This is a genomic window from Janibacter cremeus, from assembly GCF_013409205.1.
GTDB lineage: Bacteria > Actinomycetota > Actinomycetes > Actinomycetales > Dermatophilaceae > Janibacter > Janibacter cremeus.
Genome location: NZ_JACCAE010000001.1, coordinates 513719 through 742016, shown reverse-complemented (window position 1 = coordinate 742016; position 228298 = coordinate 513719). Strand labels below are relative to the sequence as shown.

214 protein-coding genes, 3 tRNA genes and 2 riboswitches (2 of these 219 cut by a window edge) are annotated in these 228298 nt (G+C 71.1%); of the genes, 152 read left to right on the top strand and 65 right to left on the bottom strand.

What is annotated here, in order from left to right; genetic code table 11:
* Positions 1-697 carry the 3' end of an alkyl/aryl-sulfatase gene (locus BJY20_RS03375; RefSeq protein WP_185990238.1) on the top strand. The gene continues 1196 nt to the left of window position 1, outside the view, so 697 of the gene's 1893 nt are visible here — the last part of the coding sequence; its start codon lies off the left edge, out of view; its stop codon occupies positions 695-697.
* A gap of 17 nt (positions 698-714) precedes the next feature.
* Here the strand turns inward: BJY20_RS03375 and BJY20_RS03370 are convergent, their stop codons facing one another.
* Genes BJY20_RS03370 through BJY20_RS15860 form a run of 3 tightly spaced genes read right to left on the bottom strand, consistent with a single transcriptional unit; the run spans position 715 to position 3046 of the window.
* A complete protein-coding gene (locus BJY20_RS03370) occupies positions 715-1536 on the bottom strand; it encodes an ABC transporter permease (RefSeq protein WP_221935229.1) in 822 nt (273 codons plus the stop codon).
* Positions 1533-2519 (bottom strand): ABC transporter ATP-binding protein, encoded by a 987-nt coding sequence (locus tag BJY20_RS03365; RefSeq protein WP_185990237.1) that lies wholly within the window; start codon positions 2517-2519, stop codon positions 1533-1535. The genes BJY20_RS03370 and BJY20_RS03365 overlap by 4 nt, the downstream gene beginning before the upstream one ends.
* A gap of 5 nt (positions 2520-2524) precedes the next feature.
* On the bottom strand, positions 2525-3046 hold the full coding sequence (locus BJY20_RS15860; protein WP_185990236.1) for a MarR family transcriptional regulator: 522 nt from the start codon (positions 3044-3046) through the stop codon (positions 2525-2527).
* Positions 3047-3091: 45 nt separating this feature from the next.
* Between BJY20_RS15860 and BJY20_RS03355 the strand changes: the two genes are divergently transcribed.
* Positions 3092-5167: an MMPL family transporter gene (locus BJY20_RS03355; protein WP_221935228.1), complete on the top strand. Its 2076-nt coding sequence runs from the start codon at positions 3092-3094 to the stop codon at positions 5165-5167.
* A gap of 15 nt (positions 5168-5182) precedes the next feature.
* Here the strand turns inward: BJY20_RS03355 and BJY20_RS03350 are convergent, their stop codons facing one another.
* Positions 5183-6694 (bottom strand): MFS transporter, encoded by a 1512-nt coding sequence (locus BJY20_RS03350; RefSeq protein WP_343062758.1) that lies wholly within the window; start codon positions 6692-6694, stop codon positions 5183-5185.
* Between the two features lie 154 nt (positions 6695-6848).
* Positions 6849-7775 carry an SDR family oxidoreductase gene (locus tag BJY20_RS03345; protein WP_185990235.1) on the bottom strand — a complete coding sequence of 309 codons (927 nt, stop codon included), beginning with the start codon at positions 7773-7775 and terminating at the stop codon, positions 6849-6851.
* Between the two features lie 73 nt (positions 7776-7848).
* Here BJY20_RS03345 and BJY20_RS03340 point away from each other — a divergent pair, with 73 nt between their 5' ends.
* From BJY20_RS03340 to BJY20_RS03290, 11 genes are all read left to right on the top strand, one after another.
* Positions 7849-9033, top strand: a complete 1185-nt coding sequence (locus BJY20_RS03340; protein ID WP_185990234.1) for a cysteine desulfurase family protein — start codon at positions 7849-7851, stop codon at positions 9031-9033.
* Positions 9033-10247: a tRNA 2-thiouridine(34) synthase MnmA gene (mnmA, locus tag BJY20_RS03335; protein ID WP_246297090.1), complete on the top strand. Its 1215-nt coding sequence runs from the start codon at positions 9033-9035 to the stop codon at positions 10245-10247. The genes BJY20_RS03340 and mnmA overlap by 1 nt, the downstream gene beginning before the upstream one ends.
* On the top strand, positions 10244-11224 hold the full coding sequence (locus BJY20_RS03330) for a uroporphyrinogen decarboxylase/cobalamine-independent methonine synthase family protein (protein ID WP_185990233.1): 981 nt from the start codon (positions 10244-10246) through the stop codon (positions 11222-11224). The genes mnmA and BJY20_RS03330 overlap by 4 nt, the downstream gene beginning before the upstream one ends.
* A gap of 93 nt (positions 11225-11317) precedes the next feature.
* Complete coding sequence (locus tag BJY20_RS03325; protein WP_185990232.1) at positions 11318-11803, top strand: (2Fe-2S)-binding protein; 486 nt, start codon at positions 11318-11320, stop codon at positions 11801-11803.
* The gene (locus BJY20_RS03320; RefSeq protein ID WP_185990231.1) at positions 11800-14232 is read left to right on the top strand and encodes a xanthine dehydrogenase family protein molybdopterin-binding subunit; all 2433 of its coding nucleotides are present in this window, start codon (positions 11800-11802) and stop codon (positions 14230-14232) included. Before BJY20_RS03325 ends, BJY20_RS03320 begins: the two co-directional genes overlap by 4 nt.
* Positions 14229-15089: an FAD binding domain-containing protein gene (locus BJY20_RS03315; protein WP_185990230.1), complete on the top strand. Its 861-nt coding sequence runs from the start codon at positions 14229-14231 to the stop codon at positions 15087-15089. Before BJY20_RS03320 ends, BJY20_RS03315 begins: the two co-directional genes overlap by 4 nt.
* 43 nt (positions 15090-15132) lie before the next feature.
* A complete protein-coding gene (locus BJY20_RS03310) occupies positions 15133-15912 on the top strand; it encodes a LamB/YcsF family protein (protein ID WP_185990229.1) in 780 nt (259 codons plus the stop codon).
* Positions 15909-16808: a 5-oxoprolinase subunit B family protein gene (locus BJY20_RS03305; protein WP_185990228.1), complete on the top strand. Its 900-nt coding sequence runs from the start codon at positions 15909-15911 to the stop codon at positions 16806-16808. Before BJY20_RS03310 ends, BJY20_RS03305 begins: the two co-directional genes overlap by 4 nt.
* Positions 16805-17779: a 5-oxoprolinase subunit C family protein gene (locus BJY20_RS03300; RefSeq protein WP_185990227.1), complete on the top strand. Its 975-nt coding sequence runs from the start codon at positions 16805-16807 to the stop codon at positions 17777-17779. The genes BJY20_RS03305 and BJY20_RS03300 overlap by 4 nt, the downstream gene beginning before the upstream one ends.
* A gap of 46 nt (positions 17780-17825) precedes the next feature.
* Positions 17826-18059 carry an acetyl-CoA carboxylase gene (locus BJY20_RS03295; RefSeq protein ID WP_185990226.1) on the top strand — a complete coding sequence of 78 codons (234 nt, stop codon included), beginning with the start codon at positions 17826-17828 and terminating at the stop codon, positions 18057-18059.
* Positions 18056-19411: an acetyl-CoA carboxylase biotin carboxylase subunit gene (locus BJY20_RS03290; RefSeq protein ID WP_185990225.1), complete on the top strand. Its 1356-nt coding sequence runs from the start codon at positions 18056-18058 to the stop codon at positions 19409-19411. Before BJY20_RS03295 ends, BJY20_RS03290 begins: the two co-directional genes overlap by 4 nt.
* 107 nt (positions 19412-19518) lie before the next feature.
* On the opposite strand, the gene BJY20_RS03285 is transcribed toward BJY20_RS03290, so the two are convergent.
* Positions 19519-21018, bottom strand: coding sequence for a long-chain-fatty-acid--CoA ligase (locus BJY20_RS03285; protein ID WP_185990224.1), 1500 nt, complete (start codon positions 21016-21018; stop codon positions 19519-19521).
* A 104-nt stretch (positions 21019-21122) separates the two neighbouring features.
* Between BJY20_RS03285 and ligA the strand changes: the two genes are divergently transcribed.
* The gene (ligA, locus tag BJY20_RS03280) at positions 21123-23345 is read left to right on the top strand and encodes an NAD-dependent DNA ligase LigA (protein ID WP_185990223.1); all 2223 of its coding nucleotides are present in this window, start codon (positions 21123-21125) and stop codon (positions 23343-23345) included.
* 152 nt (positions 23346-23497) lie between these two features.
* On the opposite strand, the gene BJY20_RS03275 is transcribed toward ligA, so the two are convergent.
* Complete coding sequence (locus tag BJY20_RS03275; RefSeq protein ID WP_185990222.1) at positions 23498-23692, bottom strand: hypothetical protein; 195 nt, start codon at positions 23690-23692, stop codon at positions 23498-23500.
* Positions 23693-23730: 38 nt separating this feature from the next.
* Here BJY20_RS03275 and BJY20_RS03270 point away from each other — a divergent pair, with 38 nt between their 5' ends.
* Complete coding sequence (locus BJY20_RS03270; protein ID WP_185990221.1) at positions 23731-25452, top strand: DEAD/DEAH box helicase; 1722 nt, start codon at positions 23731-23733, stop codon at positions 25450-25452.
* A 119-nt stretch (positions 25453-25571) separates the two neighbouring features.
* Here the strand turns inward: BJY20_RS03270 and tpx are convergent, their stop codons facing one another.
* Both tpx and BJY20_RS03260 read right to left on the bottom strand, forming a co-directional pair.
* Complete coding sequence (gene tpx, locus BJY20_RS03265; RefSeq protein WP_185990220.1) at positions 25572-26066, bottom strand: thiol peroxidase; 495 nt, start codon at positions 26064-26066, stop codon at positions 25572-25574.
* 84 nt (positions 26067-26150) lie between these two features.
* Positions 26151-26594: an HIT family protein gene (locus BJY20_RS03260; RefSeq protein ID WP_185990219.1), complete on the bottom strand. Its 444-nt coding sequence runs from the start codon at positions 26592-26594 to the stop codon at positions 26151-26153.
* A gap of 24 nt (positions 26595-26618) precedes the next feature.
* On the opposite strand from BJY20_RS03260, the gene BJY20_RS03255 reads away from it, so the two are divergent.
* Positions 26619-27497, top strand: a complete 879-nt coding sequence (locus BJY20_RS03255; RefSeq protein ID WP_185990218.1) for a carbon-nitrogen hydrolase family protein — start codon at positions 26619-26621, stop codon at positions 27495-27497.
* 89 nt (positions 27498-27586) lie between these two features.
* Here BJY20_RS03255 and BJY20_RS03250 read toward each other — a convergent pair whose 3' ends face one another.
* Positions 27587-28522 carry a DUF559 domain-containing protein gene (locus BJY20_RS03250; RefSeq protein ID WP_185990217.1) on the bottom strand — a complete coding sequence of 312 codons (936 nt, stop codon included), beginning with the start codon at positions 28520-28522 and terminating at the stop codon, positions 27587-27589.
* Between the two features lie 240 nt (positions 28523-28762).
* On the opposite strand from BJY20_RS03250, the gene gatC reads away from it, so the two are divergent.
* The 5 genes from gatC to BJY20_RS03225 all read left to right on the top strand — a co-directional run bounded on the left by gatC (position 28763) and on the right by BJY20_RS03225 (position 33760).
* Positions 28763-29059: an Asp-tRNA(Asn)/Glu-tRNA(Gln) amidotransferase subunit GatC gene (gene gatC / locus BJY20_RS03245; protein WP_185990216.1), complete on the top strand. Its 297-nt coding sequence runs from the start codon at positions 28763-28765 to the stop codon at positions 29057-29059.
* A 31-nt stretch (positions 29060-29090) separates the two neighbouring features.
* The gene (gene gatA, locus BJY20_RS03240; protein ID WP_185990215.1) at positions 29091-30605 is read left to right on the top strand and encodes an Asp-tRNA(Asn)/Glu-tRNA(Gln) amidotransferase subunit GatA; all 1515 of its coding nucleotides are present in this window, start codon (positions 29091-29093) and stop codon (positions 30603-30605) included.
* A gap of 3 nt (positions 30606-30608) precedes the next feature.
* On the top strand, positions 30609-32183 hold the full coding sequence (gatB, locus tag BJY20_RS03235; protein ID WP_185990214.1) for an Asp-tRNA(Asn)/Glu-tRNA(Gln) amidotransferase subunit GatB: 1575 nt from the start codon (positions 30609-30611) through the stop codon (positions 32181-32183).
* A 36-nt stretch (positions 32184-32219) separates the two neighbouring features.
* A complete protein-coding gene (locus BJY20_RS03230) occupies positions 32220-33137 on the top strand; it encodes a 2-hydroxyacid dehydrogenase (RefSeq protein ID WP_246297089.1) in 918 nt (305 codons plus the stop codon).
* An 89-nt stretch (positions 33138-33226) separates the two neighbouring features.
* Entirely contained in the window at positions 33227-33760 is a 534-nt protein-coding gene (locus tag BJY20_RS03225; RefSeq protein ID WP_185990212.1) for a SixA phosphatase family protein, read from the top strand.
* Positions 33761-33778: 18 nt separating this feature from the next.
* Here BJY20_RS03225 and BJY20_RS16370 read toward each other — a convergent pair whose 3' ends face one another.
* On the bottom strand, positions 33779-34756 hold the full coding sequence (locus BJY20_RS16370) for a GNAT family N-acetyltransferase (protein ID WP_185990211.1): 978 nt from the start codon (positions 34754-34756) through the stop codon (positions 33779-33781).
* A gap of 289 nt (positions 34757-35045) precedes the next feature.
* On the opposite strand from BJY20_RS16370, the gene BJY20_RS03215 reads away from it, so the two are divergent.
* The 3 genes from BJY20_RS03215 (at position 35046) to ilvC (ending at position 38573) form a co-directional block, all read left to right on the top strand.
* Positions 35046-36947: an acetolactate synthase large subunit gene (locus BJY20_RS03215; protein WP_185990210.1), complete on the top strand. Its 1902-nt coding sequence runs from the start codon at positions 35046-35048 to the stop codon at positions 36945-36947.
* Positions 36948-36954: 7 nt separating this feature from the next.
* A complete protein-coding gene (ilvN, locus tag BJY20_RS03210) occupies positions 36955-37467 on the top strand; it encodes an acetolactate synthase small subunit (RefSeq protein ID WP_185990209.1) in 513 nt (170 codons plus the stop codon).
* 80 nt (positions 37468-37547) lie between these two features.
* Positions 37548-38573 carry a ketol-acid reductoisomerase gene (gene ilvC, locus BJY20_RS03205; protein WP_185990208.1) on the top strand — a complete coding sequence of 342 codons (1026 nt, stop codon included), beginning with the start codon at positions 37548-37550 and terminating at the stop codon, positions 38571-38573.
* 166 nt (positions 38574-38739) lie between these two features.
* On the opposite strand, the gene BJY20_RS03200 is transcribed toward ilvC, so the two are convergent.
* Positions 38740-42288: an ATP-binding cassette domain-containing protein gene (locus BJY20_RS03200; RefSeq protein WP_185990207.1), complete on the bottom strand. Its 3549-nt coding sequence runs from the start codon at positions 42286-42288 to the stop codon at positions 38740-38742.
* A gap of 430 nt (positions 42289-42718) precedes the next feature.
* Here BJY20_RS03200 and ilvD point away from each other — a divergent pair, with 430 nt between their 5' ends.
* From ilvD to cimA, 5 genes are all read left to right on the top strand, one after another.
* A complete protein-coding gene (ilvD, locus tag BJY20_RS03195; RefSeq protein ID WP_185990206.1) occupies positions 42719-44560 on the top strand; it encodes a dihydroxy-acid dehydratase in 1842 nt (613 codons plus the stop codon).
* A gap of 148 nt (positions 44561-44708) precedes the next feature.
* Complete coding sequence (locus BJY20_RS03190; protein ID WP_185990205.1) at positions 44709-45794, top strand: 3-isopropylmalate dehydrogenase; 1086 nt, start codon at positions 44709-44711, stop codon at positions 45792-45794.
* A 60-nt stretch (positions 45795-45854) separates the two neighbouring features.
* Entirely contained in the window at positions 45855-46955 is a 1101-nt protein-coding gene (locus BJY20_RS03185) for a branched-chain amino acid aminotransferase (protein ID WP_185990204.1), read from the top strand.
* Between the two features lie 32 nt (positions 46956-46987).
* The gene (locus tag BJY20_RS03180) at positions 46988-47791 is read left to right on the top strand and encodes an HAD-IIB family hydrolase (protein ID WP_185990203.1); all 804 of its coding nucleotides are present in this window, start codon (positions 46988-46990) and stop codon (positions 47789-47791) included.
* A gap of 287 nt (positions 47792-48078) precedes the next feature.
* Positions 48079-49659, top strand: a complete 1581-nt coding sequence (cimA, locus tag BJY20_RS03175; RefSeq protein WP_185990202.1) for a citramalate synthase — start codon at positions 48079-48081, stop codon at positions 49657-49659.
* Between the two features lie 6 nt (positions 49660-49665).
* Here the strand turns inward: cimA and BJY20_RS03170 are convergent, their stop codons facing one another.
* Positions 49666-53109 carry a proline dehydrogenase family protein gene (locus BJY20_RS03170; RefSeq protein WP_185990201.1) on the bottom strand — a complete coding sequence of 1148 codons (3444 nt, stop codon included), beginning with the start codon at positions 53107-53109 and terminating at the stop codon, positions 49666-49668.
* An 81-nt stretch (positions 53110-53190) separates the two neighbouring features.
* On the opposite strand from BJY20_RS03170, the gene BJY20_RS03165 reads away from it, so the two are divergent.
* Positions 53191-54342: a PucR family transcriptional regulator gene (locus tag BJY20_RS03165; protein ID WP_185990200.1), complete on the top strand. Its 1152-nt coding sequence runs from the start codon at positions 53191-53193 to the stop codon at positions 54340-54342.
* A gap of 100 nt (positions 54343-54442) precedes the next feature.
* Complete coding sequence (locus BJY20_RS03160; protein ID WP_185990199.1) at positions 54443-55159, top strand: TetR/AcrR family transcriptional regulator; 717 nt, start codon at positions 54443-54445, stop codon at positions 55157-55159.
* An 18-nt stretch (positions 55160-55177) separates the two neighbouring features.
* Here the strand turns inward: BJY20_RS03160 and BJY20_RS03155 are convergent, their stop codons facing one another.
* A complete protein-coding gene (locus tag BJY20_RS03155; RefSeq protein ID WP_185990198.1) occupies positions 55178-56053 on the bottom strand; it encodes a DUF1353 domain-containing protein in 876 nt (291 codons plus the stop codon).
* On the bottom strand, positions 56038-56973 hold the full coding sequence (locus BJY20_RS03150; RefSeq protein WP_343062756.1) for a 3-methyladenine DNA glycosylase: 936 nt from the start codon (positions 56971-56973) through the stop codon (positions 56038-56040). The genes BJY20_RS03155 and BJY20_RS03150 overlap by 16 nt, the downstream gene beginning before the upstream one ends.
* Before the next feature lie 67 nt (positions 56974-57040).
* On the opposite strand from BJY20_RS03150, the gene BJY20_RS03145 reads away from it, so the two are divergent.
* Positions 57041-57814, top strand: a complete 774-nt coding sequence (locus tag BJY20_RS03145) for a fumarylacetoacetate hydrolase family protein (RefSeq protein ID WP_185990197.1) — start codon at positions 57041-57043, stop codon at positions 57812-57814.
* Positions 57815-57823: 9 nt separating this feature from the next.
* Positions 57824-58159, top strand: coding sequence for a YnfA family protein (locus tag BJY20_RS03140; RefSeq protein WP_185990196.1), 336 nt, complete (start codon positions 57824-57826; stop codon positions 58157-58159).
* Positions 58160-58233: 74 nt separating this feature from the next.
* Here BJY20_RS03140 and BJY20_RS03135 read toward each other — a convergent pair whose 3' ends face one another.
* Positions 58234-59016, bottom strand: a complete 783-nt coding sequence (locus tag BJY20_RS03135; RefSeq protein ID WP_185990195.1) for an enoyl-CoA hydratase — start codon at positions 59014-59016, stop codon at positions 58234-58236.
* A gap of 60 nt (positions 59017-59076) precedes the next feature.
* On the opposite strand from BJY20_RS03135, the gene gltX reads away from it, so the two are divergent.
* From gltX to BJY20_RS03120, 3 genes are all read left to right on the top strand, one after another.
* Positions 59077-60579 (top strand): glutamate--tRNA ligase, encoded by a 1503-nt coding sequence (gltX, locus tag BJY20_RS03130; protein WP_185990194.1) that lies wholly within the window; start codon positions 59077-59079, stop codon positions 60577-60579.
* Positions 60580-60675: 96 nt separating this feature from the next.
* Positions 60676-60747: transfer RNA gene (locus BJY20_RS03125), tRNA-Gln, on the top strand.
* A 99-nt stretch (positions 60748-60846) separates the two neighbouring features.
* Positions 60847-60919 (top strand) — tRNA-Glu (locus BJY20_RS03120).
* Positions 60920-61090: 171 nt separating this feature from the next.
* Here BJY20_RS03120 and BJY20_RS03115 read toward each other — a convergent pair.
* Positions 61091-61840 (bottom strand): IclR family transcriptional regulator, encoded by a 750-nt coding sequence (locus tag BJY20_RS03115; protein WP_185990193.1) that lies wholly within the window; start codon positions 61838-61840, stop codon positions 61091-61093.
* A 120-nt stretch (positions 61841-61960) separates the two neighbouring features.
* On the opposite strand from BJY20_RS03115, the gene leuC reads away from it, so the two are divergent.
* The 3 genes from leuC (at position 61961) to BJY20_RS03100 (ending at position 65054) form a co-directional block, all read left to right on the top strand.
* A complete protein-coding gene (gene leuC / locus BJY20_RS03110; RefSeq protein ID WP_185990192.1) occupies positions 61961-63370 on the top strand; it encodes a 3-isopropylmalate dehydratase large subunit in 1410 nt (469 codons plus the stop codon).
* A gap of 6 nt (positions 63371-63376) precedes the next feature.
* A complete protein-coding gene (gene leuD / locus BJY20_RS03105) occupies positions 63377-63970 on the top strand; it encodes a 3-isopropylmalate dehydratase small subunit (protein WP_185990191.1) in 594 nt (197 codons plus the stop codon).
* Between the two features lie 259 nt (positions 63971-64229).
* Positions 64230-65054 (top strand): HU family DNA-binding protein, encoded by an 825-nt coding sequence (locus BJY20_RS03100; RefSeq protein ID WP_185990190.1) that lies wholly within the window; start codon positions 64230-64232, stop codon positions 65052-65054.
* 109 nt (positions 65055-65163) lie between these two features.
* On the opposite strand, the gene BJY20_RS03095 is transcribed toward BJY20_RS03100, so the two are convergent.
* The gene (locus BJY20_RS03095; protein WP_185990189.1) at positions 65164-65373 is read right to left on the bottom strand and encodes a hypothetical protein; all 210 of its coding nucleotides are present in this window, start codon (positions 65371-65373) and stop codon (positions 65164-65166) included.
* Between the two features lie 80 nt (positions 65374-65453).
* Here BJY20_RS03095 and BJY20_RS03090 point away from each other — a divergent pair, with 80 nt between their 5' ends.
* The gene (locus BJY20_RS03090) at positions 65454-66209 is read left to right on the top strand and encodes a lysophospholipid acyltransferase family protein (protein ID WP_185990188.1); all 756 of its coding nucleotides are present in this window, start codon (positions 65454-65456) and stop codon (positions 66207-66209) included.
* On the top strand, positions 66206-67204 hold the full coding sequence (locus tag BJY20_RS03085; RefSeq protein ID WP_185990187.1) for an NAD(P)H-dependent glycerol-3-phosphate dehydrogenase: 999 nt from the start codon (positions 66206-66208) through the stop codon (positions 67202-67204). Before BJY20_RS03090 ends, BJY20_RS03085 begins: the two co-directional genes overlap by 4 nt.
* A 295-nt stretch (positions 67205-67499) precedes the next feature.
* Here the strand turns inward: BJY20_RS03085 and BJY20_RS03080 are convergent, their stop codons facing one another.
* A complete protein-coding gene (locus tag BJY20_RS03080; protein ID WP_185990186.1) occupies positions 67500-68624 on the bottom strand; it encodes a trans-sulfuration enzyme family protein in 1125 nt (374 codons plus the stop codon).
* 30 nt (positions 68625-68654) lie between these two features.
* Between BJY20_RS03080 and BJY20_RS03075 the strand changes: the two genes are divergently transcribed.
* Complete coding sequence (locus tag BJY20_RS03075; protein WP_185990185.1) at positions 68655-69782, top strand: D-alanine--D-alanine ligase family protein; 1128 nt, start codon at positions 68655-68657, stop codon at positions 69780-69782.
* A gap of 52 nt (positions 69783-69834) precedes the next feature.
* Here the strand turns inward: BJY20_RS03075 and BJY20_RS03070 are convergent, their stop codons facing one another.
* A complete protein-coding gene (locus BJY20_RS03070) occupies positions 69835-70302 on the bottom strand; it encodes a DUF3515 family protein (protein WP_185990184.1) in 468 nt (155 codons plus the stop codon).
* A 55-nt stretch (positions 70303-70357) separates the two neighbouring features.
* Between BJY20_RS03070 and thiL the strand changes: the two genes are divergently transcribed.
* Positions 70358-71374 carry a thiamine-phosphate kinase gene (thiL, locus tag BJY20_RS03065; RefSeq protein WP_185990183.1) on the top strand — a complete coding sequence of 339 codons (1017 nt, stop codon included), beginning with the start codon at positions 70358-70360 and terminating at the stop codon, positions 71372-71374.
* 59 nt (positions 71375-71433) lie between these two features.
* Here thiL and rpmB read toward each other — a convergent pair whose 3' ends face one another.
* Positions 71434-71628 carry a 50S ribosomal protein L28 gene (gene rpmB, locus BJY20_RS03060; protein WP_185990182.1) on the bottom strand — a complete coding sequence of 65 codons (195 nt, stop codon included), beginning with the start codon at positions 71626-71628 and terminating at the stop codon, positions 71434-71436.
* A gap of 211 nt (positions 71629-71839) precedes the next feature.
* On the opposite strand from rpmB, the gene BJY20_RS03055 reads away from it, so the two are divergent.
* From BJY20_RS03055 to mutM, 9 genes are all read left to right on the top strand, one after another.
* Entirely contained in the window at positions 71840-73498 is a 1659-nt protein-coding gene (locus BJY20_RS03055; RefSeq protein WP_185990181.1) for a DAK2 domain-containing protein, read from the top strand.
* Entirely contained in the window at positions 73498-75729 is a 2232-nt protein-coding gene (locus BJY20_RS03050) for a helicase-related protein (protein ID WP_185990180.1), read from the top strand. Before BJY20_RS03055 ends, BJY20_RS03050 begins: the two co-directional genes overlap by 1 nt.
* A 55-nt stretch (positions 75730-75784) precedes the next feature.
* Positions 75785-76360 carry a 16S rRNA (guanine(966)-N(2))-methyltransferase RsmD gene (gene rsmD / locus BJY20_RS03045; protein WP_185990179.1) on the top strand — a complete coding sequence of 192 codons (576 nt, stop codon included), beginning with the start codon at positions 75785-75787 and terminating at the stop codon, positions 76358-76360.
* A 27-nt stretch (positions 76361-76387) separates the two neighbouring features.
* The gene (locus BJY20_RS03040; protein WP_185990178.1) at positions 76388-76945 is read left to right on the top strand and encodes a hemerythrin domain-containing protein; all 558 of its coding nucleotides are present in this window, start codon (positions 76388-76390) and stop codon (positions 76943-76945) included.
* A gap of 20 nt (positions 76946-76965) precedes the next feature.
* A complete protein-coding gene (coaD, locus tag BJY20_RS03035; RefSeq protein ID WP_425484114.1) occupies positions 76966-77460 on the top strand; it encodes a pantetheine-phosphate adenylyltransferase in 495 nt (164 codons plus the stop codon).
* Between the two features lie 104 nt (positions 77461-77564).
* A complete protein-coding gene (locus BJY20_RS03030; protein ID WP_185990176.1) occupies positions 77565-78161 on the top strand; it encodes a YceD family protein in 597 nt (198 codons plus the stop codon).
* 1 nt (position 78162) lies between these two features.
* Complete coding sequence (gene rpmF / locus BJY20_RS03025; protein WP_185990175.1) at positions 78163-78357, top strand: 50S ribosomal protein L32; 195 nt, start codon at positions 78163-78165, stop codon at positions 78355-78357.
* A 13-nt stretch (positions 78358-78370) separates the two neighbouring features.
* Positions 78371-79144, top strand: coding sequence for a ribonuclease III (rnc, locus tag BJY20_RS03020; RefSeq protein WP_185990174.1), 774 nt, complete (start codon positions 78371-78373; stop codon positions 79142-79144).
* A 1-nt stretch (position 79145) separates the two neighbouring features.
* On the top strand, positions 79146-80015 hold the full coding sequence (gene mutM, locus BJY20_RS03015) for a bifunctional DNA-formamidopyrimidine glycosylase/DNA-(apurinic or apyrimidinic site) lyase (protein WP_185990173.1): 870 nt from the start codon (positions 79146-79148) through the stop codon (positions 80013-80015).
* A 24-nt stretch (positions 80016-80039) separates the two neighbouring features.
* Here mutM and BJY20_RS03010 read toward each other — a convergent pair whose 3' ends face one another.
* Positions 80040-82028, bottom strand: a complete 1989-nt coding sequence (locus BJY20_RS03010; RefSeq protein WP_185990172.1) for an acyltransferase family protein — start codon at positions 82026-82028, stop codon at positions 80040-80042.
* A gap of 71 nt (positions 82029-82099) precedes the next feature.
* Between BJY20_RS03010 and BJY20_RS03005 the strand changes: the two genes are divergently transcribed.
* The 11 genes from BJY20_RS03005 to BJY20_RS02955 all read left to right on the top strand — a co-directional run bounded on the left by BJY20_RS03005 (position 82100) and on the right by BJY20_RS02955 (position 94399).
* The gene (locus tag BJY20_RS03005) at positions 82100-82402 is read left to right on the top strand and encodes an acylphosphatase (RefSeq protein ID WP_185990171.1); all 303 of its coding nucleotides are present in this window, start codon (positions 82100-82102) and stop codon (positions 82400-82402) included.
* 32 nt (positions 82403-82434) lie between these two features.
* On the top strand, positions 82435-82740 hold the full coding sequence (locus BJY20_RS03000) for a chorismate mutase (RefSeq protein ID WP_185990170.1): 306 nt from the start codon (positions 82435-82437) through the stop codon (positions 82738-82740).
* Positions 82737-83501, top strand: coding sequence for a type I methionyl aminopeptidase (gene map / locus BJY20_RS02995; RefSeq protein WP_185990169.1), 765 nt, complete (start codon positions 82737-82739; stop codon positions 83499-83501). Before BJY20_RS03000 ends, map begins: the two co-directional genes overlap by 4 nt.
* A 232-nt stretch (positions 83502-83733) precedes the next feature.
* Positions 83734-87327, top strand: a complete 3594-nt coding sequence (gene smc, locus BJY20_RS02990; protein WP_185990168.1) for a chromosome segregation protein SMC — start codon at positions 83734-83736, stop codon at positions 87325-87327.
* A gap of 67 nt (positions 87328-87394) precedes the next feature.
* The gene (locus tag BJY20_RS02985) at positions 87395-87631 is read left to right on the top strand and encodes a hypothetical protein (RefSeq protein ID WP_185990167.1); all 237 of its coding nucleotides are present in this window, start codon (positions 87395-87397) and stop codon (positions 87629-87631) included.
* Complete coding sequence (locus tag BJY20_RS02980; protein ID WP_185990166.1) at positions 87628-89616, top strand: M13 family metallopeptidase; 1989 nt, start codon at positions 87628-87630, stop codon at positions 89614-89616. Before BJY20_RS02985 ends, BJY20_RS02980 begins: the two co-directional genes overlap by 4 nt.
* Before the next feature lie 28 nt (positions 89617-89644).
* Entirely contained in the window at positions 89645-90100 is a 456-nt protein-coding gene (locus BJY20_RS02975; RefSeq protein WP_185990165.1) for a DUF309 domain-containing protein, read from the top strand.
* A 37-nt stretch (positions 90101-90137) separates the two neighbouring features.
* Positions 90138-91628, top strand: a complete 1491-nt coding sequence (ftsY, locus tag BJY20_RS02970) for a signal recognition particle-docking protein FtsY (RefSeq protein ID WP_185990164.1) — start codon at positions 90138-90140, stop codon at positions 91626-91628.
* 110 nt (positions 91629-91738) lie between these two features.
* A complete protein-coding gene (locus BJY20_RS02965) occupies positions 91739-93082 on the top strand; it encodes an ammonium transporter (protein ID WP_185990163.1) in 1344 nt (447 codons plus the stop codon).
* Positions 93079-93417 carry a P-II family nitrogen regulator gene (locus tag BJY20_RS02960; RefSeq protein ID WP_185990162.1) on the top strand — a complete coding sequence of 113 codons (339 nt, stop codon included), beginning with the start codon at positions 93079-93081 and terminating at the stop codon, positions 93415-93417. Before BJY20_RS02965 ends, BJY20_RS02960 begins: the two co-directional genes overlap by 4 nt.
* A gap of 13 nt (positions 93418-93430) precedes the next feature.
* On the top strand, positions 93431-94399 hold the full coding sequence (locus BJY20_RS02955) for a [protein-PII] uridylyltransferase family protein (RefSeq protein WP_185990161.1): 969 nt from the start codon (positions 93431-93433) through the stop codon (positions 94397-94399).
* Here BJY20_RS02955 and BJY20_RS02950 read toward each other — a convergent pair.
* Positions 94341-94865 carry a DUF4333 domain-containing protein gene (locus tag BJY20_RS02950; protein ID WP_185990160.1) on the bottom strand — a complete coding sequence of 175 codons (525 nt, stop codon included), beginning with the start codon at positions 94863-94865 and terminating at the stop codon, positions 94341-94343. The two genes, BJY20_RS02955 and BJY20_RS02950, sit on opposite strands and share 59 nt — an antisense overlap.
* A 454-nt stretch (positions 94866-95319) precedes the next feature.
* Between BJY20_RS02950 and ffh the strand changes: the two genes are divergently transcribed.
* From ffh to trmD, 8 genes are all read left to right on the top strand, one after another.
* Entirely contained in the window at positions 95320-96936 is a 1617-nt protein-coding gene (gene ffh, locus BJY20_RS02945; RefSeq protein ID WP_185990159.1) for a signal recognition particle protein, read from the top strand.
* Between the two features lie 27 nt (positions 96937-96963).
* Positions 96964-97767, top strand: coding sequence for an alpha/beta fold hydrolase (locus BJY20_RS02940; protein ID WP_185990158.1), 804 nt, complete (start codon positions 96964-96966; stop codon positions 97765-97767).
* 60 nt (positions 97768-97827) lie between these two features.
* Positions 97828-98469, top strand: a complete 642-nt coding sequence (locus BJY20_RS02935; protein WP_185990157.1) for an SDR family oxidoreductase — start codon at positions 97828-97830, stop codon at positions 98467-98469.
* Between the two features lie 30 nt (positions 98470-98499).
* Positions 98500-99588, top strand: a complete 1089-nt coding sequence (locus BJY20_RS02930; protein ID WP_185990156.1) for an amidohydrolase family protein — start codon at positions 98500-98502, stop codon at positions 99586-99588.
* 187 nt (positions 99589-99775) lie between these two features.
* Positions 99776-100264 (top strand): 30S ribosomal protein S16, encoded by a 489-nt coding sequence (gene rpsP, locus BJY20_RS02925; protein WP_185990155.1) that lies wholly within the window; start codon positions 99776-99778, stop codon positions 100262-100264.
* Between the two features lies 1 nt (position 100265).
* Positions 100266-100508, top strand: coding sequence for an RNA-binding protein (locus BJY20_RS02920; RefSeq protein WP_185990154.1), 243 nt, complete (start codon positions 100266-100268; stop codon positions 100506-100508).
* A gap of 108 nt (positions 100509-100616) precedes the next feature.
* The gene (gene rimM, locus BJY20_RS02915; RefSeq protein ID WP_185990153.1) at positions 100617-101156 is read left to right on the top strand and encodes a ribosome maturation factor RimM; all 540 of its coding nucleotides are present in this window, start codon (positions 100617-100619) and stop codon (positions 101154-101156) included.
* A gap of 2 nt (positions 101157-101158) precedes the next feature.
* A complete protein-coding gene (gene trmD / locus BJY20_RS02910; protein WP_185990152.1) occupies positions 101159-102358 on the top strand; it encodes a tRNA (guanosine(37)-N1)-methyltransferase TrmD in 1200 nt (399 codons plus the stop codon).
* 1 nt (position 102359) lies between these two features.
* Here trmD and BJY20_RS02905 read toward each other — a convergent pair whose 3' ends face one another.
* Positions 102360-102716 (bottom strand): hypothetical protein, encoded by a 357-nt coding sequence (locus tag BJY20_RS02905; protein WP_185990151.1) that lies wholly within the window; start codon positions 102714-102716, stop codon positions 102360-102362.
* A 174-nt stretch (positions 102717-102890) separates the two neighbouring features.
* Between BJY20_RS02905 and rplS the strand changes: the two genes are divergently transcribed.
* The 12 genes from rplS (at position 102891) to BJY20_RS02845 (ending at position 112206) form a co-directional block, all read left to right on the top strand.
* On the top strand, positions 102891-103247 hold the full coding sequence (gene rplS / locus BJY20_RS02900) for a 50S ribosomal protein L19 (RefSeq protein ID WP_185990150.1): 357 nt from the start codon (positions 102891-102893) through the stop codon (positions 103245-103247).
* A gap of 37 nt (positions 103248-103284) precedes the next feature.
* A complete protein-coding gene (gene lepB, locus BJY20_RS02895) occupies positions 103285-103968 on the top strand; it encodes a signal peptidase I (RefSeq protein WP_185990149.1) in 684 nt (227 codons plus the stop codon).
* A gap of 110 nt (positions 103969-104078) precedes the next feature.
* Positions 104079-104900, top strand: coding sequence for a signal peptidase I (gene lepB, locus BJY20_RS02890; RefSeq protein ID WP_185990148.1), 822 nt, complete (start codon positions 104079-104081; stop codon positions 104898-104900).
* Entirely contained in the window at positions 104897-105664 is a 768-nt protein-coding gene (locus BJY20_RS02885; protein WP_185990147.1) for a ribonuclease HII, read from the top strand. Before lepB (BJY20_RS02890) ends, BJY20_RS02885 begins: the two co-directional genes overlap by 4 nt.
* Positions 105661-105975 carry a DUF2469 family protein gene (locus BJY20_RS02880; protein ID WP_185990146.1) on the top strand — a complete coding sequence of 105 codons (315 nt, stop codon included), beginning with the start codon at positions 105661-105663 and terminating at the stop codon, positions 105973-105975. Before BJY20_RS02885 ends, BJY20_RS02880 begins: the two co-directional genes overlap by 4 nt.
* A gap of 120 nt (positions 105976-106095) precedes the next feature.
* Positions 106096-106719 carry a biotin transporter BioY gene (locus BJY20_RS02875; RefSeq protein ID WP_185990145.1) on the top strand — a complete coding sequence of 208 codons (624 nt, stop codon included), beginning with the start codon at positions 106096-106098 and terminating at the stop codon, positions 106717-106719.
* Positions 106716-107408: an energy-coupling factor ABC transporter ATP-binding protein gene (locus tag BJY20_RS02870; RefSeq protein WP_425484113.1), complete on the top strand. Its 693-nt coding sequence runs from the start codon at positions 106716-106718 to the stop codon at positions 107406-107408. The genes BJY20_RS02875 and BJY20_RS02870 overlap by 4 nt, the downstream gene beginning before the upstream one ends.
* Entirely contained in the window at positions 107405-108016 is a 612-nt protein-coding gene (locus BJY20_RS02865; RefSeq protein WP_185990144.1) for an energy-coupling factor transporter transmembrane component T family protein, read from the top strand. The genes BJY20_RS02870 and BJY20_RS02865 overlap by 4 nt, the downstream gene beginning before the upstream one ends.
* 113 nt (positions 108017-108129) lie before the next feature.
* Positions 108130-108501, top strand: coding sequence for a YraN family protein (locus tag BJY20_RS02860; protein WP_185990143.1), 372 nt, complete (start codon positions 108130-108132; stop codon positions 108499-108501).
* Positions 108498-110033: a YifB family Mg chelatase-like AAA ATPase gene (locus BJY20_RS02855; protein ID WP_185990142.1), complete on the top strand. Its 1536-nt coding sequence runs from the start codon at positions 108498-108500 to the stop codon at positions 110031-110033. Before BJY20_RS02860 ends, BJY20_RS02855 begins: the two co-directional genes overlap by 4 nt.
* Positions 110030-111220 carry a DNA-processing protein DprA gene (dprA, locus tag BJY20_RS02850; RefSeq protein WP_185990141.1) on the top strand — a complete coding sequence of 397 codons (1191 nt, stop codon included), beginning with the start codon at positions 110030-110032 and terminating at the stop codon, positions 111218-111220. The genes BJY20_RS02855 and dprA overlap by 4 nt, the downstream gene beginning before the upstream one ends.
* 41 nt (positions 111221-111261) lie before the next feature.
* The gene (locus BJY20_RS02845; RefSeq protein ID WP_185990140.1) at positions 111262-112206 is read left to right on the top strand and encodes a tyrosine recombinase; all 945 of its coding nucleotides are present in this window, start codon (positions 111262-111264) and stop codon (positions 112204-112206) included.
* A gap of 9 nt (positions 112207-112215) precedes the next feature.
* Here the strand turns inward: BJY20_RS02845 and BJY20_RS02840 are convergent, their stop codons facing one another.
* Positions 112216-112707: a murein hydrolase activator EnvC family protein gene (locus tag BJY20_RS02840; RefSeq protein ID WP_185990139.1), complete on the bottom strand. Its 492-nt coding sequence runs from the start codon at positions 112705-112707 to the stop codon at positions 112216-112218.
* 103 nt (positions 112708-112810) lie between these two features.
* The gene (locus tag BJY20_RS02835; protein WP_185990138.1) at positions 112811-113968 is read right to left on the bottom strand and encodes a pyridoxal phosphate-dependent aminotransferase; all 1158 of its coding nucleotides are present in this window, start codon (positions 113966-113968) and stop codon (positions 112811-112813) included.
* A 272-nt stretch (positions 113969-114240) separates the two neighbouring features.
* Between BJY20_RS02835 and rpsB the strand changes: the two genes are divergently transcribed.
* Positions 114241-115218: a 30S ribosomal protein S2 gene (rpsB, locus tag BJY20_RS02830; protein ID WP_185990137.1), complete on the top strand. Its 978-nt coding sequence runs from the start codon at positions 114241-114243 to the stop codon at positions 115216-115218.
* A 46-nt stretch (positions 115219-115264) separates the two neighbouring features.
* On the top strand, positions 115265-116092 hold the full coding sequence (gene tsf, locus BJY20_RS02825; protein ID WP_185990136.1) for a translation elongation factor Ts: 828 nt from the start codon (positions 115265-115267) through the stop codon (positions 116090-116092).
* 57 nt (positions 116093-116149) lie between these two features.
* Here the strand turns inward: tsf and BJY20_RS02820 are convergent, their stop codons facing one another.
* Entirely contained in the window at positions 116150-116884 is a 735-nt protein-coding gene (locus BJY20_RS02820; protein WP_185990135.1) for a hypothetical protein, read from the bottom strand.
* A gap of 146 nt (positions 116885-117030) precedes the next feature.
* Between BJY20_RS02820 and pyrH the strand changes: the two genes are divergently transcribed.
* From pyrH to purU, 5 genes are all read left to right on the top strand, one after another.
* Complete coding sequence (gene pyrH, locus BJY20_RS02815) at positions 117031-117759, top strand: UMP kinase (protein WP_185990134.1); 729 nt, start codon at positions 117031-117033, stop codon at positions 117757-117759.
* Positions 117760-117828: 69 nt separating this feature from the next.
* Entirely contained in the window at positions 117829-118386 is a 558-nt protein-coding gene (frr, locus tag BJY20_RS02810) for a ribosome recycling factor (RefSeq protein WP_185990133.1), read from the top strand.
* Position 118387: 1 nt separating this feature from the next.
* The gene (locus BJY20_RS02805; protein ID WP_185990132.1) at positions 118388-119266 is read left to right on the top strand and encodes a phosphatidate cytidylyltransferase; all 879 of its coding nucleotides are present in this window, start codon (positions 118388-118390) and stop codon (positions 119264-119266) included.
* 31 nt (positions 119267-119297) lie between these two features.
* Positions 119298-120518, top strand: a complete 1221-nt coding sequence (gene rlmN, locus BJY20_RS02800; RefSeq protein WP_185990131.1) for a 23S rRNA (adenine(2503)-C(2))-methyltransferase RlmN — start codon at positions 119298-119300, stop codon at positions 120516-120518.
* Positions 120515-121390 carry a formyltetrahydrofolate deformylase gene (gene purU / locus BJY20_RS02795; protein ID WP_185990130.1) on the top strand — a complete coding sequence of 292 codons (876 nt, stop codon included), beginning with the start codon at positions 120515-120517 and terminating at the stop codon, positions 121388-121390. Before rlmN ends, purU begins: the two co-directional genes overlap by 4 nt.
* Before the next feature lie 71 nt (positions 121391-121461).
* On the opposite strand, the gene BJY20_RS02790 is transcribed toward purU, so the two are convergent.
* From BJY20_RS02790 to BJY20_RS02780, 3 genes are all read right to left on the bottom strand, one after another.
* The gene (locus BJY20_RS02790; protein WP_185990129.1) at positions 121462-122631 is read right to left on the bottom strand and encodes an LOG family protein; all 1170 of its coding nucleotides are present in this window, start codon (positions 122629-122631) and stop codon (positions 121462-121464) included.
* A gap of 124 nt (positions 122632-122755) precedes the next feature.
* Entirely contained in the window at positions 122756-124147 is a 1392-nt protein-coding gene (locus BJY20_RS02785) for an aspartate aminotransferase family protein (protein WP_185990128.1), read from the bottom strand.
* A complete protein-coding gene (locus BJY20_RS02780; protein ID WP_185990127.1) occupies positions 124144-124602 on the bottom strand; it encodes an Lrp/AsnC family transcriptional regulator in 459 nt (152 codons plus the stop codon). The genes BJY20_RS02785 and BJY20_RS02780 overlap by 4 nt, the downstream gene beginning before the upstream one ends.
* A 197-nt stretch (positions 124603-124799) precedes the next feature.
* Between BJY20_RS02780 and BJY20_RS02775 the strand changes: the two genes are divergently transcribed.
* Positions 124800-126257, top strand: a complete 1458-nt coding sequence (locus BJY20_RS02775) for an aminobutyraldehyde dehydrogenase (protein ID WP_185990126.1) — start codon at positions 124800-124802, stop codon at positions 126255-126257.
* A gap of 55 nt (positions 126258-126312) precedes the next feature.
* On the opposite strand, the gene BJY20_RS02770 is transcribed toward BJY20_RS02775, so the two are convergent.
* The 3 genes from BJY20_RS02770 to BJY20_RS16365 form a co-directional block, all read right to left on the bottom strand.
* Positions 126313-127308, bottom strand: a complete 996-nt coding sequence (locus tag BJY20_RS02770; RefSeq protein WP_185990125.1) for a phosphatase PAP2 family protein — start codon at positions 127306-127308, stop codon at positions 126313-126315.
* Between the two features lie 81 nt (positions 127309-127389).
* Positions 127390-128490 carry a beta-eliminating lyase-related protein gene (locus BJY20_RS02765; protein WP_185990124.1) on the bottom strand — a complete coding sequence of 367 codons (1101 nt, stop codon included), beginning with the start codon at positions 128488-128490 and terminating at the stop codon, positions 127390-127392.
* On the bottom strand, positions 128487-130640 hold the full coding sequence (locus BJY20_RS16365) for a DUF6421 family protein (protein WP_185990123.1): 2154 nt from the start codon (positions 130638-130640) through the stop codon (positions 128487-128489). Before BJY20_RS16365 ends, BJY20_RS02765 begins: the two co-directional genes overlap by 4 nt.
* A 150-nt stretch (positions 130641-130790) precedes the next feature.
* Between BJY20_RS16365 and BJY20_RS02755 the strand changes: the two genes are divergently transcribed.
* The 3 genes from BJY20_RS02755 to BJY20_RS02745 are packed head-to-tail and all read left to right on the top strand — an operon-like array spanning position 130791 to position 133050.
* The gene (locus BJY20_RS02755) at positions 130791-132254 is read left to right on the top strand and encodes an NAD-dependent succinate-semialdehyde dehydrogenase (protein ID WP_185990122.1); all 1464 of its coding nucleotides are present in this window, start codon (positions 130791-130793) and stop codon (positions 132252-132254) included.
* Positions 132254-132709 (top strand): guanyl-specific ribonuclease, encoded by a 456-nt coding sequence (locus BJY20_RS02750; RefSeq protein WP_185990121.1) that lies wholly within the window; start codon positions 132254-132256, stop codon positions 132707-132709. Before BJY20_RS02755 ends, BJY20_RS02750 begins: the two co-directional genes overlap by 1 nt.
* Positions 132706-133050 carry a barstar family protein gene (locus BJY20_RS02745; protein WP_185990120.1) on the top strand — a complete coding sequence of 115 codons (345 nt, stop codon included), beginning with the start codon at positions 132706-132708 and terminating at the stop codon, positions 133048-133050. The genes BJY20_RS02750 and BJY20_RS02745 overlap by 4 nt, the downstream gene beginning before the upstream one ends.
* A gap of 112 nt (positions 133051-133162) precedes the next feature.
* Here the strand turns inward: BJY20_RS02745 and BJY20_RS02740 are convergent, their stop codons facing one another.
* A complete protein-coding gene (locus tag BJY20_RS02740) occupies positions 133163-133363 on the bottom strand; it encodes a hypothetical protein (RefSeq protein WP_185992660.1) in 201 nt (66 codons plus the stop codon).
* Between the two features lie 9 nt (positions 133364-133372).
* Here BJY20_RS02740 and BJY20_RS02735 point away from each other — a divergent pair, with 9 nt between their 5' ends.
* The 5 genes from BJY20_RS02735 (at position 133373) to BJY20_RS02715 (ending at position 138611) form a co-directional block, all read left to right on the top strand.
* Positions 133373-133867: an acyl-CoA thioesterase gene (locus BJY20_RS02735; protein WP_343062755.1), complete on the top strand. Its 495-nt coding sequence runs from the start codon at positions 133373-133375 to the stop codon at positions 133865-133867.
* A complete protein-coding gene (dxr, locus tag BJY20_RS02730; RefSeq protein WP_185990119.1) occupies positions 133864-135054 on the top strand; it encodes a 1-deoxy-D-xylulose-5-phosphate reductoisomerase in 1191 nt (396 codons plus the stop codon). Before BJY20_RS02735 ends, dxr begins: the two co-directional genes overlap by 4 nt.
* A 77-nt stretch (positions 135055-135131) precedes the next feature.
* Entirely contained in the window at positions 135132-136466 is a 1335-nt protein-coding gene (locus BJY20_RS02725; RefSeq protein WP_185990118.1) for a M50 family metallopeptidase, read from the top strand.
* Positions 136467-136509: 43 nt separating this feature from the next.
* A complete protein-coding gene (gene ispG / locus BJY20_RS02720; protein ID WP_185990117.1) occupies positions 136510-137667 on the top strand; it encodes a flavodoxin-dependent (E)-4-hydroxy-3-methylbut-2-enyl-diphosphate synthase in 1158 nt (385 codons plus the stop codon).
* A gap of 98 nt (positions 137668-137765) precedes the next feature.
* Positions 137766-138611, top strand: coding sequence for a GNAT family N-acetyltransferase (locus tag BJY20_RS02715; RefSeq protein ID WP_185990116.1), 846 nt, complete (start codon positions 137766-137768; stop codon positions 138609-138611).
* On the opposite strand, the gene BJY20_RS02710 is transcribed toward BJY20_RS02715, so the two are convergent.
* On the bottom strand, positions 138612-139580 hold the full coding sequence (locus BJY20_RS02710) for a zinc-binding dehydrogenase (protein WP_185990115.1): 969 nt from the start codon (positions 139578-139580) through the stop codon (positions 138612-138614).
* Positions 139581-139723: 143 nt separating this feature from the next.
* Between BJY20_RS02710 and poxB the strand changes: the two genes are divergently transcribed.
* Genes poxB through BJY20_RS02695 form a run of 3 tightly spaced genes read left to right on the top strand, consistent with a single transcriptional unit; the run spans position 139724 to position 142637 of the window.
* The gene (gene poxB, locus BJY20_RS02705) at positions 139724-141448 is read left to right on the top strand and encodes a ubiquinone-dependent pyruvate dehydrogenase (RefSeq protein WP_185990114.1); all 1725 of its coding nucleotides are present in this window, start codon (positions 139724-139726) and stop codon (positions 141446-141448) included.
* Positions 141449-141460: 12 nt separating this feature from the next.
* Entirely contained in the window at positions 141461-141853 is a 393-nt protein-coding gene (locus tag BJY20_RS02700; protein WP_185990113.1) for a DoxX family protein, read from the top strand.
* A 4-nt stretch (positions 141854-141857) separates the two neighbouring features.
* Positions 141858-142637, top strand: a complete 780-nt coding sequence (locus BJY20_RS02695; RefSeq protein ID WP_185990112.1) for an SIR2 family NAD-dependent protein deacylase — start codon at positions 141858-141860, stop codon at positions 142635-142637.
* A 9-nt stretch (positions 142638-142646) separates the two neighbouring features.
* Here the strand turns inward: BJY20_RS02695 and BJY20_RS16360 are convergent, their stop codons facing one another.
* Positions 142647-143069 (bottom strand): EamA family transporter, encoded by a 423-nt coding sequence (locus tag BJY20_RS16360; protein WP_343062754.1) that lies wholly within the window; start codon positions 143067-143069, stop codon positions 142647-142649.
* Positions 143070-143594 carry an EamA family transporter gene (locus BJY20_RS16355; RefSeq protein ID WP_343062753.1) on the bottom strand — a complete coding sequence of 175 codons (525 nt, stop codon included), beginning with the start codon at positions 143592-143594 and terminating at the stop codon, positions 143070-143072. It abuts the gene before it with no gap.
* Between the two features lie 72 nt (positions 143595-143666).
* Here BJY20_RS16355 and BJY20_RS02685 point away from each other — a divergent pair, with 72 nt between their 5' ends.
* The 3 genes from BJY20_RS02685 to BJY20_RS02675 are packed head-to-tail and all read left to right on the top strand — an operon-like array spanning position 143667 to position 147274.
* Positions 143667-144563, top strand: a complete 897-nt coding sequence (locus BJY20_RS02685; RefSeq protein ID WP_185990111.1) for a LysR substrate-binding domain-containing protein — start codon at positions 143667-143669, stop codon at positions 144561-144563.
* A 54-nt stretch (positions 144564-144617) separates the two neighbouring features.
* Positions 144618-146468 carry a proline--tRNA ligase gene (locus BJY20_RS02680; RefSeq protein ID WP_343062752.1) on the top strand — a complete coding sequence of 617 codons (1851 nt, stop codon included), beginning with the start codon at positions 144618-144620 and terminating at the stop codon, positions 146466-146468.
* Positions 146465-147274: an HAD family hydrolase gene (locus BJY20_RS02675; RefSeq protein WP_185990110.1), complete on the top strand. Its 810-nt coding sequence runs from the start codon at positions 146465-146467 to the stop codon at positions 147272-147274. The genes BJY20_RS02680 and BJY20_RS02675 overlap by 4 nt, the downstream gene beginning before the upstream one ends.
* Before the next feature lie 29 nt (positions 147275-147303).
* Here BJY20_RS02675 and BJY20_RS02670 read toward each other — a convergent pair whose 3' ends face one another.
* On the bottom strand, positions 147304-148014 hold the full coding sequence (locus BJY20_RS02670) for a M50 family metallopeptidase (protein ID WP_185990109.1): 711 nt from the start codon (positions 148012-148014) through the stop codon (positions 147304-147306).
* A 58-nt stretch (positions 148015-148072) separates the two neighbouring features.
* Between BJY20_RS02670 and BJY20_RS02665 the strand changes: the two genes are divergently transcribed.
* Positions 148073-148861, top strand: coding sequence for a cobalt-precorrin-6A reductase (locus BJY20_RS02665; protein ID WP_185990108.1), 789 nt, complete (start codon positions 148073-148075; stop codon positions 148859-148861).
* Here the strand turns inward: BJY20_RS02665 and BJY20_RS02660 are convergent.
* From BJY20_RS02660 to BJY20_RS02630, 7 genes are read right to left on the bottom strand one after another with little or no spacing between them, the layout of a single operon-like run.
* Entirely contained in the window at positions 148812-149744 is a 933-nt protein-coding gene (locus BJY20_RS02660) for a CobD/CbiB family cobalamin biosynthesis protein (RefSeq protein ID WP_343062751.1), read from the bottom strand. The two genes, BJY20_RS02665 and BJY20_RS02660, sit on opposite strands and share 50 nt — an antisense overlap.
* Positions 149741-150316 carry a bifunctional adenosylcobinamide kinase/adenosylcobinamide-phosphate guanylyltransferase gene (locus BJY20_RS02655; RefSeq protein ID WP_185992426.1) on the bottom strand — a complete coding sequence of 192 codons (576 nt, stop codon included), beginning with the start codon at positions 150314-150316 and terminating at the stop codon, positions 149741-149743. The genes BJY20_RS02660 and BJY20_RS02655 overlap by 4 nt, the downstream gene beginning before the upstream one ends.
* A 2-nt stretch (positions 150317-150318) precedes the next feature.
* On the bottom strand, positions 150319-151116 hold the full coding sequence (locus BJY20_RS02650; protein ID WP_185990107.1) for an adenosylcobinamide-GDP ribazoletransferase: 798 nt from the start codon (positions 151114-151116) through the stop codon (positions 150319-150321).
* Positions 151113-151895 (bottom strand): uroporphyrinogen-III C-methyltransferase, encoded by a 783-nt coding sequence (cobA, locus tag BJY20_RS02645; RefSeq protein ID WP_185990106.1) that lies wholly within the window; start codon positions 151893-151895, stop codon positions 151113-151115. Before cobA ends, BJY20_RS02650 begins: the two co-directional genes overlap by 4 nt.
* Complete coding sequence (gene cobBC / locus BJY20_RS16350; protein ID WP_343062750.1) at positions 151892-154510, bottom strand: bifunctional hydrogenobyrinic acid a,c-diamide synthase/histidinol phosphate aminotransferase CobBC; 2619 nt, start codon at positions 154508-154510, stop codon at positions 151892-151894. Before cobBC ends, cobA begins: the two co-directional genes overlap by 4 nt.
* The gene (gene cobO / locus BJY20_RS02635; protein WP_185990105.1) at positions 154507-155121 is read right to left on the bottom strand and encodes a cob(I)yrinic acid a,c-diamide adenosyltransferase; all 615 of its coding nucleotides are present in this window, start codon (positions 155119-155121) and stop codon (positions 154507-154509) included. Before cobO ends, cobBC begins: the two co-directional genes overlap by 4 nt.
* Positions 155121-157247 carry a VWA domain-containing protein gene (locus tag BJY20_RS02630; RefSeq protein ID WP_185990104.1) on the bottom strand — a complete coding sequence of 709 codons (2127 nt, stop codon included), beginning with the start codon at positions 157245-157247 and terminating at the stop codon, positions 155121-155123. The genes cobO and BJY20_RS02630 overlap by 1 nt, the downstream gene beginning before the upstream one ends.
* A gap of 52 nt (positions 157248-157299) precedes the next feature.
* Positions 157300-157441, bottom strand: a riboswitch (cobalamin riboswitch).
* 6 nt (positions 157442-157447) lie between these two features.
* Between BJY20_RS02630 and cbiE the strand changes: the two genes are divergently transcribed.
* The 3 genes from cbiE (at position 157448) to BJY20_RS02615 (ending at position 160285) form a co-directional block, all read left to right on the top strand.
* Complete coding sequence (gene cbiE / locus BJY20_RS02625; RefSeq protein ID WP_221935224.1) at positions 157448-158671, top strand: precorrin-6y C5,15-methyltransferase (decarboxylating) subunit CbiE; 1224 nt, start codon at positions 157448-157450, stop codon at positions 158669-158671.
* On the top strand, positions 158668-159453 hold the full coding sequence (gene cobM / locus BJY20_RS02620) for a precorrin-4 C(11)-methyltransferase (protein ID WP_185990103.1): 786 nt from the start codon (positions 158668-158670) through the stop codon (positions 159451-159453). Before cbiE ends, cobM begins: the two co-directional genes overlap by 4 nt.
* Before the next feature lie 274 nt (positions 159454-159727).
* The gene (locus tag BJY20_RS02615) at positions 159728-160285 is read left to right on the top strand and encodes an acyl-CoA thioesterase (protein ID WP_185990102.1); all 558 of its coding nucleotides are present in this window, start codon (positions 159728-159730) and stop codon (positions 160283-160285) included.
* A gap of 61 nt (positions 160286-160346) precedes the next feature.
* On the opposite strand, the gene BJY20_RS02610 is transcribed toward BJY20_RS02615, so the two are convergent.
* From BJY20_RS02610 to BJY20_RS02600, 3 genes are read right to left on the bottom strand one after another with little or no spacing between them, the layout of a single operon-like run.
* A complete protein-coding gene (locus BJY20_RS02610; RefSeq protein ID WP_185990101.1) occupies positions 160347-161966 on the bottom strand; it encodes a precorrin-2 C(20)-methyltransferase in 1620 nt (539 codons plus the stop codon).
* Positions 161963-162631 (bottom strand): precorrin-8X methylmutase, encoded by a 669-nt coding sequence (locus BJY20_RS02605; protein ID WP_185990100.1) that lies wholly within the window; start codon positions 162629-162631, stop codon positions 161963-161965. Before BJY20_RS02605 ends, BJY20_RS02610 begins: the two co-directional genes overlap by 4 nt.
* Positions 162632-162648: 17 nt before the next feature.
* On the bottom strand, positions 162649-163902 hold the full coding sequence (locus tag BJY20_RS02600) for a cobalamin biosynthesis protein CobG (protein WP_185990099.1): 1254 nt from the start codon (positions 163900-163902) through the stop codon (positions 162649-162651).
* 191 nt (positions 163903-164093) lie between these two features.
* Between BJY20_RS02600 and BJY20_RS02595 the strand changes: the two genes are divergently transcribed.
* From BJY20_RS02595 to bluB, 3 genes are all read left to right on the top strand, one after another.
* Entirely contained in the window at positions 164094-164309 is a 216-nt protein-coding gene (locus tag BJY20_RS02595; RefSeq protein ID WP_185990098.1) for a hypothetical protein, read from the top strand.
* 22 nt (positions 164310-164331) lie between these two features.
* A riboswitch (cobalamin riboswitch) is annotated at positions 164332-164393 on the top strand.
* An 80-nt stretch (positions 164394-164473) separates the two neighbouring features.
* A complete protein-coding gene (gene cobN, locus BJY20_RS02590) occupies positions 164474-168142 on the top strand; it encodes a cobaltochelatase subunit CobN (RefSeq protein ID WP_185990097.1) in 3669 nt (1222 codons plus the stop codon).
* Positions 168142-169899 (top strand): 5,6-dimethylbenzimidazole synthase, encoded by a 1758-nt coding sequence (bluB, locus tag BJY20_RS02585; RefSeq protein WP_185990096.1) that lies wholly within the window; start codon positions 168142-168144, stop codon positions 169897-169899. Before cobN ends, bluB begins: the two co-directional genes overlap by 1 nt.
* A 5-nt stretch (positions 169900-169904) precedes the next feature.
* On the opposite strand, the gene BJY20_RS02580 is transcribed toward bluB, so the two are convergent.
* Genes BJY20_RS02580 through BJY20_RS02565 form a run of 4 tightly spaced genes read right to left on the bottom strand, consistent with a single transcriptional unit; the run spans position 169905 to position 173445 of the window.
* Positions 169905-170396 (bottom strand): SRPBCC family protein, encoded by a 492-nt coding sequence (locus BJY20_RS02580; RefSeq protein ID WP_185990095.1) that lies wholly within the window; start codon positions 170394-170396, stop codon positions 169905-169907.
* A 20-nt stretch (positions 170397-170416) separates the two neighbouring features.
* Positions 170417-171154: a mycothiol-dependent nitroreductase Rv2466c family protein gene (locus BJY20_RS02575; RefSeq protein ID WP_185990094.1), complete on the bottom strand. Its 738-nt coding sequence runs from the start codon at positions 171152-171154 to the stop codon at positions 170417-170419.
* Positions 171155-171163: 9 nt separating this feature from the next.
* Positions 171164-171979, bottom strand: coding sequence for a precorrin-6A synthase (deacetylating) (gene cobF, locus BJY20_RS02570; RefSeq protein ID WP_185990093.1), 816 nt, complete (start codon positions 171977-171979; stop codon positions 171164-171166).
* Complete coding sequence (locus tag BJY20_RS02565; protein WP_185990092.1) at positions 171976-173445, bottom strand: cobyric acid synthase; 1470 nt, start codon at positions 173443-173445, stop codon at positions 171976-171978. Before BJY20_RS02565 ends, cobF begins: the two co-directional genes overlap by 4 nt.
* Positions 173446-173483: 38 nt before the next feature.
* Between BJY20_RS02565 and BJY20_RS02560 the strand changes: the two genes are divergently transcribed.
* Positions 173484-174086, top strand: a complete 603-nt coding sequence (locus BJY20_RS02560) for a histidine phosphatase family protein (RefSeq protein ID WP_185990091.1) — start codon at positions 173484-173486, stop codon at positions 174084-174086.
* Positions 174087-174089: 3 nt separating this feature from the next.
* Here the strand turns inward: BJY20_RS02560 and BJY20_RS02555 are convergent, their stop codons facing one another.
* The 4 genes from BJY20_RS02555 to BJY20_RS02540 form a co-directional block, all read right to left on the bottom strand.
* Entirely contained in the window at positions 174090-176084 is a 1995-nt protein-coding gene (locus BJY20_RS02555; protein ID WP_185990090.1) for a thioredoxin domain-containing protein, read from the bottom strand.
* A 76-nt stretch (positions 176085-176160) separates the two neighbouring features.
* Positions 176161-176421 carry a GlsB/YeaQ/YmgE family stress response membrane protein gene (locus BJY20_RS02550; protein ID WP_185990089.1) on the bottom strand — a complete coding sequence of 87 codons (261 nt, stop codon included), beginning with the start codon at positions 176419-176421 and terminating at the stop codon, positions 176161-176163.
* Positions 176422-176475: 54 nt separating this feature from the next.
* Positions 176476-177372, bottom strand: a complete 897-nt coding sequence (locus BJY20_RS02545) for an aminoglycoside phosphotransferase family protein (protein ID WP_185990088.1) — start codon at positions 177370-177372, stop codon at positions 176476-176478.
* Positions 177369-178217: a hypothetical protein gene (locus tag BJY20_RS02540; RefSeq protein WP_185990087.1), complete on the bottom strand. Its 849-nt coding sequence runs from the start codon at positions 178215-178217 to the stop codon at positions 177369-177371. Before BJY20_RS02540 ends, BJY20_RS02545 begins: the two co-directional genes overlap by 4 nt.
* Positions 178218-178302: 85 nt before the next feature.
* Between BJY20_RS02540 and BJY20_RS02535 the strand changes: the two genes are divergently transcribed.
* The 20 genes from BJY20_RS02535 to proB all read left to right on the top strand — a co-directional run bounded on the left by BJY20_RS02535 (position 178303) and on the right by proB (position 203492).
* Positions 178303-178836, top strand: a complete 534-nt coding sequence (locus BJY20_RS02535) for a ribosome maturation factor RimP (RefSeq protein WP_185990086.1) — start codon at positions 178303-178305, stop codon at positions 178834-178836.
* A gap of 3 nt (positions 178837-178839) precedes the next feature.
* Positions 178840-179937, top strand: a complete 1098-nt coding sequence (gene nusA / locus BJY20_RS02530) for a transcription termination factor NusA (RefSeq protein WP_185990085.1) — start codon at positions 178840-178842, stop codon at positions 179935-179937.
* On the top strand, positions 179934-180326 hold the full coding sequence (locus BJY20_RS15830) for a YlxR family protein (RefSeq protein WP_343062749.1): 393 nt from the start codon (positions 179934-179936) through the stop codon (positions 180324-180326). Before nusA ends, BJY20_RS15830 begins: the two co-directional genes overlap by 4 nt.
* A 96-nt stretch (positions 180327-180422) precedes the next feature.
* Complete coding sequence (gene infB, locus BJY20_RS02520; protein WP_185990084.1) at positions 180423-183272, top strand: translation initiation factor IF-2; 2850 nt, start codon at positions 180423-180425, stop codon at positions 183270-183272.
* 371 nt (positions 183273-183643) lie between these two features.
* A complete protein-coding gene (locus tag BJY20_RS02515) occupies positions 183644-184801 on the top strand; it encodes an IS30 family transposase (RefSeq protein WP_185992422.1) in 1158 nt (385 codons plus the stop codon).
* A 426-nt stretch (positions 184802-185227) separates the two neighbouring features.
* Positions 185228-185521 carry a DUF4190 domain-containing protein gene (locus BJY20_RS02510; RefSeq protein ID WP_185990083.1) on the top strand — a complete coding sequence of 98 codons (294 nt, stop codon included), beginning with the start codon at positions 185228-185230 and terminating at the stop codon, positions 185519-185521.
* Positions 185522-185596: 75 nt separating this feature from the next.
* The gene (rbfA, locus tag BJY20_RS02505) at positions 185597-186046 is read left to right on the top strand and encodes a 30S ribosome-binding factor RbfA (protein ID WP_185990082.1); all 450 of its coding nucleotides are present in this window, start codon (positions 185597-185599) and stop codon (positions 186044-186046) included.
* A complete protein-coding gene (gene truB / locus BJY20_RS02500; protein WP_185990081.1) occupies positions 186043-186975 on the top strand; it encodes a tRNA pseudouridine(55) synthase TruB in 933 nt (310 codons plus the stop codon). The genes rbfA and truB overlap by 4 nt, the downstream gene beginning before the upstream one ends.
* Positions 186976-186986: 11 nt before the next feature.
* Positions 186987-187937, top strand: a complete 951-nt coding sequence (locus BJY20_RS02495; protein WP_185990080.1) for a bifunctional riboflavin kinase/FAD synthetase — start codon at positions 186987-186989, stop codon at positions 187935-187937.
* Complete coding sequence (locus tag BJY20_RS02490; RefSeq protein WP_185990079.1) at positions 187934-189130, top strand: FtsW/RodA/SpoVE family cell cycle protein; 1197 nt, start codon at positions 187934-187936, stop codon at positions 189128-189130. The genes BJY20_RS02495 and BJY20_RS02490 overlap by 4 nt, the downstream gene beginning before the upstream one ends.
* A gap of 80 nt (positions 189131-189210) precedes the next feature.
* Positions 189211-191067 (top strand): AMP-dependent synthetase/ligase, encoded by a 1857-nt coding sequence (locus BJY20_RS02485; protein ID WP_343062747.1) that lies wholly within the window; start codon positions 189211-189213, stop codon positions 191065-191067.
* A 17-nt stretch (positions 191068-191084) separates the two neighbouring features.
* Positions 191085-193064 (top strand): TIGR03960 family B12-binding radical SAM protein, encoded by a 1980-nt coding sequence (locus BJY20_RS02480; RefSeq protein WP_185990077.1) that lies wholly within the window; start codon positions 191085-191087, stop codon positions 193062-193064.
* Positions 193065-193171: 107 nt separating this feature from the next.
* A complete protein-coding gene (locus BJY20_RS02475; protein WP_185990076.1) occupies positions 193172-193339 on the top strand; it encodes a hypothetical protein in 168 nt (55 codons plus the stop codon).
* A 31-nt stretch (positions 193340-193370) separates the two neighbouring features.
* Complete coding sequence (locus tag BJY20_RS02470) at positions 193371-196238, top strand: FAD-binding and (Fe-S)-binding domain-containing protein (RefSeq protein WP_221935223.1); 2868 nt, start codon at positions 193371-193373, stop codon at positions 196236-196238.
* Positions 196239-196249: 11 nt separating this feature from the next.
* A complete protein-coding gene (locus BJY20_RS02465) occupies positions 196250-196981 on the top strand; it encodes a TIGR03936 family radical SAM-associated protein (protein WP_185990075.1) in 732 nt (243 codons plus the stop codon).
* 164 nt (positions 196982-197145) lie between these two features.
* Positions 197146-199893 carry an Rne/Rng family ribonuclease gene (locus BJY20_RS02460; protein WP_185990074.1) on the top strand — a complete coding sequence of 916 codons (2748 nt, stop codon included), beginning with the start codon at positions 197146-197148 and terminating at the stop codon, positions 199891-199893.
* 277 nt (positions 199894-200170) lie between these two features.
* Complete coding sequence (rplU, locus tag BJY20_RS02455; protein WP_185990073.1) at positions 200171-200479, top strand: 50S ribosomal protein L21; 309 nt, start codon at positions 200171-200173, stop codon at positions 200477-200479.
* A gap of 28 nt (positions 200480-200507) precedes the next feature.
* The gene (gene rpmA / locus BJY20_RS02450) at positions 200508-200771 is read left to right on the top strand and encodes a 50S ribosomal protein L27 (RefSeq protein WP_185990072.1); all 264 of its coding nucleotides are present in this window, start codon (positions 200508-200510) and stop codon (positions 200769-200771) included.
* A gap of 94 nt (positions 200772-200865) precedes the next feature.
* On the top strand, positions 200866-202371 hold the full coding sequence (gene obgE / locus BJY20_RS02445) for a GTPase ObgE (RefSeq protein WP_185990071.1): 1506 nt from the start codon (positions 200866-200868) through the stop codon (positions 202369-202371).
* The gene (proB, locus tag BJY20_RS02440) at positions 202368-203492 is read left to right on the top strand and encodes a glutamate 5-kinase (protein ID WP_343062745.1); all 1125 of its coding nucleotides are present in this window, start codon (positions 202368-202370) and stop codon (positions 203490-203492) included. Before obgE ends, proB begins: the two co-directional genes overlap by 4 nt.
* A 7-nt stretch (positions 203493-203499) precedes the next feature.
* On the opposite strand, the gene pdxY is transcribed toward proB, so the two are convergent.
* Positions 203500-204357: a pyridoxal kinase PdxY gene (pdxY, locus tag BJY20_RS02435; RefSeq protein ID WP_185990070.1), complete on the bottom strand. Its 858-nt coding sequence runs from the start codon at positions 204355-204357 to the stop codon at positions 203500-203502.
* A 72-nt stretch (positions 204358-204429) separates the two neighbouring features.
* Between pdxY and BJY20_RS02430 the strand changes: the two genes are divergently transcribed.
* From BJY20_RS02430 to BJY20_RS02395, 8 genes are all read left to right on the top strand, one after another.
* On the top strand, positions 204430-205695 hold the full coding sequence (locus BJY20_RS02430) for a glutamate-5-semialdehyde dehydrogenase (protein WP_185990069.1): 1266 nt from the start codon (positions 204430-204432) through the stop codon (positions 205693-205695).
* Positions 205696-206151: 456 nt separating this feature from the next.
* Complete coding sequence (locus tag BJY20_RS02425; protein WP_185990068.1) at positions 206152-206394, top strand: hypothetical protein; 243 nt, start codon at positions 206152-206154, stop codon at positions 206392-206394.
* Positions 206391-206993, top strand: coding sequence for a nicotinate-nucleotide adenylyltransferase (nadD, locus tag BJY20_RS02420; protein ID WP_185992419.1), 603 nt, complete (start codon positions 206391-206393; stop codon positions 206991-206993). Before BJY20_RS02425 ends, nadD begins: the two co-directional genes overlap by 4 nt.
* A 10-nt stretch (positions 206994-207003) precedes the next feature.
* Positions 207004-207393, top strand: coding sequence for a ribosome silencing factor (gene rsfS / locus BJY20_RS02415; RefSeq protein WP_185990067.1), 390 nt, complete (start codon positions 207004-207006; stop codon positions 207391-207393).
* Positions 207390-208037 carry a histidine phosphatase family protein gene (locus BJY20_RS02410; RefSeq protein ID WP_185990066.1) on the top strand — a complete coding sequence of 216 codons (648 nt, stop codon included), beginning with the start codon at positions 207390-207392 and terminating at the stop codon, positions 208035-208037. Before rsfS ends, BJY20_RS02410 begins: the two co-directional genes overlap by 4 nt.
* A gap of 68 nt (positions 208038-208105) precedes the next feature.
* A tRNA-Ala gene (locus tag BJY20_RS02405) sits at positions 208106-208178 on the top strand.
* Between the two features lie 72 nt (positions 208179-208250).
* Complete coding sequence (locus BJY20_RS02400; RefSeq protein WP_185990065.1) at positions 208251-209414, top strand: benzoate/H(+) symporter BenE family transporter; 1164 nt, start codon at positions 208251-208253, stop codon at positions 209412-209414.
* A complete protein-coding gene (locus BJY20_RS02395) occupies positions 209411-209950 on the top strand; it encodes a DUF488 domain-containing protein (protein WP_185990064.1) in 540 nt (179 codons plus the stop codon). Before BJY20_RS02400 ends, BJY20_RS02395 begins: the two co-directional genes overlap by 4 nt.
* A 3-nt stretch (positions 209951-209953) precedes the next feature.
* On the opposite strand, the gene BJY20_RS02390 is transcribed toward BJY20_RS02395, so the two are convergent.
* Both BJY20_RS02390 and BJY20_RS02385 read right to left on the bottom strand, forming a co-directional pair.
* Complete coding sequence (locus tag BJY20_RS02390) at positions 209954-210529, bottom strand: peroxidase-related enzyme (protein WP_185990063.1); 576 nt, start codon at positions 210527-210529, stop codon at positions 209954-209956.
* Between the two features lie 9 nt (positions 210530-210538).
* On the bottom strand, positions 210539-211333 hold the full coding sequence (locus BJY20_RS02385; protein WP_185990062.1) for a class I SAM-dependent methyltransferase: 795 nt from the start codon (positions 211331-211333) through the stop codon (positions 210539-210541).
* 108 nt (positions 211334-211441) lie between these two features.
* Here BJY20_RS02385 and BJY20_RS02380 point away from each other — a divergent pair, with 108 nt between their 5' ends.
* Positions 211442-211780, top strand: a complete 339-nt coding sequence (locus BJY20_RS02380; protein WP_185990061.1) for a cupin domain-containing protein — start codon at positions 211442-211444, stop codon at positions 211778-211780.
* A 2-nt stretch (positions 211781-211782) separates the two neighbouring features.
* Positions 211783-212238 carry a hypothetical protein gene (locus BJY20_RS02375; protein WP_185990060.1) on the top strand — a complete coding sequence of 152 codons (456 nt, stop codon included), beginning with the start codon at positions 211783-211785 and terminating at the stop codon, positions 212236-212238.
* A 4-nt stretch (positions 212239-212242) separates the two neighbouring features.
* Here BJY20_RS02375 and BJY20_RS02370 read toward each other — a convergent pair whose 3' ends face one another.
* Positions 212243-213145, bottom strand: a complete 903-nt coding sequence (locus tag BJY20_RS02370) for an amidohydrolase family protein (RefSeq protein WP_185990059.1) — start codon at positions 213143-213145, stop codon at positions 212243-212245.
* Positions 213146-213193: 48 nt separating this feature from the next.
* Here BJY20_RS02370 and BJY20_RS02365 point away from each other — a divergent pair, with 48 nt between their 5' ends.
* A complete protein-coding gene (locus BJY20_RS02365) occupies positions 213194-214189 on the top strand; it encodes a DUF2804 domain-containing protein (protein ID WP_185990058.1) in 996 nt (331 codons plus the stop codon).
* A 92-nt stretch (positions 214190-214281) separates the two neighbouring features.
* The gene (gene leuS, locus BJY20_RS02360; RefSeq protein WP_185990057.1) at positions 214282-217182 is read left to right on the top strand and encodes a leucine--tRNA ligase; all 2901 of its coding nucleotides are present in this window, start codon (positions 214282-214284) and stop codon (positions 217180-217182) included.
* A gap of 30 nt (positions 217183-217212) precedes the next feature.
* On the opposite strand, the gene BJY20_RS02355 is transcribed toward leuS, so the two are convergent.
* Positions 217213-217683 (bottom strand): carboxymuconolactone decarboxylase family protein, encoded by a 471-nt coding sequence (locus tag BJY20_RS02355; RefSeq protein WP_185990056.1) that lies wholly within the window; start codon positions 217681-217683, stop codon positions 217213-217215.
* 55 nt (positions 217684-217738) lie between these two features.
* Between BJY20_RS02355 and BJY20_RS02350 the strand changes: the two genes are divergently transcribed.
* From BJY20_RS02350 to BJY20_RS02340, 3 genes are all read left to right on the top strand, one after another.
* Positions 217739-218596, top strand: a complete 858-nt coding sequence (locus tag BJY20_RS02350; protein WP_185990055.1) for a DegV family protein — start codon at positions 217739-217741, stop codon at positions 218594-218596.
* Between the two features lie 195 nt (positions 218597-218791).
* Positions 218792-219580, top strand: coding sequence for a helix-hairpin-helix domain-containing protein (locus tag BJY20_RS02345; RefSeq protein ID WP_246297087.1), 789 nt, complete (start codon positions 218792-218794; stop codon positions 219578-219580).
* Positions 219577-221964, top strand: coding sequence for a ComEC/Rec2 family competence protein (locus BJY20_RS02340; RefSeq protein WP_185990054.1), 2388 nt, complete (start codon positions 219577-219579; stop codon positions 221962-221964). Before BJY20_RS02345 ends, BJY20_RS02340 begins: the two co-directional genes overlap by 4 nt.
* Before the next feature lie 90 nt (positions 221965-222054).
* Here BJY20_RS02340 and BJY20_RS02335 read toward each other — a convergent pair whose 3' ends face one another.
* Together BJY20_RS02335 and BJY20_RS02330 are read right to left on the bottom strand one after the other, a co-directional pair.
* Complete coding sequence (locus tag BJY20_RS02335) at positions 222055-223431, bottom strand: hypothetical protein (RefSeq protein ID WP_185990053.1); 1377 nt, start codon at positions 223429-223431, stop codon at positions 222055-222057.
* A gap of 181 nt (positions 223432-223612) precedes the next feature.
* Positions 223613-224524, bottom strand: coding sequence for a LysR family transcriptional regulator (locus BJY20_RS02330; protein ID WP_185990052.1), 912 nt, complete (start codon positions 224522-224524; stop codon positions 223613-223615).
* 60 nt (positions 224525-224584) lie between these two features.
* Here BJY20_RS02330 and BJY20_RS02325 point away from each other — a divergent pair, with 60 nt between their 5' ends.
* Positions 224585-225415, top strand: coding sequence for a Sir2 family NAD-dependent protein deacetylase (locus BJY20_RS02325; RefSeq protein ID WP_343062744.1), 831 nt, complete (start codon positions 224585-224587; stop codon positions 225413-225415).
* 8 nt (positions 225416-225423) lie between these two features.
* On the opposite strand, the gene BJY20_RS02320 is transcribed toward BJY20_RS02325, so the two are convergent.
* Positions 225424-225843, bottom strand: coding sequence for a glutaredoxin domain-containing protein (locus tag BJY20_RS02320; RefSeq protein WP_185990051.1), 420 nt, complete (start codon positions 225841-225843; stop codon positions 225424-225426).
* A gap of 15 nt (positions 225844-225858) precedes the next feature.
* Entirely contained in the window at positions 225859-226632 is a 774-nt protein-coding gene (gene lexA, locus BJY20_RS02315) for a transcriptional repressor LexA (RefSeq protein WP_185990050.1), read from the bottom strand.
* Positions 226633-226833: 201 nt separating this feature from the next.
* Here lexA and BJY20_RS02310 point away from each other — a divergent pair, with 201 nt between their 5' ends.
* The 3 genes from BJY20_RS02310 to BJY20_RS02300 all read left to right on the top strand — a co-directional run.
* Positions 226834-227223: a LysM peptidoglycan-binding domain-containing protein gene (locus BJY20_RS02310; protein ID WP_185990049.1), complete on the top strand. Its 390-nt coding sequence runs from the start codon at positions 226834-226836 to the stop codon at positions 227221-227223.
* 332 nt (positions 227224-227555) lie between these two features.
* Positions 227556-228029: a transcriptional regulator NrdR gene (gene nrdR, locus BJY20_RS02305; RefSeq protein ID WP_185990048.1), complete on the top strand. Its 474-nt coding sequence runs from the start codon at positions 227556-227558 to the stop codon at positions 228027-228029.
* A 128-nt stretch (positions 228030-228157) separates the two neighbouring features.
* On the top strand, positions 228158-228298 hold the start of the coding sequence (locus BJY20_RS02300; protein WP_185990047.1) for a vitamin B12-dependent ribonucleotide reductase. The gene runs 2754 nt beyond the window's last position; the window shows 141 of its 2895 coding nt (coding positions 1-141); it begins with the start codon at positions 228158-228160; its stop codon lies off the right edge, out of view.

The window sequence follows — 228298 nt, the reverse complement described above, 5'->3', positions numbered from 1 at the left end:
CTACCTCGGCTGGTTCGACGGCAACCCGGCCCATCTGTGGGAACACCCACCGGTCGAGAAGGCCAAGCGCTACGTCGACCTCGGCGGCGGCCCCGACGCCGTGCTCGCCAACGGACAGGCCGCGTTCGACTCCGGTGACTTCCGTTGGGCAGCCGAGGTGACCAGCCACGTCGTCTTCGCCCAGCCCGACCACGACGGCGCACGCGAGCTGCTCGCCGACACGCTCGAGCAGCTCGGGTACGGGTCGGAGAACGGCACCTGGCGCAACTTCTTCCTCTCCGGGGCCTTCGAGCTCCGAGAGGGCCAGTTCGGTACCCCCACGGTGACCGCATCGCCTGACATGGTCGCCCAGCTGAGCCCGGCGATGCTCTTCGATGCGATCGCGGTCCAGATCAACGGTCCGGCGGCATGGGATGAGAGCCTCTCGATCGACGTCGTCCTGTCCGACGCGAGCGAGCGCTACCGGCTCAGACTCTCGAACGGAGCACTCACCTACAGCTCCCAGCCGCAGCACGGCGATCCGGACGCCACCCTGACCACAACACGTCGCGCCCTTCCGGCCCTGGCGCTCGGCGGTCTCACGGCAGACGGTCTCGCCGACGCGGGCATCGAGCTCACCGGCGATCCGTCGACGATCGATCGACTGTCCGCGGTGCTGGACCCCGGCGACCCCGACTTCGCCATCGTCACCCCGTAGAGCCTCCGATGCGACAGTCAGTCGACGGCGCGTCGCAGGAAGCCACGCACCCCGACCAGCAGGAAGCCCGCGGTGGCGACGGTGACTCCGACCACGATCCATCCTGCTGGCAGGTGCGGTGCGGCGGTCAGCGTGCCGCGCATCCCCTCGGAGACGTAGGTCAGCGGGTTGAACAGCGTCACGACCTGGAACCAGCGCAGGCTGTCCAACGCCTGCCAAGGGTAGAAGGTGGCGCCGGTGAAGATCAGCGGCGTCAGTGCGACCGCGAAGATGACGTTGATCTGGTTGGGCGGGACCACCGTGCCCAGGACCAGACCGATGGCGCTCCCGGCGAAGCCGCCGACGACGAGCAGCACGACGAAGAGGGGCCAGTGTGCTCCCTGCACCTGGAGCCCGCCGGGCAGGATGAGGGCACCGAGCGGGAGGATCAGGGCTGCCGCGACGATCGCCCGGAGGGTCGCGAAGACCAGCTTCTCCAGCGCGACCGCCCACGGGGCCAGAGGCGCGAGCAGTCGGTCCTCGATCTCCTTGGTGAAGGAGAACTCGATGACCAGGGGCAGCGCGACGTTCTGCAGGGCGGTGAGCACGAGGGTCAGCGCGATGATGCCCGGCAGCAGCTGGGCACCGTAGTCGGGTCCGGCCGCGCCGATCTCGGGCAGGACCCTGCCGAAGACGAACAGGAAGGCCAGTGGCTGGAGCAGGGCCTGGGCCAGGAATCCGGGCAGGTCGTGACGCACGGTGTTCCACGTGTCCCGCTGCAAGAGGCCGACGAAGGCCCTGGTGGCCGTGGAGTTGGCGGTCATGCTGCTGCGGGCCATCGTGCTGCTGGTGGTGCTCATCGCAGGTCCCGTCCGGTCAGGTGCACGAAGACGTCCTCGAGGCTGCCCTCGAGACGGTGCACGTCGAGTACTTCACAGTTGTTGCTCTCTGCCACCGCGATCGCCTCGGCGAGGTTGGGCTCACCGAAGCACCGCACCCGCCAGCGGTCGTCGTCGAGCTCGACGGTCTCGACGACACCCATGGGTTCGAAGGCTGCGGCCGGGTCGACGCGGCCGCGCACGACCAGGTCGAGTCCCCGCCCCTCGGGCAGCAACCCGCGCAGACCGCTCGGGGTGTCGAGCGCGATGAGCTCGCCGTGGTCGACGATCGCGATCCGGTCGCACAGCCGGTCCGCCTCGGCCATGTCGTGAGTGGTCAGCAGGATCGTGGTTCCCGACGCCCGCAGCTCGGCGACCCGATCCCACAGGAACAGGCGCGACTGCGGATCCAGACCCGTGGTCGGCTCATCGAGGAAGAGCACCACCGGTTGGTGCATCAGGGCACGGGCGATCATCAACCGCTGCGCCATCCCACCGGAGTAGTTGTCCACCCGCTCGGTGGCGCGGTCGGCGAGGCCGAACTCCTCGAGCAGCTCGTCCGCTCGCCGTCGGCGCGCAGCGAGGCCGACCCCGAAGTAGGCACCGTGGAAGGTGAGATTCTCCCGCGCGGTCAGCGCTCGGTCGAGGTTCGCGCGCTGCGGCATCACGGCGATCCGACGCTTGACCTGCTGCGGCTGGGCAGCGACATCGATGCCGTCGATCGAGGCCGAGCCGCTCGAGGGACGCACGCGGGTGGTCAGCACCCCGATGGTCGTGGTCTTGCCCGCCCCGTTGGGACCGAGCAGACCGAAGATCTCACCCGGGGCGACGGTGAAGCTCACGCCCTTGAGCGCCTCCGGGCCGCGGGCGCCGTACTGCTTGCGCAGGTCCGACACCTCGATGACCGCATCCGCATCCGTCGCGGCCGTATCGGTGGTCGTCCCGGTGTCGGTGGTGGTTGTCATGTGATTCACTCCTGTTCCTCGGCGACGGTCATGGCCTGGGTGGCGCGGTCGAGGAACCGGGTGACGATCTCGACCTCGGAGTCGTCCAGTTGCTCCACGACGCCGCCCAGGCGTGCCGCCAGTGGGCCGAAGATCCGGCCGCCGGTCTCGTGCGCGCTGGTGGTGCTGGTCAGCACGGTGCGGCGACGATCCCGGGGGTGAGGGTGTCGCTCGGCATGGCCGGCTTCAACGAGCCGGTCGACGAGGGCGGTCGTGGCCGATGCGCTCAGGGGAAGGGCGTCGGCGAGCTCCCCGGGCGAGATCAGTGCGCCGGCGTCCTCCGCGCCCATCACGTGCGCAAGAGCGTTGAGGTGGGTGCGATGCACGCCCTGACGCTCAGCGCGCACATCGATCCAGTGGTTCAGCGCGGTCGTCAGTGCGCGCAGCGATCTCAGGAGCTCAGCGCGTGGTCCCGCCCCGTCCGGGAGCGCAGCGTGGGGGGCCGCCGGCTCAGGGGGTGGGCTCGAAGGCGGGTGGTACACAGTCACGGAAAGTATCGTACTCTTTCGGCAATGGAAAAGTTCGACACTCGAATGAGTTATCCGATCCTGATGCGCCCCATGGTCTCGCTCGTCGGCCCGCGTCGCTCCTGGCTGGTCGTGCTGCTGGGACTCGTCCTGGCGGGGCTGGCCCTGACGCTGGCTCCCGCACCGACGACCTCGGAGGACACTGCCTCGAACCTGCCGGCGGACTCGGAGTCGGCGCGGGCCGCGGACCGCCTCGCCGAGCTGCCGTCGTCGGACGAGGCGCCGGCCATCGTCGTCATCTCCCGTCCCGACGGCGACCTCACCGGAGAGGACCTCGGGTCGCTGCAGGGCCTGACACGTGCGCTCGCCGACTCGGCCGAGGGTGAGGTCTCCGGACCCGTTCCGGCCGAGGACCGCTCGGCCGCGCTGATCACCGTGCCACTGCCCGGTGACCTCACCGACCAGCAGAACGGTGCCGTCGTGGAGGACCTGCGGGCCACGCTCGCGCAGGCCCTGCCCGACGGCCTGCGTGGCGAGGTGACCGGGGGCCCGGCATTCCAGGCCGACCTCGGGAAGGTCTTCGAGGGGGCGGACGTCCGGCTCCTGGCGGTCACGGCCTCGGTCGTCGCCCTGCTCCTGCTGATCACCTACCGCAGCCCGTGGCTCTGGCTCGTCCCCCTGGCCGTGGTCGGGCTCGCCGACCGGACGGCACTGGCGGCGGCGGAGACCTTCTCAGCCCTCTCGGGGGTCGGCGTCGACGGGGCGATCACCGGCATTACCTCGGTGCTCGTCTTCGGCGCCGGGACCAACTATGCGCTCTTGCTCATCGCCCGTTACCGCGAGGAGCTGCGGCGACACGAGAGTCGCCACGAGGCGATGCGCCGCGCCGTCGGGCAGGCCGGACCGGCCATCCTGGCCAGTTCCGGGACCGTCATCCTGGCGCTGGCATCCCTCGGCCTGGCCGACGCGGCCTTCCTGCGTGGAATCGGTTTCGTCGGAGCGCTCGGTCTCGCCGTGGCAGTGGCATTCGCCCTGCTCCTCCTCCCCTCGGCGATGGTGCTCCCCGGCCGCTGGCTGTTCTGGCCATTCGTCCCCCGCAAGGGTCAGCACGACCCCACCAGGGATGGTGTCTGGGCGCGGCTGGGCCGGTCGGTGGGGCGTCGACCCGTCGCGGTGGCCGTGGTGAGTGTGCTGGGACTTCTCGCGCTCGCCTCGGCTGCTCTCGGAGTACGTGCGGGCCTGTCGCAGACCGAGCAGTTCCGTGACCCCCCGGAATCGGTTGTCGCGCAGGAGCGTCTCGCCGAGGCATTTCCGGCCGGGTTCTCCTCGCCGCTGCGCGTGGCTACCCACCCCGATGATGTCGAGACGGTGACGGCCGCCGCGAAGAGGGTGGGTGCCGTCGACGTGAGGACGGCCGGGACGCAGGACGACCTCGCCGAGGTTGACGTGGTGCTGGCCGACGCGGCCGGGACCAGTGGCAGTCTGGCGACCACCCGCGACCTTCGGGTCGAGCTCGCCGAGGTGGCACCAGATGCACTCGTGGGCGGGGAGGTGGCCGAGGACGTCGACTCCCGTGATGCCGCCACCCGTGACCGTGCGGTCCTCGTGCCCGTGGTGCTGGGCATCGTGCTGGTGGTGCTGCTGGTGCTGCTGCGCTCGGTCGTCGCAGCACTGGTGCTGACCACCACGACGGTCCTGTCCTACCTGTCGGCCCTGGGCATCGGGTGGTTCGTCTTCGAGCACTGGCTCGGGTTCTCGGCCATCGACCTCAGCGTGCCCCTGCTGGCCTTCATCTTCCTCGTGGCGCTCGGCGTGGACTACAACATCTTCCTGACCACTCGTGCCCGCGAGGAGGTGTTGGAGACCGCAGACACCCGCGGGAGCATCGTCACTGCCCTGGCGGTGACCGGAGGTGTCATCACGAGCGCAGGCGTGCTGCTTGCCTCCGTCTTCGCGGTGCTGGGGGTGCTACCGCTGCTGGTGCTGACCCAGGTGGGCATCATCGTCGGCGTCGGCGTCCTCCTCGACACGCTGCTCGTGCGCAGCGTGCTCGTGCCCGCGCTCATCACGATCCTGGGGGACCGCTTCTGGTGGCCCTCGAAGCCCCAGGCAGTGCACCACGCCCGACACGTCAGCGGGTGAGCGGTCGCGCAGAAGTCAGCGGGTGAGCGGTCGCGCAGAAGGTGGCGGGGAGCTGCCGTGGAAGGTCGCTGCGGTGTCCCGCATCCGGTCGTGCTGGTCCTTGAACGCGAAGGCCAGGGCCATGAGCACGACCAGGCCGATGAGGCCGAACCCGACCGCGATCGCGACCGACCAGCTGCCGCTGACGCCGAGCGTGGCGAAGGCGGCGGAGGTGATGACGGCGATGCCGATCGAGGTGCCGATGCGCTGTCCGGTCTGCATCACCGCTCCGGAGCTGCCGGCGTAGTCGAGCGGGATGTCGGCCAGGGTCAGGGTCTGGTTGGGGCTGATGACGGCTCCCTGTCCGACGCCGATGAAGGCCAGACTCGCAAGCAGCCACCATTCGCTCACCAGGCCCTGTGCCTGCAGCACGACGACCACGATGCTCAGCGCCAGTCCGACCAGCGCGAAGACCAGGCCACCGATGACGACCTTGCGTCCGTAGCGGTTGACACGTCTGCCGGCCCAGCTCGCGGCGTAGGCGGAGATCAGTGCGGAGGGGACACCGATGAAGCCGGCCTGGAGGGCGCTCTTGCCGGTGCCCTCCTGCAGGTACAGCGCCACGAGCACCCAGATGCTCGTCATGCCCAGGAAGTAGAGCATGACGATGACGCTGCCGTTGGTGAAGCTGCGGATGGAGAAGATGTCGAGGTCGACCATCGGGGCCCGGCCCGTGGCGCGGTAGTGCTGCTCCCACTTCACCCAGGCCCACCCGAGGAGGATGCCGACGGGCAACAGCAGCCAGAGCCACGCCGACGAGCGACCCTCGACGAAGGGGAACATCGTCGCCAGCACGGCCAGTCCGAGGAGGATCGAGCCGACCGGATCGAAGGACCGGGAGGCCTTGGGCGCCCCCGCCGCGGTGCGGCGCAGGAGCGGACGCGGGAACCAGCGCAGCGCGAGCGCGAGACAGAGCAGGCCCACGGGGACGTTGACGAGGAAGGTCAGGCGCCACCCCAGCTCGGGTCCACCGAGCTCGATGAGCAGGCCACCGAGCACCGGACCGATGCCGACCGCGACGCCGACGACGCTGCCGAAGTAGCCGAAGGCCTTCCCCCGCTCGGAGCCACGGAAGTACTGCTGGATCATCCCCACGCCCTGCGGGTTGAGCAGACCCGAACCGACGCCCTGAATGAAACGGGCGGCGTTGAGCGCGTCGGCATTGGGTGCCAGACCGGCGGTGATCGAGGCGAGGGTGAAGACGATGACGCCGAGGACGAAGATGCCCCCGCGCCCCATGAGGTCGCCCGCGCGTCCGGCAGCGACGAGGACGACGCCGAAGGTCAGGGCGTATCCGGCGAGCACCCACTGGGCGTCCGAGTCACTGGCGTCGAGGCCGTCCTGGATGGAGGGGAGAGCGACGTTGACGATGCTCACGCTGATCAGGGACATGAAGATCGCGACGAGCAGCACCCACAGCACACGCCAGCGGTGCGCGTCCGAGATCACGTCATGGGGATCTGAGACCGCGTCGGCCTGACCCGCCACCCGTGTCCTCCTCCGATCGATGTGTGCACCGTGCAGTCAAACGTTCGGACGTCGCCGCCCATTCCCCCAACCATCGCACCCGAGGGCCCCGGGCGCACCGGGCTCGCGCTGTCTCGCAACGCGCACGCCTCGGGCGCTCTGTGGCGACGGGGGCTCACCGGTAGTCGGGCAGCATCCCCGTCGGTTGGTCCTCCCATCCGAGGTCGCGGATCAGCCCCCAGCAGTCCGGCCTCGAGCCGTCGACGTCGGTCACTTCGTACGTGTCGGACAGCTGCCGCGCCGTGAACAGGGCGCCGTGGTGGCGGGCCACGCCGGCATCCGCCGCGAGGGCGGCCACGCCCCGCGCGACGTACGTCGGCGTCTCCGAGGCGCCGAAACCGGGCACCCGCTCGGCCGCTTCCTGCCAGGTCTCCTCGGTCACCTCGAAGTTCTCGAGCATCGCCTCCGAGCGCAGCCACCCCGGCGTCACGCCGACGACGGTCACCGGGAGCCCGGCCAGCTCGGCGGTCAGGCTCGTGATGAGACGGTCGATGCTGCCCTTGACGTAGTCGTAGAAGAAGCCGACGCCGTCGCGGTAGTCACGGTTGACCTCCCGCGGGCCGTCGGTCATCTCCACCAGGAGCCCGCCACCGGACCCGAGCATCAGCGGCAGGGCGAGGGCGCTGGTGATGACGTGCGTGTCGATGCCCATGCGCAGCATCCGCAGGCCACCGGCCAGGTCGTGCTCCCACAGCGGGGTGCCGAACTGCGCATACCGGTCCCCGCCGAAGATGTCGTTGACGAGGACGTCCAGCCGCCCGTGGCGCTCACGGATCCGCTCGACGAGGGCCCTCACCTCGTCCGGGTCGGTGTGGTCGACCACCTCGGCGACGCCCGCGCCGCCGGCCGCCTCGACGAGGTCGAGCGTGTCCTCGATCGTCTCCGGGCGCTCGATCTCGGACGCGCCGGATGTGCGGCTGCTGCGCCCGCTCGCGTGGACGAAGGCCCCCGCCCGGCCGAGCTCGACGGCCAGGGCTCGCCCGGCACCCCGGGTGGCGCCGGCGACGAGGGCAACGGTTCCGGACAGCGGCAGCTCGACCATGTCCCCAGCATGGCAGGGGCACCGATGGCGAACGCGGGAATAACCCCCTTCGTCCATCCGTAGACTCTGGGTGATGACCACGTACCTCGACCACGCGGCGACCACGCCCATGCTCCCGGCTGCCCGGGAGGCGATGGTCGAGCAACTGGCGATCGCCGGCAACGCCTCGAGCCTGCACGGCCCCGGCCGCGACGCGCGGCGCACGGTCGAGGAGTCCCGTGAGCAGATCGCCTCGGCGCTGGGCGCCCGGCCGAGCGAGATCGTCTTCACCTCCGGCGGGACCGAGGCGGACAACCTCGCGATCACCGGTAGCTTCCGCTCCGCCCGCGCGGCCGATGCACGCCGCACCCGCATCGTCGCCAGCGCCGTGGAGCACCACGCCGTCCTCGACCCCGTCGACCACGCCGTCGAGCACGAGGGCGCGCAGGCGACCTTCGTCGAGCCGGGGGAGTGCGGCACCGTCCAGCCGAGCGCCGTGCGCGCGGCGATCGAGACCGACCCCACCGACGTCGCCGCCGTGTCGGTGATGTGGGCGAACAACGAGGTCGGCACCGTCCAGGACGTCGCCGCCATGGCCGGGATCGCCCACGAGTACGGGCTGGCCTTCCACACCGACGCGGTGCAGGCGGTGGGGCACCTGCCCGTGGACTTCGCCGACAGCGGCGTGGACCTGATGAGTGTCAGCGCGCACAAGCTCGGCGGACCGATCGGCATCGGCGCCCTCGTGGCCCGGCGCGACGCCCGCCTGATCGCCCTCAGCCACGGTGGTGGGCAGGAGCGCGGCATCCGCTCGGGCACCCTGGACGTCGCCTCGATCCGAGCCTTCGCGGTCGCCCTGACCGAGTCCGTGGAGCGAAGGGAGGCGGAGGCCGCGCGCATCGGTGCCCTCCGCGACCGCTTCCTCACCGGGACGCAGCAGCTCGACCTCGACATCCGCATCACCGGCTGCTGGGAGGCCGGCGACGTCACCACGCGCCTGCCGGGCAACGCCCACATCACCATCCCCGGGTGCGAGGGCGACTCGATGCTCTACCTCCTCGACGCCGCCGGCGTCGCGGTCTCGACGGGATCGGCCTGCCAGGCCGGCATCCCGCAGCCCTCCCACGTCGTCCTGGCGATGGGACGCTCCGAGGAGGAGGCACGCGGCTCCCTTCGCGTCTCCTTCGGCGCGTCCTCCACCGAGGCCGATGTCGAGACGATCCTCGCCGCCCTGCCCGACGCCGTCGGACGGGCCCGTCGCGCGAGCGGAGCGGCCTGATGCGCGTCGTCGCCGCAATGAGTGGCGGGGTCGACTCCGCCGTCGCCGCCTCCCGGATGATCGACGCCGGTCACGACGTCGTCGGAGTGCACCTCGCCCTGGCCAAGGACGCCAAGACCCTGCGCGAGGGCGCCCGCGGGTGCTGCACCATCGAGGACGCCGGCGACGCCCGTCGGGTCGCCGACCGGCTGGGCATCCCGTTCTACGTGTGGGACATGGCCACCCCCTTCGAGCGGGACGTCGTCGAGGACTTCGTCGCCGAGTACGAGGCCGGCCGCACCCCCAACCCGTGCCTGCGCTGCAACGAGAAGATCAAGTTCGCCGCCCTGCTCGACAAGGCACTCGCGCTGGGCTTCGATGCCGTCGCGACCGGGCACTACGCCCAGATCGTCGACGGGCCCCACGGCCGCGAGCTGCACCGCGCCGTCGACGACGCCAAGGACCAGTCCTACGTGCTCGGCGTGCTCGACGAGGAGCAGCTGGCCCGCGCGTTCTTCCCGCTCGGGGACACGACCAAGCCGGACATCCGCGCCGAGGCCGCGCAGCGCGGCTTCGCCGTGGCCAAGAAGCCCGACAGCCACGACATCTGCTTCATCTCCGACGGCGACACCCGCGGCTGGTTGACGCAGCGTCTGGGCGAGCGCGAGGGCGAGATCGTCGACGAGGGTTCCGGCGAGGTCGTCGGCGAGCACCGCGGCTCCTACGGGTTCACCATCGGGCAGCGCCGCGGGCTCGGGCTCGACCGCTCCGGCCTGGACGGGCAGCCGCGCTACGTCACCCGGGTCGAGGCGGAGTCCAACCGGGTCTTCATCGGCACGGCCGACCTGCTCGGCGCCGACGAGATCGAGGCCGACCACGTGCGCTGGTGCGGTCCGGCCGCGTCCGGCAGCCACCGCCTCGGTGCCCAGATCCGCGCCCACGGCGAGGAGATCCCCGCGCTCGCCGAGGTCATCCAGGACAGCGCGGGCGAAGGGGGTGGGGCCCGGCTGCGGGTCCGCCTCGACACCGCGGTCCGCGGCGCGGCTCCGGGCCAGTCGATCGTGCTCTACGACGGGACGCGCGTCGTCGGGTCCGGGACGATCAGTCGAGCGGGTCGGGCTGCCCGCGCGGGTAGCGATGCGGCACGAGGCGGCGAAGCGGCCGGGGTGGGTCGAGGTAATCCCGCGACGGATGTCCCACCGGAAGTACCTCGAACCAATGGGGGCGCGGCGTGACCCTCGCCTCGGGCATCGGCTCCTGGCCGGGGGAGCGCCCGCGCGAGGCCGTCGTCACCGTCCGCGACCTGCTCGGTGACGGCATTCCCCACCTGCCCGAGCTGCCCGCCCGCGGCCCCGGCGCCGACATCATCGGCCGTGGTGCCGCGATGCTCGCCGACCTGCACGTGGAGACCCAGCCCTACGGATGGCGCTTCACCGATCGGCCGAGCCGGGAGGAAGGCAGGGCCCGTGGCTTCCTGCGCGAGGACCTCGACGAGCTCGCCGAGGCCTACGACGGGTGGACCGGCTCGCTGAAGCTCCAGGTCGCCGGCCCGTGGACCCTCGGTGCGAGCATCGAGCTGCCTCGGGGGGAACGTGCCGTCTCCGACCGGGGGGCGCGTCGTGACATCGCCGGGGCGCTCGCCGAGGGAGTGCGCCGGCACGTTGCTGATGTCGAGCGACTCGTGCCCGCAGCCTCGGTGGTCGTGCAGATCGACGAGCCCGGCCTGCCCGCTGTGCTCGAGGGGCGCCTGCCGACCCAGTCCGGCTACGGACGCCTGCGCGCCGTCGGCCGCGGCGAGGTGCGCGACGGGCTGCGGACGATCATCGATGCGCTCCGGGGGCACACCAGCGTCCTGCACTGCTGCAGCGGAGAGGTCCCGGTGACGCTGCTGCGGGAGAGCGGCGCCGACGGGATCTCCCTGGACACCTCGCGCGTCGACGGCCCCCGCTGGGAGCAGTTGGCAGAGGCCGTCGAGGCCGGCACCACCCTCTGGGCGGGAGCCGTCCCGACCTCGGGCGAGAGTGACTGGCGTGCTGCCCGCGACCGGCTCGTCGGCGACTGGCACCGCATCGGTCTGCCCGATGCCGCGCTGGGTGACCTCGTGATCACGCCCGCGTGCGGACTGGCCGGGGCACCCCCTTCGTCGGCGGTCTCGGTCCTGCGCACCACCGGCGATCTGGCCACCGCCCTGACGGACCTCGCCGCCGGCTGATCTCTCGTCGCCGCAGAGTGGCCCTTGTCACTTCCGATGACTTGGGACAGTCTTGGCCGGACAGTGGCAGTCCGGACCAACGAAGGAAGCGCGATGGCCCGCATCACCGTCAATGTCGATGGCATGAACTTCACCCACGAGGTGGAACCCCGAACCCTGTTGGTGCACCATCTGCGCGAGACGCTGGGCAAGACCGGCACCGTCGTCGGGTGCGACACCAGCAACTGCGGGGCCTGCACCGTGCTCGTCGACGGGGAGAGCATCAAGTCCTGCTCCGTCCTCGCCGTGCAGGCCGACGGCGCCGAGATCGAGACCGTCGAGGGGCTGGCCGCTGCCGACGGCACCCTGCACCCGGTCCAGCAGGCCTTCCACGAGCACCACGGTCTGCAGTGCGGTTACTGCACCCCCGGGATGCTCATGCGCAGTGTGTGCTTCGTACGGGAGAACCCCGAGCCGACCGAGGACGAGGTCCGTGAGGGGCTCAAGGGCAACATGTGCCGCTGCACCGGCTACCAGGGGATCGTCTCGGCGGTCATGGCCTACTCGCAGACCGCGGGCGAGCAGGAGGCAGGACGATGACCACGACATCCGATCCGACCGTGGCCGAGGACGAGCAGCGACCCGAGATCGGCCGCGCGCGACTGCGCCGCGAGGACGAGCGGGCCCTGACCGGTCGGACCCGCTGGACCGATGACATGACCCTGCCGGGGATGGTGCACCTGTCGGTGCTCCGTTCTCCGGTGGCGCATGCGACGATCACGAGCCTGGACACCGCGGAGGCAGCTCGGGCCCACGGTGTCGTCGGGGTCTGGACCGGCGAGGACCTGCCGGAGCAGGGCGCGATGCCGACGGCGTGGACGGTCAGCGACGACATGAAGACGCCGCCGTACTTCCCGCTGAGCGTCGGCGCGGTCAAGCACGTCGGCGACATCGTGGCGGTCGTGGCGGCGACGTCCAAGGAGGCTGCCGAGGACGCCCTCGAGCTGATCGACGTCGACTACGACGAGCTGCCCGTGGTCGTCGATCCACTGGCGGCGAAGCAGGAGGGAAGTCCGCTCGTCCACCCCGACCTGGGCACGAACGTGTGCGCCACCTGGGGGCTGGACTCGGTCACGCTCGGTACCGGGGGCGACGCGGCTGCGGTGATCCGAGAGGCGGAGTCCGACCCGGACCAGGTCGTCGTGCGACGCACCCTCCGGCAGAACCGCATCACGCCCGCATACATCGAACCCCGCTCGATCGTGGTCGATCCGAACGCCGAGCAGGTGACGATGTGGTCGGCGACCCAGGTCCCGCACATCGTGCGCATCCTCATGTCGATGACCCAGCCCATCGCGGAGCACGAGCTGCGTGTCGTGGCCCCGGACGTCGGTGGGGGCTTCGGCGGCAAGTTGCAGTTCACCCGTGAGGAGGCGCTCGTGCTCCTCGTTGCCCGGCGTCTGCGGTTGCCGTGCAAGTACACCGAGACCCGCAGCGAGTCCATGCAGTCCTCGCACCACGCCCGGGACCAGGTGCAGGAGCTGACTCTGGCCGCGAAGCGCGACGGGACGATCACGGCTCTGGACGTGGATCTCACCGCCGACATGGGTGCCTACCTGGGGATCCTCACCGCAGGTATCCCGCTGCTGGGCGGGTTCATGTTCAACGGCATCTACCGGGTCCCCGCCTACAGCTTCCACTGCACGGACGTCTTCACCAACAAGACGATGACCGATGCCTACCGCGGTGCGGGGAAGCCGGAGGCGACCTTCGGCATCGAGCGGATGATGGATGAGCTGGCCGTCGAGCTGGACCTCGACCCGATCGAGGTGCGACGACGCAACTGGATCAGGGCCGAGGAGTTCCCGTACGCCACCGCCGCCGGTCTGACCTACGACTCGGGCAACTACGACCAGGCCACCGACAAGGCACTGGCGATGTTCCGGTACGACGAGCTCCGGGCGGAGCAGCAGCGGCGCCGTGAGGCGAAGGATCCGGTCCAGCTCGGCATCGGGGTGTGCACCTTCGTCGAGTTGTCCGGCCTCGCGCCCAGCCGCGTGCTCGGCGGGCTGAACTACGGGTCCGGCGGGTGGGAGCACTCCACGGTCCGGATGCTGCCGACGGGCAAGGTCGAGGTCGTGGTGGGCACCACCTCGCACGGGCAGGGCCACGCGACTGCCTTCTCCCAGATCGTCGCTGACGAGCTGGGCATCCCCTTCGACGACATCATCCTGATCAGCGGCGACACCGCGTCCTCGCACAAGGGCATGGACACCTACGGGTCCCGCTCGCTGGTCGTCGGTGGGATGGCCATCGTCGGGGCGGCCCGCAAGGTCGTGGAAAAGGCGAGGCCGATCGCCGCCCACCTGCTCGAGGCCAGCGCCGACGACCTCGAGTTCGTCGGGGGGAAGTTCTCGGTCAAGGGCACGACCAGCGGGGTGACGATCCAGGAGATCATGCTCAGCACGTGGCTCGCGCACGACCTCCCGGACGGGCTGGAGCCGAACCTCGATGCGGACTTCACTTTCGACCCGGAGAACTTCTCCTACCCGACGGGGACCCACCTGGCGGCCGTCGAGGTCGACACGCAGACCGGCCGGGTGAGGGTCCGCGACTACGTCTGCGTCCAGGACGTGGGCGTCATCGTCAACCCGATGATCGTCGACGGTCAGGTGCACGGCGGACTGACGCAGGGCATCGCGCAGGCGCTGTACGAGGAGATCCAGTACTCGGACGAGGGGCAGCTGACCAGCGGCACCCTGGCCGACTATCTCGTCCCCGCCGCTCCCGACGTCCTGCGTTATCGCACGGACACCACGGTGACCGAGGCGACCACCAACACGCTGGGCGTCAAGGCGGTCGGCGAGACAGGAACCACGGCGGCACCCCCGGCCATCGTCAACGGTGTCCTGGACGCGCTGCGACCGCTCGGAGTCACCGACATCACGATGCCGTGCACACCACTGAAGGTGTGGACCGCGATCCACGAGGCATCCGCACGCGCGACCGAGGGACAGGTGACGGCATGAGGCCCGTGGACTTCGAGTACACCTCACCCACCAGCATCGAGGAGGTGGTGCGCAGCCTCGCCGACGGCGGGGGCGAGGCCACCATCATGGGTGGTGGGCAGTCGCTGATGCCGGTGCTGCGGATGCGGATGGCCGACCCGGACCTGCTCGTCGACCTGCGTCGGGTCCCCGAGCTGAAGCAGGTGCGCGAGGAGGGCGATCACCTCGTCATCGGTGCCATGACCACCCACCACACCGTGGCCCACGACCCGCTCGTCGCCGCGCACGCCGGGGTCCTGGGACAGGCAGCTGCCTCGGTGGGGGATCCGCAGATCAGGTACCGGGGGACCATCGGCGGCTCCCTGGCCCACGCCGACCCGGCCGGTGACATCGCACCCGCCGTGCTCGCCCTCGACGGGGCGATCGAGATCAGCGGGCCCGCCGGTGCGCGGACCGTGCCTGCGGCCGAGTTCTTCCACGGCCCCTTCACCACTGCGTTGGACGAAGGGGAGGTGGTGACCGCGGTCCGGGTGCCCAAGCACACCGGGTGGGGGATGCACTACGAGAAGTTTGCGCAGGTGGCCCAGTCCTGGTGCATCGTCGCCGTGGCGGCGGCGGTGCAGGTCGAGGACGGTGCCGTCGCCCGGGCGCGTCTCGGGATGGCCAACATGGGGCAGACCCCGCTGCGGGCCGAGGCGGCCGAAGCAGCCCTGAGGGGAGCGCCGCTCCAACAAGGCGCACTGCACGATGCGGCAGCGCGTGCTGGTGAGGGGACCTCCCCGGCAGTCGACGCCGCGGGCACGGCCGAGTACCGCCGCCACCTCGCGGGAGTCCTCGCAGGCAGAGCGGTCACCGCAGCCGCAGGAGTGGGTGGATGAGGAGAAGCGACCGTCCCGGAATCGTCACGACAGGAGCGTGTGCATGAGTGCCAGTACGAAACTCATCGATCTCAATGCGGATGGTGGTGAGAGCTTCGGTCGGTGGACCCTGGGCGCCGATGAGTCGCTGGCCCCGTTGATCTCCTCGATCAACGTCGCCTGCGGGTGGCACGCCGGCGACCCGGCGACGATGTCCACCTCGGTCACGCTCGCCAAGGAGCACGAGATCGGGCTGGGCGCGCACCCGGGATTCCCCGACCTCACCGGCTTCGGGCGCCGGGCGATGGCCTTCTCCCCGGCAGAGGCAGCGCAGGCGGTGCTGTACCAGACGGGTGCCTTGCGCGCCTTCGCCGACCAGCTGGGGGTCCCCCTTCGCCACGTCAAACCCCACGGCAGCCTCTATGGGCTGCTGATGAAGGACGACGACGCGGCGGACGCCGTGGCCGATGCCGTCGCCCAGATGGACGCGTCGCTCCTGATGGTGCTCGAGGCCGGGCACTGTGCCGAGCGCCAGCGCGAGCGTGGCCACAAGGTGGCAGCCGAGGCCTTTGCCGACCTGGAGTACACCGATGACGGCCACATCATCATCGACCCGAAGAACCAGCGTCGTGACCCACAGTGGTGTGCCGACCAGGTCGCCGACATCCTCGACGGCCGAATCCGTTCGGTCAACGGTGTCGAGTCCTCGATCCGGGCGGACACGATCTGCCTGCACTCGGACCGTCCCGGGGCCGTCGACAACGCCCACGCGGTCGTCGATCGCATCACGAGCAAGGGGTGGACGATCCGGTCCCTCCACCACATCGACCAGGAGGGTTCATGAGCCAACCGGTGCAGCTGCCCCCCGCGCGCTACGAGCACGGGGGAGACGAGTTCATCTTCGTCGAGATCGCCGAGGAGATGAGCATGGAGGCCAACATCAAGGCCACACTCATCACCCAGGAGCTGGAGAACAGGCAGATGTCGGGCCTGGTCGACATCTGTCCCTCCAATGCGTCCTACCTCGTGCGGTTCGACCCCGACGTCGTGCCCCCGGCGGAACTCATGGGGCTGCTGAAGGATCTCGAAGGGCGCTTCCAGGAGGTGCCCGAGGGCTTCACGCTGCAGACCCGCGTGGTGGACGTGCCGGTGCTCTACAACGATCCCTGGACGCACGAGGCGATGATGCGCTTCCGCGACCGGCACCAGGACCCGGAGTCGACCGACCTGGAGTACGGCGCCCGCACCAACGGCTTCGACAGCGTCGAGGCCTTCATCGAGCACCTGGCCGGGAACCCGTGGATCGTGACGATGCTCGGCTTCGTCCCGGGTCTGCCGTTCTGCTACCAGCTCGAGCCGAGGGAACGGCAGGTGCAGGTCCCCAAGTACGTGCGTCCCCGGACCTTCACCCCGGAACGGGCCTTCGGGATCGGTGGTGCCTTCTCGGTGGTCTACCCGGTCCAGGGCGCCGGCGGATACCAGCTGTACGGGATGTCTGCCACGCCGGTGCTCAACGTGCGCCAGGACCACCCGGACTTCGACCACTCCATCGTCTTCCCGAGGGCGGGCGACATCCTGAGGTACCGATCCGTGGACCGCGCGGAGTTCGACGACACCCGCAGGGAGGTGGAGGCAGGGACGTTCCGGTATCGCCAGCACGACGTCGAGTTCTCGCCCGCAGCCTTCCTCGACGACCCACAAGGAGTCAACGACCGTCTGCTGGAGGTGCTGTACCGATGAGTGCACAGGTGAGAGTCGTCTCGGGTGGACTGTCGACGACCGTCCAGGACCTCGGCCGCACGGGCCGGTATGCCATCGGCATGCCGCCCTCCGGTGCGATGGACCAGTTCTCCTTCCGGGTCGCCAACCTCCTCGTGGGCAACCCCGAGGGCGCCGCCGCCCTGGAGGCCACGTACATCGGACCGACGCTGGAGTTCACCGACGAGCGGATCGTCGCGGTGACCGGTGGGGACGCCGCCGTCACGCTCAACGGCGAACCGGTTCCGATGTGGGCGAGCACCAGGGTCACCAGTGGCGACGTACTGGCATTCGGGATGATCACCACGGGTGCCCGCCCGTACATCGCGGTCTCCGGCGGCGTCGCCGTACCGGAGTACCTGGGATCGCGCTCGACCTACACCCTGATCGGGCTCGGTGGCCACGAGGGTCGCACCCTGACCGATGGTGACGTCCTCCCGCTGGGTGATGCTTCGGGAGGGACGCAAGGCGCTGTCGTCCCCGACGACCTGGTGCCGCAGTTCCCCTCCGACGTCGAGGTCAGGGCCGTCGTCGGGTTGTGCTCCTACCGGCTCACGGAGAACGCACTCGAGTCCTTCTTGGGCACCCCGTGGCGGATCACCAAGGACGCGGACAGGGTCGGGTACCGGCTGCGCGGCGGCACGCTCGACTTCGTCGAGCGCGAGCAACCCTTCGGGGCGGGCAGCGATCCGGCGAACGTGGTCGACCTCGGCTACCCGCTGGGCTCGATCCAGGTACCGGGTGGGGACGAGCCGATCGTCCTCCTCGGCGACGCGGTCACCGGTGGTGGTTACGTCACGATCGCCACGGTCATCTCTGTCGACCGGGACCTGTTCGGACAGGCCAAGACGGGCGACACGATCCGGTTCCGGGACGTCGGCATCGACGAGGCCCTGGCCGCGCGCGCCGACCGCACCCGTTGGTTGGACCGGATTCGTTCGGCACTGGCCTGAGCCCGACCACACGCACAGCTACGCAAACTCGTCGAAAGGAAGCACGATGCCCACGATCTCCTCTCCGCTCCCCGGAGTGTTCTACCGTCGCCCCTCCCCGGACCAGGAGGTGTACGTCAACGACGGCGACCAGGTCACCGAGGGCCAGACGATCGGCCTGATCGAGGTGATGAAGAACTTCACCGAGCTGAAGGCAACGGCAGGCGGAACCATCAAGGAGTTCCTGGTAGACGACGAGTCCGAGCTGTCCGTCGGGCAGGACGTGGCGGTCCTGGAGTGAGCGCCGCACCCACCCGACGGGTCCTCGTCGCCAACCGCGGCGAGATCGCGGTCCGTGTCATCAGGGCAGCGCACACCTGTGGTTGGGAGGCGGTCGCGGTGCATTCCGACGCCGATGCCGACTCGCGCTGGGTGGTACTCGCCGACGATGCCCGCCGCATCGGCCCCTCACCAGCTCGTCGCTCCTACCTGGACATCGACGCGGTCCTGGAGGCAGCACGCGACTCCGGGTGCACCCACGTGCACCCGGGATACGGATTCCTGGCCGAGCGCCCGGAGTTCGCCCGGCGTGTGACCGAGGCGGGACTGACCTACGTGGGTCCCTCGGCCGAGGTGATCGAGTCGATGGGTGACAAGGCCGCTGCACGCCGGACCGCCGAGCAGGCCGGTGTCCCCGTCGTCCCCGGCTCGGGGGTCGTCGCCGACGCGGCGGCCGCGCGTGCCGCAGCCGCCGACGTCGGCTTCCCCCTGCTGATCAAGGCGGCTGCCGGAGGTGGCGGCCGAGGCATCCGCGTGGTGCGGACCGACGACGAGCTCGATGACGCGGTTGCGACCGCGCAGGCCGAGGCCAGCGCCTCCTTCGGCGACGGCTCGCTCTACCTCGAGCGGTGCATCGAGAACGCCAGGCACATCGAGGTCCAGGTCGTGGGTGACACGCACGGCAACGTCGTCCACTTCTTCGAGCGGGACTGCTCGGTCCAGCGGCGCCGGCAGAAGCTGCTCGAGGAGGCACCAGCTCCGGGGCTGGCCGCGACGTTGCGGGACGAGATCACGAGCGCGGCGGTCCGCCTGGCCGCCGAGGTCGGGTACCAGGGCGCGGGCACCGTGGAGTTCCTCGTCGAGGGGCAGGCGTTCTACTTCATCGAGATGAACACCCGCATCCAGGTGGAGCACCCGATCACCGAGATGGTGACGAATACGGACCTGGTCGCCGAGCAGCTGAGGGTCGCCGCAGGGGAGCCGTTGTCGGTGACCCAGGACGACATCACGCTCTCCGGCGCTGCCGTGGAGTTCCGGATCAACGCCGAGGACCCGGAGCAGGACTTCTTCCCCTCGCCGGGGGAGCTCGTCCGATTCGACTCACCGAATGGTCCCGGGGTGAGGGTGGATTCCGGATTCGTGGCAGGTGGGCAGATCGTGCCGTACTACGACTCCTTGGTGGCCAAGGTGGTCGTCCACGGTCGGGACCGTGACGAAGCACTGGCCCGTGCCGAGCAGGCCCTCACCGAGTTCACCGTCGAGGGCGTGGTGACCACACGTGACCTGCACCTGTCGCTGATCGCGGACGAGGCCTTCCGCGCGGGCGGCGTCACGACCACGTGGTTCGAGGAGCGCTCGACCGGCCCGCGCTGAGTCGATCGCGCGTCGGGGATCGTGCACGAAGGGGCCTCCCGGCGTCATCACCGGCGGTATCCGCCACGAGATGCACCAGGAGGCCCCTTCGGGCACGGCCTCGCGGTTCAGGCGCTCGGGGCCTGGACCTCGCGCTTGAGGATCTTGCCCGTCGGGCCCTTGGGGATCTCGTCCAGCACCCACACCAGGCGGGGGTACTTGTAGGCCGCGATCCGGTCCTTGACGTAGGCCCGGATCTCGTCGACGTCACCCGAGGCGCCCTCGCGCAGGGACACCGCTGCCCCGACGTCCTCGCCGAGCTCCGGGTGCGGCACTCCGACCACAGCGCACTCGAGCACGTCCGGGTGCGTGTACAGCACCTCCTCGACCTCGCGGGGGTAGATGTTCATCCCGCCGCGGATGATCATGTCCTTCTTGCGGTCGACGATGGTGTAGTACCCCTCATCGTCGACGCTCGCGATGTCACCGCTGTAGAACCAGCCGTCGCGGATGGCCGCGGCGGTCTCCTCGGGCTTGTTCCAGTAGCCCTTCATGATGTTGTCGCCGCGGATGGCGATCTCACCGACGCCCTCGCCGGGGCCGACCTCGTCGCCGTTGTCATCGACGAGCTTCATCTCGCAGCCGGGGATGGCCCGCCCGATCGTCCCGGGCTTGCTCGGCTTGTCGAGCATGTTGAAGGAGGCCACGGGGGAGGTCTCCGACAGGCCGTAGCCCTCGAGCAGCCGCACCTTGAACTTCGCCTCGAACTCGGTGAGGGTCTGCTCCGGCAGCGACGAGCCGCCGCTGACACAGGTGCGCAGGCTCGAGATGTCGGTGGCGTCCACGGCAGGGTGGTGCAGCATCGCGCCGTACATCGTCGGCACGCCCTCGAAGATCGTCACCTGGTCGCGCTCGATGACCTCCAGCGCCTTTCCGGGCTCGAAGCGGGGCACGAGGGTGAGGGTCGCGCCGGTGAGAGTCGCGGCGTTGAGGCCGCAGGTCAGACCGAAGACATGGAAGAGCGGCAGACAGCCCATGACGACGTCGTCGGAGGTGATGCCGATGATGTCGTGCGCGGAGCGCTGCGCATTCAGGTGGAGGTTCCGGTGCGTCAGCTCCGCGCCCTTGGGCCGGCCGGTCGTGCCCGAGGTGTAGAGGATGACCGCGGTGTCCTCGTCGTCGCGCTCGACCGGCGCGGCGAGTGGCTCACCCGCGGGCAGGTCCTCCTCGCTCGGGCCGACGGGGCCGGAGGCGATCACCTTCGTCGAGGTCCCCTCCGCGCCGCCCTGCGCCTCGCCGAGGAAGTCGCCCCACGCGAAGGCGAACTTCGCACCGGAGTCGGTGAAGAAGTACTCGATCTCCTGGGCCTTCAGCAGCGGGTTCATCGGCACGACGGTGCCGCCGGCCAGCAGGGCGCCGTAGAAGAGCACCGGGAAGGCGGGGATGTTCGGCAGGATCAGCGCGACACGGTCGCCCGGCTCCAGACCGGCGGCGCGCATGGCGCCGGCGGCCCTGGCGGCCATGCCGTGCAGCTGCTGCCAGGTCAGTTCCGCGTCGTCGAGCTTGATGGCCACCTGGTCGGGGTGTGCCTGGGCGGTCGCAACGAGGTTGCTGGCCAAGTTGGTCATGGAGAACTCCTGGGTAGCCGATGGGGTGGTGCCATCCAACACTGTGACCCCGGCCGGACGGAAGGGGGCCCGGTGGCGTTGCCGGGTCGGTGGCCTGCGGCAGGATGGAGACCGTGAGCGAGATCCCCGAGAGAGACGAGTCCGCAGCCCGGGCGAAGCCGGAGACCCCGGCCGACGTGCCCGAGCAGGTCCGGGACGAGTGGGCCGAGCTGGCCGAGCAGGCCACGGCCGCGCAGTTCGCCTACCACGTCAAGGACGCGCCGACGATCAGCGACGGCGCCTACGACGGGCTCATCCGAGCGCTGGACGACCTCGAGGAGGCATACCCCTCCCTTCGCACCACGCAGTCGCCGACGCAGAACGTCGGAGGCGCGATCTTCTCGACCGACTTCACGGCCGTGGACCACCTGGACCGGATGCTGTCGCTGGACAACGCTTTCGACACCGACGAGCTCGTCGACTGGGCCGGGCGCGTGGAGCAGGAGGTCTCCGGCTTCCACTACCTGTGCGAGCTGAAGATCGACGGTCTGGCCGTCAACCTCCTCTACGAAGGGGGGAAGCTCACCCGCGCACTGACGCGCGGCGACGGGCGCACCGGCGAGGACATCACGATGAACGTGCGCACCGTCGAGGGCATCCCCACCCGGCTCGACGCCGGCGAGCACCCGGTCCCGGACCTCGTCGAGGTCCGCGGGGAGGTCTTCTTCCGCCTCGAGGACTTCGCCGAGCTCAATGCCGGTCTCGTCGAGTCGGGCCGGGCCCCCTTCGCCAACCCGCGCAACTCCGCCGCGGGATCGTTGCGGCAGAAGGACCCTCGCGTCACCGCCCGTCGGCCGTTGCGCATGCTCGTGCACGGGATGGGGCGGCGCGAGGGCTTCGACATAGACAGCCAGAGCCACGCCTACGAGCTGATGGCCTCGTGGGGGTTGCCGACGTCCCCGCACTACCGGGTCTTCGACTCGATGACCGAGGTGCGCCGCTTCATCACGCAGGTGGAGGAGCAGCGCCACGACTACGACCACGAGATCGACGGTGTCGTCGTCAAGGTCGACGAGATCGCGGTGCAGCGCCGCCTGGGCACCACCTCGCGGGCCCCTCGCTGGGCCATCGCGTGGAAGTACCCGCCCGAGGAGGTCAACACCAAGCTGCTCGACATCCAGGTCAACGTCGGACGCACCGGGCGGGTGACCCCCTTCGGTGTGATGGAGCCGGTGACGGTCGCCGGGTCCACGGTCTCGATGGCGACGTTGCACAACGGCCACGAGGTGACGCGCAAGGGCGTGCTCATCGGTGACACGGTCGTGCTGCGCAAGGCCGGCGACGTGATCCCGGAGATCCTCGGTCCGGTGGTCGACCTGCGTGACGGCAGCGAGCGGAAGTTCGTCATGCCGACGCACTGCCCCTCCTGCGGCACGAAGCTCGGCCAGCAGAAGGAGGGCGACAAGGACATCCGCTGCCCCAACTCGCGCACCTGCCCGAGCCAGCTGCGCGAGCGGCTCTCCTCCCTCGCCGGACGCGGGGCATTCGACATCGAGGTGCTCGGCTGGGAGGGCGTCGTCGGGCTGCTCGACGCCGGCGTGCTCACCGACGAGTCGACCCTGTTCTCCCTCACGGCGGACGACATCTTCCGCGTGCCGCTATACCGCCGCAAGGCCAAGAAGGGGGACCCCCCGGAGTCGGTGCACGAGGGGCAGGTGCTCTCCGAGAACGGCCGCAAGCTCATCGAGCACTTGCAGGCGGCCAAGGAGCAGCCCCTGTGGCGGGTGCTCGTCGCGCTGTCGATCCGGCACGTCGGGCCGACCGCGGCCCGGGCGCTGGCGCAGCACTTCGGGTCGATCGCGGCGATACGCGAGGCGGACGAGGAGCAGCTCGCCGACGTCGAAGGAGTCGGCCCGACGATCGCGACCGCGGTGCGCGAGTGGTTCGACGGCGAGGACAACGAGTGGCACCGCCAGATCATCGAGCGGTGGGCCGCCGACGGAGTGCGCATGGAGGACGAGCGCGACGAGTCGATCGCACAGACGCTGCAGGGCGTCACCGTCGTCGTCACCGGCTCGCTGGTCGAGTTCAGCCGCGACTCCGCCAAGGAGGCCATCCTCGAGCGCGGCGGCAAGGCGTCCGGGTCGGTGAGCAAGAAGACCGACTGGGTGGTCGTCGGGGACAACGCCGGCACGAAGGAGGCCAGGGCCCGCGATCTCGGCCGGCCGATCCTCACCGAGGCGCAGTTCGTCGAGCTGCTCGAGACGGGGAGCGTGGTCGACTTCGAGCAGGACGAAGGCGGTGTCCTCAGGCGCGAGGAAGGAGCCTCGAAGGGGAGCGGGTCGTGAGCGAGGGCATCGATCGGGCCACGGCCCAGTGGTACGTCGAGACCGCGTTGGTCCGACTGCTCACGAAGGCGGACGAGCTCGTGAGGTCGGCGGTGATGAGCTGCTGTCCTGACCGCCCGACCTCGAGGGCGCCAACAGCGTCTTCGCGCTCATCACGCACTGCTGCGGGGTGATGGAGCACTGGGGAGCCAGAGGTCATCACCCAGGGCTTCGTCGTGCTGCACGTCGTCGAGGAGCTCTTCCAGCACCTCGGGCACGTCGATCTCACCGTCGACCTGCTCACGGGTCGCTGAGGGCCGGGGGCCACCCCCTTCGCGCCCTGCCGTGACGTATCCGTCAGGGGCCAAACGTGTCCCGACGGGCCGGGCACGACTACGGTCGGGTTGTGAGTGACGACAGCGTGACCAGCCCGGAGCCCGACCAGCAGTCCTTCGCCGACCTCGGTCTCGACGACCGGGTCGTGCGCGCCCTGAAGGACATCGGCTACGAGACGCCGTCCCCGATCCAGGCGGCGACGATCCCGGCACTGCTGGAGGGGCGTCACGTCGTCGGGCTGGCGCAGACGGGCACGGGCAAGACCGCGGCCTTCGCGCTGCCGATCCTCAGCCGGCTCGACCCCAAGCAGAAGTCGCCCCAGGCGCTCGTCCTGGCCCCGACCCGTGAGCTCGCGCTCCAGGTGTGCGAGGCGTTCGAGAAGTACGCCTCACGGATGCCGGGCGTGAAGGTGCTTCCGGTGTACGGCGGTCAGGGCTACGGCGTGCAGCTGAGCGCCCTGCGTCGTGGCGTGCACGTCGTCGTCGGCACCCCCGGCCGGATCATGGACCACCTCGAGAAGGGCACGCTCGACCTGTCGGAGCTGCGCTTCCTGGTGCTGGACGAGGCCGACGAGATGCTCAAGATGGGATTCGCCGACGACGTCGAGACGATCCTCGCCGAGACCCCTGCGGAGAAGCACGTCGCCCTCTTCTCCGCGACGATGCCCTCGCAGATCCGGCGCATCTCCAAGAAGTACCTGACCGATGCGCTCGAGATCACCGTCGAACGCACCACGGCCACGGCACCCAACATCACCCAGCGCTACCTCATCGTCTCCTACCCGCAGAAGGTCGACGCCCTCACGCGGATCCTCGAGGTCGAGAACTTCGAGGGGATGATCGTCTTCGTCCGGACCAAGAACGAGACCGAGACGCTCGCCGAGAAGTTGCGCGCCCGCGGGTTCTCCGCCACGGCCATCAACGGCGACGTCGCCCAGGCGCAGCGCGAGCGCACCGTCGCCCAGCTGAAGTCGGGCAAGCTCGACATCCTCGTCGCGACCGACGTGGCCGCACGCGGGCTCGACGTCGAACGGATCAGCCACGTCGTCAACTACGACATCCCGACCGACACGGAGTCCTATGTGCACCGCATCGGGCGCACGGGGCGGGCAGGGCGCTCGGGCGATGCGATCTCCTTCGTGACACCGCGCGAGCGTCACCTGCTCAAGGCGATAGAGAAGGCCACCCGCACACGGCTGACCGAGATGCCGCTGCCCAGCGTGGAGGACATCAACGCCAACCGGCTGAGCCGACTCGACGACCGGATCACGGCCGCGCTGGCCACCGACGAGCTCGCCTCCTTCCGCGACGTCGTCGCCCACTACGTGCGCGAGTACGACGTACCGGAGCTGGACGTCGCCGCCGCCCTGGCGATCGTCCTGCAGGGCGATGAGCCGATGCTGATGGATCCGGAGCCCGTGCGCCCGCCCAGGCGCGAGCGGGACGAGCGCAAGGACCGCGGCAAGGGGGGCAAGCGGAGTGAGCGCGGGCCGCGTGGTGCGTCGGGCCCGATGGCCACCTACCGGATCGCCGTCGGACGACGACAGAAAGTCGAACCGCGCCAGATCGTCGGTGCCATCGCCAACGAGGGCGGTCTGGGCCGTGCGGACTTCGGGAACATCGACATCCGTGCCGACCACTCGCTCGTGGAACTGCCCGCGAAACTGCCGGCGGGGACAGCCGACCGACTGCGCGGGACCCGGATATCCGGTCAGCTCATCGAGCTGCGGGAGGACCAGGGGCGTGGCGGGCGGTCCGACAAGAAGCCCCACCGCAAGGGTCGGCGTCCCTGATCGGGCCGGGAGCCCCTGGCGATGAGGGCCCCGCTCCCGATCGGTCCCCCGGCGTGACACCCCTCGGCCCGGTGACCGCGAGGTCACCGGGCCGAGGACGAGCGAAGGTCGTCAGTGGCTCAGCCGAGCGCCTTGACGGCGGCGTCGTAGTCCGGCTCCTGGGTGATCTCGGGGACGAGCTCGGTGTGGATGACCGCGCCGTCGGCGTCGAGCACGACGACCGAGCGCGCGAGCAGGCCCGCCATCGGCCCGTCGTCCATGGTCACGCCGTAGTCCTCACCGAAGGAGGAGCGGAAGGCCGAACCGACCTTGACATCCTCGATGCCCTCGGCGCCGCAGAACCGGGCCTGTGCGAAGGGGAGGTCCTTCGAGACGTTGACGACGGTCGTGTTGTCGATGGACGCGGCGAGCTCGTTGAACTTGCGCACGCTCGCAGCGCAGACGCCGGTGTCGATGCTCGGGAAGATGTTGAGGACGACGCGGCCGGACACGTCGGCGCTCGTCAGCGCGGACAGGCCCTCGCCGACGAGGTCGAAGGCCGGAGCGTTGGCGCCGGCGGCCGGCAGCTCGCCGACGGTGTTGACGGGGTTGCCCTTGAATGCAGTGGTAGCCATACCCCCATGCCTACACGTTCTGCGCTCCACTGTCTGCCCCGGCCCGTCATCCGACCCCACGTCTGACCGGTACGGCCGGACGAATCAGCCCGGCAGCGGCCCCGGCCCGGGAACGTTCGCCGCGTGGCCGTCGGTGCGCAAGCGAGTGCGCAACCGCTCCGCGGCCTCCTCGAATCGCTCGTCGGGCACGTCGCGCATCACGGCGTGCGGGTCGAAGTCCGCGCCGGAGTAGGCCGGCCAGGTGTGTACGTGCAGGTGGGGCACCTCGAATCCCTCGAGGAGCATTCCCACGCGCGGTGCCTCCCACTCGGCCTGCTGGGCCCGACCGATGATGTGTGCGATGCGCTGCAGGTGCGACCACGTTGCAGGATCCGCGTCGGTCCACTGCTCGATCTCCTCGCGGGAGACGACCATGGTGTGTCCGTCGGTCAGGGGGTCGATGGTCAGGAAGGCCACGCACGTCTCGTCCGACCAGACGAAGCGGCCGGGGATCTTGCCGGTGATGATCTTGGTGAAGAGAGTCGCCATACCGCCCAGCCTAGGGTGGACGGTATGGCACCCGACTCCCCTTCGAGGCTCCTTCGTCACACCTCAGGACAGCGCCTTCGCCTGGCCGGAGCGCAGTTCACCGCCACCGGTGACCCGAGCGAGAACCTGCGCACCATCGCGGACCTGACCGCCCGCGCCGCCGAGCGTGGCGCACGCCTCGTCGTGCATCCCGAGGCGGCGATGGCCTCCTTCGCCGGGCGGCTCGACACTGTCGCCGAGCCCCTGGACGGACGCTTCGCCGACGGCGTCCGTGCGCTCGCGCACGAGCACGGTGTGACCGTGGTCGTCGGGATGTTCACCCCGGCGGACGCGATCACGACGGACGAAGGCGGTGTCCTGAGGTGTGACGGAGGAGCCTCGAAGGGGAGGGACCGCACCCGGGTGCACAACACCCTCCTCGTCACCGGTCCCGGGACGAGTGAGACGACCTACCGCAAGGTCCATCTCTACGACGCCTTCGGGTCCAAGGAGTCCGACACCGTCGCACCCGGCGACGAGCTCGTCACCGTCGACGTCGAGGGATGGACCGTCGGCCTGGCGACCTGCTACGACGTGCGTTTCGGCGAGCAGTTCACCCAGCTGGGGCGTCGCGGCGCCGAGCTCGTCGTGCTGCCCGCCTCGTGGGGCGACGGCCCCGGCAAGGCGTCGCAGTGGGATCTGCTCACAAGAGCCCGCGCCCACGATGCCCAGGCCTGGCTGCTCGCCGTCGGGCAGGCGTGGACGAAGGACGCGATCAACGGGCCCTTCGGCATCGGCCGCTCCGCCCTGGCCGACCCGACCGGTGAGGTGCGCGCCCGTCTGGGCGGGGGAGAGGACGTGCTCGTCGCCGACATCGATCGCGGCAGCGTCGAGCGCACCCGCGCAACGGTGCCGTTGCTCTGACCGTCTTTGCTGCTGTCTCCGAGTGTTACTTGCGGGTACGACGTGCACCTGTGTCGCTGGGCTGTGCTGCTTGCCCCGTATCCCCGCCTTCAGGGTGCCAGCCCAGAGGGAGGTGCACGTCGTACCCGCAGGTAGCTCTGGACGACGGTGCGACGGACCAGCTCACGGACCCGCTCCGGGTGGTGCATGACCTGATCCCAGCTGAAGCGCAGCACCAGCCACCCCTGCGCGATCAGGCGGTTGTAGCGGATGCAGTCCCGCTCGAGGGCCTCGCGCTGGCCGTGCCACTCGAAGGAATCCGCTTCGATGACGATCCGCAGCTGCTCATCGGCGAGGTCGACGATGCCGATCAGGCCGTCGTCGTCGGTGACGCGCACCTGGGGTTGCACGCCCAACCCGGGGATGTCGGAGACGATCCAGCGCAGCACCGACTCGAAGGGGTTGGCAGCCAGCGGATCGGCGAACCGGACCAGCTCATCGACCTTCCGGCGGTACAACGGGGCCAAGCCCGCCGCCGCGAGGAGCAACTCGTCCCTGTCGACCGTACCTTCGCGCAGCGCGGAGTCCAGGACCGCGACCGCCTCGTCCGGCTCAAGGAGACTGGCGCAGTCGAGCGCGGTGCGCACCCGAGAGGTCACCCAGCCGTCCTCGCGGTCACTCGAGGGCACGTCGCGGAAGCGCACATCGAAGGCTCGGCGCACGCGCGGGGTGACCCTGCGGTTGCGAGGGAGTGCGACCTGAGGCTTGGTGGGTACCCACTTGGTCGGCCACCCCCACCGCGCGGTCGCGCTCAGCAGGATCGCAGTGCCGGAGACCGCGTGGGCCGCGCGCCGTCCGGCCTCCGCCAGTTCCGTGAGCTCGGCGCGCTCACCGATCCTCGGGGTGGTGGGCAGGGCATAGCGGCCTCGCGACTGGCGCATGACGGCGCCGGAGGCCACGGCTCGACGCAACGCCCCCTCGGTGACCTGCGTGAGTAGCTCGGCGCGGGAGGCGACCCCCCCGAGGTCGTGGAGAACCTGTGCCACATCCATCTCCCGCATCGTTGTCGCATGAGCCGTCACGTGCGCACGGTTGTCCACAGGTGAAGTGACCTGCGGGTACGACGTGCACCTGCGGGACCGGGCGGAGCCAGAGGCCTGTGTTTGAGGGATTCGACGCACGAGCGGGGCGCGAGGTGCCCGTCGTACCCGCAAGTAGCCTGCAGAGGGAGGTCCGCCGAACGACCGGGGACCGGGCACCGCCCGCCAACTCCTAGACTGTCGCGCATGGCAGACCTCTCCCGTGACGACGTGGCCCACCTGGCCTCGTTGGCCCGCATCGACCTCTCCGGCGCCGAGCTCGACACCATGGTCGGTGAGCTCGGCCAGATCATCACCTCCGTGGAGGCGGTGCAGCAGGCGCCGATCGCGGACGTGACGCCGATGAGCCACCCCATGCCGATCACCAACGTCACCCGCCCGGACGAGGTTCGTCCCTCGCTGACCCCGCAGGAAGCCCTCGCCGGCGCACCGGACTCGGAGCTGTCCCGATTCGCCGTGCCGCGCATCCTCACCGAAGACTGACGACTGACGACCTCCCCGCGAAGGACCCCACGTGAGTGACCCCACCCGCATGACCGCTGCCGCGCTCGCCGACGCGCTGGCTTGCGGTGACCTCTCCTCGGAGCAGGTCACCCGCGCCCACCTCGACCGGATCGAGGCCGTGGACGAGACCATCGGCGCCTACCTCCACGTCTCGGGCGAGTCCGCCCTGGCGCAGGCCCGTGCCGTCGACGAGCGCCGGGCGAAGGGGGAGGACCTCCACCGCCTCGCCGGCGTCCCCATCGCCGTCAAGGACGTGATGACCACGACCGGCATCCCGACGACCGCCGGGTCGAAGATGCTTCAGGGCTGGGTCCCGCCCTATGACGCCACGGTCGTGGCCAAGCTGAAGGCCGCCGGTCTGCCGATCCTCGGCAAGACCAACATGGACGAGTTCGCGATGGGCTCCTCGACGGAGCACTCCGCCTTCGGCCCGACCCGCAACCCGTGGGACCTCGACCGCACCCCCGGCGGCTCCGGCGGTGGCTCCAGCGCGGCCGTCTCGTCCTGGCAAGCCCCCTTCGCCACGGGGACCGACACCGGCGGCTCGATCCGTCAGCCGGCGGCCCTGACCGGCTCGGTCGGCGTGAAGCCGACCTATGGCGCGATGTCGCGCTACGGGCTGATCGCGATGGCCTCCTCCCTCGACCAGGCCGGTCCCTGCGCGCGCACCGTGATGGACACGGCACTCCTGCACGAGGTCATGGCCGGGCACGACCCGCTCGACTCGACCTCCATCGACGCTCCCGTCCCCGACGTCGTCGGTGCCGCCCGGCGTGCGGACGTCTCCGGCATGAGGGTCGGCATCGTCAAGGAGCTGACCGGCCAGGGCTTCGCGCCGCAGGTCCAGGCCCGCTTCGACGAGGCCGTGCAGCACCTGGTCGACGCCGGTGCCGAGGTCGTCGAGGTCTCCTGCCCCAACTTCGTCTACGCGCTCGGGGCGTACTACCTGATCATGCCGAGCGAGGCGAGCAGCAACCTCGCCCGCTTCGACGCGATGCGCTACGGACTGCGGGTCGGTCCGCAGGGCGTCGATGCGCCCAGCGCCGAGCAGGTCATGGCGGCCAGCCGCGACGCCGGCTTCGGTGCGGAGGTCAAGCGCCGCATCATCCTGGGCACCTATGCCCTGTCCTCGGGCTACTACGACGCCTACTACGGCAACGCCCAGAAGGTGCGTCGCCTCATCGCCGACGACTTCGCCCGGGCCTTCGAGACCGCGGACGTCCTCGTCAGCCCGACCGCCCCGACGACGGCCTTCCGCTTCGGTGAGAAGACCAGCGACCCGACCGCCATGTACGCCGGGGACATCGCGACGATCCCGGCCAACCTCGCCGGGCTGCCCGGCATGTCCCTGCCGAGTGGTCTCGCCGAGGACGGCCTGCCCGCAGGCTTCCAGGTCCTCGCCCCGGCCATGGCCGATGATCGCCTGTACACCGTCGGCGCCGCCCTCGAGCAGCGCCTCGTCTCCGCCTGGGGCGGTCAGCTGCTGCAGCAGGCCCCCGACCTGGCCACCACGAAGGGAGCCTGAGACATGGCGAGCACCACCACCGACGAGGTCCTCGGGTACGACGAGGCCCTGACCACCTTCGACCCGGTGATGGGTCTGGAGGTCCACGTCGAGCTCGGCACGAACACCAAGATGTTCTGCGGCTGTGCCACCGGCTTCGGCGCCGATCCCAACACCCAGGTCTGCCCGGTCTGCCTCGGCCTGCCTGGCGCCCTGCCGGTGGTCAACGAGACCGGTGTCGAGTCGGCGATCCGGATCGGGCTGGCCCTGAACTGCGAGATCGCGCAGTGGTGCCGCTTCGCCCGGAAGAACTACTTCTACCCGGACATGCCGAAGAACTTCCAGACCTCCCAGTACGACGAGCCGATCGCCTTCGACGGCTACCTCGACGTGGAGATCCCGGCCCGCTCCGGCGAGGGCACCGAGACCTTCAGAGTGGAGATCGAGCGCGCGCACATGGAGGAGGACACGGGCAAGAGCATGCACATCGGTGGCTCCACCGGTCGCATCCAGGGCGCCGAGTACTCGCTCGTCGACTTCAACCGGGCCGGGATCCCCCTCATCGAGATCGTCACCAGGCCGATCGTCGGGGCGGGCGAGCGTGCTCCGGAGGTCGCCAAGGCCTACGTCTCCGCACTGCGTGACCTGCTGCGGGCGCTGGACGTCTCCGACGTGAAGATGGAGCAGGGCTCCATGCGCTGCGACGTCAACCTCTCCCTGCGCGCCCGGGCAGGCGACGACGCCGTGGCACCCGAGCAGCTCGAGGTCCCGCTCGGCACCCGCTCCGAGACCAAGAACGTCAACTCCCTGCGATCCGTCGAGCGGGCCGTGCGCTACGAGGTCTGCCGCCACGCGGCCGTCCTGACCGGCGGTGGCTCGATCCTGCAGGAGACGCGCCACTGGCACGAGGACACCGGCATCACCACCAGCGGCCGTGAGAAGTCCGACGCGGAGGACTACCGGTACTTCCCCGAGCCCGACCTGGTGCCCGTCGCACCCACGCGCGAGCGTGTCGAGGAGCTGCGCGCGACCCTGCCCGAGCCGCCCGCGGAGCGTCGCAAGCGGCTGCAGGACGAGTGGGGCTACTCCGACCTGGAGATGCGCGACGTGCTCAACGCCGGCGCCAGCGAGCTCATCGAGGCCACCGTCGCGGCCGGGGCGAAGCCGCAGTCGGCCCGCAAGTGGTGGCTCGGCGAGCCGTCCCGCCGCGCGAACGAGGCCGCGACCGACCTCGTCGGGTACGCCGAGCAGGTCGGTCTGACGCCGGCCCACGTGGCCGAGTTGGAGTCGATGGTCAGCGCCGGTCGGCTCAACGACAAGATGGCCCGCCAGGTCCTCGAGGGCGTCCTCGACGGCGAAGGGGGCCCGACACAGGTCGCCGACGCCCGCGGCCTGGAGCTGGTCCGGGACGACGGCGCCCTGGAGGGTGCGGTCGAGACGGTCATCGCGGACAATCCCGACATCGCCGAGAAGATCCGCGGCGGCAAGGTCCAGGCGGCCGGTGCCCTCATCGGCCAGGTGATGAAGGAGATGAAGGGTCAGGCCGACGCCGGCAAGGCCCGCGCGCTCATCCTCGACAAGCTCGGCGTCGAGGACTGAGCCACTCCAGCGGTCGGCATGCCTACGATGAGGGGCATGCTGACCGTCTCTTTCCCTGACCAGACCTGGCTCGACGACGTGGGACCGATCGAGGGCGTGAACCCGATCGTCTGGGACCCCACACAGCCACCTCCGGGGGAGGACGTCGAGGTCTTCGTCGCGCCGTACATGGCGTCCACCGCGCAGATCGAGCCGGTGGGCGGCAAGCCGTCCGTGCGCTTCGTGCAGCTGCTCTCCGCCGGCCACGACGCTGCGCTGCCGGTGATCCCCGAGGGCGTCGCCCTGGCCAACGCGCAAGGGGTCCACGACGCGGCGACGTCCGAGCTGGCGGTGGCCCTCGTGCTCGCCTCCCAGCGCGGCTTCGACGAGTTCGCCACTGCCCAGGCGAAGGGGGAGTGGCTGCCCCGCCACTTCCGGCCGGGCCTGGCCGACAAGCGCATCCTCCTCCTGGGCTACGGCTCCGTGGGATCGGCGATCGCGGCGCGACTGGCCCCCTTCGAGGTGGACATGACGGCGGTGGCCTCGCGGGCACGGGGCGGGGACGACCTCGTGGACCGGGTCCACGGCATCGACGAGCTGGCCGACCTGCTGCCCGAGCAGGACATCGTGGTCTCGGTGCTGCCGGGGACCGACGCCACGACCGGCATCCTCGGCGAGGAGGCGCTCTCGGCCCTGGCCGACGACGCGCTCGTCGTCAACGTCGGACGTGGTCCGGCCCTGGACACTCAGGCGGCGCTGCGGCACACGGGACGGCTGCGCTTCGCCCTCGACGTCACCGACCCGGAGCCGCTGCCGTCCGACCACCCGCTGTGGAGCGAGCCCGGCGTGATCATCAGCCCGCACACCGGTGGCGTCACCGACGCCTTCCGGCCGCGGATGGTCGATCTGCTGCGCCGTCAGCTGCGCCTCCTCGCCGTGGGCGAGGAGCCGCTCAACGTGGTCAACCCCTCCTGACGCCACGTCGTCGCCACAGCAGTGGCGGATCGGTGACGTCTGCCGCGTCGGGGGTGGTAATCCGCTGTGGGGCGGGCCACACTCAGATCATGACGACGTCAGCGGAGGACCGGACCCTCGTCCTGCTGCGGCACGCCTCGGCAGAGTCCGCGAGTGCCGGTCAGGACGATCGCGAGCGCAGCCTGACCGACGCCGGGAGGGAGGAGGCCCAGGACGTCGGGCGCTGGCTGGTCGAGCAGGGCATCGGTTGCGACGAGGTGATGTGCTCACCGGCCCAACGCACCCGCGAGACCATGGCCGAGATCGCCGCGGGCGGCTGCGCCGAGGCCGAGGTCGAGATCGAGCACCGGCTCTACAACGCCGGCGCCGAGGAGGTTCTCGCCGTCGTGCGCGAGGCCCGCGAGGACGCCAGCGTGCTCCTCGTCGTCGGCCACGCGCCGGGCCTGCCGGCAGCGGCCAGCCTGCTCGCCGACGGCGACGGGTCGGCGCCCGCGCACGACCTGCTCGCCGAGGGGTTCCCGCCCGGCGCAGTGGCGGTGCTGCGCTACTGCGGCCCGTGGACCGAGCTGGCCTTCGACTCGGCGACCCTCGACCGCTTCCACGTCCCCGTCCCCGTCAGCTGACTCCCGCCCCCTTCGCCCTCAGACGTCCAGGACGAGGTGGCGGAAGGAGGCGGTGACCACCATCCCGACACCCTCGTACAGCGGCAGTGCACCGGTCCGCGAGTCGGTCGACAGCCCGGCACGGGAGAGGCCGCGCCGCCGGCCCGCGACGAAGGAGTCCGCGAGCAGGGCGCGCCCGAGCCCCTGGCCGCGCCGGTCGGAGCGAACCGCGAGCTGGTTGACCCAGACCATCCCGTCCTCGCTCGCGGTGACCATCGCGACACCCACCACCGCACCGGCACCGTCACGCACCACCCGCCGCTGCCACGGCGCCGCCTCGTCGCCCTCGATGAACTCCGCGTGCCAGTCCGCGTAGGGCACGGGCTCACGCTCCGGCCACGCGCTGAACGCGTCGTCGACGACGCGGTGCACGGCCGGCAGCTCGTCGTCGCGGGCGAGGTCGAGCACGTGCCCCTCGGGCAGCGGTTGGGTGGGCACGGTGTGGTCGGGGAGCAGCTCGAGCACCCACGAGTCGTACGTGGCCCGCGCCCCGGCGGCGACGAGGAAGGCCTCTGCGGGACTCTCGAGGGGGATGGTCTGCCCCATCGTGGTCAGGCCTCGGGCCGACGAGGTGGCGCGCAGCCACGCCACGAGGGCGGTGCCGAGGCCGCGACCGCGCCGGTCGGCCGTGACGACAGCCTCGACCGACCCGCGGCCGGCGACGAAGCCCTGGGCGACGAGGCGCTCGTGCGCCCACACCGAGATCGAGTCCCGCTCGAGGTCGACGCTCGGCCGGCGCCACTCACCGAGCACGTCGACGAGCTCGGTCATCGGCTCGGCCAGCACCTCGAGCTCGTCGGCGCGCGCGAGCGCGGTGACCGCCTCGGCGTCGGCCATGGTCAACGGGCGCACGGTCAGGTCGTCGGCCCCGGCCGGTAGGACGAAGGCGATGTCCTGAGGCGCGACGGAGTGGGTCCCACGTCCCGCGTGGGCGCCTCGAAGGGGGATGCATCTCACCTGCTCAGCCTGCCACTGCAGGGCCCACAGGTCATCGGCTTTTCGTCGGGCCGACCGACGGCGCTCCCGTCGTCCGCTGCGAACCGAGCCGTTCCGAATGGCGGACGGGGTTGTCTCAAGCGTTGACACGATCGTGGCCGCGGGAGAGAGTTGCCTCGTGGCACTCCTCCTCGTACTTCCCCGGCGCGCTGCCTGAGCGACGACGTCGTCGACTGCAGCGCGCGCCCTTCACGCCCGGACCCGGGCTGAGGGGTTTTTTCATGTCGGGAGATCATGGGAGGAGACACGGATGGCACGCCCAAACGAAGGACACACGGTGACTGATACACGTAGCAGCACCCCGAGCCCGGCCGCCGTGGCGCGTCGGGCCGAGGCCGCACGATCGGTGCCCGAGCAGGTGACCGGAGCCAGCAGCCTCGTCCGTGCGCTCGAGCACGTCGGTGCCCAGGTCGTCTTCGGCATCCCCGGCGGCGCGATCCTGCCGGCCTACGACCCGCTCATGGACTCCACCACGGTCCGGCACATCCTCGTGCGGCACGAGCAGGGCGCCGGCCACGCCGCCGAGGGCTACGCCTCGGCCACCGGCAAGGTCGGTGTGTGCATGGCCACCTCCGGGCCCGGCGCGACCAATCTCGTCACGGCGATCGCGGACGCCCACATGGACTCCGTCCCGATGGTCGCGATCACCGGCCAGGTGGCCTCCGGGTCGATCGGCACCGACGCCTTCCAGGAGGCGGACATCCGTGGCATCACGATGCCGGTGACCAAGCACAACTACCTCGTCACGGACGCCGACGACATCCCGCGCGTCATCGCCGAGGCCTTCCACATCGCCAGCACCGGTCGCCCCGGCCCCGTCCTGGTCGACATCGCCAAGGACGCCCTGCAGGCCACGACGACCTTCCGCTGGCCACCGCGGTACGACCTGCCCGGCTACCACCCGGTGACCCGTCCGCACGCCAAGCAGATCCGTGAGGCCGTGAAGCTCATGGCCGCCAGCGAGCGTCCGGTCATCTACGCCGGCGGCGGTGTGATCCGCTCCGGGGGGCACGCCGAGCTGCTGCGACTGGCCGAGCTCACCGGTATCCCGGTCGTGACCACGCTGATGGCCCGGGGGGCCTTCCCCGACGCCCATGACCTGCACCTGGGCATGCCCGGCATGCACGGGTCGGTCGCCGCCGTGACGGGGCTGCAGCGCAGCGATCTGCTGATCACGATCGGGGCGCGCTTCGACGACCGGGTGACCGGCCAGCTGGCGTCCTTCGCGCCCGGTGCCCGGGTCATCCACGCCGACATCGACCCGGCGGAGATCTCCAAGAACCGCGTCGCGGACGTGCCGATCGTCGGTGACGCCCGGGCGATCCTGGCCGAGCTCATCTCCGCGGTCGAGGCGGGGGAGGGACCGGCCGCCGAGGTCGTGCCGCGTCGCTACGCCGCATGGGCCGCGACGACGAAGGGGTGGACGCAGGACTTCCCGGTCGGTTACCAGCCACACAGCGCGGACGCGCTGATGCCTCAGGAGGTCATCCGCAGGATCGGCGAGATCGCCGGTCCCGAGGCCGTGTACGCCGCCGGGGTCGGCCAACACCAGATGTGGGCCGCCCAGTTCATCGACTACGAGCGGCCCCACTCGTGGCTGAACTCCGGCGGTGCCGGCACGATGGGCTACTCGGTGCCCGCCGCGATGGGCGCCAAGGTCGGCGAGCCGGACCGTGCCGTCTGGGCCATCGACGGTGACGGTTGTTTCCAGATGACCAACCAGGAGCTGGCGACCTGCGTCATCAACGACATCCCGATCAAGGTCGCGATCATCAACAACTCCAGTCTGGGCATGGTCCGCCAGTGGCAGTCGCTCTTCTACAACGAGCGCTACTCCAACACCGACCTGCACACCTCGGTCGGCAACCGCATCCCCGACTTCGTCAAGCTCGCCGAGGCCTACGGCTGCGTCGGGCTGCGCTGCGAGCACCCCGACGACCTCGAGGCGACGATCCGGGAGGCGATGTCCATCAACGACCGGCCGGTCGTCATCGACTTCGTCGTCGAGCGCGACGCGATGGTGTGGCCGATGGTGCCCGCCGGCGTGAGCAACGACGCCATCCAGGTCGCCCGCGACACCGCCCCGGTCTGGGACCGCGAGGACTCAGAAGCGGTCGAGCAGCCCGAAGACGCCGACCAGGACGGAAAGTGATGCCCCGATGACGAGCACCAAGCACACCCTCTCCGTCCTCGTCGAGAACAAGCCCGGCGTCCTCGCCCGGATCTCGGCGCTGTTCTCCCGCCGCGGCTTCAACATCGACTCACTGGCCGTCGGCCCGACCGAGCACCCGGAGATCTCCCGGATGACCGTCGTCGTCGACGTGGACCTGCTGCCGCTGGAGCAGGTGACCAAGCAGCTGAACAAGCTCGTCGAGGTCCTCAAGGTCGTCGAGCTCGACCCGCTGTCCTCGGTCACCAGCCAGGTCGTGCTGGTCAAGGTCCGCGCCGAGGCCAGCCAGCGCAGCGGCATCCTCGAGACCGCGCAGATGTTCAAGGCGAAGATCGTCGACACGACACCCGAGGCGATGACGCTGCAGGTCTACGGCAACAGCGACAAGATCTCGGCGATGCTCGAGATCCTCCAGCCCTACGGCATCAAGGAGCTCGTCCAGTCCGGCGTCGTGGCCATCGGCCGCGGGCCGCGCTCGATCACCGACCGGTCCCGCCACTGAGACACGATCGCCCCGCGCGCCCGGTGCGCGGGACGATGACCCAGAACCCACCACCGATCCCACCAAGGAGAACAGCCACCATGGCCGAGTTGATCTACGACGACGACGCTGACCTGTCCATCATCCAGGCACGCAAGGTGGCCGTCATCGGCTACGGCTCCCAGGGCCACGCGCACGCCCTCAACCTGCGCGACAGCGGAGTCGACGTGCGCGTCGGCCTGAAGGAGGGCAGCACCTCCCGCGCCAAGGCGGAGCAGGAGGGCCTGACGGTCCTCACGCCGCGCGAGGCAGCTGCCGAGGCCGACGTCATCGTCATCCTCGCCCCCGACCAGGTGCAGCGCGAGCTGTACGCCCAGGACATCGAGCCCGTCCTGAACGAGGGCGACGTGCTCGTCTTCGGCCACGGCTTCAACGTGCGCTTCGGCTACATCCAGGCCCCGGCGGGCGTCGATGTCGTCCTCGTCGCGCCGAAGGCCCCCGGCCACACCGTGCGTCGCGAATTCGTCGACGGCCGCGGCATCCCGGACATCATCGCCGTCGAGCAGGACGCCTCCGGCCGGGCCTGGGACATCGCCACGTCCTACGCCAAGGGCATCGGCGGCACCCGCGCGGGCGTCATCAAGACCACCTTCACCGAGGAGACCGAGACCGACCTCTTCGGCGAGCAGGCCGTCCTCTGCGGTGGCATCTCGCACCTGATCCAGGCCGGCTTCGAGACCCTGACCGAGGCGGGTTACCAGCCGGAGATCGCCTACTTCGAGGTCCTGCACGAGGTGAAGCTCATCGTCGACCTGATGTACGAGGGCGGTATCGCCAAGCAGCGCTGGTCGGTCTCCGACACCGCTGAGTACGGTGACTACGTCTCCGGGCCGCGGGTCATCGACGGCAAGGTCAAGGAGTCGATGCAGGGCATCCTCGCCGACATCCGGGACGGCTCCTTCGCCCAGCGCTTCATGGATGACCAGGCCAGTGGCGCCACGGAGTTCAACAAGCTGCGCGAGCAGGAGGCCGGTCACCCGATCGAGGCCACCGGCAAGACGCTGCGCGCGCACTTCGCCTGGAAGTCGGGCGACGACGACTACACCGAGGGCAGCGCCGCTCGCTGACGAGTCGCTGACCACCGCGAGCGAAGGGGGTGCCACCGGTCCGCGGACCGGTGGCACCCCCTTCGTCATGTCGGCGAAGCCCCCTACGGCGTTGTGTGCACCTGTCACGCGAAATTTCGGGGCGCAGGCGCGCTCAACGCCGTAGGGCAGGTGTGATTCGGGCGGGCTACCCCGCGAGGTGTCCCCACCGGGGCGCGAGCGACTCCCACGGACCGACGGCGGCGACCCGGCCGGCGACGAGCACGACGACCCGGTCGGCCCGCTCCAGCGCGGCACGCTTGGAGGTCGCACCGATGACGGTCGCGCCACGCTCGCGCAGTCCTTGCCACAGCTCGATCTCCGTCGCTGCGTCGAGCGCGCTCGAGACGTCGTCGGCGAGCAGCAGCTCGGCCTGGGTGGCCATGGCCCGGGCCAGGGCCAGCCGCTGCACCTGGCCACCCGACAGGCGCACCCCGCGGTGACCGACGAGGGCCTGCGGGCCGCCGGCCTCCTCGATGTCCGACGCGAGCCGTGCCTGCGCGATCGGCACCTCGAAGGGCCGCTCGTGTCCGAGCCGCACGTTGTCGCCGAAGGTCCCCGAGAGCACGCGCGGCACCTGGGCGACGTGGGCCACCTGACCGGGCCGCATGAAGGTCTGCACCTCCTCGACGGGGTCGCCGTTCCACAGCACGTCCCCGCGGTGATCGACCAGCCCCGCCATGGCGGCCAGCAGGCTGGACTTGCCGGATCCCACCTGACCGACGAGCAGCACGAGCTCCCCGGCATCGACGGTCAGGTCGACGTCGCTGACCCCGATGGTGCCGTCCTCGTGGACACCGGACACACCGCGCAGCTCGAGCCGTTCCAGGGGGACACGGGCGACGGGCGCCGGCCCCGGCGCCTCGCCGGAGACGAGGTCGACCCCGGCCGGAAGGTCCATCAGGTCCACGCCACCGGCGAACCGGCTCGTCTCGACCTGCCAGTGGCGCGTGCCGGGAGCCTCGGTGACCACCAGCCCTGCGACGCGTCCGAACCACTCGAATCCGGCCACGGCGCTGGCGACGAGCAGCGCGGTCGCCAGACCCCACCCACCGAGGAGGTAGACCGCCCATGCCGCGACGACGCCGCACTGGACCATGACCATCGGCACGCCCTGCAGGAAAGCCTGGATGCGGTGCTCTCGGACCGCGGCAGCGACCCGGCCCGCGTCGACCCCGCGCAGGTGCCCCTGCACCGCCGAGGTGGCGGCCGCGAGCTTGACCGTGCGCATCGACTCCAACGCGGAGACGAGGGCTCGACCGAAGCGAGCCCGCGCCGTCGAGGCCGCAGCAGCCGAGCGGCCCGCGGCAGGGCGTCCGGCCGTCGACGCGAGCGCCGAAGTGACCATGACCACCAGCAGGATCGCGCCGGCCACCCACGTGCCGGCGAGCAGGGCCGTCAGCGCGGTCACGAGCAGGCCGTTGACGAAGTCGATCCACCGGTCGGAGTAGCGGGCGTAGCGGTCGGCGTCCATCGACCGTGCGACCACCTCACCGGGCGGGGTGCGAGGCAGACGGGTCTGCACGGTCTGGCCGTGGAGCACCGACATGCGGGTGCGCAGCATCACCTCGACCCACCAACGCGGGTAGGTGACGAAGGCCTGCGCGAGCAGCAGCGGGGTCAGCACCAGCCCGGTCACGAGGACGGTGGTCAGCCACCCCACGGCGTCGCCGCGCTCCAGCCGCTCGACGATCAGCCCCCAGAGCAGACCGGTCACGGCGCCCTGTGCACCGGCGAGTGATCCGAGGAGGAAGAGCGAGGCGCCGAAGAGCCCCCATGCCGGCTTGATCAGCAGTGCGTGCAGGATGCCGCGCGCCAAGGACGGTCCGTCACCGACGTCGCGCACGGCGAGGGACTCCTCGCTCCGCCGGCGCCCCCCGGTCGGGTCGCTGGCGTCGGGGGGCACCTGGCCGGCCTCGCCCTGCTGCTCGGGTGGCGACTCGAGCGAGGGCTCGCTGGTACGGCTGGCCAGGAGCAGCTCCCGGAAGGGGCCGTCGGCCAGGGCCAGCTCTGAGCGCAGGCCCTGCTGCACCACCTGTCCATGGTCGAGGACCGCGAGGTGTGGCGCCCGCTCGATGGTGGTCAGGCGGTGGGCGATGAGCACGCCGGTCCGACCGCTGAGCAGACGGTCGGCCGCGGCGACGACCCGGCGCTCGGTGACGGGGTCCATCCGGGCAGTTGCCTCGTCGAGGACGACGACGCGCACGTCCCGCACGAGCAGACGGGCGAAGGCCACGAGTTGCTCCTCCCCGGCGGACAGCGTCGTGCCTCCGGGGCCGAGAAGCGTGTCGAGACCGTCGGGCAGCCCGGCGACCCAGTCGTGCAGCCCGAGCTCGTCGACCGCGCTCTCGACCTGCAGACGGGGCACGTCGCCGAAGATCGCGATGTTCTCCGCGAGGGTCCCGGCGAGGACCTCGGTGCGCTGGGTGACCACGCCGACGGCTGCGCGCAGCCGCTGCAGGTCCAGATCGAGTACATCGACGCCCCCGAGCAGCACGCTTCCGCGGGGCGGCTCGATCGCCCGGGAAACGAAGGAGGCCAAGGTCGACTTCCCGGACCCGGTCCGTCCGACGAGGGCCATCGTCTCTCCGGCCGGCACTGTCAGCTCGACACCGTGCAGGGCGAAGGAGCCCTCGTGGAAGGAGAAGTCGAGATCATGGAAGTGCAGAGCCACAGGCCCCTGCCTCGGCAGGTCCCGGCCCCCTTCCGGCTCCGGGTGCACCGCCAGCGTCTGACGCAACCGGATGATCGCGCCGAAGCCCTCCTGCAGGTCCGACAGGTTGTTGGCGAGCATGGAGATCTGCCCGACGAAGGTCGCCGTGACCAGGAAGAGCGTCACCAGCGCGGCCACCGACAGGTGGTCCCGCGAGGCGAGTGCGACGCCCGCCACGGCGATGGCCGCGAGCAGCCCGTGCAGGAGGACACCGGCACGACGGGCCAGTGCCCGCTCGACGAGCAGGACGCGCAGCAGCTCGTGGTGGACCCGCGATGACAGCCGGGCCAGACGGTGGACGACATGGGCCTGCCCCAGGCTCGTGCGCAGGTCGTCCCGACCGGCGACTCCCTCCTCCAGTGCGCTCGCGTGGTCGGTCCAGGCGATCTCCTCGACGACCTTGCGGCGGGCGATCTCGCCGAGAAGTGGCCGGATGACGACGGCGGTGAGCCCGCCGAGCAGCGGGAAGAGCAACCAGGCCGGCCACCACGTGACGCCCGCGACGATCCACATCGGCAGCACTGCGAAGGCCGCACGGAAGAACATCCACACCTGCCAGCGAATGAGGTTGCCGACCTCGTGGGTGTCGTCATCGATGCGGTCGAGGATCTCGCCGACGGCCTGCTCGGCGAGGACGGGCACGGGCTGGGCGAGTACCGCATCGAGGAGGTCCTCACGCAGGCGGCCCTCGGCCTTGTCGGACAGGCCGACCCAGACGATCTTGCCGACCGTGTCGAGGAGGGCCCCGCCGACGATGCACGCGGCGAGCACCCACACCAGAGTGCTCGTGGGGTCCTCGGCGAGCCGGCCCATGATCACCGTCCCGAGGGTGAGGGCGATGGCGGCCGCGAGGGCGCACACCAGTGCTGCGCCGGTCCAGGGCGAGGACATCCGTCGCCAGTCGATGCGTCGGGAGGGATCTGCCGAAGCGGGCGGCGGGGGTGGTGCCGGGGCCTCGGGTTCGCGGGTGAGGGTCTGGGTCATGACCCTTCGAGGTTATGCCGCCGGACCGACAATCGCCTCCCGGTTTTCGTGGCGTCCTCGGCCGCATCGGGCGAAGGGGGGATGCCCCCTTCGCCCTCCTCGCCGGGAGTCATCGAGGCCGTCCGAGGGGTGGACAGGGCATTCCGGAGGGTGGGACGGCAGGCGTACCGTCGGGGTGTCCCGACGCGCGATCCGCGACGGGCCCCACGACCTTCCGAACCACCGCAGGAGCCACCATGAGCGACGAGACCGCCGAGGTCCGCCGCGCCCTCCAGGAGAGCCTGGACCGGCGCGAGCAGGGCAGCGACTGACATCAACTGAAGGTCAGTCTCCGCACGCAGTTCAGACCGCCCCCGCCGAACCGGCGTCGGGGCGGTCTGGCGTGTGAGACGCCGTATCACCGACCGGACGGGCGAACTACGGTGTGGCCATGCCTGAGCTGCGTTCCCGAACCACCACCCACGGTCGCAACATGGCCGGTGCCCGCGCCCTGTGGCGCGCGACCGGCATGGGCGAGGGGGACTTCGGCAAGCCGATCGTGGCGATCGCCAACTCCTTCACCCAGTTCGTGCCCGGGCACGTGCACCTGAAGGACATGGGCCAGCTCGTCGCCGGTGCGATCGAGGAGGCCGGGGGAGTGGGCAAGGAGTTCAACACCATCGCCGTCGACGACGGCATCGCGATGGGCCACCACGGGATGCTCTACTCGCTGCCCAGCCGCGAGGTCATCGCCGACTCGATCGAGTACATGGTCAATGCGCACTGTGCCGACGCCTTGGTGTGCATCTCCAACTGCGACAAGATCACCCCGGGCATGCTCCTGGCCGCGCTGCGGCTGAACGTCCCCACGGTCTTCGTCTCGGGCGGGCCGATGGAGGCCGGCAAGGCGATCATCGGCGAGGACGGCACCGCCGCCACCCGATTGGACCTCGTCGACGCCATGGTCAAGGCCGTCGACGAGAGCGTCAGCGACGAGGAGATCACCGCGATCGAGCAGTCCGCCTGCCCGACGTGCGGGTCCTGCTCGGGCATGTTCACCGCCAACTCGATGAACTGCCTGACCGAGGCTCTCGGTCTCTCCCTGCCCGGCAACGGCTCGACGCTGGCGACCGCAGAGGCGCGTCGCGACCTCTTCCTCGACGCCGGCCGCCTCGTCGTCGACCTGTGCCGCGACTACTACGACGGCGACGACGAGTCGGTGCTGCCCCGCTCGATCGCGACCAAGCCCGCCTTCGCCAATGCCATGCGCCTGGACATCGCGATGGGTGGCTCGACCAACACGATCCTGCACCTGCTGGCCGCGGCGCAGGAGGCACAGGTTGACTTCGACCAGCACGACATCGACGCCCTCTCCCGCGTCACCCCGTGCCTGGTCAAGGTCGCGCCCAACTCGGGCGACTTCTACATGGAGGACGTCCACCGTGCCGGCGGGATCCCGGCGATCCTGGGTGAGCTGGGCCGCGGCGGCATGCTCGACACCGGCGTGCGGGCCGTGCACAGCACCAAGCTCGACGAGTGGCTGGCCGACTGGGACATCCGCTCCGGCACCGCCACTGACAAGGCGAAGGAGCTCTTCCACGCCGCCCCCGGCGGCGTGCGCACCACGCAGGCCTTCTCCTCGACCAACCGTTGGCAGAGCCTGGACACCGACCCCGAGAACGGGTGCATCCACTCGGTCGAGCACGCCTACTCCAGCGAGGGTGGCCTGGCCGTGCTCACCGGCAACCTCGCCCCGGACGGCTGCATCGTCAAGACCGCCGGTGTGCCCGAGCACCAGTGGACCTTCACCGGCCCGGCGCGCGTCGCCGAGTCCCAGGAGGCGGCCGTGGAGATGATCCTGTCCAAGCAGGTGCAGGAGGGTGAGGTCGTCGTCATCCGCTACGAGGGGCCCAGGGGCGGGCCGGGCATGCAGGAGATGCTCTACCCGACCTCCTACCTCAAGGGCACCGGCTTGGGCCCGAAGTGCGCCCTGATCACCGACGGTCGCTTCTCCGGCGGCTCGTCCGGCCTGTCGATCGGTCACGTCTCCCCGGAGGCCGCCGCCGGTGGCGCCATCGGGCTGGTGCAGGACGGCGACGTCATCGAGTTCGACATCCCCGGCCGTCGGGTCAACCTCCTCGTCGACGAGACGGAGCTGCAGCGTCGCCGCACAGCGCAGGATGCGAAGGGGTGGACTCCGCTCTCCCGCAAGCGCCCCGTCTCCCCGGCGCTGAAGATCTTCGCCAAGTTCGCCCAGTCGGCCGACAAGGGCGCCGCCCGCAAGGTCGACTGACCACTCAGGACGCAGAAATCGAGTCAGGACGTAGTCATACCTACGTCCTGACTCGATTTCTGCGTCCTGGCTGACCGGCCTTCACGGGGGGCGTCCGCATCTCGGGACAAGGGGTTCACATGTCGGGACGGCGGCCTAGCCTGAGCACATGAGCGACGCGCAGCAGAACGCACAGGGGGCTCCGCCCCCTGTGGACCCCCCGATCTCCTTCGACATCGCCGTCCTCGGCGGCGACGGGATCGGCCCCGAGGTGGTCGCGCAGGGGCGCAAGGTCCTCGAGGCGCTCGGCTCGGGAGTGACCTTCTCGGCCACCGAGTACGACCTCGGTGCCCAGCGCTGGCACCGCACGGGGGAGACCCTGCCGGACTCCGTCGTGGCGGAGATCCGCGGCCACGACGGCATCCTGCTCGGTGCGATCGGTGACCCGAGTGTCCCCTCGGGCGTGCTCGAGCGGGGCGTGCTGCTCCCCCTTCGCTTTGCGCTGGACCACTACGTCAACCTGCGTCCAGCCAAGCTCTACCCCGGCGTGACCAGCCCCCTGTCGAGCGAGGTGACCGACAAGGGCCTGGACTTCGTCGTCGTGCGCGAGGGGACCGAGGGCCCCTACGTCGGCAACGGCGGAGCGCTGCGCGTCGGGACCCCGCACGAGGTCGCAACGGAGGTCAGCGTCAACACCCGATTCGGCATCGAGCGGGTCGTGCGTGACGCCTTCGCCCGTGCGCAGGCCCGCCCGCGCAAGCACCTGACCCTGGTGCACAAGCACAACGTGCTCACCCACGCCGGCCACCTGTGGCGCCGCACCGTCGAGGAGGTCGGCGCGCAGTTCCCGGACGTCGAGACCGCCTACCAGCACGTCGACGCGGCGACGATCTTCCTGGCGACCGACCCCGCGCGCTTCGACGTGATCGTCACCGACAACCTCTTCGGCGACATCATCACCGACATCGCCGCGGCGGTCGCCGGTGGCATCGGGCTGGCCGCGAGCGGCAACATCAACCCCACCCGCGAGGCGCCGAGCATGTTCGAGCCGGTCCACGGCTCCGCGCCGGACATCGCCGGGCAGGGCAAGGCGGACCCGACGGCCGCGATCCTCTCGGCGGCGATGCTGCTGGACCACCTCGGCCGACCCGAGGATGCCCAGCGGGTCGAGTCCGCGGTCGCCGCGGATCTCGCCGAGCGGGCGGGTGAGCGGTCCACCTCGGTCATCGGTGACGCCATCGCCGCCCGACTGTGATGGGCCCCACAGGGAGGACTATCCTGCGGGGAACCGAACACCCGAGGAGCCGTGTCACCGATGACCGCTGAACTCACCTTCGCAACCACCCGCCGCGAAGACCCCGTGCCCGCTGCCGAGCGCGAGATGATCCTCGCCAACCCGGCCTTCGGCACCACCTTCACCGACCACATGCTCACCGCCACGTGGACGAAGGGGGAGGGCTGGCGCGACGGTCAGGTCCGCCCCTTCGGCCCGCTCCAGGTCTCGCCTGCCGCGGCCGTCCTGCACTACGCGCAGGAGGTCTTCGAGGGCATGAAGGCCTACCGCCACGCGGATGGGTCCGTGTGGACCTTCCGCCCGGAGCGCAACGCCGCCCGGATGGCCCGCAGCTGCGAGCGACTCGCGTTGCCGGTGCTCTCCGAGGAGGACTTCATCGGTGCCATCCGCGCACTGGTCGAGGTCGACCAGGCCTGGGTGCCCGACTCCGGCACCGGTGAGTCGAGCCTCTACCTGCGTCCCTTCATGTTCGCCTCGGAGGCCTTCCTCGGCGTCCGTCCGGCCAACGAGGTGACCTTCTCCATCATCGCCAGCCCCGCAGGCGCCTACTTCCCGGGTGGCATGAAGCCGGTCAACCTGTGGCTGAGCACCGACTACGCGCGTGCCGGTGCCGGTGGCACGGGCGCCGCCAAGTGCGGTGGCAACTACGCCTCGTCGCTGGCCGGTCAGCTGGAGGGCATCGCCCAGGGCTGCGACCAGGCCGTCTTCCTGGACTCCTCGACGCACACCTACATCGAGGAGCTCGGTGGGATGAACCTCTTCTTCGTCACCAAGGACGGGAAGCTGCGCACCCCTGCCCTGACCGGATCGATCCTCGAGGGCGTCACCCGCGCCTCGATCCTCGACCTCGCCCCCGACCTCGGGCTGGAGCCCGAGGAAGCCCGTATCGGGATCGACGAGTGGAAGGACGGCGTCGTCTCCGGGGAGATCACCGAGGTCTTCGCCTGCGGCACCGCTGCCGTCGTCACGCCCGTCGGTGAGCTGCGCTGGGACGGCGGGTCAGCCCCGTCGACGGCCGGCGCCGAAGGGGGAGAGGTCACCCGCAGGATCCGACAGACCCTCCTGGACATCCAGTACGGCGTCGCAGAGGACACCCACGGTTGGCTGACCCGACTGGTCTGACCCGCGGGAGTGCGCCGGCCGCAGGCTTCCCCGTGAACCCACGACTCATCGCGACCGACCTCGACGGCACCCTGCTGCGCTCGGACGGGAGCGTCTCGGCGCGATCGGTGGACGCACTGCGCGCAGTCGCCGAGATCGGTCTCGAGACGGTGCTGGTCACCGCCCGCCCGCCGAGGTGGCTCGACGAGCTCGCGCACGTCGTGGGTGCCCGGGGCGTGGCGATCTGCGGCAACGGCGCCTTCCGTTACGACGTCGGGCGCCAGCGGGTCTTCCAGGAGCGAACGATGGCGCGGGAGGTCGTCACGCAGATCGTCCGCGACCTGCGCGAGCAGGTACCGGGCACCGGGTTCGCCGCGGAGCGCGCGTCCGGGCTGGCCGCCGAGAGCATGTTCGCCGCGATCCACGACCATCCCGAGGACCTGGTGACGACCTCGGAGATCGAGCTGCTCGACGACGCGGCCGTCGGCAAGTTGCTGGCCCGCAACCCGCACCTGACGGACGAGGAGTTCATCGAGGTCGCGACCGAGGTCGTCGGGGAGCGCGCCGTCGTCGCCTTCTCCGGCGCCGGGGGACTGGCCGAGATCTCCGCGGTCGGGGTGACCAAGGCCGCTGCACTCGCCGAGTGGTGCGACGAGCTGGGGATCGCGGCCAGCGAGGCCTGGGCCTTCGGGGACATGCCCAACGATCTACCGATGCTCACGTGGGCCGGGCGCTCCTTCGCCGTGGCCAATGCCCACTCCGACGTGCTCGCCGCGGTCACCGACCACTGCCCGGGCAACGACGAGGACGGCGTGGCCCGCACGCTCGAGGCCCTCCTCGCCGCTCTCGGCCGGTGAGCCCGCACCGTCCACATGGCGGACAGGGGTGAGGAGGCCGCGGTGGAGAGTGCCACAGTGACAGCGTGATGCCCCCGATGAAGCAGCGTGCCGCCACCGCGGCCCTCCTCATTATCTAGGCGCGACGAGCCACCCGCTCGTCGCGCAGACCTCCCGCACCCGGGGGGTCTTTTGCATTTGTCGAGCAGGTGGCGACGAGGCAATCGGATCCGGAGCATCACCCCAGCGACGGACCGGCGCGACGAGCAGGTGTCACACACCCCTTCGTCCCCAACGGAAGAACCACGATGCACGGCTTCCACGTCTACGACACGACCCTGCGCGACGGTGCCCAGCAGGAGGGCATCAACGTCTCGGTCGCGGACAAGCTGGCGATCAGCCGCCTCCTCGACGAGCTGGGCGTGACCCACATCGAAGGGGGGTGGCCGGGGGCGAACCCCAACGACACCGAGTTCTTCGCCCGGGCCTTCGGCGAGCTGGAGCTGCACACCGCGACGCTCGCGGCCTTCGGCGCGACCCGCAGGGCCGGCATCGATGCCGCCCGCGACCCCCAGGTGCAGGCACTGCTCGACTCCGGAGCCGAGGTGATCACCCTCGTGGCCAAGTCCCACCCGGCTCACGTCGAGCGCGCCCTGCGCACCACCCGCGAGGAGAACCTCGCCATGATCAGTGACACCGTCGCGCACCTGCACGCGCAGGGGCGCACGGTGATGATCGACGCCGAGCACTTCTTCGACGGCTACCTCCTCGACCGCGAGTACGCGTTGGCCTGCGTGCGCGCCGCCCACGAGGCCGGTGCCGAGGTCATCGCCCTGTGCGACACGAACGGCGGCATGCTGCCCGGGCAGGTTCGCGATGCGGTCGCCGACGTGCGGGCAGCGACCGGTGCCCGGCTGGGCATCCACTGCCACAACGACACCGGCTGCGCGGTCGCCAACTCGATGGCCGCCGTCGAGGCGGGCGCCGACCACGTCCAGGGGACGATCAACGCCTATGGAGAGCGCACGGGCAACGCCGACCTGATCACGCTCGTCGCCAACCTCCAGCTCAAGCTCGGCATGGACCTGGTCGAGCCGCATCGGTTGCAGGACGCGACCCGCATCGCCCACGCGGTGAGCGAGGTGACGAACTTCCCACCCTTCTCCCGCCAGCCGTACGTCGGCTCGGGAGCCTTCGCGCACAAGGCCGGTCTGCACGCCAGCGCGATCAAGGTCGACCCGGACCTGTACCAGCACATCGACCCCAAGTCGGTCGGCAACGACATGCGCATGCTCGTCTCGGACATGGCCGGCCGCGCCACGGTGGAGCTGAAGAGCCGCGAGTTCGGCATCGACCTGGCCGGGAACGACGAAGCACTGTCGCGGGTCCTGGCCAAGGTCAAGCAGCTGGAGCAGCAGGGGTACACCTTCGACGCGGCCGACGCGTCCTTCGAGCTGCTGCTGCGCCGCGAGCTCGAGGAGGAGGCACCGCAGTACGCGCAGGTCGAGTCCTGGCGGGTGATGATCGATGCCCGGGGCGGGGAGAACGCACTGTCGGAGGCGACCGTCAAGGCCGTCGCCGGTGGCCATCGCCTCGTCGCGACCGGGGAGGGCAACGGCCCCGTCAACGCGCTGGACCACGGGCTGCGCCAGACGCTCACGGTCGTCTACCCCGAGATCGAGGCCCTGGACCTGATCGACTACAAGGTGCGCATCTTCGACGCCGCGCACGGCACCGACGCCACGACCCGGGTGCTCATCGAGACGAGCGACGCGCACACGTCGTGGACGACGGTGGGTGTCGCCGACAACATCGTCGAGGCCTCGTGGGAAGCACTCCTCGACGGCATCACCTACGGCCTGATGCGCGCCGGGGTTCCCGTGCGCTGAGGTGGGTCAGTCCTTCGACACGTGCCCGAAACGGTGGCGGGTGGTGCTCACCGCCTGCTCGCGCAGGAAGGGCAGCAGCTCGCGGCGCCCGGTCGCCAGAACCGGACCGGAGATGACGTCCACCCCCGCAGCGACGAGATCGTCGACGAGTGCCGGCGCGTCCTGCCCGACCAGGCGCACCCGAGCGTCGTCGATCTGCCAGGCGCGGGCGAGGAAGGCGGCGTCGTCCTCGGCGACCACCTGGACGTGGCCCAGGCTCGTGGGGAGCTTCAGCGCGGGGTCGGCGCAGACGAGCGCACCGGCACCGGTGAGCGTCGCGGCGGCGACGAGGCGCACGACCTCGGCGACGGACGTGCCCACCCCGGCCCGGACGAGCACGTTCGGGTGCGGGCGGTAGCGGAAGACGTTGGTCTCCACCACCAGCGCGCTCTTGTCGTGCTCGACACCGAACTCCAGGGCCCACGCGGCGGCGTCGCTGGCGATCGCCGCCTCGAGCCACGGGCGATCCGCCTCGGGCACCTTCTCGCCGAGTGCGCCCAGCTGCGCGTCGACGGTGCGGCGCACCGCGGACGACGGCGTGGTGCCGTGTGTCGGGAGGCCGTCTGCGCTCCACGTGCCCAACTGGGCGACGTAGTTCGGGCCACCGGCCTTGGCGCCGGGGCCGATCGACGATGACTTCCACCCACCGAAGGACTGGCGCTGCACGATCGCACCGGTGATGTGCCGGTTGACGTAGCCGTTGCCGACCTCGACTGCGTCGGTCCACTGCTGGATCTCGCTCTCGTCGAGGCTGTGCAGGCCACCGGTGAGACCGAAGTCGGTCGCGTTCTGCAACTCGATCGCCTCCTCGAGGGAGTCGGCCCGGATCAGTCCGAGGACGGGACCGAAGACCTCGGTGAGGTGGAAGAAGGACCCGGGGGCCACCCCTTCCTTGACACCAGGCGACCACAGGCGGCCGGTGTCGTCGAGCTGGCGCGGCTCGACCAGCCAGCTCTCACCGGGCTCGAGGGTGGTCAGGGCGCGCAGCAGCTTGCCACTCGGCGGCTCGATGACCGGGCCCATCCGGGTCCCCAGGTCGCTCGGCCAGCCGACGGTGACCGAGGAGGCCGCATCGACGAGCTGGCGGCGCAGGCGGGGCGAGTCGGCAACCGATCCGACGAGGATGCCCAGGGAGGCGGCGGAGCACTTCTGGCCCGCGTGCCCGAAGGCGGAGGAGACGAGGTCGGCGACCGCGAGGTCGATGTCCGCAGAGGGGGTGATGACCAGGGCGTTCTTGCCGGAGGTCTCCCCGAGCACCCGCGCGCCCTCCTCGCGTCCGGCGCGCCACCCGGCGAAGAGCCGGGCGGTCTCGCTCCCGCCGGTGAGTACGACGGCCTCGACGTCCTCGTGGGAGACCAGGCGCTGGCCGACCTCGTCCTCCGGGGCGCGCACCACCTGCAGCACGTCGGCCGGGACGCCGGCTGCGTGCAGGGCGGCGACGGCCTCCTCCACGCAGGCAGGCGTCTGCGGTGCGGGCTTGATGATCACGGCGGACCCGGCGGCGAGCGAGGCGAGCACACCACCGATCGGGATGGCGACCGGGAAGTTCCACGGCGGGGTGATCAGCGTCAGGGCGAAGGGGGTGAAGCTCGCCCCGTCGGTCATCGGCCCGTCCTCGAGCTCGAGCGCCCGGTCGGCGTAGTAGCGGGCGAAATCGACGGCCTCGGAGATCTCCGGGTCGGACTCGACGATGGTCTTGCCGCCCTCGGCGGCCATGACCGACACCAGTGTCTGCCGCCGCGAGTCGAGCTCACGTGCGGCATCGCGCAGGAGCGCGGCGCGCTCGGCGGCCGGGCGGGCGGCCCAACCCGCCTGCGCCGCACGGCCGGTCGCGACGACCTCTTCCACGTCGGCGACGGTATCCAGGTGGCGGGAGGTCAGCTCGGGCATCGGCTCGGCGACGGCGCGGGCGGCCCACTCCCGGTGCTCGGCCAGGGCCGGGTCCGAGTCGGGGGTGTTGGCGAAGGCGTCGGCGATCCGTGCGGGCTCGGCGGGTCGGCGCGGGCCGGTCGGGGTCGACCCGATGGCATCGACGCTGTCGCGGAAGCGCGTCTCCTGGTCGGGCATCGCCGCGGAGTCGTCGGAGAAGAAGGCGTGCAGGTAGTTCTCCGGGGAGGCGTTCTCCTCGAGGCGACGCACGAGGTAGGACACCGCGGAGTCGAAGTCCTCCGGCGCGACGACCGGGGTGTAGAGCACGACCGTGCCGACGTCGTCGCGGACCGCGCGCGCCTGCGCCGGTGACATGCCCTGCAGCATCTCGATGTCGAGGGCGTCCTGGACACCACGCGACTGGGCGAGCAGGTGCGAGCTGGCGACGTCGTAGAGGTTGTGCGAGGCGACACCGATGCGCACACCGGCCGCGACGCTGTCCTCGCGCAGCGCCCGCTCGACGCAGCGCAGGTAGTTGGCGTCGACGTCGCCCTTGGTGCGGTAGGGGGCCTGCTCCCAGCCGTGCATGACGGCTTCGACCCCCTCCATCGCCAGGTTGGCGCCCTTGACCAGACGGATCTTCAGGCCGGCACCCCCCTTCGCCCGGCGCTCGGCGGCGAAGGCGATGAGGCGCTCCATCGCGGGCAGCGCGTCGGGCAGGTAGGCCTGCAGGACGATGCCGGCCTCGAGGTCGTGGAACTGCGGCTCGGAGAGGATCGCCATGAACAGCTGGAGCGTCATCTCCAGGTCGCGGTACTCCTCCATGTCGAGGTTGACGAAGGCGTGCGGGGTGGACGACTTCGCCGCGGCATAGAGGGGCCGCAGTCGCTCGACGCACCGCTCCACCGTGCCGTGGGTGTCCCACACGCTGATCTGGCTGACGAGCGAGGAGGCCTTGATCGAGACGTAGTCGACGTCGCCGCGCTCCAGCAGCTCGCGGGTGCGCCGGGTGCGGGCGGCGGCCTCGTCCTCGCCGAGGACGGCCTCACCGAGCAGGTTGATGTTCAGGCGGAACCCGTTCTCGCGTGCGGCGGCGAGGTGCCTGCCGAGCTTGGGGTCGTGCGCGTCGACGAGGAGGTGGCCGACCATCTGCTTCATCCGGGCGCGGGCGGCCGGGACGACCACCTTCGGGGCGATCCTGGCGACGGTGGCGCCGAGCCCGAGCAGCCCGCGGTCGAGCGGGCCGAGGAAGGAGGCGGCGTCCGAGGCGGTGATCCGGCTGAGCGCGTTGGCCGCGACCTTGTCGTCCTCGGGGCGGGCCACGCGGTCGACGAAGAAGACGGCCAGGTCCAGACCGCCATCGGAGTCGGAGAGCAGCGCGGCCAGCTGGCCGGTGGTCTGCGCCTCGCGCCTGGTCTCACCGGCGTGCGCCGCAGCGGCCCAGCGCTCGGCGAGGGCGACGGCATCCTCGACGAAGGGGGTCAGGGCTGCGGTCGCCGGGTGGGTGCCGGGGGAGGTCGCGGTCTCGGGTGCGGTGGTCATCCTCCGACGGTAGGGTCGACGCGGATGGCGCACCACAGACATCTGATACTCGTTTGAAGTTATGAGTCATACACTTGTCCAATGGATCTGCAAGAGCTGGTGGATGAGGCCTCGGCGATCCTCCAGGCGCCGGTGACGCTCGAGGACCGCCGGCTGCGCCTGCTCGCCTTCGCCGCCCACGACGCGACCACCGACCGCGTTCGGGTCGAGACCGTCCTCGGCCGTGGTGCCGGACCACGCACGCGGGAGTGGTTCGAGTCCTTCGACATCGCACGGGCGCGCGGACCGGTCCACGTCCCCGCCAATCCGGAGCGCGAGATCGCCGCACGGCTGTGCCTTCCCGCGCGCGCTCGCGGCGTCGTGCGGGGCTATCTCTGGGCGGTGGAGCCGCCGGAGGGGCTGGCACCCGAGCGCATCCGCGCGGCCCAGGCCCTCGCGACCGGTGCGGGGGAGGCCCTGGCGAGGGTCACCTCGCGCCGCAGGGAGACCGAGCGCCTCCTGCTCGACCTCATCGAGACGGGGGCCCAGGGGCGCGGCGGCATCGCACGCGAGCTCGCCGATGACCTCGCGGTGGCCAGCTCGGCGCGCATCGTCGTCGCCGTTCTCGGCGGGGCGCCCGGGGTGCAGCTGCAGGTCGAGCAGGTCCACGGGCCGGGAGGAGTGCCTCGTGACGTCGCGGTCGCCGAGCGCGCCGGGGACCTCGTGCTGCTCATCCCGGCCGGCGGGCCCGGCTCACCGGTGACGGACGTCGTCGAGTCCGCGATCACCGGCCTGGCCCGACTCGGTCTGCCGGAGGTCGTGGCGGGGGTCGGCGACGAGGTGTCCCTGCACGAGGCCGGCGCCTCGGACCGACGGGCGCGCGCCGCCCTTCGCGTCGTACGACCCTCGACCCCGGCACAGCCGTCCGGTCCGGCGGCGACCAGGGTCCACGCCTGGGACTCGCTGGGGGTGACGCGACTGCTCGGGGGGCGTGGTGCGGACGAGCTCGTCGAGGCGGTGCGCACGCCCGCGGTCACCGCACTGCTGGCCGGACCGGAGGAGCTTGTCGAGACCGTCTGGGTGCATCTGGAGGAGGCCGGGTCGGTCGCGGCGACGGCCGCCCGGCTCGGGTTGCACCGGCAGAGCGTGTACCACCGGATCCACCGCATCGAGGCGCTCACCGGCCTGGATCTCTCTCGGGGGAGGGACCGCCTCGAGCTCCACCTGGCTCTGGTCGTGCTGCGCACGATCTGAGTTTTGCACCATTCAGCCACTGATTCAGGAAAGAGGCTTACACTCAAGCCCAACCCTGCTCGACTCAAGCCCAACCCTGCTCTCTGTCAAGGAGGTTGCCATGCCCGATGCCGGATCGGAACCGGACCGCATCGGCATCACACGACGGGAGCGGATCCAGCAGCGGGCGCTGAACGAGATTCTCGAGGCTGCGCGCACCGAGCTGCGCGTCCACGGTCCGAGCGGTGTGACCATGCGGGCCGTCGCTCGTGCCGTCGACATGACGCCGTCGGGTCTCTACCGTCACGTGGCCGGGCACGACGAGCTGCTCTGCTTGCTGGCGGCTCGGGCCTACGAGGCGGTCGGTGACGTGATGGAGGAGGCTCGGGCGCAGGCGCCCGAGGGCGACCACGCCACCGCCTACTACTTGGTGGCCATGGCCATGCGGGAGTGGTACGTCGCCCACCGGACCGAGTACGAGCTGCTGGTCTCACCGCGAGTGATCCGCGCGTATACCGAGCAGCTGCGCGCCATGACCGCTCGAACCCTGGAGATGCAGGCGAGCATCTGCGCGGACGCGATCCGAGCCGGCCAGCTCGATCCCGACGCCTCCGCCTTCCCGCTGGCGTCGTCGCCGGACGGGGAGGACGGCTCGGCCGCCGCGCGGTCGATCTCGTTGTCGGCACTCGCGGCGATCAGCGGACACATCGGTTTCGAGACCAGGGGAGTCTTCGGCGACCTGACGATGGATCCGCAGGAGTACTTCAGCGCCTACCTGCGCGCACTGATGAAGCTCATGGGCTTCGTCGTCGAGCCCGGCCCGCCCGACCTGCCCTGACCTGCGCTCGCGGGCGATTCAGACCGAGACGATGACGATGACGCCCGCGGTGATCGCGATGAGCGCCGCCACGACCTGCGCGAGCCACGGCGCCCGGTGGCACAACCACTCGGCCGCGTTGTAGAGGGCGGTCAGCGCGAGCACCGCGATGGTGACGTGCAGCAACAGCGCGAGCAGGGTTCCGGTGATCATGCCGGCGACGCGGAACCGCCCCCACAGCTGGGCGAGGGCGAGCGGGATGGCGATCGCGCCGGCCGCCCCGGTGAGCAGACGGGTCCACAACGGTCCTTCGCCCATCCAGGGCACGCCACCGACGATGTCGAGCAGGTCCGCGGTGGTCCACAGGCCGAGCACGGTCAGGGCCAGCAGGGTCCCGACCACGGTGATCCGCCAGCGCCACCTGAGCGCCGTGGACCAGTCGGTCTGCCGTCCCACGGCCATCACGGCCAGGGTCACCCCGGTCCACAGCAGCCAGCGGCGCACGATCGGGGTCCCCGAGTCGGCCATCGCATCGCGGAAGACCCGGTTGGCCTCGTCCCAGTGGACCTCGTGCCCCTCGACGCTGATGTAGGACGCCGGCTGGCCGGGGTCCCCGACGAGGCCGTCGTGCAGGATCGCCGCGGGAAGGTAGGTGCCGGTGCGCGGAAGCAGCCAGCCGAAGACCTGGGGGACCGAGGCGAAGTCCGTGGCGAAGTCCTCCGGGTCGGCCGGCACGAGCAGGTCCCCGAGCTCCCGGTCGCGGTAGCCCAGGCGACGCATCAGGCGGAACTCGTTGGGCGGGTCGGCCAGGTCCCGGCGCAGCAGGATCACCGGTGGCGCCTCGAGATCCGGCTGACCATCCATGGCGCCTCCGTCGTGGAAGCGCCCCGGGTCGGGGATCAGCGGTCCGTCCATGTCCCAACCCTGTCAGTCGGCGACGTCACCGTGGGGCAGGCCGCTGCGGTGAGGTCCTGCAGGACGTCGAGGAGCCGACGACGCAGGGTGTTGGAGCGGATGGTGAAGCCCCGCTGGCGCTCCACGTACTCGGCTTTGCCGGCCGGTGTCTCGATCGCGACCGGCTCGATGCCGAAGTCGGTCAGGTCGTACGGGGAGGCGGCCATGTCCAGCTCACGGATCTGAAGCGCCAGCTCGAAGGCCGCAAGGGTCAGGTCGGATGGGACCGCCGGGGCGAGTGTGAAGCACCACTTGTAGACATCCATCCCCGCATGCAGGCAGCCCGGCTGCTCGAAGGCCACCTGGTCCTCACGAGAGGGACGAAGGGAGTTGTGCCCCATCGCGTCCGGCGTGAAGAAGCGGTAGGCGTCGAAGTGGCTGCAGCGCACGCGGTTGCCGTCGACGACGGCATCCGTCCCGGCCTGCGACAGGCGAAGGGGGAGCTGCTCGTGGCGCTGCTCGCCCGGGGCGAGCCGGTAGACCATCGCCCACTCGTGCAGCCCGAAGCAGTCGTGCGTCGCGGGTCGCGACAGCGTCGCGTCGAGCAGGTCGTGGACGAAGCCGATGGCGCGCCCCCTTCGCTCCACGAAGGAGGGGACGTCCAGGCGGGCGGTGCCCTCCTCGTCCACGACGTACCCGGAGCGGTCGCCGTAGACGTCGACCGCATCGGCCAGCGCCATGCCGGCGCCGGGGTGCCATCGCCGCAGGTGGGTGGGGCGGTGGCGGTAGTACTCGAAGAGGAAGTCCTCGATCGGGTGACGCTCGCCGCGTCGCCGCCGCCCGCGGTGACCGGAGACCAGGTACTCGACCCGTGCCCGGTGCTCCCGTGCCAGCGCGAGCCACTCCTGCCGAGGAAGCGTCCTCTCACCCGGCGTGCCCACCCGACCAGCGTAGGTCGCCGCGTGAGCACGCTGACGGGCCGGCCACCACGTCGCCTAGGGTGGCGATGTGCGCATCGCGAGGTACACGGAAGGTGACGAGCCGGTCTACGGTCTCGTCGACGGTGGCGGGAGCAAGATCGCCGAGGTGAGCGGGGACCCGCTCTACCAACGGATCGAGCTGACCGGGAGGACGACGACGGTCGACGAGGTACGCCTGCTGGCCCCCGTCATCCCGCGCAGCAAGATCATCGGGATCGGACGCAACTACGCCGACCACGCGGCGGAGATGGGCAACGAGGTTCCACCGGAGCCGATGATGTTCCTCATCCCCAACACCGCGGTCGTCGGGCCCAACGACCCCGTCGTCATCCCGCGCTCGACCAGCGAGGTCCACTACGAGGGTGAGCTCGCGGTGATCATCGGACGGATGTGCAAGGACATCTCCGCGGACGAGGCCGCGAAGGTCATCTTCGGCTACACGATCGCCAACGACGTCTCCGCCCGCGACCTGCAGCGTGGGGACGGCCAGTGGGCCAGGGCCAAGGGCATGGACACCTTCTGCCCGCTCGGGCCGTGGATCGAGACCGACCTCGACCCGCAGAACGTGCGCGTCGTCACCCGCCGCGACGGCGAGGTCGTCCAGGACGGACACACCCGCGACATGGTCCACGAGGTCCTCGACCTGATCAGCTACTGCTCCACGTCCTTCACCCTCCTGCCGGGCGACATCATCCTCACCGGTACGCCGGCGGGGGTCGGTCCGGTCACCGCCGGCCAGCGGGTCGAGATCGAGATCGAGAACATCGGGTCGCTGTCCAACCCCTTCGTCGCCGCAGAGTGAGCCACTGACGTGGACGTCGCCCGCTCGGTCCCCCTCTTCGTCCTCGCGGCGCTGCTGGAGATCGGCGGTGCGTGGCTGGTGTGGCAGGGCCTGCGCGAGCACCGCGGCTGGCTGTGGATCGGTGCCGGGGTCATCGCCCTGGGCCTCTACGGCGTCGTCGCGACCTTCCAGCCGGACGCGAACTTCGGCCGCATCCTCGCCGCGTACGGCGGGGTCTTCGTGGCCGGCTCGCTGCTGTGGGGGATGGCCGTCGACGGCTTCCGGCCCGATCGCTGGGACGTCGCCGGCGCCCTGCTCTGCCTCGTCGGCGTCGCGGTGATCATGTACGCCCCCCGCTCGGCCTGACGAAGCGGTGTCCTGAGGTGCGACGCAGGAGCCTCGAAGGGGGGCGACCCCCTTCGCCCGCACCCGCACCCCGGTCAGTGCGTGCGGTGCTGCCACTGCGGTTCACGCTTGTCGAGGAAGGCGCCGACGCCCTCCCGGGCATCGGGCGAGAGAGCGTTGTCGACCATGACCTTGGTCATCTCCTCGTAGGCGCGTTCGACCGGCAGGTCGATCTGGTCGTAGAAGGCGCGCTTGCCCACGGCGACGGTGGCCGAGGACGCACCGGCGACCGTGCGGGCGATCTCGTCCGTCGCGGCGACCAGGTCCTCGTCGGGGACCACGTCGGAGACCAGACCCATCGCCAGGGCCCGCTCGGCGGGAACCATCTCACCGGTGAGCAGCATCCGCATGGCCTGCTTGCGCGGGACCGCGCGCGAGAGGGCGACCATCGGGGTGGAGCAGAAGAGACCGATGCGCACACCCGGGGTGGCGAAGCGTGCCGAGGCGGCGGCCACGGCCAGGTCGCAGGTCGCCACCAGCTGGCACCCGGCGGCGGTGGCCACCCCCTGGACGCGGGCGATGACCGGCTGGGGGATCTGCTGGACCTTCAGCATCAGGCGCGAGCAGACGGAGAAGATCCGCTGCTGCTCCTCATCGTCGGCCGCGCGGACCTCGGCGAGGTCGTGGCCGGAGGAGAAGACATGACCCGCCGTGGCCAGGACGACCGCGTGGACGTCGGTGCGAGCGGCGACCTCCTCGAGGGCGTCGATCAGGGCCTCCATCACGGGCACGGACAGGGCGTTGCGTGTCTGCGGCTGCTCGATGGTGATGGTGGTGACGGTGTCCGTGGTGTCGACGGTGACGAGTTCGGTGGTCATCCGTGCAGCGTGGCAGAGGGGTCAGCCGCAGGGAAGGGCGAGCGATAGCATCGGGCCATCATGAGCGACTCCTCTGCAGCCTCCGAGACCACCGCCCCCCGACTGCGCGTCGCCCCGTCGCCGACCGGTGACCCGCACGTCGGCACCGCCTACATGGCGTTGTTCAACCTCGCGTACGCGCGCCAGCAGGGCGGCTCCTTCGTCCTGCGCATCGAGGACACCGACCGGGCACGGTTCAACGCCACGAGCGAGCAGCAGCTCTACGACACCCTCGGGTGGCTCGGGTTGACCTGGGACGAGGGTCCGGACGTGGGCGGCCCCTACGCGCCGTACCGCCAGAGCGAGCGTCTGGAGACCTACCGGCCCTACGTCGACAAGCTCATCGAGGACGGCCACGCCTACCACTGCTGGTGCTCCTCCGAGCGGCTGGCGGCCATGCGCGAGAAGCAGCAGAAGCTCAAGCTGCCCACCGGCTACGACCGGATGTGCGTCGGCAAGACCAAGGAGGAGCGCGCGCAGCTGGAGGGCTTCAACGACACCCCCGTCGTGCGCATGCTCGTGCCGGACGACGCCCCGACGACCTTCGAGGACGTCATCCGCGGAACCGTCTCGGCGCCGGTGCCCGACGACCAGGTCATCCTCAAGGGCGACGGCTTCCCGACGTACCACCTGGCCGTCGTCGTCGACGACCACGAGATGGGCATCACCCACGTCGTGCGCGGTGAGGAGTGGATCTCCTCCACGCCCAAGCATGTCCTGCTCTACCAGTGGCTCGGGCTGGAGCCGCCGAAGTTCGCGCACATGCCGCTGCTGCGCAACCAGAACAAGTCGAAGATCTCCAAGCGCAAGAACCCCGAGGCGCGCCTGACGTGGTTCGAGGAGCAGGGCTACCTGCCCGAGGCCGTCGTCAACTTCCTCGGTCTGCTGGCCTACCCGCCGGCGAAGGGGGAGAGCGGCGAGGACGTCGAGAAGTTCACCGTCGAGGAGTTCAGTCGCGTTTTCGCCTGGGACAAGGTCAACACCGTCGGCCCGATCTTCGACCTGAAGAAGCTCGACTGGCTCAACGGGGCGTGGATCCGGGGTCTTCAGCTGGATGACCTCGCGGCGCGCCTGCTGCCGTTCCTGCAGGCCGACAGGGTGCTGGCGCAGGACCCGAGCCCGGGTGAGCTCGCGCGGCTGAGGAGCGTCACCGAGCAGATCCAGACGCGGATCAACCTGCTCACCGAGGCGAGCGCGCTCGTGGCGCCCTTCTACGTCGCCGACGCGGACCTGGAGATCGCCGAGGACGCACGCAAGGGTCTGAAGGACACCGCGGGGGAGGTGCTCGACACCGCGCTCGCCGCGCTGACGCCGCTGGACCAGTGGCACGCCGCCGAGATCGAGCGCGTGCTGCGCGAGGCGATCGTCGACGGCATGGACATCAAGCCCCGTCTGGCCTTCGGTCCGCTGCGCACGGCCGTGTCGGGGCAGAAGGTCAGCCCGCCGCTCTTCGAGTCGATGGAGATCCTGGGCAAGGACTCCTCGCTCACCCGACTGCGCAACCTGCGCGCATCACTGGCCTGACTGCTCGATTTGGGTGCAGCATCAGCAGGCGGGTAGTATCACCACTCGGTTCACAGGCCGCGCGGACTTCGGTCCGAAGGGCCGGTGATACCCCCTTGGGGTATGGTGTAATTGGCAACACGGCTGATTCTGGTTCAGTTGTTCTAGGTTCGAGTCCTGGTACCCCAGCGCTGTGAGTGGCACTGCCACTCGATTTCGGAGAAGGGCCCCTTGTGGGTATTGTTCTCTCCGTCGCTCGGCCGGTCCGCCGGTCGGTGATCAGCATGAGGCCCCGTTGTGTAGTGGCCTAGCACGCCGCCCTCTCAAGGCGGTAGCGCGGGTTCGAATCCCGTCGGGGCTACATCGAGCAATGCCCCCGTTCCTGGTGGACGGGGGCCTTTGCCGTGCCCGGGGGCGGGGTGCGGGCGAAGCGGGCGGCCCTACGGCGTTGGGCGCGCCAGTGTCCCGAAATTTCACGTGACGGCCGCGCGCAACGCCGTACCCCTCGCCCGACGGGGGAGGGGCCCCGTGGTCACTCGGTGTCGCGGTCGGCGGCCTCGGCTGCCTTGGCGTGCTTCTCCAGGACCTCGGTGAGCTTGTTCGCGCCGGCGATGACGGTCGCGGCGTGCAGCCGGCCCGGCTGGCGCGAGAGGCGCTCGATCGGACCCGAGATCGAGACGGCGGCGATGACGCGGCCGGAGGGGGAGCGCACGGGGGCGGAGACGGAGGCGACGCCGGCCTCACGCTCGCCGACGCTCTGCGCCCAGCCACGGCGGCGGACGCCGGAGAGCATGGTCGCGGTGAAGGCGGCTTCCTGCAGGCCGCGGTGGAGTCGGTCCGGTTCCTCCCACGCGAGCAGCACCTGGGCGGCCGAGCCGGCGTGCATGGTCAGGGTCGCGCCGACCGGGATCGAGTCGCGCAGGCCGACCGGGCGCTCTGCGGCGGAGACGCAGACCCGGTGCTCCCCCTGGCGGCGGAAGAGCTGGGCGGACTCGTTGGTGTGATCACGCAGAGCCCCCAGCACGGGATTGGCGGCAACGAGCAGCTTGTCCTCACCGGCGGAGGCGGCGAGCTCGCCCAGGCGCGGGCCGAGGACGAAGCGCCCCTGCATGTCGCGCCCGACCAGCCGGTGGTGCTCCAGGGCCACGGCGAGCCGGTGTGCCGTCGGTCGGGCCAGCCCGGTGGCCGCGACCAGCTGTGCAAGGGTTGAGGGGCCCGACTCCAGGGCTCCGAGCACGACGGCGGCCTTGTCGAGGACGCCCACTCCACTACCGTTGTCCATGGACTGATACTGACATCTCAATTCGTGAGACGCAAGATATCGTGGATCACACGGCATGCGAATGTCGGTCGACACACACCGTGCACACCTGTGGCACAACGCATGGGATGGGATGAGGACATGGCTGGAACGCTGGCCGAGAAGGTATGGGACGCCCACGTCGTCCGTCGCAACGAGGGAGAGCCCGACCTCCTCTACATCGATCTGCACCTCCTCCACGAGGTGACGAGCCCGCAGGCCTTCGAGGGGCTGCGCCTCGCCGGTCGACCCGTCCGTCGCCCTGACCTCACCCTCGCGACCGAGGACCACAACGTCCCCACCACGCCGGGCCCCATCACCGACCCGGTGAGCAGGATCCAGGTCGAGACGCTGCGCGACAACTGCGCCGAGTTCGGCGTGACGCTCTACCCGATGGGTGACGCAGAGCAGGGCATCGTCCACGTCGTCGGCCCCCAGCTGGGCCTGACCCAGCCCGGGACGACCGTCGTCTGCGGCGACAGCCACACGAGCACCCACGGTGCCTTCGGCGCGCTCGCCTTCGGCATCGGCACCAGCGAGGTCGAGCACGTCCTGGCCACGCAGACGCTCCCGCTCAACCCCTTCAAGACCATGGCGATCAACGTCCACGGGCAGCTGCAGCCGGGCGTGAGCGCCAAGGACGTCATCCTCGCGGTGATCGCGAAGATCGGCACCGGCGGCGGCCAAGGCTATGTCCTGGAGTACCGCGGCGAGGCCATCGAGGCCCTGTCGATGGAGGCCCGGATGACCGTGTGCAACATGTCGATCGAGGCCGGCGCCCGCGCCGGCATGATCGCCCCCGACTCCACGACCTTCGACTACCTCCGCGGCCGTGACCACGCACCGACCGGCACCGAGTGGGATGCCGCCCTGGAGAGCTGGCAGCAGCTGCGCAGTGACGACGACGCCGTCTTCGACATGGAGGTGGACATCGATGCCTCGACGCTGACCCCCTTCGTCACCTGGGGAACCAACCCCGGTCAGGGTGCCCCGCTGGCCGAGGCCGTGCCCGACCCCGAGGCGATGGCCGACGAGGACGAGCGGGCCACCGCCACGAAGGCGCTGGAGTACATGGCCCTGACCCCGGGCACCCCGCTGCGCGAGGTCGCGGTCGACACCGTCTTCCTCGGCTCGTGCACCAACGGTCGCATCGAGGACCTGCGGGCCGCGGCCGGGGTCATCAAGGGCCGTCACGTCGCGCAGTCCGTGCGCATGCTCGTCGTCCCCGGGTCCGCGCGGGTACGGGTCCAGGCCGAGGAGGAGGGCCTGCACCACGTCTTCACCGAGGCGGGTGCGCAGTGGCGTCTGCCCGGGTGCTCGATGTGCCTGGGCATGAACCCCGACATCCTCTCCCCGGGGGAGCGGTCCGCCTCGACGAGCAACCGCAACTTCGAGGGACGCCAGGGGAAGGGGGGGCGCACCCACCTCGTCTCGCCGCTGGTGGCCGCGGCCACCGCCGTGCGCGGCACGTTGTCCAGCCCCGCCGATCTCGACGCCACCGAAGGAGCCTGAGCAGCGATGGAGAAGTTCACGACACACACCGGCACGGGCGTCCCGCTGCGCCGCAGCAATGTCGACACCGACCAGATCATCCCGGCGGTGTACCTCAAGCGGGTCTCCCGCACCGGCTTCGAGGACGGCCTCTTCGCCGCGTGGCGCAACGACGAGACCTTCGTGCTCAACCAGCCCGCGTACCAGGACGGTTCGGTCCTCGTCGTCGGCCCCGACTTCGGTACCGGGTCCTCGCGCGAGCACGCAGTCTGGGCGCTGAAGGACTACGGCTTCAGGGTCGTCATCTCCTCGCGCTTCGCCGACATCTTCCGGGGCAACTCCGGCAAGCAGGGCCTGCTCGCCGCGCAGGTCGCCCAGGACGACGTCGAACTGCTGTGGAAGTACCTCGAGAACACCCCGGGCGCGCAGATCACCGTCGACCTCACGGCGAGGACCGTGGTCGCCGGGGACATCACCTGCGCCTTCCACGTGGACGACTACACGCGGTGGCGCCTCATCGAGGGCCTCGACGACATCGGCCTGACGATGCGGCACGAGCAGGACGTCACCGACTTCGAGGCCTCGCGACCGAGTTGGAAGCCGACGACGCAGCCGGTCTGAGTTTCGAGCCTTCGTCGAAAGTCGTTGCCGGGCAGTCGTACTCGTCGCCCGCACGCCGCATTCGCCGATCTTCTCCGGCCAGGACTACTCCGTGGTCGGGCCGAGGGTCGGCGAATGCGCTTGTGCGCCAATAAAAACTGGTCACCCCGAAATGCTGCACGGAGGGCGTCACCCGCCCTACCGTCGTGTACAGGTCGGGTGAACGACTCGGCTGTCCGAGCCGGGGACTGCCCGGCGTCGAACCGCTACGGGAGTGACCGTGAACAAGGCAGAACTCGTCAAGGCTCTCGAAGAGAGGCTGGGTAGCCGGAAGGCGGCCCAGGAGGCACTGGAGGTCGTGCTCGACACGATCGTCCGTGAGGTGGCCAAGGGGGGGCGCGTCGCCATCACCGGTTTCGGCACCTTCGAGAAGGCGGCCCGCGCAGCTCGGACCGGCCGCAACCCGCGCACCGGTGAGGTCGTGAAGATCAAGAAGACCACGGTCCCGCGCTTCAAGGCGGGCACGAGCTTCAAGACCTACGTCGCCGACCCCAAGTCGCTGCCGAAGGCCGCCCCCGCCGCGGCGCGTGCCGCAGCCGGCACCGTCACCTCCGCAGCGGGCACCGCTCGAGCCATCGCCGGTGGCGCCGTCCCGGGCGGCAAGAAGGGCAAGAAGACCTCGGCGGAGTCGAAGCCCGCGGCCGCGAAGTCGACCCCGGCGAAGAAGAGCACTGCGTCGAAGTCGTCGTCGGCCAAGAAGGCCACTTCGGCCAAGAAGTCGACCCCGGCGAAGTCGACCGCGTCGAAGTCGTCGGCCAAGAAGGCCACTCCGGCGAAGAAGTCGAGTGCGTCGACGTCGACCGCGTCGAAGTCCACGGCCAAGAAGTCGACCCCGGCGAAGAAGAGCACCGCGTCGAAGTCGACGTCGGCCAAGAAGGCCACTCCGGCGAAGAAGTCGAGTGCGTCGAAGTCGACCGCGTCGAAGTCCACGGCCAAGAAGTCGACCCCGGCGAAGAAGAGCACCGCGTCGAAGTCGACGTCGGCCAAGAAGACCACTCCGGCGAAGAAGACCGCCGCGAGCAGCTCGGACTCCGGCACCAGCTGACGAGCCACCCTCCACCGCCGCGCGGTGGAGACGACCCGAGGGGCCGTCACGGATCACCGTGACGGCCCCTCGATCGGTGTGGGGCCCCCTTCGCCCCAGCCAGGGTCGGTCAGGTGATCGTCTCGCGATCGCCGATCCCGACGATCCACAACCGGGTGATCACCCCGTCGGTCTCGGTGATGCTCACCCGCTGCCCGGGCCGCAGGAAGCGCAGACCGCTGGCCACGACCACCTCGGCGCTGACGTCGTGGGAGAGACCGGCGTCGGTGACGACGACGGCACCGGTGTCAGGGGACTGGGAGAAGACCGTGGCTTGCACGGGTTCGAGGGTAGTCGTGTCATAGGCTGAGCGTTTCCAGACCGAGGCGCCGAGGGCGCCGCCCCGGACCGAGAGGTGCCATGACCACCCACCGCATGCCGACCCCGGTCATGTACCGGGTCGTGGCGGGTGTCCTGCGTCCGGTGCTGCGGGCACTGATGCGCTACGAGGTCAGTGGGCTGGAGCACCTCCCCCGCTCGGGTGGCTTCATCGTCGCGCCGAACCACGTCTCGCACATCGACCCCTTCCCGTGGGCGCACGTGCTCTACGACCAGGGACGCGCGCCGGTCTTCCTGGCCAAGAGCAGCCTCTTCGAGACCCCCGTCGTCCGGTCGGTCATGCGGCACACCCACCAGGTGCGGGTCGACCGCGAGACGGCGGGTGCGGCGAGCTCGCTCGGGCCCGCGATCCGGGCGATCGAGGCCGGCGCGTGCGTGGCCGTCTACCCCGAGGGCTCGCTCACCCGCGACCCCGACATGTGGCCCATGCGCGGCAAGACCGGTGCCGCACGCCTGGCGCTGCAGGCCGGCTGCCCGGTCATCCCGATTGCCCAGTGGGGGACGCAGGACCTGCTGGCCCCCTATGCCCGGAGGCCCACCATCTCGCGACGACGCACTCTGGTCCGGATCGACTTCGGCCCGCCGGTCGAGCTGTCGGACCTACGCTGCAACCCGGTGACCCGAGAGGCGATCCACGCCGGCACCGACCGGATCATGCAGGCCCTCACCCACGGGCTGGAGCAGCTGCGTGGGGCGAAGGCGCCGACCGAACGCTTCGACCCCAAGGCCCACGGACTGCGGTCCACGGGTGACTACCGATCAGGAGGAAAGTCGTGAACCACATCGCCGTCTTTGGTGCCGGGAGCTGGGGTACCGCTTTCGCGTCGATCCTCGCCGACGCGGGGAACGACGTACGGGTGTGGGGTCGACGCCCCGAGCTGGTCGAGCAGCTCAACCGGGGCGTCAACGAGGACTACGCGCCCGGGATCGAGCTGTCGTCGCGGATCTCCGCCTCGACGGATCCTGAGCGCGTCGTCGACGGCGCCGGGATCGTCGTCCTCTCCGTGCCCTCGCAGTCCCTGCGCGACAACCTCACCCAGTGGGCCCCGCTGCTCACGGGCGAGAAGATCATCGTCTCGCTGATGAAGGGCATCGAGCTCGGCACGACGAAGCGGATGAGCGAGGTCATCCACGAGGTCGCCGGGGTCCCGCTCGAACGCATCTCTGCGGTGAGCGGACCGAATCTCTCCCGCGAGATCATCCAGCGCCAGCCGGCCGCAACCGTCGTCGCCTGCCCGGACGAGCGCTCTGCCGACACGGTCGCGGCGGCGTGCCAGACGAGCTACTTCCGCCCCTACACCTCGCCCGACCTCGTCGGCGCCGAGATCGGGGGAGCGGTCAAGAACGTCATCGCGCTCGCCGTGGGCATGGCCTCCGGCCTGGGGATGGGCGACAACACCAAGGCGACGATCATCACCCGGGGCCTCGCCGAGACCACCCGACTGGCCATGGCACTGGGCGCGGACCCGCGCACGATGTCGGGTCTCGCCGGCGTCGGCGACCTCATCGCCACCTGCATGTCGCCGCTCTCGCGCAACCACTCCTTCGGGGTCAAGCTCGGTCAGGGCCTGACGCTGGAGGAGGTCACCGCGCAGACCAAGCAGACCGCGGAGGGCGTGAAGTCCTGCTCATCCATCCTCGAGCTCGCCCACGGCAACGGCGTCGACGTGCCGATCATCGAGCAGGTCAACCGTGCCGTGCACGAGGCGGTCCCGGTCACGGAAATAGGCCGCGAGCTGCTCGCCCGCGCCCGCAAGTCCGAGACGGACTAGCTCCGCGGGATCGAGGTGCGGGGGCCACCCCGCGGCCGCAGCCCTTCGAGGCTCCTTCGTCGCGCCTCAGGGACCACCTCGAAATCCGCCGGATTGAGGTGCGTAGGCCGCCCGCGGCCGCAGCCCTTCGAGGCTCCTTCGTCGCGCCTCAGGGACCACCTCGAAATCCGCCGGATTGAGGTGCGTAGGCCGCCCGCGGCCGCAGCCCTTCGAGGCTCCTTCGTCGCGCCTCAGGGACCACCTCGAAATCCGCCGGATTGAGGTGCGTAGGCCGCCCGCGGCCGCAGCCTCGAAATCAGCCCAGCGCGGCCAGGGACTGCTCGAGGTCGCGCCACAGGTCGTCGACGTCCTCGACGCCGACCGACATCCGCACGAGGTTGACCGGGACGGCCTCCGGCTCGCCGGGCTGGCGGCGGCGTCGCTCGAGTTGTGACTCGACGCCCCCGAGGCTGGTCGAGTTCGACCAGATGCGGGTCCCGGCGGCGAGCGCCTCGGCCTCGTCCGCGCCATCGGTGCGCCCGGCGACCTCGACGGAGACCACCGCGCCCCAGCCGGGGTAGCGCACCCGGGAGACACGTGGGTGGTCGGCCAGTCGCCGGGCGAGCTCGACGGCGTTCTCGCAGGCCCGCTCGAGGCGAAGGGAGAGGGTGCGCAGCCCGCGCAGGGCGAGCCAGGCCTCCATCGGTCCCGCGATGGCCCCGCCCAGGGTGCGGTGGCGGGCCAGGCGCGTGCGCAGCTCGCGGCCGGGCTCGTCGTCATTGGTCACCGTCAGGCCGAGGATCACGTCGGAGTGGCCGGCCAGGTACTTCGTCGCCGAGTGCACGACGATGTCGGCGCCCTCGTCGAGGGGACGTTGCAGCAGCGGCGTGGCGAAGGTGTTGTCGACCGCGACCAGCGCGCCGGCCTCGTGTGCGGCCGCGGTGAGCCCTGCCAGGTCCGCGACGTCGAGCAGGGGGTTGGTCGGGGACTCCAACCAGATCAGGTCGGCGCCGGGCAGTGCCGCGCGGACCCCGGCGGTGTCGGTGATGTCGACCCAGCGCACCTCGAGCAGCCCCTCCTGGGCGGCCTCGGTGAGCGAGACGACGACGCCGTTGTAGGCGGCGGCCGGGGCGACGACGACGCCGCCCCGGGGGACGAGCGCGAGCACGGCCACGACCGCGGCCATACCCGAGGAGTAGAGGAGCGCCTGACCCCCTTCGAGCCCACCGACGGCCTCCTCGAAGGGGGTCCACGTCGGGTTGTCGACGCGCGCGTAGTTGACCGGCCCGTCGGCGATGTAGGTCGAGGTGAAGGTGACCGGGGGATTGAGCGACGCGCCCGGTGCACGCGGGGGGCGTCCGGCTGCCACGACCTGCGTCCGCGGGGACAGTTCGGGGGAGTGGGGGGTGGCGGGGGTGCCGCTCGGGCGTGGGGCGCTCATGTGCGCAGGTTAGGGGTTAGTCTTCCGTCGATGAGCAGCCATCCGAATCGCAAGCCTCGCGTCGCCGTCGTCTTCGGCGGCAGGTCCTCCGAGCACGCGGTCTCGTGTGCCACCGCGGCGGGTGTGCTGCGCGCGATCGACCGTGACGCCTACGACGTCCTGCCCGTGGGCATCACCCGGGACGGCGCGTGGGTCCTCGCCTCGGACGACCCGGACCGGTTGGCGCTCACCCCCACCCAGACCCCGCAGGTCGAGGACACCGGGAGCGAGGTCGTCCTGCCGACGCGCGCCGGCGAGAGCACGCTGAGTGTGCACCGCACCGGTGAGGCGCTGGAGACCCTCGGTGAGGTGGACGTCGTCTTCCCGCTGCTCCACGGACCCTACGGTGAGGACGGCACCCTGCAGGGGATGCTCGAGCTCACCGACATGCGGTATGTCGGCTCCGGGGTGCTGGCCTCGGCCGCGGGCATGGACAAGCACTACATGAAGGTCGTCTTCGCCGGCGCGGGGCTGCCCGTCGGCCCGTACACCGTCATCACCGACCGGCAGTGGCGTCGGGACAAGGCTGCTGCGATGGATGCGGTGGAGTCGCTGCACTTCCCGGTCTTCGTCAAGCCCTGCCGCGCCGGTTCCTCGATGGGTGTGTCCAAGGTCGAGCGCTCCGACCAGCTCGAGGGGGCGATCGAGGCCGCGCGCGAGCACGACCTGAAGGTCATCGTCGAGCAGGGCGTCTCCGGCCGTGAGATCGAGTGCTCCGTCCTCGAGGGGCGCGGTCTGGACGCTCCACGCACGTCCCTGCCCGGCGAGATCGTCGTCGAGTCCGGTCGCGGCCACGACTTCTACGACTTCGAGGCGAAGTACCTCGATGACTCGTCCGTGCGTCTGTCCTGCCCGGCGGACCTGCCGCAGGCCGAGGCCGCAGAGGTACGCCGCCTCGCTGCCGCCGCCTTCGAGGCGTTGGCGTGCGAGGGACCGGCCCGGGTCGACTGCTTCGTCACCGACGGGGGCACGGTCCTGATCAACGAGATCAACACGATGCCCGGCTTCACACCGACCTCGATGTACCCACGCATGTGGGCCGAGAGCGGCGTGAGCTACCCCGAGCTCGTCGACGAGCTGATCCAGCTCGCGCTGGAGCGCCCCGTCGGCCTGAGGTAGTCGAAGCGTGGGACTCGCAGGAGTCCCAGCAGGTGCGACGTCCTGGCGTTGCTCAGCTGCAGGCGTAGTCGTTGGTCGGGAGCTGCTTCGCCGCGCCGCTGAAGGCCGGGAGCAGCAGTGGTGCCGGCCCGTGCTCGTCGGGGACGAGGACCTCGATCGCCGGCTCCCTGCCGAAGGTGGTCAGCTTCGTCCCGTCACCGAGGTCCTCGGCGACCCAGTCGATGCCGTCGACGACGATGCACTGGTTCTCCGTCGGCCCGAGCGCGGGCATCCCGCACCGGGCGATGACGGCGGGGTCCCCCCAGGCGATGACGGTCGGGTCGCTCGGGTCGGTCTCCCTCGGTGCCTCGCCGGCGATCTCGTCCGGCCAGTGCTCGCTCGCAGCAGCGCAGGCAGCGCCCTCCGCCTGGACCGGGATCGCCACCTGCACCGGCCCGGCACAGGCACCCAGGGCCGCGACGGCGAGCAGGCTCAGGCCTGCCGGGACGACGCGCGGGCGACGGCGAGGAGAAGAAGGCACGGCCGGGAGGCTACCGTGCGGTCCTGACCCCCTTCGCCCACCCGAGGAGAGCGCGATGACCCGGGCCCGCCTGCAGGACATCTGTGAGGAAGAGCTGCTGTCGCGGCTCTTCCCACTCTTCCGCGGAGCGGCCGGACCAGCGGAAGTGCTCCTCGGCCCCGGTGACGACGCCGCGGTCCTGGCCGCGCCCTCCGCAGCGGTGGTGCTGACCACCGACTCCATGGTCCGGGGACGTGACTGGCACGACGACTGGTCCTCACCGACGGAGGTCGGTCGCAAGGTCGTCGCCCAGAACATCGCCGACATCGCCGCCATGGGCGCGGTGCCCACCGGACTGCTGGTGGCCATCGCCGCCGACCCGGCGACGGAGGTCGAGTGGGCGCTCTCCCTCGCCGAGGGCATCGCGCAGGCCGCCCGGGAGGCCGGTGCCCCCGTGCTCGGGGGAGATCTGTCGTCCGCGGCCGAAGGGAGCATCGTCGTGGGCATCACCGCGGTCGGCGACCTCCAGGGACGTCGGGCGGTGCGTCGTGACGGCGCCCTGGTGGGTGACCTCGTCGCGGTCCGGGGCAGCCTGGGCCGATCGGGAGGGGGACTGCAGCTGCTCCTGGCAGGCCGCGGCCGCACCCACCTCGACCCGCCCCTCGGTGACGCCGACGACCCGCTCGCGCGGGCGATCGAGGTGTTGTGCCGGGTGCACCGCAGCACCGAGGACGTCCCGTGGCGCGCGGGCCCCGAGGCGGCAGACGCCGGCGCCACCGCGATGATCGACCTGTCCGACGGGCTCGTCCGCGACCTCGGACGGGTGGCCGGGGCCAGCGGGGTGCGCATCGAGCTCGACGGGGAGGCGCTGGCCGCCTTCGCCACAGGGCCGCTCACCCTGGCGCTGGGTGCCGAGGAGGCGATGCGCCAGGTGCTCTCCGGCGGGGAGGAGCACTCGCTCGCCGCGACCTTCCCGCGCGCAGCGGTCCCCGACGGCTGGGAGGTCATCGGGGTGTGCGCGGACGGCTCCGGCGAGGTCCTGGTGGACGGCGAGGTCCCCCCGGTCACCGGCTGGGACCACTTCTCGGGATGAGGGCACGAAAAAAGCCGCCGTCCCGGATGGGGCGGCGGCGTCTTCCGTTCGTCAGCAGGTCAGCGCTGGACCTTGCCGGCCTTGAGGCACGAAGTGCAGACATTGAGACGCTTCGGGGTCGCACCGGCGTCGCCCACCTTGGCCCGAACGCGCTGGATGTTCGGGTTCCAGCGACGCTTGGTGCGGCGGTGCGAGTGCGAGATGGAGTGTCCGAAGGACGGTCCCTTGCCGCAGACGTCGCAGTTGGCAGCCACGGGTATCTCCTGTGTTCGTCAGTAAACGTAAGTGATGCACACCGACGCTCCACCACGAAGGGGGAGAAGGTGTCGGGGCAACCGGTACAGAGTAGCGGAGCGTGGCCCCTCGGGCCAAAACGACTCGTTCCCGGCGTCCCGAGTGGTACCCGAGTGCCAAAACGAGGCCCTCTTCCGCCCTGCTGGCACCACCCTCGGATACCGTGACGACGTGCTGGAGGTCATGGACGCGGAGTCGGTGCGGCGGTGGGTCGTCGTGACCAGGGCCGCGCTCGCCGTGCGCCGGGCGGAGATCGACGCACTCAACGTCTACCCGGTCCCCGACGGGGACACCGGGACCAACATGTACCTCACCCTCGACCAGGCGCTGCACGCCACCCGAACGGAGCAGGAGCGACTCGGGGAGGAGGGGCCCCCTCGACTCGACGTCGAGGTGGCCGCGATGTCCCGGGCCGCCCTGATGTCCGCCCGCGGCAACTCCGGGGTGATCCTCAGCCAGCTCGTGCGCGGGGTCAGTGAGGTCATCGCCGGCGAGCACCTGACCGTCATCGACGCCCCGGCCGCCGCCCGCTCCATCGCGCAGGGTGCACGGCGCGCGCGGGAGAGCGTCGTGCGGCCGCAGGAGGGCACGATCCTCACGGTCGCGGACGCGACCGCCGCCGAGGCCGAGCGGGTCGTCCGTGGCGGAGGGAGCCTCGGTGAGCTGACCCGGGCCGCCGTCGCCGCCGCCCGCGAGGCGCTGGCCCGCACGCCCGAGCAGCTGCAGGTCCTGGCCGACGCAGGGGTCGTCGACGCCGGGGGTGCGGGGTACCTGCTCTTCATCGAGGCGCTGGACCAGGTCGTCCACGACAAGGGGCCGGCGCGGCACCTGGTCGTCGACGACTTCATCCTCAACACCACCCTGGAGCGGCGTGCCGACTGGTCGCACGAGCGCAGCGGTGGTGAGGTGTCGGCGGGCGGTTTCGATGGGCACGACGGTCACGCCCACGAAGTGATGTACCTGCTGCACGAGGTCCCCGAGGAGGGCGTCGCCCGCCTGCGCCGTGACCTCGACGAGCTCGGGGACTGCGTCGTCGTCTCCAGCGCCGGGGACCTCACCCACGTGCACGTGCACACCGACGACATCGGCGCGGCACTGCAGGCAGGACTCGCGCACGGTGCGCCCGACCGGGTCGTCGTCACCGCACTGGAGACGATGGCCGCGCGGCCGCAGCTCGGGCTCTCCCTCGTCGCCTGCGCCGCCGGGCCCGGTATCGCCGAGGTGATCACGCAGGTCGGGGCGAGCGCAGTGCACTCCGGTCCGGGGCATCGGGCTTCCGCCGGTGAGCTCGTCGCGGCCGTGCGCGAGGGTGGCACCGAGGAGATCATCCTCCTGCCCAACGACCGGGACACCCGGATGGCCGCCGACGCTGCTGCCCAGGCAGCGGCGCAGGAGGGCCGGACCGTCCACGTCATCGGATCGACCACCGCTGTGCAGGGACTGGCCGCGCTCGCGGTCTTCGACCCGGGCCTGACCGCCACGCAGAACGTGCTGGCCATGACCCACGCCGCCGCCGCGACCCGTCATGGCGCCGTGACCGTCGCGGTGAAGTCGGGCCTGACCAGTGGCGGCGCGTGCGAGATCGGTGACGTCCTCGGCGTCGTCGCCGGTGACATCACGATCGTCGGGTCCGACATGGACGAGGTCGCCCGCGAGGTCCTGGACACCATCACCGGTACCGGGGCGGAGCTGGTGACGATGGTCGTCGGTCAGCAGGCCCCCGACGGGCTCGTCGACCGCCTCACCGCACGGATGGAGTCCCAGCGGGTCGAGGTCGAGGTCATCGACGGAGGCCAGCCGCACTACCCGCTGCTCTTCGGGGCGGAGTAGTGGCAGGCGAGGACACCAGGCTCAAGGGGCTCCTGGGTGGTCAGGCCGCAGGCAAGCTGGCCAAGCACCGGGGCATCGAGACCGTCGGCCAGCTCCTCGACTTCTGGCCCCGTCGCTACCGCAGCGCCGAGGCCGATCTCGGCCAGCCCCGCATCGGCGACTTCCTCGTGGCGGTCGCCCGTGTCGAGATGGCCCGGACCCGCTCGATGAAGTCCCGACGCGGGCGCATGCTCGAGGCGACGATCACCGACGGACGCTCCCGGATGCGGGTGACCTTCTTCGACGCCCGCGGCCACGAACGCAAGCTCGTCGCCGGGCAGGAGTTCCTCTTCGCCGGGTCGGTCACCGAGTACCGCGGTGAGCGCCAGCTGGCCCACCCCGGATACGCCACACTCGAGGAGGCCGCAGCCCTGGGTGAGTTGGGCGAGCGCGACCACCACGGCCTCATCCCGATCTACCGGCACGTCCCCGGCGTGCACCCGTGGACGATCACACGCTGCGTGCGCCTCGTGCTGGGTCAGCTCGACGAGGTCACCGATGCGATCCCCGGGACGGTGCGCACCCGCCGTGACCTGCTCGAGCGGGCCGCCGCCCTTCGCGCCGTGCACGCGCCCCGCACCACCGCCGACGTCGACGCCGGCCGCCGCCGGCTGCGCTACGAGGAGGCGCTGGTCCTGCAGTGCCTCCTCGGGCAGCGCCGCATCGCCGCCTCCATGGTCGCCACCCGAGGGCGGCAGCAGCGCGAGGGCGGCCTGCTCAGCGCCTTCGACGAGCGTCTGCCCTTCGAGCTGACCGAGGGTCAGCAACGGGTCAGCGGCGAGATCCTCGACGAGCTGGCGCGGTCGACCCCGATGCACCGGCTGCTGCAGGGTGAGGTCGGCTCCGGCAAGACGGTCGTCGCCCTGCGGGCGATGCTCGCCGCCATCGATGCGGGTGGGCAGGCGGTCCTCCTCGCGCCGACCGAGGTCCTCGCGGCCCAGCACGAGGCCTCCATCACGGCGATGCTCGGTGACCTGGCCGAAGGGGGGATGCTCGGCGGCGACGAGCACGCCACCCGCGTCGCGCTGCTCACCGGGTCGATGTCGACCGCGCGTCGTCGCGAGGCGATGCTCGAGATCGCCTCCGGTGATGCCGGCATCGTCATCGGCACCCACGCCCTGCTCGAGGACAAGGTCACCTTCGCCGACCTCGCGCTCGCCGTCGTCGACGAGCAGCACCGATTCGGCGTCGAGCAGCGGGATGCGCTGCGTGCCAAGGGCACCACCCCACCCCACCTGCTCGTGATGACCGCGACCCCGATCCCGCGCACCGTGGCGATGACCGTCTTCGGGGACATGGAGACCTCGACCCTGCGCGAGCTGCCGCGTGGTCGCGCACCGATCAGCACGCACCTGGTGCCCACCGGCCGGCCCGGCTGGGTCGACCGCACCTGGCAGCGGGTCGCCGAGGAGGTCGCCGCCGGCCGGCAGGCCTACGTCGTCTGCCCCCGCATCGGCGAGGAAGAAGGCGAAGGGCGGCACGACTTCGAAGAGGGCCTCGACCTCGTCGCCGAGGAGGGTGTCGTCGACGACGAGCAGGACGACGGCGAGCGGGTCGAGGACGGTCCGGCCCAGGAGCGCCCCCTCGCCGGTGTCGTCGAGACGATCGACGTCCTGCGCGAGCACCCGGCCCTGCAGGGGCTGACCATCGAGATGCTCCACGGCAGGATGCCACCGGAGGACAAGGACACCGTCATGGCGCGCTACTCCGCCGGGCAGATCGACGTGCTCGTCTCCACCACGGTCATCGAGGTCGGGGTCGACGTCCCCAACGCCTCGACGATGGTCATCCTCGACGCGGACCGTTTCGGCGTCTCGCAGCTGCACCAGCTGCGCGGTCGCGTCGGCCGTGGCGGCGACCCCGGCATCTGCCTGCTCGTGACCGCCACCGAGACGGACTCGGCGATGGAGCGCTTGACGGCCGTCGCGGGGACCACCGACGGCTTCGAGCTGGCGCGGTTGGACCTGACCCAGCGCCGTGAGGGCGACGTCCTCGGCTCGGCGCAGCACGGAGCCCGTACCCACCTGCAGCACCTGTCCGTGCTGCGCGACGAGGACCTGATCGAGGCCGCCCGCGAGGACGCGGGGGAGCTGCTCGACGCCGACCCGGACCTCGGCGACCACCCGGCGCTGCGCGATCGCATCGCCGACTGGCTCGACGCGGAGCGGGCTGCCTACCTGGAGAAGGGGTGAGACCCCCTTCGTCCCGGTGGGGACCACCTCGAGCGCATGCCGCATGATGGAACCCGTGACTCGGATCATCAGCGGCGAGGCCGGCGGGCGACGACTGCGCACCCCGGCCGGTGACGGCACCCGTCCGACCAGCGACCGTGTGCGCGAGGCGCTCTTCTCCGCCCTCGAGTCGCGCGATGCCATCGACGGCGCCCACGTGATGGACCTGTACGCCGGCTCCGGTGCGCTCGGTCTCGAGGCCGCCAGCCGCGGCGCCGCCAGCGTGCTGCTCGTCGAGTCCGACCGCAGTGCCTCGGCCACCATTCGGGCCAACATCTCCGGCCTCGGTGTCGCCGGCGCCCGGCTGCAGTCCGGGACCGTCGAGCGGGCCCTGGACCGTCCCGCGTCGCTGCGCTACGACATCGTCCTGGCGGACCCGCCCTACGACGTCACCGAGGACTCCCTCGCCGCTGTCCTGGAGATGCTGCTGGCCCACCAGTGGCTCGCGCAGGAGCCGATCATCGTCGTCGAGCGCTCCTCGCGCTCGCCCGAGCCGGCGTGGCCCGACGGGATCGTCGCGCAGGGATCGAAGTCCTACGGCGAGACCGTCCTGTGGTTCGCCACCCAGGTGGAGCCCGACTACCAGATTTGAGGCTCGTGGATCGGGTACGAATGGTCCATGAGCCAGTACACGATCCCGCGCCCGGACGGTGGAGACATCGTCGACCTCATCACTGAGGACCACCGCCTCCTCGAGGACCTCATGCGCGCCCTGCGCGACGAGACCGCTGACCGCGCCGCGGCCCGATCCGCCTTCGCCGAGGTGCTCGTCGCGCACAGCACCGCGGAGGAGGAGGCCGTCTACCCCCGGCTGCGGAAGAAGGACGTCATCGAGGAGGACGAGGAGGACGAGGGCGAGGAGGAGCACGCCGCGACGAACGAGTGCCTCCTGGAGCTGCTGCGCACCGACGTCTCCGCGACGAAGGACTTCGAGGACGCCATCGAGAAGGTGGCCCAGATCCTCAACCACCACATCAACGAGGAGGAGATCACCATCCTCAACCCCGCCAACACGGACACGCCTCAGGACGTGCGTGAGCAGCTCGGAGCCGCGTGGACCGCACGGCGCAACGAGTTGCTGGGGCAGGGCTGCGCCTCGGTCGAGCAGGTCCAGGGCTTGGTCACCCGGGCCTACGACGACGGGCTGCTGCCCAACGACGACCAGCCGGAGGGCTGAGCCGCGGGTGCTCTGGCACGATGGCCGACATGACTCGTCGTGCCGTCTGCCCGGGCTCCTACGACCCCGTGACCGTCGGTCACGTGGACGTCTTCCGCCGCGCTGCCGCGCTCTTCGACGAGGTCGTCGTCGCGATCCTGCACAACCCGGCCAAGCAGGGAGCCTTCACCGTCGCGGAGCGGGCCGCCTTCATCCACGACCAGGTCGACGACCTGGGCAACGTACGTGTCGAGGCCTTCGCCAACCGGCTGATCGTCGACGTGTGCGCCGAGCTGGAAGCCGGGGTCCTGCTGAAGGGTCTGCGCGGCGAGACCGACTTCTCCTACGAGTGGCCGATGGCGCTGATGAACCGCCACCTCACGGGCGTCGAGACCCTCTTCCTGCCCGGCGACCCGCGTCACGAGCACGTCTCCTCCTCGCTGGTGAAGGAGGTGGCCCGCTTCGGCGGGGACGTCACGGGCCTGGTCACCGACGAGGTCCGCGACGCCCTCGGGGAGCGTCTGCCGCGGCCCTGAGCCCACCCCCTTCCTCGGTTTGGGGCGAAGGGGGTCGCCCCGCTACTCTGGGACGTCGGTCTGCGTCGTCGTGTCGTGGGCCGATTCTGACGGAGACTGGAGTCATGGAACGCAACGCCCCCACCTCGCCCCTGGTGCTCGACACCAAGGACGTCGGTCGTCGACCCGGGGCGATGCACGAGGTGGACCTCCGGCCCGGCGCGCCGGCCGACTTCGGCACGGACGTCCTTGCCGTCCCGCAGGACCAGCCGATGGATCTGCAGGTGCGCATGGAGTCGGTGCATGAGGGAGTGCTCGTGACCGGGACGGTCTCCGCCACGGCCAAGGGTGCCTGCGTACGGTGCCTGGACGAGATCGACCACCCGGTCGATGCCTCGTTCCAGGAGCTGTTCGTCTGGCCCGACCGGGCGAAGCACCACCGCGAGGTGGACGCCGAGTCCGACCAGGATGAGGAGTACCTCATCGAGGACGAGATGATCGACCTCGAGACGGTGCTCCGGGACGCAGTGCTTCCGAGCCTGCCGTTTCAACCGGTGTGCCGGGACGACTGTCCGGGTCTGTGCTCCGAGTGCGGGGCACGGCTCGAGGACGACCCGGAGCACTACCACGAGCAGATCGACCCCCGGTGGGCGGCCCTCGAGGCGCTGGCGCCTCTTGCCTCCGACACGGGGCCTACGGACAACGAAGAGAAGAGGAACTGACGTGGCCGTCCCGAAGCGGAAGATGTCGCGCTCGAACACCCGTAGCCGCCGCGCGAACTGGAAGGCGACGCCGGCTGCGCTGTCGACGTGCCCCCAGTGCAAGTCCCCGGCGCCGGCCCACCAGGCCTGCCCGAGCTGCGGCACCTACAAGGGTCGCTACTACGCGACCGCGGACCGTACCGAGCACCAGGCCTGAGCGTCCTGTCGCAATGGGCGACAGGAACTCACGACCGCAGCAGCGGCCCGTCGAGGAGCTCTCCCGATACCTCACCGAGGTCACCGGGGAGCCCGTCGACGAGCCGCTGCTCACGCGTGCCCTGACGCACCGCTCGTACTCCTACGAGCACGGCGGACTGCCCCACAACGAGCGTCTGGAGTTCCTCGGTGACTCGGTGCTGGGGCTCGTGGTCACCGACCACCTCCACGCCACGTACACCGACGTCACCGAGGGTGACCTGGCCAAGCTGCGCGCTGCCGTCGTGAACATGCGCGCGCTGGCCACGGTGGCGCGGGTCATCGACCTGGGATCCTTCATCCATCTCGGTCGTGGCGAGATCAGCACCGGCGGGCGGGACAAGAACTCCATCCTGGCCGACACGGTCGAGGCGGTCATCGGGGCCGTCTACCTCTCGACGCCCAAGCCGCGGGGGCTCGACGCCGCCGGCAAGCTCGTCCACGAGTTGCTCGACTCCGTGATGACCTCGTCGGCGAAGCTCGGTGCCGCTCTGGACTGGAAGACCTCCCTGCAGGAGGTCGCGGCCGGTCAGGGGCGCGGTGCGCCGAGCTATCGCACGAGTGACGAGGGCCCGGACCACGACAAGACCTTCACCGCCGAGACGGTCATCGACGACGAGGTCTTCGGCACCGGCGTCGGTCGGACGAAGAAGGATGCCGAGCAGCAGGCCGCCGAGCACGCCTACGCGTCCCTGACCACCCAGCCGGCGACCGTCGACGTACCGGCGACGGACACCACCGCCGGCTGACGTGCCCGAGCTGCCCGAGGTCGAGGTCGTCCGTCGCGGTCTGGCCGACCACGTGACCGGCCGGACCCTCGCCGGCGCGCAGATCCGTGGGCACCGCGTGGCCCGGCGCCATGTCCCGGGACCGCAGGACCTTGCCGACCGACTCCTGGGCCGCACGCTGACCGGTGCCCACCGCCGCGGCAAGTACCTCTGGCTCGCCCTGGCGGACGCGGGTGCCGCGCCCGACGAGGCGCTCATCGTCCACCTGGGGATGAGTGGGCAGATGCTCGTGGCCGACCCGCGGACGCCGGAGCCGAAACACACGCACGCCCGGCTGACCTTCACCGACGGCGGGGACGAGTTGCGCTTCGTCGACCAGCGCACCTTCGGAGGCTTCGCGCTGGCCGACCTCGTCGACGGGGTGCCCACGAGCGTCGCGCACATCGCACTCGACCCCTTCGACCCGGACTACGACCGGGCCGCGGTCATCGCTGACGTCAAGCGACGCCGCAGCGGCATCAAGCGGGTCCTGCTCAACCAGGGCGTCGTCTCCGGCATCGGCAACATCTACGCCGACGAGGCTCTGTGGCGAGCCGGCATCCATGGTGAGCGTCCGGCGAGCGATCTGACCGGGCCCGCGATCGGGCGGCTGCTCGACCACGCGAAGGACGTCATGGCCGATGCTCTCGAGCAGGGCGGCACGAGCTTCGACGAGCTGTACGTCAACGTCAACGGCGCCTCGGGATACTTCGACCGATCGCTGTCGGCCTACGGGCAGGAGGGGCGAGCGTGCCCGCGCTGTGGGCACACGATGCGTCGGGAGCAGTTCATGAACCGCAGCTCGACCAGCTGCCCGCGCTGCCAGGTGCGTCCCCGGACGATCCCCGGCTGAGCCGGACCGGTGCCGCGGTGCCACTCAGGGGCGCGGTAGCTCCTTGAGCGTGACGGCCTTGCCCGTGTGCTGCTCGGAGAGGTCCGCCAGGGCCTGCCGGATGGTCGCGGCGTAGCTGTGTGCCCCACCGAGCGAGGGGTGGATCCCGTCGGCCTGCAGGTCCTCGGCGGCCACGGCCGAGTCCCAGTCCGCGATCGTGACGTTGGGGTGCTCGTCGGCGATCTCCGCCAGGTCCGCGTTGTCGCCGTCGATGCGCGAGAGACGGTCGGCGTGCAGGTTGACCAGTACGACCATCCGGTCGTCACCGATCTCGTCGAGGATCTTCTCCACGGTCTCCGGGTCGGTCCCGGCGTTGGTGCCGAAGGCGAGGACCACGGCCCGGCGCAGGGAGTCCTGCGCCGCGGTGACGGCCGACAACCCGTCGCTCCACCGGCGGTTGGACTTGGCGTCGATCCGCACGCCGGGGAAGTAGTACTCGAGTGCGGGCACGGCGCCGACGACCATGGAGTCGCCGAAGATCTGGATCTCATCACCGGCGGGCATCGTGAAGTCCGCCTTGCGGTCTGCTGAACCGAGCGTGCCGTCCTGCTCCTTGGCGTCGTCCTCGCCCGCGGACTGCGACGGCGACGCGCTCGCGTCGGCGGCGGGGGTGGCATCGGAGGATCCGTCGGGCTGCTGCTCGATCCGGGCCTGGTTGTCCTCGATCATCTGCTGGGTGCGGCTGATGTCGGGCGCCGTGACGACGACGAAGGCCAGGACAGCGGCCACCGCGACCACGACGGCGGTGATGGCCCGGCGACCGCCCAGGGAGAGTGAACCGAGCGAGGTCACGATGTGGCGCAGGCTGCCGCGGAAGCCGAGCCGCCGCACCGGGGTCTCGACGAACCGGAAGGACAGGTCGGACAGGGCGAGGGTGACCAGGACCGCCCAGATCCGGGTCCAGATGAACTCATCGGTGCCGGCGTTGGTGGGGATGTCCTGACCGATGATGAGGATGACCGGCCAGTGCCAGAGGTAGATGCCGTAGGAGCGCTTGCCGATCCAGACCAGCGGGGCGAGGTCGAGGACGGAGCGAAGGGGGCCGGGCCGCTCGATGGCGGCGAGCATGAGGAGGGCGGTCGCGACGGAGATCAGCGGGATGCCCAGACGGAAGGTCCACGCGCTGCCCTCCCCGGCCAGCAGGAGCAAAGCGGCGATCGTGACGACGCAGCCCGCCACCAGCCATGTGCGGCGCTCCCGCCACAGGGGCGTGGTGGTCCAGGCGCGGGCCGGCCCGGTCCACACGATCGCCAGGGCCGCACCGAGCATGAGCCCGAAGAGGTGGGTGTCGGTGCCGTAGTAGGCGCGGGTGGCGTTGGCCGGGTCGTAGGTCACGGCCATGAGGACCGCCGAGGCCACCCCGATCCCGAGGACCAGGCCGGCCAGGACCTCTTCGGTGAGTGCGAAACGCCGGTGCACGGCGAGCAGGGCCAGGGCCACCAGCGGCCAGAAGAGGTAGAACTGCTCCTCGACCGCCAGGCTCCAGAAATTCATGAACAGCTGCGGTGAGGTCGCGGCGAAGTAGTTGCTTCCGTGGACGATCTCGAGCCAGTTGGTCGAGAAGGTCAGTGCGCCGACGGCCTGCCGCCGGATGCCGACGAGCAGGTCGGTCTCGACGGTGCGGGCGATGAGGATCGCGACCGGTACGACGATGACGAGCGCCGGGAGCAGGCGGCGGGCGCGTCGGGTCCAGAACCCGATGAGGTCCACCCTGCCGGTGCTGCGGTGCTCGCGCACCAGCAGCGTCGTGATGAGGAAGCCGGAGATGACGAAGAAGATGTCGACGCCCAAGAAGCCGCCGGGCAGCCAGTCGGGGTCGAGGTGGAAGACGATGACGGCCGCGATCGCGAGCGCTCGCAGACCGTCCAGACCGGACAGGTGACCGCGCGGGGGTCGCGTCGGGGCCACGGTCGAGGACGCGGACGGTGCGACCGACGCCACCGTGGCGTCTTCGGTGGTGGAGGTGTGGGCCACGGGTCCGACGTTAGGCACTGGGAGCCAGCGGGTGGGGGAGACACACCGACACGGGCGGTAGTTTCGCCCCCATGAGTCCCGAGCAGATCGCGCCCGCCCGAGCGACCTGGTTCGTCCGCGGCCGCGTCCAAGGAGTCGGTTTCCGGTGGTGGACCCGGGCGCGGGCCCTTGAGAGCGCACTCGTGGGCCATGCCCGCAACATGGACGACGGTCGCGTCGAGGTCGTCGCCGAGGGGCCCGCCGACGAGCTCGACCGCCTCGACACGATCCTGCGGGAAGAGGTCTCCACGACCGCCCGTCCGGGTCGGGTCACGAGCGTCGTCCGGGTCGACCAGCAGCCCCGTGGCGGGATCGTCGGCTTCGTGGAGAAGTGAACCCATCCTCCTGCGTGGCCTAACCTGTGCGGGTGAGTGAGACACACCCTGATCTGCTGCGCCTGCGACAGTCCATCGACAACATCGACGCCGCGCTGATCCATCTGCTCGCCGAGCGATTCAAGGCGACGCAGAGCGTCGGTGAACTCAAGGCCCGCATCCAGATGCCCCCGGCGGATCCGGCCCGCGAGGAGCGCCAGATCACGCGGCTGCGGGACCTGGCCGACGAGGCCGGCCTCGACCCTGTCTTCGCGGAGAAGTTCCTGAACTTCGTCATCGCCGAGGTCATCCACCACCACGAGCGGATCGCCGGCGGGACGACGGGGACGCAGTCATGATCGAGTTGAAGACGCCGGAGGAGATCGAGGCGATGCGCCCCGCGGGCCGACTCGTGAAGTCCGTCCTCGACGCGCTCGTCGATGCCGCCGAGGTCGGGACCAACCTCCTGCAACTCGACGCGCTCGCCCACGACATGATCCGTCGGGCCGGTGGCACCTCCTGCTACATCGACTACCACCCCTCCTTCGGGGCGATGCCCTTCGGCAAGGTGCTGTGCACCTCGGTCAACGACGCGGTGCTCCACGGACTGCCGCACGACTACAGACTGCGTGACGGGGACCTGCTGTCGCTCGACTTCGCCGTCGAGGTGGACGGGTGGGTCGGCGACGCGGCGCGGTCCTTCGTCGTCGGGACGCCCGACCCGCAGGACCTGCGCCTGATCGACACCACCGAGCGTGCCCTGGCGGCTGCCATCGACATCGCGCGTCCCGGCAAGAAGATCGGTGACATCAGTGCTGCGATCGGTGCCCTCGCCCGCGACGAGGGCTACACCGTCAACTCCCAGTTCGGCGGGCACGGTGTCGGTCGGACGATGCACGGTGAACCGCACGTGGCCAACGACGGCCGCCCCGGACGGGGGATCCCCCTTCGCCCCGGTCTGGTCATCGCCATCGAGCCGTGGTTCATGGCCGGCACGGACGAGATCCTCACCGACCCTGATGGCTGGACCCTGCGCAGCACGGACGGCTCCCGCGGCGCGCACAGCGAGCACACCATCGCCATCACCGACGGCGACCCGATCGTCCTCACCGCCGGCTGATCGACGTTACCCGCGGGTACGACGATCACTTGTCGAGTGCCGTGCGAGAAGGCCCTTGATTTTCCGGGGTTCTGCCTCCGCAGGACATCGCGACCTGTCGTCGTACCCGCGCGTCACTTCTGCCCGGCATGGCCCCGCGACCCGGGGCCGGGCGCGGGGAGGGCACAGCGGAGGGCCACGCAAGTAGAGTGACCGGGATCGTCGTCCGCCGTCTGCCCGAGGAGTCCCGCTCGTGTACGTCAAGAGCCTCACCCTCAAGGGCTTCAAGTCGTTCGCGTCGTCGACGCATCTGCGCCTCGAGCCGGGCATCACGTGCATCGTCGGCCCCAACGGCTCGGGCAAGTCCAACGTCGTCGACGCCCTCGCGTGGGTGATGGGGGAGCAGGGCGCGAAGACCCTGCGCGGCGGCAAGATGGAGGACGTCATCTTCGCCGGCACCACCGGCCGTGCCGCACTCGGCCGGGCCGAGGTGACGATGACGATCGACAACACCGACGGGGCGTTGCCGATCGACTACTCCGAGGTGACGATCAGCCGCACGATGTTCCGCAACGGCGGCTCCGAGTACGCGATCAACGGAACCTCCTGCCGACTGCTCGACATTCAGGAGCTGCTCTCCGACTCCGGCATCGGCCGCGAGATGCACGTCATCGTCGGGCAGGGCCAGCTCGACGCCGTGCTGCGGGCGACGGCCGAGGACCGCCGAGGCTTCATCGAGGAGGCCGCGGGCGTCCTCAAGCACCGCAAGCGCAAGGAGAAGGCGCTGCGCAAGCTCGACGGGATGGAGGCCAACCTCTCCCGCGTCGCCGACCTCACCTCCGAGATCCGTCGCCAGCTCGGCCCACTGGGTCGCCAGGCCGAGACCGCCCGCAAGGCTGCGGTCATCCAGGCCGATGCCCGCGACGCGCGCCACCGGCTGCTGGCCGACGACCTCGTGCGGATGACCTCTGCACTCGAGCAGGAGGTCGCCGACGAGGAGGCCATGCTCGCCCGCCGCAAGGCCCTCGAGGAGGCGGTCCTCGCGGTCCGTAGCCGGATCACCGCACACGAGGAGACCGGGGCCGCCGCGACCGCGGAGCTCACCGCCGCCCGGGACCGGGCCGTGCGTCTGTCCTCCCTCACCGACAAGCTGACCGCGACCGCCGAGCTGGCCGCCGAGCGGGTGCGGCTGCTCGGGCAGGACGAGGAGGTCGAGACCACGAGCGGTCGCGACCCCGAGGCGCTGCGCGCGCAGGCCGCGCGCGCCCGCGAGGACGAGGACGCCCTGCGCGCCGAGATCGCCGAGGCCACCGAGCAGCTCGCCGAGTCCGTCGCCGCCCGCGAGAGCGCCGAGAAGGCCTTCGCCGCGGAGCAGCAACGCATCGCCACCCTCACCCAGCGCGCCGCCGACCGCCGGGAGGGCCTGGCCCGTCTCGCCGGCCAGGTCGGTGCCCGCCGCTCCCGGATCGAGGCCGCGGAGGCCGAGGTCGGGCGACTGCAGGAGAGCGTGGCCACCGCCCTGGCCCGCGCTGACGAGGCCGAGCGCGAGTTCACCCGCCTGGAGAGCACCATCGCGGACGAGGAAGGCAGCGAGGAGGGCCTCGACGAGGCCTACGAGAGGTCCGCGGCGGCCCACGACGACGCCGCCGCCCAGGTCGAGGAGATCACCGAGGCGGGGCGTGCCGCCGAGCGCGACCGCCAGTCTGCCCAGGCACGCCTGGAGGCCCTCGAGCTGAGCCTGCGCCGCAAGGACGGCGTCGAGGCGCTGAAGGAGGCCTCCGCCGTCGAGCACGAGATCCTCGGATCGGTCGCCGAGCTCGTCGCCGTCAGCGGTGGCCACGAGGCTGCCGTCGCCGCCGCCCTCGACCAGGCCGGCAACGCCCTCGCCGTCGGCAGCGTCGATGCCGCCGCCCGCGCCGTCGAGAGACTGCGCAGCGATGACTCCGGCCGCGCGCACCTCGTCGTCGGCGCCACCGCACGACCGGGTGGCCGCGACGGGTGGCCGTCCCTGCCTTCGCACGCGGTCTGGGCGCTCGACGTCGTCGAGGCACCCACCCAGGTACGACCTGCCGTCGAGCAGGTTCTCGAGCGGGTCGCCATCGTCGGGGACACGGCCGCCGCACTCGCCATGCTCGCCGAGACCGGTGACCTCACGGTCGTCACCGGGGACGGTGACGTCTACGGACCCGGTTTCGTGCGGGGAGGGTCCAGCGCCGCGCCGAGCCAGCTGGAGCTGCAGGCGGCCGTCGACGAGACCCGCGCCGTGCTCGAGGACGCGACCCGGCGCGGCGAGGAGTCGACCTTCGCCCTGACGGCCGCGAAGGAGACGCTCGCCCAGCGCGTCAAGGCCCGCGACGCCGCGATGGAGGCGCTCCACGAGTCGGACGCCCGGATGGCCGCTGTCGCCGAGCAGCTCGGTGGGCTCGGGACGACCGCCCGCACCGCCAAGGCCGAGGCGGAGCGCACCCGGGCCTCCATCACCGAGGCCGAGGCCGCCCTCGAATCCGACCGAGCCGAGCTGGCCGAGCTCGAGCAGCGCCTCGAGGACGCGTCCGAGGAGCCCGCGGAGGACGAGGGGGAGGACGCCACCGACGACCGCGACCGACTCGAGCTCGAGGCCGGCTCCGCACGCACGTCCGAGACCGAGGTCCGCCTCGCCCTGCGCACCAAGGAGGAGAGGGCCCGCTCGCTGCACGGCCGCGCCGAGTCCCTGGAGGGGGCGGCCCGCAACGAGATCGCGGCCCGTGAGCGCCTGCGCGCGCGAAGGGAGCGTCGCCGCCGGGAGGCCGAGGTCGCCGCTGCCGTCGAGACCGCCGCGCGGTGGTCCGCCGCACGCGTCGCGACCGCGGCCGAAGCCGCCGGACGTGAGCGTGACGCGGGGGAGTCGGCCCGCGCGGACCGCGACGAGGCCCTGCGGGGCCTGCGCACCGAGCTGACCGAGCAGCAGGACGCGCTGCGCGAGTTGACCGACGAGGTACACCGTGATGAGGTCGCCCGCGCCCAGCAGGTCGCGCGGATCGAGCAGCTGCAGACCCGGGCCGTCGAGGAGCTGGGCGTCGACCCGGACGTCCTCATGGAGGAGTTCGGCCCGCACCAGCTCGTGCCGCACGTCGCAGGTCCCGACGAGGACCCGCAGTCGCAGGACTTCCCGCAGCCGCAGCCCTACGAGCGCGCCGTCCAGGAGAAGCGCCTGCGCACGGCCGAGCGTGGGCTGAAGGCGCTGGGCAAGGTCAACCCACTGGCGCTGGAGGAGTTCGCCGCGCTCGAGGAGCGGCACACCTTCCTCACCACGCAGCTGGAGGACCTGCGCCGCTCCAAGCAGGACCTGCTCGACATCGTCTCCGAGATCGACGAGCGGGTGGAGCAGGTCTTCGCCGAGGCCTTCGCCGACACCGCCGAGCAGTTCCGGGGCGTCTTCTCCCGGCTCTTCCCCGGGGGCGAGGGCAAGCTCGTGCTCACCGACCCCGGCAACATGCTCACCACGGGCATCGAGGTCGAGGCCCGCCCCCCGGGCAAGAAGGTCAAGCGGCTGTCGCTGCTCTCCGGCGGCGAGCGCTCACTCGTCGCGGTCGCCCTGCTCGTGGCGATCTTCAAGGCCCGGCCCTCGCCCTTCTACATCATGGACGAGGTCGAGGCCGCCCTCGACGACACCAACCTCGGCCGCCTGATCATGCTCTTCGAGGAGCTGCGCGACTCCAGCCAGCTGATCGTCATCACCCACCAGAAGAAGACGATGGAGGTGGCCGACGCTCTGTACGGGGTCTCGATGCGCGGGGACGGCATCACCACGCTCGTCAGCCAGCGACTGAGGGACGTCGCACCCGAGGGTGAGCAGCAACCCGCCTGAGATCACGGTCACGTCACCAGCGGCCTGTCGAGTTGAGCGGTGCCGTCGCGGAGGGGACTATGGGCCCATGACCGCCGTAATCGTGGGGCTGCTGATCTGCCTCGTCCTGTCCGCCGCGGTAATGGCCCTCGTCGCGATCCCTGCCCATCGTCAGGGGCGCGAGATCCTGACCGCCCGGGGTGAACGCGTCGTGGTCAAGGTCCGCGAGACGACGGACAATGCCACCAGCCGCGCCTCGGGGGCCGTCACCCACGCCACCTCGACGCGACGCCAGGGTCCGCCGAGCGACCGAAAGGCCTCATGACCGACACCCACTCCGCCACTGCCGCTGCCGTGGACTTCCGCGGCCCCGTCGACCCGGAGGTGCGTCCGCAGGACGACCTCTTCGGCCACGTGAACAACCACTGGTTGGAGTCCGTCGAGATCCCCGCGGACCGTGGTCGCTACGGCGTCTTCGACGTCCTGCGCGAGCGCGCCGAGAGCAACGTGCGCACCCTCATCGAGGAGGTCGGCGCCGACCCCGACAGCCCGATCGACTCGATCGCCGGCAAGGTGGGCGCGCTCTACCGCTCCTTCCTCGACGAGGAGCGCGCCGAGCAGCTCGGCGCGCGCCCGCTGGCCGAGCTGCTCAGCGCCGTCGACACGGTGGACTCCGTGGCCGATCTCGTCACGCTCACCGGCCGGCTGGCCCGGGACGGTGTCAGCGGCTTCGTCCAGCCCTTCGTCAACACCGACGACAAGGACTCCTCGCGCTACGTCGTCTACCTCGAGCAGGGTGGGCTCGGGCTTCCCGACGAGTCGTACTACCGGCAGTCGCAGCACGAGGCGACGGTCACCGCGTACCGGGGGCACGTCGCGCGTCTGCTCGCCCTGGCGACCGACATGGAGCCGGCTGCCGCGACCGACGCCGCCGAGCGGGTCGTCGACCTGGAGACCCGGCTGGCCCAGGACCACTGGGACCGGGTGGCCAACCGCGACCCGATCCGCACCTACACCCTCATGGACGCTGATCAGCTCGCCGACCTCACGCCCCGGATCGACTGGGCCGCCTGGGCCACCGCCCTGGGGGCGTCCGCTCCCTTCGCCGAGGTCGTCGTACGCCAGCCCGACTTCCTGCGCGGGCTGTCCTCCCTGCTCAACTCGGTCGACCTGGCCGTCTGGCGCGACTGGTTGCGTCTGCGCATCGTGCAGTCGCTGGCCGCCTACCTCGACAGCCGCATCGTCGAGGAGGAGTTCGACTTCGTCGGCCGCACCCTCTCGGGGATCCCGGAGCAGCGGGCCCGGTGGAAGCGTGGCGTCTCCCTCGTCGACGCCTCACTCGGCGAGGCCGTCGGTGAGCTCTACGTCGAGCGCCACTTCCCGCCGGCGGCCCGCGAGCGCATGGTCACCCTCGTCGACAACCTCGTCGAGGCCTTCCGCCGCTCCTTCGCGCAGTCCTCGTGGATGAGTCAGGAGACCCAGCAGGAGGCCACGAGGAAGCTGGCGGCCTTCACCCCGAAGATCGGCCACCCCGTCCGGTGGCGCGACTACTCCGCCCTGCAGATCGTCGAGGGCGATCTCGTCGGCAACGTGCGCCGGGTCGCCGCCTTCGAGGTCGACCGGGCGCTCGGCAAGCTCGGCGGCCCGGTCGACCGCGACGAGTGGTTCCTCACCCCGCAGACGGTCAACGCCTACTACAACCCCGGGCTGAACGAGATCGTCTTCCCCGCGGCCATCCTCCAGCCGCCCTTCTTCGACGCCGAGGGGGATGATGCCGACAACTACGGCGGCATCGGTGCGGTCATCGGCCACGAGATCGGGCACGGCTTCGACGACGCCGGCTCGACCTTCGACGGCCATGGCAACCTGCGCGACTGGTGGACCGAGTCCGACCGGGAGGCCTTCGAGGAGCGCCGCGACGCCCTCATCGAGCAGTTCGACGTCCGCGAGACGCGGCATGCGCCCGGCCACACCGTCAACGGCGCCCTGACCGTCGGGGAGAACATCGGCGACATCGGGGGACTGGCCATCGGTCACGCTGCCTACCGGATCGCTGTCGGCGAGCGTGCCGCGGAGACCGACGACTCCGGCCTGACCGGGGACCAGCGCTTCTTCACCAACTGGGCCCGGGTCTGGTGCGGCGACGCCCGCACCGAAGAGGCCATCCGGTTGCTGTCGCTCGACCCGCACAGCCCCCAGGACGTGCGGGGCAACGCCGTGCGCAACATCGACGCCTTCCACGAGGCCTTCGGTACCGGCGAGGGCGACGGCATGTGGCTCGACCCGGCCGAGCGCGTCAGCCTCTTCTGAGTCCGGGCGGACGCAGGAGACCAAGGACATGGCTCGAGACCGTGATGGGCAGGGGCGTGCCGAGAACGCCCGACCCCGCGACGCGCTCGGCCGTCCGCTGCCGCACGGTGCCACCGGGGTCGAGCGGGTCGAGGCGCGTGAGCGCACGCCGCACGAGGCGTTGACGCTGGCCCAGGACTACCTGGACCGGGAGATGCCCTTCCACGCCCACGAGGTCCTCGAGGAGCAGTGGAAGTCGCTGCCGCAGCAGGCGCCGGAGCGTGCCCTGTGGCAGGGCCTGGCCCAGCTCGCGGTCGGCCTGACCCACCAGCGCCGTGGCAACCCGCGCGGAGCGCGGACGGTGACCTCTCGCGGGAGGGAGGCCATCGCCCCCTTCGCCACGGACCCGCCCCACGGCATCGATGTGGGCGGTCTCGTGGCCTGGGCGCAGGCGGTCGTGGACGACCCGGCAGCCGACGCGCCGGTGCCCCACCTGGTGGCCTGACCGAACCACTCACCGACCCTGCGAAGATGGTCCCGTGATGGGTATCGACACGTTGACCGAGTACATCCTCGTGGCCGTCGCGCTGCTGGTCCTCCTCGGGGGGATGGCAGTGGGCCTGCTGCGCGGCAGGGGCGGGAAGAGCAAGGAGCTCCCGCCGGAGCACCGCCCCCCGGAGCGCCCCAAGGGCTCCGCCGACCACCGCAGCGGCACGATCGTGCTCGACCGGCCGAGTGAGCATGCCAAGCCGGAGGAGACGAAGGGGGATGAGACCCCGGATGACGAGGGACTGGCTGGGAAGACCGCAGAGACGCCCGCTGAGGAGCCCGCGGACCCCACCCTCGCAGAGCCCGGTCCCGCAGAGCAGACGCCGGTCGACGAGGAGCCCGCCGCGGCCACCACGACCCCGCAGGCCACGCCGGAGGCCACGACCGACGAGGACTTCACGCCCGTCGAGTCCGACGCGGATGAGCGCGCGCGGACCGCTGCCACCGCACCGACCGCGGAGCCGACCGAGTCCGACGCCGCACCGCAGGAGGCACCCACGACGGAGCCCGAGGCGGCGCCCGAGCCCGAGCCTGCACCAGAACCAGAGCTCGACGCCCCTGCCCCGACCCGGGACCGGATGCGTTCGTTGCGCTCCCGCCTGGCGCGTTCCAACGGTGCGATCGGCAAGGGCCTGCTCGCGCTCCTGTCCCAGGGGTCGTTGACCGAGGAGGACTGGGAGGACGTCGAGGACACCCTCCTGGCGGCCGATCTGGGCATGGAGCCGACCACCGAGCTCGTCGACTCCCTGCGCGAGCGCGTGTCCGTCGACGGCACCACCGACCCCGAGGTCGCCAAGGACTGGCTCTACCAGGACCTGCTGAAGCTCGTGGACCCCACCATGGACCGAGGCCTCGCGGCCAGCCGTGTGGACGGCCGGCCGGCCTGCATCCTCGTCGTCGGGGTCAACGGCACCGGCAAGACGACGACCGTCGGCAAGCTCGCCCGCGTCCTCGTCGCCAACGACCGCGACGTGGTCCTCGGCGCGGCGGACACCTTCCGCGCCGCGGCGGCCGACCAGCTCGAGACGTGGGGCGCGCGTGTCGGAGTGCCGACCATCCGCAGCGACCGCGATGGCGCCGACCCGGCCGCCGTCGCCTTCGACGCGGTCAAGGCAGGCCACGAGATGGAGTCCGACGCGGTGATCGTCGACACGGCGGGCCGGCTGCACAACAAGGTCGGCCTCATGGACGAGCTGGCCAAGGTCAAGCGCGTCATCGAGAAGCAGAATCCGATCGACGAGGTGCTCCTCGTCCTGGACGCGACGACCGGGCAGAACGGCCTGGCCCAGGCCAAGGTCTTCGCCGAGGCGGTCAACATCACCGGCGTCGTGCTGACCAAGCTCGACGGCACCGCGAAGGGGGGCATCGTCGTCGCCGTCCAGCGCACGCTCGACGTGCCGGTCAAGCTCGTCGGCCTCGGTGAGGGCCCGGACGACCTGGCGCCCTTCGTCCCGGAGGCCTTCGTCGACGCGATCGTCGGCTGACCTCGCCCCGGTCGCGGTCGACACCGAAAGTTCACGTGGACGGCCCACACGAAATGCTGCGGTAACGACGACGCCCCGACCGCGCAACATGAGCGACGCAGGGTTGCGGCATGGAAACCACACTCGACACCGGCCTGACCGCCTGGATGCTCGTCAGCGCATCACTCGTGCTGCTGATGACCCCCGGGCTCGCCCTCTTCTACGGCGGGATGGTCCGCACGAAGTCCGTCCTGAACATGATGATGATGTCCTACGGCGCCATGGCCGTCGTGGGCGTCGTCTACGTCCTGTGGGGGTGGTCGATGTCCTACGCGAGCGACTCCGTCGGTGGCATCGTCGGCAACCCCTTGACCCACTTCGGCCTCGCCGACTCGATCACCGATGCCTCGGGGGAGTTCGTCCTCGACGGTGGCCTGCCCGTCATCGTCGACGTGGGCTTCCAGGTGACCTTCGCCATCATCACCGTGGCCCTCATCAGCGGCGCCATCGCCGACCGGGTCAGGTTCGGCACCTGGCTGGTCTTCGCCGGGCTGTGGTCGACGCTCGCGTACTTCCCGATGGCCCACATGGTCTGGGGTGGCGGCCTGCTCAGCGCCGACGGTCCCTTCGCCGGCATCGCCGAACCGATCGACTTCGCCGGTGGCACGGTCGTGCACATCAACGCCGGTGTCGCCGCCCTCGTCCTCGCCGTCGTCGTCGGGCGTCGAGCGGGTTTCGGCTCGGTCGTCCTGCGTCCGCACAACCTGCCGCTGGTCATGCTCGGTGCCGCCCTCCTGTGGTTCGGGTGGTTCGGCTTCAATGCCGGCTCGGCCTACGGGGCCAACGGCGTCGCCGGGCTGGCCTGGGTCAACACCACGACGGCGACCTGCGCCGCGATCCTCGGCTGGCTGCTCGTGGAGAAGATTCGGGATGGCCACGCGACGTCGCTCGGTGCCGCCTCCGGCATCGTCGCCGGTCTGGTCGCGGTCACCCCGGCGGCAGGGTCGGTCTCCCCGGTGGGCTCGCTCGCACTCGGCGCTGTCGCCGGTGCCCTCAGCGCGTTGGCCGTGGGCCTGAAGTTTCGCCTCGGCTACGACGACAGCCTCGACGTCGTCGGCGTCCACCTCGTCGCCGGTCTCTGGGGCACGGTGGCCATCGGGTTCCTGGCCACGGAGACCGGACTGCTCTACGGCGGTGGCGTCGCCCAGCTCGTCGTGCAGGTCATCATCGCCCTCGTCGCAGTGATCATCTCGGCGCTCGTCACGATCGTCATCGCCCTCGTCCTGAAGCACACGATGGGCTGGCGGATCAGCGAGGACGACGAGTCCAGTGGCATCGATGCTTCGACGCACGCTGAGTCCGGCTACGACTTCGGGGGCCTGGGCGCACCTCGCTCCACCGCATTCCTCGGGGCCAGCGGCCCCGTTCCCACCCCGGTCGCTGCGGCCGGAACCACCTCGGAGGTCCGCTCATGAAGCTCATCACGGCCATCGTCAAGCCCCACCGGATCGACGACGTGAAGGAAGCGTTGGAGTCCTTCGGGATCACGGGCATGACCGTCAGCGAGGCCAGTGGATTCGGTCGCCAGCGCGGCCACAGCGAGGTCTACCGGGGCGCCGAGTACGTCGTCGACTTCGTGCCGAAGATCCGCCTGGAGATCCTGGTCGAGGACGTCGATGCCGGCCCGGTCGTCGATGCCGTCGTGACCGCATCCCGTACCGGACGCATCGGCGACGGCAAGGTCTGGGTGACCCCCGTCGAGGACGTCGTCCGCGTTCGCACGGGTGAGAAGGGGGAGGAGGCCCTGTGAGCCTCGCTGGCCGATGAGAAGTGTCGGTGCGGGTATCAGGGCCGCGCGCCTCGACCTGGCCGGTACCCGGGAGTTCGCCACCCCGGGTGCCGGGCGGGCGCGTCGGGCGGCCATCGCCGCGGTGACCCGTGACTGGCTCACCGACTTGTACACCGATGCGGTGGGGGAGCGCGAAGGGGTGGGCCTTGCAGCCGTGGGTTCCCTCGCCCGCGGGTGGTCGGGCCCGCTGAGCGACCTCGACCTCGTCCTCCTCCACGATGGCCGGAGCCTGCCGGCCGATGAGCTGGAGAGGGTGGCCGAGCGGCTCTGGTACCCCGTGTGGGACTCGGGTCTCTCCCTCGACCACGCGGTGCGTTCGGTGGCCCAGTGCCGTGCGGTGGCCGGGGACGACCTGTCGGCCGCCACCGGCCTGCTCGAGCTCTCGCTCGTCGCCGGTGACCCCGTCGTGGTGGACACGGCTCGTGACGGCGTGGGGCGTGACTGGTGTGCCGGTGCGCGCACCCGACTGCCTCCCTTCGTCGAGGCGGTGCGCGAGCGGCACCGTCGGTACGGGGAGCTGGCCCAGCAGGTCCAGCCCGACCTGAAGGAGGCCTTCGGAGGGCTGCGGGACGTGGCGGTCCTGGGGGCGCTGACTCGCGCCCGGCCGGCCGATCAGCCCCACGGGCCGGTGGAGCCGGCCCGGGAGCAGCTGCTCGATGTGCGCGACGCCCTGCACGTCGTCACCGGCCGTGGTCGGGACCGTCTGGTCGCCGAGGAGCACGACGCCGTCACCGCGCTGCTCGGCCTCACCGACCCCGACGACATGCTCACCCGTACCGCCACGGCCGCGAGGACGATCGCGTCGGCGCTGGGATCGACGATGCGCCTTGCAGGGCAGAGCCAACGCGTCGACACGGCGGGCCGGCTGCACAACAAGGTCGGCCTCAGTTCAGCGACTGCTGGAAGGACAGGTAGAACGAGACCCGGTTGTCGTCGTCGATGACCGCCCAGTCAACCGTGACCTCGACGTCCGAGCGCGCGCCCGGATCGCCGGGTACGGGGGCCGTGCAGGTCGTCGTCCTGCCCTTGATGAGCACGAGATGCTCTGGGCAGGAGATGTCGTCCCTGGTGTGTCCAGCGCCGCTCAACCCTTTGGCGACGTGCTTCTCCACATCGTCCTTGGGCAGCTGGTTCAGGCTGCTGGTGTTCGGCGTCGTCCCCTCTGGGGGCGTCGGGACCGAACTGTCCGGCGCCGTCGGAGTGGTGCTCGTGGCGCTGGGTTCGGAGGTGCTGGATCCGGGGGTGCTGGGTTCGTCGGTGGTCGACCCGGACGTGGTCGACTCGGTCTGTTCCTGTGTGGGCGAGTCCTCGGCGTTCATGACGCCGATGAACACCAGCCCGCCGACACCGCAGATGCAAAAGAGGGTCAGGGCTGCGACGCCACCGATGATCCACGCCCAGGTGGGCACGCCGCCCTTCTTCGGGGGTGGGTCATAGGGTGATCCCGGACCTGTCTCCCAGGGGCCACCCGGACCGGAGCCGCCCTGCCCGGCGCCCCTCGATCCGTAGCCGGGGCTCGGCGGCTGCTGGCCGTAAGGGTCCGGCCCGGACGGGTTCTGCCGGGGCTCTGGTCCGGACTGCCCCGGAGGGGGCGGTGGCGTGCTCATGTTGCTCCCTGCTGTTTCGTGACCGGGAGCGCACAGGCACGTGTGTCCCCCGGAAGATGTGGCCGTGGTCGGCCACCCAACGGTATGTCAGTGCGATGACCCGGTGGACGCCTGGTGTGCTGGGCGCCCGAAACTCTCGCCAGGCGGGCCGCCGCGTCCGCCACTCGCTGCCCCGACACCCCCGTCGTGACCCCCTCCGACCGGTGTGGTGGAGACCGTGATGAAGGCGGGCCCCGGGGAAGATAGCCTTGGCCGGGTGTTCACCAGCCTGTCCGACCGCCTGACCGCGACGTTCAAGAACCTTCGCGGCAAGGGACGTCTGTCCGAGTCCGATGTCAACAAGACCGTCCGGGACATCCGGATGGCCCTGATCGACGCCGATGTGGCGCTGCCCGTGGTCAAGGACTTCACCCGGGCCGTGCGCGAGCGGGCCACCGGGGCCGAGGTCAGTGGTGCGCTCAACCCGGCGCAGCAGGTCATCAAGATCGTCAACGAGGAGCTCGTGACGATCCTGGGTGGCAACACCCGCACGATCGAGTTCGCGAAGCGGCCGCCAACGGTCATCATGCTCGCGGGCCTGCAGGGGTCGGGCAAGACGACGTTCGCCGGCAAGCTGGGTGCCTGGCTCAAGGACCAGGGCCACACGCCGGTCCTCGTCGCGGCCGACCTGCAGCGCCCCAACGCCGTCACCCAGCTCGAGGTGACCGGCGAGCGGGCCGGACTGCCGGTCTTCGCTCCCGAGCGCGGCAACCTCGGCGGGCACGACGCCGTCCGCGACTCCGGGGAGGGCACCCAGTCCTTCGGCGACCCGGTCGCCGTCAGCCGCGCCGGCGTCGCGCACGCGCAGTCCCAGCACCACGACGTCGTCATCGTCGACACCGCGGGTCGGCTCGCGGTGGACGAGGCGCTGATGCAGCAGGCGGCGGACATCCGCGAGGCGGTCCGACCCGACGAAGTCCTCTTCGTCATCGACGCGATGATCGGTCAGGCGGCCGTCGAGACCGCCCAGGCGTTCATGGAGGGCGTCGACTTCACCGGTGTCGTGCTCTCGAAGCTCGACGGTGACGCCCGCGGTGGAGCCGCACTGTCCGTCGCGGGCACCACCGGTCGCCCGATCATGTTCGCCTCCGTCGGTGAGCAGACCCGCGACATCGAGGTCTTCCACCCCGACCGGATGGCCAGCCGCATCCTCGACATGGGTGACGTCCTCACCCTCATCGAGCAGGCGGAACGCGCCTTCGAGCGTGGTCAGGCCGAGGAGATGCAGCGCAAGTTCCTCGCCGAGGAGGACTTCACCTTCGACGACTTCCTGCAGCAGATGTCGGCCATCAAGAAGATGGGCTCGCTGAAGTCGATGCTGAAGATGATGCCGGGCATGGGACAGATGTCCGCCCAGCTGGACAACCTCGACGAGCGCGAGTTCGACCGCATCGAGGCGATGGTGCGCTCGATGACCACCTTCGAGCGCACCCACCCCAAGCAGATCAACGGGTCGCGCCGCTCGCGCATCGCCAAGGGCTCCGGCGTGAGCGTCTCCGAGGTCAACCAGCTGCTCGAGCGCTTCGGCCAGGCACAGAAGATGATGAAGCAGATGGCCCGCGGTGGTGGCGGCATGCCCGGCATGCCCGGCATGCCGGGTGGCGGCGGCGGGGGAGCCGGCCGCAAGAAGGGCAAGCAGCAGCAGCGCAAGAAGGGCAAGTCGGGCAACCCGGCCAAGCGCGCCCAGCAGGAGCGGGAGGCGGCCGAGAAGGCGTCCGGGCGCACGAGTTCCCCCGGCTCGGCCTTCGGCGCGGGAGAGTCGAGCCAGCCGGACCCGGCCGACCTCGACCCGAGCCAGCTGCCCGAGGGCTTCGGGAAGTTCCTCGGCAAGTGAGTCTCGGCCCGGCAGTACGGTGACGGCATGAGTGAGCCGAGCCTGCACGCTGTCACCTCGGGTGAGTCCGGCCCCCGGGTCGCGTTCTGCCACGGCCTCCTGGGCCAGGGACGCAACTGGAACCAGATCGCCAAGGGTCTGGCCGACGTCTGTCGGCCCGCCCTGATCGACATGCCCGACCACGGGCACTCGCCGTGGTCGGAGCGGATCGACTACTTCGATGCGGCCGCGGTGCTCGCCGAGTCCCTGCGGGCCATCGATCCCGACGAGCCGTGGACGCTCGTCGGACACTCCATGGGTGGCAAGACCGCCATGGTGCTGGCCCTGACCGAGCCGGAGCTCATCGACAGGCTCGCGGTCGTGGACATCTCGCCCTCGCCCACCTCCTCGTTCACCGAGTTCGAGACCTTCCTCGCGGGGATGCGTGGGATGGACCTCGACCGCGTCAGCAGTCGTGCGGACGCGGACGAGGCGATGCGCGAGGCCGCCCCCGACCCGACGGTCCGCGGATTCCTCCTGCATAACCTGCGCCGGGACGGCGACGGCTGGCGCTGGTTGCCCAACCTGGCGGTCCTGGAGCGCGACATCGCGGCCATCGGCGGATGGCCGCAGGAGCGCATCGCCGCGCTTCCTCCCTTCGACGGTCCGGTGCTGTGGCTGGCCGGCGCGAACTCCCCCTACGTCTCGCAGGACAACGAGCCCGAGATGCGCCGGCTCTTCCCGAGGGTGCGCCAGGTGACGGTCAAGGAGGCCGGCCACTGGGTCCACTCCGAGCAGCCGGCGGTCACCACTGCCGCCCTGCGCGCACTGATCAGCTCAGAGCGCGACTGAGAGATGTGATGGGGTGGAGGGGTGCCCACCGCGGGCGCACCTCGAGCAGAAGGAGTTGTCATGTCGCGCATCGCCATCATCGGTGGCCATGGAAAGATCGCCCTCGCGCTCACCCCCCTGCTGACGGAGCAGGACCACTCCGTGACGTCCGTGATCCGCAACCCCGACCACACCCGGGACGTCGAGTCCGTCGGCGGCACCCCGCTCGTGGCCGACGTGGAGCGTCTCGACACGGACGGCCTCGTCCAGGCGTTGGCGGGCCACGACGTCGTCGTCTGGGCCGCCGGTGCCGGAGGCGGTAGCCCGGAGCGCACCTACGCGGTCGACCGTGATGCCGCGATCCGGTCGATGGACGCCGCTGCGCAGGCCGGCGCGCAGCGCTACGTCATGATCAGCTACTGCGGAGCCGGCCCGGACCACGGAGTCGAGGCCGACAACCCCTTCGTCCACTACGCCGAGGCGAAGGCCGCGGCCGACGAGTACCTGCGTGGCACCGACCTCGACTGGACCGTCCTGGGGCCGAGCAAGCTCACCGACGGCAAGGCCACCGGTTCCATCGACGTCGGTCGCGACGGCGCCGGAGAGGTCTCCCGGGAGAACGTCGCCCGCGTGATCACCGAGGTACTCGAGGCCAACGGCACCGTGGGCCGCACGATCGAGTTCCACGACGGTGCCACGCCGATCTCCGAGGCGCTGCGCTGACGCACCCTTCGCCGGGGATAGCCTCGGACCATGGCTGATGTGCTGCACGTCACGGGAGAGGTGCTCGTCTCCGAGCACGAGAGCGTCCCCGAGCTCTGGGTCATCGACGGGAAGGTCTCCTTCACGCCGCCGACGAGCGGTGACGTGGAGACCGTCCGGGGATTCGTCCTGCCGGGTTTCGTCGACGCCCACTGCCACGTCGGGCTCGATGCCCACGGGGCGGTGGACGACGAGACGAGCGAGCAGCAGGCGCTCACCGACCGCGAGGCCGGCACCCTCCTGATCCGCGATGCCGGATCGCCAGCGGACACCCGGTGGATCGACGAGCGCGACGACCTGCCCAAGATCATCCGCGCCGGGCGGCACATCGCCCGCACCCGTCGTTACATCCGCAACTTCGCCCACGAGGTCGAGCCGGAGCAGCTCGTCTCCCGGGTGCGGGCAGAGGCACGGGCCGGTGATGGCTGGGTCAAGCTCGTCGGCGACTGGATCGACCGGGACGCGGGCGACCTCACCCCGTGCTGGCCGCGCGACGTGCTGACCGCGGCGATCGCAGCCGCCCACGAGGAGGGCGCCCGGGTGACCGCCCACTGCTTCGGCGAGGAGTCGCTCGCGGACTTCGCCGCCGCCGGCACGGACTGCATCGAGCACGCCACCGGCCTGGTCCCCGAGACCATCGACGCCTTCGCCCGTCAGGGCATCGCGATCGTCCCGACCCTGGTCAACATCGAGACCTTCCCGCAGATCGCGGCTCCGGCGGCCGAGAAGTTCCCCGACTACCACCGGCACATGCTGGAGCTGCACGAGCGGCGCTTCGAGACCATCGCCGCGGCCCGGGACGCCGGCATCGACGTCTACGTCGGCACCGATGCCGGTGGTTCGCTGCCGCACGGCCTGGTTGCCCAGGAGATGGAGCTGCTCACCCGGGCCGGCTTCTCGCACACCGAGGCGCTCGCCGCCGGCACCTGGCGCTCGCGCGAGTGGCTGGGGCGCCCGGCGATCGCCGAGGGAGAGGACGCCGACCTCGTCGTCGTCGCCGAGGACCCCCGCACGGACGTGCGCACCTGCGGTACGCCCGAGCACGTGATCCTTCGCGGCCGGCGGGTCGCCGGGCGCTGACTCCCCCTCGCCCCGGCGGGATCGGCGCCCTCGTCCGGATTCGAAGTGTGGCCGCCCGGTCTGGCAGACTGACCCGCTGTACCCGTCCGCGCTGTCCGCGCGCCGGATGCCTACACCCCGAGCATCGGTACCCCGTGCGAGAAGCGCACGGTCTGGCCGTGCTCACGATCTGAAGGAGACCACGCCAGTGGCCGTCAAGATTCGCCTGAAGCGCATGGGCAAGATCCGCGCCCCGTTCTACCGCGTCGTCGTCATGGATGCCCGTGCCAAGCGGGACGGGCGGGCGATCGAGGAGATCGGCCTGTACCACCCCACCGAGGAGCCCTCGGTCATCGACATCAACAGCGAGCGCGCGCTGTACTGGCTCTCCGAGGGTGCCCAGCCCACCGAGGCCGTCGCCGCCCTGCTGAAGGTCACCGGTGACTGGCAGAAGTTCAAGGGCGAGCCCGGCGCCGAGGGCACCCTGAAGTCCAGGGAGCCGAGGACCTCCAAGAAGGAGCTCTACGAGGCCGCTCTCGCCTCCTCCGACAAGGAGGCAAGCGAGCACGAGGCGATCACCTCCAAGAAGAAGGCCGACAAGGAGGCCGCCAAGGAGCAGGCCGCCGCCGAGCCGGCCGCCAAGGACGACGCCCCGAGCGCTCCCGCCGAGTCCCCCGCCGAGAACCCCGAGGCCTGAGATGCTCGACGAGGCGCTTGAGCACCTGGTCACCGGCATCGTCGACCACAAGGACGAGGTCGCCGTCCGGAGCAAGAACCTGCGTCGCGGGCAGATCCTCGAGGTGCGCGTGCACCCTGATGACCTCGGCCGTGTCATCGGTCGCTCCGGTCGCACCGCGTCCGCGCTGCGCACCGTCCTCGGTGCGCTCTCCGGTGGCGAGAACGTGCGGATCGACATCGTCGACACCGACCGCGAGCGCTGACCCGAGCAACCGGGCGACTCGCCAGTCATGGCCGGGGCCGGTATCCGTGACGGATGCCGGCCCCTCGTCATGTCCGGGGGCGTGGAGAAGGGACGTATCTTGGCCCGCATGAATACAACCGAGGGTCGCGTCGTCGCCAGGATCGGCAAACCCCACGCGCTGCGCGGTGAGGTGACCGTCCAGCTGCACACCGACGACCCCGAGTCCCGCTTCGTCCCAGGCGCCGTCTTCGACACCCGCGCGGAGGTCGGTTCCGGCGTCCCTCGGCAGCTGACCCTGGCCACCGCCCGGGTCCACCGGGGCATCTGGTTGCTGGGCTTCGAGGGGATCCCTGACCGCACCGGCGCCGAGTCCCTGCGTGGCACGCGCCTGGTCCTGGCCGAGCCGGACGAGTCGCAGGACGACGGCTGGTACGAGAAGGACCTCGTCGGCCTGATGGCGCACACACCCGCCGGTGACGTCATCGGAGAGGTCATCGCCCTCGAGCTGGGCGCCGCCCAGGACCGGCTCGTCCTGCGCCGGCCCACCGGTGAGGAGACGCTCATCCCCTTCGTCGAGGCGATCGTGCCGGAGATCGACCCGTCGGCCGGTCGGCTCGTGGTCGACGCGCCCCCCGGCCTGCTCGACATCGAGCAGCAGGGGGAGTGAGCATGCGCATCGACACCATCTCGATCTTCCCGGACTACCTCGCGCCGCTGGACCTCTCACTGATCGGCAGGGCGCGTCGTGAGGAAATCCTCGACGTGCGGGTGCACGACCTGCGCGACTTCACCCACGACCGTCACCGCACGGTGGACGACACCCCGTACGGCGGTGGCGCCGGGATGGTCATGAAGCCCCAGCCGTGGAGCGAGGCGCTCACCCACGTCCTGGACTCCGCCGACGAGACGACGGGCGGGGCCCCGGTGCTCATCGTCCCCGGGCCGGGTGGGGAACGCTTCAGCCAGGCGATGGCGCACGAGCTCGCTGACGCCCCGTGGCTGGCCTTCGCGTGTGGGCGCTACGAAGGGATCGATGAGCGGGCCTACGAGTGGGCGGCCGAGCGCATGCCGGTGCGGGTCGTGTCGCTGGGGGACTACGTCCTCAACGGTGGCGAGGTCGCGGTGCTCGCGATGGTCGAGGCCATCGGGCGGCTCCTGCCGGGCGTGGTCGGCAATGCCGAGTCGCTCGTCGAGGAGTCGCACGAGGGCGGCCTGCTCGAGTACCCGATCTACACCAAGCCGGCGACGTGGGACGGCGGTGACGGTGTGGAGCGAACGGTGCCCGACGTCCTGCTCGGTGGCAACCACGCCGCCATCGCCGCGTGGCGTCACGAGCAGCGTCTCACGCGCACGGCTGCGCGGCGCCCCGACCTGCTGCACACCGCGGCGACGACCAGCGACCTGGCCGATCTCGACCACGCCGTCGCGACCCCGTCCGACGCGCCGGAGCTGGCCGTGCTGCAGAAGGCCTGCTGGATCGAGATGGTCACGCCCGCCGAGGACTGGTGGGGCGCCCCGGCCGAGGACGCCGGCACGGTGGCGGAGAACCTCGGGCAGTGGACGACCCATCTCTTCCGCTCCGAGGGACGGCTGGTCATGTCCGTGCGCGTGCGACGTGACCCGCACCGACCGACGACCTGGCAGATCGCTCGGATCATGGTCGCGCCGGACCTGCAGCGCCAGGGCCTCGGTCGCGCCCTGCTCGCCCACGCCGAGGCCCTGGCTCCGGCCGACATCACGAGGTTCTGGCTCAACACGGGTGCCGACCAGCCCCGCCTGCTGAAGATCTACAAGAAGGCCGGGTACCGGGTCGTCGGGCCCGGTGTCGGGCCCGGCACCGTCGACCTCGTGCGTCGGCTGCGCTCCTGACCTACAGGCAGGCGGGCAGCCAGGTGCGCAGCACGACCTCGACGACCACTGTCGCTGCGAGGGCGAGGACCAGCCAGATCCAGCCCCGCGCGCGGTGCCCGAGGGAGAGCAGCGCGCCCGGGATCACCAGGAGCAGGAAGACCACGGGCAGGCCGGCCTGCAGCACCGGGCCGAAAGCCTCCGCTCCGGTGCAGCCCGGGAGCCCCGACCGCTCGATGCCGACCAGGTCCCGGGCCCTGGCGGCCAACACGGCCGCGGCCGGAACGAGGAGGACGAGGGTGAGGAGGACGCCGATCGAGCGGACGACGGGGTTGCCGTCGCCCTCGAGTGTCTCGACGGCTGCTCGATTTCTGGTCACGCACGTCCTCTGGCAGACTTGGTCATCGCGCTCATGACACCGCCCCTGCCACAGGGGGAGTGCGGGCTCACGACCACCCTCCAGTGGTCCGGGACCGCACGCGGCGGTGAGCACGACCTCCACACTACTGACGAGGGCGGACGACCTGTGGCGTTCGCGGGAAGCGACAACGCCATGCAGCGTTTCGACGAGATCGACAAGGCCTCCATCCGGGATGATGTCCCCGAGTTCCGCGCCGGTGACACCGTCAAGGTGCACGTGAAGGTCATCGAGGGCAGCCGTTCGCGTATCCAGGTCTTCCAGGGCGTCGTCATCCGTCGCCACGGCGGTGGCGTCGGCGAGACCTTCACTGTCCGCAAGACCTCCTTCGGCGTCGGCATCGAGCGCACCTTCCCGGTGCACGCGCCCGTGATCGACAAGATCGAGGTCGCCACCCGTGGCGACGTGCGTCGCGCGAAGCTGTACTACCTGCGTGACCGCAAGGGCAAGGCCGCCCGTATCCGCGAGAAGCGCGAGACCCCCTCGAAGTGACGTCGCCGCACCGCCGGCGGGTCGTCGGCTGACCTCGATGGCGAGCGACCCCGCCGCGGACGCGGACGAATCGACCCCCGCCGGGGACCCGGCGGGGGTCGATTCGCGTCCGGCCCGACGCCTCCTGCTCGAGGTCGGCGTCGGCGTTCTGCTCCTGGTCCTGCTGCGGGTCTTCGTCATCCAGTCCTTCCACGTCCCCAGCGGCTCGATGGAGCCGACGATCCGACCCGGGGACCGCGTCGTCGTGACCAAGATCGGTGCAGGGGCCGTCGAGCGTGGCGACGTCATCGTCTTCGACGGTACGACGACGTTCGCGGGCGGGGTCAGTGACCCTTCGGTGCCCCGCGGACGCCTCGGCCGAGCACTCTCGGCCGGTGCGTCGACCGTGTCCATCGACCTGGGGGAGCAGGACTACCTCAAGCGGGTCGTCGGCGTCGGCGGTGACACCGTCTCGTGCACGCCGGACGGGGGACTGGTCGTCAACGCAGAGCCGGCCGCCGAGCCGTGGCTCGCCCCCGGCGAGCTGCCGTGCGAGACCCCCTTCGACGTGGGTGTGCCTCCCGAGCGGCTCTTCGTCCTCGGCGACAACCGTTCGGAGTCGGCCGACTCGCGCAGTCACCTGGGCGACCCGGGAGGTGGCATGGTCCCGCTCGACGACGTCGTCGGACACGTCGTCTGGCGCTACTGGCCGCTCGCTCGCACCGGTGGCCTCGGCGACTGAGGCCGGACGACACGACGACACACAAGCCTCCGGTGCACACCTGCGGCGGACGAGCAGCGATACTGGAGGGGACCACGCCCGGTCCCCGGGCGCACTAGAGGAAGAGACCAGTGGCACACGACCCCGACTCGGCACGCGCGGAGGCCGAAGAAGCGCAACGGGAGCGAGCCCGCGCCGAACGCGCGCGCCATGGGCAGGGGTTCGGCGCCAGGCTCGGTTCCGCGGTGAAGGAGGTCGTCGTCGTCCTCGCGATGGCGCTCGTGCTCTCCTTCATCGTCAAGACCTTCCTCATCCAGGCCTTCTTCATCCCGAGCGAGTCGATGGAGGACACGCTGCTCGTGGGTGACCGCGTCGTCGTCTCGAAGCTCTCCCCGACACTCGTCGACATCGATCGTGGCGACATCGTCGTCTTCGACGACCCGGGCAGCTGGCTCGACCCCGTCCCCGAGGTCAACCGCGGTGCGGCGCTGAACGGCGTGCGCGACGCCCTGATGTTCGTCGGGCTGCTGCCCGATACCTCCGAGGGGCACCTGATCAAGCGCGTGATCGGTCTGCCGGGCGACCACGTCCAGTGCTGCGATGCCGAGGGCCACCTGCTCGTCAACGGCACGGCGATCGACGAGCAGGTCTACCTCAGGCCCAGCGCGGACGAGAACCACCAGGAATTCAACATCACTGTTCCCGAGGGGCGCCTGTGGGTCATGGGTGACAACCGCGGGGACTCGTCCGACTCGCGTTACCACGATCCGGGCGGAACCGGCGCCGAGGGCTCCGTGGCCATCGACCTCGTCGTCGGCAAGGCCGTGGTGACGGTGTGGCCACTCAACCGGATCGGCCGCCTCTCCGACCACGACGACGTCTTCGACGACGTGCCGGATCCGGGCGACAGGGCTGTCGGCATGGCCGCCCGTGAGGTCCCGTCGACCCGATGACCCGCCCCGGCACCCCGCGGTCCTCCCGGCCCAGTCTGCGCCTCGAGCGTGAGCTGCAGCGGGCCGGGCACCAGGTGATCGCCGGGATGGACGAGGTCGGCCGTGGCGCGCTCGCCGGTCCGGTGAGCGTCGGGGTCGTGGTCATCGACGAGACGAGCCCGAGCGCACCCACCGGCGTGAAGGACTCCAAGCTGCTCACGGCGGCGGCCCGCGAGCGGATGGCCCCGCGGCTGATCCGCTGGGCCCGCGCCCATGCCGTCGGCCATGCGATGCCCGGTGAGATCGACGAGATCGGGATCATCGCCGCCCTGCGCCTGGCCGGGACACGTGCGCTGGCCGATCTCGGCCTCGTGCCGGACCTCGTGCTCCTCGACGGCAACCACGACTGGCTCACCGACCCCGAGCAGGTCGGGCTCTTCGCCGAGATGACCGGGACCGCGACCCCGCCGGTGCGCACGATGATCAAGGGTGACATGCGGTGCAGCTCGGTGGCTGCCGCGAGCGTGCTGGCCAAGGTGGAACGCGACGGCATGATGGCCGAGCTCGACCGTGAGCACCCGCACTACGGCTGGGCCGACAACAAGGGTTACTCGGCCAGTGCCCACATGGACGCCCTGTCCGTGCACGGCGCCTGTGACCACCACCGCCGCTCCTGGTCGTTGCCCGGGGTGGGCCCCGCGGTGCCCGTCGTCGTCGTGGATGATGGTGCGGACGTCGTCACCCGACCTGTCGGCGATCTGGTCGGCGAAGGGAGACCGCAGTGAGCTCGGAGGACCTGGAGAGGTACGAGACCGAGATGGAGCTCGCGCTCTACCGGGAGTACCGCGACGTCGTCCACCTGTTCAGCCACGTCGTGGAGACCGAGAGGCGCTTCTACCTCGCCAACAGCGTCGACGTGAAGGTTCGCGGAGAGGGCGTCGAGGTCTACTTCGAGGTGACGATGGAGGACGCGTGGGTGTGGGACATCTACCGTCCCGCGCGCTTCGCCCGGCAGGTGCGGGTGGTCACCTTCAAGGACGTCAACGTCGAGGAGCTGGCGAAGCCCGAGCTCGAGGTGCCGGAGAGCCCGTTCTGACGCGTTGACGCACGTCGTCCGTGGTCGTGTTGACGAGGCGTGACCCTCGCTCTAACCTGAACGCTGTTCACCTGAAATGAACGCCGTTCAGTCGCGCGTCACGACCACCCGAGGACACCCATGGCCCGCCGCCCCCGCTCGACCTCCACCGACCTGGCTCTCGTCGCCGCCTTCGCCGCGCTGGTCGCCGTGGCCGCGATCCTGCCCGCGATCAGTGTCGCCGGACCGGTCCCGATCACTCTGCAGACCCTCGCGGTGCTGCTGTGCGGCGCCGTGCTGGGGGCCAGGCGCGGATTCCTGGCGGTGCTGCTGTACATCGTCGTCGGTGCCGCAGGACTCCCGGTCTTCTCCGGCGGGGCAGGGGGACTGGGCGTCCTGGCCGGGCCCAGCGCCGGCTACCTCATCGGGTTCCCGCTCGCCGCGGCAATGTGCGGCTTCATCGTCGAGCGGTTGCCGCGGCGTCTGGGAGCCACGAGCATCCCCGCCGTCTTCGTGGCCGGGCTGCTCTCCAGTGCGCTGTTCATCCACACCTGTGGGATGGCCGGTCTGGTGCTGCGCGCCGACATGACCTGGGCGCAGGCCTTCGACACGGACAAGATCTTCTGGATCGGGGACGTGCTCAAGAACGTGCTGATGGCGCTCGTTGCCACCGCCGTCCACCGCGCCTTCCCGACCCTGCTCCACCGACAGCTTGCCGCGGCGCCCCGGGGCGCCGGTGCGCAGCAGACCCACGTCGGGGCGTGAGCCACCTCCAGCTGCGCTCCGCAGCGGTGCGCCCGACGGCCGACGGGCCGATGGTCCTGCATCCCACCACGCTCGAGCTGACTGAGCAGCGCATCGCCTTGGTCGGGGCCAACGGCTCCGGGAAGTCCACGTTGGCGCGCCTCTTCAACGGCTTGGTCCCGGCCAGCAGCGGGCAGGTGCTCGTCGACGGGCTCGACGTCGCCGGCGACGGCGCCCGAGTGCGTCGACGGGTGGGCTTCGTCTTCTCCGACCCGGCCGCGCAGCTGGTGATGCCGACCGCCGCCGAGGACGTGGCTCTCTCCCTTCGCCGTACCCATCGGGACAAGGCGGCCCGCCGTGCCGCTGCCCTGGCGACGCTGGACGCCTTCGGCCTGGCCGGACGGGGTGACCAGAGCGTGCACACCCTCTCCGGGGGCCAGCGCCAGCTGCTCGCCCTGGCCGGGGTCCTCGCGACGTCGCCGTCGGTGCTGGTGGCCGACGAGCCCACCACGCTCCTCGACCTGCGTAACAGCCTGCACGTCGGCGACCTACTCCTCTCCCTCGAGCAGCAGCTGGTGCTGGTCACGCACGACCTGGACCTGGCCCGGCGCTGTGACCGGGTGCTGGTGATCGATGCCGGGCGAGTGGTCCACGACGGACCGGCCGAGGAGACGGTCGAGCGGTACCGTGCGTTGGCGGTGGCGGGATGAGCACGCCCGCACTCCTGGGTGACTACCGCCCGGGCAGCACCTGGCTGCACCGACTCGGTCCGGGCGCCAAGCTGCTCGGGCTGTGCGGGTGCGCGGTACTGCTCGTCGCGGTCCGCTGGCCGCCGCTGGCCGTTGCTGCCGTGCTCGTGGCCCTCGCCCTGGCACTCGCGTCCGGCATCGGGTGGCGCGGGGCGGCAAGGACCCTGCGTGGGGTCCTCGTGGTGGCGGTGCTGCTCGGGGGCTGGTTGGTCTGGCAGCACGGGTGGGAGCGTGCGGTCGACTCGATCGGTGACCTGCTGGCCCTGGTCCTGCTCGCCTCCGTGCTCACCCGGACCACCTCGGTCGACGACATGCTCGACACCGTCACCGGCGCGCTCATGCCGTTGCGTCGCTTCGGCGCGGATCCGGGGCGCGCGGCACTGACCTTCTCCCTGATGATTCGCGCGATCCCGAGCACCCTCGAGGTTGCCGAGGAGACCAGGCAGGCTGCTCTCGCCCGGGGGATGACGCGCAGTCCCCGGGCCCGACTGGTGCCGTTGGTGATCCGCGTGGTCGCACGCGCCCAGTCCACCGGCGAGGCGCTGGCCGCGCGCGGCGTCGACGACTGACGGCGCCGACGGCGTCCACAACCCCGGGGCGGCACCGGCGCTCATCCACAGGTGGCGAAGGGAGGGCACGCCTGCTCCTGCGTGTCACTTGACTGTGCTTGGAGGTGGTCGAGATGACCGAGCAAGCATCCGCACGAGCGGCTCTGGGAGTGGCCGGCGAGGACATGGCGCAGCAGTACCTCACCGATCGCGGGATGGTCCTGCTGGACCGCAACTGGCGTTGTCGCGAGGGCGAGATCGACCTCGTCCTGCGCGACGGTGACACGGTGGTCGTGTGCGAGGTGAAGACCCGCCGCACGAGAGCCTTCGGTGACCCGATCCAGGCGATCACGCGGGCGAAGCTGGCCCGGTTGCGTCGCCTCGCCGGGTGCTGGCTCGCCGATCACTGCATGTCCGCGCCGTGCGTGCGCCTCGACATCGTCGCCCTGCTGCAGCACCCCGACGGCACCTACTCGGTCGACCATCGCGCCGGGGTGGGGCAGTGAGCATCGGGGTGACCCGCGGGGTCGCCCTGCGCGGCATCACCGGTCGGGTCGTCGACGTCGAGTGCCACAGCGGGCAGGGGCTGCCGACCTTCGAGATCGGTGGTCTGCCGGACACGGCGCTGCGCCAGGCACCCCAGCGGGTGCGGGCGGCAGCCATCGCCGCCGGGCACTCCCTCAACCAGCGGCAGCTGACGATCAACCTCTCGCCGGCCTCGATCCCCAAGCACGGGACGTCCTTCGACCTGGGGATCGCCGTCGCGGCCCTGACTGCCTGCGAGGTCCTCCCCGCGGCGACGGTGCGCCCCATCGTCCACCTTGCGGAGCTCGGTCTCGACGGACGCCTGCGGCACGTCACCGGCATCCTCCCGGCGGTCCTCGCCGCCCAGGAGGCAGGCTGCACGCAGGTCGTCGTCGCACCGAGCGACGTCGCGGAGGCGGGCCTCGTCGACGGGATCACCGTCTCGACGGCGGCCACGCTCGAGGACCTCGTCGACGGCTACCGCTCACTGGCGAAGGGGGAGCCGCCGCCACCGGCATCCGTCCCGCCGGAGCACGTGGCAGCGTCCGAGGGAAGGCACCTCGACCTCGCCGACGTCTCGGGGCAGCACGAGGCCCGGGCGGCACTGACTCTTGCCGCGGCCGGCGGGCACCACCTGCTGCTCAACGGGCCCCCCGGATCGGGCAAGACCATGCTCGCCGAGCGGTTGGTGACGATCCTGCCGCCGCTCACCCGGGAGCAAGCACTCGAGAGTCTTGCCGTGCGCTCCCTGCTCGGCGCGGTGCCCGCGGGGATCGACCTCGCTCCGCCCTTCGTCGCTCCGCACCACTCGGCCAGCGTGCCCTCACTCGTGGGCGGCGGGACAGCAGCGGTGCTCCCGGGGGCGGTCTCCCAGGCCCACCATGGCGTGCTTTTCCTGGATGAGGCTGCCGAGTTCGCCGGGTCCGCGCTGCAAGCCCTGCGCCAGCCGTTGGAGTCCGGCGAAGTAGTCGTCGCCCGGGCCCGTGAGCGGGTGTCGTATCCGGCGCGGGTGCAGCTCGTGCTCGCAGCGAATCCCTGCCCGTGCGGGGAGGGGTTCGGCAAGGGACTGAACTGCCGATGCCGACCGACCGAGCGTCGGGCCTATGCCGCACGCCTGAGCGGACCACTCATGGACCGGATGGACATCCAGGTCCAGGTGCCCAAGGTCAGCCTCGCCGACCTCCGCGAGGATCCGCCCGACTCCAGCGAAGCAGTGGCCGCACGGGTCATGCAGGCCCGCAGCGCCCAGGCGGCACGCTGGCCCGCGGATCGCTGGCAGCTCAACAGCCATGTCCCCGGTCCCGTGCTGAGGCGGGCTCCGTGGCGCCTGCCGTCGGCGACGACACGACTGCTCGATCGTGCGCTCGAGCTGGGTCAGGTGACCCTGCGTGGCTACGACAGGGTGCTCAGACTGGCCTGGTCGAGCGCCGACCTGCACGGACGCACGATCCCGAGCGTCGACGATGTCGGACTGGCCCTGATGTACCGCACCCAGGGCGCGGTGGCCGCATGAGTGCCGGTCGTCAGCGGGTACCCACCCGGGCCGAGGTGGCTCGCGCCCACGCGGAGGTCGGTCCCGACCAGCGGCGTGCGCGGGTCGCGTGGTCGCGCCTGCTGGAGCCGCAGCGCGAGCGCGTGAGCGACAAGCCCTCCGCCCTCCAGGAGCACATCGCGCGGCTCGGCCACGTCGAGGCGTGGCACCGGCTCGTCGACGACGATCTGCCCCGGTGTGGGAGCGCCCGCGCCCGGGTGCCCGATGTCGACGTCGACGGTGAGCTGGCCAGGGCCGTCCGCTCGGGTGCCCGGGTGGTCATCCCCGGCGACGCGGACTGGCCCGGGACCCTCGACCATCCCGACATCGCCCCACATCTGCTGCACGTGCGCGGCCAGGGGTGCCTGGGCGACCTCGCGGAGCGAGCAGTGGCCATCGTCGGGTCACGGGCGAGCAGCGGCTACGGAGAGGCCATCGCCCGCGAGATGGGGGCCGGCGTCGCCCGGCACGGGTGGAGCGTCGTCTCCGGGGCGGCCTATGGGATCGACGCGGCGGCCCACCAGGGAGCGCTCGCGGTCGACGGTCCCGCGATCGCGGTGCTTCCCTGCGGACCGGACCGCGTGTACCCGCGTGGACACGAGCGACTCGTCCATGCCGTCGCCGAGACGGGTGTCGTCATCACCGAGCTGGCCACGGGCATGACCGCGCGACGACACCGCTTCCTCGCCCGCAACCGACTCATCGCGGCCCTGGGCAGCGCCTGCATCGTCGTCGAGGCGGGCCTGCGCTCGGGGTCGCTCAACACCTCGGGCTGGGCCGATGCCCTGCACCGGCCGATCGGGGCCGTGCCCGGGCCGGTCACCCAGATGTCCTCGGCGGGCTGCCACGAGTGGATCCGCCGCGGTCAGGCCACCCTCGTCACCGACGCCGACGAGGTGCTCGCCCTGGCGGCACCGGTGGGGCAGGCTCCGGCCGAGGCCGTCGAGCTGCTGGGGCCGGGCCGTGCTCCCGACGTGATGACCAGTGACCAGCGGCGAGTCCACGACCGGCTCGAGGTCCGACGAGGCAGTGACGTCGCTGCCATCGCCACCGAGCTCGTCGTGCCGGTCGAGGAGGTCATCGCACGGCTGGCGATGATGCAGCTCGAGGGCTGGGCCCACCAGGGTGACGACGGGTGCTGGTACCGGGGTGGTGGCCCGACACGGTGAGCATCCACCGTCGCCGGCACCGGGCGTGGCACGGTGGACGGGTGAGCACGGCATCCACCCGGGAGCCGCCACCCGCGCCGCGGTGGGTGGCGCAGTCGGTCGACGCCTTCGCCGACCACCTCGTCCGCGAGCGTGACCGCTCCGAGCACACGGTGCGTGCCTATGCCGGGGACGTGCGGGCATGCCTGACCTGGTGCGCCGCCGACGGCAGCAGCTCGCTCGCCGACATCGACCTGGTGGCGTTGCGTGCGTGGCTGGGCACCCTCGCCAGCGGGGGAGTGGCACGATCGACCTTGTCCCGCCGATCGGCGGCGGTGCGCACCTTCTTCGCCTGGGCGAGACGCACCGGGCGGATCGGGACCGACCCCGCGCTGCGGCTGGCCTCACCCAAGAGACAGCGGACCCTGCCTGATGTCCTGACCAAGGACGGAGCCACCGCAGTCCTCGACGTCGCCGCGGTGGCCGCCGACGACGAGGACCCGATCCACCTGCGCAACCGGGCCGTCCTCGAGCTGCTCTACGCCACCGGTATCCGCGTCGGGGAGTTGACCGGGCTGGACGTCGACGACGCCGACCGCGACCGCAGGGTCGTGCGCGTGCTCGGCAAGGGCCGCAAGGAGCGGATGGTCCCCTTCGGCCAGCCGGCCGACGCTGCGCTCGCCGAGTGGCTCGAGCACGGCCGCCCGCTCGTCGCGACGTCCGACTCCGGCCCCGCGCTCTTCCTCGGCCGTCGGGGTCGTCGGGTCGACCCGCGCCAGGTGCGCGAGGTCGTGCACAGCCTGCTGGCCCACGTCCCGGACGCCCCCGATCTCGGCCCGCACGGGCTGCGGCACTCCGCCGCGACGCACCTGCTCGAGGGAGGGGCCGACCTGAGGATGGTCCAGGAGTTGCTCGGCCACTCCTCGCTGGCCACCACCCAGATCTACACGCACGTCTCACTCGACCGGCTCCGCGACAGCTACCGTCAGGCCCACCCGCGGGCCTGATCCCGCTCGTCAGGGCACCGGCAGCAGGATCACCCGCCGAGCGCCGAAGTAGGGGAGCGGGTCGATGTAGTCGTCGGTCCGCTTCGCCCCCAGGTGCAGGCAGGTACGCGGAGCGCAGTGGTTCGCGCCGGCCCCGATGTGCCCGACGATCTGGCCACGTCGTACCCGGTCACCGACCACGAGGTCGCTGACCACCGGCTCGTAGGTGCTGCGGATGCCGGAGCCGTGGGTGATGCTCAGCGTCCCGCGGCCGGCGATCGTCCCGCGATGGGTGACGACGCCACCCGCGACCGCGGTGACGCCCGCCCCCTTCGCCGTCCTCAGATCGATCCCACGGTGCCCGGGGCCCCACCGCTCGGTGGGTGCATCGAAGGAGGCCGCCACCGCAGGCCGCTCGCCGTCGCCGACGGGCCACAACCACGTCGGGCCCGAGGGGGGAGGGGGAGGGAGCCCGACGAGTGCGCCGGCGAGGGCGAGGGCGAGGGGTGCGGTGGCGGCCATGCGGACCAGCCTCGCGGGCTCGACACCCGATCGGGGACGACCAGGGCCGGATGTGGACGAGGGGCTGCGGCCGGTCTGGTTGTGGACGAGCAGCCGCAGCCGGTCAGCCCATGGCGGCGAGGCGTCGGCACGCCTCGTGCAGCTTGTCCTGGTGCTTGCAGAAGGCGAAGCGCACCAGGCTCGCCGTCTCGTCGGGGGAGTCGCAGAAGACGGACACCGGGACGCCGACGACACCGACTCGCTCCGGCAGCTGCAGGCACCACTGCACCGCATCGGTGACGCCGAGCGGCGCGGCGTCGGCGACGACGAAATACGTGCCCTGCGGTACCGAGACCTCGAAGCCGGCTGCGGTGAGACCCTCGACGAGCAGGTCACGCCGCAGGGCGAGCGACGAGGTCAGCTCCTCGAGGATCCCCGGACCCAGCCGCAGCGCGTCGGCGACCGCGTGCTGCAGGGGAGAGGACGTGGCGAAGGTCAGGTACTGCTTGACGGTCGTCACCGCAGTGACCAGTCGCTCGGGCCCGCTGACCCAGCCGACCTTCCACCCGGTGACCGAGAAGGTCTTTCCCGCCGACCCGATCGTCAGCGTCCGCTCGGCCATGCCCGGGAGAGTAGCGATCGGTACGTGCACGGCGCCGTCGTAGGTCATGTGCTCGTAGACCTCGTCACTGACCACCCACGCGTCGTGCTCACGAGCGAGGTCGGCGATGACGGTGAGCTCCTCCCGGGTGAAGACCTTGCCGAGCGGGTTGTGCGGGGTGTTGAGCAGGACGATTTTCGTCCGCTCGGAGAACGCGGCGGCCAGACGCTCGCGGTCGAAGCCCGGACCCGGAAGGGTCAGTGGCACGCAGCGCTGCACGCCACCGGCGAGCGAGATCCCGGCGGCATAGCTGTCGTAGTACGGCTCGAAGGTCACGACCTCGTCGCCCGGCTCGAGGAGGGCCAGCAGTGCGCTCGCGATCGCCTCGGTCGCCCCCGAGGTCACCAGCACCTCGGTCCCGGGGTCGAGGTCGATGCCGTAGCGGTCGTGCTGGTGCTCTGCGATGGCGGAGCGAAGGGCGGGGACGCCCTGGCCGGGCGGGTACTGGTTGTACCCGGCGGCGATGGCGCGACGGGCTGCCTGGAGCACCTCCTCGGGCCCGTCCGTGTCCGGGAAGCCCTGGCCGAGATTCACCGCGTCGTGCTGGCGGGCCAGCGCCGACATCTTCGAGAAGACGGTCTCGGCGTAGGGGCGCATCCGGGCCACAAGAGGATCACTCATGGCCCCGACCCTAGGGCCCGCTCGGCCCGGCCCACGGACGAAGGGGCCACCGGACCTTCGACGGGGCGCGGGATTTCCTCCTTCGTCCTGCCGGGGCCTAAGATGGGTGGCACATCCAGTGTGTCTGGATGAATTCGCGTGTTCCTTCGCCGGGTGACGAGTTCCGACTCCGAATCCGGGGCGCACCACAGCAGTCCCGGTCCGCACGGACCGGGTGGGGTGGGTCGGGACACCAGGAGAGAACTGACAACCCACGACGAGAGGACTTCGGCATGGCCGTCGTCACCATGCGCCAGCTCCTGGAGAGCGGCGTCCACTTCGGGCACCAGACCCGCCGGTGGAACCCCAAGATGAAGCGCTTCATCATGACCGAGCGCAACGGCATCTACATCATCGACCTGCAGCAGTCGCTGACCTACATCAACGACGCCTACGAGTTCGTCAAGCAGACGGTCGCCCACGGCGGCACCATCCTGTTCGTCGGCACGAAGAAGCAGGCCCAGGAGCCGATCGCCGAGCAGGCGACGCGCGTCGGGATGCCCTACGTCAACCACCGCTGGCTCGGTGGCATGCTCACCAACTTCCAGACGATCTCCAAGCGACTCACCCGGCTGAAGGAGCTCCAGGAGCTCGACTTCGACACCGTCGCCGGCTCCGGCTACACGAAGAAGGAACTGCTCATCCTTCGTCGTGAGCACGACAAGCTGGAGAAGACCCTCGGCGGTATCCGCGACATGACCAAGGTCCCCTCCGCGGTCTGGATCGTCGACACCAAGAAGGAGCACCTGGCGGTCGACGAGGCCCAGAAGCTCGGCCTGCCGGTCATCGCCATCCTCGACACCAACTGCGACCCGGACGAGGTCCAGTACAAGATCCCCGGCAACGACGACGCGATCCGCTCGGTCACCCTGCTGACCCGGGTCGTCGCTGACGCGGTCGCCGACGGCCTCATGGCCCGTGGTGGCGGCAGCGCCACCCAGGGCGAGGCATCCGCCGAGCCGATGGCCGAGTGGGAGCGCGAGCTCCTCGCCGGTGAGGGCGAGACCGCCGCTGCGGTCGAGCAGGCGCCGGCTGCAGCTGTTCCCGATGCCGAGACCGAGGCAGCTGCCACCGAGGCCGCCGCCGAGGTGCCGGTCACCGACGCGCCCGCCGAGTCGGAGACCCCGGCGCAGACCGCGGCCTCCGACGAGACCGCGACGTCCCCGGAGTCCGCGCCCGCCACCCCGGCCGCGGACACCCCCGAGGCCTGAGCCACTCACCACTCGTCCATTCCTGAAGAAGGAGAACGGCACACACATGGCGAACTACACCGCCGCTGACATCAAGGACCTGCGCGAGCGCACCGGCGCGGGCATGCTCGACGTGAAGAAGGCCCTCGACGAGGCCGACGGCGACAAGACCAAGGCCATCGAGGGTCTGCGGATCAAGGGCCTGAAGGGCGTCACCAAGCGCGAGGGTCGCACCACCTCCAACGGGGTCGTGGTCGCCAAGGCCGAGGCCGGCGTGGGCACCCTCGTCGAGGTCCTGTGCGAGACCGACTTCGTCGCCAAGGCCGCCCCCTTCGGCGCCCTTGCCGACCAGGTCCTGGCCGCGGCCATCGAGTCCGGGGCCACGGACGCCGAGGGCCTGCTCGCGGCGACCGTGGACGGCAAGACCGTCCAGGATCTCCTCGACGAGGCCAACGCCACCATCGGTGAGAAGATCGAGGTCAAGCGGGTTGCCCGTGTCGAGGCTCCGAACGTCTCGGCCTACCTGCACAAGACCAGCCAGGACCTGCCTGCGCAGATCGGTGTCCTCATGGGTACCGAGGGTGGCGACGGCCAGGTCGGTCGCGACGTCGCGATGCACATCGCCGCGTTCAGCCCGAAGTTCCTCACCCGTGACGAGATCGACTCCGAGACGGTGGCCAACGAGCGCCGCATCGCCGAGGAGACCGCCAAGGAGGAGGGCAAGCCGGAGGCCGCGATGCCGAAGATCATCGAGGGTCGCGTCAACGGCTTCTTCAAGGAGAACGTGCTGCTCGACCAGCCGTTCGCCAAGGACACCAAGAAGTCCGTCGCCACCGTTCTCGAGGAGGCCGGTGCGAGCGCGACGCAGTTCGCTCGCTTCCGCGTCGGTTCCTGACCCGCGCAGCACCCCACGAAGGGGGCCACACCCGCTCGTCGGGCGTGGCCCCCTTCGTCATGGACCGGGTGTGCCGTGCTTCTCCTCGTAGATGGCACCCTCGCCGGCGATGTAGTTGGCGCATTTCTGCTCGTCCTGCACGCCGTCGGGAAACATCTGGTCCAGCGTCGGCTGGTCGATCAGCGCGCAGTGGCCGTCCGAGGGCGCCTGTGCCGGGGGAGGTGTTCCAGCCGGCTCCTGGGGCGTCGGCGCGGACGCCGGCTCATGAGTGATGATCAGGCCGCCCGCCTCGGTGCGGCAGGTCGAGGCCCGGCCCGGGGCCTGCGAGGAGGAGCTGTTGCAATTCCACTCGCCGATGTCGACGTATCCACCGCTGCCCTGGGGTGGGGACGGGGGATCCGTGTAGTAGCGGGTCAACAGGGCCACGGCGAAGGCGCAGTCGACGTCTGCGGCGATGATCTCGACGGTGACCAGATCCCCGATGGTCGTGGTGACCTGCCCGCAGCGCTGGGGGCCGACGGGAGCGGCTGGCGTCGTGGACGAGGCCGTGCTCGTGGTCGTGGTGCTCGTGGCCTCCACCGGCCGGGCCGTGCTCGTCGTCGGGGTGCTGCTCGTGCTGGTGGGCGAGGTCCGTGAGGAGGTCGTGCCCTGCGAGGTGCTGGCGGAGGAGGTGGAGTGTGACGTCGAGGAGGTCGCAGCGTCCGTCGAGCCGGCGGCGGCGCAACCGGAGAGCGCGAGGGCAGCGACGAGCAGCAGACCAATCGCCCCGCGACCCGGGTTCATTGGTGCCATGCCGACTCCTCGCCCGAGTGGATGTCCCGAAAGAATAGTGACCCCGATCTGCGTCGACAAGGGTCGTGCTCGGGTGGGTCTTCGAACGAAGCACACCTGTGGAAGGATCGGGCGCAGCCGTTTAGCCAGACTCAGGGAGCGCCCACGTGACAGACCAGACCACACCTACGGCCTATCGCAGGGTCCTGCTCAAGCTGTCCGGAGAGGCCTTCGGCGGAGGCAAGGTCGGCGTCGCCCCCGATGTCGTGCGCGGCATCGCCGAGCAGATCGCCACCGCCGTCAACAGCGGCGTCGAGGTGGCCATCGTCGTCGGCGGGGGCAATTTCTTCCGTGGGGCGCAGCTGCAGGAGCAGGGCATGGACCGCACGCGGGCGGACTACATGGGGATGCTCGGCACCGTCATGAACTGCTTGGCGCTGCAGGACTTCCTCGAGGACGCGGGGATCGACACCCGCGTGCAGACCGCCATCACCATGGGGCAGGTCGCCGAGGCCTACATCCCGCGTCGGGCGATCCGTCACCTCGAGAAGGGCCGCGTCGTCATCTTCGGTGCCGGCGCCGGCATGCCCTTCTTCTCCACCGACACGGTCAGCGCCCAGCGTGCCCTGGAGATCAAGTGCGACATCGTGCTGATGTCCAAGCACGGCGTGGACGGGGTCTACGACTCCGACCCTCGCCGCAACCCCGAAGCCAACAAGCTCGACGAGATCACCTACGAGCAGGCGCTGCAGCAGGACCTCAAGGTCGTCGACGCAGCCGCCTTCAGCCTGTGCCGTGAGAACGGCCTGCCGATGCTCGTCTTCGGCATGGACGGCGAGCGGAACATCACCCGCGCGCTGCTCGGCGAGCCGATGGGCACGCTCGTCACTTCCTGAGTGAGAGACTGACCCCTGGACCACCGGGACGCGCACGCCGCGCCCTGACGACGAAGGAGCTCAAGAGACATGATCGAGGAAGCCCTGCTGGAAGCAGAGGAGAAGATGGACAAGGCCGTGGAGGTCGCGAAGGAGAACTTCGCCGGCATCCGCACCGGACGGGTCAACCCCGGCCTGTTCAGCAAGGTGATGGTCGACTACTACGGTGCGCCGACCCCCTTGCAGCAGCTCGCCTCCTTCGCCAGCCCCGAGGCTCGCACCCTGCTCATCACGCCCTACGACCAGTCATCGCTGTCGGCGATCGAGGGGGCGCTGCGTGACTCCGACATGGGTGCCAACCCGAGCAACGACGGCACGGTCATCCGGATCACGATGCCGGAGCTGACCGCCGAGCGGCGCAAGGAGTACATCAAGCTCGCCCACGGGCAGGCGGAGGACGCCAAGGTGTCCATCCGCCACGTCCGCAGGCATGCCAAGGACACCATGGACAAGGCCGTCAAGGACGGCGACGTCGGTGAGGACGAGGGCAACCGCGGGGAGAAGGATCTCGACACGCTGACGAAGAAGTACACCGACAGCGTCGACACCCTGCTGAAGTCCAAGGAAGCCGAGCTGTCCGAGGTCTGATGTGACCCCACCCGACAACGCCACACGTCGCTCCGTGCGCGCGGGGGAGGCAGCGGCCGCCGGGCCCTCGAGCCGGGCCGGTCGCAACCTGCCGGTCGCCATCGGCACCGGGGTGCTCCTCGGGGCCATGGCCGCCGGGTCGCTGTTGGTCCACCCGGTGGCCTTCCTCGTCGTCATCTGCGTGGCCGCGGTCGTGGCCGTGTGGGAGATGCGTCAGGCCCTGTCCGAAGGGGGACTATTCGCCCCCTTCGTGCCGGTCGCCGTCGGCGCGGTGAGCCTGATCGTCGCCGGCTATCTGCGGGGGGCCGAGGCCCTGGTCTTCGCGGCGACCCTGACGGTCCTGGCGATCGTCATCTGGCGGGTCGCCGACGGGCTGACCGGGGCGGTGCGCGACATCGGCGCCGGTGCCCTCGTGCTGCTCTACCCGTGCTTCCTCATCGGCTTCGCGGCGCTGATGCTCGCCGAGCCGCAGGGGCGCTGGCGGATCTTCGTCTTCATCCTCATCACGGTCTTCTCCGACATCGGGGGCTACGCCGTGGGGGTGCTCTTCGGCAAGCACCCGATGGCGCCGAAGCTCTCCCCGAAGAAGTCCTGGGAGGGCATGGCCGGCTCCATCGTCACGTGCGCGATCGTCGGCGCCATCGCCGTGCCGCTGTGCCTCGACACCGGCCTGTGGTGGCAGGGCGCCCTGCTCGGTGCGCTGATCGCCCCCGTCGCGACGATCGGTGACCTCATCGAGTCCAGCCTCAAGCGCAACCTCGGGTTGAAGGACATGTCCAACATCCTCCCGGGCCACGGTGGCCTGATGGACCGCCTGGACTCGCTCGTCCTGGTGGTTCCGCTGGCGTGGTTCGCGCTGCGGCTCATCGCCCCGTACTGAGCCCAACGCCGAGCCTGAGACAATGGGCTCGATGACCGATCTGCCCCAGCCCTCGACGACGCGTCCGGTTCCCGGCCAGCTGACGATGAAAGCACCCCGGCGCGGCAAGCCGCCGCGCCACTTGGCCGACCTCGATCTTGCCGGGCGGGTCGAGCTGGCCAAGGAGCTGGGCCTGCCGGGCTTTCGGGCCAAGCAGCTCTCGACGCACTACTTCACCCACCACACGGACGACCCGGCGCAGATGAGCGACCTGCCCAAGGCCGGGCGTGAGGAGCTCGTCGCCGCGCTGTTGCCGCGGCTGCTCACCCCGGTGCACACGATCTCCGCTGACGAGGGCGCGACCCTGAAGTCGCTGTGGCGCCTGCACGACGGCGCGACGGTGGAGTCGGTGCTCATGCGCTACCGCCGTCGGGCCACCATCTGCATCTCCAGCCAGGCCGGCTGCGGCATGAACTGCCCCTTCTGCGCCACCGGCCAGGCGGGACTGACCCGCAACATGTCGGCGGCCGAGATCGTAGACCAGGTCGTCGCCGCCAATCGCATGCTCGCCGAGTCCGGCGACCTCACGGCGCCCGCCGACTCGGGCGCTGAGCTGGGCGATGAGGCCGGCGACGGGACGGACGAAGGGGGGAACCCCCCTTCGCGTGGCGGTCACCGGGTGACCAACGTCGTCTTCATGGGCATGGGCGAGGCCCTGGCCAACTACAAGTCCGCCATCGGCGCCATCCGCCGGATGGTCGACCCCTCGCCCGAGGGCCTGGGGATGAGCGCCCGGGGGATCACGATGTCCTCCGTCGGCCTGGTCACCGGCATCGACAAGCTCACCCAGGAGGGCATCCCGGTCACGCTCGCGCTGTCGCTGCACGCACCCGACGACGAGTTGCGCGACGAGCTGGTGCCGATCAACACCCGGTTCAAGGTGGACGAGGCGATCGACTCCGCCCACCGGTACTACCTGGCGACGGGACGACGGGTGAGCATCGAGTACGCGATGATCAAGGACATCAACGACCAAGCGTGGCGCGCGGACCTGCTCGCCAAGAAGCTGCTCGCCCGTGGCAAGGGCTGGGTGCACATCAACCCGATCCCGCTCAACCCGACGCCGGGCTCGAAGTGGACCGCCTCCCGCCCCGGCGTGGAGCAGCAGTTCGTCGAGCGCCTGCGCGCGGCCGGGATCCCGACGACCGTCCGCGACACGCGTGGCAGCGACATCGACGGGGCCTGCGGGCAGTTGGCGGCGACGAGCTCGTGAGCGTTCCCGTCCCGAGCGGCCTCGGCCGCGAGGCCGTGCTGACCCTCTCCGGCCCCGACCGGCGCGGCATCGTCCACGCGGTGACGGGGGCGATGGTCGGTCTCGACCTGAACATCATCGACAGCCAGCAGTTCGGTGATCCCTCGACGGGGGAGTTCCACCTGCGGATGCACCTCGGCGGGGACGAGCCGATCGATCCCCAGACGCTCGAGGCCGCTCGCGCCGGACTCGTCGAGCAGCTCGGTGCCGATGTCGACGTCCACGACCCGCACGAGCCGCACCGTTTGCTGATCATGGTCTCCAAGCAGGGGCACGTGCTCAACGACCTGCTCTTCCGGGTGCGCACCGGCCAGCTCAACGTCGTCGTGCCGGCCGTCGTGTCCAACCACGAGGACTTCCGCGAGGAGGTCGAGTGGCACGGCATCCCCTTCCACCACGTCCCGGTGACCAAGGAGACCAAGCCACAAGCCGAGGCCCGGCTGCGCGAGATCATCGCGGCCGAGCGCGTCGAGACCGTGGCGCTCGCCCGGTACATGCAGGTGCTCTCGCAGGAGATGTGCACCGACTTCCCGGGGCGGATCATCAACATCCACCACTCGCTGCTGCCCTCCTTCAAGGGCGCGCGTCCGTACAGCCAGGCGCACGACCGCGGCGTGAAGGTCATCGGCGCGACCGCGCACTACGTGACGGCAGACCTCGACGAGGGGCCGATCATCGAGCAGGACTTCCGCCGCGTCGACCACCGGATGAGCCCGGAGCAGCTCGCCCGCACCGGCCAGGAGCTGGAGGCGATGGCCTTCGCCCGGGCACTGCGCTGGCACGTCGAGCGCCGCGTCGTCCTCCGGGGACGCCGCACGATCGTCTTCGACTGACGTCGGAGCGGGTGGACGTCAACTCGCCGAGGAATCGTCGGCGAGTCCACCTCCATCCGGGCGGCGACAGGTCACGACGCATGGAGTCGGCCCAGGACGATCTCGGCGGCCTCCTCGGGCCTGTCGACGAGATGCAGGGCGTCGCCGAGCGGCCGGTCGGCTCCCAGCGCCTGCAGCGCCGGCCACACCGGCAGCGTCCGCGTCCAGTGCTCCCGCCCGACGAGCACCAGCGGCGGGAGCGGCTCGTCCTCGTCGGCGTAGTACAGGGGAGTGCTCGCCTGGAAGATCTCCTGGACCGTCCCGGCTGCTCCGGGCAGGACCACTAGGCCGCCGCTGCTCTGGGAGAGCAGGATGTCCTCACGCAGGGGGTTGGAGAAGTACTTGGCGATCCCGTTGCAGAAGACGTTGGGCGGCTCGTGGCCGTAGAACCACGTCGGGATGCCGATGCTGCGGATCCCCGAGTGGTCGACCCCGAGCCCGTCCCGCACCTGCATCGCGAGCACGGCCCAGTCCTCGATCGAGGGGGTGAAGCCCGGGACCGCGGACAGCTCGTCGAGTGCACCGGCCAGGGCCTCGGGCGACGGGGCGAGGGCGCCGAGGTTGGCCGCCTCCATCGCGCCGGGACCACCGCCGGTGAGCACGACCCGACCGGCCTGCGCGAGGGTGTGACCCAGCTCGGCGGCGTCGGCATAGGCGCCGGAGCCACGGGTGAGGGCGTGACCTCCCATGACCCCGACCACGTCGCGACCGTGCAGGGCCTCGACGAGCGCGTCCTGCATGGCGTCGTCGTGCAGGGCGCGCAGGAGCGTGGCGTAGGCGTCGTGCTGGGTGCGCTTGTCGCGGCTCCAGGTGTAGGCGTGGGCGTCCGCCGTCGCGGCGTACCCGCTCTCGGTCAGCCCCCGGTAGAGCTCGAAGGGGGAGTACAGCCGCGCGCGGAAGGGATCGACCGGGCAGGCCGGGTCCCGGGGGATGAGCACCGCACCCCGGGCGACCAGGCTGCGGGCGAGCTCCTCGGGGACCTCGCCGCCCAGGACGACCAGGCCGCGCACGTCCGCCTGCGAGAGGTGCTCGGCGTGTGGGGCCAGGTCGAGGCCCTGCACCCGCCATCCACCCAGGGGTGCTTCCTGCTCGGCCAGCGTCCGCAAGGTTTCGGCGTCGTGGACCTCCCGGTAGGCCGGGTGCCGCCGGCCGGGATGGGTCGGGTCGTGCGCGGGATGGGTGCGCGTCTCCCTGTTGCTCATCTGCCCAACCTAGCCATCGCTCCCTTCGACCCGCCGTCTCCCGGCAGTGGGTCGATGTATTCCCGCGCACCAGGGCGCGCAGGATTACATCGACCGGGCGGGCGAAGGGGGAGGGCGAAGAGGCTCAGATGTGCTTGCTGGCCTCCGAGAGCACCGAGCGCAGCCGCTGCTCGATGTCGTCGAACTCGGCCGGCCCGATGGTCAGCGGCGGCGCGAGCTGGATGACCGGGTCCCCGCGGTCGTCGGCACGGCAGTACAGGCCGGCGTCGAAGAGCCCCTTGTCGATGTGCCCACGCAGCAGCGACTCGGCCTCCGCGTCGGTGAAGGTCTCCCGGGTCACCTTGTCCTTGACCAGCTCGATCCCGTAGAAGTACCCCTCGCCGCGCACGTCGCCGACGATCGGCAGGTCGAGCAGCTTCTCCAGGGTCCTGCGGAAGGCCGGTGCGTTCTCCTTCACGTGGTCGTTGAGACCCTCGCGCTCGAAGATGTCCAGGTTGGCCAGGCCGACCGCGGCGCTGACCGGGTGGCCACCGAAGGTGTAGCCGTGCAGGAAGGTGTTGGTGCCCTTCTTGTACGGCTCGAAGAGCCGGTCGCTGGCGATCATCGCGCCGAGCGGGGAGTAGCCGGAGGTCATCCCCTTCGCGCAGGTGATGATGTCGGGAGTGAAGCCGAAATCGGTCGAGGCGAACATCGACCCGATCCGGCCGAAAGCGCAGATGACCTCGTCGGCGACGAGCAGCACGTCGTACTCGTCGCAGATCTCGCGCACGCGCTCGAAGTAGCCGGGGGGCGGCGGGAAGCAGCCGCCCGCGTTCTGCACCGGCTCGAGGAAGACCGCAGCAACGGTGTCGGGGCCCTCGAACTCGATGGCCTCGGCGATGCGGTCGGCGGCCCACCGGCCGAAGGCCTTCGGGTCCTCGCGCAGCTCCTCGGCCGCCCGGTAGATGTTGGTGTTGGGCACCTTGTGCGCACCGGGCACGAGCGGCTCGAAGTCGGCCTTCAGCGGCGGCAGACCCGTGATGGACAGCGCGCCCTGCGGGGTGCCGTGGTACGCGACGGCGCGGGAGATGACCTTGTGCTTGTGCGGCTTGCCGGTGAGCTTGAAGTACTGCTTGGCCAGCTTCCACGCGGACTCCACGGCCTCGCCGCCACCGCTGGTGAAGAAGACGCGGTTGAGGTCGCCGGGGGCCCCGACGGCCAGTCGCTCGGCCAGCTCGATGGCGGCCGGGTGGGCGAAGGACCACAGCGGGAAGAAGGCGAGCTGCTCGGCCTGCTTGGCGGCGGCCTCGGCCAGCTCCGTCCGGCCGTGGCCGACCTGGACGACGAAGAGCCCGGACAGCCCGTCGATGTACTCCTTGCCGGTGTCGTCCCAGATCGTGTGGCCCTCACCACGGACGATGGTCGGGATGTGGCTGCCGTCCTCGAAGTCACCGTGGCGCGTGAAGTGCATCCACAGGTGGTCGCGGGCGGCGTCCTGCATGCTGGTGCCGAGGCTGGTCGTGGACGGGTTGCTCATCTGGTCCCCCAGTTGTAGTGCTGCTTGTTGAGTTTGAGGTACATGAAGGTCTCGGTGGAGCGCACGCCCGGCAGGCGGCGGATCCGGTCGTTGATCAGGGTCAGCAGGTGCTCGTCGTCCTCGCAGACGACCTCGGCCAGCAGGTCGAAGCTGCCCGCCGTGGTCACGACGTAGGAGACCTCGTCCATCGCGGCCAGGGCGTCTCCGACGGGGGAGAGGTCCCCCTCGACGCTCAGCCCGATCATCGCCTGCCGCGTGAAGCCGACCTGGAGCGGATCGGTGACGGCGACGATCTGCATGAAGCCGGTGTCGACGAGTCGCTGTACCCGTTGCCGGACGGCAGCCTCGGAGAGGTCGACCGCCCGGGCGATCTCCGCATAGGCGCGCCGGCCGTCCTGCTGCAGGTGCTCGATGATCTGCTTGCTCACCCCGTCGAGCTTCACACGGCTGGCCATGGAGCCATCATGCTCTTCGGTACCCGTTGAATGCAAGCCTTTGCACTGCGGTATCCGTCGATCGGCTGCGTTTCCATGTCCGGTATCCGTCGAAATCAGTCTCCATCCAGTACGTGACACGAACGGTGGGGCGGGGATATGGTGCGAATCACATCATCGACGTGCCCACCGGCCCCAACCCACAAGGAGTGGCCCCCGTGACCGACACCACCCAGGACATCCGCACACTGCGCAACTTCGTCGGGGGTGACTACGTCGAGTCCCTCGCGGACGAGCACTTCGAGCTCGTCGACCCGTCGACGGGCAAGGCCGTGGGCTCGTCCCCGGCCAGCACCGCCGGAGACGTCGACCGTGCCTATGCGGCGGCCTCGACGGCGTTCGGGACCTGGGGGGCGACGACGCCGGCGGAGCGACAGATGGCTCTGCTGAAGTTCGCGGACGCCCTCGAGGCCCGTTCCGGGGAGCTGGCGCGTCTCGAGGCGAAGAACACCGGCAAGCCCGTCGCGCTGACCCTCAGCGAGGACATGCCGATGATGCTCGACCACCTGCGGTTCTTCGCCGGTGCCGCCCGGGTGCTCGAGGGCAAGTCGGCCGGCGAGTACATGAAGGGATTCGAGAGCTGGGTGCGTCGTGAGCCGATCGGCGTCGTCGGTCAGGTCACGCCGTGGAACTACCCGATGATGATGGCCATCTGGAAGATCGCCCCCGCTCTGGCGGCCGGAAACACCATCGTCCTCAAGCCGAGCGACACCACTCCGGAGGCGACCCTGCTCCTGGCCGAGATCGCCAGTGAGTTCCTCCCGGAGGGCACCTTCAACGTCGTCGCCGGCAACCGCGACACCGGGCGCCTGGTCGTCGAGCACGCGAGCCCCCAGCTCGTGGCGATCACCGGATCGATCCGGGCCGGGATCGAGGTCGCCGCCTCGGCGGCGAAGGACCTCAAGCGGGCCCATCTCGAGCTCGGTGGCAAGGCGCCCGTCGTGGTCTTCGACGACGCCGACATCGAGGCGGCCGTGAACGGCATCGGCGAGGCGGGCTACTTCAACGCCGGCCAGGACTGCACCTCGGCCACGCGGGTGCTGGCTGCCCCGGGCATCCACGACGACTTCGTGGCAGCCCTGTCCGAGTACGCGCGCAACGAGGCGAAGGTCGGCTTCCCGGACGACGAGGACGCGCTGCTGGGTCCGGTCAACAACTCCAACCAGCTGGCCACGGTCACCGGCTTCCTCGAGCGCCTCCCGGACCACGCGAACCTGGCCGTCGGTGGCACCCGCCTGGAGGAGATGGGGGATGGTTTCTACCTCTCACCCGCCGTCGTCTCCGGCCTGCAGCAGGACGACGAGGCGATCCAGAACGAGATCTTCGGCCCGGTCATCACGGTGCAGAAGTTCTCCGACGAGGACCAGGCCGCTGCCTGGGCCAACGGCGTCGACTACGGCCTCGCCTCCAGCGTCTGGACGAAGGACTTCGGCCGCGCGATGCGGATGAGTCGTCGTCTGGACTTCGGGTGCGTGTGGATCAACTGCCACATCCCGCTCGTCGCCGAGATGCCGCACGGTGGCTTCAAGAAGTCCGGCCACGGCAAGGACCTGTCGATGTACGGCTTCGAGGAGTACACGCGCATCAAGCACGTGATGGCCAGCCTCGACTCTTGAGGTGGCTGCCCTCGCGGTCCTGAGCCCCGTTCCTTCCCTCCCGGGGAGGCGGGGCTCAGCCCTTGCCGGTCGTCTGCAGCTCCCGCACCCGGGCGTGGCGCACGTGCTCCCGCAGGGCGAAGGGGGTCGCCCGCCGGCCGGGCCATGGGCTGACCGGGCCGGGGCGAGCCGACATGGTCCGCACCGCCACCGGTCGCAGCGGGGGCAGGTCGTTGGCGCTCTGGCTCACCGTGGGGAGCGTGGCCAGGGCCGGGACGGGTGACGGCTGCGCTGGCGGCGACGCCGTGCTCGCAGCGCTCGGGACGGCCGCACCGGAGGTGCGCGACGGCGCCGGGGCCAGTGCCGGCAGAGCCGGAACGGCGGTGCGCACGGCCGGTGGCTGCCACCCGAGGACCGGCGTGCCGGCCGCGATCCGACGGTCGACGTCGACGATGATCCGCAGCATCAGAGCGCCGGCGAGCATCCCGGCGAGCAGGTCGGTGGGCCAGTGGAAGCCGAGGTAGAAGGCCACGACGATGGACTGGGCGGTGATCAGGCCGACCAGGAAGGCCAGGGGCTTGCGGAGACGCATGTCCGGGTTGGCGTACGTGCGCAGCAGGTACGCGGCGGCGCCGTAGAAGAGGATCGCCTCGGCAGCGTGGCCCGAGGGGTAGGCGATGCCGTACCACCCGTGGGCGAAGACGCCTCCTTCCCAGAAGTGGCCGGCGCCGGCCGCGGGTGAGGTGCGTTGGAGCAGGATCTTCATCCCACCGACACCGACGTAGAAGGCGACCTCGGCCGCGACGACGATGGCCAGCGGGTGCCAGGTGCGGTACTTGCGCGCCAGCACGACGGCGATGACGAGCAGCACGGGCAGGCACACCGCCTGGCCGGCGACCGCGTTGGGGACGGAGTCGAGGAAACCGAACCAGTTCGGGGTGTACCTCTTGGCCCAGTAGCCCTGCAGCGCGGCGTCGAGGGACCGCAGTGGTCCGGCTGCGAGGACGGTCAACAGGACCAGCGCGCCGGCCAGAGCCGGGGCACTCGTCCAGCGCAGCGATCTCGAGGTCACCCTGCAGGTGTAGTTGATTTTCCTGACAACTTCCTGTGCAACACGCCTTCGGTGAGGGAGTTCACACGCTGTCCGCACCGCTCATCGCGGCTGGGCGAGCTCCTCGCGGACAGCCTGCGCGAACGCCTCGACATCGGCCTCGGTGGTGTCCCAGGCGCACATCCAACGCACCTGACCGGTGATCTCGTCCCAGAAGTAGAAGCGGAAGCGCTCCATCAGCCGCTCGCTGGCCAGCCGCGGCAGGATCGGGAAGACCGCGTTGGCCTCGACCTTCGTGACCAGGCGCACGCCGTCGATGTCGGCGACCGCCTCGGACAGTCGGCGGGCCATCGCATTGGCGTGCTCGGCGTTGCGGCGCCACAGGTCACCCTCGAAGAGCGCGAGCAGCTGGGCCGAGACGAAGCGCATCTTGCTGGCCAGCTGCATCGACTGCTTGCGCAGGTAGGTCAGGCCGGCAACCCGCTCGGGCGAGAGCACGACGACCGCCTCGGCGAGCATCGCGCCGCCCTTCGTCCCGCCGAGGGAGAGCAGGTCGACACCGACGTCGCCGGTCAGCTCGCGCAGTCCGACGCCCTGCGCCGCGGCGGCATTGGCCAGACGCGACCCGTCGAGGTGCAGCACCCAGCCGCGCTCGTGCACGAGGTCGGCGATCGCGCGGATCTCCTCGGGGGAGTAGACCGTGCCGACCTCGGTGGAGTTGGTGATCGACACGACACCGATCTGGGCGAAGTGCTCGTCCCCCTCGCGGGCCGGGTAGTCCTCGATGAGCTCGGGAGTGAGCTTGCCGTCCGGCGTGTCGATGACGTTGACCTTCAACCCACCGATCCGCTCCGGGGCCGCGGCCTCGTCGGCGTGGATGTGCGCGCTGCTCGTGGTGAGCACGGAGGCCCAGCGCGGGGTCGCCGCCTGGAGGGCCAGCACGTTGGCGCCGGTGCCGTTGAAGACCGGGAAGACCTCGACCGTGCGACCGAAGACGTCGCAGAGCACCTCCCTCAGGTGCGCGGTGTAGACGTCCTCGCCGTAGGCGACCTGGTGGCCGCCGTTCGCCGCGACGATCGCTGCGAGCACCTCGGGGTGGACCCCGGCGTAGTTGTCGCTGGCGAAGCCGCGCTCGGCCGGGTCGTGGAGAGGATCGAAGGGGGTCTGCTCGGTCGTCGTCGTGGCGGTGCTGTTGGTGGTCACGCCGACATCCTCACACTCTCGTCGGCGCGGGCCTCGTCGGCCCTGGGGTCGCGGGTGCCGGTGAGACCGCGGGTGGACTCGATGACCGGGCCGACCTTCTTGCGCAGCGCCTCGAAGAAGACGTTGAGCGGGAACTCGTCCGGCAGGACGGCGTCGTTCAGGCCCTTGCGGGGACCATCGAGCGGGAGGCCGTCCGCCCCCTTCGCCCAGACCGAGCCCGGGTGCGGCGCGACATAGCCGGAGATGAACTCGTGGGCCGCCATCCAGTGGCCCACCTTGGACCGGTCGATGCCGTCCCGGTAGAGCCGCTCGATCTCGTCCGAGAGCGCGACCACCGTCTCCGGCACCCGGGCCCAGTCGAAGGTCAGCTTGTTGTCCGTCCAGCGCAGGGCGTCGTGCTTGTGCAGCCACGCGAAGAGCAGCTGACCGCCCAGGCCGTCGTAGTTGCGGTGGCGCTCGCCGGTGATCGGGAACCGGAAGCCGCGGTCGAAGATGATCGCCAGCTGCACGACGCGGGCGAAGGGGTGGCCCTCCTGCGCGAGGTCGACGCACTGGCGGAAGGTGTTGAGGTCGCAGCGCAGCTCCTCGAGCGCGTACATCCAGTACGGCATCCGCTGCTTGATCATGAAGGGGTCGAAGGGCAGGTCGCCGTGGCTGTGGGTGCGGTCGTGCATGAGGTCCCACATGGCGAACGCCGACTGGGCCACCTCCTGCGAGCTGACGAGTCGTTCGCCCTCCGGTGGCAGGTCGAGGGAGAGGGTCTGCGCGGTCGCCTCGGTGATCCGGCGGAAGCGCGCAGCCTCGCGGTCGGAGAAGATCGCGCCCCAGTGGAAGGTCGGCACCTCGCGCACGCAGACCGTCTCGGGGAAGAGCACCGCGGAGTTGGTGTCGTAGCCGGGGGTGTGGTCGAGGAACTGCACCGACAGGAACATCGGGTTGTCGAAGCGGCCCTCGACGTCGGCGAGCCAGTCCGGCCAGAAGGTGCTCAGCAGCACGGCCTCGAAGACGCGGTCCGGGTTGCCGTTCTGCGTGTACATCGGGAAGAGGACGAGGTGCTCGGCCCCGTCCACGCGGTGCTGCTCGGGACGGAAGGCCTGCAGGCTGTCGAGGAAGTCCGGCACACCGAAGCCGTCGTCGACCCAGCGCTGCAGGTCGCCCGGCAGGGCGGCGAGGTACGCGCCGTCGTGCGGGAAGTGCGGCGCGAGCTCCTCGACCCGGGCGACCATCTGCGCCACGAGCGCGGCGGCGCGCTCCCGGTCGGCCTCCGGCTGCAGCGAGCCGTCGGGCGCCTGCAGCAGGCGCAGCTCCTCGACGGCGGCCTTCAGGGCCAGCCAGGCCGGGGAGGTGGCGACCGGGTGGGACCGGGCGGTATCGCTCGCGGTGGGCGTGCTCGAGTTGCCGGCCCAGGTGACCAGGTTGACCCAGAACTCCTCGTGATCGAGCTCGCCGATCGAGTCGTCCCCGACGATGTCCGAGTCGGCGAGGACGACGACGCGGCCACGGCCGTGCTCGAGCGTCACCGCGAGCGGCTCGTCGGCCGGGTGCGCGCTCGCGGAGGTGCGGGCCAGCACGTGGGCGTCCGCGGCGGTGGCGACGTCGAGGGTTCCAGCGCGGTAGAAGCACAGGTCGGCGATCCCCGCGAGGACGCCCTGCCCGGGGGTCTGCGCGATGTCGGCACGCACCCAGGTGGCGTTGCCGTGGTGGCGCCGGCCACCGTCGGGGGACTCGTGCACGAGGGTGGAGGTGATCTGCACACCGAAGGGGGCGAGCAGTTCACCCAGGTTGTTGCCGTGGGTGTCCTGGTCGCACTCGGCGAGGACGACCAGGCCGCCCCCCTTCGCCACGTGGTCGACGACGGCATCGATCTCGGCCGCGGTGAGGACCGGAGGCAGGTCGCCGGTCACGCGCTCGCTCGCCGCGGCGGCGAGGTGCGGGATGACCAGGACGTCGACACCCTCGAGGGCGCCGGGGGTCAGCTCGCCGTCGGTGTGGGGGTCGACCCGGGTGCCGCGCTCGCGCAGGAGGGCGGCGGAGCGGGCGAGGCTGGCGTCACCCTGGTTGGCCGGGTTCATCTCCGCAGCGAGGTCGGCATCGAGCGACCACGCGCTGGAGTGCACCTGGTCGACGAGCACACGGGCGAAGGGGGTCATGACAGCCTCCGGGGTCGAGACGGGAAGTTCATCTGATTAAGGTTCTCAAAACCGAATGAATTACGCCAGTTGACGCCTACAGATGATGAATGTCCTTTGGGTGCCGATGGGTGGCGCGTCCGGCGCTCCGCGCGTGGATAGGCTGCCCGCATGCCTGTCGTGACGCAGAAGTCCGCCCTCGAGTACGCCCCGACCCACCTGCACATCGGTGGAGCCTGGCGAGACGCGGGGGAGGGGGAGACCCTCGCCGTGCACGACCCGGCGACGGGACGGGTGCTGGCGCAGGTGGCCGACGCCACCGTCGCCGACGGGCGCGCGGCCCTGGACGCGGCCGTTGCCGCGCAGGCGGACTGGGCCGCGACCGACCCGCGCGAGCGCTCCGAGATCCTGCGACGTGCGTTCGAGATGCTCACCGAGCGGGCCGACACCTTCGCCATGCTCATGACCCTGGAGATGGGCAAGACGCTCGCCGAGTCGCGCGGCGAGGTCACCTACGGCGCGGAGTTCTTCCGGTGGTTCGCCGAGGAGGCCGTGCGGATCCACGGGCGCTACTCGCTCGCCCCTTCGGGCGGGACCCGGCTGATGACCATGCAGCAGCCGGTCGGGCCCGTCTTCGCGATCACCCCGTGGAACTTCCCACTGGCGATGGGTACCCGCAAGATCGGTCCGGCGATCGCGGCCGGGTGCACCACGGTCATCAAGCCCGCCGCCGAGACGCCGCTGACGACGCTCGCCCTGGCCGGGCTCCTGCAGGAGGCCGGGCTGCCGGCCGGTGTCCTCAACGTGATCACCACGAGCCGCTCCGGCGAGGTCAGCGAGCCGATCATCCGCGACCCGCGCCTGCGCAAGCTGACCTTCACCGGCTCCACGCCGGTGGGCCAGGCACTCGTGCGCCAGTCCTCCGAGCAGCTGCTGCGCACGTCGATGGAGCTCGGCGGCAACGCCCCCTTCCTCGTCTTCGAGGACGCCGACCTCGACCGCGCCGTGGACGGCGCGATGCTGGCGAAGATGCGCAACATCGGCGAGGCCTGCACCGCCGCCAACCGTTTCCTCGTCCACGAGTCGCTGGCGCACGAGTTCGCCACCCGACTGGCGAAGCGGATGGGGGAGCTGAGAGTCGGCAAGGGGACGGCGAAGGGGGTCGACGTCGGCCCCCTGATCACCCAGGCGGCCCGCGCCAGGGTCGTCGACCTCGTCGAGGACGCCGTCGACGGCGGCGCGAAGGTCCTCACCGGCGGCGAGGTGCCCAGCGGCAAGGGCTGGTTCTACCCGCCGACGGTCCTGGCCGATGTGCCGGCGAGCGCTCGGTTGCTGACGGAGGAGATCTTCGGGCCGGTCGCCCCGATCACCACCTTCCGCACCGACGAGGAGGCGATCGCTCTGGCCAACTCCACCGAGTACGGACTCGTGGCCTACCTCTACACCGAACAGACCGCGCGCACGATTCGAGTGGCCGAGGCGCTCGAGTTCGGCATGGTCGGTGTCAACCAGGGCGTCGTGTCCAACCCGGCCGCACCCTTCGGCGGGGTCAAGCACTCCGGCTTCGGTCGTGAGGGAGGCTTCGAGGGGATCGAGGAGTACCTCGAGACCAAGTACGTCGGGCTGGCGCTCTGATGGACCGGCGATGGCGCTTGCGGATCCGACTCGCCGGTGCCGTGCTCCTGCTGCTTGCCGCAGCGTGGATCATCCTGTCCGGGGGCGACCCGCGGGAGATGAGGATCCCGGGGTCACCCGACGACAGGTCGAGCACCTCGTCCACCCACGGCGGCGCGACGCCGGACTCGGGGCTGGAGACCATCCCCGCGTCGCAGCTGCCGCCCCAGGGCCGCGAGACCCTGGGGCTGATCCACGACGGTGGTCCCTTCCCCCACGACCGGGACGGCATCACCTTCGGCAACCGCGAGGGCATCCTGCCGCAGCAGCAGGACGGGTACTACAGCGAGTACACCGTGCCGACCCCGGGCCTGGACCACCGCGGTGCCAGGCGCATCGTCTGTGGGCAGGCTATGGACTGCTTCTACACGCAGGACCACTACGCGAGCTTCGCGCAGATCGAGGAGGGCCAGTGATCCACATCGAGGCCGCCGGGGTGGACGGGCTGCTCGCCCGGGCCGCCGCCGGGACCGACCACGTCCACGTCGTCGACGGTGGCAGCGACCGCTGCGAGATCTACGACCGCTTCGTCGAGGCACTCGCCCTGCCGGACCACTTCGGTCACAACCTCGACGCACTGATGGACTCCCTGCGCGACGTCGCCGATCGGCACGAGGCGCCGTGGACGCTCGTGTGGCGGCCCGGGAGCCCTCCTCCCGGCGCCGAGGGGACCCCCACCGACGAGGGGGTCCTCGGCGTGCTCGCCTCGTTGGAGCGGGAGTACCGGGACCTCAGCGTCGTCGTCGCCGACCGCTGAGCGTGGCTTCGAGGCGTCGGCCGCAGGCGGCCTCGCACCTCAACCACCGGTGGCTGAGGTGCGACGAAGGAGCCTCGAAGCCAGTTCGCGCCTCGACCATCGCGGGGTCACGTCAGTTTCGACAGCCGGCCGCGAGGGCGAAGCCGACGACGGTCGCCAGGCCGGCGAGGGAGCCGGCCTTGTGCTGGGCCTCCGGAATCATCTCGTCGACGAGCATGACGAACAGGGCGCCCGCGGCAAAGCGCGCCCCACAGGAGCGCCAGACCCACCCCGGACTCCCTTCGACGTCGCCGCGCCGGCCACTCCTTGTCATGATGGCCCCGTGACGACTCCCACCGATACCCGGATCACCCTTTCGCGCATCATGACCAATGCCGAGGCCAACCTCCTGGGCACCGTTCACGGCGGCAACATCATGAAGATGGTCGACGACACGGCCGGCGTCGCGGCCAACCGCTTCGCGCATGGCCCGGCGGTCACCGCCGCGATGGACGAGATGGCCTTCCACAACCCCGTCCGGGTCGGTGACGTCCTCCACGTCAGCGCCCAGGTCAACTGGGCCGGCCGCACCTCGCTGGAGGTCGGCGTGCGCGCCGAGGTCGACCGCTGGGACGCGGTGACCGAGCGGGTCCACGTCGCCAGTGCCTACCTGGTCTTCGTGGCCGTCGACGACGAAGGGAGCGTGCGCGAGGTAGGCGAGCTGGTCACCTCCACCACGCAGGAGGCCCGCCGCTTCCGTGAGGCCCAGATCCGCCGGGCGAGCCGGCTGGCCCGCCGCGAGGCGATCCGCTCCAGCCGCGAGGACGAGAGCGCGTGAGCAGCAGCGACCGCACCCGGGTCACCCTGCTGGGCTCGACCGGATCGATCGGCACCCAGGGCCTGCAGGTCATCTCCGCCCACCCCGACCGATTCGAGGTCGCCGCGATCGCCGGCGGGTCCAACCTGCGCCTGCTCGCCCAGCAGGCGGCGCGCTACACCCCGCCGCTCGTCGCCGCGGCGGCCGGCACGGTGGCGGAGCTGACCGAGGCGATCGCCGCTGCCGTCCACGACGCCGGGGGGAGCAGCGACTACGGACCCGAGGTCCTCGTCGGTCCGGACGCGGCGACCCAGGTCGCCGGGCGATCGAGCGACGTCGTCCTCAACGGCATCACCGGCGCCATCGGCCTGCGACCGACGTTGGCGGCGCTGCGGACCGGGGCACGCCTGGCCCTGGCCAACAAGGAGTCGCTGATCATCGGCGGCCCGATCGTCGCGGCGGCCGCTGCTCCCGGCCAGATCGTGCCCGTCGACTCCGAGCACTCGGCCATCGCCCAGGCGCTGCGCTCGGGGGCGCGGGAGGAGGTGCGCAAGCTGATCGTGACCGCCAGCGGCGGTCCCTTCCGTGGGCTGCCGCGAGACGAGCTGCGCGAGGTCACCCCGGAAGCGGCCCTGGTGCACCCGAACTTCGCCATGGGGCGGGTGATCACGACCAACAGCGCCACGCTGGTGAACAAGGGGTTGGAGCTGATCGAGGCGCACCTGCTCTTCGACGTGCCGATGGACCGCATCGAGGCGGTGGTGCACCCGCAGCAGATCATCCACTCGATGGTCGAGTTCCACGATGGGGCCGTCGTCGCCCAGCTGGGTCTGCCGACGATGCTCGCGCCGATCGCCCTGGGGCTGTCCTGGCCCGATCGGCTCACCGACGTGGAGGTCCCCGTCGACTGGACCAAGGCCGCCGACTGGCGCTTCGAGTCCCTCGACGACGAGGCATTCCCTGCCGTGCGGCTGGCCCAGCAGGTCGGCCGGGCCGGCGGCACGCATCCGGCCGTGTACAACGCGGCCAACGAGATCGGGGTCGACGCCTTCCACGAGGGTGCCTGCGGCTTCCTCGACATCGTCGACACCATCAGCGAGGTCGTCTCGCGGCACGAGAGCGCCGACTTCGACGCACACACCGTCGAGGGCGTCCTGGCTGCGGACAGGTGGGCCCGGGCCGAGGCCGCTGCGATCCTCGGGGGCTGACCGACCCTTCGCCCGGACCCCCGGCCCGCGCGGGTTCTGGCGCCGACGGGCGTCGACGTGCGTGAGAGAATGGGCGCATGCTCTATGTCCTCGGGGTCGTCCTCGCCTTCGTCGGGATCGCACTGTCGATCGCGCTGCACGAGGTCGGTCACCTGGTGCCGGCCAAGAAGTTCGGCGTGCGCGTGCCCCAGTACATGGTCGGCTTCGGGCCGACGGTCTGGTCGCGCACCCGCGGCGAGACCGAGTACGGCGTCAAGGCGGTGCCGCTCGGCGGCTACATCCGGATGATCGGCATGTTCCCGCCGGCCAAGGGCCAGGACCCGACGATGACCCGGGCCTCGAGCACGGGACGCTTCAGCCAGCTCGCCGACGAGGCCCGCCAGCAGAGCCTGGAGGAGATCCGTCCCGGCGACGACGGCCGGATGTTCTACCAGCTGCCCGTGTGGAAGCGGATCGTCATCATGATGGGTGGCCCCACGGTCAACCTCCTGATCGCGCTCGTCCTCCTCACCGGGATCTTCACCCTCCACGGAGTGGCCGTCACGACGCCGAAGATCTCCTCGGTGAGCCAGTGCGTGGACATCTCACAGGCGGGCCAGCAGGCACGCTCCGAGTGCACCCCGGACATGCCGCTGGCGCCGGCGAACAAGGCCGGACTGAAACCCGGCGACACGATCACCGCGATCAACGGCACCTCCGTGACGACGTGGGACGACGTGCGCCTGGCGATCCGCGACAACCTCGGTGCGCCGTTGACCCTGACCGTCACCCGGGACGGCGACCCGGTGACCCTGCAGGCCGACCCGATCGTCCTCGACCTGCCCGTGTACGACGACAACGGCAACCTCCAGCACGACGGCAGCGGTGCAGTCATCACCGAGCGGGCCGGCTTCCTCGGGGCCAGCGGTAGCCGGGAGATGCAGGAGCAGCCGATCACGGCGGTCCCCGGCCTCTTCTGGGACCAGGTGGAGCAGACCTACGGACTGCTGGTGAAGATCCCGCAGAAGCTCGTCGGGGTCGCCGATGCGGCCTTCGGCAGCGCCGAGCGCGACCCCAACGGACCGATGTCGGTCGTCGGCGTGGGCCGGATCGCCGGCGAGGTCGCCAGCTCCGACGCCTTCGGGGACACCCTGGACAAGGCCGTGCTGCTGGTCTCGCTGCTCGCGTCGCTCAACCTCGTGCTCTTCGCCTTCAACACCATCCCGCTGCTGCCGCTGGATGGTGGACACGTCGCCGGTGCCCTGTGGGAGGCCCTGAAGAAGGGCTGGGCCCGCGTGCGTGGCCGCCCCGACCCCGGGCCCGTCGACGTCGCCAAGGCACTGCCCCTGGCCTACGGCGTCGCGCTCGCCTTCATCGCCATGACCGTGCTGCTCGTGTACGCCGACTTCGTCAAGCCGATCCGCCTGACCTGAGGCACCCAGCGGAGATCCAGACGATGGGACGCATAATGGGGGTATGAGTGTCTCCCTCGGAATGCCGAAGGCCCCCGCACCGGTGCTCGCACCGCGTCGTCCGACCCGCCAGATCAAGGTGGGGTCCGTGGGGGTCGGCAGCGACAGTCCGGTCTCCGTGCAGTCGATGACGACGACGGTCACCTCGGACATCAACTCGACCCTGCAGCAGATCGCCGAGCTGACGGCGGCCGGCTGCGACATCGTGCGGGTGGCCTGCCCGACGCAGGACGACGCCGACGCACTGCCGGCGATCGCCGCCAAATCGCAGATCCCCGTCATCGCCGACATCCACTTCCAGCCGAAGTACGTCTACGCGGCCATCGAGGCCGGGTGTGCCGCTGTGCGCGTCAACCCGGGCAACATCCGCAAGTTCGACGACCAGGTCAAGCAGATCGCCCGGGCCGCCAAGGACCACGGCACCTCGATCCGCATCGGCGTCAACGCCGGCAGCCTCGACAAGCGACTGCTGGAGAAGTACGGCAAGGCCACCCCCGAGGCGCTGGTGGAGTCCGCCGTGTGGGAGGCCTCGCTCTTCGAGGAGCACGACTTCCACGACTTCAAGATCTCCGTCAAGCACAACGACCCGGTGACGATGGTGCGCGCCTACGAGCTGCTCGCCGAGGCCGGCGACTGGCCGCTGCACCTGGGCGTCACCGAGGCGGGGCCCGCCTTCCAGGGCACGATCAAGTCCGCCACGGCCTTCGGTGCGCTGCTCTCGCGCGGCATCGGTGACACCATCCGCGTCTCCCTCTCGGCCCCGCCCGTGGAGGAGATCAAGGTCGGCACCCAGATCCTGCAGAGCCTGGGCCTGCGTCCGCGCAAGCTCGAGATCGTCTCCTGCCCCAGCTGCGGCCGTGCGCAGGTCGACGTCTACGAGCTGGCCGACAAGGTCACCGCCGGTCTGGAGGGCATGACCGTCCCGCTGCGCGTCGCCGTCATGGGCTGCGTCGTCAACGGTCCGGGAGAGGCCCGCGAGGCCGACCTCGGCGTGGCGTCCGGCAACGGCAAGGGCCAGATCTTCGTCAAGGGTGAGGTCATCAAGACCGTCCCCGAGGCGCAGATCGTCGAGACACTCATCGAGGAGGCCATGCGGATCGCCGAGGAGATGGGCGAGGACGACGAGAGCGAGGAGGCCGGCGCCACCGTCACGGTGGGCTGAAGCCTTCGATACTCCCGGGTCGCGCCCCAGTGCGGGGCAGGCAGGGAGAGGCACCCCCTTCGCCCCCGACGTGCAGGTGGGCTCACTAGGGTGGGGGAGTGCTGCGCACCCGCCAACCGATCCGGCTCCTGGGCGTCGACGACGTCGACGACGCCCTGGATCTGTGCGCGCGCGATCCGGCGGCGAACGTCTTCGTCGCCAGCCGGATCCTCGACGGAGGGCTCGGCCCCGGGTCCACCGCAGCGCACGGCTACTTCGCCGACGGGCGGCTGGAGGCCTTCGTCTGGTCCTACGCCAACGTGGTCCCGGTCGGCACCGGGCCCGAGAGCTGGGGTCCTCTGGCGGGGCAGGTCAGGCGCATGCGACGACGCAGCGCCTCCTTCCTCGGACCCCGCGAGGAGGTCCTCGGCCTGTGGCAGGAGACCGGGTCGGTCTTCCCGCGGCCGCGGGCGATGCGCACCGAGCAGCCGCTGATGGCCACCCGCACCCCGCCGTCCCGACTCGGCCACGCGATCGACGCACGGGTGCGCCCCGCCCACCTCCACGAGGTCGACCTCGTCCTGCCGGCAGCCGAGCACATGTTCACCCATGAGATCGGTTACCGCCCCTACACCGGCAGCTCCGCGTTCTACCGTGACTCGATCTGGCGCCTCATCCGCCAGGGACGCACCTACGTCGTCATCGAGGGCGGGCGCGTGATCTTCAAGGCCGACATCGGCTCGGTCGCCCTCGACACCTGCCAGATCCAGGGCGTCTGGCTCTCCCCGGAGCTGCGCGGGCGAGGTCTGGCCGCCGGCTTCATGGCCTCGGTGGTGGAGCAGACGATGGCCGACCACGCCCCCTTCGTCACGCTGTACGTCAACGACTACAACGTCGCCGCGTTGGCGACCTACGAGCGTGTCGGCATGCGTCGGGCGGGCACTTTCGCCACCATCCTCTTCTGATCAGAGGGTGAAGACGACCTTGCCCACGAGGTCGCCGGACTCCATCGCCGCGAAGCCATCACGTGCTCGGTCCAGCGGCAGGGTGCGGTCGATGAGCGGGCGCGTGCCCGTCGACTCGAGCAGCCGCATGAGGTCACCGAGCTCGCTGCGGGTGCCCATCGTCGAGCCGATCACGCTCAGCTGCAGGAAGAAGATCCGGGTCAGCTGCGCGTCTTCGGGTCGGGGGCCGGAGGTGTGGCCCGCGATGACGATCCGCCCACCCGGGCGGAGGGCGCGGATCGAGTGGTCCCAGGTCGCTCGGCCGACCGTCTCCATGACCGCATCGACCTTCTCCGGCAGCCGCTCGTTGACATCAAAGACCGCGTGGGCGCCCAGCTGAAGCGCCCGGGCCTTCTTGTCCTCGCTGCGCGAGGTGGCCAGCACGCGCACGCCGGCGGCGCGGGCCAGGGTGATCAGCGCCGTGGCCACGCCCCCGCCGGCGCCCTGGACGAGCACGGTCTCGCCGGGGCGGACACCGCCGCGCACGAAGAGCATCCGGTAGGCGGTCAGCCAGGCCGTGGGCAGGCATGCGGCCTCCTCCATGGACAGCCCCGCCGGCTTGGCGACGACGTTGCCCGCGGGCACGACGACGGTGTCGGCGAAGGTGCCCTGGTGCTTCTCGGAGAGCAGGGAGCGCTTCGGGTCCGTGGTCTCGTCGCCGGAGAAGCCGGGGGAGGCGATCACCGAGTGCACGACGACCTCGTTGCCCTCCTCGTCCAGGCCCGCTGCGTCGCAGCCGAGGATCATCGGCAGCTTGTCCTTGCCGAGCCCGACGCCCTTCAGCGACCACAGGTCGTGGTGGTTCAGGGCGGTGGCCTTCACGGCGACCCGCACCCAGCCCTCGGGGACCTCCGGCTCGGGGCGCTCACCGACCACGAGTCCGGCCAGCGGGTCGTCGGGGTCGGTGCTCTCGGCGTACACGGCGCGCATGTCGGCGTCCTCTCGATCGGGTGTCTCCGGCCACTCTGCCAGCGCCGGCCCGACAGATCCACGACAGCGGCTCGCCCAGCGATCGTGGGCACCCCCGCGAGCGGCTAGCGTGAGGCGAGCCACGCCGAATCGAAGGAGCGAGCATGCCGACCGTCGCGGACAACGTCATCGCCACACTGCGGGCCAACGGGATCACCCGGGCCTACGGGATCCCGGGGGACTCCCTCAACGGCTTCACCGAGGCCATGCGGCGGGATGGATCGATCGCGTGGAAGCTCGTTCGCCACGAGGAGTCCGCGGCCTTCGCCGCTGCTGCGGACGCGGAGCTGACCGGGCAGATGGCCGTGGTCCTCGGCAGCTGTGGGCCGGGCAACCTGCACCTGATCAACGGGCTCTTCGATGCCCAGCGCAGCCGGGTGCCGGTGCTGGCGATCGCCGCACAGATCCCCAGCGCCGAGATCGGCAGCGGCTACTTCCAGGAGACCCACCCGCAGAACCTCTTCCAGGAGTGCAGCGTCTACTGCGAGATGGTCTCCGACCCGGCGCAGATGCCGCGCATGCTGCAGACCGCGATGCGAGCGGCGATCCAACAGCGGGGCGTCGCGGTGCTCGTCGTTCCCGGCGACGTCGCCCTGGCAGAGGCGCAGGAGACGATGGTCACGACCATCGAGCGGGCCCGCGCGCGGGTCGTGCCCGCGGCCGACCAGCTGCAGCGTGCGTCCGACCTGCTCAGCACGTCGAAGCGCACGACCCTGCTCGTGGGCGTCGGGGCCGAGGGCGCGAAGCAGGAGGTGCTCGAGCTGGCCGACACCCTCGGTGCCCCGGTCGTGCACTCCCTGCGCGGCAAGCAGCACGTCGAGGGGGACAACCCCTTCGACGTCGGCCTGACCGGCCTCCTCGGTTTTGCCTCCGGGTACCGGGCGATGGACAAGGCCGACACCATCCTCATGCTGGGCACCGACTTCCCCTACCGGCAGTTCTACCCGGAGACGGCGAAGATCATCCAGGTCGATCTGCGCGGCGAGCAGCTCGGGCGCCGCGCCCCGCTCGAGCTGGGGCTCGTCGGTGACGTGCGCGAGACCGTGCGCGAGCTGCTGCCGATGCTGCGGCGCAACGAGGACCGACGCCACCTCGATGAGTCGTGCGCGCACTACAAGCGCACGCGCGAGGACCTGGACGACCTGGCGGTCCCGGCGAAGCGGGGACGCCCGATCCACCCGCAGTACGTGGCCAAGCTCATCAACGACCTCGCGGACGAGGACGCGGTCGTCATCCCCGACGTCGGCTCGCCGGTCGTCTACGCCTCCCGCTACTTCGAGTGCCGCGGCGAGCGTCGGGTCATCGGCTCCTTCCTCCACGGGTCGATGGCCAACGCGGTGCCGCACGCCATCGGCGCCCAGGTGGCCCACCCCGAGCGGCAGGTCATCACCCTCAGCGGTGACGGTGGTCTGGCGATGCTCATGGGCGAGATGCTCACCGTCGGCCAGTACGACCTGCCGATCACGATCGTCGTGCTGAACAACTCCTCGCTCAACTTCGTCGAGCTGGAGATGAAGGCCGCCGGACTACCGGACTTCGGCACCCACCTGGACAACCCCGACTTCTCCAAGGTCGCGGAGTCGGTCGGCATGCGGGGGATCCGGGTCACGGAGTCGGCGGAGCTCGAGAGTGCGCTGCGCGAGGCCCTCGCCCACGACGGCCCGGCCCTGGTCGACGTGGTCACCGACCGGCAGGAGCTGACCATCCCGCCCGCGATCTCGGCCGAGCAGATCAAGGGTTTCACGCTCTACGCACTGCGTACGGTGATGTCCGGTCGAGGCGACGAGCTGCTCGACCTCTCCCGCTCCAACCTGCGCCAGATCTTCTAGACGAGGACCGTGATGACCCGACCCGACCTGCCCACCACCCTCCTGGCGAGTGCCTTCGCGGCCTCCGGGGTGATCCACCTCGTGCGGCCGCAGGTCTTCCAGCCGATCGTGCCGTCGCCGCTGCGCGACCACGACCGGGCGCTCGTGCACGCCTCCGGGGTTGCCGAGATCGCTTGTGCTGCAGGCCTGCTCATCTCGCCGACCCGACCAGCGGCAGGCCTGGCCAGTGCGGCGCTGCTCGTCGCGGTCTTCCCGGCGAACGTGCAGATGAGCATCGACCACGCCCGCCGGGCCCGGCGCGGGCAGACCCCGCAGGCCTGGAGCTCCTTCGCCGGGACCCTTGCCCGGCTGCCGCTCCAGTGGCCGCTCGTGCGCATCGCGCTGCGCGCTGCCGGGAGGGGATGAGCCCATGAGCACCCACGAGACGACCCTTGACCTCCCCCCGGAGGTCGTCGCCGCGATCCGCGGTGCCCGCCGGGTCATGGTCCTGACCGGTGCCGGCATGAGCGCCGAGTCCGGCGTGCCGACCTTCCGTGACGCGCAGACCGGGCTGTGGGAGGAGTTCGATCCCTCGCAGCTGGCCACCGCCGAGGCGTGGCAGGAGGATCCCCGCTTCGTCTGGGGGTGGTACGCGTGGCGGATGCACCTGGTGCGCGGGGTCGAGCCCAATGCCGGTCACCGGGCACTCGCCGAGCTCGCGCGGCTGCGGGAGGTGATGATCTCCACGCAGAACGTCGACGACCTCCACGAGCGCGCCGGCTCGAGCGTGGCCGCCCACGTCCACGGGTCCCTGTTCGCGCTGCGGTGCACCGACTGCGACTCCCCGTACGAGGGGGAGGTCGACCTCCCGGCCGAGCCGGAGGAGCGCCTCGTCCCGCCGCAGTGCCCCGAGTGCGGGGCGCACGTACGCCCCGGCGTCGTGTGGTTCGGCGAGATGCTGCCCGAGGCGGACGTCGAGGCGACCGAGGCCGCGATCGACACGCTTCAGCCCGGTGACGTCACGCTGGTCATCGGCACCTCCGGGCTCGTCTTCCCGGCGGCCGGCTACCCGGCGATGGCCCGCGCGGAGGGGGCGACGGTCATCGAGATCAACCCGACCGAGACCGAGGTCTCCGACATGTGCCACCACGTCGTGCGGGGCACCGCCGCCGAGGTGCTGCCGGCCCTCGTCGCTGCGGTGGGGGAGTGACCCGGCCGGCTACCGGGCCGAGGCGGCCCCACCCGTGGGGACGGCGACGCGGGGCGCACCCGTCGGGGACGAAGGGGGCAGGGTCGCGCGTCGGCGGGTCGTGGCCCACACGCCGATGATGACCAGGACCCCGCCCACCAGCTCCACCGGGGACGGCGTCTCCCCGAGCAGCGCCCACGCCAGGGTCAGGCCCGTGATCGGCACGAGCAGGGAGAAGGGGGCCACCGAGCCCGCGTTGTGCCGCGACATCAGCCACGTCCACAGGCCCGACCCCACGACGGTCGCCACGAGAGCCGTGTAGGCCAGGCCGCCCCACGCGAGCAGCTCCTGCGGACCGGTGGAGAAGGACCCGGTGAGGGAACGCCACATGCTCCCCGGTCCCTCGACCACGGCGGAGATCGCGAGCAGCGGCAGGGGCGGCACGACGGTCATTCACAGCGCCAGGTGCAGCGGCTTCGGGGGAGCGGCCTGCCGGGCGGCGAGGTTGCCGAAGGCCCAGCCGAGGCCGGCGAGCAGGGTGAGGAGGAAGGGAAGAATGCCCGCCTCACCGGACAGTCGCTGGGAGCCGACGACCGCCATGCCGAAGGCGGCGAGGGCGAGCCCCGCGGCGGCCCGCCCCGTGACGTGCTCGCCGAGGAGGACCGCCCCGAGGACGACGGTGAAGGGGGCCGAGCTCTGCAGGACGAGGGATGCCAGACCGGCAGGCATGCCCAGGCTCATCCCCAGGTAGAGGAAGGCGAACTGCAGCACGCCGAAGCCGAGGCCGTAGCCGATGAGCCAGCGCGCGGGCACCCGGGGGCGCGGGACGAACAGCACCGTCGGGATCGCCAGGAGGAGGAATCTCAGGGCGGCGCACAGGAAGGGCGGGAAAACCTCGAGCGAGGCGTGGATGGCGATGAAGTTCGCGCCCCACAGGACGGCGACGAGGACGGCGAGCAAACGGTGACGAAGGGGCACGGTCCGATCCTGAGGCCACCCGTCCATGCAGGACAAGCGAATCAAAATGCACTATTCCTTTAGGGTGCCTACGTGGACATCCGGCACCTGGAACTGCTGCGGGACCTGCGTGAGCGAGGCAGCCTCGTGGCCGTCGCAGCGGCCACGCACCGCACCCCCTCGGCGTTGTCGCAGCAGCTGCGCACGGCACAACGTGCCGCCGGGACCCGACTCGTCGAGCCGGATGGCCGAGGGCTGCGACTGACCGATGCGGGAGAGCTGCTCGCGGACGGCGCCGATGAGGTCGCCGAGGCCCTCGCCCGGGTCCGGGCCCGACTCGACGCGCATCGCGGCCAGCCGGTCGGGACGGTGCGTGTCGCCGGGCTCCCGAGCGCGATGACCGCCCTGCTGCCGGGGGCCCTGGCCGCCCTGGCCGACTCCGCGGTGACCATCGAGGTCACCGACATGGACCTCGCCGAGCACGACTACGCCGCTGCGGTCGCCGATGCCGACATCGTCATCGCGCACAGCCTGACCAGCGAAGTGCCGGCAGGCGCGCAGGGCCTGCGACGCACGGTGCTCCTGCGTGAGCCGCTCGACGTCGCGCTGCCGCAGGACCATCCACTGACCGCCCGCGAGGCGCTCCGCCCCGGGGACGTCGTCGACGAGATGTGGATCGGCGTCCCGGAGCACTTCCCCTTCGACACCGTCCTCCAGCGCCTCGGGGAGGCCACCGGGACCACGATCGCGCCGCGGTTGCGGATTCGCGACAACCAGCTGATCGCTGCGCTCGTGGCGGCCGGCGAGGGGGTGGCCCTGCTGCCCCGGTTCACCACGCAACCCGGTGACGGGATCTCCCTTCGCCCCCTGACCTCAGTGGTCTCCGCGCGCTGGATCGTCGGTCTGTCCCGGCCCGACCGTGCCGAGCGCGCCGCGGTCCGGCTGGTGACGCGACGGCTCGTGGAGGCGGGGGACGCGCTCGTCGGCTGACCGGCGGATATCCTTGCCGGGTACGCCCTCCAACACCTCGCCAGGAGCCCTTCCGTGGTCACGCGCATGTCGTCCCTCTTCCTCCGCACCCTTCGGGAGGACCCGGCCGACGCGGAGCTGCCGGGACACAAGCTGCTCGTGCGCGCCGGCTACGTGCGCCGCGCCGCGCCCGGTATCTACACCTGGCTCCCGCTGGGGCTGCGGGTCCTGCGCAAGGTCGAGACGATCGTGCGCGAGGAGATGGAGGCGATCGGCGGCCAGGAGCTGGCGTTCCCCGCCCTGCTGCCCAAGGAGCCCTACGAGGCCACCAACCGGTGGACCGATTACGGCGACAACCTCTTCCGCATCGTCGACCGCAAGGACGCGCAGATGCTGCTCGGCCCCACCCACGAGGAGATGTTCTGCCTCGCGGTCAAGGACATGTACACCTCGTACAAGGACCTGCCGCTGACGATCTTCCAGATGCAGAACAAGTACCGCGACGAGGCCCGGCCCCGCGCCGGCGTGCTGCGCGGACGCGAGTTCATCATGAAGGACTCCTACTCCTTCGACATCGACCAGGCCGGTCTGCAGAAGGCCTACGACGCGCACCGCGACGCCTACATCAAGATCTTCGACCGCTTCGGCTTCGAGTACGTCATCGTCCAGGCCGACTCGGGGGCGATGGGCGGCAGCGCGAGTGAGGAGTTCCTCGCGGTCAGCCCCAACGGCGAGGACACCTTCGTCCGGGACGAGAGCGGGTACGCGGCCAACATCGAGGCCGTGGAGATCCCCGTTGCCGCCCCCGTCGAGGCGGGCGTCGGTCCGGCGCACGTCGAGGACACCCCCGACACCCCGACCATCGAGACACTCGTCGCGCAGCTGAACGCCAACCACCCGCGTGCCGACGGTCGCGGGTGGACCGCCGCGGACACGCTGAAGAACGTCCTGGTCATGCTCGTGCACCCCGCCGACGAGGAGCACCCGCAGGGATGGCGCGAGCCGCTGGCCATCGGCGTGCCCGGCGACCGGGAGGTCGATGCCAAGCGCCTCGAGGCGCAGGTCGCACCCGCGGAGGTCGAGGCCTTCGAGGAGAAGGACTTCGCCTCCCACCCCGAGCTGGCGAAGGGTTACATCGGTCCCGGCGTGCTGGGTCGCGGGAGCGATCTGATCCAAAACCTGGAAGAGCGCGACGAGGACGGTGCACCGGAAGGTGAGAAGTACCCGGAGGACCAGATCCGCTTCCTGCTCGACCCCAGCATCCCGGAGGGCAGCGCCTGGGTCACCGGCGCCGACGAGCCCGGCAAGCACGTCATCGACCTCGTCCACGGGCGCGACTTCACCGCCGACGGGCGCATCCAGGCCGCCGAGATCCGCGAGGGGGACCCCAGCCCCAGCGGCACCGGCACGCTCACCCTCGCGCGCGGTGTCGAGATGGGCCACATCTTCCAGCTCGGGACGAAGTACGCCGAGGCGCTGGGGCTGAAGGTCCTCGACGAGAACGGCAAGCTCGTCACCGTGACCATGGGGTCCTACGGGGTCGGCGTCACCCGTGCCGTCGGTGTCATCGCCGAGGACAACCACGACGAGGTCGGCCTGGTGTGGCCTCGGCAGGTCGCGCCCTTCGACGTGCACGTCGTCGTCGCCGGCAAGGGCGAGGAGCTCTTCGTCGCTGCCGATGACCTGGCTGCCCAGCTGGAGGCGAAGGGGGTCGAGGTGATCCTCGACGACCGTGCCGGCAAGGTCAGCCCGGGAGTGAAGTTCAAGGACGCCGAGCTCATCGGTGTCCCGACGATCCTCGTCGTCGGCAAGGGGCTGGCCGACGGCGTCGTCGAGATCAAGGACCGCCGCACCGGTGAGCGCCGTGAGGTCCCGGTCGGCGACGCGGTCGCCGCCGTCCGCGCCGAGATCGGGGCCACCGCATGAGCGTCGGCGAAGTACGCCACCCGCTGGCCGCCCACGAGCGCCCGGCCGCCGGGCCCGTGCGCGCGGTGATCTTCGACTGGGGCGGCACCCTCACGCCCTGGCACACGATCGACCTGGGCCAGCAGTGGCGCGTCTTCGCCCGGGAGGTCCACGGGATCCCGATCGACTCCGACGAGGTCCCCCAGGAGGACCTCGAGCGGGCGCAGGAGCTCGGCGAGCGGTTGCACGCCGCCGAACGTGCGGCCTGGCAGCGGGCGCGGGAGGACCATCGCAGTGCCCACCTCGACGACATCCTCGCCGAGGCCGGCGTCGACCACCGCGAGGACCGACACCACGTCGCGCTTGCGGCGTACCGCCGCTTCTGGGAGCCGCACACCCACACCGACGCGCAGGTGCGTCCGCTCCTGCAGGGCCTGCGTGCCAGGGGCCTGAGGACCGGCGTGCTGTCCAACACCATCTGGAGCGGCGAGTACCACCGCGAGATCTTCGCCCGCGACGGAGTGCTCGACCTCATCGACGCCGACGTCTACTCCTCGGAGCTGCACGTCATGAAGCCGCACGCCGAGGCCTTCGAGGCGGTGTGTGCCGCCCTCGACGTGGAGCCGGTCAACGCGGTCTACGTGGGCGACCGGCTCTTCGAGGACGTGCTCGGCTCCCAGGAGGTCGGCATGCGCGCCATCTGGGTGCCGCACAGTGACATCCCTGCCGACCAGCAGGTCACGATCGACGCGACACCGGACGGCGTGGCGGAGACCCTGCTCGACGTGCTCGACCTCATCGACCCGTGGCTGGCCGACGGCGAGTGACCACGCCTCTCGCTACGAAGTACTGCTGACTAGCGGGACAGCACCGTGAGGACTTCACTGCCGACGATCCACGATGCCAGGGCGAGGACGGCCACGAACCCGACCTGCCACACCAGCACCGGGATCCCGGTCAACCGCGCCAGCGCGCCGGGGTCGCTGGACGGTCCGACCCGACGCAGGACGCTCGCGAGATGGCGCCAGGCGCCGGCGAGCAGCACCAGTCCGGTACCGACGAGCACGTGCTGCTGCAGGCCGTCCTCGCGCCACCACCACAGGGCGGCGACCCCGGCCAGGGAGCCGACGACGACGAGTCCGGTCAGTGCGGACCGAACGAAGACCAGTGCCACCAGCAGCCCCGCCAGGAGCGCCGTGAGGACCGGGGCGGTCCACCCCTTCGCCGCCAACCACACCAGCAGCATCCCCAGGAGCGCCGGGGCGGGGTAGCCCGCCCACGTCGTCACGACGAGACCGGGTCCGCTGGGTCGGCCCACGGTGACGGCGTGGCCGGACATGTCCGCGCGCAGCACGAAGCCGCGGAACCTGCGCCCGACGGCCACCCCGACCACGGCATGGCCGAGCTCGTGCACGAGCGTGACGACCAGGCGCAGCACCCGCCAGGCGGGCCACCACGCCACGGCAACCGCGGCGAGCGCCAGTACCGCGAGCAGGCCCGGTGCGGCCAGTTGCGGGGCACGGGCCGACGGCACCGCCCGGCCGGTGATCTCGGTGAGCAGGTCCACGTCGCAGACCGTACGGGGTCACCCTCGCCGCTCGTCATCGCCGTGACAGTCTGGACGCATGACCCACGTCCTCGTCCTCGGTGGGACCGCCGAGGCCCGTGACCTCGCTGCGCAGTTGGCGGCGAAGGGAGTCACCCTCACCTCATCGCTCGCCGGCCGGGTGTCGAAACCACGACTGCCGGTCGGGCCGGTGCGCATCGGCGGCTTCGGGGGAGTGGACGGGCTCGTCGAGTGGATCACCGAGCACGACGTGAGCGCCGTCGTCGATGCGACGCACCCCTTCGCGCAGACGATGGGCTCCCATGCTGCGCAGGCCTGCGCGCAGGTCGACGTGCCGCTGCTGCGTCTGGCCCGCCCCGGCTGGACGGACCACCCCGATGCCGCCCGCTGGACGTGGGTGGAGGGCCATGTCGCCGCCCGTGAGGCGGCGGACGCCCTGGGCAGGGCCCCCTTCGTCACGACGGGTCGGCAGACCCTGCACCACCACGTCGGGGCCTGGGCCGACCGGGACGTCCTCGTGCGGCTCGTCGAGCCGCACGAGGACCCCCTGCCGCAGCCGTGGACGGTGCTGCGCTCGCGCGGCCCCTTCGACGTGGCCGGTGAGGAGACGCTGATGCGTGAGCACGGTGTCGACGTGCTGCTGACGAAGGACTCCGGTGGCAGCTTCACCGCCGCCAAGCTCACCGCCGCCGCGACCCTGGGGATCCCGGTCGTCGTCGTTGCCCGGCCCGCGCGCGCCGACGGCGTCGAGCAGGTCAGCGATGCCGGTGCCGCCGCCGACTGGGTCGATCAGGTGCTCAGCGGGCGCCCACGGCGACCCTCAGGACGACGGCTGCCGCGAGCGTGATGGCGCCGACCCGCCGGGCCAGGGCGACCGCCCGCGGGAGGTCCGCGACGGCGACCGCACGGCCGCGCCCGAGCATCGGACGCTCCTCGACCCCGCTGGTGTAGACGGTGCGTCCGCCCAGACGCAGGTCGAGAGCGGCAGCGAAGCCGGCCTCGACCGGGCCGGCATTGGGGCTGGGGTGGGCGTGGCCGTCCCGGACTGCGGTGCGCACGACCACGCCGGCGCGAAGGGGGGTCGCCGCGGCGGTCGCGAGGACGGTCACCCGCGCGGGCACCCAGCCGAGGACGTCGTCGAGGCGGGCCGCGGACCACCCGAATCTCGCGTAGCGCTGCGTGCGGTGCCCGTGCATCGCGTCCAGGGTGTTGACCGCGCGGTGCAGCACCACCCCGGGCGGTCCGAGGAGTGCGCCCCACACGAGGGTGCCGACGACGGCATCCGAGGAGTTCTCCGCGATCGACTCGACGGCCGCGCGGGCGACGTCGTCCGTGGACAGATCGCCCGTGGCCCGGCCGACGAGGTTGCCCACCCGGGCCCGCGCCGCCGGCAGGTCGCCCGCGGCGAGGAGGTCGTGCACCGCGGTGCCCTCGCGACCCAGGCTGGTGCCGCCGAGAGCGGCCCAGGTCAGGGTGGCGGTCGCCCCGGCCCCGGCCGCAGCAGGCAGGCGGGAGGCGACGAGGCCCAGGACCAGCACCGGCGCGAGCACGATCGCCTCGGTGACGACCCCAGCGGCCCTGGAGTCGGTGTACCTGCGCTCCTCGACCCAGCCGGCCCACGTGCCGAAGAGCGCCACGGGATGCCCGCGACGCGGGTCGCCGAGGAGGTGGTCGGCCGCCCATCCCGCGACCAGGCCCACCACCACGGGTGGGGGCGTCGGGAGCCTCACGCCCCGCCCCTGGGTGGGTCGGGGTCCTCGGCCGTGTCCTTGACGGTGAGCACCTGACCGGCGACGACGAGGAGGACCCGGTCGGCGCTCGCGGCCAGGCGTTGGCCCAGCAGCCCTAGCCGGTCGGCGAAGATCCGCCCGGAACGGTGCTCGGGGACCACGCCCCAGCCGACCTCGTTCGTCACGGCGACGACGTGCGGTGATGCGCGCCAGGCGGAGTCGAGCGCGGCCATGCGCTCGTCGACCTGGTGCCCCCACCGGGACTCCGGCGACTCCCATGCCCCGAGCTCGTCGAGCTGTGCGGTCAACCACGTGCCGAGGCAGTCCAGGAGGACCGGGCCGGTGGCGGCGGTGAGTGCCGCAGCGGCGTCGGTGGTCTCGACCGTCGACCACGACGCGGGCCGTCGGCTCCGGTGCAGGGCGACGCGGGCCGCCCAGTCGGCGTCGTCGAGCCGGGGCCCGGTGGCCAGGTAGGTCACCGGGGCGTCGATCGGCAGGTGTGGGGGCAGCAGCAGCGACTCCGCGTGCCGGGACTTGCCGGAGCGGACACCACCGGTGACGAGGACGCGCATGCTCACCACGCCAGCGTGAGGACGACCAGGACGGTGGTCAAGGTGATCTCGACCGCGGCCCCGAGCACGTCGCCGTTGACCCCGCCGAGGACGGCGACGGCCTTGTCGCGCAGCAGGGTCGGGGCCAGCAGAGCGAGGACGAGCGCGAGGAGGACCATGAGGGCGCCGCGCAGCAGGTCCCTGCCCTCGAGGAGGGAGAGCTGGGGGAGAGCCGTCAGGGCGAGGACCCCGGCCATGACCAGTGCGAGAGCTCCGGCGGCCAGTACCGGCACCGTGCCGACGAAGGCCGCGGCCATCCGCGAGCCGGCCGCCGGCGTCGCATCCGTTGCGCACAGCCGGGCGCACACCGACCGGGAGAGCAGCACCGCGGCCGCCACGACGACGGCTCCACGCCACCCGGCGCCCAGGAGGTCGGTGATCGCGCCGGCCTGGAGCAGGAGTGTGAGCACGAGGGCGGCGGCACCCATCGGCCCGATGTCGCCACGGCGCATCACCGTCAGGGCGCGATCGCGGTCCCATCCGGCGCCGAACGCGTCGACGACGTCGGCGAGCCCGTCGAGGTGCATCGCCCGGGAGCCGTACGCGAGGACGAGGAGCACCAGCCCGGCCGCGACGAAGGGAGGCAGCCCCACCTCGACACCCGCGGCGATCACCCCGGCGACGAGGGCGAGCGGTAGCACCGCGACCGGTGCGAGCAGCAGCGCCGTGCGTGCCGTGCGGTCATCAAGGGTGACGCTGCCGCTCGGGATCCGTGTGAAGGTCCCGACCGCCAACCGCAGCCCGTCGCCGAGGGTGCTCACCCGACGTCCTCCGTGCCCGGCACGTGCGGCATGCCCTCCAAGGCGGCCACGACGTCCCCGATGACGGTGATCGCGGGCGGGGCGATGCCCCCTTCGTCGGCCGTGGTGGCGATCGAGGACAGGGGAGCACGCACGACCCGCTGCTGCGGACTCGCGCCGTCGGCGATGGACGCGGCGGGGGTGGCCGGGTCGAGGCCGGCGTCGATGAGGGTCTGCGCGATCGGGCCGAGGGTGGCCACGCCCATCAGGACGACGATCGTCAGGCCGGAGGTGGCCAGCGCCTGCCAGTCGACCTCGCTGCGGGGGTCCTGGGGGGCGACGTGACCGGAGACGACGGCCACGCCCTGGGACAGGCCGCGGTGGGTGACCGGGATACCGGCGAGGGCGGGGACGGCGAAGGCCGAGGAGACACCCGGGACCACCTCGACGGGGATGCCGGCCTGCGTGCAGACCTGCCACTCCTCGCCGCCGCGGCCGAAGAGGTAGCCGTCGCCACCCTTCAGGCGCACCACGGTCCTCCCCGCGCGGGCGTGCGTCAGGAGGATCTCGTGGATGCGTTCCTGCGGGGTGAACTCGCCGCGCGGGATCTTGCCGACGTGGACGACCTCGGCGTGCGGGGCGTGCTCGGCGATGGCCGCCAGCGGCGCGAGCCGGTCGGTGACGACGACGTCCGCCGCGGTCAGCGCGTCCCGGCCGGCGAGGGTGAGCATGCGGGGGTCGCCGGGTCCGCCACCGACGAGGAGGACCCGTCCGGTCGGCTCGGGGGTGGGAGTGCTCATGCTGACCTCGTGCGTTCTCGTCGTGGCAGGATCCGACCCAGCTCACGCAGCAGGCCGTCGATGGTGTGCGGGTCACGGACGGCGATCCGTACCCACGAAGGGTCCAACCCGGGGAAAGTATCCCCCCTGCGCACCGCCCAGCCGGCAGCGCGTAGCTCTTCGCGGACTCCCGGACCGACCCGGGCGAGGACGAAGGGGGCGTGCGTCCCGCTCGTCGGGACGTCGAGGCCGGCCAACCCGGCGGTCAGGTGGGCGCGCCAGCGGGCCAGCTCGTCGGCGGCGCGGGCGGCCTCGCCCAGGGCGTGCGGGGCGACCGTCTCGGTCATCACGCGCAGCGCGAGCGACCCGACCGACCAGTGCGGCTGCTGGGTGGCCAGGGCCGCGACGAGGTCGCGGTCGCCGGCGACGTACCCGGCCCGGATGCCGGCGACGGCCCACGTCTTGGTCAACGAGCGCACGACGATGACACCGGCGAGGTCACCGGGCAGGAGCGACTCGACCTCGCCGGGCACGGCGTCCATGAAGGCTTCGTCGACGAGGAGCACCCGCCCTGCCCGCACGAGGGAGCGAAGGGCATCGGCCGGGTGGAGGGCGCCGGTCGGGTTGGTCGGGTTGCCGATGACGACGAGGTCCGCGTCCCCGATCTCCTCGACGGCGGCGTCGGTGAGGGTGAAGTCGTCCTCACCGCGCAGCAGCACCCGGCGCACGTCGTGCCCGGCAGCCACGAGCGCTGCCTCGGGCTCGGTGAACTGCGGGTGCACGACGACGGCGTCGCGGGGCGCCATCGCCCGGGCGAGCAGGGTGAAGGCCTCGGCGCCGCCACTGGTGGGGAGCACCTGTTCGCGGGCCAGGCCGTGTCGGGCAGCGATCGCGTCGCGGGCGCGGGTGGCGTCCGGGTAGGTCGCGACCGAGGCCAGCTCGTCGGCCAGGGCCGAGGCCAGCCACGCCGGTGGTTGGGTGAGCCGGACATTGACCGCGAGGTCGATGAGGTCGTCCGCGAGCTCGACGTCGCCGTGGTGACGCAGCGGGTCGCTGTGGGGCGGGGGTTCCGCTGGTGGCCCGGACGTCGTGGACCGGCAGGGGCGCCCCTTGGGGCTTCGCAAGCTCAGCCCCTGAGTCGGGGCACTCCCTCCCGCGCCACGACGTCCTGCCAGATGCATCCCGCCCGATCCGCGTTCGTGGGAAGCGCTCTCAGCGCCACCCCTCCTTGCGTTCCAGTCCTGCGCAGCGGCGACGAAGGAGGCCGCGAGGTCGGGGGAGCCGGCCCAGTGAGTGTGCAGGTACGACGCGACGAGGGTGGCGCTGCCGGTACCCGCGGGGTCGAGGGCGAAGCCCTCCTCGCGCCCGTCGAGTGACCAGGCAGCGCTCGTCCCCGCACCGGGGGTGGCCTGCGTGCGGTGGAACTCGTGCCCGGTGACGCGCGTGCCGGCCGGCCCGAGCACCGAGTCGGTCACCGAGACGGCCTCGCGGTAGCCGAGGGTGAGCCGTCGGCCCATCGCGGCACGCGTGGGCACCGCGCCGACCATCGGGTGGCCGTCGAGAGCTTGGCCCAGGTAGAGCATCCCGGCGCACTCGGCGACGGTCGGCATCCCCGCGGCGACCGCGGAGCGGATCTGTTCCACGAGAGGGTGGTTCGTCGCCAGCGACCGGGCGTGGACCTCGGGGAACCCACCGCCGAGGTAGAGCCCGCACGTCCCCTCGGGCAGCGACTCGTCCCGCGCGGGGTCGAAGTCCACCACGTGCGCACCGGCCGCCTCGAGCAGCTCGACGGTCTCCGGGTAGCGGAAGGTGAAGGCGCGTCCCCCGCCGACGGCGACGACCGGTCGGGTTCCTCCGGCGACGACCTGCGAGGGGACGACGAGCTCGGGCGACCACGGCTCTTCCTCCAGATCGGGTGCCGTGCCGGCCGCGCACAGCAGCGCGTCGAGGTCGATGTGCTCCTCGGCGACGGTCGCGATGTGCTCGAGGGACGCCGCGGCAGAGGAGCGTTCGGCGGCGGGGACGAGCCCGAGGTGGCGCGAGGGCACGTGCATCGCGGCATCGCGCGGGAGCACCCCCCGCACCGGGACCCCGACGGCTTCGACGGCCCGCCTGGCCTCGTCGCCGTGCCGGGGGGTGCCGGCCTTGTTGAGCACGACCCCGACCACCTCGAGCCGCGGGTCGATCGTCGCGAGCCCGTGCACGGTGGCCGCGACGGTCCGGGAGGTCGAGGAGATGTCGACGACGAGCACCACGGGGGTGCGCGTCAGGGTCGCGACGTGTGCGCTCGAGGCGAAGCCGTCCGTGCCCAGCCGTCCGTCGAGCAGGCCCATGACGCCCTCGATGACGGCGATGTCCGCGCGATCGGGGTGCGTGGCGCCGCGGGCGAGGAGGGGAGCGACCCTCCCCTCGCCCACGAGGTGCGGGTCGAGGGTCCGGCTGGGTCGCCCGGTCGCCAGCGCGTGGTAGCCGGGGTCGATGTAGTCGGGACCGACCTTGGCCGGGGCCACGGCCAGCCCGCGGCGGGCCAGGGCCGCCATGATCCCCACCGCGATCGTCGTCTTGCCGTGCCCGGAGGCGGGGGCGGCGACGAGCACGCGGGGAAGGGGGATACCCGCCGGGTGCGGCGGGATCACCACTCGATGCCCTTCTGGCCCTTCTGCCCGCGGTCGAAGGGGTGCTTGATCTTCGTCATCTCGGTGGCGACGTCGGCGATCTCGAGCAGCTTCGGGTGCGGGTCGCGGCCGGTGATGACGACGTGCTGGTAGCCGGGCCGGTTGGTCAGGGTCGTCACGACGTCGTCGATGTCGACCCAGCCCCACTTCAGGACGTAGGTGAACTCGTCGAGCACGTAGAGCGTGTGGGTCTCGTCGGCGAGGCGTCGCTTGATCTCCGCCCACCCCTCACGGGCGTCCGCGGCGTGGTCCTCCTCGGTGCCGGCCTTGCGCGACCAGGACCAGCCGGAGCCCATCTTGTGCCACTCGACGGGGCCGCCCTGGCCGCTCTCCTCGTGGACGCGACCCAGGGTCTTGTAGACCTCCTCCTCGCCGATCCGCCACTTCGCGGACTTGACGAACTGGAAGACGCCGATGCCCCAGCCCTGGTTCCAGGCGCGCAGTGCGAGCCCGAAGGCTGCGGTCGACTTGCCCTTGCCGGTGCCACCGTGGACGACGACGAGTGGGGAGTGGCGGCGCTGGCGCGTGGTCATCCCGTCGTCCGGGGTGACGGGGGTCTTTCCCTGGGCCATCAGGCGGCGCTCCTTCGGGGGCTGGTGCGGTCGGTGACGATCTCGACGAGGCCGCTGGCGGCGACCTGCTCGAGGGGGATGTGCTCGGCTCCCATGCGCCCGGCGAGGTCGGCGGCCAGACCCATCCGGAAGCGGCCGGACTCGCAGTCCACGACGACGGTCTCCATGGCGGACGCCGCGGTGCCCCACGCGTCGGCGATGCGCTGGGCCCGTGCGAGGGCGTGCGTGCCGGCCGTTGCGCGGCCGTCGGTGACGATCACGACGAGGGCGCGCTGGTTGCGGTCGCGCACCCTCTCGCGGGCGACGACGCGGGCGACCTCGCTCAGTCCCTCGGCCAGGGGGGTGCGGCCACCGTGCGGCATCTCGGCCAGCCGTGCGGCGGCGGCGTCGACGGACGAGGTCGGCGGTAGCGCGACCTCGGCGCCCGCGCCGCGGAAGGTGATCAGCCCGACCCGGTCACGTCGCTGGTAGGCGTCCAGGAGCAGGGAGAGGACGGCGGTCTTCACCTCGCTCATCCGCTTGCGGGCGGCCATCGAGCCGGACGCGTCGACCGCGAGCAGGACCAGGTTGGCCTCCCGACCGCGGGTGACGGCATGGCGCAGGTCGGTGCCGGTGACCCGGGCGGGACCGAGTCCGCCCGCGCGACGAGCGGCGGAGGCGCGAAGGGTGGCGGTCAGGTGCACGGGTGCGCCCGCCGGTTCGATCCCGGCCGGGTGGACGCCGACGGTGCGACCGCGAGGGGTCAGGGCCGGGGAGCGGCGCCCGGACGGCCCGGAGCCGACGCCGGCCAGCTCGAGGCGGCGGGCACGGTAGGGCTGCTGCGCGCTGGCCGTGCCCACCGGTGTGGGCATGCCGCCGGAGGGGGCCTCAGGCGCGTCCTCGGACTCCGACGAAGGGGTGTCCTCGGCCCGGGTGGACGGGTCCGTCGAGCCCTCGGCCGCCGAGTCCTCGCTCTTGGGGCGCGGGCCGTTCGTGCTGCCCGAGCCGTCCTCCTCGTGCGCGTCCTCCTCGGGGGACTGCTCCGGCTGGTCCTGCGGCGGCGTCTCCTGCTCGGGCCCACCGCCCCCTTCGTCGCCGGGGGAGTCCCCGCCGCCGGGCGGGTCGTCCTCCGGCTCGTCGTCCAGGAGCGCGTCGAGGAGGTCCTCGTCCAGCCCCGGTGCGTCGAAGGGAGCCCGGCGCCGGCGGTGCGGCAGCGACAGCAGCGCGGCGGCGCGGATGTCCGCGCGGGTGACGTGGTCGCGGCCCTGCCAGGCCGCGTGGGCGGCGGCGGTGCGGGCGGTGACGATGTCGGCACGCATCCCGTCGACGTCGAAGCCGGCGCACACCCGGGCGATGGTGCGCAGCGTGCGTTCGTCGAGGCGGACGTGGCGCACGGCCTCGCGGGCGTCGGCGAGCCGCTGGGTCAGCTCGGCCTCGGACTCGGCGAACCGCGCCGCGAATCCTGCGGGGTCGGCGTCCGAGTCGAGCCGCCGACGCACGACCTCGGCCCGTTCGTGCGGGTCACGGCTGGCGGCGATGTGCACGGTCAGGCCGAACCGGTCGAGCAGCTGCGGACGCAGCTCGCCCTCCTCGGGGTTCATCGTCCCGACGAGCGTGACCCTGGCCGGGTGCGAGATGGAGACACCGTCGCGCTCGACGGTGTTGCGCCCCATGGCCGCTGCGTCCAGGAGCACGTCGACCAGGTGGTCGTGCAGCAGGTTGACCTCGTCGACGTAGAGGATCCCGCGGTGGGCGTCGGCGAGCAGCCCCGGCTGGTAGGCGGCCTCACCCTCGCCGAGGGCACGGCGCAGGTCGAGGGAGCCGACGACGCGGTCCTCGGTGGCGCCGACCGGCAGCTCGACCAGACGGGCCGGTCGGGTGGTCGCCGGGCCGGAGTGCGGCTCGTCGGGGCAGTCCTCGGAGCGTTCGGGGTCGCACCCGAACCGGCAGCCCTGTGCCACCTGCTGCTCGGGCAGGACGGAGGCGAGTGCGCGCACGGCGGTGGACTTGGCCGTGCCCTTCTCTCCCCGGACGAGGACACCGCCGATCTCCGGGGCGATCGCGCTGAGCACCAGTGCGGTGGTCAGCTCCTGCGCGCCGACGAGGGCGGTGAAGGGGTAGCTGGGTGCAGACTCGGAGCGGGTCACGAAGGCCTCCTGGCGAGTGTCCACGCTCGCCGTACGACGTCGCCGGGCGGGTTCGCTCCGGCGAGCGCAGACCGATGTCCTGGCTTGGCCTTGACGGCCTTCACAGTGGCGGGACCGCTCCGGATTCGCACCGGATTCCTCGGTTGGCTGCGCCGGACGACAGCATGCCACAGGCCGACATGGGCCTATGGTTGGCGTCCGTGATCGACGTCGTGGGTATCGGTGATGACGGCTGGGTCGGCCTGGACGAAGGGCGGCGCGGCCTCGTCCGCGACGCCGCCACCGTGCTGGGTGGCCGGCGCCACCTCGATCTCGTGGCCGAGCACGCCGCCACCGGGGCCGATCTCGTGGCCTGGCCCAGCCCCCTTCTCCCGGCACTGCCGGGACTCCTGGAGTCGGCCGAGTCGACCGGTGCCGTGGTCGTGCTCGCCAGCGGGGACCCCCTTCGCTCGGGGATCGGGACGACCCTGGTCGACCTGCTCGGGGCCGACCGGGTGCGCATCCACCCGGCGCTCTCGTGCGACGTCCTCGCCCGGGCGCGCCAGGGCTGGTCCGCCGAGGAGACCACCGTGGTCACCACCGTCGGCCGGGACCTGCGCGCGGTGCTGCCGCACCTGGCGCCCGGGGCCCGTGTCGTCGTGCTCTGCTCCGACGGCTCCGACCCTTGGCGTCTTGCCGAACTGTTGACCCAGCACGGTCGGGGCGCAACGGAAATCACTGCCCGGTGGCATTTGGGTGGGCCCGACGAGGGGGCCGTCGCGGCCCGTGCGGACGCCTTCACCGGTGCGACCGCCGACCTCGTGGTCTGCTGTCTCGACGTGCGTGCCTGCAGCCCGGCTGCCGTGACGACCGCGGGCGCCATGCCGGGGCGGGCCGAGGACTTCATCGAGCACGACGGGCAGGTGACCAAGCGGGACGTGCGGGCCAGCGCCCTGTCGCGGCTGCGGCCCACACCCGGTTCGCACCTGTGGGACCTCGGTGCCGGCAACGGGACGGTGGCCCTCGAGTGGTGCCTCGGCGCCGAGCGGGCCACCGCGACCTGCATCGAGCGCGACGCGACCCGGGCCGAGCGGATCACCGCCAATGCGGCCGCCCTCGGCCTCGCGGGCCGGGTGACGGTCCTCCACGGGGACAGCGCGACGCGCGACCTGAGCGCGCTCACCCGGCCGGACGCCGTCTTCGTCGGCGGGGGCCTTGCCGAGCCGATCCTGGAGGCAGCGTGGGCCTCCTTGCGCCCCGGTGGTCGCCTCGTGGCGCACGCCGTCACCCTCGGGGGTGAGGCGGCACTGCTTGCCATCCACGAGCGCGCCGGCGGTGACCTCACCCGCCTGATGATCGAGCGGGCCGTCCCGCTCGGGGCCCACCTGTCGTGGACCCCGGCGCGTGCCGTGGTCCAGCTCGCCGTCGTCCGAGGAGAAGAATGACCGTCCACTTCATCGGTGCCGGACCCGGCGCCGCCGACCTGCTCACCGTCCGCGCCACCCGGCTGCTCGCCGCGAGCCGGGTGTGCCTGTACGCCGGCACCTACCTCGACGCGGCCGTCCTGGCGCACTGCCCCCGGGGCGCCCGCCTCGTCGACACCCAGGCGCTCGACCTGGACGGGATCATCGCCGAGATGGCAGCCGCCCACGACCGCGGCGAGGACGTCGCCCGCTTGTGCTCGGGTGACCCCTCGGTGTACTCCGCGATCGCCGAGCAGACCCGGCGCCTGGACGAGCGCGGGGTCCCGTGGGACATCACCCCGGGCATCGCCGCCTACGCCGCGACCGCCGCGCGCCTGGGCCGCGAGCTGACCGTCCCCGAGGTCGCCCAGTCCGTCGTGCTCACCCGCGCCCAGCGGGACTCGACGGCGATGCCGTCGGGGGAGTCGCTGGAGGCCTTCGCCACGACGGGAGCCACTCTCGTGCTCCACCTGGGGATCCGTCGCACCCGCGAGCTCGCCGAGCGTCTGGCGGAGCACTACGGCGCCGACTGCCCGGTGGCCGTGGCCTACCGCGTGGAGCAGCCCGAGGAGATCGTCCTGCGCGGGACGCTCGCCGACATCGCCGACGAGGTCGAGGCCCACGACCTGAGGCAGGCGGCGATCATCGTCGTCGGCTGGGCGCTGCGCGCTGAGGACTTCGTCGAGTCGCACCTCTACTCCTGCCGCCGGGTGGCCGATCTGGACGGTAGGGCGATCGAAGCCGAGCAGGCAGGGCGTCGATAGGGGCGTGCTGGGCCACCTCCCGCAGCACGTGCAGCAGGATCCAGCGCAGTGGCAGTGACCCGCGCCGATTGCCCGTGACGACGGAGTTGAGGTCGAGGGCCGCCACGGCCGAGCTGCGCGCGTGTGCGACCGGTCACTGCCTCGTCGAACCTAGCGGATGATCCCCTGACCCCGTGGCGATCCTCACACCGTGGCCCGGCCCGTCGACCACCGGGACCCCACCGGGCGACGGGCAGGATGTGGGGCTGATGCACCCCAGCCCGAGGACGACCCGATGAACCGCTCACTTCGCATTGCCTGGACCCTTGCCACCGCCAAGCGCCGAGGCGGCGTCGCGCCCGATCAGCCGGCGACCCTGCGCCTGCGGGTCCTGCCCAATGACATCGACCTCGCCGGCCACATGAACAACGGCGTCTACTTCTCGATGGCCGATCTCGGTCGCATCGATCTGATGATCCGTTCCGGGTGGGGCCGGGCTCTGCTGCGCCACCGGGTCTCGCCGGTCGTCATGCAGGAGACGATGACCTTCCGGACCTCACTGGCGCCCATGCAGGCCTACGAATTGCAGAGTGTCATCGCCGGATGGGACCGGGTCAGCGTGTACTGCGAGCAGCGTTTCGTCGTCGACGACCAGGTGTGCGCGCAGACGCTGGTGCGGATGCGGTTCCTGCACAAGGGCAAGGGCGTCGACACCGAACGCCTGTGGCCCCTCCTGGGTATCGACCCGCCCCCGAGTCGCACCCCCGACTGGGCGAAGGGGTGGGGAGACGGGTCCCGCCTGCCCTCACCTCGTGAGGACGCGCCCGCGGGGGAGCCTCCCTTCTGGGCCTGACGGCGAACAGCGCGCCCGTGTCCCGAAATAGCGGGACACAGGCGCGGACAACGCCGTCGGGTCAGCCCACGGAGCGCGGCGTCCAGACCCGGCCGTCATCGGTGACTCGCGTGCTCGAGGCACCGATGACCACGAGGCAGCCCATGTCGACGGCCTCGACGTCGAGCTCGCCCAAAGTCGACACCGATACGGACTCTTGGTCCCGCCCCACGTGCCGGGCGACGACGACGACCCGTCCGGGGCCGACCGCGTCCACGAGCAGGTCCCGCGCCGCACCGAGGGTGTCCGGGCGCGAGCGCGAGCGCGGGTTGTACAGCGCGATCGCGATGTCGTGGGTGGCAAGTGCGATCAGGCGGTCAGCGAGGACGTCCCACGGCTTGAGGTTGTCGGAGAGGTTGACCAGGGCGTGGTCCCCGCCCAGGACGGCACCGACGAGGGCGCTCGCGGCGTGCGCCGCGGTCACCCCGGGCACGACCTTCACCGGCACGTCCGCGTAGCCGCGGTCCTCGGTCAGCGCAGCATCCCGGGACTCGAAGAGTGCCGTCGCCATCCCGAAGACACCGGCGTCGCCGCCGGACACGAGGGCGACGTCCTCGCCCCCCTTCGCCAGGTCGAGCGCGAGTCGGCCGCGGTCGAGCTCGACGGAGTTGCCGCTGGCGTGGCGGGTGAGGCCCTCGCGCTGCGGTACCCGGGCGAGGTAGGGCCCGTAGCCGACGACGTGCGCGACCGAGCCGAGGACGTCGGAGGCCTCCGGCGTGAGCCAGCGGTCCGGGCCGGGGCCGAGGCCGACCACGTGCACGGTGCCGGACGATGACGAAGGCGGTGTCCTGAGGTGCGACGAAGTGGGTCCCACGTGCCGCGTGGGCGCCTCGAAGGGGGGCAGTACCTCTCCTGCGCCGGTGGCGCCCTCCGCCCCAGCCGTCATCCGCACGAAGTCGGCCGCTCGTCCGGCGGCATCGTCCCGCAGCCCCTCACCGGGCACGACGACGAGCGACATGTAGGGCACCCGGCCCTCGTCCACCTCGGCGGCGGGGAGCACGACCTGCCCTGTGCCGGAGGCGCGTTCGACGTACACGGCACGCTCGAGCAGCCCCGCCCGGCGCAGTGCCTCACGCACTCCGGCGAAAGTGCGACCGAGCTTCATGATGATCGCGGCGTCGGTGTCGGCCAGGCGCCGGGCGAGCTCGGGCACGGCCAGGGTGCCGGGCAGGACGGTCAGGGTGTCCTCGTGGCGGCACAGGCCGGTGGCCACGGCTGCGGTCGCCGCCGACAGCGAGGTGATCCCCGGGACGACCTGCGTCGGGTAGTGCGGGGAGAGTCGGTCGTGGACGTACATGAAGGACCCGAAGAACAACGGGTCGCCGACTGCGAGCACGACGACGGTTCGACCGGCCGCGAGGTGCGACTCGAGCCGTTGCGAGCACTCGTCGTAGAAGTCGGCCAGCGCCCCGTAGTACCCGCCCGGGTGGTTGGTCGTACCCGTGGTCACGGGGTAGCGCAGCTCCTCCTCGACGACGCCCTCGGGGATCAGACCGGCGGCGATGGACCGTGCCATCGACTGCTTGCCGGCGCCGGCGTGGTAGGCGATGACGTCCGCCTCGGCGATGAGCCGGGCGGCCTTGAGGGTGATCAGCTCGGGGTCGCCGGGGCCGATGCCCACGCCGTAGAAGCGCCCGCTCATGCCAGCTCGTCCGGGTTCGCGAGGGCGTTGAGTGCGGCCGCGGCCATCGCGGAGCCTCCGCGGCGGCCGTGGACGACCAGCCAAGGGGTGGCTCCTCCCGGCAGGTCGTGCTCTGCCAGAGCGACCTTGGACTCGGCGGAGCCGACGAAGCCGACCGGCATACCGACGACGGCTGCCGGCCGAGGAGCCCCGTCATGGAGCATTTCCAGCAGGTGGAACAGGGCCGTCGGCGCGTTGCCGATGGCTACGACCGAGCCCTGGAGCCGGTCGCCCCACAGCGACACCGCGGCCGCGGCGCGGGTGGTGCCCCAGGCAGCGGCCAGTTGCGGCACACGCTCGTCGCGCAGCGTGCAGATCACCTCGTTGTCCGCGGGCAGGCGGCGGCGCGTGACCCCCTGGGCGAGCATGTTGCTGTCGGTGAGGATCGGCGCGCCCGCGGCGAGGGCCTCTCGGGTGGCGCGCACGACGTCCTCGTGGGCGGCGATGTGCTCGGTGACGTCCGTGTCACCGGCGGCGTGGATGAGTCGGGTCGCGACGCCGTGCAGGGCCTCGGGCAGGCGGGAGAGATCGGACTCCTGGCGGATCATGCCGAAGGAGCGCCGATAGATCTCCTGGCCGTCGGTGACGTAGTCGTAGCGCCGGGTGGGCTGGCTGGGAACGGTCATCAGTCCTTCATTTCTCGTCAGGAGCGTTGCGCGGCAACGACGTCCGCAGCGCAGGAGGGGTTCAGGGAGATGGCGTGCTCACGGGCCGGGTGCCCGCAGGCGCGGTCGCACCCGATCACGTGGACCGGCGGCCCATCGACGTCGACGAAGGGGGCCGCCTCCTGCGCGATCCGGCGCGTCGGTGTCGTCGTCCGGTTGCACGAGGGGGCGCCGGCACAGGCCGTCAGGACGCTCCAGGGGGAGTCGGGTGTGGTGACCAGCCCGGCAGCGGCGAGATCGTCCGCGTACTCCGCCCCCCCGGGGAGGACGATCGAGCGCCACGGGGTCACCACGACACGGTGGTCGAGGTGCGAGGGCCCCTCGGGCCTGAGCCTCGAGACCGGACCACCGGGGCTCGAGGGTCGTCGCAGAACTCCTCCCACCTCGTCCAACGAGAGGGCCATGGCCGGTGTCAGCAACCCCAGAGGGACGAGGGCGACGAGGTCGTCCCCGACCGGCCCGGGCGCGGGCGGCTCACCAGGGGCCACGGCGAAGGGGGTGCCCCCCGGCAGCAGGTCGGCCCTGCTGGCGCCCTGGGCAGCGGTGGCACCGTCTGCATCCTCTGACGCGGGCAGGTCGCGCACGTTCCAGGTGCGCTCGTCGGGGCGCACGGCGAGGAAGCGACGCGCCACGTCGAGCGCGGCGCGCGGTGCATCCGCGCGATCGACGACCACGCTGTGGCCGTCGACGAGGACGCGGGCCGTCCCCCTCCCTTCGAGGCGACCACGTGGATCGTGGGGCCCCGTCCCTCGCGCCTCAGGACGGCGTTCGTCGACGATCGCGATGTCCCACGGCTGCGCCAGGACCGGGCCGTCCGGCTCGGCGACGGCGAGAAGGAAGCGACCGGGCAGGCCCGCCAACCCGGGGTCGGCGAGCAGTCCCGCGTCGAGCTCGGCGACGAGGTCATCGAGCCCGGGAGCCGGGTCGGCGACGATGTTGCGCGCCTTGTCGTGCGCGCCCGACGGCACGAGGTCGAGGTCGCCGATCGCGGTGATGAGTTCCCGGGGCAACGGCTGCGGCAGACCCCGCAGCTGCAGGCTCCCGCGGGAGGTCAGGGTGATGTCCGGATCGCCCAGATCCTTTGCGAGAGAGGAGACCGCGGCCACCGTGGACGCGTTCGTGCGCCCTCCGGGGATCCGCAGACGCACCATCGCCCCGTCCGCCGACACGAAGGGGGTCAGCAGCCCCGGGCAGCGGTCGGCGCCACTGCGGGAGGACGAAGGGGTGGACACGGGATCGCAGCATACGCAGGTGCCACGAGAGTGACCCTTGTCCTCCCTGTCATTCGGGGCTGTAATGGAAGGAGAGCCACGGTGGGTGGCTCGAGCCGCACGATCGGAGATGGGATGGCCGCCACGGCGACACCTACCCGTGATCGTGTTCGGTGCCGTGGTCGGACTCCCCGGTCCAGGAGGGCCGCACGATGGATGTCCTGACAGCCGCACTGATCTTCACCCTGGTCGGGGCCTGGCTGGCCGCACTGGGCCGACAGGCCCAGCCGCGCGTCGAACGGGTGCCCGTGGGCGAGTGGCGTCTGCGGGACGTCGTCGCCAACATCGTCATCGGCTACAGCCTGCTGGTGGCCGCCCAGGAGCGGATGAGGTACATGGCTGTTCGCCGCGACCAGCACGATGGGTAGGCTGCTACCGGCAGAACCCGACGGAACCCGGTGCGAACCCGGGACGGTCCCGCCACTGTGAGCGATTCATCGCGAGTCAGACACGTCGGTTCTGCTGGCCCGGGCACACGGCGCGGGCCCCTTTCGACCGCGGGGCGCGGAACCCCGCTCAAGGAGCTCACGACGTGCCCACCGTTGCACTGCTGTCCACGTCCGACACCGACCTGCTCAGCGCCCGCAGCGCCGATGCCGAATTCACCGTCGGCAACCCGGCCCGCCTGACCGAGGAGCACATCGCCGAGCGCGTCGCCGGCGCCGACATCATCATCGTGCGCTACCTCGGCTCCCCGCAGGGACTGTGGGAGGGCTTCGGCGAACTACGCACCGGCACCACCCCGCTCGTCGTCCTGGGCGGGACCCAGGAGCCGGACGCCGCCCTGATGGAGCTCTCGACCGTCGCGCCCGGCACCGTCGCCGAGGCCCACCGTTACCTCGCCGAGGGCGGCCCGGCGAACCTCACCCAGCTGCACGCCTTCCTCGGCGACACCCTGCTGCTCACCGGTGAGGTCTTCGACGCGCCGCAGGCACTGCCCACCTGGGGTGTGCTGGAGCGCGAGGCGCCCGCCCCCCTTCCCGATGGCTCCACTCGACCCCGGGTCGGCGTGCTCATCTACCGGGCGCAGTACGCCGCCGGCAACACCGCCTACGCGCGCGCCCTGGCTGACGCGATCGACGCCACCGGTGGCCACGGCGAGGTCATCCACGCCGCCTCCCTGCGTGATGCCCCCGAGGGGCTCCTCGACCACCTCGGCACCCTCGACGCCATGATCACCACCGTCCTGGCCGCCGGCGGCACCAAGCCCGCCACCGCCGGGGCCGGCGAGGACGACGAGGCCTGGGACGTCGAGGCCCTCGCTGCCCTCGACATCCCGATCCTGCAGGGGCTGTGCCTGACCTGGGGTCGCGCCGACTGGCAGGCCTCCGACGACGGGATGAGTCCGCTGGACGTCGCCACCCAGGTCGCCGTCCCGGAGTTCGACGGTCGCCTGATCACGGTCGCCTTCTCCTTCAAGGAGTTCGACGACGAGGGGCTGCCGCACTACGTCGCCGACCCCGAGCGCGCTGCTCGCGTCGCCGGCATCGCCGTCAACCACGCCCGACTGCGTTCCACCCCGCCGGCCGAGCGCAGGATCGCCGTCGTCCTGTCGGCCTACCCGACGAAGCACTCCCGCCTGGGCAACGCCGTCGGCCTGGACACCCCGGTCTCGACGATCCGTCTGCTGCGGGCGATGCGCGAGGCGGGCTACGACCTCGGTGAGGGCTACGTCGGTATGGACCCGCTGCCCGAGATCGGGGGTGAGGCGCCCGACACCACCTGCGGCAATGCCCTGATCCACGAGCTGATCGCCGCCGGCGGACAGGACGAGGAGTGGCTCACCCAGGAGCAGGTCGAGGGCGCGCAGGTGCGCATCCCGGCCGAGAAGTACACGCAGTGGTTCCAGCGATTGCCGGTCGACCTGCGTGAGGCGATGACGCAGCACTGGGGCGAGGCGCCGGGGGAGGTCTTCGTCGACACCACCCGGGACGCGAAGGGGGAGATCGTCACCGCGGCCCTCGTGCGCGGCAACGTCGCCCTGCTCGTCCAGCCGCCGCGGGGCTTCGGGGAGAACCCGATCGCGATCTACCACGACCCCGACCTGCCGCCGACCCACCACTACCTGGCGACCTACCGCTGGATCGAGGAGGAGTTCGGCGCCCACGCGATCGTCCACGTCGGCAAGCACGGCAACCTCGAGTGGCTCTCCGGCAAGAACCTCGCGATGTCGCCCTCCTGCGGCACCGACGCCGCCCTGGGCAACCTGCCGCTGATCTACCCCTTCCTGGTCAACGACCCCGGCGAGGGCACCCAGGCCAAGCGCCGTGCCCACGCGACGATCGTCGACCACCTCATCCCACCGATGGCTCGCGCCGAGTCCTACGGCGACATCGCCCGCCTGGAGCAGCTGCTCGACGAGTACGGCAACGTCACCGCGATGGACCCGGCCAAGGCGCCCGCGCTGCGTGGCGAGATCTGGCAGCTGATCCACGCCGCGCAGATGCACGTCGACCTCGGCCTGACGGACGTCGACCTCGACGACGCCGACGGGTTCGACGACCTCGTCATGCACGTCGACGGCTGGCTCTGCGAGATCAAGGACGTCCAGATCCGCGACGGACTGCACGTTCTCGGCCAGGCGCCGGCGGGGGAGGAGCTGGTCAACCTCGTCCTCGCCGTGCTGCGCGCGGCGCAGGTGTTCTCCGGCCAGGTCGGCTCGGTCCCCGGTCTGCGGGCCGCGCTCGGCCTGACCGAGGACGCCTCGGCCACCGAGACCGACGACGTCGAGACCCGCGCCCGTCGCCTCGTCGAGGGGCTCGCCGCCGCGGACTGGTCGGCCGGTGCCGCGAGCGCCGTCGTGGCAGCGGCGGAGCCGGACCTCGATGCCGACAGGAGTGGCGAGGTCGCCCGAGTCCTGGAGTTCGCGGCCACCCAGGTGGTGCCGCGCCTGGCGGCGACCGATCGGGAGCTGGACGTCGTCCTGCACGCCCTCGACGGCGGGTACGTCCCCGCCGGGCCGAGCGGGTCCCCCCTTCGCGGCCTGGTCAACGTCCTGCCCACCGGCCGCAACTTCTACTCCGTCGACCCCAAGGCCATCCCCTCCCGGCTGGCCTACCAGACCGGCACCGCCATGGCCGACTCCCTGCTCGAGCGCTACCGCGAGGAGACCGGGGAGCTGCCCACCTCCGTGGGCCTGTCGATGTGGGGCACCTCCGCGATGCGCACCTCCGGTGACGACATCGGCGAGGTGCTGGCCCTGCTGGGCGTGACCCCGGTGTGGGACGAGCAGTCCCGCCGGGTCACCGGGCTCGAGCCGATCCCGCTGGTCGAGCTCGGCCGCCCGCGCGTGGACGTCACGGTGCGCATCTCCGGGTTCTTCCGCGATGCCTTCCCGCACGTCATCGCCCTCATCGACGACGCCGTCGAGCTGGTCGCGGGGCTGGACGAGCCCGAGGAGGAGAACCACGTGCGCGCCCACGCTGCTGCCGACCTCGCGGACCACGGTGACGAGCGGCGCGCGCGTACCCGGATCTTCGGCTCCAAGCCGGGCAGCTACGGTGCCGGCATCCTGCAGGTCGTCGAGTCCGGCAACTGGCGCAGCGACGAGGACCTCGCGCAGGTCTACACGCAGTGGGGCGGCTATGCCTACGGTCGCGACCTCGACGGCAAGCCGGCCGCGCAGGACATGGAGCGCACCTACCGCCGCATCCAGGTCGCGGCGAAGAACGTCGACAATCGTGAGTCGGACATCCTCGACAGCGACGACTACTTCCAGTACCACGGCGGCATGGTCGCCACCGTTCGTGCACTGACCGGCTCCGAGCCGAAGGCCTACGTCGGCGACTCCACCTCGCCGGACGCGGTGCGCACGCGCACCCTGCAGGAGGAGACCAACCGCGTCTTCCGCTCCCGCGTGGTCAACCCGCGCTGGATCTCGGCGATGCAGCGGCACGGGTACAAGGGGGCCTTCGAGCTCGCGGCGACCGTGGACTACCTCTTCGGCTTCGACGCGACGGCCGGGGTCGTCCACGACTGGATGTACGACCGGATCGCCAAGGACTACGTCCTCGACGAGGCCAACCAGGAGTTCATGCGCCGGGCCAACCCGTGGGCGCTGCGCGGCATCGTCGAGAAGCTCACCGAGGCAGCCGACCGGGGCCTGTGGGAGGAGCCCGACACCGAGGTCGTGCAGCAGATGCAGCAGGTGTACCTCGACATCGAGGGTGACTTGGAAGACACAGCGGACGATGACCGGTAATGCCTGACGAAGGGGGAGCCCCTCGGTACGAGCGGCCCGTCCCGACGGTGGGGGACACCAGCAGCGCCGCGCAGCGACGCGGTGACCCCTCCGGGTGGGCGATGGGCGAGGCCGCTACCGAGGCTCTCGCGTCGGTGGTCGCCGGACGGCGGGACATCCGCCGCTACCGCCCGGACGCGGTCCCCGAGGATCTGCTCACCGCCGTGCTCGAGGCCGGTCACCGCGCCCCGAGCGTCGGTCACTCGCAGCCGTGGCGCTTCATCGTCGTCACCGACGCGACCACCCGTGACCGGGCCGCACACATGGCCGACCGAGCCCGGCTGGAGCAGGCGGAGCAGCTGGCCTCCGAACGCGCCGCTCGCATGCTCGACCTCAAGCTGGAAGGCCTGCGCGAGGCCCCGGTGGGAATCGTCGTCGCCTGTGACCGGCGCACTCCCGCAACCGGTGTGCTGGGTCGGGCGACCTTCCCCGACGCGGACCTGTGGTCCTGCGCGACCGCGATCGAGAACATGTGGCTCACCGCCCGCGCACACGGTCTGGGCATGGGCTGGGTGACGCTCTTCGACCCCGACGAGCTCGCCGACCTGCTCGGCCTGCCCGAGGGCGTCGTCACCCTCGGGTGGCTCTGCCTGGGCTGGCCGGACGAGCGTCCGCCGTCACCGGGGCTGGAGCGGGCCGCCTGGTCGAAGAAGACGCCGCTGGAGCAGGTCGTCATCCGGGACCGGTGGCCCGCCGACGAGGGAGCGCCGCAGCAACCCGTGTCGTACGAGCGGCCGGTGGTGCACGGCCCGGAGGGTGACCGGTTGGTCAGCGCCACCGACTCCGCCGACGAGCTGCTCTCCCCGCCGGAGTCGCTCGGCGTGCTCGACCGAGCGCTCAACCGGGTGCTCGCCGTCGGCGCCGCGGACGTCGCGGGGGCCACCCTCGTCCTCGCCGGCGCAGACCACCCGGTGGCGGGTCTGCGGGTCAGTGCCTTCCCGGCATCGAGCACGCGAGACGTCCTGCATGCCACCGTCACCGGCACCTCCATCGGCGCAGCCACAGCCCGGGGGGCGGGCCTTGCCGTGATCCCCGTCGACGCAGGGGTCGACGGGGATCCGGTGGGTGGTGCGCGCAGTGCCCGGCCCTCGGGGGAGCGAGGGGACATCGCCACGTCGGACGCCGTGAGCGCGAGCGATGTCGACGCACTGGTCGCCGTCGGGCGCGACATCGGTCGTGAAGCCGCAGGGTCCGGCCTCGTCTGCCTCGGCGAGGTCGGTGTCGGCAACACCACCGTCGCCGCGGCACTCGCCTGCGCCCTGCTCGACCTCGAGCCCCAGGACGCCGTCGGCCTCGGCTCCGGGTCGGACGCGGACATGGTCGCGCGCAAGCGGGAGGTCGTCGCCTCCGCCCTCGCCCGGACGAAGGGGGAGAGCGACCCCCTTCGTCTCCTCGCCGCGGTCGGGGGGCCGGAGATCGCTCTGCTCACCGGCGTCACCCTCGGTGCCGCGGCGGCCGGCGCACCGGTCGTGCTCGACGGGCTTGCCGCGTCCCTGCCGGGGGTCATCGCTGCGCGACTGGAACCGGGCGTGCAGGGCCACCTCATCGCCGGGCAGGTCAGTCGCGAGCGGGCCCACGCGCTCGTCCTGCGCGAGCTCGGTCTGGAGCCGCTGCTCGACCTGCGGCTGCGTGCGGGGGAGGGGGTGGGCGCCTGCCTCGCCGCCTCGATGGTGCTGCAGGGCCTGGCCGTGCGTCGCGTCGCCGCCCGCACGCACTGAACGAGTCAGCTCGCCCCGGTGCCGCCCCTCTCGGCGATCTGCTGGATCGCGGCGAGCGTCCGCGGGATGCCTGCCAGGGCCTGCTCCGTGCGTTCGGCGATCTCCAGGTCCGCCCGGTCGCCGAACTTCTCCCGGAACATCGCGATCCCGTCATCAAGGAACTCCCAGGACTCGGTCAGGCGGGTCCCCTCCCGCGTCGGGGTGAAGCTGAAGCCCCAGCGCACGTAGCTGCCGCCCACCAGCCACGCGAACTCGTGGCCGCGCTCCGCGGCCACCACGAGCGAGCGGGTCTCCCACGTGCGGTCGGGCAGCTCGTTGTGACCGGTGAACCACGCTCCCACGCCGGGGGTGTCGACGTCCTCGTCCCACCAGCACGAGGTGCACACCGGACTCCATTCGCCCGTGCGGGTGATGTCCGAGACCAGGTCGTAGAGCGCCTCGGGCGACGCTCGGACGGTGACGGACTCCTGGTGGCTGCGCGTACCCGTGGTGCTCATGCTGCTCTCCCGTCCATCGATCACTTCTTCTGGCGACGGCTGCCGCCGTGCCAGTCCTCCTGCTGACCGGTCGTGCCCTCCTCGACACCGAGCCCGGCCAGCTGCGGCAGCTCACGCAGGCTGCGCTTGAGCTCGGCGAACCCCGGGAAGGCCGCCAGTCCGGTCACGTGGTCCCACAACTCCACAGCAGAGTCGCGGCTGGGTAGGCGAGAGATCACCGGGCCGAAGAAGGCCACCCCCTCGGGTGGCTGGAAGTGGATGATGGGCGTGCCCACGTCCTTGCCCGTCAGGGACAGCGCCTCGTCGGTCTCCTGCCGGATCTCGTGGTCCCACGACTCCTCGTCGACGGCCGCCGCCAGCGCAAGCGGCAGACCCGCCTCGGCCAGGATCGGCTCCACGAACTCCCGCGTCCCGCGCCGCTCGCGCCGCGTGGCCTCCGGGCGATCGTCGACGGGGTCCGGTGCGGTGTCGAAGATGCGCGCCCCGAAGGCCGCATACAGCGGTGCCATCGCCGCACGACCGTGCTCCGCACGGGCCCGGGCGGCCACCCGCAGCAGCCGCAGGCCGGCCGTGTGCCCGGCCTCGTACTCCGGGGGGAACTGCGCGTCGTAGTCGACCTCGGCATTGACCAGCCGCAACGAGATGAATCGCCAGTCCACGGTGTAGTCACGTTGCGCCTGCACCTGGCGCACCCACTTGCTGGTCATCCAGGCGAAGGGGCAGACCGGATCGAAGTAGAAGTTGATGTCGGCGTCCATCTCCCCACCCTAGAACGGCGTCAGGGCGTAGACGTCCATCACCCAGCCGTGCTCCTCGCGCAGCCGGACACGCAGGGCGGCGAGCTCGTCGATGACGTCCGCCAGACGACCCGAGCGCAGCACCTGCTGGGGCATGCCGACGTAGGCGCCCCAGTGGATGAGCGTGTCCGGGTGGGTGGTGGCGAGCTCGCGGCAGTGCAGGTGGCCGTCGAGCATGACGACGACCGTGCCGAGAGTGAGCCCGGACGCCTCCGCCCGGGTCCACTCCTGGACGAGGCGACGACCGGTCGTGACGTGCACCGGTTCACCGACGCGGTGCAACACGATCCCGTGGGCGGCGGCCAGGGTCTGGAAGGCGGAGATCCCCGGGATGACACGGACCGTGGTGGGGATCCGCTCGCCGATCGCGTCGACGATGCGGATCGTGCTGTCGTAGAAGGCCGGGTCGCCCCACACGAGGAAACCGACGACCGCGTCCTCCGGCATGTCCTCGATGATCCGCACGTAGGCGTCGGTGCGCGCGGAGTGCCAGTCGTGCACCCCTTGTGCGTACTGCGCGGAGTCGCGCTGCGTGTCCGGGCCGCGTTTCGGGTCCGGCACGGTCACGAAGTCGTAGCGGTGCCCGGCCGGGACGAACCGGTCGCAGATCGCGCGCCGCACGGCCACCAGCTCGTCCTTCGCGCCGCCCTTGTCCGCCACGAGGAAGACGTCGACCTCGGCCAGCGCGGCCGCTGCTTCGGCGGTCACGTGCTCGGGGGATCCGGCACCGATGCCGATCACCTGAATTGATCGGGCACGGCTTCCACGGGCCGTGGTGTCCTTCATCGGTTCTCCTCGATCAGCGACAGCAGGGCATCGACGTCGACATGGGTCTCGATGGCATCGGCGAGGGTGTCGATCATCCGCTCCCGCCGTGCGACGAAGGGGGTCCCCCCGGCAGGTGCGGACCAGGGCGACCCGGTCGTGGCCGCGACGTCCGCCAGGAGGGCGTGCCGGAAGCCGTCGCACTCCAGCGTCCCGTGCCAGATCGACCCACGGACGGGTCCGACCGCGTGACCACCCGGGAAGTCCTCGCCACCGGTCGGGGTGACCACCCCGTGGTGGATCTCGTAGCCCTCGACGTGGTGCCCACGCCATGACCCGGACGGTCGCGCGAGGACCTTCTCCTCGCTGAAGGCGACCCGTCCGGGCAGCACGCCGAGGCCGGGGACCGCCTCGGGAGAGCCGGCACCGCTGCCTTCGCCCTCCACGGTGTCAGCGATCTCGTCCAGCAGCATCTGGTAGCCGCCGCAGATGCCCAGCACCGGCGCACCGCGCCGCGCCCGCTCGACGACGACGTCGGCCAGGCCGGAGCGCCGCAGCCATGCCAGATCGGAGACCGTCGCGCGTGTCCCGGGCAGCACGAGCAGGTCCGCCTCGCGGGCGGTGTCGACGTCACGGGTGACCAGCACGTCCACGCCCGGTTCGGCCGCGAGGGCGTCCACGTCGGTGGCATTGGAGGTGCGTGGCAGGCGGATCGCCGCGACGGTCAGCCGCCGCTCGGCGGGCACGCCGTCGTCGCTGGACCACGCGCCGGTCGTCAGCCCGTCCTCGGAATCCAGCCACACGTCCTCCAGCCACGGCAGGACCCCGAGCGAGGGCATCCCCGTACGCCGGGTGATCTCCGCCAGCCCCGACTCGAGCACCGAGGCGTCCCCGCGGAACTTGTTGATGAGGTACGCCGCGAGCAACGGCCGGTCCTCCTGCGACACCAGCGCCCACGTCCCGTAGAGCGCGGCGAGCACGCCGCCCCGGTCGATGTCGCCGACGAGTACCGTGGGCATCGAGAAGCGTTGCGCCAGACCGAGGTTGACGTAGTCACCGGCGCGCAGATTGATCTCCGCGGGGGAGCCGGCGCCCTCGCAGACGATGACGTCGTGGGCTTGCGAGAGCTCCTCGTACGCGGCGAAGGCCGCCTGCGCCAGATGCCGTCGACCGGTCGCGTACTCGCCGGCCACGAGCTCACCCGCCGGCCGTCCCCGCACGACCACGTGCGCCCGCCGGTCGCTGCCCGGCTTGAGCAGCACCGGGTTCATCGCAGAGGTGGCCTCGACCCCCGCTGCCTGTGCCTGCAGGTACTGGGCGCGACCGATCTCGCTCCCGTCGTGGCAGACCATCGAGTGGTTGGACATGTTCTGTGCCTTGTACGGCGCGACCGACATGCCGCGCCGGGCGAGGACGCGGCACAGGCCGGTGACGACGAGTGACTTCCCCGCATCGGAGGATGTCCCGGTGATCAGCAGTCCACTCACGAGCGGTAACTCTACGAGGGCGGGCTAGCGTGGGGCCCGTGACCTCGACCCACGTGCACCTGATCCGTCATGGGGAGTCCACATGGAACCGTGACCGGATCATCCAGGGTGCCCACCGGGGAGTGGAGGAGCCGGTCCTGACCGAGTCGGGCCGGGCCGATGCCGCCCGCGCGGGCCTGGCGCTGGCGGCGCTCCTGGGGGCGCCCGGCGGATACCGCGACCTCTGCCTGTGGAGCAGCGACCTGATGCGGGCGCTGCAGACCGCGGAGATCATCTCCGTGGCCCTGCGTCCGGGTGGGTGGAGCGCCTCCGTGCGCAACGAGACCGGCCTGCGCGAGCAGGCCCTCGGCGACCTGGAGGGGGAGCGGGCCGATTCGCTGACCGCCCGGGAAGTGCCCGAGGGGCAGCACATCAGCGAGGTGCGCTGGGGAGGTGGCGAGTCGATGCGCGACGTCCACGACCGCGTCGGGGAATGGTTCGCGCCCGCTCTGATCGAGCAGCCCGAGCACCTCGTCGTCATCAGTCACGAGCACACGATCCGTGCCTCGCTCGCGTGGCTGCGTCAGCGCTCGCACCGCGAGATCGACTGGGACGAGCCGGTCACGCCGGGCTCGATCACCACCCTCGACGTCGGACGCTGAGCCTCACGCGTCGCGGGCCAGCGCCTGCTGCAGCGACTCGGCATCGGTGACCGGCCGGTCGCACACGAATCCTCGGCACACGTACGCCGTGGTCAGGCCGTCCACGAGGGGACGGTCGGCGAGCAGCGGTTCGCCGGGAGCATCCGGTGGGCCGGTGACGATGACGAGACCAGGTGCGGGGGAGGCCTGCGCCACGGCACGAAGGGGGCCGCTCCCCCCTTCGTCCTCGCCGACGATCGCGACCTGGCGGGGACCGTCGAGCATCGCCTCGGCCTGGGCCAGCGCCCACCCCGCGAAGCGCGGGTCGTGGGTGATGATCCGCGACTGGGAGGCGACGGCCTCCTCGGCGAGCGCCCGGTACCCGGTGTCGCCGGCCAGGGCCGAATGGGTCAGGAGCGCGCCGGCGATCGCGGAGACGCCCGAGGGCTCCGCGTTGTCGGTGCGGCCGCGCGGACGGGTGATGAGGGCCTCACCGTCGACCGGGGTGTCGTGCCAGCCGTCGGCGTCGTGGAAGTGGCGGACGGCCAGATCGAGGATCCTCGCGGCCTGCTCGAGCCAGGCGGTCTCGCCGGTCGCGCGGTGCAGGGCGAGCAGGCCCTCCGCGAGGTTGCCGTGGTCGTCGAGGACCGCAGGGGCGCCGCCGACCCGACCGGCGAGCGACGTGCGGCGCAGGCGGCCGTCGACGAGGTGCTCCGCCAGGACGAGCCGCGCCGCGGTTGCGGCTGCCTCGACGAGCTCAGGACGCTGCAGGGTGACGCCGGTGTCGGCCAGGGCCGCGATGGCCAGACCGTTCCAGCTGGTGACGACCTTGCCGTCGAGGGCGGGCTGGGGGCGCTCGTCACGCGCAGTCAGGAGCCGGGTGCGCACGTCCTCCCACCACTGCGGGTCGTGGGGGTCGTGCAGCAGCTGCAGCGTCGACGCCCCGTGCTCGAAGGTCCCCTCCGGGGTGACCTCCAGCAGCCGTGCCGCACGGGCGCCGTCGTCCTGGCCGAGCACCTCGACCAGCTGCGCCGGCGTCCACACGTACGTGGCGCCCTCGACGGAGTGCCCGTCGACGCTGGTGTCCGCGTCGAGCGCGGAGGCGAAGCCTCCATCGCCGGTGCGCAGATCGCGCAGCAGGAAGTCCGCGGTGCTCCCGGCGACCCGGGCCGCGAGCGGAGAGCCGGTCTGGCGGTACCAGTGGGTGTAGACGCGCAGCAGGAGCGCGTTGTCGTAGAGCATCTTCTCGAAGTGGGGGACGACCCACTGCGAGTCGACGCTGTAGCGCGCGAAGCTGCCCGCGAGCTGGTCGTGGATCCCGCCGCGGGCCATCGCCTCGCAGGTGCGCTCGACCATCGCGAGGGCGTCGGCGTCCCCGGTGCGGGCATGGTGGCGCAGCAGGTGCTCCAGGGTCATCGACGGCGGGAACTTCGGGGCCCCGCCGAAGCCGGCCCGGGCGTCGTCGAAGTTCGTGCGCAGCGAGTGCACGGCCAGGGCCACCTGCTCCTCGTCGACGGGGGTGCCGGGGCCGGGGTCCGCGATGCCCGCGAGCTGGCCGGCGATGCTCGACGCGCTCGCCATCAGGCGCTCGTGGTCCTCGCGCCAGGCGGTGCCCGCGGCGTCGAGCAGCTGCAGCAGCTGCGGCTTGGGCAGGTAGGTCCCGGCGAAGAAGGGCTCGCCGTCCGGCGTGATGAGCACGGTCATCGGCCAACCGCCCTGCCCGGTCATCGCCTGCGTCGCGAGCATGTAGACCGCGTCGATGTCCGGCCGCTCCTCGCGGTCGACCTTGACGCTGACCCAGCCGGCATTCAGCGCCCGGGCGACCTGCTCGTCCTCGAAGCACTCGTGCGCCATGACGTGGCACCAGTGGCACGCGGCGTAGCCCACCGACAGGAAGATCGGTACGTCCCGTCGCCGCGCCTGCGCGAAGGCCTCCTCGCCCCACTCGAACCAGTCGACCGGGTTGTCGGCGTGCTGGCGCAGGTAGGGGGAGAGGCTGTCGGTGAGTCGGTTGGCCATTCCTCCACCGTCTCACCCGCTGCGCACGCCGTCGGGTGGCGGCGTCGCGTGGCGGCGTCGGGTGGGACGTAGTGGACTACGCCCGTGGCCGCGCCACGTACCAGCGCCAGCCTGCGGTCACGATCACGGCACCGACGAGTGAGCCGATGAGTCCGCTGGCCCGCAGCTCCAAGCCGTCTCCGGCCAACACACTGCTCAGCAGGCCGCCGACGAAGGATCCGAGGAGTCCGCTGACGATCGCCACGGTCCAATCGATGGCGCCATGCTCCCGTCCGAGCAGCAACTGTGCCCCGGCACCGATGATCATGCCGAAGAGAATGAGGCCGATGAGAAGCATGGCTGGATCCTAGACCGCCGATCGACTCGAGGGTTGCGCCACGCCGGGGTGGCCTCAGTCGCCGAGGGCCTTGATGATCGAGATCGCCAGCGAGACCCGGTCCTGGTCGTCCTCCTCGAGCGCCCGGATCGCATTGACCACCTCGCGCAGGGCGCCGACCGGGCGGACGACCTCCTCCTCGAGCCCGGCGACGGCGCACGCCACTTCGATCCGCCGGCGCACCGACCAGCGCAGCGAGGCGCCGGTGCCCATCTCCTGCGAGCGGTTCCACAGCAGGGGCGCGACCTCCCAGGTGGGGTGCCCGTTGACGGGCTTGGGGTCGATGGCGACCCAGTCGGTGCCGTCGGACAGGACGTTGGCGTAGTGCAGGTCGCCGTGCAGCAGCCGCACCTGTTCACCCTCCAGCGAGCGAAGGGTGGACCGCGCCTGCTCGAGGACCTGCCGGGGGAGTCGTCGGGCGGCCGGGCGGGAGAGGACCTGGCGGACCCATGGCAGGAGCGTGCGCACCTGCGGCAGCGGGTCGGTGTGCAGGTCGGGGTACAAGCCCGCGATGACCGCGACGGCCTCCTCGTCCCACAGGTCGGTGAGGTCCTCGCTCGTCAGGCGCTCGAGCAGCAGCACCGAGCGGCGTGGGTCGGCGGCCAGCAGGCGCACCGCCGAGTGTCCGTCCCAGGCCCGCAGCGCGAGGTGCTCACCCTCGGCCTCGGCGTGCGGCCAACCGAGCTTGAGCGCGGCCCGGCCGTCGGGACCCCGCACGGGCAGCACGAGCGCGCAACGTCCGGTCATCGCGGGCCCGTCGACCTCGAGGGACCACTCGTGGAGCACGTCGACGATCAGGTGGGGGAGCGCAGCCACCCAATCGGTGCCGGGCGGGCCCCCTTCGGCCTCGAGATCGGCGATCCGCTCGGCGAAGGCCACGGGCACCAGCGCGGCCGCGTCCTTGACCCTCACGAGGCGGTCGGGTCGTCCCCGTAGAGGACCGGGACGACCAGCGAGAACCGGCCACGCGAGAGCTGTTCCACCGTGACCATCCACTCGGTCACCTCGAGCGCCGCGGCCCGGTCGTCGCCCAGACGGTAGAAGGTGCCCCCGTAGGCCGCGAGCAACCGCTCGAAGCAGCGCCGCCCGAGTGCCCGGCCCTCCTGCGGGGTCAGCTCGTGGGGCACGTCGTAACCCAGGGGAGCGGGACGCACCGCCTCACCCGCTGCCGTCGTCTGGCGCACGCTCAGCTGGCGCAGACCCTTGCCGGCGTCGAGGACCTGCTTCGAGATCCGCTCGTCAGTGGCCCGCGCAGCGATGAGGTCCAGCGCGTAGATCGTCGCCAGGGTCGCCTGCCGGGCATCGGCCGCGACCGCGCCCGTCGACCACGCCTTGGTGCCCGGCTGGCTCCACAGATCCTCCTGGGCGTGGGTGGTGATCCGGTGGGTGGCGGTCAGCCGGCCGATGAGCGGCAGCACTCCCGGGCCGCAGTCGCGGATCGACCCCTCGAAGGCCGAGACGACCTCACCCCCGGGTGCCGGGGCAGTGACACCGTCGACCAGGTCCTGTGGCACCTGGGCATCCAGAAGCGCCGTCCGCAGCAGATCGGCCCGCTCGCCGGCGTGCTCTTCGTCACTTGTCTCGAGCGCCCCCAGCATCGCCAGCAGGGCCGACTCGCCGGGGACCGGCTCTCTCGTCGGGACGAAGGGAATGTGCGGCGCGCCGTCCTCCAGCCGCACCCCGCAGCCGCTCAGGGTCGTGACACCGGCCGCGAGGGCACCGGCGAGCACGCGTCGACGACTGGGTGGGGAGGGCACGGGGACGATCCTCGCACGAGGCAACGGCGCTCGATCATGACTAGAGTGTCGGCCCAGCACGGCAACTCCACACGGAAGGCTTCCCATGGGTCCGGACCAAGACGTCCACGAGCAGGTGTCCGCAGCACTGGGTGACGACTTCGTCGTGGACTCGGTGACGGTGACGCCGGCCGGCAAGCGGCGCGTCGCCCGGATCATCGTCGAGCGACCGGTCGCGCAGGTCGTCGGGAACACCCCGGTCGAGCCGCTGACCCTCGACGAGATCGCCGACGCCACTCGTCTCGTCAGCGACGCACTCGACTCGAGTGACGTCATGGGCGACCAGCCGTACACCCTCGAGGTCTCGACCCCCGGCACCGACCGCCCGCTGACCGAGCCCGTGCACTTCCGCCGCTGCGTCTCCCGCCTCGTCGAGCTGCGCCTGACCGAGGGCGAGCAGACCGGCCGGGTCCTTGCGGTCACTGCCGACGGTGTCGACCTGCACGTCAAGGGCACGAAGAAGCAGCAGCCGCACACCGCCCACATTCCGTTCGTGGAGATCACCAAGGGCATCGCCCAGGTGGAGTTCTCCCGTCCCAAGAGCACGTCGGTGGATGCCGACGCCGAGATGGAGGCCTGATCCATGGACATCGACATCCACGCACTCAAGGCGCTCGAGCGTGAGCGCGAGATCCCCTTCGACGTCCTCGTGGACGCGATCGAAGCAGCCCTGCTGGGCGCATACCACCGCACGGAGGGCGCCTACAAGCACGCCCGCGTCGAGCTGGACCGCACGCAGGGGCACGTCATCGTCTGGGCCCGCGAGGAGCACCTGGTCGAGGAGGAGGTCCCGGTCGAGCCGGCCGAAGGGGAGGCCCCGCCCGTCGACGAGGACGGCAACCCGTTGATGCGCACCCGTATGCGACGGGAGCAGGGGCCGGAGTTCGAGGACACCCCGGACAACTTCGGCCGCGTCGCCGCGGCGACCGCTCGCCAAGTGATCACCCAGCGCATGCGTGACCTCGAGGACGACGCGGTCCTCGGTGACTTCCGCGGCCGCGAGGGCGACATCGTCGCCGGCGTCATCCAGCAGAGCTCCAACCCGCGCAACGTCCTGGTCGACTTCGGCACGGTCGAGGGCATCCTCCCGTCGGCCGAGCAGGTCCCCGGCGAGGTGTACACCCACGGCGAGCGGCTGCGCGTCTACGTGGTCGCGGTCAAGCGCGGCATGCGCGGCCCCGAGATCAGCCTGTCGCGCACCCACCCCAACCTCGTGCGCAAGCTCTTCGCGATGGAGGTCCCGGAGATCGCCGACGGCTCGGTCGAGATCGCGGCCCTGGCCCGTGAGGCAGGCCACCGCACGAAGATCGCGGTCCACTCCAAGATCCCCGGCCTGAACGCCAAGGGCGCGTGCATCGGTGCGATGGGTGCCCGCGTGCGGGCCGTCATGAGCCACCTGCAGGGCGAGAAGATCGACATCGTCGACTACTCGCAGGATCCGCAGCAGTTCATCTCCGCGGCCCTGTCGCCCTCGAAGGTGCAGTCCGTCACGGTCGTCGACCCCAAGTTGCGCTCGGCCCGCGTCGTCGTGCCGGATTACCAGCTCTCGCTGGCCATCGGCAAGGAGGGGCAGAATGCCCGCCTGGCGGCCAAGCTCACCGGCTGGCGCATCGACATCCGCCCGGACACGGCTCCGGACGTCAGTGGGGGCGTCGCCGTACCCGGGCAGTCCCCGGGGTGATCGACCCGAGTCGGATAGGCGGTAGACTTGTGGACGTCGCTCGGACTGGACTCCAGTGCGAGGCACCTCAGGCAGGTCCGATCAGGACGTGCATCGGGTGTCGCGGACGGGATAGCCGATCGACACTGCTGCGCATCGTCGTGGTGACGGATGATCGTGGGCCGACCACGGCGATCCCGGACCCGCGTCGACGTGTGCCGGGTCGTGGGGCGTGGCTCCACCCCGACATCGCCTGCCTGGAGTTCGCCGTCCGGCGGCGGGCCTTCTCCCGTGCGTTCCGACAGCGGGTGGATGGGACCGACGCCGTCCGTGCCTGGCTCGAGGACGAGCCCAGCAGCAACCAGCAAGAACCGACCAACCGTACGCACCACAGCCGAGAGCGGGTTTGACGCTGATGAGCACCCGATGAGTACTCAGCAATGAGCATTCACCTCAACTGACGACGGTCCGCGCCTTCTCTCAGGACGGACCAGAGAAGGAGAAACGTGGCCAAGGTCCGTGTCCACGAGCTCGCCAAGGAGCTCGGGGTTTCCAGCAAGGCCCTGCTCACCCACCTGGGTGACATAGGGGAGTTCGTGAAGTCTGCGAGCTCGACGATCGAGGCACCCGTCGTGCGCAAGGTGAAGGACAACCCGCCTGCGCCCGATCCCAAGGTGAAGAAGGCCGCCGCGAAGCCCGCGGCCAAGCCCTCACCCGCCAAGCCGGGACCGGCCACGCCGGCTCCCAAGGCGCCGGCCGCCGAGGCTCCTGCGCCGCAGGCGCAGCCGTCGACTCCCGCCGAGCCGTCCCAGCCCGCTGCCACGCCGGCTCCGACGCCCGGCCCCGCAGCACCCAAGCCCGGCCCGGCCGCTCCTGAGCAGCCGGCCGCCGAGAAGCCTGTCACCCCGGAGGAGCCGGCCGCCCCGGAGCAGCCGGCTGCCAAGGCGTCCGACGAGGGTGCCCCGGCTGCCAAGCCGGGCCCCAAGCCCCCGACTCCCGGCCCGCGTCCCACGCAGGCCAAGCCGAGCGCAGGCCGCCCGGGCCCGCGTCCGGGCAACAACCCCTACGCGTCCAACCAGGGCATGGGTACCCGTCGCGAAGGGGGCGGCGGCGCCGGTCCTCGTCCCGGCAACAACCCCTTCGCCTCCAGCCAGGGAATGCCCCGTCCGGGGCAGCGTCCCGGCGGTCGTGGCGGTGCCCAGGGCGGTCAGCGTCCGGCGGCAGCTGCTCCGGGTGCGCGTCCCGAGGGTGGCGGCGCTCGTCCGTCGCCCGGGATGATGCCGGCCAGCTCGGCCGTCCCGCGTCCGGGCCAGCGGCCCGGTGGTCGCGGCGGTCCCGGTGCCGGTCGTGGTCGTCCCGGTGCTGGCCCCGGCAGCCGTCCCGGCGGCGGTGGCTACCGCGGTGGCCCCGGTGGTCGTGGCGGCACCCAGGGTGCCTTCGGTCGTGGCGGCGGCAAGCGCAAGCAGCGCAAGTCGAAGCGGGCGAAGCGCGCCGAGTTCGAGAAGATGCAAGCACCGTCGGTGGGCGGCGTCGTCGTCCCCCGCGGCGACGGCACCACCAAGATCCGGGTGCGTCAGGGCGCTTCGATGAGCGACTTCGCGGAGAAGATCGACGCGAACCCCGCCTCGTTGGTCACCGTGATGTTCAACCTCGGTGAGATGGCCACGGCGACCCAGTCGTTGGACGAGGACACCTTCCAGCTGCTCGGCGCCGAGCTCGGATACATCATCGAGATCGTCTCGCCGGAGGAGGAGGAGCGCGCGCTCTTCGAGTCCTTCGACGTCGACCTGGACATCGGTATCGAGGACGAGGACGAGGAGGACCTGCAGGCCCGCCCGCCGGTCGTCACCGTCATGGGTCACGTCGACCACGGAAAGACGCGCCTGCTGGACGCCGTCCGCAACGCCGACACCGGTGGCAGCGAGGCCGGTGGCATCACGCAGCACATCGGTGCCTACCAGATCCAGACCGAGCACGAGGGCGCCGAGCGTGCGCTGACCTTCATCGACACCCCCGGTCACGAGGCGTTCACCGCCATGCGTGCCCGTGGTGCGAAGGTCACCGACATCGCGATCCTCGTGGTGGCTGCCGACGACGGCGTCATGCCGCAGACCATCGAGGCGCTCAACCACGCCCAGGCCGCCGACGTGCCGATCGTCGTCGCGGTCAACAAGGTGGACGTCGAGGGCGCGGACCCGGCGAAGGTGCGCGGTCAGCTGACCGAGTACAACCTCGTGGCCGAGGAGTACGGCGGCGAGACGATGTTCGTCGACGTCTCGGCCAAGCAGAGCCAGAACATCGACGCCCTGCTCGAGGCGGTCCTGCTCACGGCGGACGCGGCCCTGGACATGCGGGCCAACCCCGACCGGGACGCCCGTGGTGTCGCGATCGAGGCCAACCTGGACAAGGGCCGCGGCGCCACGGCGACCGTCCTCGTCCAGTCGGGCACGCTGCACGTCGGTGACGCCATCGTCACCGGGTCGGCCCACGGCCGCGTGCGAGCCATGCTCGACGAGCACGGCAACCAGGTGAAGGAAGCGGGCCCGTCCCGTCCGGTCCAGGTGCTCGGGCTCTCGTCCGTGCCGCGGGCCGGCGACACCTTCGTCGTCGCACCCGATGACCGCACTGCGCGCCAGATCGCCGAGAAGCGTGAGGCAGCCGACCGCCAGGCCAGCCTGGCCAAGGCCCGCAAGCGGATCAGCCTCGAGGACCTCGACCAGGTCATCGCCGCCGGCAAGATCGACACCCTCAACCTCATCATCAAGGGTGATGTGTCGGGTTCGGTCGAGGCGCTGGAGGACGCCCTCCTGCAGATCGATGTCGGCGAGGAGGTCGATCTGCGGATCATCGACCGTGGCGTCGGCGCGATCACGCTGAACAACATCAACCTGGCCATGGCCTCCGACGCGATCATCCTCGGCTTCAACGTGCGGGCCGAGGGGCAGAACGCCGAGGTCGCCGACCGCGAGGGCGTGGAGATCCGCTACTACGGCGTGATCTACCAGGCCATCGAGGAGATCGAGCAGGCCCTGAAGGGCATGCTCAAGCCGGAGTACGAGGAGGTCGAGCTCGGCTCGGCGGAGATCCGCGAGGTCTTCCGCTCCAGCAAGTTCGGCAACATCGCCGGTTCGATCGTCCGCGGCGGCCTGATCAAGCGAGGCGCCAAGGCGCGCATCACCCGCGACGGTGTCGTGATCACCGAGGGCCTCGAGCTGACCGGTCTGCGCCGCTTCAAGGACGACGTCACCGAGGTCCGCGAGGGCTTCGAGTGCGGTATCAACCTGGGCAGCTTCAACGACGTCCAGAACGGTGACCTGATCACCACCTACGAGATGCGCGAGAAGCCCCGCGTCTGATCGAGCGGTACCACCGACGAAGGCGGTGTCCTGAGGTGTGAGCGCCCCCGGGCGCGAGCCTCGAAGGGGGGCCGGCCGGCGAGAGCTTCGGTTCACATGGTCCTCGCAACACCTCGATCTGAGGAGTTGCGAGGACCATGTCTGTTTCCCAGGGGCGAGGACGTCCTGTTGAGGTCACGCCGGAGCTGATCGCCCAGGTGGTGACCGTCTTCGAGCGAGAGGGATCGATCGGTGCGGCTGCGCGCGCAGTGGGCCGATCGCACGGGTTGGCTCGTCGATTGTTGGTAGGGGCCGGCCTTGTTCCGGCTGCGCCGTTGCCGTTGGGCAAGCCCAAGGCCCGGGCAGAGTTCGACCGACTGCTGGCCGAGGGCATGCACCACTCCCTCGCGGCCCGCCGAGTCGGCGTGTCCCTCGATACGGGTCGGTACTGGAAGCGCGGGGTCCGGCGCAGCCACGGTCGAAAGATCTATCCCGATGGGCGCGTCACCGGCCCACCGGCCAAACGCCCGGCTATGAACAAGCCCATGGATCAAGTGGTGGGCACGGGCCGGCTGTTGTCGCTGCAGGAGCGGCTGGCCATCGCCGATGGGGTCAAGCAGGGCGTCTCGATGCGTTCGATCGCGGTGGGTCTGGGCCGGGCGCCCTCGACGATCACTCGGGAGGTCGCCGCCCACCGTGACGCCACGGGCGGGTACTCGCCCTACCAAGGGCATCACCAGTCGATGAACGGGCGTGTCCGGCCCAAGCCTTCGAAGCTGGCCGCGCCGGGTCGGCTGCGTGAGTATGTCGTTGCCGCGCTGGCACGGAAGTTGTCCCCGGAGCAGATCAGTAACAGGCTCAAGATCGACCATCCCGACGACGAGAGCATGCGCGTGAGCCACGAAACGATCTACCAGGCCTTGTACTTCCAGGCCCGTGGTGGACTCAAACGCGAGGTCCAGGCCGCGTTGCGCACCGGGCGGGCGATGCGTAAGCCACAGGACCGTGGGGTGCGTCGTCCGCGGTTCGTCGACGAGATGGTAATGATCAGTGACCGGCCGGCGTGCATCGCCGACCGGGCGATCCCGGGCCACTGGGAGGGCGATCTGATCATCGGCAAAGACAGTGGCTCAGCGATCGGGACACTGGTCGAACGCGCCACCCGGTACGTGATGCTGCTGCACCTACCTGAACGTCATGACGCGCTCACCGTGCGTGACCAGCTCGTGGCAGCCGTGAACGACCTTCCGGGGCATCTACGTGGGTCATTGACCTGGGACCAGGGCGCCGAGATGGCCGCACACGCCTCGTTCACGATGACCACCAACATGCCGGTCTACTTCTGTGACCCGGCCTCACCCTGGCAGCGCGGCAGCAACGAGAACACCAACGGGCTGCTGCGCCAGTACTTCCCCAAGGGCACCGACCTGAGCGTCCACGGCCCTGAAGAGCTGGAGTACGTCGCCCAAGAACTCAACGCCAGACCACGAAAGACGCTCGACTGGGCAACCCCAGCCGAGCGTCTTCGTGATCTACTTCAAAGCGCCTAACCACCAAGACAAAAACACACGGTGTTGCGAGCACCCCGTGAATCCGCCGAGCTGACCGGCCCCCCTTCGTGGCTCCTCCGTCGCACCTCAGGACGGCGCCTTTCGTCATCCCCGCCGGTGGCTCCGATGGCCCCGCGTGGTGCGTAGGGTGTGCGCATGACGACGCCACCCCCTCCGCCGCCCGGCCCGGGCGGGAACCCGCCGTACGGCTCCTCCGAACCAGGAGAACCCACCCCCGGCCAGGGTCCGGCCGGTCCGCCCTCGGGGCCACCGGCCGGTCCGCCGCCGCCCCCGCCCGGTACTCCGGCGCAGCCGCCGTACGGCGCTCCTGCGGGACCGCCCTACGGTGGCCCGACCGGCCCGCCCCCGCCCTCGGGAGCTCCGACCTACGGCCAGTCCCCGTACGGCTCGGGCGGTCAGCCGCCGATGACCCCGCCGCCCGCCCCGGGCAGCCGCGGCCCGGGGGACAAGAACCCCCTGATCCTGTCGATCGCCTCGCTGGTGGTCGGCGTCATCGGCCTGTGCTCGTGCATGTGCTTCGTGGTGTCCATCGGCGCGATCGTGCTCGGCGCCTTCGGCAAGAAGAGCGCCGATACCGCCGGAGACGCCAACAGCCGGACGATGGCGCTGGTCGGCCTCGGACTGGGTGTCCTGGGGATCGTGGTCGGCATCGGGTACTGGACCTGGTTCATCGTGGCCGGTGCCAACGGCTACTACTGACCTGCGTCACCGGCCTGCTCGATTTCGCATACCGTGGGGGAGTCCCCCGCCCCAGCCCCTCACCGGAGGTGTGCCATGGCCGACCCGGCCCGCGCCCGCAAGATCGCCGACCGCATCAAGGAGGTGATCGCCGCCAACCTGCACCAGGTCATCAAGGACCCCGACCTCGGGTTCGTCACGATCACCGATGTGCGCGTGACCGGCGATCTCCAGCACGCCTCGGTCTTCTACACCGTCTTCGGTGATGACGCCCAGCGCGACCACAGCATCGAGATCATGCGCGCCCACCGCGGCAAGCTGCGCTCCCTCGTCGGCAAGCAGCTCGGCATCCGGCTGACCCCGACGCTCGACCTCTTCGTCGACGGCCTGCCGGAGACGGCTTCGCACATCGAGGACCTGCTCGCCTCGGCCAAGGAACGCGACGAGGAGCTCGCCCGCTCCCGGACCGACGCCATGCCCGCCGGTGAGGCCGACCCGTACCGCACGAAGGGGGACGACGAGCAGCCCCCGTCCGCGCCGGAGTGAGCGACGGACTGGTCGTCGTCGACAAGCCCGCGGGCTGGTCGAGCCACGACGTGGTCGCCCGCAGCCGCCGGCTGTACGGCACCCGCAAGGTCGGCCACGCCGGCACACTCGACCCGATGGCCACCGGCGTCCTCGTCCTCGGGGTCGGTAGGGGCACCAAGCTGCTGACCTTCCTTGTCGGGGCCGACAAGGCCTACACCGCCACGATCCGTCTCGGTCAGGCGACGGTCACCGACGACGCCGAGGGTGAGGTGACGGCCACCGGCGACGTGGCCGGCATCGACCGACCCGCCCTGGCGACGGCGGTCGCCCGGCTCACCGGCGACATCCAGCAGGTCCCGAGCGCCGTCAGCGCGATCAAGGTCAAGGGCGAGCGTTCCTACGCCCGGGTGCGTGCGGGCCAGGACGTCGACCTGCCGGCACGTGCCGTGACGGTCTCGCGCTTCGATCTGCTCGACGTGCGCGAGGCGAGCGTGACTGGCCCCGACGGGGGCACGACGGTCCTCGACGTCGACGTCGAGGTGGAGGTCTCCTCGGGCACCTACGTGCGGGCGCTGGCCCGCGACCTGGGCGAGGACCTGGGCAGCCACGGCCACCTGACCGCCCTGCGCCGCAGCCGAGTCGGAGGCCTGACGCTCGATCACTCCCACACGCTCGACGCCCTGACCGCCCTGCGCGACGGGGGTGCCGAGCCGGCAGACCTACCGATGACTCCTCTGGCCGAGGCCGCCCGGGCTGCGCTGGTCCACCGCGAGATCACTGCGGAGCAGGCCCGCTCGCTCGGTTTCGGGCAGCGGATCCCGAGTGCCCTGCCGGGGCGCGAGGAGCCCGTCGGGGCCTTTGCCCCGGACGGGTCGCTGATCGCCGTGCTCGACGAGAGCCGTCCCACGGCGCGTGCCCACGTCGTCTTCGCCCCGGCCAGTTCGTAGAGTGGGTCCTCGTGCAGCAATGGTCATCCCCGAGTGCCACCCCGTCGCAGCTGCGGCCGTGCGTGGCGACCTTCGGCAACTTCGACGGGGTGCACCGCGGTCACCGCGCGATCCTCGATGAGCTGATCCGTCAGGGTCACGAGCGCGACCTGCCGACCGTCGTCGTCACCTTCGACCCCCACCCGGTCGAGGTGATGCACCCCGAGCGGGCGCCCGAGCTCATCGCCCCGGGCAGCCTGCGCGACGAGTTCCTGCGGGAGGCGGGTATCGACGGGGTGCTCGTTCTGCCCTTCACCATGGAGTTCGCCCAGACCTCTGCCGTCGACTACATCGTCGACACCTTCGTCACCGGTCTTGGCGCCGCCGCCCTCGTCGTCGGTGCGGACACCAAGGGCTTCGGCGCTGGCTACACCGGGGACGTCTCCCTCATCCGCGAGCTGGGTGGGGCGCACGACTTCGACGTGGTCGTCATCGAGGACCAGGGCGACGACCAGCGCTGGTCCTCCTCCGCCGTGCGCGCCCACCTGGCCGCCGGCGAGGTCGAGGCCGCCGCCGAGATCCTCGACCGCCCGCACCGGGTCGTCGGGACGGTCGTCCACGGCCACCACCGCGGCCGGGACCTGGGCTACCCGACCGCCAATCTCGGCACCGACACCATTGGCCTCGTCCCGAGCGACGGGGTCTACGCCGGCTGGCTCACGCGCCTGGACCTGCCCGAAGGGAGCGGCGACCGGCGTCTTCCCACGGCCATCTCCGTGGGCACCAACCCGACCTTCGACGGGCAGGCACGCGTCGTCGAGGCCTACGTCCTCGACCGCACGGACCTCGACCTCTACCACGAGCTGGTCGCCGTCGACTTCGTCGGTCACGTCCGTCCGACGCTGCGCTTCGACTCGATCGACGAGCTGCTCGAGGCCATGGCCCGGGACGTCGACACGACCCGGTCGATCCTGCAGCCGTGACCACGCGGTCGCGCGGCTGGGACCTCGCGGGCCTGCTGCGCTCCGACCTCGTCCTCGTCGCGGGGGCGCTGACCGCCTCGGGCCTGGGTGCCCTGCTCGTGTACTCCGCGACCCGTGCCGAGTCAGGGTCGGCCTACCTCGTGCGGCACCTGCTCAACCTCGCCATCGGGCTGGTCATCGCCCTGGTCGCGGTCCGGCTGGACCGCTCGATGCTGCGGACCCTGGCGCCCGTGGTCTACCTCGCGGGGGTCCTCGGGCTCGTCCTCGTGCTCACCCCCCTGGGGGTGGAGGTCAACGGCTCCCGATCGTGGATCCGGGTGCCGGGCGGGTTCTCGATCCAACCCAGCGAGCTGGCGAAGGTCGGGCTCTGCGTGGCCCTGCCGATGCTGCTCGCCCCGGCCGCCGAACGGCGGCAACGCCCCCGTCCACGCGAGATCCTCCTCGCCGGGCTGGTCACGGGGGTGCCGGTCCTGCTGGTCATGGCCCAGCCGGACCTCGGATCCGCCCTGGTGCTCGTGGCGCTCGGCCTCGGCGTGCTCGTCATCTCCGGAGCCGCGTGGCCGTGGCTGCTCGGGGTCCTCGTGGTCGGTGTCGCCGCCGTGGTCACGGCCTTCACCACACCCCTGCTCAGCCCGTACCAGCGCGACCGGCTGACCGCCTTCCTCGACCCGGCAACGGACCCGCAGGGGATCGGGTACCAGACCCAGCAGGTGCGGGCCGCGATCTCGGGCGGCGGCTGGGACGGCCAGGGCCTGTTCTCCGGTGAGCTGACGAGTGCGGGGGCGATCCCCTTCCAGGAGACCGACTTCGTCTTCTCGGTGGCGGGGGAGGAGCTCGGCTTCGTCGGGGCGGCCTTCGTCATCGGCGTCCTCGGCCTCGTGGTGGCCCGGATCGCGCTCGCGGGCACTCGCAGCGTCGACCCCTTCGTCCAGCTCGTCTGCTGGGCAGTCGCGGCCTGGTTCGCGGTGCAGTCGGTGGAGAACGTCGGGATGAATCTCGGCCTCGTCCCGGTGACGGGACTGCCCCTGCCCTTCCTCTCCTACGGAGGGTCCTCGATGTTCGCCTGCTGGGCGGCGGTCGGCATCGTCGTCGCGGTCTCGACCGAGCGCCGTGGGCGAGCCGGGCGGCAAACGCGCGCAAGGGATCTGGCGCGCAGGGACTCCGGGCGAGGCGAGTGGGTCACCAAAGTGTGAACTTGCGGACAGGTGGGTGACAACCGACCTACTCGTGGGTCATGCTTCGCTCACAGACCGCCCACGAAGGAGTGGCCCCAGTGCCTGAGACCAGCCCCCGCACCCCCGCCGACGAGGCCTACGACGCCAGTGCGTTCGAGGACCGCGCCCCGAGCGTGGGCCACCTGCTTCGGCAGCGCATCGCCGACACCCCCGACAGCACCGCGTACTCCTTCCCGGCGGGCATCGCCTGGGACGAGCTGACCTGGGCCCAGCTCGGGGACCGGGTCTGGGCGCTTGCCGCCGGACTCGTCGACCTCGGTGTGCAGCCGGAGGACCGGGTCTCCCTCGCCTCGAACACCCGGATCGAGTGGGTGCTGGGTGACTACGCGATCATGGCCGCGGGTGCGGCGACGACGACGATCTACCCGACGTCGATCAGCGACGACGTCGCCTTCATCGTCGACAACTCCGGCTCCAAGATCGTCATCGCCGAGGACGCGGAGCAGGTCGACAAGCTCCGCGAGGTCCGGGACGCCATCCCGGAGGTGACCCACGTCGTCGTCATCGACCCCGAGGGGGTCGACCTCGATGACTGGATGCTCACCTTCGCCGACCTCGAGGAGCGCGGCACGGCGCTCCTCGCATCGGACCCGGGGGTCGTCGACGCGCGGATCGACGCCATGGGGCCGCAGTCGCTCGCGACGATCATCTACACCTCCGGCACGACCGGCCGGCCGAAGGGCGTGCGCCTGCGGCACGCGACGTGGACCTACCAGGGTGCGGCGATCCGGGCGACCGGCATGCTCACGGCCGAGGACGTGCACTACCTGTGGCTGCCCCTGTCCCACGTCTTCGCAAAGGTTCTGCTGCTCGTCAGCACCGATGTCGGCATGCAGACCGCCGTCGACGGACGCATCGACAAGATCGTCGACAACCTCGGCGAGGTCCGACCGACCTTCATGGCCGCGGCACCGCGGATCTTCGAGAAGGTCTACGGCAAGATCTCGCTGGGCATGCAGGAGGAAGGGGGCGCGAAGGCCACGATCTTCGACTTCGCCTCCAAGGCCGGACGCGAGTACTCACAGGCGCTGTCCGATGACCGCAGGCCCGGGGTGGTCCTGCGCCTGAAGCACGCGATCGCCGACAAGCTCGTCTTCGCCAAGGTCCGGGAGCGGTTCGGCGGCAGGATCCGCTTCTTCATCTCCGGCTCCGCAGCGCTCAACACGGACATCGCGCACTGGTTCAACGGCGCCGGTCTGCAGATCCTCGAGGGCTATGGCCTGACCGAGACCTCGGCCGCGGCCACGGTCAACCGGCCCTACGCCCTTCGCGTCGGGTCCGTCGGCTGGCCCACCCCCCAGACGGAGATCAAGATCGCGGACGACGGGGAGATCCTCATCCGCGGCGAGCACATCATGGAGGGCTACCACGACAATCCCGAGGCCACGGCCGAGGTGCTCACGCAGGACGGCTGGTTCCACTCGGGCGACATCGGCGAGATCGACGAGCGCGGCTTCGTCAAGATCACCGATCGCAAGAAGGACCTGTTCAAGACGAGCAACGGCAAGTACGTCGCGCCCTCGCTCATCGAGTCGACCTTCAAGGGTCTGTGCCCCTACGTGGGCCAGCTGCTCGTCCACGGCGAGTCCCGCCAGTTCGTCACCGCTCTGGTCACCCTGGACGAGGAGGCCATCCAGCCCTGGGCGGAGGCCAACGGCCTCGAGGGGGCGAGCTACACCGAGATCGTCTCCTCGCTGCAGGCCCGGGAGATGGTCCAGTCCTACATCGACGAGCTCAACGCCGGCCTCAACCGGCACGAGCAGCTCAAGAAGTTCCACATCCTGGGCCGCGACCTCTCCGTCGAGGACGGCGAGCTGACCCCGAGCCTGAAGATGCGTCGCAAGGTCGTTGCGGACAAGTTCAAGGGCGACATCGAGGAGATGTACCCGGCCTGATCACCTACCCTTGATCCATGACTGGTGAGACGATCTTCGCTGCCCTCGAGCCCCTGCTCGAGAAGGTCAGCAAGCCCATCCAGTACGTCGGCGGCGAGCTGAACTCCACGGTCAAGGACTGGCAGGTCGGTGGCCACGGCCCCCGGGGCGAGGAGCTGACCGTCCGTTGGGCCCTGATGTACCCCGACGCCTACGAGGTCGGCGTGCCCAACCAGGGCGTGATGATCCTCTACGAGGTGCTCAACGAGCGCGCCGACGCCCTCGCCGAGCGCACCTACGCCGTCTGGCCCGACATGGAGGCCCTCCTGCGGGAGCACGACCTGCCGCAGTTCACCGTCGACGGGCACCGCCGCGTGGGTGACTTCGACGTCTTCGGCCTGAGCTTCTCCACCGAGCTCGGCTACACCAACATGCTCACCGCGCTGGACCTCGCCGGCATCCCGCTGCACAGCAGCGAGCGCACCGACGAGCACCCGCTGGTCATCATGGGGGGCCACGCATCCTTCAACCCCGAACCGGTCGCCGACTTCGTCGACGCCGCGATCGTCGGGGACGGCGAGGAGGCCGTGCTCGCCGCGACCGACATCATCGGCGAGTGGAAGGCGCAGGGCCGTCCCGGCGGCCGGGTCGAGGTGCTGCGTCGCCTCGCCGCGACCGGCGGCGTCTACGTGCCGGCGTTCTACGACGTCGACTACCTGCCCGACGGGCGCATCCAGCGCGTGGCGCCCGCCGAGTCCGGTGTCCCGTGGCGCGTGGACAAGCACACGGTCATGGACCTGGACGAGTGGCCGTACCCGAAGAAGCCCCTCGTGCCGCTCGCCGAGTCCGTCCACGAGCGGATGAGTGTGGAGATCTTCCGCGGCTGCACCCGCGGCTGCCGCTTCTGCCAGGCGGGCATGATCACCCGACCGGTCCGCGAGCGCTCGATCACCGGGATCGGCGAGATGGTCGAGCAGGGCCTGCAGGCCACCGGCTTCGAGGAGGTGGGCCTGCTCTCGCTCTCCAGCGCCGACCACTCCGAGATCGGCGACGTGGCCAAGGGCCTCGCCGACCGCTACGAGGGCACCAACACCGGCCTGTCGCTGCCGAGCACGCGCGTGGACGCCTTCAACATCGACCTGGCCAACGAGCTGACCCGCAACGGTCGTCGTTCCGGGCTGACCTTCGCGCCCGAGGGTGGCTCCGAGCGCATCCGCAAGGTGATCAACAAGATGGTCACCGAGGAGGACCTCATCCGCACCGTCTCCGCCGCCTACGGCGCGGGCTGGCGCCAGGTGAAGCTGTACTTCATGTGCGGCCTGCCGACGGAGACCGACGAGGACGTCCTGCAGATCGCCGAGGTCGCCAAGCGCGTCATCGAGACCGGTCGCGAGGTCGCCGGCCACAACGACATCCGCTGCACCGTCTCCATCGGTGGCTTCGTGCCCAAGCCGCACACCCCCTTCCAGTGGTCGCCGCAGCTGGGCGCTGAGCAGACCGACGAGCGCCTGCACAAGCTGCGCGATGCGATCCGGGCCGACAAGCGGTACGGCCGCTCCATCGGCTTCCGCTACCACGACGGCCGGCCGGGCATCGTCGAGGGACTGCTCTCGCGCGGCGACCGTCGCGTCGGTCGCGTCATCGAGCAGGTCTGGCGCGACGGTGGACGTTTCGACGGTTGGAGCGAGTACTTCTCCTACGACCGCTGGATGGCCGCGGCCGAGAAGGCCTTCGAGGGGACCGGCGTCGACGTCGACTGGTTCACCACCCGGGAGCGCGAGGAGGCCGAGGTCCTGCCCTGGGACCACATCGACTCGGGACTGGACAAGGAGTGGCTCTGGCAGGACTGGCTGGACGCCCTCGACGAGACCGAGGTCGAGGACTGCCGCTGGACGCCGTGCTTCGACTGCGGCGTCTGTCCCCAGATGGGCACCGACATCGAGGTCGGCCCGACGGGCAAGACCCTGCTGCCGCTGACCGTGCTGGGCTCCGGCAAGGAGTCGATGGTCCGTTCCTGAGCGTCCCCGGCCCGAATGATCCCGGACGGCGGGAACACCGTCCGACACCGCCGCCGGATCCGTGCCACGCTGGCACCAGACAGTGCATCACGGGGAAGGGACACCCAATGGAGATCGGTGCAGGTGTCGTGGTCGTCGTCGCGGTGGCCTACGGACTCGGCTTCGCGATCCTGTCGACCCGGGAGTGGAGCGAGGAAGCGCGCCGGCGGTACACGCTCGGTGGTGCCCTCCTGATTGCCGTGCTGGCCATCGTGCTGTTGGCCATCCCCTGGTAGGACGCCCGGAGCGAGGAGGCAGAATCGGGACATGAGTGCGATGACCGTCAGGCACACTGAGCTCGACGAGGCCCTGCGCCGCTCCGGGGTGGCGGATGTGCGCAGCGACACGTTGACGGTGGGGATGTACTCCAGCGACGCGTCGCTGTACCGGATCCCCCCGCGCGCCGTCGTCTTCCCCCGGGAGGCCGGGGAGATCGAGGCCACGCTCGCCGTCTCCCGTGAGCTCGGCATCCCGCTGACCTCCCGCGGTGGCGGTACGTCCATCGCGGGCAATGCCATCGGCCCGGGCATCGTCATCGACACCTCGCGGTACATGAACCGCGTTCTTGAGGTCGACCCGAACTCCCGTACCGCGTTGGTCGAGGCCGGCACGATCCACGCCACCCTGCAGGCGCAGGCCCGTCGCTTCGGGCTGCGTTTCGGTCCCGACCCCAGCAGCCACTCCCGCTGCAGCGTGGGCGGCATGATCGGCAACAATGCCTGCGGCAACCGCGCCCTCGGGTACGGCCGCACGAGCGACAACATCGTCGGCATGGACCTGCTCACCGCGGCGGGTACGCGCCTGTCCGCGACCACGGGAGTGGCGGGGGGACCCCCTTCGCTCACCGGTGACGACGCGCTGGTGGCCCGGCTGACGGGCCTGCGGGACGCCCACCTGGCGACGATCCGCACCGAGTTCGGCACCTTCGGGCGGCAGGTCTCCGGCTACGCCCTGGAGCACCTCGCGCCCGAGAACGGTCTCGACGTCGGTCGCATGCTCGTCGGCTCCGAGGGCACCCTCGCGGTGGCCACCCACGCCCGGGTGCGGCTGGTGAGCGACCCGCCGGCGACTGCACTGGCTGTGCTCGGCTTCCCCGACATCTACGCCGCCGGCGACGTCGCCCACCTGCTCAAGGGCCTGGGTGCGGTCGCCGCCGAGGGCATCGACTCCCGCATCGTCGACGTCGTGCGTGTGCGCCGCGGACCGCAGGCCGTCCCGGACCTGCCGCGGGGCGCCGCCTGGATGCTCGTCGAGGTCCCCGGCGAGGACATCGGGAGCGCGACTGCGGCCGCCGAGCACATCTGCCGCGAGATCGAGTCGCTCGACGCCCGCGTCGTCACCGACCCCGCGCAGGCGCGCTCGTTGTGGAAGATCCGCGAGGATGGCGCCGGCCTGTCCGCGCGCTCGCAGCGGGACCGCCCCGCCCACGCCGGCTGGGAGGACGCGGCCGTCCCACCACACCGCCTCGGCGACTACCTGCGCGCCTTCGACGACCTCCTTGCGCAGCACGACGTCCAGGGACTGCCGTACGGGCACTTCGGCGACGGTTGCCTGCACATCCGCCTCGACATCGAGCTCGACACCCCCGGCGCGCAGGAGCGCTACCGCTCGCTCGTCGAGGAGGCCGCCGACCTTGTCGCGGCCCACGGCGGATCGTTGTCGGGGGAGCACGGCGACGGTCGGGCCCGCTCGGCGCTGCTGCCCCGGATGTACGGCCCCGAGACGATCGCGCTCTTCGGCGCCGTCAAGCACGCCTTCGACCCGACGAATCTGCTCAACCCCGGCGTCCTGGTCGACCCGGCCCCGGTCGATGCCGACCTGCGCATCCCGGCCGCACGCAAGGCCCCGGTGCCCTTGGCCTTCGGCTACCCGGAGGACGGCGGCGACTTCAGCCAGGCCGTGCATCGCTGCACCGGCGTCGGCAAGTGCCGCGCAGCCGGGACGTCCACGACGGTCATGTGCCCCAGCTACCAGGCGACGGGGGAGGAGAAGGACTCCACCCGCGGTCGTGCCCGGGTCCTGCAGGAGATGCTCAACGGCTCGACGGTCACCGGGGGCTGGCGCTCGAGCGAGGTCCACGACGCCCTCGACCTGTGCCTGTCCTGCAAGGGCTGCGCCAGCGACTGCCCGACCGGTGTCGACATGGCGACGTACAAGGCCGAGGCGCTGCACCAGACGTGGAAGGGACGACTGCGCCCCCGCAGCCACTACTCGCTCGGCCGGCTGCCGCAGCTGGCCCGGATCGCCTCACGCGCACCGCGCCTGGTCAACGCGATGACCTCGCTGCCGGGGCTGAAGAAGCTCACCCTCCCCGCCGCCGGCGTGGACCCCCGTCGCAACCTGCCGACCTTCGCGGCGGAGACCTTCCGCACCTGGGTGCAGCGCGAAGGGATGATCGCCTCGGCCGCGCAGATGGCCGGCGCCGACCACCCCGTCGCGATCTTCGTCGACTCCTTCACCGACCACTTCTCACCGCACGTCGGGCGCACCACGGTGGCGCTCCTGCGGGAGGCGGGGTTCACCCCCTTCGTCCCGGCGGAGTCGTTGTGCTGCGGCCTGACCCTCATCTCCACCGGCCAGCTCGACGCGGCGAAGTCCACCCTGGCGGCCGCCGTCCGCGTGCTCGCCCCGGCGGCCGACGCGGGCATCCCGGTGCTGGGCATGGAGCCCAGCTGCACCGCGGCCCTGCGCCACGACCTGCCGCGGTTGGTCGACTCCGCCGCGGCGCGCACGGTCTCGACCACCGTGCGCACGGTCGCCGAGCTGCTCGGCACGGCCATCGACGAGGGCCGTTGGGACGCGCCCGACCTGACCGGGACCGAGGTCGTCGCCCAGCCGCACTGCCACCAGCACGCGGTGATGAGTTGGAGCGCCGACGAGGCCCTGCTCGCCCGCACCGGCGCCACGCTCACCCGACTGGGCGGCTGCTGCGGTCTGGCCGGGAACTGGGGGGTCGAGCTCGGGCACTACGACGTCTCGGTCCAGGTGGCCGAGCTGCAGCTGCTCCCGGCGATCCGGGATGCAGCGGCGGACACCGTCGTCCTTGCGGACGGTTTCTCCTGTCAGACGCAGATCGCGGACCTGTCCGAGCGCGAGGGCGTGCACCTGGTCGAGCTGCTCTCGCGTGACGCCTAGGCTTGGTCCCCATGGCCAAGCAACGCACCCCCGACGGGCCACCCCCGCCGCCTCCTGTCCAGAAGCTGCGCATCCAGTACGCCCGCCGGGGGCGGCTGCGCCACTCCTCGACGCGTGACTTCGGGCGGGCGCTGGAGCGCGCGCTGCGCCGCTCCGGGGTACCGATGGCCTACTCGGCCGGGTTCCACCCGCACCCGAAGATCTCCTATGCCAACGGTGCGGCCACGGGTGCGGCGAGCGAGGCGGAGTACTTCGAGATCTCGGTGACCGAGCAGGTCGACCCCGACGCCGTGGCCACGGCCCTGGACGAGGCGCTGCCCGACGGGCTGGACATCGTCACGGTCGTCGAGGCCCGCCCCGGGGGCCTCGCGGATCTGTTGCAGGCGAGCCGCTGGGAGCTGCGCTTCCCCGGCGTGGAGGTGGCCGATCTGGAGGTGGCGGTCGCCGGATTCCTCGCCGAGGAGAGGATCGAGGTGGAGCGGATGTTCAAGCGCGGAGTGAAGTCCTACGACGCGCGCGGTCCCGTGGAGTGGGCGCGTACCGGTCTCGATGAGGACGGCTGTGCGATACTGGCCATGGTCGTGCGGCACACCACACCTGCCGTTCGCCCCGACGACGTCCTCAGCGCGATCACCGCTGCCACCTCGTTCGCGCCGCCGCGGTCACCGATTGCGACCCGGTTGGCGCAGGGGATCTGGAGTAGCGAGACCGAGAGCGTGGCCGATCCACTGGCCGCCGACTGAGCCGCCGTCGGCCCCGTGGGGGTGCCGCGCACGGCGCGAGCCACCTCGAGGCAAGACGGACTTGCTTCCGCGGGCCACCAGAGCCCGCGAACGCCGCGCCAGCGGCCTGGTCGCACCCCTGAGGTGCCGGTGTGGGGCACGGTCGCCGGTGCTGGAGGTGCCGCATGGCTCCCGAGAACGAGAACGCCGAGAACCCGGCCGAGGAATCGACCCGGACCACCCCGGTCGACCAGACCGCGGCGAGCGACCGGGTGGAGACGACCACTGACGACGAGCAGGCCCAGGAGCAGGCGCCCGCCGCCACGGTCCCGGGCTTCGGGCTCCTCTTCCAGCCGCCCGCTCCCGTCGCCGCCCCGAAGCGTCGCCAGCGCGACCCGGAGCCCGTCGAGGACGAGGACGAGGACGAGCAGGACTCCCGTGACGACAACGACTCCCAGCAGGGAGACGACTCGGACAACCAGGGCGAAGGGGGCCGCAACCGGCGTCGTCGCCGCGGCGGGCGCGGTCGCAACCGGTCGTCGGACTCGACCGACGACTCGGACTCCACCAAGGACGGCAACGGTTCCACCGGGTCGGGCTCCACCGGGTCGGGCTCCTCGGACGACTCGTCCGACGACGGGGACGACAACTCCCACAAGTCCTCCGGCGGCCGCAACCGCTCACGTGGTCGGGGCCGCGGGGGTGACTCCTCGGGGCAGGACGACAACTCGTCCGACACCTCTGACGACGACAACGACAACGACAACGACAACGACAACGACGACGACTCCGGTGACGACGGTCAGTCCTCGGGCAGCTCTCGTCGTCGCCGTCGCCGCCGCCGTGGTGGCGGGGGCAACGGCAACGGTGGCGGCAACTCGGGTCAGGACGACCCGCCCGGCACCGTGACCAAGGTGCGCGAGACGCGCCGCACCGAGCCGCAGGCCATCAAGGGCAGCACCCGTCTGGAAGCGAAGAAGCAGCGTCGCCGTGAGGGCCGTGAGGCCGGCCGACGCCGCACGGTCATCACCGAGGCCGAGTTCCTCGCCCGCCGCGAGAGCGTCGAGCGGGTCATGGTCGTGCGCCAGCAGGGCGACCGCACCCAGATCGGTGTCCTCGAGGACAGCGTGCTCGTCGAGCACTACGTCTCCCGGGAGACGACGTCGACGATGGTCGGCAACGTCTACCTCGGCCGCGTGCAGAACGTCCTGCCGAGCATGGAGGCCGCCTTCATCGACATCGGCAAGGGCCGCAACGCCGTGCTCTACGCAGGTGAGGTCAACTGGGAGGCGCAGGGCGTCGGCAACGGCCAGGCCCGCCGCATCGAAAACGCGCTCTCCTCGGGCGACTCGGTCCTGGTCCAGGTGACGAAGGACCCGATCGGCCACAAGGGTGCACGGCTGACCTCGCAGGTGTCCCTGCCCGGCCGCTACCTGGTCTACGTGCCCGAGGGCAACATGACCGGTATCTCCCGCAAGTTGCCCGACACCGAGCGCTCGCGCCTGAAGTCGATCCTCAAGCAGGTCGTCCCGGACAGCTCCGGGGTCATCGTGCGCACCGCCGCCGAGGGCGCCTCCGAGCAGGAGCTGACCTCCGACGTCGAGCGCCTGACGAAGGCCTGGGACAAGATCAGCGAGAAGTCCGAGGCCAAGAAGGGCAAGAAGACCTCCGCGGGCGGCGCACCGACGCTCCTGCACGCCGAGCCCGACATGACCGTGCGCGTCATCCGCGACATCTTCAACGAGGACTTCGCGAAGATGGTCGTCTCCGGTGACGGCGCCTGGGGCGAGATCAAGGGTTACGTCGACGACGTCGCCCCCGATCTGGCCGACCGCCTCGAGAGGTGGACCGGCGACAAGGACGTCTTCGACGAGTACCGCATCGACGAGGGGATCTCCAAGGCGATGGACCGCAAGGTCTGGCTGCCCTCGGGTGGATCCCTGGTCATCGACCGCACCGAGGCGATGACGGTCGTCGACGTCAACACCGGCAAGTTCACCGGCTCCGGGGGCAACCTCGAGGAGACGGTGACGAAGAACAACATCGAGGCCGCCGAGGAGATCGTGCGCCAGCTGCGGCTGCGTGACATCGGCGGCATCATCGTCGTCGACTTCATCGACATGGTTCTCGAGGCCAACCGTGACCTGGTGGTCCGGCGTCTGCTGGAGTGCCTGGGGCGTGACCGCACGAAGCACCAGGTCGCGGAGGTCACCTCGCTCGGACTGGTCCAGATGACCCGCAAGCGGGTCGGCTCCGGTCTCATCGACGTCTTCTCCGAGAACTGCGAGGCCTGCAGCGGGCGCGGCATCATCGTCCACAACGAGCCGGTGGCACACGACCACGGCGGCAACGGCGGTGGCTCCAACGGTGGAGGCGGCAAGTCCCGCCGCGGCCGCGGCAAGGGCGGGGGCGGCAACAACGACTCCCAGCCGAAGTCCAAGCCCGAGGAGGAGAAGGACGCCAACGGGCGGACCGCGGCCCAGATCGCGGCCGCTGCCCACGCGGCAGCCGTGAAGAGCATCGCCGAGCCGGGTCTGAGCGAGGACGTCGCGACGGGTGAGGCGCAGGCACCGGCCCCCGCGGCGGAGTCGACGAAGCAGCCTGAGGAGCCGACGAAGGAGCCGAAGGGCGTTGAGCCCGCAGCGGCCGACACCACGCCCGAGCCCGAGCCGGCGAAGAAGCCGGCCCGTCGTCGCGCCGGTCGTCGCGCGGCCTCCAGCGCGGGGGCCCCGGTAGCACTGGAGCCGGTCGACCTGACGGCACCCGCAGCCGGCTCCAGCGCTCCGCTGACCCAGATCGCGGGGGAGAGCGGGGCCGCGCCGACGACCCCGGTCGCCGATGCCCCCCAGGCCCCGGCCACCCCGCCGCGTCGCAAGCGCAAGCGTGTCGTCGCCCAGGCCGGCCCGCCCCAGGCCGAGGAATCCACCGACTGACCTGACCGGCCCCCTTCGCGCAGTACTGAGCCGGACTTTCCCCGGGTTCGCAGCAGTTTCATACTCTTGCGAACCCGGGGTTTTCCGGGTGACCCGATGATCCGGAGGCGGGTGGGGCGCACCGGGCGCCACCCGCGTTTTGCGGGGTGAGGGCCCTCGACGGTAGTCTCTACCCTTGGTGCGCCCACCGTGTGGACGCTTCGTGCCCTTCGGCGCGGGGATTGTTGGCCGGTCAGACCAGAGCGAGTGCGCCAGTAACGAAAGTGAGTTCCCACTGATGTACGCGATCGTTCGCGCGGGTGGCCGCCAGGAGAAGGTCTCCGTCGGCGACACCATCACCATCAACTCGATCAAGGGCGGCGCTGGCGACAGCGTCGACCTGAAGCCGATCCTCCTCGTGGACGGCTCGACCGTGACCAGCGATGTCGACGCACTGGCCAAGGCCTCCGTGACGGCCGAGGTCGTCGGGGACGCCAAGGGCCCCAAGATCGTCATCACCCGGTACAAGAACAAGACCGGTTACCGCCGTCGCCAGGGTCACCGCCAGCCGCTGACCCAGCTGAAGATCACCGACATCAAGGCCTGAGCCTTCCCGAGAGTTAGGAACCACTGACATGGCATCCAAGAAGGGTGTGTCCTCGACCAAGAACGGTCGCGACTCCAATTCCCAGCGCCTCGGTGTGAAGCGCTTCGGTGGCGAGGTCATCGGCACCGGCCAGATCATCGTGCGCCAGCGCGGCACCCACTTCCACCCCGGCGACAACGTCGGTCGTGGCGGTGACGACACGCTGTTCGCCCTCGCCGCCGGCGAGGTGCAGTTCGGCTCCAAGCGCGGCCGCAAGACCGTCAGCGTCATCCCGGCTGGTACCGCCGGCTGACGCGAGACCACTGCGTGCGGCGAAGGGGGCGGGTCGACTCGACCTGCCCCCTTCGCCGTCCCATCCGAATGCCGGAAGAAGAAGAGGTGAGGTCGTGACGACCTTCGTTGACCGGGTCACCCTGCATGTCGAGGCCGGCAAGGGTGGCCACGGGGTCGCGTCCGTGCACCGCGAGAAGTTCAAGCCACTCGGTGGACCCGACGGTGGCAACGGCGGTCATGGCGGCGACGTCGTGCTCGTCGTCGACCCCCAGGTGACGACCCTCCTCGACTACCACCGCAGCCCCCACCGCCGCGCGACCAACGGCGCACCCGGTGCCGGCGACGAGAAGAACGGCGCCAATGGCGTGGACCTCGTCCTGCCCGTGCCCGAGGGGACCGTGGTGACCAACAGCCGGGGCGACGTGCTGGTCGACCTCGTCGGGGCCGACGCACGGTTCGTCGTGGCCACGGGCGGCCGCGGCGGCCTGGGCAACCGGGCGCTGGCCAGCCGCCGCCGCAAGGCCCCCGGCTTCGCGCTGCTCGGCGAGCCCGGCGAGGCCACCGATGTGGTGCTCGAGCTGAAGTCGCTCGCCGACGTCGCCCTCATCGGTTTCCCCAGCGCGGGCAAGTCCTCGCTCGTCTCGGTGCTCTCGGCGGCCAAGCCGAAGATCGCCGACTACCCCTTCACCACCCTCGTGCCGAACCTCGGCGTCGTCACCGCCGGCGACATGCGCTACACCGTCGCCGACGTGCCCGGCCTCATCCCGGGGGCGAGCGAAGGGCGTGGGCTGGGTCTGGAGTTCCTGCGCCACGTCGAGCGCTGCTCGGTGCTCGTCCACGTCATCGACTGCGCGACCCTCGAGCCGGGCCGCGACCCGATGACCGACCTCGACGTCATCGAGGAGGAGCTGTCGGCCTACGTCGCCGACGAGACCCTCGGTGGCCTCCCGCTGTCGGAGCGCACCCGCATCGTCGTGCTGAACAAGGCGGACGTCCCCGAGGCCCGCGAGCTCGCCGAGATGGTCAAGCCCGACCTTCAGGAGCGGGGCATCGAGGTCTTCATCGTCTCGGCCGTGGCCCACCAGGGGCTGAAGGAACTGACCTTCGCCATGGCACGGCACGTGGTCGAGGCGCGGCAGAACATCGAGTCCGACGTCACACCACAGCGGGCCGTGCTGCGCCCCAAGGCCGTCGACGACTCCGGCTTCGTCGTGCGCCGGGAGACGACGTCCGAGGGCGAGGTCTTCCGCGTCATCGGTGCCAAGGTGACCCGCTGGGTGCACCAGACCGACTTCGCCAACAACGAGGCGATCGGCTACCTCTCCGACCGGCTCAACCGCGCCGGCGTCGAGGACGAGCTGACCAAGGCCGGTGCCGTCGCCGGGTCCACGGTGCTCATCGGCCCCGAGGACAACGCCGTGGTCTTCGACTGGGAGCCCACCCTCGTCGGTGGCGCCGAGCTGCTCGGCGGCCGCGGGCAGGACCAGCGCCTGGACGAGAACACCCGCCGGACCACCAGCGAGCGTCGTGAGGAGTTCTACGCACGCAAGGACGCCCAGAGCGCTGCGCGCGAGGAGCTGCGCGACGAGCGGGAGTCCGGCCACTGGGTCGACGAGTGAAGCCCGATGGCACCCGGCGGGCAGTGGCCGACGCGCGACGCCTCGTCGTCAAGGTCGGCTCCTCGTCCCTGACGAGCGCCGCCGGGGGAGAGCTCGATGTCGCCCGGCTGACCGCGTTGGTCAACGCGCTGGCCGTGCGTCACACCGCCGGCACCGAGGTCGTCCTCGTCTCCTCGGGTGCAATCGCCGCCGGCATCTCCCCGCTGGGGATGAGCACGCGTCCGCGCGATCTGGCCAGCCAGCAGGCCGCGGCCAGCGTCGGGCAGGGCGTGCTGCTGTCCGCCTACGACGCGGCCTTCGCCGGGCACGGCCACACGATCGGCCAGGTGCTGCTCACCGTCGACGACGTCACCCGGCGCACGCACTACACGAACGCCCGCCGCACCCTGGACTCGCTGCTCGGCCTGGGTGTCGTGCCGATCGTCAACGAGAACGACACCGTCGCCACCGACGAGATCCGGTTCGGCGACAACGACCGGCTGGCCGCGCTCGTCGCCCAGCTGATCCGTGCCGACGCACTCGTGCTCCTCACCGACGTCGACGCGCTCTACACCGCGTCACCGAGCGATCCGGGGGCCGAGCGGGTCCCCGTCGTGGCGGACCCGAGCGAGCTGGCGCACATCTCCATCGGTGGCACCGGGTCGGCCGTCGGCTCGGGAGGCATGACCACCAAGGTCGAGGCCGCGACGATCGCGCACGCCGCGTGCATCCCGACGGTCCTCACCTGCGCCGAGCAGGTCTGCGCGGCGATCGCCGGTGAGGATGTCGGCACCCTCTTCCTCCCGGGAGAGCGTTCCCGTGGCTCGCGCGGCCTGTGGTTGGCCTACGCGACCTCGCCGCGTGGCTCGGTGCAGATCGACGCGGGGGCCGTCGCCGCCCTTCGCGAGCGGGGCCGCTCATTGCTGCCGGCCGGGATCACCGGGGTGACCGGTTCCTTCACCGACGGCGACCCGATCGACGTCATCGGACCCGACGGCGTGGTCATCGCCCGCGGGCTGGTCAACTACACCTCCGGCGAGCTGCCGCACCTGATGGGCCGCTCCACCAAGGAGCTCGCCGAGGCCATCGGGCCGCAGTACGAGCGCGAGGTCATCCACCGGGACCACCTGGCGATCCTCTAGAGGTGCCTCAGCGCACCTGCGCGACCTCGAACTGCATCCGCGGGTGCGCGTAGACCTCCTGCGCCTCCACGATCTGCAGCTCGCGCCGACCGGAGTCGTGGGTCGTGCGCAGCAGGTCGAAGACCGAGGAGACCGTGCGACCGAGCGCCTCGGGCAGCGAGTGCGTGCGCACCCAGTGGCTGGTGAAGAGGGCGGCGGTGACGTCACCCGACCCGTTGGCCTTCAGCGGCAGGTGCGGCGTCTGCACGATCCAGGCCTCGTCCTCGTGGCAGGCGAGCATCTCGATGGTGCCCTCCGGGCGGTCCGGCCGCAGCACGGAGGTCACCAGGATGGTGCTCGGCCCGATCTCACGGGCCCGGTCGACCGAGGCGAGGGTCTCCTGGAGTGTGTGCGGCTGCGTGTCGGTGAGATAGCCCAGCTCGAACTGGTTGGGCGTGATCAGGTCGGCCTTCGGAGCGACCTTCTCACGCAGCAGCACCGGGATCGACTCGTGGACGAAGCAGCCGGACTTCTCGTTGCCCATGACCGGGTCGCAGGCGTAGATCGCCGCGGGGTTGGCGGCCTTGACCTGGGCGACGGCCGCCAGGATCGTCGCGCCGATGCCCTCGCCACCCTGGTAGCCGGACAGGACCGCGTCGACCTCGCCGAAGGCATCGCGCTCACCGATGCCGGTGATGACGTCGGCGACGTCCGCCGGGTCCATCAGGGGCCCGCGCCAGGCGCCGTAGCCGGTGTGGTTGGAGAAGTTCACGGTGTTGACCGGCCACACCTCGACCCCGAGACGCTGCATCGGGAAGACGGACGCGGAGTTGCCGACGTGTCCGTAGGCGACGTGGGACTGGATGGACAGGATCGTCGTGGTCACCCGGGCATTGTTCCACTGCCCACCTCCCGGACCGTCATCAGCGGGCAGGCAGATCCCTCCTAGTCTGGTGGCATGACCGACAGCACTGCCGTAGTCCGCGATCTGGCCCAGCGCGGCCGCGTCGCCTCCCGCCGACTGGCGCTGCTGACCCGCGCCGAGAAGGACGCCGCCCTGCTCGCGCTCGCCGACGCCCTCGACGCCGCCACCGCGGACGTCGTCGCTGCCAACGGCGAGGACCTGACCCGGGGACGCGAAGGGGGGATGGCCACCGGTCTGCTCGACCGCCTGACCCTGGACTGCGACCGTGTCGCCTCCGTCGCGCAGGCACTGCGCGACCTTGCTGCACTGCCCGACCCGGTTGGTGAGGTCGTGCGCGGCTCGACGCTGGCCAACGGCCTGCAGATCCGGCAGGTCCGGGTGCCGATGGGCGTCGTCGGGATGATCTACGAGGCCCGCCCCAACGTCACGGTCGACGCGGCCGGCCTCGGGCTGAAGTCGGGCAATGCGATGATCCTGCGCGGCGGCTCCGCCGCGGCGAGCACCAACCGCGCGCTGGTGACCGCCCTTCGCAGCGCGCTGCAGGCCCACGGACTGCCGCAGGACGCCGTCCAGCTCCTCGAGGGCGACCACGACGCGGTCAGGGCGCTGATGACCGCCCGCGGCCTGGTCGACCTGCTCATCCCGCGCGGGGGAGCCGGTCTCATCCGGGCCGTCGTCACCGAGTCGACCGTGCCCGTGATCGAGACGGGCGTGGGCAACTGCCACGTCTACGTCGATGCCGCCGCCGACCGGGCCAAGGCCCTGGCGATCACGCTCAACGCCAAGACCCACCGGCCGAGCGTGTGCAACGCCGCCGAGTCCCTCCTGGTGCACGCCGGGATCGCCGCGGACTTCCTGCCGCCGGCGCTGGCGGATCTGGCGGCAGCGGGCGTGACGCTCCACGGCGACGAGCGTGTCGTCGCCCTGGCCCCCGAGGGGGTCGAGGTCCTGCCGGCCACCGATGAGGACCACGACTGCGAGTACCTCGCGATGGAGATGTCGGTCGCGGTCGTCGACGACGTCGACGCCGCGATGGAGCACGTGCGTCGTCACGGCTCGGGCCACACCGAGGCGATCGTCACCGAGGACCGGGCCGCCGCCCGCCGATGGACTGCCGAGGTCGACGCGGCGGCCGTGCTCGTCAACGCCTCGACGCGATTCACCGACGGCGGGGAGTTCGGCTTCGGTGCCGAGATCGGCATCTCGACGCAGAAGCTGCACGCCCGCGGTCCGATGGCACTGCCGGAGCTGACGACGACGAAGTGGGTCGTCGAGGGTGACGGGCAGGTCCGCGGCTGACGTCTGGCAGGACGAGGGCCCTCCCGGCGTGGGGAGGGCCCTCGTCCGCTGTGCGCATCACGACCCTGCGGCGACAGGCAGGCACGACGTCGCGGGGTTGAGCCGCCACGTCGCGGTGACACGTGGACCAGGAGGCGCCGACGCAGCGGTCGCCATGGCCCGCACGGTGTACCCGCGCAGGCATGCTGACATCGTTATCCCTGTGATCCTGTGGCCGTATGCCCCTGGCGGAGCGGTGATTACGACCGCGGTGTGAGGACTGTTCTACGCTGCCGCGGCGCTCGGTGGCAAGACGCGTGGCGCTCGATCTGTGAACGGCCATCCCACACGGCCGTGTCCACAGGGACACCGTGTTTCCCTCGTCGTCATCCACATGCCTGTGGATGCGCACGGTGGACAAACTCCGCCGGGCGACGGGGGCACTGGCACGTCCCGGCGGGCCGGTAGGATGAACGCATGCTGAGCACCGTTGCACCCCTTCTCGTCGGGGCAGAGACCCATGTCGAGCTTCCGGTCCCGCCCTTCGCCTACGGCCTGATGGCCCTGGCCGTCTTCGCGATGATGCTCGCGGCCCTCTTCGCCTTCCGCCAGGCCGCGACCAAGCTCGCCCGCCCGGACAACACCGTGGCGCACGAGCCCACGAACCCGTACGAGGGCCCGGGCGTCTACGGTCACGACGACGATGGGGCCCACCACTGAGCAAGCGCCCCCGGCGGGTCGGCGTGATGGGTGGGACCTTCGATCCCATCCACCACGGCCACCTCGTCGCCGCGAGTGAGGCGGCCTCCCGGTTCGACCTGGCCGAGGTCGTCTTCGTGCCGACGGGCCAGCCGTGGCAGAAGGCGGACACGCAGGTCAGCCCGGCCGAGCATCGCTACCTCATGACGGTCGTCGCGACGGCGTCCAACCCGAGGTTCACCGTCAGCCGGGTCGACCTCGACCGCGACGGGCCCACCTACACCAGCGACACCCTGCGCGATCTGCGGGCACTGCGCCCCGATGACGAGCTCTACTTCATCACCGGTGCGGATGCCCTCGCGCAGATCCTGTCCTGGAAGGACGTCGACGAGCTGTGGGAGCTGGCGCACTTCATCGGCGTCACCCGCCCCGGCTACCACCTCAGCGAGTCCGGGCTGCCGCAGGACCGGGTGACCTTGCAGGAGGTGCCGGCGATGGCGATCTCCTCCAGCAACTGCCGCCAGCGCGTCAGCGACGGCGAACCGGTCTGGTACCTCGTGCCGGACGGCGTCGTGCAGTACATCAACAAGTACGAGCTCTACACCGACGACCGGGAGTGACCGACAGACCGTGGTAGCCACACAAGAGGCCATCGACCTGGCCAAGATCGCGGCCCGGGCCGCCCATGACAAGCTCGCGACGAGCATCACCGGACTCGACGTGTCCGGGCAGATGCCGCTGACGGACATCTTCCTGATCGTCTCCGCGGACAACGAGCGCCAGGTCCAATCGATCGTCGACGCCGTCGAGGACGACATGCGTGAGCAGGCCGAGTCCAAGCCGCTGCGCCGCGAGGGCAATGGCCCGGGTCGCTGGGTCCTGCTCGACTTCGGCGACATCATCGTGCACGCCCAGCACGACGAGGAGCGCGACTTCTACGACCTCGAGCGCCTGTGGCGCGACTGCCCGCACCTCGACCTCGGTGTCGTCGGTTCGCAGCAGGCGCAGGGCGGTCAGTGAGCGAGGAACCCCGTCGCCTCGTCGTGCTGCGGCACGGCCAGACCGTCTCCAACGCCAAGGGGATCTGGCAGGGCCAGCTCGACCACGAGCTGTCCGACCTGGGCCACGAGCAGGCGCGCGCCGCCGCCGTGGCGCTCTCCTCCCTTCGCCCCACGCGGGTGGTCTCCTCCGACCTCGCCCGCGCCCACGTGACCGCGCAGGAGGTCGCCGCTGCCAGCGGTGGCCTCGAGGTGTGGGTCGACGAGCGCTGGCGGGAGATCCACGCCGGCGGTTGGCAGGGCCTGACGGCCGACCAGGTGTACTCGCAGTACCCGCAGGACGCCGACAAGCTGATCAGCGGCGAGGACTTCAGGCGTGGGGGCCACGGTGAGTCCCTCGCGGACGTGGCCGCACGCACGCGCACGGCCCTCGACGACCTCATCGCGACGATGGACCGGGGGGAGTGCGTCGTCATCGCCACGCACGGCGTCACGGGCCGCTGCCTCGTCGCCGAGCTCGTCGGTCTCGACCAGTCGCTCGCGTGGCGCGCGCTCGGCGGCTTCGGCAACTGCCACTGGGCGGTCCTCGAGGAGGACAGCACCCCCACGACCGGCCGCAGCAGCTGGCGCATCGCCCAGTGGAACGCCTCCGCGGGGGGCGCGTGACCCCCGATTTGGTGAACCGGGGGTGGCTATGGATAAACTCTGGCAGTCGCCGCGAGCGACAACCACTCGGGGCTGTGGCGCAGCTGGTAGCGCACCTCCATGGCATGGAGGGGGTCAGGGGTTCGAGTCCCCTCAGCTCCACCCAGTGACGCGAAGGCCCGGACCGGTTGGTCCGGGCCTTCGTCATTGCCTCGCCCCGTCTACCGTGTGTCCATGCGCGACGACACCCTCAGCCCCGTCACCGCCGGGGTGGTCACCGCGCTCGTCGGATTCACCAGCGCCTTCGTCATCGTGCTGGCCGGGCTCACCGGAGTCGGCGCGAGCCGGGATCAGGCCGCGAGCGGGCTCCTGGCCGTCACCGTGACCATGGGGCTGACGTCCATCCTCCTGGCGTTGTGGACCCGTGCCCCGATCACGATCGCCTGGTCGACACCCGGCGCGGCGCTGCTGGCTTCCACCGGGGTGGTCGAAGGGGGATGGCCGGCCGCCGTCGGCGCCTTCCTCGTCACCGGGGGACTCATCCTGCTGACGGGGCTGCTGCCCAGCCTCGGCTCCCTCGTCGCGAGCATCCCCGCGTCCGTGGCCCAGGCGATGCTTGCCGGCATCCTCCTGCAGCTGTGCCTGGGGCCGGTGACGGGGCTGGCCGCGAACCCGATCGCCGTCGGCCCGGTCGTCATCGTGTGGCTGCTCACGCTGCGGTTCGCGCCGCGGTGGGCGTCGCCGCTGGCGTTCGTCGCCGCGGCCGTCGTCATCACCGCCCACCTGGTCAGCTCGGGGACATCCCCCGGTGCGGGCGCGCTCGTGCCACGGCTGGAGCTGACCGCCCCTGCCTTCACCCTCGGCGGGCTCATCGGCATCGCCGTGCCGCTCTACCTGGTGACGATGGCCTCGCAGAATGTGCCGGGCCTGGCCGTGATGAAGGGCTTCGGCTACGAGGTGCCGTGGCAGCGCACCATGGTCGTCACGGGCGTCGGGACCCTCGTGGGCGCTCCCGCGGGTGGCCACGGGATCAATCTCGCCGCCATCAGCGCCGCCCTGGCGGCCGGCCCGGAGGCCGGCGAGGACCGCTCGCGGCGCTGGATCGCCAGCGTCACCTCGGGCACCCTGCTGCTCTTCATCGGCGTCGCCTCCGCCGCGTTGGCCACCCTCGTCTCGCTCGCCCCGGAGGGAGTGATTCCGGCCGTCGCCGGACTCGCCCTGCTGGGCACCCTCGCCGCCTCGCTCACGGCAGCCCTCCGGGAGCCGTCCGAGCACATCGCGGCCGTCGTCACCTTCGTGATCGCCGCATCCGGGATCACGGTGGTGGGCGTCAGTGCCGCCTTCTGGGCACTGGTCGCCGGGCTCGTCGTGCGCTGGTGCCTGGGGTGGGCACGATGACGGCCATCTGGACGATCGGTCACTCCACGCGGCCGATCGAGGAGTTCATCGGGCTGCTGTCCACGCAGGGCATCACCCGGCTCGTCGACATCCGCACGGTCCCGAAGTCACGGCGCAACCCGCAGTACTGGCACGACGCACTCGCGGCCTCGCTCGGTGCCGCCGGCATCGGCTACACCTACCTCGAGGAACTCGGGGGTCTGCGCAGGCGCCGACCGGACTCTCCGAACACCGCGTGGCGCAATGCCTCCTTCCAGGGCTACGCCGACCACATGCTCACCGAGGAGTTCCACGCCGGCCTCGAGGCACTGATGGCCCTCGCGCAGGAGGACTCATGCGCGATCATGTGCGCCGAGGCGGTGCCGTGGCGCTGCCACCGCCGGCTCGTGGCCGACGCCCTGCTTGTGCGTGGGTACACCGTCCTGGAGATCATCTCCGGGGCGACACCCAAGGAGCACCGGCTGACCCCCTTCGCCGCCGTCGACGGGACGCGGGTGACCTACCCCGGCACCGGGGACGAGGCCGACGGGGAGTGAGGCTCAGCGCGCCTGCGAGTGGTACTCGTGGTTGGGCGCCATGCCCAGCGCGCTGGAGACGCGGTTGGTCATGTTGAACATCCCGACGACCTGGACCGCCTCGAGGATCTCGTGCTCGTCCATGCCGGCCGCGCGCATCGGCTCCAGATCGCTCTCGTCGACCGATCCGGGTGCCCGCGTGAGCAGCTCGGCGTACTCGGCCATCGCCTGCTGGCGCTCGTCCAGCTCGGCCTGGCGCCAGTTGACCGCGACGAGGTCGGAGGTCACGGGGTCGCCGGAGTACTCGCGCAGGGCGGCCCCGTGGGAGACGGCGCAGTAGGTGCACCGGTTGATCCCGCTGACGACGACGGCGATGAGCTCGCGCTCGGCGTTGGTCAGGTGGCCCTCCTTGTTGACCAGGAGGTTGAAGTACTTCCACCACGCCTCGAACTGCGCACCGTTGAGGGCCTGCGCGCGGAAGACGTTGGGGATGAAGCCGAAGGCCTCCCGGGACTTCTCCCACAGTCGCTGGACGCCCTCGGGGACGTCCTCGACGCCCGGGACGCGGAGGAAGGAGATCGGACGCTGCTGTTCACTCATGACGGCAACCTACTCCGGCTTGTGGGCGATGATCGCGATCCCGCGCAGGTGGGCGCGGTGGGCGCGGAAGGTGGCCCGCATCGCCAGTACGCGTCTGCGCGCGTCGCGCTGCCGCAGGAGGTTGACAGCGAAGCGCAGGGCGCCCGTGAGCCCCTCGTCGGCGATGATGCGCTTGGGGTCCAGCAGCGCCATGGGAACGGTCTCGACGTGGTCGACGACAAGGCCGTGGTCCGCGAGCAGCGCGCGCCACTCCTGGGTGGTCAGCGGACGCGCGTTGACCCGGATCGAGCGGGCGAGTGACTGTCGGATGTCGGTCTTGACGTCCTCTCCGACGCTGTCGGGGGTCAACGACAGCTCGTGGATCGCGTACCGACCACCCGGGCGGAGCAGGCGTGCGGCCTCGGCGACGATGGCCCCCTTGGCCTTCTCGCCCTGCATCGTGAGCATGGCCTCGCCGATGACGACGTCAGCGCTGGCGCTGGGCAGTCCGGTCTCGGAGGCGTCGGCAACCGTGACGGTTCCGATCCCAGCGATGGCTCGCTCGGTGTTGGCGGCGGCATCGGGGTCCGCGTCGACTCCTCGGTAGCTGCGCGGACCGAGGGCGGCGATCTCGGTCGCGGTGCGACCCATGCCCGGGGCGAGCTCGACGACCTCGGCTTCCGGGATCCCGCTGCGCTGCAACAGGGACCGGGTCAGCTCGAGACCGCCCGGACGCAGGACGCGCTTGCCCAGGCGGGCGAGCAGCCAGTGCCCGTGGACGGTGTCATCATCACGGTGGGCTGCGGGGACGGGAATGCGGGGCATGTCGATCTCCTCCGGACGGGGCTGTCCGGCAATTATTACACCCTTGATAGTGAAAAATATCTGCTGGTCACTACGCTGGTCCTGAACCCACCCACTGAAGGAGATGTCATGAAGTCGCTGTCACTGACCGAGCTGGCGCAGGAGCACCTGACGAAGGCCCGGGCCAGCAGTGCCGGCCGCAGCGCCATCACCGTCCACGGCCGCCACGACTACGTCATGCGCCAGACGCTCGTCGCGCTGATCGAGGGCGAGACGCTCGCTCCCCACGACAGCCCGCAGGAGGCGACGCTGCACGTCATCTTCGGCAGGGTGCGCCTGGACACCGGCGAGGAGACCTGGGAGGGCGGTGTCGGCGAGCTGCTCGTCATCCCGCCGCAGCGCCATGACCTGCTCGCGCTGGAGGACTCCGCAGTGCTGCTCAGTGTCGGTACCGGCAGCAACACCTGAGGATGGGCACCACTGGCTCGACCGCGGTGACTCCCGGCCCGGTGATGGTCGCCCTGGGCGGCGTCGCCGTCGTGCTCGGCGGCCTCGTCGCGGCCGTCACCGGTCCTGCCGGATGGGCGAAGGGGAGCTGGGCCGCGGCCTACCTCGTGCTCGTGGTGGGCGTGGCCCAGTACGTCATGGGACGGATGCGCCCGGGGGACGCACGTCCCGACCGGGCCGGATGGGCACAGCTCGCCGGATGGAACCTCGGCAGCTTCCTGGTCGTCGGTGGCACCCTCGCCGCGACGCCGTTGCTCGTCGACCTGGGGTCGGTGCTGCTCGTCGTCGCGCTCGTGCTCGCGCTGCTCGCCGCGCTGCCCGGCAGGAGCGGCCTCGTCGGCCACGCCTACCTGGCGATGCTGCTCGTGCTGGCCGTGAGCATCCCGGTGGGCATCGTGCTCTCCCACCTGCGCAACTGAGCGGTCAGAGCCCGAGCAGACGAGCAGCGTTGTCGTGCAGCACTCCTCGCGTCCAGTCGTCCCCGAGCCCGAGTCCGATGACGGCATCGATCGCCGTCAGGTACGGGTAGGGGATGTTGGGGAAGTCGCTGCCGAAGACCACTCGATCGCCCAGGGCTGCGAGGTCGTCGAGCCGCTCCTTCGGGAACGGCATCATCTCCTCGGTAAAGGCCGTGAACGCCATCGTCGTGTCGAGGTGCACCCGGGGGTAGCGCGCGCAGAGATCCAGGAAGGGCCCGTACTCCGGCATCCCCATGTGGGCGATGACGAGCACGAGGTCCGGGTACCGCTCGAGCACCTGCTGGATCCGCTGAGGCCCCGTGAAGGTCCCCGGCGCCGGGCCGCTGCCGGCGTGCAGGACGACCGGGATCCCGGACTCCTCGAGCGCGGCCCACACCCCGTCCAGGTGCGCGTCGAGAGGATCGAAGTCGCCGACCTGCACGTGTGCCTTGAAGATCACTGCGCCGTCCTCGATCGCGGCACGCACGTAGTCAGCGGCCCCCGGCTCGGGGTGGAAGGTCGCCGAGTGCAGGACGTCCGGGTGGGCTGCGGCGAACTGCGCGGACCACGCGTTGAGGAAGGTCGCCATGCCCGGCTTGTGCGGGTAGTTCAGCGACGGGAAGGCACGCACGCCGAAGGAGCGCAGCGTCGCCACGCGATCCTCCTCGCTGGTGCGGTAGGTGATCGGCCACGGGCGGCCCAGGAGCGGCCCTGCCGAGTCGAAGTACGCCCACACCTTGGCCAGCACGCGCTGGGGCATGAAGTGGGTGTGCACGTCGATCATGCCGGGCAGGCGAAGGGAGTCCAGCCGGGCCCTGATCTGCGCGGCCTCGTCGGCCGGGGGCGCGTTCGTCGTCGGGGCGTCCATGACGCCACCCTAGGATGCAGCCCTCGCCCCCGACCGGCAGGAGGAAAGATGTCGCTGCCCGAGCTGACCGCTCCGGTCTCGCTCACCCGCACGGACGGCCGGCTCAACCCGCATGCCGTCGGCTGGGCCCGCCGACCGCTCGTCGACACCGCCGGCATCGGCCCCGGCCGTGGGCGAAACAAGCGGTGGGAGTACTGGGGGATCGTCACCGACACCCACCTCGTCGGCGTGACCGTCTCCTCGATCGACTTCGCTGCCGTGCACGAGGTGTGGGTCCACGAGATCGCCTCCGGCCGGGAGTGGCACCGCTCCGCGACGCTCGTGCCGGCCCGTGGGGCGAACCTCCCGGCCAGCCTCGGCGAGGGGCCCGTGCAGGGTCGTGCCCGCGGACTCGCAGTCGACATCGACGAGGTCGAGGGCGCCACGCGCCTGCGCGCCCGGATCGAGGGAGCGGTCATCGACGTCCTCGCCGTGCTGCCACCCGGCCACGAGCGTCTGGCCGTCGTCGTGCCGTGGAGCGCGACCCGGTTCCAGTACACGGTCAAGGACGTCGCCCGCCCCGCGACCGGCACGCTCACCCTCGACGGCCGCACCCACGTGCTGCCCGAGGGGAGCAGCTGGGCCGTCCTGGATCACGGCCGGGGTCGGTGGCCGCACGACATCCGGTGGAACTGGGGCGCCGGGTCCGGCACCACGCAGGGACGCACCATCGGTGTCCAGGTCGGTGGACAGTGGACGCAGGGGACCGGCTCGACGGAGAACGCCGTCGTCATCGACGGGCGCCTGCACCACATCCCGGTCGAGCTGGACTTCGACTACGGCATCGCCCGCTGGCGCCAGCCGTGGCGGATCACCGGCGGCGGGCTCGATGCGACCTTCACCCCCTTCCACCTCAAGGCGACGCACACCGACCTCGGTCTGCTGGCCGCGCACACCGACCAGTGCTTCGGGCGCTGGTCTGGCACCTTCACCGACGAAGGGGGCAGGGTCACCCCCTTCGTCGACCTCACCGGGTGGTGCGAGGAGGTCCACAACCGCTGGTGACGGCTGGCGGACCGGGACGGGCCCGCAGGTGCCCGGCTAGTAATGTGCGCCGTGGGCCGACTGGCCGAGGCAACCCGGGAGAACCAACACTGATGAGCGAGACGCCGTACCGCTACACCGCCGAGATGGCCGGTCGGATCGAGGTCGACTGGCAGGACCGGTGGGAGGAGCAGGGCACCTTCCGCGCGCCCAACCCCGCCGGCCCGTGGGCCGAGCCGGAGCGGGTGGCCGAGCACGACGGGCACATGCTCGTCCTCGACATGTTCCCCTACCCCTCGGGAGCCGGACTGCACGTCGGCCACCCGTTGGGTTACATCGCCACCGACGTCTACTCGCGCTTCCAACGGATGCTCGGCAAGAACGTCCTGCACTGCCTGGGCTACGACGCCTTCGGCCTGCCCGCGGAGCAGTTCGCCGTACAGACCGGCCAGCACCCGCGCAAGACCACCGAGGACAACATGGTGGTGATGAAGCGCCAGCTGCGCCGGCTGGGGCTGGGTCACGACGACCGGCGCGCCTTCGCCACGATCGACCCGGACTACTACAAGTGGACGCAGTGGATCTTCCTGCAGATCCACAACGCCTGGTACGACCCGGATGCGGTGCGCCCGGACGGCGGCACCGGCCGTGCCCGGCCGATCGACGAGCTGGTCGCCTCCTTCGCCTCCGGTCAGCGGCCCCTGCCGAAGGGGGAGACCCGCACCTGGTCGCAGCTCTCGGGCCCCGAGCGGGCCGAGATCCTCGACGAGTACCGCCTCGCCTACACCAGCCACGCCCCGGTCAACTGGGCCCCCGGCCTGGGCACGGTGCTGGCCAACGAGGAGGTCACCTCCGACGGGCGCTCCGAGCGCGGCAACTACCCGGTCTTCAAGGCCGACCTGCGCCAGTGGATGATGCGCATCACCTCCTACGCCGACCGCCTCGCCGACGACCTGGACCGGGTCGACTGGCCGGAGAAGGTCAAGGCCATGCAGCGCAACTGGATCGGCCGCAGCGAGGGCGCTGCGGTGACCTTCCCCGCGACGGGCGCAGACGGCAGCGAGCACGGCATCGAGGTCTTCACCACGCGCCCGGACACCCTCTTCGGCGCGACCTTCATGGTGCTTGCCCCGGAGCACCCGCTCGTGGACTCGCTCGTGCCGCAGGGCGGCTGGCCCGAGGGGACGAAGGACGCCTGGACCGGCGGGGCGCAGACCCCCTTCGCCGCCGTGAGTGCCTACCGGGACGCGGCCGGACGCAAGAGCGAGGTCGAGCGCCAGATCGACACCAAGGACAAGACCGGTGTCTTCACCGGTGGCTGGGCGACCAACCCGGTCACCGGCGCCCGGATCCCGGTCTTCGTCGCCGACTACGTCCTGATGGGTTACGGCACCGGCGCGATCATGGCGGTGCCCTCGGGTGACCAGCGCGACTTCGAGTACGCGAGCGCCTTCGACCTGCCGATCGTGCACACCGTGCAGCCGCCCCAGGGGCACGAGGGTGCCTGGACCGGCGACGGCACGATCATCAACTCCACCGCCGAGGGCATCTCCCTGGACGGGATGGGCGTCGAGGAGGGCAAGGCGCGGATCACCGCCTGGCTGCAGGAGCAGGGCCTGGGCGAGGGCAGCGTCAACTACAAGCTGCGCGACTGGCTCTTCTCCCGCCAGCGCTACTGGGGCGAACCCTTCCCGATCGTCTTCGACGAGGAGGGCGTCGCGCACGCCCTGCCCGAGTCGATGCTGCCGGTCGAGCTGCCCGAGGTGGAGCACTACAGTCCGCGCACCTTCGAGCCGGACGATGCGAGCAGCGAGCCCGAGCCGCCGCTGGGTCGGGCGACCGAGTGGGTCGAGGTCGAGCTGGACCTCGGCGACGGGGTGAAGAAGTACCGCCGCGAGACCAACACCATGCCCAACTGGGCCGGCTCGTGCTGGTACTACCTGCGCTACCTCGACCCGGCGAACGACCAGGCCCTCGTCGACCCGGACAACGAGGCCTACTGGGTCGGTCCGCGGCCCGAGGCCGTGGCCGGCGCCCCCGCCGGGACCCGCGACCCGGGCGGCGTCGACCTGTACATCGGTGGCGTCGAGCACGCCGTGCTGCACCTGCTCTACGCCCGCTTCTGGCACAAGGTGCTCTACGACCTCGGTCACGTCACGAGCGAGGAGCCCTTCCGCAAGTACTTCTCGCAGGGCTACATCCAGGCCCACGCCTACCGCGACGACCGCGGCCAGCCGGTGCCCGCCTCCGAGGTGGAGGAGCACGCGGGCGCGGACGGCGAGACGACCTACTCGTGGCAGGGGCAGAGCGTCACCCAGGAGTACGGCAAGATCGGCAAGTCGCTGAAGAACGCGGTCAGCCCGGACGAGATGTACGAGCAGTTCGGTGCCGACACCTTCCGCGTCTACGAGATGTCGCTCGGCCCGCTGGAGCAGTCCAAGCCGTGGGAGACCCGCGCGGTCGTCGGCAGCCAGCGGTTCCTGCAGCGTCTGTGGCGCAACGTCGTCGACGAGGCGAGCGGCGAGGTGCACGTCACCGACGACGCCCTCGACGCCGACACCGAGCGGCTGCTGCACCGGGTGATCGCCGCCGTACGCGAGGACTACGACTCGCTCGGCTTCAACACCGCCATCGCGCGGCTGATCGAGCTGAACAACGCACTGACCAAGCTCGACTCCGTCCCGCGGGCGGGCATCGAGCCGCTGGTGCTCATGGTCGCTCCCGTGGCGCCGCACTTGGCGGAGGAGCTGTGGGCGCGCCTGGGGCACGAGGAGTCGCTGGCCTTCGCGCCCTTCCCGCTCGCCGATGAGTCGAAGATGGTCGAGTCGAGCGTCACCTGCATCATCCAGATCAAGGGCAAGGTGCGTGACCGCGTCGAGGTTGCCGCTGACATCAGCGAGGCCGACCTCGAGGCCCTGGCGCTCGAGAGGGAGAAGGTCAAGGCGGCGACCGAGGCGGGCATCCGCAAGGTCATCGTCCGTGCGCCCAAGCTGGTCAACATCGTCCCGGCCTGACCCGCGACGCGGGCGTGCCGGCTTCGCGTCCTACTGCTTGCGGCGCCTGACGGGGTGCTCCGAGAGGACGGACACGCGGTTGTAGGCGTTCATCGTCACGGCGGCCCACTCGACGGCGGTGAAGGCCTCGTCCCCGAGGGTGTCGTGCGCGGAGCGCAGCGCCGCCCGTCGCGAGTCGACGTTCGGGAGGGTGGTGGTCACCTCCGCGACCTGGAGCACGGCGCACTCGACGACGTCGAAGAGGGAGGACTCCTGCCACGCCGGCAGTTGCGCGAGGCGCTGGGTGGTGGCCCCGGCCTCCTGCGCCATCCGGGTGTGCATGTCCAGGCAGAACGAGCAGCCGTTGAGCTGCGAGATGCGGATGTTCATCAACTCGAGCGTCTGGCGCTCCAGCCCGGCCGCCTCCGCGGCGGCCGAGACCTCGAGGGCGAGGGCGTTGAGGGCCTTCCAGATCGTGGGGTCGGACTTGTCGAGGAAGGGCAGGTGCTGGTTCGTTGACATGCCCGCAGGTTAGCCGTACCGGTCCGCGAGGGTCAGACCTCGATACGCTCGGTACGTGAACATCGCCGTCGTCACCGACTCCACCGCGTCGCTGACCCAGGACCACCGCGACCAGCACGGGATCGCCGTCATCCCCTTGCACGTGGTCATCGACGGCGTCGACCGCCCCGAGGGCGAGGGCGCCGACACCCAGTGGGTCGAGGACGCGCTGCGCGCCAAGGCGGACATCAGCACCTCCCGGCCGACTCCGGCGACCTTCCTGCAGGCATACCAGCAGGCGGCGAAGGGGGGTGCCGAGGCGATCATCTCGGTGCACCTGAGTGGGCTCCTGTCGGGCACGGTCGACTCGGCCCGCTCGGCGGCACCGGAGTCCCCGGTGCCGGTGCACGTGGTCGACTCACGGCTGATCGGGATGGGCCTGGGCTTCGCGGCGATCGGCGCCGCGCGTGACGCCCGGGCCGGCCGTGACGTCGAGGACGTCGTCGAGCGGCTGGAGCGCCGTTGCGCGGCATCGTCCGTGCGGCTGGTCGTGCACAGCCTCGACCGGCTGCGGCGCGGTGGCCGCATCGGTGGCGCGCGGGCGCTGCTCGGGTCCGCACTGGCGATGAAGCCCCTGCTGCACGTGGTCGACGGGGAGGTCCAACCGTTGGAGCGGGTGCGGACCGCGGGCAAGGCGATCGCCCGGCTGCAGGCCCTGACCGAGGCCGAGTGCGCCCAGCTGCCCGACTGGGCCGACGGCGTCGATGTGGCCGTCCACCACATCGACGCGGCCGAGCGGGCCGAGCTGCTGTCCCAGAACCTGGCGGAGCACATCGACGGTGACGTCGACCTGGCGGCGATCAGCGCGGTCGTGGCCGCACACGTCGGTCTGGGCCTCGTCGGCGTCGCCGTCAGCCCGCGCCCCCGCGACTGACCGCACCCCGCTGGTTGAGGTGTGAGAGCGGTGGGTGCGGCCCTTCGCGCCCCGCTGGTTGAGGTGTGAAAGCCGCCTGCGGCTTGAACCTCGAAACCACCGCGACTGATCCACAGCCGGACCCGGTGGGGGCATGGGTCCACAGCCTGACGAAAGGCCGGCCGAGCCGGCCCGTGCCTGCCTAGCGTCACGGTCATGAGCCCACGTGCCAGCGAACCCTCCGCCCGGGTCGCCGAGATCCTCGACGACGACGAGCCCGCGGTGCTCGAGCTGCCCTCGACCGTGGCGACGGGCCGCTACTCGGTCAGTCGCCGGGCGATCGTCGGCGTCGCCCTCCTTGTCGCGCTGGCGGTGGCCGTGCTCGGTGGTCGCTACCTCATGGCGCGGGACGACGCAGAGCCCGAGCCGGTCGCGGCGGTGGCCGGCGAGGGGGACGACAGCGCCTTCGACGGTGCCGACAGCCAAGCCGAGGGCGCCGGATCAGCACCAGACAGCGCGCCGGAGGGAGGCGGTACGGCCGGAGAACCGTCAGCCGCGCCGGACGTCACCGTCCACGTCGTCGGCGAGGTCGAGAGCCCGGGGATCGTCTCCCTGCCCGGGGGCTCGCGCGTGGTGGATGCCTTGGCGGACGCGGGCGGCGAGACCGGCGAGGCCGACCTGAGGGGCATCAACCTCGCCCGCGAGCTCGTCGACGGGGAGCAGGTCGTCGTGCCCAAGCCGGGGGAGACCCCGCTTGCAGCGGCGCCCCCGGCCGGTGGCGTCGGTGGTCCGGGTGGTGCTGCCTCGCCCGATGCCCCGGTCAACCTCAACACCGCCGACCTGGCCACATTGGAGACGCTGTCGGGCGTCGGCCCGGTCCTGGCGCAACGGATCATGGACTGGCGCCTGGAGCATGGGAAGTTCGTCGCCGTCGAGGAGCTCGGCGAGGTCAGCGGCATCGGCGAGAAGACCTACGAGCAGCTCGCCCCGAAGGTCACCGTGTGACTCCCGCCCGACAGGTGCTCGACCTGCGGCTGTTGCTGCCGTGCCTGACCGCGTGGGCGGTGGGGGCATGGGCACTGTCCTGGCCGGGGGCCCTGCGGGCGAAGGGGGCTGCTGCCGCCGTCGTGTTCCTGATCGGCCTCGTGGTGGCCGGGGTGCGATACCGCGGCCGGCACGCTCGGCCGTCCTGGCGGCGCGACGGTCCCGGCGTGCTCGCGCTCACCCTCGTCGCGATGGTGCTCGTGCTCGGTACCTCGGCCGCGCACGAGTGGCGACGACAGCTCGGGCCCGTCCACGAGCTCGCCGAGCGGGGGGCGATGGTGCGGGCCCAAGGGGTGGTCCTGACCGAGCCCAGGGTCCGCGCGGGTCGGTCCGCGGGAGAGGACGGGGGTGACGCCCCGCAGCAGGCCTTCCTGCGGGTCCGCCTGACGAGCGTCACCTCGCGGGCGGAGAGGACGCAGGTCCACGCGCCGGTCTTCATCCGGGGCGACGCCGCGTGGACCGAAGTCGGCTGGCACGACCGGATCGAGCTGACCGGCAAGCTCTCACCGGCCGATCCCGCGGACCCGGAGGTCGCGCAGCTCAGCCCGCGCGGCCCGCCCGTGCCGGTGGGGGAGCGCTCCACGGTCCGCGCGGGAGCCGAGCACCTGCGCACCGGGATGCGCGAGGCGGTCGACCCGCTGCCGGCCGATGCGCGTGCGCTGCTGCCCGCCCTGGTCATCGGTGACACCTCGATGACCCCGCAGCCGCTGACCGACGACATGCTCGTCACCGGGATGAGCCACCTGTCGGCGGTGAGCGGGTCCAACGTCGCCGTCGTCCTCGCGGCACTCGTCGGCGCCTGCCGGCTGGGCGGGCTGCCACGACGGTGGCGACCCTGGGTGGCCGGCGCCGGGCTGGCGTTCTTCGTCGTCCTGGCCCGACCGGAGCCCAGTGTCATCCGGGCCGCGACGATGGGGGCGATCGGCCTGCTGGGGATGAGCACGTCCCGCCGCGGGGCAGGCACGCCGGTGCTGTGCACGGCGGTGCTCGTGCTGCTCGCGATCGACCCGTGGCTCGCGCGCTCGTACGGGTTCGTGCTGTCGACGCTGGCAACCCTGGGGCTGCTGCTCTTCGTCCGGCCGTGGTCGGCGGCGATCAATGCGCACCTGCCCCGCCAGCTGCACCTGGTCGGTCCCGCGGTCGCGATCCCGCTGGCGGCCCAGCTCGTCTGCGGCCCGGTCATCGTCCTGCTCCAGGGCAATGTCAGTCTCATCGCCGTCGCCGCCAACCTCGTCGCCGCTCCCTTCGTCGCACCGGCCACCGTCCTGGGCGTGAGCGCCGCACTCGTCGCGGTCGTGAGCACGAGCGTGGCGACGCTCGTCGGGTGGGTGGGGACCCCCTTCGCCCTGGCCATCGCGTGGACCGCCCGGGTGTCCGCGGATGTGCCCGGCGGGACCCTGCCGTGGCCGGACGGTGCCACCGGCGCGGTGCTGCTCGCCGTCCTGACGGCCCTGGGGATCCTCGCGGGACCGTGGCTGCTGCACCGCGCCCGGGCGAGCCCGCTCGTCGCGCTCGGGGTCCTCGTCGTGCTCACCGCCGGGGCGGTGCCCTCCCGCAGCCTCGGCTGGCCGCCCCCGGGGTGGCGGGCCGTCGCCTGTGATGTCGGCCAGGGCGACGGGCTGGTCCTCGCCTCGGGCCCGGGCCGCGCGGTGCTCGTCGACGTCGGACCGGCGGACGGGGGCATCGATGGGTGCCTGACCCGGCTCGGGGTGCGCACCCTCGATGCCGTCGTGCTCACGCACTTCCACGAGGACCACGTCGGCGGCCTCGAGGCGGCGGTCGATGGACGTGCGGTCGGGTCGATCCTCGTCACGCCGGTGGCCGAGCCGGAGTGGGCGGCTCGGCAGGTCCACGAGATCGCGAGGGAGCACGACGTGCCGGTGCGATCGGTAGTGGCTGGCGACCGGTTCGAGCTCGGTGGGGTGAGCGCGAGCGCGTGGTGGCCGGCGCGGCCGATCGCCGGCGGGTCACAGGCCAACAACGCCAGCGTCGTGCTGCACGTGCGCACCGGGGACATCGACGCGTTGCTGCTGGGTGATGTCGAACGCGAGGCCGGCCACGCCCTGCTGCTCGCCCTGCGTCGTGACCCGGCGATGGCAGCGGCTGCCGACGAGCTCGAGGTGCTGAAGATGCCCCACCACGGGTCGAGCAACTTCGAGGAGGCCTTCCTGGACGAGGTTGCTGCACCGGTGGCCCTGATCAGCGTCGGTGCCGACAACGACTACGGACATCCCACGCCGTCCGCGCTGACCTGGGCCACGCGACATGCCTCCCGGGTCCTGCGCACCGACACCGATGGTGACATCGCCGTCCTCGACGGGCCACGGGTCGTCACGTCGCACTGACCGGGCGGGCAACGGGTACGGGCCGCCGGTTCGGGGGTCCCGATCCGACGGCCCGTGTCATGCCCTGACCCGGTCAGATGGCGTACTGCCTCAGCTCTGGTCCTGACGGCGACGGGCCACGACGACCACCCCGGCTCCGGCGCCGGCGAGCAGGAGTCCACCGAGGGCGAGCCCGGCGGTGTTGTCTCCCCCGGAGCCGCTGAAGCCGTCCGTCTGGACGACAGCCGGTAGCTGCGGCGTGGTCCCGCTGTCCACAGGCTCCACGGGGTCCACGCACTCTTCGCCTGCCGGGACCGCCTGCTGGACGAGGACTTCCTCGTCGAAGGCGTCCTTGGTGGTCACCGTCGCATAGGTGGCCGGGACCTCGACGTCATCCTCCGTCCATGCCTGCTCGTCGATCACCGTGCGGGTGGGCAGCGGGCCCTCGAAGGGCAGGGTCCATCCCTCAGGCTGCTCGCCCTCCCGGAACCAGCCGATCTGGGTCGTCCCCTCAGCGGTGTGACTGTATTCGTACTCCTCGTGCGTCACGGCGGGGTGGTGCTCACCCGGGGTGGTCACTTCCCGGGTCTCATCAGTGGGGTCCCAGCCATCAGGGGCCTGACCGTCCTGAAACCACTCGAAGGTCTCGGTGTACTCGGGCTGCCACAGCCTCCACTGGTATTCGACGTAGAAGGTCTCAGGGATCGCCTCGTGCTCGATGGTCTCGGTCCACGCCGGAGTATCGACGACAGTCCGGGAGGTATTGAATACGCGCTCGTAGCCATCCGGGACCTCGGCATCCTCGGCGAACCACAGGTACTCGTAGCGTGTGTACTCCCACTCGATCACGCCATCGTGCTCCGCGTACGCGCCGGTGCGTTCCAGCCCGACGGGGATCTTCTCGCCCTCTGCGAACCAGTCCGTGTAGGTCCGGGTGCGGTACTGGTGCTCCTGGTGGGTCTGCGCTGGATGGTCCACGGTCTCCGTCCACGCAGCCTGACCGTCACCGTTGCTGATCTGCCGGAAGTTGTGGGCCTCCCAGTCACCCGGACCGGGGGGATTCTGCGACCAGACGTCCCTCGAGTCCCAGGATCCGCCGTCCTCGACCAGCATGACGTACTTGCGCTCGACGTAGGTGGTGTCCGGGTCGTCGTAGGCTTCTTGGTCCGTGACGGTCCGCTGCTCACCTGTCGGTGTGTAGCCCTCGGTGGGCTCCTGCCCCTCCCGGACCCACTCGGTGGTTGTCTCCCCGGGCGTGTAGATGCCGTACTCGAGCTCCACGTGCGTCACGGCAGGGTGGTGCTCTCCCTCAACCGTGTGCGCCGGGGTGTCCACCACCCGCTCGGTCTTGGCGTCGTGGTGGACGGTTTTGTAGATCGCATCCCGGGCGGGGCTGCCGCAGTCTGCAGCCAGTGCAGATCCAGGTGCCATCGCGACGGTCAGAGCGACGGATCCGGTGATGAACCCGGCCCTCTTCAGTGTTCCCATGTCGTGCCTGCTCTCGTGTCCTGCATCGGTCCGTCGTGGATCCGCTGTGCGTTCCCCCGACGAATCGTGTGCGGTAACTGTGAATTGCCTGAGAGGGAGCATGGCACACATCACATCGCGTGTGGCGAGTAGTAGTGCGGATAGGAGTCCGCCTGGAGGAAGGAGGCGCTGCCCCTGCTCGTCAGTGTGCGACGGCACCCGCGGAGGCGAGGAGCGCCTCGAGGGTGGCGGCGACGGCCGGCACCTTGAGCAGGTCTTCGGTCGTGACCGCATGGATCCGGCGGTAGCTCGTCGGGTCGAGCGGCCGGATGGCCACGTCAGGGTTGGAGGTCGCGTCCCGGATGAGGTCGGGGATGAGGGCGACCCCGAGGCCGGCTGCGACGAACCCCTGGACCGCGACGTAGTCCTCGGTCTCGAAGGCGACCTTCGGCGCGAAGCCGGCGTTGTTGGCGATCTGCAGCAGGTGCCCGCGACAGCGGGGACATCCGGCGATCCAGTCCTCGTCGGTCAGGTCGGTCATCGAGACGACGTCCTGCTCGGCAAGGCCATGGTCGCGGGGGAGGGCGACGCGCACCTCCTCCTCGAGCAAGGGGTGCACGGCGAAGCCCTCGAGGTCCTCACCCCGGGCGATGTCGCTGCCGTCGTAGGAGAAGGCGACCGCGAGGTCGACCTCGCCGGAGCGCAGTGCGGCGATCGACTCGGGTGGCTCGGCCTCGGCGAACTGCACCGACAGGTCCGGGTACTGCCGGCGTACGGCGGCCAACGCGCGGGGGACGAGCGTGACCGACGAGGACGGGAAGGCCATCAGGCGTACCCGGCCGGAGCGCAGCCCGGCGATCGCGGCGACCTCCTCCTCGGCTGCGTCGAGCGCAGCGAGCACGGGCGCAGCGTGGCGGGCGAGGACGTTGCCGGCCTCGGTCAGGCGCACGGAGCGTCCGACCTTCTCGACCAGCACGGTGCCCGTGCGCTGCTCCAGCCGCTTGACCATCTGGGACACGGCCGGTTGCGAGTAGCCGAGGGCGAGGGCGGCGGCGGTGAAGCTACCCTCCTCGGCGATGGCGCGCATCACGCGTAGCCCTGCGGCGTCGATCATGCCGCCATGCTAAGCCGTGGGGAGTGGATGGACCGCCCGGGCTCGTCGCATACTGGGTGGGTGATCGAGGACATCGCCCGCGTGCTGTCGGCGGGACCGGCACTGGTACTCACGGGCGCCGGCATGTCCACCGACTCCGGCATCCCCGACTACCGCGGCCCGGACGGCCAGCGGAAGGTCACGCCGATGCACCTGACGGAGTTCGTCGGCAGCAGCGAGGCGCGGCGGCGCTACTGGGCGCGCAGCTTCGTCGGCTGGCGTCGCTTCCACGCGGCACGGCCCAATGCGTCGCACCACTTCGTCAGCGACCTGCAACGGCTCGATGCCGTGGGGCCGGTGATCACGCAGAACGTCGATGGCCTGCACCAGGCCGCCGGCACCCGTGACGTCGTCGAGCTGCACGGCAATCTCGTCGAGGTCGTCTGCCTGACCTGTCACGCCCGGGTGGGGCGTCCCGTCCTCGACGAGCGGATGGCTGCGGAGAATCCCGGCTTCGATGTCGACAGCGACGAGATCCGCCCGGATGGTGACGTGCGGCTCGACGCCGTGGACGTCGAGCGCTTCAGGACCCCGATCTGTACCTCCTGCGGGCAGGACACCCTCAAGCCGGACGTCGTCTTCTTCGGGGGAGCGGTGGACAAGCCGACGGTCCAGCACTGCTTCGACCTGACCGATGCCGCGCCGAGCCTGCTCGTGCTCGGCAGCTCGTTGCAGGTGATGTCCGGCCTGCGCTTCGTGCGCCGGGCCGCCAAGCGTGGCATCCCGGTTGCGCTGATCACCCGGGGGCCGAGCCGTGGTGACGACCTCGTCGACCACCGCGTCGACGGGGAGCTGGCCGACTCCCTTCGCGCGCTGACGCAGTCGCTGGATCGGGTGAGCGCGAGCGCCTGAGGAGAGTCTCAGCGAAGGGCGGTCTTGATGATCGCTGGGTCGGGGTTGGTGCGGACCGTCTCGCCGACCCGCACGGTGGGGACGGTTTCGTTGCCGTTGTTGACCGAGCGGACGAAGGCCGCCGCATCCTCGTCCGCCCAGATGCTGATCCAAGTTGCCCGGTCCTTGTCCTTGCCGAGAGCGCCGCGCAGGCGCATGCAGTACACGCAGCCCGGGCGCCAGTAGATGACGACGGGGAAGTCATCCGGCCGTGACTCGACCTCGGTGTGCCGCGGCCCACCCCGACCGTTGAGTGGGGAGAACCACCACGCGACGACGAGGGCGCCGACGCACAGCACGAAGTTGGATGAGTTGTCGCTGCGGACCCCTTGGATGGCCAGGGCGACGCCCGCGAGCAGCAGTACCAGTGCGGACGTCCATCTACCCATGCCGCCCATTGTCCCTCAGAGGCTGCGCAGGACTGCGGTCACCTTGCCGAGGATGGTCGCGTGGTCGCCGTCGATCGGGTCGAAGGCAGGGTTGTGGGGGAGCAGCCAGACATGACCGTCCGTGCGCTTGAAGGTCTTGACCGTGGCCTCGTTGTCGAGCATCGCCGCGACGATGTCGCCGTTGTCGGCCTGCGGCTGCTGGCGCACGACGACCCAGTCGCCGTCGCAGATGGCCGCGTCGACCATCGAGTCGCCGACGACCTTGAGCAGGAAGAGGGATCCCTCGCCGACAACCTGCTTCGGCAGCGGGAAGACGTCGTCGACGAGCTCCTCGGCGGTGATCGGCACACCGGCGGCGATCTCGCCCAGGACCGGCACGTAGCTGGCCTCGGGGCGCTCGTCGCCGGAGCCGGTGACGTCGACGACGTCGTCGTCGGCGGTGGCGCCACCGCGCATGCCACCGAAGTCCGCGGTGTCGGCGATGACGGCATCGGCGTCCGCGTCGGGGGAGATGACCTCGATCGCGCGGGGGCGGTTGGGGTCGCGGCGCAGGTAGCCCTTGCGCTCCAGGGAGGAGAGCTGGTGGGCGACCGAGCTCGGGCTGGTCAGGCCGACGAGCTGCCCGATCTCACGCAGGCTCGGCGGGTAGCCCCGGGTCGCGACGGCGGTGCGGATGACCTCGAGCACCTTGCGCTGGCGGGCGGTCAGGCTCTCGCCGTTGTCCCGCTCCGGGAGGTGACGCACGGTGCTGTCGCTGCCGTCCGCGTCCTTGCTCGTGCCCTTGCTCATCTCGACCCTTCCGTCCGTGTCACCAGCGTTGTCGGTGGTCGCTGGTCAACTTCTCGGTAGTGAAGACAGTAGGACGATCGAACAGGTATTTCAAACATGTGTTCGAGCGTGTTGTTGATCTTCTTCGAACATCCGTGCTAGACATCGTACAGACGTTCTATCGAACACCGGTTCGACAGGACACGCCACGAGGAGGACCAGATGACCGCACTCACCGTCACCCACGGCGCGCCGGTTGGTGTGCCCGCAGCCCGACCGGCCCGCACCCGCCACCTCGTATCCGTCCCCACGGGCGAGGCGGCCCCCACTGCGACGAAGGGGGCGGTGCGGCTGACGCGCCGCGGCCGCCTCACGATGACTGTGGCCACCCTGGCGCTCGCCTCGGTCGCCGGCGCGGGCGTGGCCTTCGGTGGCCAGGCGGCCGCTCCCGAGCAGGTCACCGTCGAGACGGGGCAGACGCTGACCTCGATCGCCGCACTCGAGATGTCCGGCGTGCCGACGGACGACGCGATCACCCGCATCCGGCAGGCCAACGACCTGTCCACGAGCCACGTCCACGCGGGGCAGACCCTGCTCATTCCCGCCTCCTGAGAAGCCTCCCGGGCCCTTCGACCCAGCCCGGGCCGGCCGTCGGCCACCTCCGTGTTCGGGGGTGGCCGACGTGCGTGTCGGGGTGGTCGACCCCGGTATCGCGGGCTTCGCGCAGTTTCGGTGACCGCTCACCGATGGCGCCACGCCGGGGACTTGCATCCGTTGTGTGACGGGGGTGTAATAGTCACTACATCTAGTGGTTACACGGATGTCATTCGTCCACATCTAGTACACAGGATGAGTTGGGTTCTCCACAGGATTCGGGGGACTGTCCCCATTTCGTCCACCGTTCCATCCACAGGACCGCCCGCAAGAGCCGAGAGGAGTCACTGATGCACTGTCCGTTCTGCCGGCACACCGACTCCCGGGTCATCGACAGCCGGACCGCCGATGACGGCAGTGCGATCCGTCGCCGGCGTCAGTGTCCGGAGTGCTCCCGGCGTTTCACCACGCTGGAGAGCGCGAGCCTGTCGGTGACCAAGCGGTCGGGGGCCGCCGAGCCGTTCAGCCGGGCCAAGGTGCTCTCCGGTGTCCGCAAGGCCTGCCAGGGCCGACCGGTGACCGAGGACCAGCTCGCCCTCCTCGCCCAGCGCGTGGAGGAGAGCATCCGCTCGCAGGGCAGCGCCGAGATCGACGCCCACGAGGTGGGCATGGCGATCCTGCCTCCGCTGCGAGAGCTCGACGAGGTCGCCTACCTGCGCTTCGCGTCCGTCTACCAGTCCTTCGACTCGCTCGAGGACTTCGAGGCGGCCATCGGCGCACTGCGCCGGGAGCAAGTGCCCGCCACCGCGAGCAGCACCCCCTAGATCCCGGGTACCGACACGCGAGTGGGCTGTCGGTACCCGGTGACACCGTGGTTCGTAGCCAACTCACCTTCACATCAGACCGCACGCAGCAAGAGAACCGTCCAGACAGGGACCGAGGAGAGAAGAGCATGACCGAGACCGCCGGTAAGTCCAGCGCACGTCGCGGCTCCCGCACGACCAAGGGGCTGACGATCGAGCGCATCCACACCACTGAGGGCGTCCACCCCTATGACGAGGTCACCTGGGAGAAGCGTGACGTCGTCCAGCAG

Bases quoted from the DNA above. Each gene is read 5' to 3' on its own strand.
- BJY20_RS03370 (WP_221935229.1), bottom strand. From the start codon at position 1,536: ATGAGCACCACCAGCAGCACGATGGCCCGCAGCAGCATGACCGCCAAC.
- BJY20_RS03365 (WP_185990237.1), bottom strand. From the start codon at position 2,519: ATGACAACCACCACCGACACCGGGACGACCACCGATACGGCCGCGACG.
- BJY20_RS03355 (WP_221935228.1), top strand. From the start codon at position 3,092: ATGAGTTATCCGATCCTGATGCGCCCCATGGTCTCGCTCGTCGGCCCG.
- BJY20_RS03345 (WP_185990235.1), bottom strand. From the start codon at position 7,775: ATGGTCGAGCTGCCGCTGTCCGGAACCGTTGCCCTCGTCGCCGGCGCC.
- BJY20_RS03340 (WP_185990234.1), top strand. From the start codon at position 7,849: ATGACCACGTACCTCGACCACGCGGCGACCACGCCCATGCTCCCGGCT.
- mnmA (WP_246297090.1), top strand. From the start codon at position 9,033: ATGCGCGTCGTCGCCGCAATGAGTGGCGGGGTCGACTCCGCCGTCGCC.
- BJY20_RS03325 (WP_185990232.1), top strand. From the start codon at position 11,318: ATGGCCCGCATCACCGTCAATGTCGATGGCATGAACTTCACCCACGAG.
- BJY20_RS03320 (WP_185990231.1), top strand. From the start codon at position 11,800: ATGACCACGACATCCGATCCGACCGTGGCCGAGGACGAGCAGCGACCC.
- BJY20_RS03315 (WP_185990230.1), top strand. From the start codon at position 14,229: ATGAGGCCCGTGGACTTCGAGTACACCTCACCCACCAGCATCGAGGAG.
- BJY20_RS03310 (WP_185990229.1), top strand. From the start codon at position 15,133: ATGAGTGCCAGTACGAAACTCATCGATCTCAATGCGGATGGTGGTGAG.
- BJY20_RS03305 (WP_185990228.1), top strand. From the start codon at position 15,909: ATGAGCCAACCGGTGCAGCTGCCCCCCGCGCGCTACGAGCACGGGGGA.
- BJY20_RS03300 (WP_185990227.1), top strand. From the start codon at position 16,805: ATGAGTGCACAGGTGAGAGTCGTCTCGGGTGGACTGTCGACGACCGTC.
- BJY20_RS03295 (WP_185990226.1), top strand. From the start codon at position 17,826: ATGCCCACGATCTCCTCTCCGCTCCCCGGAGTGTTCTACCGTCGCCCC.
- BJY20_RS03285 (WP_185990224.1), bottom strand. From the start codon at position 21,018: ATGACCAACTTGGCCAGCAACCTCGTTGCGACCGCCCAGGCACACCCC.
- ligA (WP_185990223.1), top strand. From the start codon at position 21,123: ATGGAGACCGTGAGCGAGATCCCCGAGAGAGACGAGTCCGCAGCCCGG.
- tpx (WP_185990220.1), bottom strand. From the start codon at position 26,066: ATGGCTACCACTGCATTCAAGGGCAACCCCGTCAACACCGTCGGCGAG.
- BJY20_RS03260 (WP_185990219.1), bottom strand. From the start codon at position 26,594: ATGGCGACTCTCTTCACCAAGATCATCACCGGCAAGATCCCCGGCCGC.
- BJY20_RS03255 (WP_185990218.1), top strand. From the start codon at position 26,619: ATGGCACCCGACTCCCCTTCGAGGCTCCTTCGTCACACCTCAGGACAG.
- gatC (WP_185990216.1), top strand. From the start codon at position 28,763: ATGGCAGACCTCTCCCGTGACGACGTGGCCCACCTGGCCTCGTTGGCC.
- gatB (WP_185990214.1), top strand. From the start codon at position 30,609: ATGGCGAGCACCACCACCGACGAGGTCCTCGGGTACGACGAGGCCCTG.
- BJY20_RS03230 (WP_246297089.1), top strand. From the start codon at position 32,220: ATGCTGACCGTCTCTTTCCCTGACCAGACCTGGCTCGACGACGTGGGA.
- BJY20_RS03225 (WP_185990212.1), top strand. From the start codon at position 33,227: ATGACGACGTCAGCGGAGGACCGGACCCTCGTCCTGCTGCGGCACGCC.
- BJY20_RS03215 (WP_185990210.1), top strand. From the start codon at position 35,046: ATGGCACGCCCAAACGAAGGACACACGGTGACTGATACACGTAGCAGC.
- ilvN (WP_185990209.1), top strand. From the start codon at position 36,955: ATGACGAGCACCAAGCACACCCTCTCCGTCCTCGTCGAGAACAAGCCC.
- ilvC (WP_185990208.1), top strand. From the start codon at position 37,548: ATGGCCGAGTTGATCTACGACGACGACGCTGACCTGTCCATCATCCAG.
- BJY20_RS03200 (WP_185990207.1), bottom strand. From the start codon at position 42,288: ATGACCCAGACCCTCACCCGCGAACCCGAGGCCCCGGCACCACCCCCG.
- ilvD (WP_185990206.1), top strand. From the start codon at position 42,719: ATGCCTGAGCTGCGTTCCCGAACCACCACCCACGGTCGCAACATGGCC.
- BJY20_RS03190 (WP_185990205.1), top strand. From the start codon at position 44,709: ATGAGCGACGCGCAGCAGAACGCACAGGGGGCTCCGCCCCCTGTGGAC.
- BJY20_RS03185 (WP_185990204.1), top strand. From the start codon at position 45,855: ATGACCGCTGAACTCACCTTCGCAACCACCCGCCGCGAAGACCCCGTG.
- cimA (WP_185990202.1), top strand. From the start codon at position 48,079: ATGCACGGCTTCCACGTCTACGACACGACCCTGCGCGACGGTGCCCAG.
- BJY20_RS03170 (WP_185990201.1), bottom strand. From the start codon at position 53,109: ATGACCACCGCACCCGAGACCGCGACCTCCCCCGGCACCCACCCGGCG.
- BJY20_RS03165 (WP_185990200.1), top strand. From the start codon at position 53,191: ATGGATCTGCAAGAGCTGGTGGATGAGGCCTCGGCGATCCTCCAGGCG.
- BJY20_RS03160 (WP_185990199.1), top strand. From the start codon at position 54,443: ATGCCCGATGCCGGATCGGAACCGGACCGCATCGGCATCACACGACGG.
- BJY20_RS03155 (WP_185990198.1), bottom strand. From the start codon at position 56,053: ATGGACGGACCGCTGATCCCCGACCCGGGGCGCTTCCACGACGGAGGC.
- BJY20_RS03135 (WP_185990195.1), bottom strand. From the start codon at position 59,016: ATGACCACCGAACTCGTCACCGTCGACACCACGGACACCGTCACCACC.
- gltX (WP_185990194.1), top strand. From the start codon at position 59,077: ATGAGCGACTCCTCTGCAGCCTCCGAGACCACCGCCCCCCGACTGCGC.
- BJY20_RS03115 (WP_185990193.1), bottom strand. From the start codon at position 61,840: ATGGACAACGGTAGTGGAGTGGGCGTCCTCGACAAGGCCGCCGTCGTG.
- leuC (WP_185990192.1), top strand. From the start codon at position 61,961: ATGGCTGGAACGCTGGCCGAGAAGGTATGGGACGCCCACGTCGTCCGT.
- leuD (WP_185990191.1), top strand. From the start codon at position 63,377: ATGGAGAAGTTCACGACACACACCGGCACGGGCGTCCCGCTGCGCCGC.
- BJY20_RS03090 (WP_185990188.1), top strand. From the start codon at position 65,454: ATGACCACCCACCGCATGCCGACCCCGGTCATGTACCGGGTCGTGGCG.
- BJY20_RS03080 (WP_185990186.1), bottom strand. From the start codon at position 68,624: ATGAGCGCCCCACGCCCGAGCGGCACCCCCGCCACCCCCCACTCCCCC.
- BJY20_RS03075 (WP_185990185.1), top strand. From the start codon at position 68,655: ATGAGCAGCCATCCGAATCGCAAGCCTCGCGTCGCCGTCGTCTTCGGC.
- thiL (WP_185990183.1), top strand. From the start codon at position 70,358: ATGACCCGGGCCCGCCTGCAGGACATCTGTGAGGAAGAGCTGCTGTCG.
- BJY20_RS03040 (WP_185990178.1), top strand. From the start codon at position 76,388: ATGAGCCAGTACACGATCCCGCGCCCGGACGGTGGAGACATCGTCGAC.
- coaD (WP_425484114.1), top strand. From the start codon at position 76,966: ATGGCCGACATGACTCGTCGTGCCGTCTGCCCGGGCTCCTACGACCCC.
- BJY20_RS03030 (WP_185990176.1), top strand. From the start codon at position 77,565: ATGGAACGCAACGCCCCCACCTCGCCCCTGGTGCTCGACACCAAGGAC.
- rnc (WP_185990174.1), top strand. From the start codon at position 78,371: ATGGGCGACAGGAACTCACGACCGCAGCAGCGGCCCGTCGAGGAGCTC.
- BJY20_RS03005 (WP_185990171.1), top strand. From the start codon at position 82,100: ATGAGTCCCGAGCAGATCGCGCCCGCCCGAGCGACCTGGTTCGTCCGC.
- map (WP_185990169.1), top strand. From the start codon at position 82,737: ATGATCGAGTTGAAGACGCCGGAGGAGATCGAGGCGATGCGCCCCGCG.
- BJY20_RS02985 (WP_185990167.1), top strand. From the start codon at position 87,395: ATGACCGCCGTAATCGTGGGGCTGCTGATCTGCCTCGTCCTGTCCGCC.
- BJY20_RS02980 (WP_185990166.1), top strand. From the start codon at position 87,628: ATGACCGACACCCACTCCGCCACTGCCGCTGCCGTGGACTTCCGCGGC.
- BJY20_RS02975 (WP_185990165.1), top strand. From the start codon at position 89,645: ATGGCTCGAGACCGTGATGGGCAGGGGCGTGCCGAGAACGCCCGACCC.
- ftsY (WP_185990164.1), top strand. From the start codon at position 90,138: ATGGGTATCGACACGTTGACCGAGTACATCCTCGTGGCCGTCGCGCTG.
- BJY20_RS02965 (WP_185990163.1), top strand. From the start codon at position 91,739: ATGGAAACCACACTCGACACCGGCCTGACCGCCTGGATGCTCGTCAGC.
- BJY20_RS02960 (WP_185990162.1), top strand. From the start codon at position 93,079: ATGAAGCTCATCACGGCCATCGTCAAGCCCCACCGGATCGACGACGTG.
- BJY20_RS02955 (WP_185990161.1), top strand. From the start codon at position 93,431: ATGAGAAGTGTCGGTGCGGGTATCAGGGCCGCGCGCCTCGACCTGGCC.
- BJY20_RS02940 (WP_185990158.1), top strand. From the start codon at position 96,964: ATGAGTGAGCCGAGCCTGCACGCTGTCACCTCGGGTGAGTCCGGCCCC.
- BJY20_RS02935 (WP_185990157.1), top strand. From the start codon at position 97,828: ATGTCGCGCATCGCCATCATCGGTGGCCATGGAAAGATCGCCCTCGCG.
- BJY20_RS02930 (WP_185990156.1), top strand. From the start codon at position 98,500: ATGGCTGATGTGCTGCACGTCACGGGAGAGGTGCTCGTCTCCGAGCAC.
- BJY20_RS02920 (WP_185990154.1), top strand. From the start codon at position 100,266: ATGCTCGACGAGGCGCTTGAGCACCTGGTCACCGGCATCGTCGACCAC.
- rimM (WP_185990153.1), top strand. From the start codon at position 100,617: ATGAATACAACCGAGGGTCGCGTCGTCGCCAGGATCGGCAAACCCCAC.
- trmD (WP_185990152.1), top strand. From the start codon at position 101,159: ATGCGCATCGACACCATCTCGATCTTCCCGGACTACCTCGCGCCGCTG.
- rplS (WP_185990150.1), top strand. From the start codon at position 102,891: ATGCAGCGTTTCGACGAGATCGACAAGGCCTCCATCCGGGATGATGTC.
- lepB (WP_185990149.1), top strand. From the start codon at position 103,285: ATGGCGAGCGACCCCGCCGCGGACGCGGACGAATCGACCCCCGCCGGG.
- BJY20_RS02885 (WP_185990147.1), top strand. From the start codon at position 104,897: ATGACCCGCCCCGGCACCCCGCGGTCCTCCCGGCCCAGTCTGCGCCTC.
- BJY20_RS02875 (WP_185990145.1), top strand. From the start codon at position 106,096: ATGGCCCGCCGCCCCCGCTCGACCTCCACCGACCTGGCTCTCGTCGCC.
- BJY20_RS02865 (WP_185990144.1), top strand. From the start codon at position 107,405: ATGAGCACGCCCGCACTCCTGGGTGACTACCGCCCGGGCAGCACCTGG.
- BJY20_RS02860 (WP_185990143.1), top strand. From the start codon at position 108,130: ATGACCGAGCAAGCATCCGCACGAGCGGCTCTGGGAGTGGCCGGCGAG.
- dprA (WP_185990141.1), top strand. From the start codon at position 110,030: ATGAGTGCCGGTCGTCAGCGGGTACCCACCCGGGCCGAGGTGGCTCGC.
- BJY20_RS02840 (WP_185990139.1), bottom strand. From the start codon at position 112,707: ATGGCCGCCACCGCACCCCTCGCCCTCGCCCTCGCCGGCGCACTCGTC.
- BJY20_RS02835 (WP_185990138.1), bottom strand. From the start codon at position 113,968: ATGAGTGATCCTCTTGTGGCCCGGATGCGCCCCTACGCCGAGACCGTC.
- rpsB (WP_185990137.1), top strand. From the start codon at position 114,241: ATGGCCGTCGTCACCATGCGCCAGCTCCTGGAGAGCGGCGTCCACTTC.
- tsf (WP_185990136.1), top strand. From the start codon at position 115,265: ATGGCGAACTACACCGCCGCTGACATCAAGGACCTGCGCGAGCGCACC.
- BJY20_RS02820 (WP_185990135.1), bottom strand. From the start codon at position 116,884: ATGGCACCAATGAACCCGGGTCGCGGGGCGATTGGTCTGCTGCTCGTC.
- frr (WP_185990133.1), top strand. From the start codon at position 117,829: ATGATCGAGGAAGCCCTGCTGGAAGCAGAGGAGAAGATGGACAAGGCC.
- rlmN (WP_185990131.1), top strand. From the start codon at position 119,298: ATGACCGATCTGCCCCAGCCCTCGACGACGCGTCCGGTTCCCGGCCAG.
- BJY20_RS02790 (WP_185990129.1), bottom strand. From the start codon at position 122,631: ATGAGCAACAGGGAGACGCGCACCCATCCCGCGCACGACCCGACCCAT.
- BJY20_RS02785 (WP_185990128.1), bottom strand. From the start codon at position 124,147: ATGAGCAACCCGTCCACGACCAGCCTCGGCACCAGCATGCAGGACGCC.
- BJY20_RS02780 (WP_185990127.1), bottom strand. From the start codon at position 124,602: ATGGCCAGCCGTGTGAAGCTCGACGGGGTGAGCAAGCAGATCATCGAG.
- BJY20_RS16365 (WP_185990123.1), bottom strand. From the start codon at position 130,640: ATGACCCCCTTCGCCCGTGTGCTCGTCGACCAGGTGCACTCCAGCGCG.
- BJY20_RS02755 (WP_185990122.1), top strand. From the start codon at position 130,791: ATGCCTGTCGTGACGCAGAAGTCCGCCCTCGAGTACGCCCCGACCCAC.
- BJY20_RS02750 (WP_185990121.1), top strand. From the start codon at position 132,254: ATGGACCGGCGATGGCGCTTGCGGATCCGACTCGCCGGTGCCGTGCTC.
- BJY20_RS02740 (WP_185992660.1), bottom strand. From the start codon at position 133,363: ATGACAAGGAGTGGCCGGCGCGGCGACGTCGAAGGGAGTCCGGGGTGG.
- BJY20_RS02725 (WP_185990118.1), top strand. From the start codon at position 135,132: ATGCTCTATGTCCTCGGGGTCGTCCTCGCCTTCGTCGGGATCGCACTG.
- ispG (WP_185990117.1), top strand. From the start codon at position 136,510: ATGAGTGTCTCCCTCGGAATGCCGAAGGCCCCCGCACCGGTGCTCGCA.
- BJY20_RS02710 (WP_185990115.1), bottom strand. From the start codon at position 139,580: ATGCGCGCCGTGTACGCCGAGAGCACCGACCCCGACGACCCGCTGGCC.
- poxB (WP_185990114.1), top strand. From the start codon at position 139,724: ATGCCGACCGTCGCGGACAACGTCATCGCCACACTGCGGGCCAACGGG.
- BJY20_RS02700 (WP_185990113.1), top strand. From the start codon at position 141,461: ATGACCCGACCCGACCTGCCCACCACCCTCCTGGCGAGTGCCTTCGCG.
- BJY20_RS02695 (WP_185990112.1), top strand. From the start codon at position 141,858: ATGAGCACCCACGAGACGACCCTTGACCTCCCCCCGGAGGTCGTCGCC.
- BJY20_RS16360 (WP_343062754.1), bottom strand. From the start codon at position 143,069: ATGACCGTCGTGCCGCCCCTGCCGCTGCTCGCGATCTCCGCCGTGGTC.
- BJY20_RS02675 (WP_185990110.1), top strand. From the start codon at position 146,465: ATGAGCGTCGGCGAAGTACGCCACCCGCTGGCCGCCCACGAGCGCCCG.
- BJY20_RS02665 (WP_185990108.1), top strand. From the start codon at position 148,073: ATGACCCACGTCCTCGTCCTCGGTGGGACCGCCGAGGCCCGTGACCTC.
- BJY20_RS02655 (WP_185992426.1), bottom strand. From the start codon at position 150,316: ATGCGCGTCCTCGTCACCGGTGGTGTCCGCTCCGGCAAGTCCCGGCAC.
- cobA (WP_185990106.1), bottom strand. From the start codon at position 151,895: ATGAGCACTCCCACCCCCGAGCCGACCGGACGGGTCCTCCTCGTCGGT.
- cobO (WP_185990105.1), bottom strand. From the start codon at position 155,121: ATGGCCCAGGGAAAGACCCCCGTCACCCCGGACGACGGGATGACCACG.
- cobM (WP_185990103.1), top strand. From the start codon at position 158,668: ATGACCGTCCACTTCATCGGTGCCGGACCCGGCGCCGCCGACCTGCTC.
- BJY20_RS02615 (WP_185990102.1), top strand. From the start codon at position 159,728: ATGAACCGCTCACTTCGCATTGCCTGGACCCTTGCCACCGCCAAGCGC.
- BJY20_RS02610 (WP_185990101.1), bottom strand. From the start codon at position 161,966: ATGAGCGGGCGCTTCTACGGCGTGGGCATCGGCCCCGGCGACCCCGAG.
- BJY20_RS02605 (WP_185990100.1), bottom strand. From the start codon at position 162,631: ATGACCGTTCCCAGCCAGCCCACCCGGCGCTACGACTACGTCACCGAC.
- BJY20_RS02595 (WP_185990098.1), top strand. From the start codon at position 164,094: ATGGATGTCCTGACAGCCGCACTGATCTTCACCCTGGTCGGGGCCTGG.
- bluB (WP_185990096.1), top strand. From the start codon at position 168,142: ATGCCTGACGAAGGGGGAGCCCCTCGGTACGAGCGGCCCGTCCCGACG.
- BJY20_RS02580 (WP_185990095.1), bottom strand. From the start codon at position 170,396: ATGAGCACCACGGGTACGCGCAGCCACCAGGAGTCCGTCACCGTCCGA.
- BJY20_RS02575 (WP_185990094.1), bottom strand. From the start codon at position 171,154: ATGGACGCCGACATCAACTTCTACTTCGATCCGGTCTGCCCCTTCGCC.
- cobF (WP_185990093.1), bottom strand. From the start codon at position 171,979: ATGAAGGACACCACGGCCCGTGGAAGCCGTGCCCGATCAATTCAGGTG.
- BJY20_RS02555 (WP_185990090.1), bottom strand. From the start codon at position 176,084: ATGGCCAACCGACTCACCGACAGCCTCTCCCCCTACCTGCGCCAGCAC.
- BJY20_RS02550 (WP_185990089.1), bottom strand. From the start codon at position 176,421: ATGCTTCTCATCGGCCTCATTCTCTTCGGCATGATCATCGGTGCCGGG.
- BJY20_RS02535 (WP_185990086.1), top strand. From the start codon at position 178,303: ATGGGTCCGGACCAAGACGTCCACGAGCAGGTGTCCGCAGCACTGGGT.
- nusA (WP_185990085.1), top strand. From the start codon at position 178,840: ATGGACATCGACATCCACGCACTCAAGGCGCTCGAGCGTGAGCGCGAG.
- BJY20_RS02515 (WP_185992422.1), top strand. From the start codon at position 183,644: ATGCACCACTCCCTCGCGGCCCGCCGAGTCGGCGTGTCCCTCGATACG.
- BJY20_RS02510 (WP_185990083.1), top strand. From the start codon at position 185,228: ATGACCCCGCCGCCCGCCCCGGGCAGCCGCGGCCCGGGGGACAAGAAC.
- rbfA (WP_185990082.1), top strand. From the start codon at position 185,597: ATGGCCGACCCGGCCCGCGCCCGCAAGATCGCCGACCGCATCAAGGAG.
- BJY20_RS02480 (WP_185990077.1), top strand. From the start codon at position 191,085: ATGACTGGTGAGACGATCTTCGCTGCCCTCGAGCCCCTGCTCGAGAAG.
- BJY20_RS02475 (WP_185990076.1), top strand. From the start codon at position 193,172: ATGGAGATCGGTGCAGGTGTCGTGGTCGTCGTCGCGGTGGCCTACGGA.
- BJY20_RS02470 (WP_221935223.1), top strand. From the start codon at position 193,371: ATGAGTGCGATGACCGTCAGGCACACTGAGCTCGACGAGGCCCTGCGC.
- BJY20_RS02465 (WP_185990075.1), top strand. From the start codon at position 196,250: ATGGCCAAGCAACGCACCCCCGACGGGCCACCCCCGCCGCCTCCTGTC.
- BJY20_RS02460 (WP_185990074.1), top strand. From the start codon at position 197,146: ATGGCTCCCGAGAACGAGAACGCCGAGAACCCGGCCGAGGAATCGACC.
- rplU (WP_185990073.1), top strand. From the start codon at position 200,171: ATGTACGCGATCGTTCGCGCGGGTGGCCGCCAGGAGAAGGTCTCCGTC.
- rpmA (WP_185990072.1), top strand. From the start codon at position 200,508: ATGGCATCCAAGAAGGGTGTGTCCTCGACCAAGAACGGTCGCGACTCC.
- BJY20_RS02430 (WP_185990069.1), top strand. From the start codon at position 204,430: ATGACCGACAGCACTGCCGTAGTCCGCGATCTGGCCCAGCGCGGCCGC.
- BJY20_RS02425 (WP_185990068.1), top strand. From the start codon at position 206,152: ATGCTGAGCACCGTTGCACCCCTTCTCGTCGGGGCAGAGACCCATGTC.
- BJY20_RS02400 (WP_185990065.1), top strand. From the start codon at position 208,251: ATGCGCGACGACACCCTCAGCCCCGTCACCGCCGGGGTGGTCACCGCG.
- BJY20_RS02395 (WP_185990064.1), top strand. From the start codon at position 209,411: ATGACGGCCATCTGGACGATCGGTCACTCCACGCGGCCGATCGAGGAG.
- BJY20_RS02390 (WP_185990063.1), bottom strand. From the start codon at position 210,529: ATGAGTGAACAGCAGCGTCCGATCTCCTTCCTCCGCGTCCCGGGCGTC.
- BJY20_RS02385 (WP_185990062.1), bottom strand. From the start codon at position 211,333: ATGCCCCGCATTCCCGTCCCCGCAGCCCACCGTGATGATGACACCGTC.
- BJY20_RS02380 (WP_185990061.1), top strand. From the start codon at position 211,442: ATGAAGTCGCTGTCACTGACCGAGCTGGCGCAGGAGCACCTGACGAAG.
- BJY20_RS02375 (WP_185990060.1), top strand. From the start codon at position 211,783: ATGGGCACCACTGGCTCGACCGCGGTGACTCCCGGCCCGGTGATGGTC.
- BJY20_RS02370 (WP_185990059.1), bottom strand. From the start codon at position 213,145: ATGGACGCCCCGACGACGAACGCGCCCCCGGCCGACGAGGCCGCGCAG.
- BJY20_RS02365 (WP_185990058.1), top strand. From the start codon at position 213,194: ATGTCGCTGCCCGAGCTGACCGCTCCGGTCTCGCTCACCCGCACGGAC.
- leuS (WP_185990057.1), top strand. From the start codon at position 214,282: ATGAGCGAGACGCCGTACCGCTACACCGCCGAGATGGCCGGTCGGATC.
- BJY20_RS02355 (WP_185990056.1), bottom strand. From the start codon at position 217,683: ATGTCAACGAACCAGCACCTGCCCTTCCTCGACAAGTCCGACCCCACG.
- BJY20_RS02345 (WP_246297087.1), top strand. From the start codon at position 218,792: ATGAGCCCACGTGCCAGCGAACCCTCCGCCCGGGTCGCCGAGATCCTC.
- BJY20_RS02335 (WP_185990053.1), bottom strand. From the start codon at position 223,431: ATGGGAACACTGAAGAGGGCCGGGTTCATCACCGGATCCGTCGCTCTG.
- BJY20_RS02330 (WP_185990052.1), bottom strand. From the start codon at position 224,524: ATGATCGACGCCGCAGGGCTACGCGTGATGCGCGCCATCGCCGAGGAG.
- BJY20_RS02320 (WP_185990051.1), bottom strand. From the start codon at position 225,843: ATGGGTAGATGGACGTCCGCACTGGTACTGCTGCTCGCGGGCGTCGCC.
- lexA (WP_185990050.1), bottom strand. From the start codon at position 226,632: ATGAGCAAGGGCACGAGCAAGGACGCGGACGGCAGCGACAGCACCGTG.
- BJY20_RS02310 (WP_185990049.1), top strand. From the start codon at position 226,834: ATGACCGCACTCACCGTCACCCACGGCGCGCCGGTTGGTGTGCCCGCA.
- nrdR (WP_185990048.1), top strand. From the start codon at position 227,556: ATGCACTGTCCGTTCTGCCGGCACACCGACTCCCGGGTCATCGACAGC.